Annotated in this window: 211 protein-coding genes and 1 tRNA gene (2 of these 212 running past the window's edge); 124 read left to right on the top strand and 88 right to left on the bottom strand. The window is 42.4% G+C overall.

Annotated elements, in window-relative coordinates; all coding sequences use genetic code 11:
- On the bottom strand, positions 1-73 hold the beginning of the coding sequence (locus tag ACRZ9O_RS10020; RefSeq protein WP_459458781.1) for a tetratricopeptide repeat protein. 773 nt of this gene lie to the left of the window's left edge; 73 of the gene's 846 nt are visible here — the first part of the coding sequence; the start codon lies at positions 71-73; its stop codon lies beyond the left edge, outside the window.
- Between the two features lie 28 nt (positions 74-101).
- Positions 102-395: an HU family DNA-binding protein gene (locus tag ACRZ9O_RS10015; RefSeq protein WP_130895757.1), complete on the bottom strand. Its 294-nt coding sequence runs from the start codon at positions 393-395 to the stop codon at positions 102-104.
- A gap of 144 nt (positions 396-539) precedes the next feature.
- Between ACRZ9O_RS10015 and mutY the strand changes: the two genes are divergently transcribed.
- The 3 genes from mutY to gldE all read left to right on the top strand — a co-directional run bounded on the left by mutY (position 540) and on the right by gldE (position 3,527).
- Positions 540-1,595 (top strand): A/G-specific adenine glycosylase, encoded by a 1,056-nt coding sequence (gene mutY / locus ACRZ9O_RS10010; RefSeq protein ID WP_459458779.1) that lies wholly within the window; start codon positions 540-542, stop codon positions 1,593-1,595.
- Between the two features lie 48 nt (positions 1,596-1,643).
- Entirely contained in the window at positions 1,644-2,099 is a 456-nt protein-coding gene (locus ACRZ9O_RS10005; protein WP_459458777.1) for a single-stranded DNA-binding protein, read from the top strand.
- Positions 2,100-2,177: 78 nt separating this feature from the next.
- Positions 2,178-3,527 carry a gliding motility-associated protein GldE gene (gldE, locus tag ACRZ9O_RS10000; protein ID WP_459458775.1) on the top strand — a complete coding sequence of 450 codons (1,350 nt, stop codon included), beginning with the start codon at positions 2,178-2,180 and terminating at the stop codon, positions 3,525-3,527.
- A 6-nt stretch (positions 3,528-3,533) separates the two neighbouring features.
- Here the strand turns inward: gldE and ACRZ9O_RS09995 are convergent, their stop codons facing one another.
- The 3 genes from ACRZ9O_RS09995 to ACRZ9O_RS09985 form a co-directional block, all read right to left on the bottom strand.
- A complete protein-coding gene (locus ACRZ9O_RS09995; RefSeq protein WP_459458773.1) occupies positions 3,534-5,810 on the bottom strand; it encodes an ATP-dependent helicase in 2,277 nt (758 codons plus the stop codon).
- 65 nt (positions 5,811-5,875) lie between these two features.
- Positions 5,876-7,111: an acyltransferase family protein gene (locus ACRZ9O_RS09990; protein WP_459458771.1), complete on the bottom strand. Its 1,236-nt coding sequence runs from the start codon at positions 7,109-7,111 to the stop codon at positions 5,876-5,878.
- The gene (locus tag ACRZ9O_RS09985) at positions 7,095-7,907 is read right to left on the bottom strand and encodes a DUF1684 domain-containing protein (RefSeq protein WP_459458769.1); all 813 of its coding nucleotides are present in this window, start codon (positions 7,905-7,907) and stop codon (positions 7,095-7,097) included. The genes ACRZ9O_RS09990 and ACRZ9O_RS09985 overlap by 17 nt, the downstream gene beginning before the upstream one ends.
- 48 nt (positions 7,908-7,955) lie before the next feature.
- Between ACRZ9O_RS09985 and pxpB the strand changes: the two genes are divergently transcribed.
- A complete protein-coding gene (gene pxpB, locus ACRZ9O_RS09980) occupies positions 7,956-8,585 on the top strand; it encodes a 5-oxoprolinase subunit PxpB (RefSeq protein ID WP_459458767.1) in 630 nt (209 codons plus the stop codon).
- A complete protein-coding gene (locus tag ACRZ9O_RS09975; protein WP_459458765.1) occupies positions 8,582-9,445 on the top strand; it encodes a 5-oxoprolinase subunit C family protein in 864 nt (287 codons plus the stop codon). Before pxpB ends, ACRZ9O_RS09975 begins: the two co-directional genes overlap by 4 nt.
- Here the strand turns inward: ACRZ9O_RS09975 and uvrB are convergent.
- Positions 9,416-11,434, bottom strand: coding sequence for an excinuclease ABC subunit UvrB (uvrB, locus tag ACRZ9O_RS09970; RefSeq protein WP_459458764.1), 2,019 nt, complete (start codon positions 11,432-11,434; stop codon positions 9,416-9,418). The two genes, ACRZ9O_RS09975 and uvrB, sit on opposite strands and share 30 nt — an antisense overlap.
- Positions 11,435-11,505: 71 nt before the next feature.
- On the opposite strand from uvrB, the gene ACRZ9O_RS09965 reads away from it, so the two are divergent.
- Positions 11,506-12,363: a glycoside hydrolase family 16 protein gene (locus tag ACRZ9O_RS09965; protein WP_459458763.1), complete on the top strand. Its 858-nt coding sequence runs from the start codon at positions 11,506-11,508 to the stop codon at positions 12,361-12,363.
- Between the two features lies 1 nt (position 12,364).
- Complete coding sequence (gene mazG, locus ACRZ9O_RS09960; protein WP_459458762.1) at positions 12,365-13,150, top strand: nucleoside triphosphate pyrophosphohydrolase; 786 nt, start codon at positions 12,365-12,367, stop codon at positions 13,148-13,150.
- On the opposite strand, the gene ACRZ9O_RS09955 is transcribed toward mazG, so the two are convergent.
- A complete protein-coding gene (locus tag ACRZ9O_RS09955; protein WP_459458761.1) occupies positions 13,147-14,199 on the bottom strand; it encodes an aldose epimerase family protein in 1,053 nt (350 codons plus the stop codon). The two genes, mazG and ACRZ9O_RS09955, sit on opposite strands and share 4 nt — an antisense overlap.
- A 208-nt stretch (positions 14,200-14,407) precedes the next feature.
- On the opposite strand from ACRZ9O_RS09955, the gene rpsA reads away from it, so the two are divergent.
- The 7 genes from rpsA to ACRZ9O_RS09920 all read left to right on the top strand — a co-directional run bounded on the left by rpsA (position 14,408) and on the right by ACRZ9O_RS09920 (position 24,968).
- Complete coding sequence (gene rpsA / locus ACRZ9O_RS09950) at positions 14,408-16,252, top strand: 30S ribosomal protein S1 (protein ID WP_459458760.1); 1,845 nt, start codon at positions 14,408-14,410, stop codon at positions 16,250-16,252.
- A gap of 109 nt (positions 16,253-16,361) precedes the next feature.
- Positions 16,362-17,795: a Gfo/Idh/MocA family protein gene (locus tag ACRZ9O_RS09945; protein WP_459458759.1), complete on the top strand. Its 1,434-nt coding sequence runs from the start codon at positions 16,362-16,364 to the stop codon at positions 17,793-17,795.
- 65 nt (positions 17,796-17,860) lie between these two features.
- Entirely contained in the window at positions 17,861-18,370 is a 510-nt protein-coding gene (locus tag ACRZ9O_RS09940; protein WP_459458758.1) for a cupin domain-containing protein, read from the top strand.
- A 102-nt stretch (positions 18,371-18,472) separates the two neighbouring features.
- Positions 18,473-19,075, top strand: coding sequence for a TetR/AcrR family transcriptional regulator (locus ACRZ9O_RS09935; protein WP_459458757.1), 603 nt, complete (start codon positions 18,473-18,475; stop codon positions 19,073-19,075).
- Positions 19,072-20,415, top strand: a complete 1,344-nt coding sequence (locus ACRZ9O_RS09930) for a TolC family protein (RefSeq protein WP_459458756.1) — start codon at positions 19,072-19,074, stop codon at positions 20,413-20,415. The genes ACRZ9O_RS09935 and ACRZ9O_RS09930 overlap by 4 nt, the downstream gene beginning before the upstream one ends.
- Before the next feature lie 7 nt (positions 20,416-20,422).
- Complete coding sequence (locus ACRZ9O_RS09925; RefSeq protein ID WP_459458755.1) at positions 20,423-21,532, top strand: efflux RND transporter periplasmic adaptor subunit; 1,110 nt, start codon at positions 20,423-20,425, stop codon at positions 21,530-21,532.
- Positions 21,533-21,596: 64 nt separating this feature from the next.
- Positions 21,597-24,968 (top strand): efflux RND transporter permease subunit, encoded by a 3,372-nt coding sequence (locus ACRZ9O_RS09920; protein ID WP_459458867.1) that lies wholly within the window; start codon positions 21,597-21,599, stop codon positions 24,966-24,968.
- A gap of 42 nt (positions 24,969-25,010) precedes the next feature.
- Here the strand turns inward: ACRZ9O_RS09920 and ACRZ9O_RS09915 are convergent, their stop codons facing one another.
- Together ACRZ9O_RS09915 and ACRZ9O_RS09910 are read right to left on the bottom strand one after the other, a co-directional pair.
- Complete coding sequence (locus tag ACRZ9O_RS09915; RefSeq protein WP_459458753.1) at positions 25,011-25,172, bottom strand: hypothetical protein; 162 nt, start codon at positions 25,170-25,172, stop codon at positions 25,011-25,013.
- 3 nt (positions 25,173-25,175) lie between these two features.
- Positions 25,176-25,691 (bottom strand): hypothetical protein, encoded by a 516-nt coding sequence (locus tag ACRZ9O_RS09910; RefSeq protein WP_459458751.1) that lies wholly within the window; start codon positions 25,689-25,691, stop codon positions 25,176-25,178.
- A gap of 115 nt (positions 25,692-25,806) precedes the next feature.
- Between ACRZ9O_RS09910 and ggt the strand changes: the two genes are divergently transcribed.
- The 7 genes from ggt (at position 25,807) to ACRZ9O_RS09875 (ending at position 34,467) form a co-directional block, all read left to right on the top strand.
- A complete protein-coding gene (gene ggt / locus ACRZ9O_RS09905; protein ID WP_459458749.1) occupies positions 25,807-27,495 on the top strand; it encodes a gamma-glutamyltransferase in 1,689 nt (562 codons plus the stop codon).
- Positions 27,496-27,497: 2 nt separating this feature from the next.
- Entirely contained in the window at positions 27,498-28,568 is a 1,071-nt protein-coding gene (nagA, locus tag ACRZ9O_RS09900; protein WP_459458747.1) for an N-acetylglucosamine-6-phosphate deacetylase, read from the top strand.
- A gap of 3 nt (positions 28,569-28,571) precedes the next feature.
- The gene (locus tag ACRZ9O_RS09895; RefSeq protein WP_459458745.1) at positions 28,572-29,720 is read left to right on the top strand and encodes a methionine aminotransferase; all 1,149 of its coding nucleotides are present in this window, start codon (positions 28,572-28,574) and stop codon (positions 29,718-29,720) included.
- A gap of 178 nt (positions 29,721-29,898) precedes the next feature.
- Positions 29,899-31,794: a prenyltransferase/squalene oxidase repeat-containing protein gene (locus ACRZ9O_RS09890; protein ID WP_459458743.1), complete on the top strand. Its 1,896-nt coding sequence runs from the start codon at positions 29,899-29,901 to the stop codon at positions 31,792-31,794.
- On the top strand, positions 31,785-32,954 hold the full coding sequence (locus ACRZ9O_RS09885; protein WP_459458741.1) for a hypothetical protein: 1,170 nt from the start codon (positions 31,785-31,787) through the stop codon (positions 32,952-32,954). Before ACRZ9O_RS09890 ends, ACRZ9O_RS09885 begins: the two co-directional genes overlap by 10 nt.
- Positions 32,955-33,036: 82 nt before the next feature.
- A complete protein-coding gene (locus ACRZ9O_RS09880; protein WP_459458739.1) occupies positions 33,037-33,198 on the top strand; it encodes a hypothetical protein in 162 nt (53 codons plus the stop codon).
- A gap of 75 nt (positions 33,199-33,273) precedes the next feature.
- Positions 33,274-34,467 (top strand): carboxypeptidase-like regulatory domain-containing protein, encoded by a 1,194-nt coding sequence (locus tag ACRZ9O_RS09875; RefSeq protein WP_459458737.1) that lies wholly within the window; start codon positions 33,274-33,276, stop codon positions 34,465-34,467.
- Positions 34,468-34,665: 198 nt separating this feature from the next.
- Here ACRZ9O_RS09875 and ACRZ9O_RS09870 read toward each other — a convergent pair whose 3' ends face one another.
- Positions 34,666-35,766, bottom strand: coding sequence for a glycerate kinase (locus ACRZ9O_RS09870; RefSeq protein ID WP_459458735.1), 1,101 nt, complete (start codon positions 35,764-35,766; stop codon positions 34,666-34,668).
- Positions 35,767-35,815: 49 nt separating this feature from the next.
- Here ACRZ9O_RS09870 and ACRZ9O_RS09865 point away from each other — a divergent pair, with 49 nt between their 5' ends.
- On the top strand, positions 35,816-36,196 hold the full coding sequence (locus ACRZ9O_RS09865; RefSeq protein ID WP_459458733.1) for a hypothetical protein: 381 nt from the start codon (positions 35,816-35,818) through the stop codon (positions 36,194-36,196).
- Positions 36,197-36,244: 48 nt separating this feature from the next.
- On the opposite strand, the gene ACRZ9O_RS09860 is transcribed toward ACRZ9O_RS09865, so the two are convergent.
- The 7 genes from ACRZ9O_RS09860 to ACRZ9O_RS09830 all read right to left on the bottom strand — a co-directional run bounded on the left by ACRZ9O_RS09860 (position 36,245) and on the right by ACRZ9O_RS09830 (position 58,743).
- Complete coding sequence (locus ACRZ9O_RS09860; protein WP_459458731.1) at positions 36,245-37,516, bottom strand: serine hydrolase domain-containing protein; 1,272 nt, start codon at positions 37,514-37,516, stop codon at positions 36,245-36,247.
- Positions 37,513-38,325 (bottom strand): sterol desaturase family protein, encoded by an 813-nt coding sequence (locus tag ACRZ9O_RS09855; RefSeq protein WP_459458729.1) that lies wholly within the window; start codon positions 38,323-38,325, stop codon positions 37,513-37,515. The genes ACRZ9O_RS09860 and ACRZ9O_RS09855 overlap by 4 nt, the downstream gene beginning before the upstream one ends.
- Positions 38,326-38,379: 54 nt before the next feature.
- The gene (locus ACRZ9O_RS09850; protein ID WP_459458727.1) at positions 38,380-39,552 is read right to left on the bottom strand and encodes an OmpA family protein; all 1,173 of its coding nucleotides are present in this window, start codon (positions 39,550-39,552) and stop codon (positions 38,380-38,382) included.
- Between the two features lie 158 nt (positions 39,553-39,710).
- Positions 39,711-41,135 (bottom strand): OmpA family protein, encoded by a 1,425-nt coding sequence (locus ACRZ9O_RS09845; protein WP_459458725.1) that lies wholly within the window; start codon positions 41,133-41,135, stop codon positions 39,711-39,713.
- A gap of 6 nt (positions 41,136-41,141) precedes the next feature.
- Positions 41,142-43,424 (bottom strand): O-antigen ligase family protein, encoded by a 2,283-nt coding sequence (locus tag ACRZ9O_RS09840; protein ID WP_459458723.1) that lies wholly within the window; start codon positions 43,422-43,424, stop codon positions 41,142-41,144.
- Between the two features lie 216 nt (positions 43,425-43,640).
- Entirely contained in the window at positions 43,641-44,363 is a 723-nt protein-coding gene (locus ACRZ9O_RS09835) for a hypothetical protein (protein WP_459458721.1), read from the bottom strand.
- Between the two features lie 4 nt (positions 44,364-44,367).
- Positions 44,368-58,743 carry a cadherin domain-containing protein gene (locus ACRZ9O_RS09830; protein WP_459458719.1) on the bottom strand — a complete coding sequence of 4,792 codons (14,376 nt, stop codon included), beginning with the start codon at positions 58,741-58,743 and terminating at the stop codon, positions 44,368-44,370.
- 146 nt (positions 58,744-58,889) lie between these two features.
- Between ACRZ9O_RS09830 and ACRZ9O_RS09825 the strand changes: the two genes are divergently transcribed.
- From ACRZ9O_RS09825 to ACRZ9O_RS09810, 4 genes are all read left to right on the top strand, one after another.
- A complete protein-coding gene (locus tag ACRZ9O_RS09825) occupies positions 58,890-60,272 on the top strand; it encodes a hypothetical protein (protein ID WP_459458717.1) in 1,383 nt (460 codons plus the stop codon).
- Positions 60,273-60,275: 3 nt separating this feature from the next.
- Entirely contained in the window at positions 60,276-60,761 is a 486-nt protein-coding gene (locus ACRZ9O_RS09820; protein ID WP_459458715.1) for an asparaginase domain-containing protein, read from the top strand.
- Between the two features lie 30 nt (positions 60,762-60,791).
- Positions 60,792-61,292 carry a heme-binding domain-containing protein gene (locus ACRZ9O_RS09815; protein ID WP_459458713.1) on the top strand — a complete coding sequence of 167 codons (501 nt, stop codon included), beginning with the start codon at positions 60,792-60,794 and terminating at the stop codon, positions 61,290-61,292.
- 190 nt (positions 61,293-61,482) lie between these two features.
- Positions 61,483-61,665, top strand: coding sequence for a hypothetical protein (locus tag ACRZ9O_RS09810; protein ID WP_459458711.1), 183 nt, complete (start codon positions 61,483-61,485; stop codon positions 61,663-61,665).
- A 195-nt stretch (positions 61,666-61,860) separates the two neighbouring features.
- Here the strand turns inward: ACRZ9O_RS09810 and ACRZ9O_RS09805 are convergent, their stop codons facing one another.
- A complete protein-coding gene (locus tag ACRZ9O_RS09805; protein ID WP_459458709.1) occupies positions 61,861-62,904 on the bottom strand; it encodes an NAD(P)-dependent alcohol dehydrogenase in 1,044 nt (347 codons plus the stop codon).
- A gap of 92 nt (positions 62,905-62,996) precedes the next feature.
- On the opposite strand from ACRZ9O_RS09805, the gene ACRZ9O_RS09800 reads away from it, so the two are divergent.
- Entirely contained in the window at positions 62,997-63,140 is a 144-nt protein-coding gene (locus ACRZ9O_RS09800; protein WP_459458707.1) for a hypothetical protein, read from the top strand.
- 222 nt (positions 63,141-63,362) lie between these two features.
- Here the strand turns inward: ACRZ9O_RS09800 and ACRZ9O_RS09795 are convergent, their stop codons facing one another.
- The 3 genes from ACRZ9O_RS09795 to ACRZ9O_RS09785 are packed head-to-tail and all read right to left on the bottom strand — an operon-like array spanning position 63,363 to position 67,024.
- On the bottom strand, positions 63,363-64,853 hold the full coding sequence (locus ACRZ9O_RS09795) for a GH3 auxin-responsive promoter family protein (protein WP_459458705.1): 1,491 nt from the start codon (positions 64,851-64,853) through the stop codon (positions 63,363-63,365).
- A 7-nt stretch (positions 64,854-64,860) separates the two neighbouring features.
- A complete protein-coding gene (locus tag ACRZ9O_RS09790) occupies positions 64,861-65,589 on the bottom strand; it encodes a tetratricopeptide repeat protein (RefSeq protein WP_459458703.1) in 729 nt (242 codons plus the stop codon).
- A gap of 10 nt (positions 65,590-65,599) precedes the next feature.
- Positions 65,600-67,024, bottom strand: coding sequence for a DEAD/DEAH box helicase (locus ACRZ9O_RS09785; protein ID WP_459458701.1), 1,425 nt, complete (start codon positions 67,022-67,024; stop codon positions 65,600-65,602).
- Between the two features lie 88 nt (positions 67,025-67,112).
- Between ACRZ9O_RS09785 and ACRZ9O_RS09780 the strand changes: the two genes are divergently transcribed.
- The 3 genes from ACRZ9O_RS09780 to ACRZ9O_RS09770 are packed head-to-tail and all read left to right on the top strand — an operon-like array spanning position 67,113 to position 70,012.
- The gene (locus ACRZ9O_RS09780) at positions 67,113-68,195 is read left to right on the top strand and encodes a chloride channel protein (RefSeq protein ID WP_459458699.1); all 1,083 of its coding nucleotides are present in this window, start codon (positions 67,113-67,115) and stop codon (positions 68,193-68,195) included.
- Positions 68,195-69,376, top strand: coding sequence for a M14 family zinc carboxypeptidase (locus tag ACRZ9O_RS09775; protein ID WP_459458698.1), 1,182 nt, complete (start codon positions 68,195-68,197; stop codon positions 69,374-69,376). The genes ACRZ9O_RS09780 and ACRZ9O_RS09775 overlap by 1 nt, the downstream gene beginning before the upstream one ends.
- Complete coding sequence (locus tag ACRZ9O_RS09770) at positions 69,377-70,012, top strand: DapH/DapD/GlmU-related protein (protein ID WP_459458696.1); 636 nt, start codon at positions 69,377-69,379, stop codon at positions 70,010-70,012.
- On the opposite strand, the gene ACRZ9O_RS09765 is transcribed toward ACRZ9O_RS09770, so the two are convergent.
- Together ACRZ9O_RS09765 and lipB are read right to left on the bottom strand one after the other, a co-directional pair.
- On the bottom strand, positions 70,007-70,732 hold the full coding sequence (locus ACRZ9O_RS09765; RefSeq protein WP_459458694.1) for a 3'-5' exonuclease: 726 nt from the start codon (positions 70,730-70,732) through the stop codon (positions 70,007-70,009). The two genes, ACRZ9O_RS09770 and ACRZ9O_RS09765, sit on opposite strands and share 6 nt — an antisense overlap.
- A 30-nt stretch (positions 70,733-70,762) precedes the next feature.
- The gene (gene lipB, locus ACRZ9O_RS09760; protein ID WP_459458692.1) at positions 70,763-71,497 is read right to left on the bottom strand and encodes a lipoyl(octanoyl) transferase LipB; all 735 of its coding nucleotides are present in this window, start codon (positions 71,495-71,497) and stop codon (positions 70,763-70,765) included.
- 68 nt (positions 71,498-71,565) lie between these two features.
- Between lipB and ACRZ9O_RS09755 the strand changes: the two genes are divergently transcribed.
- The 9 genes from ACRZ9O_RS09755 (at position 71,566) to ACRZ9O_RS09715 (ending at position 81,876) form a co-directional block, all read left to right on the top strand.
- Positions 71,566-71,919, top strand: a complete 354-nt coding sequence (locus ACRZ9O_RS09755) for a YraN family protein (protein WP_459458690.1) — start codon at positions 71,566-71,568, stop codon at positions 71,917-71,919.
- Positions 71,920-71,942: 23 nt separating this feature from the next.
- Positions 71,943-72,353, top strand: coding sequence for an rRNA maturation RNase YbeY (ybeY, locus tag ACRZ9O_RS09750; protein WP_459458688.1), 411 nt, complete (start codon positions 71,943-71,945; stop codon positions 72,351-72,353).
- Positions 72,354-72,380: 27 nt separating this feature from the next.
- Positions 72,381-74,240 (top strand): tRNA uridine-5-carboxymethylaminomethyl(34) synthesis enzyme MnmG, encoded by a 1,860-nt coding sequence (mnmG, locus tag ACRZ9O_RS09745; RefSeq protein ID WP_459458686.1) that lies wholly within the window; start codon positions 72,381-72,383, stop codon positions 74,238-74,240.
- Positions 74,240-75,124: a class I SAM-dependent methyltransferase gene (locus ACRZ9O_RS09740; RefSeq protein WP_459458684.1), complete on the top strand. Its 885-nt coding sequence runs from the start codon at positions 74,240-74,242 to the stop codon at positions 75,122-75,124. The genes mnmG and ACRZ9O_RS09740 overlap by 1 nt, the downstream gene beginning before the upstream one ends.
- A 76-nt stretch (positions 75,125-75,200) precedes the next feature.
- Positions 75,201-76,748, top strand: a complete 1,548-nt coding sequence (locus ACRZ9O_RS09735) for an Ig-like domain-containing domain (RefSeq protein WP_459458682.1) — start codon at positions 75,201-75,203, stop codon at positions 76,746-76,748.
- A gap of 477 nt (positions 76,749-77,225) precedes the next feature.
- On the top strand, positions 77,226-78,998 hold the full coding sequence (locus ACRZ9O_RS09730) for an AMP-dependent synthetase/ligase (protein WP_459458680.1): 1,773 nt from the start codon (positions 77,226-77,228) through the stop codon (positions 78,996-78,998).
- A gap of 40 nt (positions 78,999-79,038) precedes the next feature.
- A complete protein-coding gene (gmd, locus tag ACRZ9O_RS09725; RefSeq protein WP_459458678.1) occupies positions 79,039-80,127 on the top strand; it encodes a GDP-mannose 4,6-dehydratase in 1,089 nt (362 codons plus the stop codon).
- 1 nt (position 80,128) lies between these two features.
- Positions 80,129-81,382 carry a nucleotide sugar dehydrogenase gene (locus ACRZ9O_RS09720; protein WP_459458676.1) on the top strand — a complete coding sequence of 418 codons (1,254 nt, stop codon included), beginning with the start codon at positions 80,129-80,131 and terminating at the stop codon, positions 81,380-81,382.
- Positions 81,383-81,384: 2 nt separating this feature from the next.
- Positions 81,385-81,876, top strand: a complete 492-nt coding sequence (locus ACRZ9O_RS09715; protein ID WP_459458674.1) for a UpxY family transcription antiterminator — start codon at positions 81,385-81,387, stop codon at positions 81,874-81,876.
- Here the strand turns inward: ACRZ9O_RS09715 and ACRZ9O_RS09710 are convergent.
- Together ACRZ9O_RS09710 and ACRZ9O_RS09705 are read right to left on the bottom strand one after the other, a co-directional pair.
- A complete protein-coding gene (locus ACRZ9O_RS09710) occupies positions 81,854-82,204 on the bottom strand; it encodes a four helix bundle protein (protein WP_459458672.1) in 351 nt (116 codons plus the stop codon). The two genes, ACRZ9O_RS09715 and ACRZ9O_RS09710, sit on opposite strands and share 23 nt — an antisense overlap.
- A gap of 215 nt (positions 82,205-82,419) precedes the next feature.
- Entirely contained in the window at positions 82,420-83,655 is a 1,236-nt protein-coding gene (locus ACRZ9O_RS09705; protein WP_459458670.1) for a nucleoside recognition domain-containing protein, read from the bottom strand.
- A 49-nt stretch (positions 83,656-83,704) separates the two neighbouring features.
- On the opposite strand from ACRZ9O_RS09705, the gene ACRZ9O_RS09700 reads away from it, so the two are divergent.
- The 5 genes from ACRZ9O_RS09700 (at position 83,705) to ACRZ9O_RS09680 (ending at position 88,452) form a co-directional block, all read left to right on the top strand.
- Positions 83,705-84,388, top strand: a complete 684-nt coding sequence (locus ACRZ9O_RS09700; protein WP_459458668.1) for a M15 family metallopeptidase — start codon at positions 83,705-83,707, stop codon at positions 84,386-84,388.
- A 95-nt stretch (positions 84,389-84,483) separates the two neighbouring features.
- The gene (locus ACRZ9O_RS09695) at positions 84,484-85,836 is read left to right on the top strand and encodes a TolC family protein (protein WP_459458666.1); all 1,353 of its coding nucleotides are present in this window, start codon (positions 84,484-84,486) and stop codon (positions 85,834-85,836) included.
- 67 nt (positions 85,837-85,903) lie between these two features.
- Positions 85,904-87,301 carry an efflux RND transporter periplasmic adaptor subunit gene (locus ACRZ9O_RS09690; RefSeq protein ID WP_459458664.1) on the top strand — a complete coding sequence of 466 codons (1,398 nt, stop codon included), beginning with the start codon at positions 85,904-85,906 and terminating at the stop codon, positions 87,299-87,301.
- A 76-nt stretch (positions 87,302-87,377) separates the two neighbouring features.
- Positions 87,378-87,451, top strand: a tRNA-Asn gene (locus tag ACRZ9O_RS09685).
- Between the two features lie 308 nt (positions 87,452-87,759).
- Positions 87,760-88,452, top strand: a complete 693-nt coding sequence (locus ACRZ9O_RS09680) for a CPBP family intramembrane glutamic endopeptidase (RefSeq protein ID WP_459458662.1) — start codon at positions 87,760-87,762, stop codon at positions 88,450-88,452.
- 184 nt (positions 88,453-88,636) lie between these two features.
- Here the strand turns inward: ACRZ9O_RS09680 and ACRZ9O_RS09675 are convergent, their stop codons facing one another.
- On the bottom strand, positions 88,637-88,999 hold the full coding sequence (locus tag ACRZ9O_RS09675) for a MerR family transcriptional regulator (RefSeq protein ID WP_459458660.1): 363 nt from the start codon (positions 88,997-88,999) through the stop codon (positions 88,637-88,639).
- Positions 89,000-89,108: 109 nt separating this feature from the next.
- Between ACRZ9O_RS09675 and ACRZ9O_RS09670 the strand changes: the two genes are divergently transcribed.
- The 4 genes from ACRZ9O_RS09670 to ACRZ9O_RS09655 all read left to right on the top strand — a co-directional run bounded on the left by ACRZ9O_RS09670 (position 89,109) and on the right by ACRZ9O_RS09655 (position 93,015).
- Positions 89,109-89,924, top strand: coding sequence for an SDR family oxidoreductase (locus tag ACRZ9O_RS09670; protein WP_459458658.1), 816 nt, complete (start codon positions 89,109-89,111; stop codon positions 89,922-89,924).
- Between the two features lie 3 nt (positions 89,925-89,927).
- Entirely contained in the window at positions 89,928-90,422 is a 495-nt protein-coding gene (locus tag ACRZ9O_RS09665) for a hypothetical protein (protein WP_459458656.1), read from the top strand.
- A 224-nt stretch (positions 90,423-90,646) separates the two neighbouring features.
- Positions 90,647-92,026, top strand: a complete 1,380-nt coding sequence (locus ACRZ9O_RS09660; RefSeq protein ID WP_459458654.1) for a serine hydrolase domain-containing protein — start codon at positions 90,647-90,649, stop codon at positions 92,024-92,026.
- A 119-nt stretch (positions 92,027-92,145) separates the two neighbouring features.
- On the top strand, positions 92,146-93,015 hold the full coding sequence (locus ACRZ9O_RS09655) for a carboxypeptidase-like regulatory domain-containing protein (protein ID WP_459458652.1): 870 nt from the start codon (positions 92,146-92,148) through the stop codon (positions 93,013-93,015).
- Positions 93,016-93,251: 236 nt separating this feature from the next.
- On the opposite strand, the gene ACRZ9O_RS09650 is transcribed toward ACRZ9O_RS09655, so the two are convergent.
- Both ACRZ9O_RS09650 and ACRZ9O_RS09645 read right to left on the bottom strand, forming a co-directional pair.
- Positions 93,252-94,118: a VanZ family protein gene (locus tag ACRZ9O_RS09650; RefSeq protein WP_459458650.1), complete on the bottom strand. Its 867-nt coding sequence runs from the start codon at positions 94,116-94,118 to the stop codon at positions 93,252-93,254.
- A gap of 291 nt (positions 94,119-94,409) precedes the next feature.
- Positions 94,410-95,717, bottom strand: coding sequence for a hypothetical protein (locus ACRZ9O_RS09645; RefSeq protein ID WP_459458648.1), 1,308 nt, complete (start codon positions 95,715-95,717; stop codon positions 94,410-94,412).
- 253 nt (positions 95,718-95,970) lie between these two features.
- Between ACRZ9O_RS09645 and ACRZ9O_RS09640 the strand changes: the two genes are divergently transcribed.
- Entirely contained in the window at positions 95,971-96,438 is a 468-nt protein-coding gene (locus ACRZ9O_RS09640; protein ID WP_459458646.1) for a GNAT family N-acetyltransferase, read from the top strand.
- 22 nt (positions 96,439-96,460) lie between these two features.
- On the opposite strand, the gene ACRZ9O_RS09635 is transcribed toward ACRZ9O_RS09640, so the two are convergent.
- Positions 96,461-97,033, bottom strand: a complete 573-nt coding sequence (locus tag ACRZ9O_RS09635) for a hypothetical protein (RefSeq protein ID WP_459458644.1) — start codon at positions 97,031-97,033, stop codon at positions 96,461-96,463.
- A gap of 168 nt (positions 97,034-97,201) precedes the next feature.
- Between ACRZ9O_RS09635 and ACRZ9O_RS09630 the strand changes: the two genes are divergently transcribed.
- The 3 genes from ACRZ9O_RS09630 (at position 97,202) to ACRZ9O_RS09620 (ending at position 99,528) form a co-directional block, all read left to right on the top strand.
- Positions 97,202-98,272 carry a serine hydrolase domain-containing protein gene (locus tag ACRZ9O_RS09630; RefSeq protein ID WP_459458642.1) on the top strand — a complete coding sequence of 357 codons (1,071 nt, stop codon included), beginning with the start codon at positions 97,202-97,204 and terminating at the stop codon, positions 98,270-98,272.
- A 75-nt stretch (positions 98,273-98,347) separates the two neighbouring features.
- Positions 98,348-98,821: a nuclear transport factor 2 family protein gene (locus ACRZ9O_RS09625; RefSeq protein WP_459458640.1), complete on the top strand. Its 474-nt coding sequence runs from the start codon at positions 98,348-98,350 to the stop codon at positions 98,819-98,821.
- Between the two features lie 71 nt (positions 98,822-98,892).
- Positions 98,893-99,528 carry a DUF1835 domain-containing protein gene (locus tag ACRZ9O_RS09620; RefSeq protein WP_459458638.1) on the top strand — a complete coding sequence of 212 codons (636 nt, stop codon included), beginning with the start codon at positions 98,893-98,895 and terminating at the stop codon, positions 99,526-99,528.
- 122 nt (positions 99,529-99,650) lie between these two features.
- Here ACRZ9O_RS09620 and ACRZ9O_RS09615 read toward each other — a convergent pair whose 3' ends face one another.
- Genes ACRZ9O_RS09615 through ACRZ9O_RS09590 form a run of 6 tightly spaced genes read right to left on the bottom strand, consistent with a single transcriptional unit; the run spans position 99,651 to position 107,610 of the window.
- On the bottom strand, positions 99,651-100,799 hold the full coding sequence (locus tag ACRZ9O_RS09615; RefSeq protein WP_459458636.1) for a Gfo/Idh/MocA family protein: 1,149 nt from the start codon (positions 100,797-100,799) through the stop codon (positions 99,651-99,653).
- 11 nt (positions 100,800-100,810) lie between these two features.
- Positions 100,811-101,836: a sugar phosphate isomerase/epimerase family protein gene (locus ACRZ9O_RS09610; RefSeq protein WP_459458634.1), complete on the bottom strand. Its 1,026-nt coding sequence runs from the start codon at positions 101,834-101,836 to the stop codon at positions 100,811-100,813.
- A gap of 12 nt (positions 101,837-101,848) precedes the next feature.
- Complete coding sequence (locus ACRZ9O_RS09605; protein WP_459458632.1) at positions 101,849-103,057, bottom strand: class I mannose-6-phosphate isomerase; 1,209 nt, start codon at positions 103,055-103,057, stop codon at positions 101,849-101,851.
- A gap of 4 nt (positions 103,058-103,061) precedes the next feature.
- Positions 103,062-104,117, bottom strand: a complete 1,056-nt coding sequence (locus ACRZ9O_RS09600; RefSeq protein WP_459458630.1) for an aldose 1-epimerase family protein — start codon at positions 104,115-104,117, stop codon at positions 103,062-103,064.
- Positions 104,118-104,128: 11 nt separating this feature from the next.
- Positions 104,129-106,834, bottom strand: a complete 2,706-nt coding sequence (locus ACRZ9O_RS09595) for a c-type cytochrome (protein WP_459458628.1) — start codon at positions 106,832-106,834, stop codon at positions 104,129-104,131.
- Positions 106,835-106,836: 2 nt separating this feature from the next.
- Positions 106,837-107,610, bottom strand: a complete 774-nt coding sequence (locus ACRZ9O_RS09590; RefSeq protein WP_459458626.1) for a 3-keto-disaccharide hydrolase — start codon at positions 107,608-107,610, stop codon at positions 106,837-106,839.
- A 153-nt stretch (positions 107,611-107,763) separates the two neighbouring features.
- Between ACRZ9O_RS09590 and ACRZ9O_RS09585 the strand changes: the two genes are divergently transcribed.
- Positions 107,764-108,549, top strand: coding sequence for a hypothetical protein (locus ACRZ9O_RS09585; protein ID WP_459458624.1), 786 nt, complete (start codon positions 107,764-107,766; stop codon positions 108,547-108,549).
- A 132-nt stretch (positions 108,550-108,681) separates the two neighbouring features.
- Here the strand turns inward: ACRZ9O_RS09585 and ACRZ9O_RS09580 are convergent, their stop codons facing one another.
- Both ACRZ9O_RS09580 and ACRZ9O_RS09575 read right to left on the bottom strand, forming a co-directional pair.
- Complete coding sequence (locus ACRZ9O_RS09580; protein ID WP_459458622.1) at positions 108,682-109,518, bottom strand: DUF2490 domain-containing protein; 837 nt, start codon at positions 109,516-109,518, stop codon at positions 108,682-108,684.
- Entirely contained in the window at positions 109,487-109,993 is a 507-nt protein-coding gene (locus tag ACRZ9O_RS09575) for a cupin (protein WP_459458620.1), read from the bottom strand. Before ACRZ9O_RS09575 ends, ACRZ9O_RS09580 begins: the two co-directional genes overlap by 32 nt.
- Positions 109,994-110,089: 96 nt before the next feature.
- On the opposite strand from ACRZ9O_RS09575, the gene ACRZ9O_RS09570 reads away from it, so the two are divergent.
- The 3 genes from ACRZ9O_RS09570 to ACRZ9O_RS09560 all read left to right on the top strand — a co-directional run bounded on the left by ACRZ9O_RS09570 (position 110,090) and on the right by ACRZ9O_RS09560 (position 111,580).
- A complete protein-coding gene (locus tag ACRZ9O_RS09570) occupies positions 110,090-110,377 on the top strand; it encodes a GldL-related protein (RefSeq protein WP_459458618.1) in 288 nt (95 codons plus the stop codon).
- Between the two features lie 165 nt (positions 110,378-110,542).
- Positions 110,543-110,923 (top strand): helix-turn-helix domain-containing protein, encoded by a 381-nt coding sequence (locus ACRZ9O_RS09565; RefSeq protein ID WP_459458616.1) that lies wholly within the window; start codon positions 110,543-110,545, stop codon positions 110,921-110,923.
- A 3-nt stretch (positions 110,924-110,926) separates the two neighbouring features.
- The gene (locus tag ACRZ9O_RS09560) at positions 110,927-111,580 is read left to right on the top strand and encodes a hypothetical protein (RefSeq protein ID WP_459458614.1); all 654 of its coding nucleotides are present in this window, start codon (positions 110,927-110,929) and stop codon (positions 111,578-111,580) included.
- Between the two features lie 131 nt (positions 111,581-111,711).
- Here ACRZ9O_RS09560 and ACRZ9O_RS09555 read toward each other — a convergent pair whose 3' ends face one another.
- Positions 111,712-112,566, bottom strand: coding sequence for an AraC family transcriptional regulator (locus tag ACRZ9O_RS09555; RefSeq protein ID WP_459458612.1), 855 nt, complete (start codon positions 112,564-112,566; stop codon positions 111,712-111,714).
- A gap of 195 nt (positions 112,567-112,761) precedes the next feature.
- On the opposite strand from ACRZ9O_RS09555, the gene ACRZ9O_RS09550 reads away from it, so the two are divergent.
- Entirely contained in the window at positions 112,762-114,681 is a 1,920-nt protein-coding gene (locus tag ACRZ9O_RS09550) for a beta-L-arabinofuranosidase domain-containing protein (RefSeq protein WP_459458610.1), read from the top strand.
- Between the two features lie 11 nt (positions 114,682-114,692).
- Complete coding sequence (locus ACRZ9O_RS09545) at positions 114,693-116,237, top strand: alpha-amylase family glycosyl hydrolase (protein ID WP_459458608.1); 1,545 nt, start codon at positions 114,693-114,695, stop codon at positions 116,235-116,237.
- Between the two features lie 53 nt (positions 116,238-116,290).
- Here ACRZ9O_RS09545 and kbl read toward each other — a convergent pair whose 3' ends face one another.
- The 4 genes from kbl to ACRZ9O_RS09525 form a co-directional block, all read right to left on the bottom strand.
- Positions 116,291-117,484 carry a glycine C-acetyltransferase gene (kbl, locus tag ACRZ9O_RS09540; RefSeq protein WP_459458606.1) on the bottom strand — a complete coding sequence of 398 codons (1,194 nt, stop codon included), beginning with the start codon at positions 117,482-117,484 and terminating at the stop codon, positions 116,291-116,293.
- A gap of 7 nt (positions 117,485-117,491) precedes the next feature.
- Positions 117,492-118,439: an NAD-dependent epimerase/dehydratase family protein gene (locus ACRZ9O_RS09535; protein WP_459458604.1), complete on the bottom strand. Its 948-nt coding sequence runs from the start codon at positions 118,437-118,439 to the stop codon at positions 117,492-117,494.
- Between the two features lie 63 nt (positions 118,440-118,502).
- Complete coding sequence (locus tag ACRZ9O_RS09530; protein WP_459458602.1) at positions 118,503-119,015, bottom strand: DinB family protein; 513 nt, start codon at positions 119,013-119,015, stop codon at positions 118,503-118,505.
- A 16-nt stretch (positions 119,016-119,031) separates the two neighbouring features.
- Positions 119,032-120,621, bottom strand: coding sequence for a beta-N-acetylhexosaminidase (locus tag ACRZ9O_RS09525; RefSeq protein ID WP_459458600.1), 1,590 nt, complete (start codon positions 120,619-120,621; stop codon positions 119,032-119,034).
- A gap of 239 nt (positions 120,622-120,860) precedes the next feature.
- On the opposite strand from ACRZ9O_RS09525, the gene ACRZ9O_RS09520 reads away from it, so the two are divergent.
- The 4 genes from ACRZ9O_RS09520 to ACRZ9O_RS09505 all read left to right on the top strand — a co-directional run bounded on the left by ACRZ9O_RS09520 (position 120,861) and on the right by ACRZ9O_RS09505 (position 125,301).
- Entirely contained in the window at positions 120,861-122,177 is a 1,317-nt protein-coding gene (locus tag ACRZ9O_RS09520; RefSeq protein ID WP_459458598.1) for a Gfo/Idh/MocA family protein, read from the top strand.
- Between the two features lie 44 nt (positions 122,178-122,221).
- Positions 122,222-122,596, top strand: coding sequence for a putative quinol monooxygenase (locus tag ACRZ9O_RS09515; RefSeq protein WP_459458596.1), 375 nt, complete (start codon positions 122,222-122,224; stop codon positions 122,594-122,596).
- Positions 122,596-122,880, top strand: a complete 285-nt coding sequence (locus ACRZ9O_RS09510) for a hypothetical protein (protein WP_459458594.1) — start codon at positions 122,596-122,598, stop codon at positions 122,878-122,880. Before ACRZ9O_RS09515 ends, ACRZ9O_RS09510 begins: the two co-directional genes overlap by 1 nt.
- A 75-nt stretch (positions 122,881-122,955) precedes the next feature.
- Positions 122,956-125,301: a TonB-dependent receptor gene (locus tag ACRZ9O_RS09505; protein WP_459458592.1), complete on the top strand. Its 2,346-nt coding sequence runs from the start codon at positions 122,956-122,958 to the stop codon at positions 125,299-125,301.
- On the opposite strand, the gene ACRZ9O_RS09500 is transcribed toward ACRZ9O_RS09505, so the two are convergent.
- From ACRZ9O_RS09500 to ACRZ9O_RS09490, 3 genes are read right to left on the bottom strand one after another with little or no spacing between them, the layout of a single operon-like run.
- Positions 125,298-125,756 carry a hypothetical protein gene (locus tag ACRZ9O_RS09500; protein WP_459458590.1) on the bottom strand — a complete coding sequence of 153 codons (459 nt, stop codon included), beginning with the start codon at positions 125,754-125,756 and terminating at the stop codon, positions 125,298-125,300. The two genes, ACRZ9O_RS09505 and ACRZ9O_RS09500, sit on opposite strands and share 4 nt — an antisense overlap.
- Positions 125,757-125,760: 4 nt before the next feature.
- Entirely contained in the window at positions 125,761-126,027 is a 267-nt protein-coding gene (locus tag ACRZ9O_RS09495) for a hypothetical protein (protein ID WP_459458588.1), read from the bottom strand.
- The gene (locus ACRZ9O_RS09490; RefSeq protein WP_459458586.1) at positions 126,024-126,569 is read right to left on the bottom strand and encodes an RNA polymerase sigma factor; all 546 of its coding nucleotides are present in this window, start codon (positions 126,567-126,569) and stop codon (positions 126,024-126,026) included. The genes ACRZ9O_RS09495 and ACRZ9O_RS09490 overlap by 4 nt, the downstream gene beginning before the upstream one ends.
- Before the next feature lie 113 nt (positions 126,570-126,682).
- Here ACRZ9O_RS09490 and ACRZ9O_RS09485 point away from each other — a divergent pair, with 113 nt between their 5' ends.
- The 8 genes from ACRZ9O_RS09485 to ACRZ9O_RS09450 all read left to right on the top strand — a co-directional run bounded on the left by ACRZ9O_RS09485 (position 126,683) and on the right by ACRZ9O_RS09450 (position 132,663).
- Positions 126,683-127,651 carry a YHYH protein gene (locus ACRZ9O_RS09485; RefSeq protein WP_459458584.1) on the top strand — a complete coding sequence of 323 codons (969 nt, stop codon included), beginning with the start codon at positions 126,683-126,685 and terminating at the stop codon, positions 127,649-127,651.
- Positions 127,651-128,970, top strand: a complete 1,320-nt coding sequence (locus ACRZ9O_RS09480) for a YHYH protein (RefSeq protein ID WP_459458582.1) — start codon at positions 127,651-127,653, stop codon at positions 128,968-128,970. Before ACRZ9O_RS09485 ends, ACRZ9O_RS09480 begins: the two co-directional genes overlap by 1 nt.
- On the top strand, positions 128,970-129,374 hold the full coding sequence (locus tag ACRZ9O_RS09475) for a toxin-antitoxin system YwqK family antitoxin (RefSeq protein WP_459458580.1): 405 nt from the start codon (positions 128,970-128,972) through the stop codon (positions 129,372-129,374). The genes ACRZ9O_RS09480 and ACRZ9O_RS09475 overlap by 1 nt, the downstream gene beginning before the upstream one ends.
- Entirely contained in the window at positions 129,352-129,978 is a 627-nt protein-coding gene (locus ACRZ9O_RS09470; protein WP_459458578.1) for an SCO family protein, read from the top strand. Before ACRZ9O_RS09475 ends, ACRZ9O_RS09470 begins: the two co-directional genes overlap by 23 nt.
- Before the next feature lie 63 nt (positions 129,979-130,041).
- A complete protein-coding gene (locus ACRZ9O_RS09465; RefSeq protein ID WP_459458576.1) occupies positions 130,042-130,920 on the top strand; it encodes a sugar phosphate isomerase/epimerase family protein in 879 nt (292 codons plus the stop codon).
- Between the two features lie 24 nt (positions 130,921-130,944).
- Complete coding sequence (locus tag ACRZ9O_RS09460; protein ID WP_459458574.1) at positions 130,945-131,391, top strand: winged helix-turn-helix transcriptional regulator; 447 nt, start codon at positions 130,945-130,947, stop codon at positions 131,389-131,391.
- A gap of 143 nt (positions 131,392-131,534) precedes the next feature.
- Positions 131,535-132,080, top strand: a complete 546-nt coding sequence (locus ACRZ9O_RS09455) for a nuclear transport factor 2 family protein (RefSeq protein ID WP_459458572.1) — start codon at positions 131,535-131,537, stop codon at positions 132,078-132,080.
- 25 nt (positions 132,081-132,105) lie between these two features.
- Entirely contained in the window at positions 132,106-132,663 is a 558-nt protein-coding gene (locus ACRZ9O_RS09450; protein WP_459458570.1) for a hypothetical protein, read from the top strand.
- Positions 132,664-132,717: 54 nt separating this feature from the next.
- On the opposite strand, the gene ACRZ9O_RS09445 is transcribed toward ACRZ9O_RS09450, so the two are convergent.
- The gene (locus ACRZ9O_RS09445; protein ID WP_459458568.1) at positions 132,718-134,055 is read right to left on the bottom strand and encodes a PhoPQ-activated pathogenicity-related family protein; all 1,338 of its coding nucleotides are present in this window, start codon (positions 134,053-134,055) and stop codon (positions 132,718-132,720) included.
- Between the two features lie 87 nt (positions 134,056-134,142).
- Here ACRZ9O_RS09445 and ACRZ9O_RS09440 point away from each other — a divergent pair, with 87 nt between their 5' ends.
- Together ACRZ9O_RS09440 and ACRZ9O_RS09435 are read left to right on the top strand one after the other, a co-directional pair.
- A complete protein-coding gene (locus tag ACRZ9O_RS09440) occupies positions 134,143-134,394 on the top strand; it encodes a type II toxin-antitoxin system Phd/YefM family antitoxin (protein ID WP_459458566.1) in 252 nt (83 codons plus the stop codon).
- Positions 134,394-134,651 carry a Txe/YoeB family addiction module toxin gene (locus tag ACRZ9O_RS09435; RefSeq protein WP_459458564.1) on the top strand — a complete coding sequence of 86 codons (258 nt, stop codon included), beginning with the start codon at positions 134,394-134,396 and terminating at the stop codon, positions 134,649-134,651. The genes ACRZ9O_RS09440 and ACRZ9O_RS09435 overlap by 1 nt, the downstream gene beginning before the upstream one ends.
- Here the strand turns inward: ACRZ9O_RS09435 and ACRZ9O_RS09430 are convergent.
- Positions 134,648-137,056, bottom strand: a complete 2,409-nt coding sequence (locus tag ACRZ9O_RS09430; protein ID WP_459458562.1) for a TonB-dependent receptor domain-containing protein — start codon at positions 137,054-137,056, stop codon at positions 134,648-134,650. The genes ACRZ9O_RS09435 and ACRZ9O_RS09430 overlap by 4 nt on opposite strands.
- A 173-nt stretch (positions 137,057-137,229) precedes the next feature.
- On the opposite strand from ACRZ9O_RS09430, the gene ACRZ9O_RS09425 reads away from it, so the two are divergent.
- The gene (locus ACRZ9O_RS09425) at positions 137,230-137,670 is read left to right on the top strand and encodes a QcrA and Rieske domain-containing protein (protein ID WP_459458560.1); all 441 of its coding nucleotides are present in this window, start codon (positions 137,230-137,232) and stop codon (positions 137,668-137,670) included.
- 48 nt (positions 137,671-137,718) lie between these two features.
- Positions 137,719-137,946 (top strand): hypothetical protein, encoded by a 228-nt coding sequence (locus ACRZ9O_RS09420; protein WP_459458558.1) that lies wholly within the window; start codon positions 137,719-137,721, stop codon positions 137,944-137,946.
- A gap of 59 nt (positions 137,947-138,005) precedes the next feature.
- On the opposite strand, the gene ACRZ9O_RS09415 is transcribed toward ACRZ9O_RS09420, so the two are convergent.
- The 7 genes from ACRZ9O_RS09415 to ACRZ9O_RS09385 are packed head-to-tail and all read right to left on the bottom strand — an operon-like array spanning position 138,006 to position 150,680.
- Positions 138,006-140,105, bottom strand: coding sequence for a c-type cytochrome domain-containing protein (locus ACRZ9O_RS09415; RefSeq protein ID WP_459458556.1), 2,100 nt, complete (start codon positions 140,103-140,105; stop codon positions 138,006-138,008).
- Positions 140,105-141,556 carry a DUF1501 domain-containing protein gene (locus tag ACRZ9O_RS09410; protein ID WP_459458554.1) on the bottom strand — a complete coding sequence of 484 codons (1,452 nt, stop codon included), beginning with the start codon at positions 141,554-141,556 and terminating at the stop codon, positions 140,105-140,107. Before ACRZ9O_RS09410 ends, ACRZ9O_RS09415 begins: the two co-directional genes overlap by 1 nt.
- A 1-nt stretch (position 141,557) precedes the next feature.
- Entirely contained in the window at positions 141,558-143,876 is a 2,319-nt protein-coding gene (locus tag ACRZ9O_RS09405; RefSeq protein ID WP_459458552.1) for a PSD1 and planctomycete cytochrome C domain-containing protein, read from the bottom strand.
- 52 nt (positions 143,877-143,928) lie between these two features.
- Complete coding sequence (locus ACRZ9O_RS09400) at positions 143,929-145,362, bottom strand: c-type cytochrome domain-containing protein (RefSeq protein ID WP_459458550.1); 1,434 nt, start codon at positions 145,360-145,362, stop codon at positions 143,929-143,931.
- Positions 145,363-146,436 (bottom strand): NHL repeat-containing protein, encoded by a 1,074-nt coding sequence (locus ACRZ9O_RS09395; protein WP_459458548.1) that lies wholly within the window; start codon positions 146,434-146,436, stop codon positions 145,363-145,365. It abuts the gene before it with no gap.
- Between the two features lie 5 nt (positions 146,437-146,441).
- Entirely contained in the window at positions 146,442-149,216 is a 2,775-nt protein-coding gene (locus ACRZ9O_RS09390) for a PSD1 and planctomycete cytochrome C domain-containing protein (protein WP_459458547.1), read from the bottom strand.
- A gap of 3 nt (positions 149,217-149,219) precedes the next feature.
- The gene (locus tag ACRZ9O_RS09385; RefSeq protein ID WP_459458865.1) at positions 149,220-150,680 is read right to left on the bottom strand and encodes a DUF1501 domain-containing protein; all 1,461 of its coding nucleotides are present in this window, start codon (positions 150,678-150,680) and stop codon (positions 149,220-149,222) included.
- A gap of 104 nt (positions 150,681-150,784) precedes the next feature.
- Between ACRZ9O_RS09385 and ACRZ9O_RS09380 the strand changes: the two genes are divergently transcribed.
- Positions 150,785-151,870, top strand: a complete 1,086-nt coding sequence (locus ACRZ9O_RS09380; protein WP_459458545.1) for a Gfo/Idh/MocA family protein — start codon at positions 150,785-150,787, stop codon at positions 151,868-151,870.
- On the opposite strand, the gene ACRZ9O_RS09375 is transcribed toward ACRZ9O_RS09380, so the two are convergent.
- A complete protein-coding gene (locus ACRZ9O_RS09375) occupies positions 151,859-153,145 on the bottom strand; it encodes a GntP family permease (protein WP_459458543.1) in 1,287 nt (428 codons plus the stop codon). The two genes, ACRZ9O_RS09380 and ACRZ9O_RS09375, sit on opposite strands and share 12 nt — an antisense overlap.
- Before the next feature lie 128 nt (positions 153,146-153,273).
- Here ACRZ9O_RS09375 and ACRZ9O_RS09370 point away from each other — a divergent pair, with 128 nt between their 5' ends.
- On the top strand, positions 153,274-153,828 hold the full coding sequence (locus ACRZ9O_RS09370; RefSeq protein WP_459458541.1) for a hypothetical protein: 555 nt from the start codon (positions 153,274-153,276) through the stop codon (positions 153,826-153,828).
- A 50-nt stretch (positions 153,829-153,878) separates the two neighbouring features.
- On the opposite strand, the gene ACRZ9O_RS09365 is transcribed toward ACRZ9O_RS09370, so the two are convergent.
- The gene (locus ACRZ9O_RS09365) at positions 153,879-154,532 is read right to left on the bottom strand and encodes a peroxiredoxin (protein ID WP_459458539.1); all 654 of its coding nucleotides are present in this window, start codon (positions 154,530-154,532) and stop codon (positions 153,879-153,881) included.
- A gap of 154 nt (positions 154,533-154,686) precedes the next feature.
- Between ACRZ9O_RS09365 and ACRZ9O_RS09360 the strand changes: the two genes are divergently transcribed.
- The gene (locus ACRZ9O_RS09360) at positions 154,687-157,155 is read left to right on the top strand and encodes a zinc-dependent metalloprotease (RefSeq protein ID WP_459458537.1); all 2,469 of its coding nucleotides are present in this window, start codon (positions 154,687-154,689) and stop codon (positions 157,153-157,155) included.
- Here ACRZ9O_RS09360 and ACRZ9O_RS09355 read toward each other — a convergent pair.
- Positions 157,145-157,837 (bottom strand): hypothetical protein, encoded by a 693-nt coding sequence (locus tag ACRZ9O_RS09355; RefSeq protein WP_459458536.1) that lies wholly within the window; start codon positions 157,835-157,837, stop codon positions 157,145-157,147. The genes ACRZ9O_RS09360 and ACRZ9O_RS09355 overlap by 11 nt on opposite strands.
- Before the next feature lie 2 nt (positions 157,838-157,839).
- Positions 157,840-158,250: an SRPBCC domain-containing protein gene (locus ACRZ9O_RS09350; protein WP_459458534.1), complete on the bottom strand. Its 411-nt coding sequence runs from the start codon at positions 158,248-158,250 to the stop codon at positions 157,840-157,842.
- A 168-nt stretch (positions 158,251-158,418) separates the two neighbouring features.
- Here ACRZ9O_RS09350 and ACRZ9O_RS09345 point away from each other — a divergent pair, with 168 nt between their 5' ends.
- The 5 genes from ACRZ9O_RS09345 (at position 158,419) to ACRZ9O_RS09325 (ending at position 164,882) form a co-directional block, all read left to right on the top strand.
- Positions 158,419-159,387, top strand: coding sequence for an outer membrane beta-barrel protein (locus ACRZ9O_RS09345; RefSeq protein ID WP_459458532.1), 969 nt, complete (start codon positions 158,419-158,421; stop codon positions 159,385-159,387).
- A 65-nt stretch (positions 159,388-159,452) separates the two neighbouring features.
- A complete protein-coding gene (gene fabV / locus ACRZ9O_RS09340) occupies positions 159,453-160,655 on the top strand; it encodes an enoyl-ACP reductase FabV (protein ID WP_459458530.1) in 1,203 nt (400 codons plus the stop codon).
- A 40-nt stretch (positions 160,656-160,695) separates the two neighbouring features.
- Positions 160,696-161,250: a sugar O-acetyltransferase gene (locus tag ACRZ9O_RS09335; protein ID WP_459458528.1), complete on the top strand. Its 555-nt coding sequence runs from the start codon at positions 160,696-160,698 to the stop codon at positions 161,248-161,250.
- 77 nt (positions 161,251-161,327) lie between these two features.
- On the top strand, positions 161,328-164,138 hold the full coding sequence (locus tag ACRZ9O_RS09330) for an outer membrane beta-barrel protein (RefSeq protein ID WP_459458526.1): 2,811 nt from the start codon (positions 161,328-161,330) through the stop codon (positions 164,136-164,138).
- A 3-nt stretch (positions 164,139-164,141) separates the two neighbouring features.
- On the top strand, positions 164,142-164,882 hold the full coding sequence (locus ACRZ9O_RS09325) for a GLPGLI family protein (RefSeq protein ID WP_459458524.1): 741 nt from the start codon (positions 164,142-164,144) through the stop codon (positions 164,880-164,882).
- A gap of 276 nt (positions 164,883-165,158) precedes the next feature.
- Here the strand turns inward: ACRZ9O_RS09325 and ACRZ9O_RS09320 are convergent, their stop codons facing one another.
- Positions 165,159-166,070, bottom strand: a complete 912-nt coding sequence (locus ACRZ9O_RS09320) for a LysR substrate-binding domain-containing protein (protein WP_459458522.1) — start codon at positions 166,068-166,070, stop codon at positions 165,159-165,161.
- A gap of 123 nt (positions 166,071-166,193) precedes the next feature.
- Between ACRZ9O_RS09320 and ACRZ9O_RS09315 the strand changes: the two genes are divergently transcribed.
- From ACRZ9O_RS09315 to ACRZ9O_RS09300, 4 genes are read left to right on the top strand one after another with little or no spacing between them, the layout of a single operon-like run.
- Positions 166,194-167,162, top strand: coding sequence for a sodium-dependent bicarbonate transport family permease (locus ACRZ9O_RS09315; RefSeq protein ID WP_459458520.1), 969 nt, complete (start codon positions 166,194-166,196; stop codon positions 167,160-167,162).
- Complete coding sequence (locus ACRZ9O_RS09310) at positions 167,155-167,997, top strand: DUF6671 family protein (protein WP_459458518.1); 843 nt, start codon at positions 167,155-167,157, stop codon at positions 167,995-167,997. The genes ACRZ9O_RS09315 and ACRZ9O_RS09310 overlap by 8 nt, the downstream gene beginning before the upstream one ends.
- Before the next feature lie 8 nt (positions 167,998-168,005).
- A complete protein-coding gene (locus tag ACRZ9O_RS09305) occupies positions 168,006-168,956 on the top strand; it encodes an L-threonylcarbamoyladenylate synthase (protein WP_459458516.1) in 951 nt (316 codons plus the stop codon).
- Complete coding sequence (locus ACRZ9O_RS09300; protein ID WP_459458514.1) at positions 168,953-170,296, top strand: dihydroorotase; 1,344 nt, start codon at positions 168,953-168,955, stop codon at positions 170,294-170,296. Before ACRZ9O_RS09305 ends, ACRZ9O_RS09300 begins: the two co-directional genes overlap by 4 nt.
- Here the strand turns inward: ACRZ9O_RS09300 and ACRZ9O_RS09295 are convergent.
- The gene (locus ACRZ9O_RS09295; RefSeq protein WP_459458512.1) at positions 170,273-170,809 is read right to left on the bottom strand and encodes an N-acetyltransferase family protein; all 537 of its coding nucleotides are present in this window, start codon (positions 170,807-170,809) and stop codon (positions 170,273-170,275) included. The two genes, ACRZ9O_RS09300 and ACRZ9O_RS09295, sit on opposite strands and share 24 nt — an antisense overlap.
- Positions 170,810-170,879: 70 nt before the next feature.
- On the opposite strand from ACRZ9O_RS09295, the gene ACRZ9O_RS09290 reads away from it, so the two are divergent.
- The 5 genes from ACRZ9O_RS09290 to ACRZ9O_RS09270 all read left to right on the top strand — a co-directional run bounded on the left by ACRZ9O_RS09290 (position 170,880) and on the right by ACRZ9O_RS09270 (position 173,440).
- Positions 170,880-171,665 (top strand): PhzF family phenazine biosynthesis protein, encoded by a 786-nt coding sequence (locus ACRZ9O_RS09290; RefSeq protein WP_459458510.1) that lies wholly within the window; start codon positions 170,880-170,882, stop codon positions 171,663-171,665.
- A 2-nt stretch (positions 171,666-171,667) separates the two neighbouring features.
- Entirely contained in the window at positions 171,668-171,823 is a 156-nt protein-coding gene (locus tag ACRZ9O_RS09285) for a hypothetical protein (RefSeq protein ID WP_459458508.1), read from the top strand.
- A 135-nt stretch (positions 171,824-171,958) separates the two neighbouring features.
- The gene (locus tag ACRZ9O_RS09280; RefSeq protein WP_252624661.1) at positions 171,959-172,096 is read left to right on the top strand and encodes a DUF2256 domain-containing protein; all 138 of its coding nucleotides are present in this window, start codon (positions 171,959-171,961) and stop codon (positions 172,094-172,096) included.
- On the top strand, positions 172,068-172,364 hold the full coding sequence (locus ACRZ9O_RS09275) for a TIGR03643 family protein (protein WP_459458506.1): 297 nt from the start codon (positions 172,068-172,070) through the stop codon (positions 172,362-172,364). The genes ACRZ9O_RS09280 and ACRZ9O_RS09275 overlap by 29 nt, the downstream gene beginning before the upstream one ends.
- A complete protein-coding gene (locus ACRZ9O_RS09270; protein ID WP_459458504.1) occupies positions 172,364-173,440 on the top strand; it encodes an FAD-binding domain-containing protein in 1,077 nt (358 codons plus the stop codon). Before ACRZ9O_RS09275 ends, ACRZ9O_RS09270 begins: the two co-directional genes overlap by 1 nt.
- Here the strand turns inward: ACRZ9O_RS09270 and ACRZ9O_RS09265 are convergent.
- Both ACRZ9O_RS09265 and ACRZ9O_RS09260 read right to left on the bottom strand, forming a co-directional pair.
- On the bottom strand, positions 173,420-174,859 hold the full coding sequence (locus ACRZ9O_RS09265) for a cryptochrome/photolyase family protein (RefSeq protein WP_459458502.1): 1,440 nt from the start codon (positions 174,857-174,859) through the stop codon (positions 173,420-173,422). The genes ACRZ9O_RS09270 and ACRZ9O_RS09265 overlap by 21 nt on opposite strands.
- Positions 174,856-176,319: a cryptochrome/deoxyribodipyrimidine photo-lyase family protein gene (locus ACRZ9O_RS09260; RefSeq protein WP_459458500.1), complete on the bottom strand. Its 1,464-nt coding sequence runs from the start codon at positions 176,317-176,319 to the stop codon at positions 174,856-174,858. The genes ACRZ9O_RS09265 and ACRZ9O_RS09260 overlap by 4 nt, the downstream gene beginning before the upstream one ends.
- A gap of 84 nt (positions 176,320-176,403) precedes the next feature.
- Here ACRZ9O_RS09260 and ACRZ9O_RS09255 point away from each other — a divergent pair, with 84 nt between their 5' ends.
- Positions 176,404-177,033, top strand: coding sequence for a hypothetical protein (locus ACRZ9O_RS09255; protein WP_459458498.1), 630 nt, complete (start codon positions 176,404-176,406; stop codon positions 177,031-177,033).
- Here the strand turns inward: ACRZ9O_RS09255 and ACRZ9O_RS09250 are convergent.
- Entirely contained in the window at positions 177,028-177,516 is a 489-nt protein-coding gene (locus tag ACRZ9O_RS09250; RefSeq protein ID WP_459458496.1) for a DUF4442 domain-containing protein, read from the bottom strand. The genes ACRZ9O_RS09255 and ACRZ9O_RS09250 overlap by 6 nt on opposite strands.
- Before the next feature lie 57 nt (positions 177,517-177,573).
- A complete protein-coding gene (locus ACRZ9O_RS09245; RefSeq protein WP_459458494.1) occupies positions 177,574-179,580 on the bottom strand; it encodes a glycoside hydrolase family 3 protein in 2,007 nt (668 codons plus the stop codon).
- A gap of 53 nt (positions 179,581-179,633) precedes the next feature.
- Here ACRZ9O_RS09245 and ACRZ9O_RS09240 point away from each other — a divergent pair, with 53 nt between their 5' ends.
- Positions 179,634-180,281, top strand: coding sequence for a DUF1801 domain-containing protein (locus ACRZ9O_RS09240; RefSeq protein ID WP_459458493.1), 648 nt, complete (start codon positions 179,634-179,636; stop codon positions 180,279-180,281).
- 59 nt (positions 180,282-180,340) lie between these two features.
- Entirely contained in the window at positions 180,341-180,844 is a 504-nt protein-coding gene (locus ACRZ9O_RS09235) for a 2TM domain-containing protein (protein ID WP_459458491.1), read from the top strand.
- Here the strand turns inward: ACRZ9O_RS09235 and ACRZ9O_RS09230 are convergent.
- Entirely contained in the window at positions 180,825-181,394 is a 570-nt protein-coding gene (locus tag ACRZ9O_RS09230; RefSeq protein WP_459458489.1) for a methyltransferase family protein, read from the bottom strand. The two genes, ACRZ9O_RS09235 and ACRZ9O_RS09230, sit on opposite strands and share 20 nt — an antisense overlap.
- 53 nt (positions 181,395-181,447) lie before the next feature.
- Between ACRZ9O_RS09230 and ACRZ9O_RS09225 the strand changes: the two genes are divergently transcribed.
- The 3 genes from ACRZ9O_RS09225 to ACRZ9O_RS09215 are packed head-to-tail and all read left to right on the top strand — an operon-like array spanning position 181,448 to position 184,187.
- Positions 181,448-181,798, top strand: coding sequence for a bleomycin resistance protein (locus ACRZ9O_RS09225; protein ID WP_459458487.1), 351 nt, complete (start codon positions 181,448-181,450; stop codon positions 181,796-181,798).
- Positions 181,799-181,834: 36 nt separating this feature from the next.
- Entirely contained in the window at positions 181,835-182,752 is a 918-nt protein-coding gene (locus ACRZ9O_RS09220; RefSeq protein ID WP_459458485.1) for a TolB family protein, read from the top strand.
- Positions 182,753-182,786: 34 nt separating this feature from the next.
- Complete coding sequence (locus ACRZ9O_RS09215) at positions 182,787-184,187, top strand: Gfo/Idh/MocA family protein (protein WP_459458483.1); 1,401 nt, start codon at positions 182,787-182,789, stop codon at positions 184,185-184,187.
- A 55-nt stretch (positions 184,188-184,242) separates the two neighbouring features.
- Here the strand turns inward: ACRZ9O_RS09215 and katG are convergent, their stop codons facing one another.
- Complete coding sequence (gene katG, locus ACRZ9O_RS09210; protein ID WP_459458863.1) at positions 184,243-186,390, bottom strand: catalase/peroxidase HPI; 2,148 nt, start codon at positions 186,388-186,390, stop codon at positions 184,243-184,245.
- 255 nt (positions 186,391-186,645) lie between these two features.
- Between katG and ACRZ9O_RS09205 the strand changes: the two genes are divergently transcribed.
- The 4 genes from ACRZ9O_RS09205 to ACRZ9O_RS09190 are packed head-to-tail and all read left to right on the top strand — an operon-like array spanning position 186,646 to position 190,207.
- Positions 186,646-187,557 carry a hydrogen peroxide-inducible genes activator gene (locus tag ACRZ9O_RS09205; protein ID WP_459458481.1) on the top strand — a complete coding sequence of 304 codons (912 nt, stop codon included), beginning with the start codon at positions 186,646-186,648 and terminating at the stop codon, positions 187,555-187,557.
- A gap of 11 nt (positions 187,558-187,568) precedes the next feature.
- Positions 187,569-188,792 (top strand): hypothetical protein, encoded by a 1,224-nt coding sequence (locus ACRZ9O_RS09200; RefSeq protein ID WP_459458479.1) that lies wholly within the window; start codon positions 187,569-187,571, stop codon positions 188,790-188,792.
- 2 nt (positions 188,793-188,794) lie between these two features.
- Positions 188,795-189,862, top strand: a complete 1,068-nt coding sequence (locus ACRZ9O_RS09195; RefSeq protein ID WP_459458477.1) for a bile acid:sodium symporter family protein — start codon at positions 188,795-188,797, stop codon at positions 189,860-189,862.
- A gap of 18 nt (positions 189,863-189,880) precedes the next feature.
- Positions 189,881-190,207 (top strand): DUF6370 family protein, encoded by a 327-nt coding sequence (locus ACRZ9O_RS09190; protein WP_459458475.1) that lies wholly within the window; start codon positions 189,881-189,883, stop codon positions 190,205-190,207.
- Here ACRZ9O_RS09190 and ACRZ9O_RS09185 read toward each other — a convergent pair.
- Genes ACRZ9O_RS09185 through ACRZ9O_RS09170 form a run of 4 tightly spaced genes read right to left on the bottom strand, consistent with a single transcriptional unit; the run spans position 190,204 to position 195,734 of the window.
- Complete coding sequence (locus tag ACRZ9O_RS09185; protein WP_459458474.1) at positions 190,204-191,397, bottom strand: multidrug effflux MFS transporter; 1,194 nt, start codon at positions 191,395-191,397, stop codon at positions 190,204-190,206. The genes ACRZ9O_RS09190 and ACRZ9O_RS09185 overlap by 4 nt on opposite strands.
- Before the next feature lie 45 nt (positions 191,398-191,442).
- Positions 191,443-192,831: a TolC family protein gene (locus ACRZ9O_RS09180; RefSeq protein ID WP_459458472.1), complete on the bottom strand. Its 1,389-nt coding sequence runs from the start codon at positions 192,829-192,831 to the stop codon at positions 191,443-191,445.
- On the bottom strand, positions 192,821-194,119 hold the full coding sequence (locus ACRZ9O_RS09175; RefSeq protein ID WP_459458470.1) for an HlyD family secretion protein: 1,299 nt from the start codon (positions 194,117-194,119) through the stop codon (positions 192,821-192,823). The genes ACRZ9O_RS09180 and ACRZ9O_RS09175 overlap by 11 nt, the downstream gene beginning before the upstream one ends.
- On the bottom strand, positions 194,106-195,734 hold the full coding sequence (locus ACRZ9O_RS09170) for a peptidase domain-containing ABC transporter (protein WP_459458468.1): 1,629 nt from the start codon (positions 195,732-195,734) through the stop codon (positions 194,106-194,108). The genes ACRZ9O_RS09175 and ACRZ9O_RS09170 overlap by 14 nt, the downstream gene beginning before the upstream one ends.
- Before the next feature lie 132 nt (positions 195,735-195,866).
- On the opposite strand from ACRZ9O_RS09170, the gene ACRZ9O_RS09165 reads away from it, so the two are divergent.
- Together ACRZ9O_RS09165 and ACRZ9O_RS09160 are read left to right on the top strand one after the other, a co-directional pair.
- Positions 195,867-196,541 carry a TetR/AcrR family transcriptional regulator gene (locus tag ACRZ9O_RS09165; protein ID WP_459458466.1) on the top strand — a complete coding sequence of 225 codons (675 nt, stop codon included), beginning with the start codon at positions 195,867-195,869 and terminating at the stop codon, positions 196,539-196,541.
- A 24-nt stretch (positions 196,542-196,565) separates the two neighbouring features.
- Positions 196,566-197,414, top strand: a complete 849-nt coding sequence (locus ACRZ9O_RS09160) for a ChaN family lipoprotein (protein ID WP_459458464.1) — start codon at positions 196,566-196,568, stop codon at positions 197,412-197,414.
- 97 nt (positions 197,415-197,511) lie between these two features.
- Here ACRZ9O_RS09160 and ACRZ9O_RS09155 read toward each other — a convergent pair whose 3' ends face one another.
- Positions 197,512-198,021 (bottom strand): nuclear transport factor 2-like protein, encoded by a 510-nt coding sequence (locus tag ACRZ9O_RS09155; protein WP_459458462.1) that lies wholly within the window; start codon positions 198,019-198,021, stop codon positions 197,512-197,514.
- Positions 198,022-198,184: 163 nt separating this feature from the next.
- Between ACRZ9O_RS09155 and ACRZ9O_RS09150 the strand changes: the two genes are divergently transcribed.
- On the top strand, positions 198,185-198,439 hold the full coding sequence (locus ACRZ9O_RS09150; RefSeq protein ID WP_459458460.1) for a hypothetical protein: 255 nt from the start codon (positions 198,185-198,187) through the stop codon (positions 198,437-198,439).
- On the opposite strand, the gene ACRZ9O_RS09145 is transcribed toward ACRZ9O_RS09150, so the two are convergent.
- From ACRZ9O_RS09145 to ACRZ9O_RS09135, 3 genes are read right to left on the bottom strand one after another with little or no spacing between them, the layout of a single operon-like run.
- Positions 198,436-199,323, bottom strand: coding sequence for a dihydrodipicolinate synthase family protein (locus ACRZ9O_RS09145; protein WP_459458458.1), 888 nt, complete (start codon positions 199,321-199,323; stop codon positions 198,436-198,438). The two genes, ACRZ9O_RS09150 and ACRZ9O_RS09145, sit on opposite strands and share 4 nt — an antisense overlap.
- Positions 199,320-200,816 (bottom strand): sodium:solute symporter family protein, encoded by a 1,497-nt coding sequence (locus ACRZ9O_RS09140; RefSeq protein WP_459458456.1) that lies wholly within the window; start codon positions 200,814-200,816, stop codon positions 199,320-199,322. The genes ACRZ9O_RS09145 and ACRZ9O_RS09140 overlap by 4 nt, the downstream gene beginning before the upstream one ends.
- On the bottom strand, positions 200,816-201,805 hold the full coding sequence (locus tag ACRZ9O_RS09135) for a sialidase family protein (protein WP_459458454.1): 990 nt from the start codon (positions 201,803-201,805) through the stop codon (positions 200,816-200,818). The genes ACRZ9O_RS09140 and ACRZ9O_RS09135 overlap by 1 nt, the downstream gene beginning before the upstream one ends.
- Before the next feature lie 68 nt (positions 201,806-201,873).
- Here ACRZ9O_RS09135 and ACRZ9O_RS09130 point away from each other — a divergent pair, with 68 nt between their 5' ends.
- A complete protein-coding gene (locus ACRZ9O_RS09130; RefSeq protein ID WP_459458452.1) occupies positions 201,874-203,070 on the top strand; it encodes a parallel beta-helix domain-containing protein in 1,197 nt (398 codons plus the stop codon).
- Positions 203,070-204,062, top strand: coding sequence for an SO2930 family diheme c-type cytochrome (locus ACRZ9O_RS09125; protein ID WP_459458450.1), 993 nt, complete (start codon positions 203,070-203,072; stop codon positions 204,060-204,062). The genes ACRZ9O_RS09130 and ACRZ9O_RS09125 overlap by 1 nt, the downstream gene beginning before the upstream one ends.
- A gap of 125 nt (positions 204,063-204,187) precedes the next feature.
- Here ACRZ9O_RS09125 and ACRZ9O_RS09120 read toward each other — a convergent pair whose 3' ends face one another.
- The 3 genes from ACRZ9O_RS09120 to ACRZ9O_RS09110 are packed head-to-tail and all read right to left on the bottom strand — an operon-like array spanning position 204,188 to position 205,662.
- Positions 204,188-205,027 carry a VOC family protein gene (locus tag ACRZ9O_RS09120; protein ID WP_459458448.1) on the bottom strand — a complete coding sequence of 280 codons (840 nt, stop codon included), beginning with the start codon at positions 205,025-205,027 and terminating at the stop codon, positions 204,188-204,190.
- Positions 205,028-205,034: 7 nt separating this feature from the next.
- Positions 205,035-205,325 carry a helix-turn-helix domain-containing protein gene (locus tag ACRZ9O_RS09115; RefSeq protein WP_459458446.1) on the bottom strand — a complete coding sequence of 97 codons (291 nt, stop codon included), beginning with the start codon at positions 205,323-205,325 and terminating at the stop codon, positions 205,035-205,037.
- Positions 205,315-205,662 carry a type II toxin-antitoxin system RelE/ParE family toxin gene (locus tag ACRZ9O_RS09110; protein ID WP_459458445.1) on the bottom strand — a complete coding sequence of 116 codons (348 nt, stop codon included), beginning with the start codon at positions 205,660-205,662 and terminating at the stop codon, positions 205,315-205,317. Before ACRZ9O_RS09110 ends, ACRZ9O_RS09115 begins: the two co-directional genes overlap by 11 nt.
- A gap of 173 nt (positions 205,663-205,835) precedes the next feature.
- On the opposite strand from ACRZ9O_RS09110, the gene ACRZ9O_RS09105 reads away from it, so the two are divergent.
- Positions 205,836-206,204 (top strand): BlaI/MecI/CopY family transcriptional regulator, encoded by a 369-nt coding sequence (locus ACRZ9O_RS09105; protein WP_459458443.1) that lies wholly within the window; start codon positions 205,836-205,838, stop codon positions 206,202-206,204.
- A complete protein-coding gene (locus ACRZ9O_RS09100; protein WP_459458441.1) occupies positions 206,197-207,615 on the top strand; it encodes a M56 family metallopeptidase in 1,419 nt (472 codons plus the stop codon). Before ACRZ9O_RS09105 ends, ACRZ9O_RS09100 begins: the two co-directional genes overlap by 8 nt.
- A gap of 84 nt (positions 207,616-207,699) precedes the next feature.
- Here the strand turns inward: ACRZ9O_RS09100 and ACRZ9O_RS09095 are convergent, their stop codons facing one another.
- The gene (locus ACRZ9O_RS09095; RefSeq protein WP_459458439.1) at positions 207,700-208,317 is read right to left on the bottom strand and encodes a peptidoglycan DD-metalloendopeptidase family protein; all 618 of its coding nucleotides are present in this window, start codon (positions 208,315-208,317) and stop codon (positions 207,700-207,702) included.
- Positions 208,318-208,510: 193 nt separating this feature from the next.
- Here ACRZ9O_RS09095 and ACRZ9O_RS09090 point away from each other — a divergent pair, with 193 nt between their 5' ends.
- The 3 genes from ACRZ9O_RS09090 to ACRZ9O_RS09080 are packed head-to-tail and all read left to right on the top strand — an operon-like array spanning position 208,511 to position 211,863.
- Positions 208,511-209,683, top strand: a complete 1,173-nt coding sequence (locus ACRZ9O_RS09090) for a cytochrome-c peroxidase (protein WP_459458437.1) — start codon at positions 208,511-208,513, stop codon at positions 209,681-209,683.
- Positions 209,684-209,717: 34 nt separating this feature from the next.
- Positions 209,718-210,983 carry a M28 family peptidase gene (locus ACRZ9O_RS09085; protein WP_459458435.1) on the top strand — a complete coding sequence of 422 codons (1,266 nt, stop codon included), beginning with the start codon at positions 209,718-209,720 and terminating at the stop codon, positions 210,981-210,983.
- A 31-nt stretch (positions 210,984-211,014) separates the two neighbouring features.
- The gene (locus ACRZ9O_RS09080) at positions 211,015-211,863 is read left to right on the top strand and encodes a sugar phosphate isomerase/epimerase family protein (RefSeq protein WP_459458433.1); all 849 of its coding nucleotides are present in this window, start codon (positions 211,015-211,017) and stop codon (positions 211,861-211,863) included.
- Between the two features lie 44 nt (positions 211,864-211,907).
- Here the strand turns inward: ACRZ9O_RS09080 and ACRZ9O_RS09075 are convergent, their stop codons facing one another.
- The gene (locus ACRZ9O_RS09075; protein ID WP_459458431.1) at positions 211,908-212,549 is read right to left on the bottom strand and encodes a DsbA family oxidoreductase; all 642 of its coding nucleotides are present in this window, start codon (positions 212,547-212,549) and stop codon (positions 211,908-211,910) included.
- Positions 212,550-212,647: 98 nt separating this feature from the next.
- Here ACRZ9O_RS09075 and ACRZ9O_RS09070 point away from each other — a divergent pair, with 98 nt between their 5' ends.
- The 4 genes from ACRZ9O_RS09070 to ACRZ9O_RS09055 are packed head-to-tail and all read left to right on the top strand — an operon-like array spanning position 212,648 to position 215,747.
- A complete protein-coding gene (locus tag ACRZ9O_RS09070) occupies positions 212,648-214,084 on the top strand; it encodes a DUF2271 domain-containing protein (RefSeq protein ID WP_459458429.1) in 1,437 nt (478 codons plus the stop codon).
- Complete coding sequence (locus ACRZ9O_RS09065) at positions 214,085-214,663, top strand: PepSY-associated TM helix domain-containing protein (protein WP_459458427.1); 579 nt, start codon at positions 214,085-214,087, stop codon at positions 214,661-214,663.
- On the top strand, positions 214,660-215,322 hold the full coding sequence (locus ACRZ9O_RS09060; protein WP_459458425.1) for a hypothetical protein: 663 nt from the start codon (positions 214,660-214,662) through the stop codon (positions 215,320-215,322). The genes ACRZ9O_RS09065 and ACRZ9O_RS09060 overlap by 4 nt, the downstream gene beginning before the upstream one ends.
- Positions 215,322-215,747 (top strand): DUF6174 domain-containing protein, encoded by a 426-nt coding sequence (locus ACRZ9O_RS09055; RefSeq protein WP_459458423.1) that lies wholly within the window; start codon positions 215,322-215,324, stop codon positions 215,745-215,747. The genes ACRZ9O_RS09060 and ACRZ9O_RS09055 overlap by 1 nt, the downstream gene beginning before the upstream one ends.
- Here ACRZ9O_RS09055 and ACRZ9O_RS09050 read toward each other — a convergent pair.
- Together ACRZ9O_RS09050 and ACRZ9O_RS09045 are read right to left on the bottom strand one after the other, a co-directional pair.
- Entirely contained in the window at positions 215,740-216,105 is a 366-nt protein-coding gene (locus tag ACRZ9O_RS09050; RefSeq protein ID WP_459458421.1) for a hypothetical protein, read from the bottom strand. The genes ACRZ9O_RS09055 and ACRZ9O_RS09050 overlap by 8 nt on opposite strands.
- Complete coding sequence (locus tag ACRZ9O_RS09045; protein WP_459458419.1) at positions 216,102-217,064, bottom strand: zinc-binding alcohol dehydrogenase family protein; 963 nt, start codon at positions 217,062-217,064, stop codon at positions 216,102-216,104. The genes ACRZ9O_RS09050 and ACRZ9O_RS09045 overlap by 4 nt, the downstream gene beginning before the upstream one ends.
- A gap of 253 nt (positions 217,065-217,317) precedes the next feature.
- Between ACRZ9O_RS09045 and hemN the strand changes: the two genes are divergently transcribed.
- Positions 217,318-218,715 (top strand): oxygen-independent coproporphyrinogen III oxidase, encoded by a 1,398-nt coding sequence (hemN, locus tag ACRZ9O_RS09040; protein WP_459458417.1) that lies wholly within the window; start codon positions 217,318-217,320, stop codon positions 218,713-218,715.
- Here hemN and ACRZ9O_RS09035 read toward each other — a convergent pair.
- Both ACRZ9O_RS09035 and ACRZ9O_RS09030 read right to left on the bottom strand, forming a co-directional pair.
- Positions 218,699-219,724: a nucleotidyl transferase AbiEii/AbiGii toxin family protein gene (locus ACRZ9O_RS09035; RefSeq protein WP_459458415.1), complete on the bottom strand. Its 1,026-nt coding sequence runs from the start codon at positions 219,722-219,724 to the stop codon at positions 218,699-218,701. The two genes, hemN and ACRZ9O_RS09035, sit on opposite strands and share 17 nt — an antisense overlap.
- The gene (locus ACRZ9O_RS09030) at positions 219,711-220,328 is read right to left on the bottom strand and encodes a DUF6088 family protein (protein WP_459458414.1); all 618 of its coding nucleotides are present in this window, start codon (positions 220,326-220,328) and stop codon (positions 219,711-219,713) included. The genes ACRZ9O_RS09035 and ACRZ9O_RS09030 overlap by 14 nt, the downstream gene beginning before the upstream one ends.
- 244 nt (positions 220,329-220,572) lie before the next feature.
- On the opposite strand from ACRZ9O_RS09030, the gene uxuA reads away from it, so the two are divergent.
- From uxuA to ACRZ9O_RS09000, 6 genes are all read left to right on the top strand, one after another.
- Positions 220,573-221,757, top strand: coding sequence for a mannonate dehydratase (gene uxuA / locus ACRZ9O_RS09025; protein WP_459458412.1), 1,185 nt, complete (start codon positions 220,573-220,575; stop codon positions 221,755-221,757).
- A gap of 10 nt (positions 221,758-221,767) precedes the next feature.
- Positions 221,768-222,526 (top strand): SDR family NAD(P)-dependent oxidoreductase, encoded by a 759-nt coding sequence (locus tag ACRZ9O_RS09020; RefSeq protein WP_459458410.1) that lies wholly within the window; start codon positions 221,768-221,770, stop codon positions 222,524-222,526.
- Entirely contained in the window at positions 222,526-223,794 is a 1,269-nt protein-coding gene (locus tag ACRZ9O_RS09015; protein ID WP_459458408.1) for an MFS transporter, read from the top strand. The genes ACRZ9O_RS09020 and ACRZ9O_RS09015 overlap by 1 nt, the downstream gene beginning before the upstream one ends.
- 11 nt (positions 223,795-223,805) lie before the next feature.
- A complete protein-coding gene (locus tag ACRZ9O_RS09010) occupies positions 223,806-224,741 on the top strand; it encodes a 3-keto-disaccharide hydrolase (RefSeq protein WP_459458406.1) in 936 nt (311 codons plus the stop codon).
- Positions 224,741-225,988, top strand: coding sequence for a YeiH family protein (locus ACRZ9O_RS09005; protein WP_459458404.1), 1,248 nt, complete (start codon positions 224,741-224,743; stop codon positions 225,986-225,988). The genes ACRZ9O_RS09010 and ACRZ9O_RS09005 overlap by 1 nt, the downstream gene beginning before the upstream one ends.
- Before the next feature lie 69 nt (positions 225,989-226,057).
- Positions 226,058-226,765 (top strand): DUF2490 domain-containing protein, encoded by a 708-nt coding sequence (locus ACRZ9O_RS09000; RefSeq protein ID WP_459458402.1) that lies wholly within the window; start codon positions 226,058-226,060, stop codon positions 226,763-226,765.
- Here ACRZ9O_RS09000 and ACRZ9O_RS08995 read toward each other — a convergent pair.
- Both ACRZ9O_RS08995 and ACRZ9O_RS08990 read right to left on the bottom strand, forming a co-directional pair.
- Positions 226,762-227,319: a GNAT family N-acetyltransferase gene (locus ACRZ9O_RS08995; RefSeq protein ID WP_459458400.1), complete on the bottom strand. Its 558-nt coding sequence runs from the start codon at positions 227,317-227,319 to the stop codon at positions 226,762-226,764. The two genes, ACRZ9O_RS09000 and ACRZ9O_RS08995, sit on opposite strands and share 4 nt — an antisense overlap.
- Before the next feature lie 7 nt (positions 227,320-227,326).
- On the bottom strand, positions 227,327-227,887 hold the full coding sequence (locus ACRZ9O_RS08990) for a pentapeptide repeat-containing protein (protein ID WP_459458398.1): 561 nt from the start codon (positions 227,885-227,887) through the stop codon (positions 227,327-227,329).
- An 84-nt stretch (positions 227,888-227,971) separates the two neighbouring features.
- Between ACRZ9O_RS08990 and ACRZ9O_RS08985 the strand changes: the two genes are divergently transcribed.
- Entirely contained in the window at positions 227,972-228,592 is a 621-nt protein-coding gene (locus ACRZ9O_RS08985) for an alpha-ketoglutarate-dependent dioxygenase AlkB family protein (protein ID WP_459458396.1), read from the top strand.
- Here the strand turns inward: ACRZ9O_RS08985 and ACRZ9O_RS08980 are convergent.
- Positions 228,538-229,380, bottom strand: a complete 843-nt coding sequence (locus ACRZ9O_RS08980; RefSeq protein WP_459458394.1) for a 1-acyl-sn-glycerol-3-phosphate acyltransferase — start codon at positions 229,378-229,380, stop codon at positions 228,538-228,540. The two genes, ACRZ9O_RS08985 and ACRZ9O_RS08980, sit on opposite strands and share 55 nt — an antisense overlap.
- A gap of 17 nt (positions 229,381-229,397) precedes the next feature.
- On the opposite strand from ACRZ9O_RS08980, the gene ACRZ9O_RS08975 reads away from it, so the two are divergent.
- The gene (locus ACRZ9O_RS08975; protein ID WP_459458392.1) at positions 229,398-230,252 is read left to right on the top strand and encodes a bile acid:sodium symporter family protein; all 855 of its coding nucleotides are present in this window, start codon (positions 229,398-229,400) and stop codon (positions 230,250-230,252) included.
- A gap of 9 nt (positions 230,253-230,261) precedes the next feature.
- Here ACRZ9O_RS08975 and ACRZ9O_RS08970 read toward each other — a convergent pair whose 3' ends face one another.
- Together ACRZ9O_RS08970 and ACRZ9O_RS08965 are read right to left on the bottom strand one after the other, a co-directional pair.
- The gene (locus tag ACRZ9O_RS08970; protein WP_459458390.1) at positions 230,262-230,507 is read right to left on the bottom strand and encodes a VF530 family protein; all 246 of its coding nucleotides are present in this window, start codon (positions 230,505-230,507) and stop codon (positions 230,262-230,264) included.
- On the bottom strand, positions 230,504-230,686 hold the 3' portion of the coding sequence (locus ACRZ9O_RS08965; protein WP_459458388.1) for a gamma carbonic anhydrase family protein. It continues 339 nt past the right edge of the window; only the last 183 of its 522 coding nucleotides appear in the window; its start codon lies beyond the right edge, outside the window — the gene reads right to left on this strand; it ends in the stop codon at positions 230,504-230,506. Before ACRZ9O_RS08965 ends, ACRZ9O_RS08970 begins: the two co-directional genes overlap by 4 nt.

Here is a 230,686-nt window from a genome sequence, read left to right as displayed (position 1 = left end):
CTTTCGGTAAAGAGTACAATAGGGCGGTTATCCCTAGGCCTACCAGAAGAATGATCAAAAGGTTTTTTTTCATTATTCTAGACCCTTTTTAGCTCGAAAGCCTATTTAGTGGGGTCAGTACTCGTTTTTACTTGCTCTACAAATACTTTCGCTGGCTTAAAGCTAGGCACATAATGTGCGTCGATTGTGATCGCCGTATTCTTAGAAATGTTGCGAGCGATCTTCTGCGCGCGTTTTTTGTTGATGAAGCTACCAAAACCACGAACATAAATATTCTCTTGGTTTGCTAGGTTGTTTTTAACTACTTCGAAAAATGACTCTAACGTTTCCGATACATCTTTCTTATCAATCCCTGTTTTGCTGGCAATCTCAGCAATTACATCTGCCTTAGTCACGTTTTATAAATTTATTAAATGATGATTCTTAGGTAATTACAATTTCCCTCTCGTAAAAGGGACACAAAAGTAACGTTTTTCTCTCAATTCTCTAAAAATTCTTTCGAAATCGGGGTGATTTTTTTCGTAAATTTGATTTTATCCATGCAAAAAAGCCCTTTACATCCTTTTTCGGCCACAATTATGGCCTGGTACGCGGAACACCAGCGAGAGCTGCCGTGGCGACAAACAAGGGATCCTTATGCCATTTGGCTGTCTGAAATCATCTTGCAACAGACGCGTGTAGCTCAGGGCTTGCCTTATTATGAGCGATTGCTCGCTGCTTTCCCCACTGTAAAGGATTTAGCAGAAGCACCTGAGGCCACTTTGCTTCGCTTGTGGCAAGGATTAGGCTATTATTCCCGTGCTCGTAATCTCCAAAAGGCCGCTCAAATGGTCATGCGGGATTTTAAAGGTTCGTTCCCTCAAACATACGATGAGATCATTTTGCTTCCGGGTGTAGGCCCCTATACCGCCGCCGCGATTGCTTCTTTTGCTTTTGATGAAGCCAAAGCCGTCGTGGACGGCAATGTTTTTCGGGTTTTATCTCGTGTATTCGCCGTTGAAACGGATATCGCGTCCTCTGCAGCGCGTGGAGTTTTTACCTCTTTAGCGCAATCACTGATCCCAGCTCAAGATCCTGCGGGATTTAATCAGGCAATTATGGAGTTTGGGGCTTTGCAATGCACGCCTGCTCCGGATTGTTCCATATGTCGTTTAGCTATTTTTTGTCAGTCAAATTTGACGAAAACGGTCGCTAATTTTCCTGTTAAATCGAAAAAGACCCAAGTCAAAGCCATACAAATGGACTACCTCGTCATCGAACAGAAAGGCCTGCTTTTAGTACGAGAACGCGTTTTAAATGGCATTTGGAAAGGTTTATGGGAGTTTTATTTACTCGAAGACGCGTGCGAATGGCTGCCTTTTCAGCGCCAAGCCTTGAAGTCCCCACCAGTACATCTTTTAAGTCACCGAAAAATCACCTGTGATGCTTGGCATGTTCAAGTTCCTGATAATTTTGCTCTGGCGATTCCGGAAGGATACGTGTGGATGAGCCCGTCAGACTTCGAGAGCAAAGGAAAATCAGTTTTGCTTTTGAACCTAATAACTGATAATTTAGAATGTCCTATTTTACAAGACATTTCGCCCACGTACCTTTAGACAATGCAAGGAGTCTTGCAGAGCTAACCCTTTAAACGACAAATCATTATGGCTGGAGTAAACAAAGTTATTTTACTAGGAAATTTAGGCGCTGACCCAGAAGTTCGCGCACTTCCTAGCGGTGTAAAAGTGGCAAATATTAACATTGCGACCTCTGAGTCGTATACCGGGAAGGATGGACAACGAGTAGACCAAACGGAATGGCACCGCGTAGAGCTTTGGGACAACCTAGCGAATATCGCAGAACAATATCTAAAGAAAGGAAATCAAGTCTATATCGAAGGAAAAATTCGTTCTGAAGAATGGCAAGATAAAAATGGTGCCACTGTTCGTGGTTACAAAGTGCGTGCCACATCGATCAATTTAATCGGGGGCCGCAATGAGGGAGGACCTGCCTCTACGCCAGCAGCAGAAAGGCCTAAGCAAGAAGCTGTTTTAGCGGGGGCCTCTAAGTCTGATCCATTTCCGCCGATGATGGAAGAGGGAGACGACCTGCCGTTTTAATTTTTTGTTACAAAAAAGGGGATATCGCATTTCGTATTCCCTTTTTTGTAAATTTGTGTCGATCAGTTCACCCAAATTATGGACCCAGACCCCTTACCCAATCTCTTTTTACTCGCCTTGGAGCCCTCCATTAGTGTGAGTTCAATTGCGCTTATTTCCTTCATTTTAGTAGCTCTATTGTTTCTATCCGCTGTTTTAGCCGGATCTGAAGTAGCGTTCTTTTCGCTGAATGCAGACCAGCGAATTAGCCTTCGCGAGAGTGAGGTAAGCAGTGAGAAAAAGGTGAGTCAATTACTCGATAAACCACAACAATTACTGGCTACTTTGTTGATTTCCATCAACTTTGTGAATATTATTTTCATTACACTAGCGAATTATTTGACAGCTCAGGTATTAGGAGAGCAGTCGATGGAGACCTTGCTGGTGACCTTGTTTTTGTTGTTTGGGGTGACGTTTATTATTACGTTTTTTGGAGAATTAATCCCTAAAGTATGGGCGCAACAGAATAACCTGAACTTTGCACGTTACTCCGCACCATTGATTGGCTTCTTGAATTTTGTGTTTTCTCCGCTTTCTAAGGCCCTTTTAGGTATCTCTGGTCTGATCGAGAAACGCGTAAAAAAGAAATCATATACGCTGACATCACAGGAATTAAATCAGGCGCTAGAGATTACCACAGATGAAAATACGAGTGACCGGGAGAAAGATATTTTACGGGGGATTCTAAATTTTGGGAACATTTCCGTGAAATCGGTCATGCAGGCGAGACGCGATATTGTTGCCTTCGACACGAGTATGAATTTCCACGAATTGATGGATCTTATCAATAAGAATGGCTACTCACGTGTGCCAGTTTATAATGAGACCATCGATAAGATTGAGGGGATTTTGTACATCAAAGATTTGCTTAAACACATCGATCAGGACGAGAAATTCGATTGGTTACCCCTTTTACATAGTCCGTTTTTTGTGCCAGAAAACAAGAAAATCGATGACTTATTATACGATTTTCAAGAGAAGAGGGTGCATATGGCCATCATCGTAAACGAATACGGCGAGACCGAAGGGCTAGTGACAATGGAGGACATCATCGAGGAGATCGTAGGTGAAATCAATGACGAATTCGACGAGGTGGAAGCCGATTACAAGAAGATTGCTGATAACATTTATGTGTTTGAGGCGAAGACTTCGTTAAATGATTTCTGTCGCGTTTATGAAATCGAGGCCGCTTATTTCGAGAAGGCCAAAGGTGAGAGTGAAACGCTGGCAGGCTTGATTATCGAGCTTTTTGGGCGTATTCCAAGTGCTGGAGAGGAAATCGAATTCGAAGATTTCACGTTCAAAGTACAATCCGTCGATACACGCCGCATTAAGAAGGTGCGCGTTACGCAACGTATGGCAGCAGATCAAGACGATTCCCAGAATTAAGCCATACTAGGTAACAATCATCAACTTCGCGAAGCTCAATAAGAGGGTTTTCTCGCCTACTCCTTTTTCAAAATCAATCACCGCTTTGCGTTCCGCACCATTTACGTCTATTCTTTTGATGAGACCGAAACCGAATTTAGCGTGTTCGACTTTTTGGCCGGCTGCTAAAGCTAAGGCATCTGTGGCCTGGAAGTTTGCTGAAACCACGTGTTGGTAATTCGTATTTGTCGTAGGTTTTTGAATCAACTGTGCTGCTGACGGAGCTGGTTTCGCAGTGAAACCCGTCTTTTGAACCGGGCGGAAGCTAGATACTTCTTTGCGCGCACCGGCGGGTTTCGACATCTTCACAAAGTTCGGATCTAATTCATTCAAGAAGCGACTCGGCTCACAAGCCTTCAATCGACCAAACTGGTAGCGGGATTCCGCATACGAGATTTGTAATTTCTTCTCTGCCCTAGTCACAGCTACGTAGAACAAGCGGCGCTCCTCCTCTAGGTCCTGCTGGGATTGCAACATCATTTGAGATGGGAATAAATCCTCTTCTAATCCCACTAAGAAAACGCGGTTGAACTCCAAACCCTTCGCCGAGTGAATCGTCATCAAGGTCACCTTATCGCGATCAGCTGGATCTTCGTCCGCATCTGCATTTGTTAGTAAGGAAACCGATTGCAAGAAGGTCGCAAGTGATTTGTCCTCGTTCTCTGGATTGTCTACGAAGGACTTGATGGCATTCAGTAATTCTTGTAAGTTTTGGTAGCGCGCCAGGCCTTCTACCGTCTTGTCTTCATATAATTCGCGCAACAAGCCCGAAGCTTTCGCCACGTGGTTCGCCACCTCATAGGCATCCTTATGCTCGACCTCCACCATCAATTTGAAGGACTTAATCAAATCAGAGAAAGCCTCGATTCCGGCACTTCCGCGAGCCGCCTGGAATTGGGAAATATTGGAAACCACGTCCCAAATAGGCACATTGTTCTCGGCCGCCGTTACGACGATTTTCGCGATGGTCGTGTCACCAATACCGCGCTTAGGCAAGTTAATGATGCGCTTAAAGGCCTCCTCATCGTTCTGGTTCACAGTAAAACGCAAATACCCGAGCACGTCTTTGATCTCCTTGCGTTGGTAGAAAGAAACACCACCGATAATGCGGTATTTGATATTCAATCGACGTAAGGCCTCCTCAAAAGAACGGGATTGGGCGTTCGTGCGGTATAAAATGGCAAAATCAGACCAAGTCAAATTCTCTTTTTGGGCAGCTTCGAAAATCGCCGAAGCAATCATGCGGCCTTCCTCGTTATCACTGGAGGCGCGGATGATTTCGATGTCATCGCCATCCTCATTCGAGGTGAAAACGTCTTTCTTTAATTGGTTTTTATTGCGAGAGATAATTGAATTCGCTACGGCCACGATGGCCTTTGTGGAACGGTAATTCTCCTCTAATTTAATGGTCACTAAATCCGAATAATCACGCTCAAAGTTTAGAATATTCTGGATATCCGCGCCGCGGAAGGCATAAATGGACTGAGCATCATCCCCTACCACGCAAATGTTGCGGTTCACAGCAGATAACTTCTTAGTGATCAAATACTGCGAAACGTTCGTATCCTGAAACTCATCCACCATCACGTGTTTGAACTTGTGTTGGTATTTATTCAATACGTCCAAATGATCGCGGAAGAGGATGTTTGTTTGGAACAATAAATCATCGAAATCCATCGCATTGGCTGCGAAACAACGTGCGCAATAGAGCTGGTATAACTCGCCCATCGCTGGGATACGCGCTAGGCGATCTTCTTCCGCTAGAATGGAAGAGCCAGTGTATTGCGCCGGCCCGATCAAGCGGTTTTTTGCGTTAGAGATTCGGTTCAAGACCAAATTCACTTTGTATACTTTATCATCTAAATTCTTCTCCTTGATCAGCGCGCGGATCAGGGATTTCGAATCGTCGGTATCGTAAATAGAAAAGTTCGAGGTGTAACCGAGGCGGTTGCCTTCGAAACGAAGAATTTTGGCAAAAATCGAGTGAAACGTACCCATCCAAATGTTCTTCGCTGCATTCCCAATCACCGTTTCAATCCGGTGACGCATCTCGCCCGCCGCCTTGTTCGTAAAGGTCAACAGCAAGATCGCGAATGGATCCACGCCGGTCTCAATCAAATGCGCCGTACGATAGGTCAGCACGCGGGTCTTTCCAGATCCGGCACCGGCGATGATCATCAAAGGACCATACATATGTTCGACTGCTTTTCGTTGAGGCTCGTTCAGGCCAGCTAGGTAATCCATCTGTTTTGGGCTAATCAATTAGGGCTTCAAAAATACAAAATTTAGCCCGGATTTGCCCTATGAAATTAGACTTTGTAATATCTTTTTCGGGCGTCAAAGAAGTACAAAATCACCACCCAAATCAGCACATAAATCAGCGCTCCAGCCAGCGAAGCGTTCATCTTATCCTCAAAAAGCGGTTCGATTCCTTGTGAATAAATCCAAGATGTTAGGCCTTCCTCGCCTATTTTAATCATTCCAAAAACCCGAGGGATAATTCCTGAGAAGAAAAACACCAACATCGGATTCATCCCGAAGATCAAAACAGGTTTCCAATAGCGATCTGCCATCACCCCCGATTGAACCGTTGCCTGCAAAACCGCGAGCAACAATAGATCCCAACCGGCCGCTACCAACACATAGGAACTCGTCCACAAAGCCTTATTGATGGGAAAATACCAACCCCAAATGGTTCCTGCCGCCAAGGCAATCGCGCCCGCAGCCGCTAAAACCGAAGCCTTAGGGCTCCCTTGCAAATACCTCCCCGCAAACAAACCCGCTAGCCCTGTCGCCACTGCTGGCAGCGTACTGAGGATTCCCTCCGGATCCCAGGTTTTCGAAGTCGCCCACAAATGACCCTCCAACAAGTAATTATCAAGCCAAGCTGCTAAGTTTTTATTCACCTCCAAATTCGCCGCACCGATACCTGGCACCTCAACGAAATACATCAAGGCCCAATAACCGATGAGACTAGCCAAAAATACTCCGACCTGAATGCGCAATGAAGTGTATGCGTGCAATAAACTGACTAGCAAATACACCACCGCGATCCGTTGCAAGACCCCCGGAATACGCACGTGTTCGAAATCGGTCAAACCGGAAAAACACAAACCGATCAGCAGCAAAAAAGCACCCACGGCCACCCAAAACTGCCTCCGCAGCGGATAATCACCAAGAAAAGCTACAGTTGCTAAGGCCATGGCGAGCAAACGTAAAACGAGAGTATATTCTCCGGCATGAATTTTGGAGAAAAAACTTAGCGTCAATCCCAATAAAAAAATCCGCAAGGCGCGCTTGCAACTCTTCAAAAATTGATCATCCGAAGGCTTCGACAAAACCGTCGAAATCCCCACGATAAACAGAAAGGACGGAAACACGAGATCCGTCAGCGTATAACCGTGCCATTCCGCGTGTTCTAAAGGTGCATAAATGTGGCCCCAGTCCCCAGGATTGTTCACGATCGTCATCAAGATGACCGTGAGTCCGCGGAAAATGTCAATCGATAAAAGTCGTTTGTTCTCCATGTTAGTGATGCCCTGCATTTTTCTCACCAGCCGGAATGGCCACAGGCAATTTGTTCTCTTTCGTAGGTAGCGGACACGTCGCGAAAGGGGTAAAGGCACAAGGAGGATTATAAGCTTTATTAAAATCAAGGGTTACTGTCCCATCCGGATTGAATCCTTTCGTATCTAAAAAACGGCCTGCACCGTAGGTCGTTATTTTATTCGTAGCATCGCCAAAAACGACAAAGAAATCCTCCTTCGTCTCGCCCGGCCCCGCCTCTAAGCGATAGGTCTTCCCATCCACTTGAAACTCCAATAAACCCGGAGAATCCTCTTGGTACGAACGACCTGTGATGTCGATGATGGTTACTTTTTTGCCGACGGTGGGAATGAATTTGGCCTTGATTTTCCATTTCGAATCTGCCGGGAAGTGGTCAATTCCGTGAAAGGCTTTCAGGTATTCCCCCTCTAAATCGCGGAGACGAATGGCATATTTATCGCCTCGTTTGATGATAAACCACCGGAGCGATTGATGGCTAACTACCGTGGCTTTACCCTCTGTGGTGAAGACGACCTGATTATGATAAAGTACTTGATTATTTTGTAGAATGACTTTGCCTAAAGAGGCCTCCGCGCGAGGGAAAACAAAATCATTCGATTCCGCTCCGCCTATGGTATTTTCCCCCTCTTTCAACCAAAACAATCCTGCTAAATTTAGCCAGCCGGTTTCTGATTTGAGACTGGCTTCTCTTTTGGCATAAAAATCAGTGTAATCCTCCTGAGAACGCGCTGTGAACACTAACAGAGTGAAGATCAAAATTAAGGACTTTTTCATAGAAGGATATTTGCCTAAAAATACTAAATTACCCTTGAAATTTAACCCATGAATCCGCAAATCTACGAACTAGGCGACAGCGCACTAACGATTGAATTCGGTAACGAAATCAATGAAAGCGGACACGAGGAGGTCATGAGGCGGTTTTATCAGTTTCAGTCCTTTCCTTTGCCAGGAACCTTGGATTTAATTCCGGCCTATGCCAGTTTGACCATTGTATTTGATTTAGGGGTGGTGGCGAGCAGGTTTCAAGGTTTGGCAGGAATGAAAAGCCTAATAGAAACAAAATTAGCTGAATCCTTTTCAGCTGTGATTCCAGAGGGCCGTTTACATGAAATTCCCTGTTTATATGAAGGTCCAGATTTAGTAGCGGTCGCAAAAAGCTGTGGGCTCAGCGAAACGGAAGTCATTCAAATTCACAGCGAAAAAATATACCATGTTTATTTCCTGGGCTTCCTTCCAGGTTTCGCCTACATGGGTTTAACAGACGAGCGAATCACGGTATCCCGCAAGGAAAAACCGATGACGATACAAGCCGGAGACATCGGTTTAGCCGGAAATCAAACTGGCATTTACCCCAGCACTTCACCAGGTGGCTGGCAAATCATTGGGCGGACGAATAGCATACCTCATTTCAGAGCAGGCGACCGCGTACGATTTATCCCCGTAACCACATGAAGCTGATCAAAAAAGGTTTATTGGATACCTGGCTAAGCCTGCCAATCTATGGTTTGCAGCACGAAGGAATACCTCCTGGAGGGGCTATGGATACCTTTTCCTTACAGATCGCGAACGCACTCGTGGGAAACGATCTATACGACAAGGCGCTAGAGATGCACTTCCCGACTGGCGTTTACCAGTTCGAGACGAGCACTTTGCTAGCGATTTGTGGGGCAGATTTTACCGCCTGTATTGATCATGTGGAAGTTCCGATGAATCAACCCATCAAAGTGCCGCCGGGAGCCATTTTGAGTTGTAAAAAGCCGGTTTCAGGCCAAAGAACTTACATCGCCATCAGGCCTTTAACAGACGAACAGGTTTCCCGCGTTAAGATCTTGCCTTGGTCGATGAACCCAGAAAATGTGTTCACGGATGAGCCAATTCGGATTCTGTGCGGGCGCGAATGGGACCAGGTTAAGGCTTGCTCGCAGCAGTTATTTTTAAGCAAGGCGTTTTCGATTTCGCCCACCTCCAACCGGATGGGCTATCAATTAATGCAAGAGCCGCTGAAAACGGTTTCCACTTCGACAATGTTATCCACTGCTGTAACGGCCGGCACCATTCAGTTATTGCCTTCTGGCCAGCTTGTTGTATTAATGGCGGGACATCAAACGACGGGAGGATACCCACGTTTTGCGCACGTGATTTCGGCGGATTTACCACGTCTTGCCCAAAAAGGCCCTGGCGATAGCCTCCGCTTCACGTTAACCGATCCTACCACAGCAGAATACGAGTGGATTCTCGAACAGAATTATTTACAACAGGTCAGAAATGTGTGTGCGCTGAAATTAAGCCAACATCGATTCGATCACCACTAATTCATCACGTAGACGTGCCGCTAATGGGAAATCGAGGTCGCGCGCCGCTTTCTCCATCTCTTTTCGAATGGTTTCGGACTGCTTTTTGAGCTCCGCCGGCTTCATGTAAGCTAACAGTGGATCTGCCGCGACTGGCGCTTGATCCGGATGAATCGTATAATTCTTTGTGGGTTTCGCCATGCGATCCGCGATGGAGGTTTGCTCCATGATCTCGTCATGTGAACGCCAAATTGTGGTAGGCGTAATGCCATGCTTTTCATTATAAGCCGTTTGGATAGCACGGCGACGATTCGTTTCCGAAATCGCGAGCTCCATCGAACCCGTGATCTTATCCCCGTACATCAACACCTTTCCATTTTCGTTACGCGCCGCACGACCGATGGTTTGAATCAGTGATCGAATGTCACGCAAGAATCCTTCTTTGTCCGCATCCATAATCGCAACCAAGGAAACTTCCGGTAAGTCCAAACCTTCTCGTAGCAAGTTTACCCCGACTAATACATCGATGACGCCCAGGCGTAAATTGCGGAGAATTTCGACGCGTTCGAGGGTTTTCACCTCGGAGTGAATGTACTGGCATTTTATGCCCACACGGTCGAGGTATTTCGACAGCTCTTCGGCCATCCGTTTCGTCAGCGTGGTAATTAATACGCGTTCGTTTTTCTTGATGCGATCGTAGACCTCTTCCAGTAAATTATCGATTTGGTTTTTCGTAGGACGTACTTCGATTAAAGGGTCCAAAAGTCCGGTAGGGCGAATAATCTGCTCGACCACGACACCTTCCGAGCGGCGTAATTCGTAGTCGGATGGGGTGGCGGAGACGAAGATGGTTTGGCCAATGAGGTCTTCAAATTCATCGAATTTCAAAGGGCGGTTGTCCATCGCCGAAGGCAAACGGAAACCGTATTCCACCAAGGATTCTTTGCGGGAGCGGTCGCCGCCGTACATCGCACGGATTTGGGGCATGGTGGCGTGGCTTTCGTCCACCACCATGAGGAAGTCGTCTGGGAAAAAGTCTAATAAACAGAAGGGACGCTGGCCGGATTTTCTTTGGTCAAAATACCGAGAATAATTCTCGATCCCCGAGCAATAACCTAGCTCGCGCATCATCTCCAAGTCAAACTCAGTCCGCTGCTTAATACGTTCTGCTTCCGTTAAACGACCCTCGCGACCGAAATAGGAGATTTGATTGACTAAATCTTCTTGAATATGGGAGATGGCGTTGTTCAGGGTTTCACGTCCCGTCACGAACAAGTTTGCGGGGAAGACAGCCACCATCGTCTCCGATGAGATCTTCTTTCCCGTCCATGGATCGATGCGGTGAATCTCCTCAATCTCATCGCCAAAAAACACGAAGCGATACCCGAAATCCGCATAGGCTAAGAAAATATCCACCGTATCGCCTTTCACACGGAAGGTTCCGCGCAAGAATTCCCCTTCGGTCCGCGCATAGAGAATCTCTACTAAGCGGAATAAAAACTGGTTACGAGAGATCGTGTCTCCCACGGCGACACGCATGATGGAATTTCGGTATTCGTCCGGATTCCCCATACCGTAAATACAGGAAACGGAGGCAATCACAATAATGTCGCGGCGGCCAGACATCAATGACGAGGTCGTCGCTAAACGCAATTTTTCAATCTCCTGGTTAATCGAGAGATCTTTTTCTATATAGGTTCCCGTGGAGGCGATGAAGGCCTCGGGCTGGTAATAATCGTAATAGGAGATGAAATATTCGACCGCATTTTCTGGGAAAAAGGATTTGAATTCCCCGTATAATTGGGCGGCGAGTGTTTTGTTATGGCTCAAAATTAGGGTTGGGCGATTTACCTGTTGAATCACATTCGCGATAGTGAAGGTCTTTCCAGAACCGGTTACACCTAGTAAAGTTTGGGCAGCTTCTTCCTTGTTAACCCCTTCGACTAATTGCCGAATCGCCTCCGGCTGATCACCGGTGGGTTTGTAAGAAGAAGTGAGTTTGAAATCCATCTCGAAATATACGAATAATGGAGAGGATAATTCGGGGAGAAATACTATTTTTGGCAAAAATCAAACCTTATATGCTTCGTCTATCTATCCTGTTATTAAGTCTGTGCACATTATCATGCAAATCAGAAGAACCTGCTGTTGAACCAGCTACGGTTATTCAAACCTTGCCGACCGTTCCGGTTAAGGAATATAGCTTCTCTGCTACCCCATTTTGGGCAGATGAATTCGAAAAAAATGGTCTCCCAGATCCTGCGAAATGGGGCTATGATGAAGGTGGTAGTGGCTGGGGAAATAATGAACTACAATATTATACGAAAGCAAACATCAAAAATGCGCACATCGAGGATGGAGTTTTAACCATCGAGGCCATCAAAGAAAAGCTAGATAATAAAAATTATACTTCTGCGCGTCTGGTGACTAAAGGCAAAAATGACTTTTTATACGGCCGTGTGGAGGCTAGAGCAAAAATTCCAGCTGGTCGAGGTAATTGGGCAGCTATTTGGATGCTCGCTAGTCAATCCGATTATGGAAAACAGTATTGGCCAGACAATGGCGAGATCGATATTTTAGAACATGTAGGGTACGATCCAGGCATCATTCATGCCAGTGTTCACACCAAAGCCTATAACCACATGATTAACACTCAAAAGACGTCAAGGGCAATTTTAGAAAAATGGGATACCGAATTTCATCTTTTCAGAATAGACTGGACGCCGGATTATATTCGATCCTACATCGATGGTAAACTATATTTTGAATTCCAAAATCCGAAAACCAACTGGGAACAATGGCCTTTTGACAAGAAGCAACATATCTTAATGAACTTAGCGATCGGTGGAGACTGGGGCGGACAAAAAGGCGTGGATGACACGATCTTTCCGAACAAATTCCAAATCGACTACATTCGCGTGTATGCCCTAAACCCCTAGTATGAAATACCCTAAAGCCGCGGAGGCCTTCGACCGTTTACTTGTCATCATGGATGACCTGCGGGAGAAATGCCCGTGGGACAAGAAGCAGACGCTGGAGTCTTTGCGCCATTTAACCATCGAAGAGACCTACGAGCTTTCGGATGCGATTATGGAAAATGACCTCACCGAAATTCGGAAGGAATTAGGGGATATCTTTTTGCACCTCGTTTTCTACAGCAAAATCGTTTCCGAAAAAGGAGCTTTTGATGTCAGTGATGTGTTGCATGGGGTTTGCGAAAAACTCATCAGCCGTCATCCGCATATCTATGGGGATGTGGTGGCTGAAACAGAAGAGCAAGTAAAGCAGAACTGGGAGGCCTTAAAATTAAAAGAGGGGAACAAGTCCGTTTTAGGCGGCGTTCCAGGTTCTCTTCCAGCGCTTGTGAAAGCGATGCGGATACAGGAAAAGGCGCGCGGTGCGGGTTTTGACTGGGAAGAAAAAGAGCAGGTGTGGGAGAAGGTGGAGGAAGAACTGGGCGAATTCAAAGAGACTTTTGTGGGGAAAGACCTCGATGCTGCCGGAAAGGCGGAGGCGGAGGGCGAACTGGGGGACTTGATCTTCAGTCTCGTGAACTTTGCCCGATTCATCGACATTAATCCCGAAACAGCCGTGGAGCGGACGAACAAGAAGTTCATCAAGCGCTTCCAGCACCTCGAAAAACGCGCGGCGGAGAATGGCCAGGCGCTTTCCGAGATGACTTTGGCAGAAATGGATATCTACTGGAACGAAGCGAAAACGCTTTAGTTCACACTAAACTGATAGGCTGTTTTCGTTTTATAGACTTCTCCTGGACGCAATACCGTGCTAGGGAATGAAGGCTGATTAGGGGAATCCGGGAAATGCTCGGTCTCTAAGCAAAGTCCATGACGCTTGGTGATTTGCACGCCGTATTTTCCGGTCAAACGCCCATCTAGGAAATTCCCCGTGTAAAACTGAACCCCCGGTTGGTCTGTAGAAACGGTCATTTTACGACCAGAAACCGGATCGTGCACCGTCGCCATTTTCGCATATGAACCTGCAGGTTTATCCAACGCCCAGCAATGGTCATAGCCTCCGCCTAACACAATCTGCTCTGATGAGGTGTCGTTTATGCGATCACCGACAACGTGCGGCTTCGTAAAATCAAACGGGGTTCCTGCGATTGGCATTAGCACACCCGTGGGGATTAACACTTTATTCACGGCCACTAAACGAGAGGCATCGATCTGCACTTCTTGATTCAATATATCACGTTTCGCGTTTCCGCTCAAGTTAAAATAGGAGTGATTACTCAAGTTCAATACCGTCGATTTATCTGTGGTGGCCTCATAAGAGATCCCTATTTCGTTATCCTCCGATAAAGTATAGGTCATCTTAACGCTTAAGTTTCCGGGGAATCCCTCTTCCATATCTTTCGAAACATAGGATAAGCTTAGGCTTTGCGCGGAGGCCGCTTCTACTTTCCATACTTTCTTGTCGAACCCGACAAGGCCGCCGTGGAGGTGTTGGCCGTTGTTTTGGGCAGCAAGAGTATATTCCTTGCCATCTAAAGTGAATTTTCCGTTCGCGATGCGGTTTCCGAATCGACCGACAATCGCTCCGAAGTAGGGTGTGTCTTTGATGTATTCTTGTAAAGTCTCAAAACCCAACACCACATCTTCCACTTTTCCATTGCGATCTGGGGTTAGGATTTTTTGGATGATGCCTCCGTAGTTCATGATGTGAACTTCCATGCCGTGAGCATTCTTCAAGGTATACAAGGTAACAGACTCGCCTGCAGGCGTTTGGCCGAAAGGTTTTCCGGGATTAGACATAGCAAATAGGTTTTGGGACAAGAAAAAAAGGGCTAAAAAGCAATATTTCATAGGTTAACTAGGTTTGTGCTGTCAATTTACCACAAAAGATGGAAAATAAAATTATTCTTCGTAGCTTTGCACCCCAATTTAAAAATTGTTTCAAACTTAATTTCAGCAGGTTAGCCCAGCTTGTTGATGTAGGCGAAAGCCACAAGGGCACTCATTTATGTCAAAAGTAAAAAAAGATTTCGACTGGGATTTAGTTGAAGGAAAAGGCTTCGGTAGTAACTATACTTCAGAGCAAAAAGAAAAAATGGAGGCTGCTATCGAAGCAACCTTGAACTCGGTCACTGAGAAGGAAGTAGTGAAAGGTATTGTGGTAAGCAAGACTGACCGTGAAGTAATCATTAACATTGGATTCAAATCTGATGGTTTAGTATCTGCTTCAGAATTCCGCGATATGCCGGATTTGAAAGCTGGTGACGAGGTTGAAGTATACATCGAGAACCAAGAAGACGCAAACGGACAATTAACGTTGTCACGTAAGTTAGCTAAGGTGATGGGTGCATGGACGAACATCGAGAAAGCTTTAGAAGAAGATACGATCATCAATGGTTTCGTTAAGCGCCGTACAAAAGGTGGTTTAATCGTAGATATCTTTGGAATCGAGGCATTCTTACCTGGTTCTCAAATTGATGTGAAGCCTATCCGTGACTTCGATATTTTCGTAGGCAAAAACATGGAGGTTAAGGTGGTTAAAATCAACCACACAAATGACAACGTAGTTGTATCTCACAAAGTATTAATCGAGAAAGATCTAGAGGCTCAACGTCAAACGATCTTAACGAACTTAGATAAAGGTCAAGTACTAGAAGGTGTGATCAAAAACATGACTAATTTCGGTGTGTTCATCGATTTAGGTGGTGTAGATGGTTTACTTCACATCACAGATATCTCATGGGGTCGTATCAACCACCCACAAGAGGTATTGAAATTGGATCAAAAAATCCAAGTGGTGGTATTAGACTTCGACGAAAACAAAAAACGTATCTCTTTAGGTATGAAGCAATTACAAGCGCACCCTTGGGAAGCTTTAGCTGCTGGAACTGAAGTAGGTTCGAAAGTAAAAGGTAAAATCGTTAACGTAGCTGATTACGGTGCTTTCTTAGAAGTATTGCCAGGCGTTGAAGGTTTAATCCACGTGTCTGAGATGTCATGGTCTCAACACTTACGTAACCCACAAGATTTCTTGAAGGTAGGCGACGAAATGGAAGCAGTGGTGTTAACATTAGATCGTGCTGAGCGCAAGATGTCTTTAGGTATCAAGCAATTAACAGAAGATCCTTGGACTAAGACTGATTTATTAGCGAAATACGCAATCGGTACGAAGCACAAAGGAACGGTTCGTAACTTAACTAACTTCGGCTTATTCTTAGAATTAGAAGAAGGAATCGACGGTTTAGTTCACGTTTCTGACTTGTCTTGGACGAAGAAAATCAAGCACCCATCTGAATTCGTTAAAGTAGGTGATTCTTTAGATGTTATCGTAATCGAATTAGACGCGGAAAACCGTCGTTTAGCTTTAGGTCACAAACAATTAGAGGAAAACCCTTGGGATACATTTGAAAGTGTGTTCACTTTAGGTTCAACTCAGAAAGCAACGATCATCTCTAAAAACGAGAAGTTCGGTGTTTTAGAATTGCCATACGGTATCGAAGGATTAGCTCCTTTGAAGCAGTTAACAAAGGCAGATGAGTCAGTAGCTGAGGTAGGTGAGGCGTTAGACTTCGTGGTAACAGAATTCCACAAAGAAGAGCGTAAGATCATCTTATCTCACACACGTACCTTCACTGCAGCTACGGCTGAAGAAGTAGCGGCTGATGCTGCTGCGGCAAAACCAGAGAAGAAGAAAGCAACTAAGTCTGCTGAGAAAACAGCAACTGTATCAGCTGAGAAATCGACTATGGGCGATATCGGTGCATTATCTGCTTTAAAAGAGCAAATGGAAGGCGCTGAGAGAGAACAAGCGATTAAAAAATTAGAGAAGAAATCCTCTAAAAAAGCTGAGTAGAAGTATTCACCTGTTCTATACTGAGAGGGGTTAGCGAAAGCTGACCCCTTTTTTTTGTTTTTTGCTTTTTTTTTCCAAACTTACATCCCATCATTTAAACCTAACAACCATGAGTAACACTTCAAGACGGAACTTCCTGCAAAAAGCCGGATTAGCCGCAGCCAGTTTCTACATTGTACCGCGCCACGTGCTGGGCAAAGGGTATACTGCTCCTTCAGACAAATTAAACATCATGGGTGTCGGCGGTGGCGGAAAAGGCTACAGCGATATCATGAACTCATATAACAAAGGGGCAGAAAACATCGTCGCTATTGTCGATGTAGATGATCGTCAAATCGTACGAATCAAAAAAGACCTTCCTAAAGCAAACATTTACCGCGATTTCCGTGCAGCCTTAGATAAAGAAGGTAGCAATGTAGATGCGGTGATTGTTTCTACGCCTGATCATACCCACGCAACGATTGCGATGGAAGCTATGCGTCGTAAGAAACACGTATACGTTCAAAAACCCTTAACTCACGATATCTACGAGGCGCGTCTTTTAGGCGAGAAAGCGAGAGAGATGAAAGTCGTGACGCAAATGGGTAACCAAGGTTCATCAGGTGACGGTGTTCGTCAAATGATGGAGTGGTTCGATGGTGGTGCGATTGGAAAAGTGAAAGAAGTGTATGTTTGGACGAATCGTCCCGTATGGCCACAAGGAATCGCTTACCCTGCTGCTGGATCTCCAGCACCGGCAGAGTTAGATTGGGATCTTTGGTTAGGACCTGCGAAATACAGAGAATATAACCCCGCTTTACTTCCATTCAAATGGAGAGGATGGTGGGATTATGGTACAGGTGCCTTAGGCGATATGGGATGTCACTTATTAGATCCTCCTTTCAAAGTATTAGGTATCCGTGATGCAATCGATGTAGAATGTTCGGTAGGTTCTGTCTTCTTGCAAGATTGGACACCAGAATACATTCCAGAAGGATGCCCTCCTAGTTCGATGGTGACTTTACACTATGGTCCTTCGAAGAAAAATAATTCCCCAGTGAAATTGACTTGGTTTGACGGTGGTCTTCGGGCACCGCATCCAGATGGAATTCCATCTTCGGAAGTAATTGGTGATCCAGATGGTTCAAATGGTGTGATTTTAATCGGTACAAAAGGTATCATGACCTGCGGAACGTATGGTATGTATCCTAAAGTATTTAAAAACGGAAAGCGCGTAGATGAATCAGAACTTCCTAAAGCAAGCTTAGCGCGTGTGAAAGGCGGGGATAACGGTCACAATACCCAATGGGTAGAGGCTTGTAAGGCTGGTTTCGGCAATATGGAAGTAAGTTCTCCATTTGATTACGCGGCTCCATTTACAGAATCTGTTTTAATGGGTAACATTGCCATTCGTTCTTACATGTTACGTGAAGGTGATGGTCGTAATGCAAAATTTGTAGGTCGCCAAAAACTGGAGTGGGATGCAGCGAACATGCGCATCACGAACTTCGATGCGGCAAACCAATTCGTGAGACGCGAATACCGCAACGGCTGGACTCTTTAAAAGCCATTCGATAATTAGATTAAAAAAGACGGGATGCTCTCCCGTCTTTTTTTTATTTTTGTGCTATGAATTTTAGCGCATCCACTCCTGTTTCTGAAGTTTTCGCACAAGTCGAAGCTTACATCCTTTCCCAAGGTTATACGATTATCGACAAAGACCACAACCGCCCTTGGGGAGGTTTCTTTGTTTTAGACGAATCGCAAGCAGCAAAATTCGCAGCGCAATTCTTCCCACAGCTTTCAATGGACGCTATTCAAATCACGCAGAAGCTAAGCCCTAAGTTTTTAGTGGTGGCGCCTGAGAAGCGTTTGTCTTGGCAGTACCATTTCCGTAGAGCAGAAGTTTGGACGGTGAATGCAGGTCCTGTGGGAGTGGTCATTTCGGAAACGAATGAGCAGTCTGCCCCGGGTATTTATCAAGAGAAAGAGTTAATCACTTTGCCCACAGGTACTCGACATCGTTTAGTCGGTTTAGACAATTGGGGTGTGGTGACAGAGATCTGGCAACATACCGATGTGGAGCATCCCTCGGATGAATCCGATATCGTCCGCTTGCAGGATGATTTTGGCCGTTAATCAAATTTAATAGACCGGTCATCTAAAAATAATACAAGAAAACTTTGTAGTCTCTAAAAGTTTCCATAGTTTTGCTTCCCAATTAATCAATGGGTTAAGCAAATGAAATCGCGTATTCTAGAAAAAGGAACTCAATTATTCTTCCGCTACGGTGTAAAGACCGTCACGATGGATGCGATTGCGAGCGAATTAGGGATTTCGAAAAAAACGATTTATCAACATTTCCCGGATAAAGATTCGATGGTATTCGAAGTCGTGCAAGCATTCATTATTCAGGATGATATGAAGTGGGATGAACTCGATAGACTCTACCCCAATGTGATCGAAAAGATTTTCAAGTCATTCGAAATGACGAAGGATTTGTTTATGCAGATGAATCCGCGTCTACTATATGAGATTCAAAAATACTTCCCGAATGCTTATCAACTTTTCACCGAACATGGCGAAAAATGCATTCATAAAAATTTGATCGCTGACTTTAAGAAAGGTGCCCAGTTCGGCTATTTTAGAAATGACATTGATTTCGAATTATTAGCCCGCTTGCGAATGGCCGAAGTCGATTTAGCCTTCAACCCTAATTTTTATCCTAACAACAAATTATCCTTGTATGACACGCAGCTAACGCTGATGGATATTTTCATGCGAGGTATTTTGACCGAAAAAGGTCTAACACTTTATACATCTTACCAAAACAATTTAAAATGATGATCCGCCTAAGAAAAATCTATGCCGGTCTATTTTTACTGACCTCTCTGGCCGCCACTGCACAGACCTACAGCCTAAAGCAAGCGGTAGACTATGCGATCACGCACCAGGTTCAAGTGAAAAATAGCCAAATCGACTTGCAGAATGCAGGTGCGAAAGTAAACGAGATAAGAGCCATGGGTCTGCCACAAGTGAATGGTTCCGTGTCTTTAACGAACAATATCGTCTTACAGCGTGCGTTCATTCCAGCTAAATTATTTAATCCGGCAGCGGCAGAGGGAGAATTAATCGCAGCGAAATTCGGTGTGGATAATTCAGGATTCGCAAACGTGGGGTTAAGTCAATTGGTTTTTGACGGATCTTATCTATTAGGCTTAAAGGCTTCCTCCGTATACAAGGATTTAGCCGTTAAATCACTAACGCAATCGAAGCAGCAAGTGGCTGAGAATGTGACGAAGGCTTATTATGGAATTTTGGTCAACGAAAAACGCCAAGGACTTTTAGCTTTGAATGTAGCTCGTTTAGATACCTTGTTAAAGGAGACGCGTGAGCTGAACAAGCAAGGATTTGTGGAAAAGATTGACGTACAGCGTCTAGATGTGCAAGCAAATAACCTTCGTACAGAATTAGAAAATGTGAATCGCTTGCAAGAACTAAGCTATTCTTTGTTAAAATTCCAAATGGGCTTCCCGATGGAAGAGCCTATTCGCTTAAGCGAAAGCTTAGAAAAGGTGGAATTAGCCACGTTTAATACAAACGCAGCAGGGGATTTCAATTATGCAAACCGCATCGAATATTCCATCTTGCAAACGCAGGAAAACTTAGCAGAACTAGATTTAAAGAGTATTAAGGCGGGTTATTTGCCTCGTTTAGTAATGAACGCAAACTACGGTTATAATGCGGGTGCGAATGCTTTTGGTGATTTGTTAACCAAACAATGGTTCGACAACGCGGCCATCTCGGTAGCATTACAGATCCCTATTTTTGACGGTTATTCAAAAAAATACAAAGCCATTCAATCGGCTAACAATTTGCAAAAGGTTCGCCAGTCTTACGGTTTATTAAAATCGTCCATCGACTTGCAACGTTCTCAGGCGAGCATTACGATGAAGAACGCTTTGGAATCCATGAAAGAACAAAAAGCGAACCTAGATTTAGCGAATGAGATTTCTCGTGTGACGCGCGTAAAATACCAACAAGGGGTGGGTTCAAACTTAGAAGTTTTGAACGCAGAGTCATCCATCAAAGAATCACAAGCAAACTACTTTACGGCACTTTACAATGCCTTAGTAGCTAAAGTTGAATTAGAAAAAGCAAACGGTACACTATACATAGACTAATAGAAACATGAAAAAAATAGCCATCCTCCTAAGTGGAATCATTTTATTCGCAGCCTGCGGATCAAAGGACAAGAAGCAAGAATTAGCTGAGTTAAAGACCCAGGAAAAAGAAATCCAGGCGAAAATCGCTGCTTTAGAAAAAGAAGTAGGTAAGCCTACGGATCAAGCGGTAGCGAAAGTAATCGCGGTAAGCGTGAGTCCTTTAGTGGCTCAAAATTTCCAGCACTTCGTAGAGGCGCAAGGAAATGTCGTAGCAGAAAACACGGTTTTAGTAAGCCCACAAACAGGTGGTGTGATTTTAACCTTGCCAGTAGTTGCAGGCCAATCAGTTTCAAAAGGACAATTGATTGCGACTTTGGACAACAACATCTTAAAAGAGTCATTAGAAGAGGTTCGCCAGCAATTATCGTTAGCGAAGACCATCTTTACGAAGCAGAAAGCGCTTTGGGATCAGCAAATCGGAACAGAGGTTCAATACTTGAGCGCGAAGTCGAACATGGAATCTTTGGAAAAAAGAATCGTAACCTTGAAAGCGCAATTAGGCTTATCACGCGTAACGGCTCCTATTGCTGGAACTATCGAATTAGTGCGCCAAAAAGCAGGCGAAATGGGTGCTCCAGGTGTCCCTATCGTTCAAATCGTCAACTTAGGCAACTTGAAAATCTCTGCTAAAATCGCTGATTCTTATGTAGGAACGGTGAAGCAGGGCGACGAGATCAACATCAAATTCCCTGATTTAAACAAGGAATTAAAGGCGCGCATCTCTTTAGTTTCTAAAATCGTTAATCCATTAACACGTACATTCGACATCGAAGCCCGCATCCCGAATGCAGGTGGCGAGTTAAAGCCGAACTTATTAGCGGTGATTAACATCAACGATACTTCAAAGAAGAACGCCATCGTAATCAGCGAAAACATCATCCAAAAGACCGAAAAAGGTAATCTTGTATATGTAGCGGTAGAAGAAAACGGTAAAAAAATAGCGCGTTCTCGCCTAGTTACTGTCGGATTAACCTACAATGGTCAAGCTGAGATCACAGAGGGATTAAAGGCAGGCGATTCACTTATTACACAAGGATTTCAAGATTTAGTGGATGGTACAGCCATCTCTTTCTAAGTAGATAATGGAAAAAAATATCAAAAATGAGCAATTGCCAGAAGGCAAAGGCTTGATCTATAACATGGTGGGCTGGTTAGCCCAAAACCGCACGACAGTTTACATCTTCACGTTCATCATTTTTGTGGCGGGGATGGGAATCTATTCGAGCTTACCTAAGGAACAATTCCCGGACATCGTGGTGCCACAAATGGTCATCCAAACGGTGTACGCTGGAACGACTCCCTCAGATATCGAAAACACGATCAACAAACCGATCGAAAAACAAATCAAATCAATCACGGGTGTAAAACGCGTGAAGTCGAACGCCTTGCAGGATGTTTCAGTCATTATTGTTGAATTCAACACCGATGTCTCCGTCCCTATCGCGAAGCAACGAACACAAGATGCGGTGGATAAAGCGATTGCAGATTTACCAAAAGACTTGACACGTGAGCCTTCTGTGGCTGAGGTCAACTTCTCTGAGTTTCCTATTATGAACATCAACATCGCGGGGGATTATCCACTCGACAAGTTGAAGAAATATGCGGAGGACTTGCAGGATGAAATCGAGGGCATGCCGGAAATTAACCGCGTAGACATCATCGGTGCATTGAAAAGAGAGATTCAAATCAACCTAGATTTGTACAAGATGCAGAGTTATGGTTTGACTTTCTATGATATTCAATCAGCTGTTCAAGGTGAGAACGTGAACATTTCGGGTGGTGATTTAGCCGTAGATGGCGTTCGTCGTTCCCTTCGGGTGACTGGTGAATTCAAAGCTGTGGAACAATTAGGCAATCTGATGATCGGTTCTTCTACAGGTGCTCGTGTCCGTTTAAAGGATGTGGCTGAGGTGATTGATAGCTACGAAGAGAAGCAAGATTTTGCCCGTTTGAATAACAAGTCCGTTATTACCTTGAACGTCATTAAGCGTGGAGGAGCTAACCTAATCGAGGCAGCAGACCGCATCGAAAAGACGATTGAAGAATACAAAGAAAATCGTTTCCCAGAAGGATTAACCGTAACTACCACAGCGGATCAATCAGAGCGTACGCGTGGCGATTTAGCAGATTTAATTAATACCGTTATTCTAGGTTTCCTTTTCGTGGTGATCGTATTGATGTTCTTCATGGGCGTTAGAGATGCGGTATTCGTCGGATTATCGGTGCCTTTGTCGGCTTTATTGACCTTCTTGTTTATGCCGTCATTAGACTTCAGCTTAAATACCATCGTTCTTTTTGGATTCCTTTTAGGACTTGGTATCGTGGTGGATGATGCGATTGTGGTGATCGAGAATGCCCACCGTTTGTTCAATAACTTCAAGAAATTGACCATTACGGAGTCGGTTAAATTAGCCGCATCAGAAGTATTTATTCCGGTATTATCGGGTACGTTAACGACCATTTCTCCTTTCTTGCCTTTGCTTTTCTGGCCAGGTATCGTGGGCGAGTTTATGAAATACCTGCCTATCACGTTAATCATTACGCTTTTTGCGTCGCTATTTGTGGCTTATGTCATGAACCCAGTGTTCGCGATTACGTTTATGAAACGACACGATGAAGAGGTGAACGATGTGAAGAACCCGAAATTCTCGGATATCCGTCGCACCGTATTTATCTTATTGAGTTTGGCGGTATTCGGTTACGTGATGGGCTTTGGCTTAGGCCACTTTGGCTTTGGAAACTTCTTCATTCTTTGCATTATTCTGTACGTGTTTAATCACTTTGTGATCACACCGAAATGGATTGTGCCATTCCAAGAGAAGACTTTACCAAACTTTAAAACCAATTACCGCAAGTTAATCTCGTGGGTTTTGATGGGGAAACGTCCGATTTATGCGACTATTTCTGCATTCGTTTTACTAATTGTAACGATCGCTCTAATGGGTGTGGTGAAGCCTAAGGTGGTTTTCTTCCCTTCAGGTGATCCGGATTACATTTATATTTATGCCAAAAATCCGATCGGAACCGATGCGGTCGTAACGGATTCCATGACGAAAATAATCGAGAAGCGCGTGTCTACTTTTATTCAAAAAGAGGGCTATGGAAAAATCGTAAACTCGGTCATTTCAAACGTGGGTAAAAATGCAGGGGATCCGATGCAGCCAGACCGTGGGCCTACACCTCACAAGAGTAAGGTGACAATTGCTTTCGAGAAATTGCAATTACGCGGTGGCATTAAGACAGGAGAGGTGTTGAGTAAGATTCAAGCAGATTTTGCCAAAAACCCTTTAGCCGGTGTCGAGCTTGCTATCGAACGCGAGAACAATGGCCCGCCGACAGGTAAGCCAATCTCGATCGAAATCGCGGGAGATGACTTCGTTGTTTTACAAGATTTAGAAAAAAAGGTACGTGGAGCCATCACAAAGGCTGGCATCCAAGGTATACAAGAATTGAAGTCAGACTTAGTAACGAACAAGCCTGAAATCATCATCGATGTAAATCGCGAAAAAGCATCTCGCGAGGGCATTTCGTCTGCACAAGTGGCGATGGCGGTGCGTACGGGTTTATTCGGCTCCGAAATCTCGAAATTCCGTGATGCGAAAGATGAATATCCTATCCAATTGCGTTTAAAAGGAGATTCTCGCAACCAAATCGAAAAATTATTGCAATTGAATATTACTTACCGCGATATGAACATGGGCGGCGCCTTGCGCCAAGTGCCATTGAATTCAATCGCCGATATTCGCTACGCCACTTCTTTCAGCCAGATTAATCGTAAAAACCAAGAGCGTGTCATAACCCTCGGTTCTGATGTGATTCAAGGCTATAACGCAAATGAAATCGTAGGGGAATTAACCAGCCTTTTCGAAGCAATCGAAGTACCACAAGGCTATACCATTCGCATGGGTGGAGAACAAGAGGACCAAAAAGAATCAGGTACCTTCCTTGGAATTGCCTTCCTTGCGGCTTTGGTGTTAATCTACTTAATCCTTGCTACGCAATTTAACTCTGCGGTGAAACCATTAATCATCTTCGCGACGATCTTGTTATCACTAATCGGGGTGTTATTAGGATTCATGGCTTTCGGTATGACTTTCTCTGTGATTATGTCCGGCGTAGGTATCATCGCCCTAGCGGGTATCGTTGTAAAGAATGGTATCCTTTTGATCGAGTTCATCGAGGAGCTTCGCTTCAAGCGTGGTTACGACTTGAAAGAGGCGATCATTGAAGGGGGTGGTATTCGTTTAACTCCAGTATTGTTGACAGCTTCGGCGGCAGTATTAGGCTTGATTCCTTTAGCATTAGGCTTAAGCATCGACTTCGTAACGCTATTCACGGAATTAAATCCACATATCTTCATCGGTTCTGATTCCGCGGTATTCTGGGGAATCTTAGCTTGGACGATCATCTTCGGATTAACGTTCTCAACCGTTTTAACCCTTATAATCGTTCCATGTATGTATTACATCTCGGAGCGTATCAAGCAGAAATGGTTTACAAAAGCAGTGTAAATTAGATTGGGTTCAAGAATGCAGAAACCCCTGGGCTAAGGTCTAGGGGTTTTTTGTTTTTGCAATGGGTAATGGTTTTGTTAAAGGTTTTAGCGTCTTATTTTGAGCTCGAATATAATGGCTTATCATTTTTTCATCCGAAGCGGAGAGGCTACCATTTCCGCCTATTTGGTCCACTTCTAAACGTATTTTTGTCGGTTTCATAGGTTAAGAATTAAAATACTGGTTAACTAATTTTTTAGCTGCATTCGTATTAATAATCATCCTCCTATTACCAAAGTGAAAAGCCCCAATGGACCTCTCGTAATGATCAATCAGTTGTTCTTTTGCAATGAAGGAAACATTGCCATCGTTACCGAAATGAAATGATTGTTTGCAAGCATAGGCAACTAGATTCCCTGCAACACCCAAAAACTGTTTTTGACTTCCTTTATTGAAAGAAGAACTTTCAAGTAGATGAATGTAAATATGATCAGGTTTTCGCTCGAAACAAATTAAACCTTGAATTAAATTCGGATTACTTTCGGTAACCAATTTATATACAAAATGGCTTTCTTGCTCCAATTCTAGCATCCAATCAAACTGCCAAATTAAACCTATTAAATCCGTAAATTTCAACGGTACGATCAGCGTGGCTTTACTTTGTCCCGTAGCAACTTCTTCAATCGACTTTGTTAGTTTATCGATGATAAAATCCGCCTCAACTAGTATTCTATTTCTCATTTTGAAAGGTAGAGATCTTTAAGGTCTGAATTTTACTGCTGTCCTTTTTTATAAGTTACCTGATAATTGCATTTAAAGTCGTCATTCCCTAATTTACCGTTTCAAAATCAATAACATGAAGAAATTACTCCTACTCCTTTGCTTGCCCCTTTTAACTCAGGCGCAAGATCGTCCGTATGGTAAAGTTTGGGCGACTCGCTCACAGGCCATTGCCCAAAACGGGATGGCCGCTACCTCACATCCATTGTCAACTCAGGCCGCACTTGATGTGCTGAAAGCCGGGGGAAATGCGATCGATGCTGCCATTGCCGCGAATGCGATGGAAGGCGTGGTGGAGCCGCACGTAAATGGGATAGGAGGGGATTTGTTTGCCATTGTTTGGGATGCGAAAACAAAGAAATTATATGGGATTAATGGTTCCGGGAGATCGCCCAAATCGCTGACATTAGCGGAGTTTAAAAAGCGCGGGCTGACACACATTCCTTCGCTGGGTCCACTGCCTGTTAGTGTGCCAGGATGTGTGGATGCCTGGTTTGAATTACATAAGAAATTCGGTTCAATGCCGATGAATAAAGTGTTGGAAAAAGCGGTTTCCTATGCGCGCAATGGCTTTCCGGTGCATGGCGAATTTGCTTCCGCATTAGCGCGCGTACCTGCAGCTTATGGTAAGTTCCCGAACGTCGCTAACCATTATTATCCAAATGGGAAGCCGCCGGTAGAGGGGGATATTTTCAAGAACCCGAACTTAGCGAATACCTTAGAAAAACTAGGAAAAGAGGGACGTGATGCCTTTTACAAAGGCGATATGGCGCGGACGATGGACGCGTTTATGAAGAAGAATGGCGGGTTTTTGAGCTATGAGGATTTAGCTTCGCACACGTCCACTTGGGTGGAGCCGGTTTCAGTGAATTACCGCGGATATGATGTGTGGGAATTGCCACCAAATAGCCAGGGGATCGCGGCTTTGCAGATGTTAACGATTTTAGAGGGCTATGATTTTTCCAGAATAAAACTGGGTTCTGCGGAGCACGTACACTTGTTTACAGAGGCCAAAAAACTAGCGTTCGAAGACCGCGCAAAATACTATGCAGATCCAGAGTTTGCTAAAATTCCGGTAGCGGAACTCATCTCAGAAGAGTACGGCGCGAAGCGCCGGGCGTTGATCAATCCGAATCGTGCCGGTCGCCATTACGAGGCGGGAAATCCAGCTTTGAAAGAGGGGGATACCATCTACTTGACTGTCGCGGATAAGGATGGCAATATGGTGTCCTTGATTCAGAGTAATTACAGAGGATTTGGATCGGGTATGATACCGGATGGTTTAGGCTTCATGTTCCAAGATCGAGGCGAATTATACAACTTGAAAGAGGGCGAGAATAATACGTATGCGCCGGGTAAAAGACCATTCCAGACGATCATTCCGGCGTTTATGACGAAGGATGGTCAGCCGGTGATGAGTTTTGGCGTGATGGGTGGCGCGTACCAGCCGATGGGCCATGTGCAGATTGTGATGAACGTGGTGGATTTTGGCATGAACGTACAAGAAGCAGGCGATTACCCTCGTATGAACCATGAAGGGTCTTCAGAACCAACGGGCGAAACGATGGAAACGACAGGCGGTATGATTACCCTAGAACACGGTTATCCGTATGAAGTCATTCGCGATTTATTGCAAAAAGGACACCAAGTTGGCTATATGAACGGCATCTATGGTGGCTACCAATGCATTAAATACGATCCGATTCGCAAGGTATATTATGGTGCGACAGAATCGAGAAAAGACGGTCAAGCAACAGGATATTAAGGATGTTTGCAAGCCGCATTTTCACGGGCCACGAATGGCTAGAAAACAAAGAAATTTCCGTAACGAATGGTCGCATTTCGGCTATTTCAGACGGACATGGCGTGGCGTCTGAAAACTTCCTTGTTCCCGGTTTTATCGATTTACAAATCTATGGTGGCGGAGGCATCTTGTTCTCGAATCACCAGACAACAGAGTCGATTCAGGCTACTTTTGACGAGCACCACAAAACAGGCACGGTTGCGTTTCAAATTACGCTGAACTGCTCCCCTGCACAGACGATGTGGAAGGCGATCGACGCGTATAAAAACTATACAGGTCCCGGGTTAGTGGGATTGCATCTAGAAGGTCCCTTTTTTAATCCGGTCAGAAGAGGGGCTCATAATGAGGAATTGGTCCAAAAACCATCCATTGACTTTCTTGCGGAGCTTATCGAGCGTACGAAAGGAATTCCGACTTACTTGACTATCGCACCAGAAATGTTTAGCGCTGAGGAGCTTTCCTTATTGATGGACAGTCGCATCATGTGCTCTTTAGGACATAGCGACGCGACTTTTGAGCAGGCGATCGAGGCGGTCAATAATGGCGTTTCGCGCATTACCCACCTGTTTAATGCGATGTCACAATGGCAATCGCGCGCCCTAGGATTAGTGGGTGCTAGCTTTCAGTCGGAAGCGTGGACCAGCATTATTGCAGACGGTTTGCATTGCGATTATAAATCGCTGGAAATTGCCTACCGATTGAAGAAGGGTCGCCTATTTTTGATTACAGATGCGGTGACGAATGATACCTCTGGCCCCTATTCTTTTTTATCCCAAAATGGTCGTTTCACAAATGAGGCGGGGGTACTTTCGGGCTCTTCTTTAACAATGATCGAGGCGATTCAAAATTGCGTTAGGCAGGCGTCGATTCCTCTGGAAGAGGCGATTCGAATGGCGACCGTTTATCCGGCAGAAGTGGCAAAATTAACTGATTTAGGTAGCATTGAAGTAGGAAAACGTGCTTGCTTAGTTGAGCTGAATCCATCTTTAGAGGTGGTTCAGGTTTGGTACGATGGAAAAGCCTTATTATATTAGGCCATGATTTCATTCCCTTCGAAGCAGCCACAAGTTCAGACGACGATTTTTACCAAAATGTCCGCGATGGCGCTCGAACATGGGGCCTTAAATCTTTCCCAAGGTTTTCCGGGTTTTGACTGCGCTCCAGCACTTCAAGAACTAGTGCAACATTATTCTAAAGGGCATAATCAATATGCCCCCATGGCCGGCGTTCCCGCTTTGCGTCAATCGCTTGCGGCGAAAACGTCCTCTTTTTATGAAATTCCAGTTGATGCAGATTCGGAGGTTACTATTGTTTCTGGCGCGACCGAAGCTATCTTTTCAGCTATTCATTGCTGCGTTTCGCCAGGAGATGAAGTCATCCTATTCGACCCGAGTTATGATGCGTATGACCCCATCGTTCGATTAGCTGGAGGTATTCCGATTCATATTCCGTTGAAAGCCTCAAACAATTTTGCCATTGATTGGTCTTCCGTTGCTGCGAAAATTACGCCTCGAACGAGAGCGATTATGGTCAATAGTCCGCATAATCCGACGGGGGCAGTTTGGTCTATGGCAGATTTAGATGCCTTTGCAGAAGTGGTCAAAGGGACCGACATTTTGATTGTATCCGACGAGGTATATGAGCACATCGTTTTTGATGGTGCGCAGCACGCGAGTGTTTTATTGCATCCAGAATTACGCGCACGGAGTTTTGTGTGCGGGTCTTTTGGCAAAACCTACCACATCACGGGTTGGAAAATAGGTTATTGCATTGCCCCTTCGTTCTTGACATCTGAATTTAGAAAACTCCACCAGTGGGTCACATTTTCAAGCGCAACTCCCTTGCAATATGCCTTAGCAGATTACCTAAAAGAGCCTGCCCATTACCTCGGTTTATCAGATTTTTACCAAAAAAAGCGTGACCTTTTCGCCTCCCAATTCGCGGGAAGTGCCTGGAAAGTCCTACCGAGTGCCGGAAGTTTCTTCCAATGTCTTGATTATTCTGCCATCTCAAACGAGAAGGATGTGGATCTAGCCGATCGACTAACCCGCGAAATCAAAGTAGCCTCCATTCCTGTTTCCGTTTTCTATGAAACCGATCCAGGTGATAAAATCTTACGATTCTGCTTCGCGAAGGAGGATGATATGCTGCTAGAGGCAGCAAAGCGCTTAGTAAAGCTGTCTTAAATTATCAGTTTATTGGTTATTTATAATCACCTCCGTTAATATCCAAAAAACAATCCTACATTTACCTCGGCCTTAGTGATCAAAAGGCACATCTGTTCCCCCCCCCCTCATATTCTCCCCTATAAATTCCTTATTGGATTCCATAGGCTATTGCTAACCACTAGATGAATAATAAGGTATGTCGTTTTATCATAACTACATAGGAACGTTAACTATTCCTACAACAGAAAAAGAGGCGCTTTTAGATGCTAAAATGCTATCTGAGCACCACCTATATCTAAACTTGATTCATTACCTCTCACCTGCTTTCCCTCAGGTGACTCAGGCTCAAGTAGAAACCCTATCATTAAGCAGTTACCTCTACTTTAGGTTTCTGATCAGTTTAGATCAATTGATTGATACCTCGCGTTTCTCTTTAGATGAAATGCGACTCGGATTTGAATTCTACGAAAAAGCCATGCGCGGGCTTGCCCTACTTTATCCGGAGAAGAGCCCCTTTTGGGAGCTCTTTAGCAACCTAAAAAAATCCTATTACGCTACGCTCGCGTCAGAAAAAAAAGGTTCGAGACAGAAAGGGGAAATCACCCAAGCAAATTTTCAGGAAATTGCAATAGGAAAGTCTTCGATGAGCTTTGCCGCTGTATTTGCACTCGAGTGCTTACAGGATTCGCAGACAAATCACGATCTATTAATTGACTGCATTAAACAACTCCACGTAGGCTTACAATATATAGATGATATCGATGACTTTAAAGTCGATTTCAAAGAGGGACAATGGACGTACCCTATGTATTTAACACAAGAATACTTAAAAGAAAATGGACTTATCGTTCAGGATCCTATTCTTCTACATAAGTATTTATATATATCAGGAATAGCACAAAAAAACATGAAATTAGCGGTAACACATTTTGAAAAAAGTGCACATTTGGCAGCTTCAGCAGGTCTTCCCTTATTTGTTAGCTTTCTAGAAAAACAAGTGAGTAAGTATCAATTTCACTTACAAGAAATAGAGAATCTGTTCTTAAAAACACAGATGAAAGCAGAGAAAAGCTTTAAGTTGATGGAAGAAAACTCGCTACATTCGGCTATTCAGTCCGCCCTCAGCTACTTGGAGAATAACATCAATGCCTCCTTTGAATGGACTGATTTTCTAACATCTGCTGGTCAAAGTACCACCTGGACCAGTTCCTATGTAGGAATGATGCTCGCCGAGGTAAACAGCGATCACCCCTTATTAAAATCCGTCCTAAAAAGAGTGAATTCACTCTCTTCTAACGCATTTAATGATTCCAGTATACCAGACGGTGATACGACTAGTTTCCTCCTTGGCTTTAAACAAACATGCGGAATTTATCTAGATCCGAATTTGATTTCTAAATGGCATGAATTCATGGACGAGGATGGCGGATGGGTCACCTACCGGGATCAAGAAGCCTTGCGCCTTAAACTCGAATTACCAGAAGATATCTCCCTTAAAGGCTGGACTAGTTCTCATGCCTGCGTTACTGCAGCTGCTGCTTATTTGTTAGCTAAGATCCCTTCCCTAAGATTGGACTATGAAATAAGCTGTCTGCATCTAGCAACGCTTTTGGAGAATAAAAACAGATGGTCCTCCTATTGGTGGACGAGCGACATCTATGCGACGTCCTTTGCCATGCAAGCATTATCGCATCATCCAGAATTTAAGCAAATCTGTGAAGTACCCGCACTTTGGCTGGTAGGGGAACAACACTCAAGTGGTTGCTGGCCTAATCCAACGACAAATGAGTCTACAGCTTTTTACACCGCAATGGCCATAAAGTCATTGATTGCCTATGATGCAACGAGCTTTCAAGATTCAATAGCCAAGGGAGTAGAGTGGTTGCTAACCCATCAGACACTAGATGGCAGCTGGGAAACAAATCGAATTTTAAGAATTCCGGCCACGGATGTGATGGATCTCTCTACTATTACACATTGGAGAAAAAGCTCCTTTGGGGTTAATTGTCTAGTAGATGATCACAACCGAGTTTTTACAACGAGCACCGTGTTAAATGCTTTGCATCATTATTCAACTGTAACATGCTTCTAAGAGAAAACATACAAATAAAGCCTTTTGATGTAAGGCGAAATGTCCTTCAGGTAGATGAAAATAGGCATTTTTTACTGAATCAAGCGACTTCAGACTTAGTAGAAATTCTGTCCTCCACCACTAGTTTAGTGGAGGCGCATAAATCATTTAATACCGTATTTAACTATTCCCTTTCATATGGAGCTTTCACGGATTTAATTGATAAGAAATTAGGGGGATATCGCATTTTAAAGAAGGATGCAGTCTCCCTAAAACCTGGCATCCAGTACACCTATTTAAAACTTAAACTCCCTTTACTTAGCGCAAGAATAGCACAGCTTTTATCAATACCACTTCAGCCTTTTTTCACACTTCGGGTATTTTGGTTTTCGATAGAGGGAATATCCTTGTTCTTAGTAGGTATGGTGCTTGGTTTCGCATGGCCAAAGATAAGCCAAGTCAATTACCTCACCTTGATGTTCTTGATTTACCCCACTATGCTTATCCACGAGCTGGGGCATATTGCGGCTTGTGCAAAAGCTAAGTTGAAACATGGCGGGATAGGTTTTGGGTTTTACTTCGTATTGCCGGTCATGTACGCTGAAATCACGAACATCTGGATGGGGAATAAGGAACAACGAATCATTGCAAACCTAGGAGGCATATTTGCTGAACTGCTTTATGCTGGGGTGCTGGGCATCATTTACCTTCTTTTTCAATCAGAGGTCTGCTTATTCGCCTGCATGTCAATTAGCACCTTTGTCCTTTGGGAGTTCAATCCATTCGTTCGTTTCGATGGCTATTGGTTGCTGTCCGATCTAACGAATACGCCGAACTTAGTAGTTAAATCCAAGCGCGTTCTTATTAAGGTATTTAGTAAAACCACATTCCATCAGTGGAAAGCAAATAAGTTCAAAATAAGCGCGAGTGGTCAGGCAATTTTTCTATTGGGGTATGGTTTTATCAACACCTTCTTCATTTTACTTCTTTTAGGTTATACGTTCATCACCTATCAGAATGAGATTATTCAATTCCCCATTTCAATCTATCAAATTCTATTAAAAATAAGTCGCTGGGATCTAGACATCCAGGATATAAATGGCGCGCTGCTTTCCATTCTACTATTTTATATCCTTAGCATTCGATATCTAATCATTCAATATAAATCACTAATCAAATGATCTGAAGACCTCCCAAAACTTGCTTTAAAGGGTCAGCAAAAATGGGATTAATTAGACCCTCTAACCATTAATAACACTTATTATGAAAGCTGTAAAAAACAGTATTGCCCCAGAATTAATTGCTCTATTCGAAGTAGAAGAATTAGAGGAGCGTCTCGAAAACAAGTGGACTATGTCCACTAGCGCTACAACAAATCAAAACGGAACGACCGTAACTGTTGGGGCCAGTGTCCAATTTGAATAGACGCTTAAATGGAGGAGAGCCTGTGCACTCCTCCATTTTAACTAAATTTTATGTCCTCCCTACTAACATAATCCTATGACAAAGTATATTAACACCTTCCTTATTCTAACTATTCTCTCATTTACCTGTGCAGCACAAACTACCATTACAGGGCGAATTATTGATGCAGAAACAGGCGAAAAAATAGCGTTTGCTTCCATTTCTACAAATCAGGCAAGTACCTTAACGAATGAAGAGGGGAACTTTACATTTCAGGTGAAAGAACTTCCCATTGATTTAGTAATATCCCATCTTAATTATGGTAAATCCATTCTGCAAATAGAGGAGAATAGAGATCAAACCATTCGTTTGAAGGCCATTCCCATACTGCTTCCAGAAGTACAAATTGGGAACTATGCACGGGAATTAGTTTCTCATGCCGCCCAAAAATTGATGGATAATTTTCATCTAAAATTTTATGGGAAAGCCATCTTTAGGCAGAGCACTCAGATCGACGATTTAACCAGTGAATGGCAAGAGATCATTTATGCGACTAAATCTAGCAATAGTCGTTTAGAAGGGACTAGCGTCATCAAGGGTCGATATGCTGCACAAGATGCTATTTATAAATTTGATGACTTCTCCTATTTTACAAAGGCCTATGGACTCATCGATGTAGATACAAATAGGCATGCCGTTGTCACCTTGAATGGAAGTGATCGATATCACTATAGCGTAAGAAATCTTAGAAAAGAAGGTGAAAGAGAAATAGCTGAAATCCGCTACATCAGTAAGTCACCTGAACGTTACAATAATTCCAATGGAACCCTTTTTATCGATACAGACTCCTATGATATTATCAAATTTGCCTTTGAAACCTATTCAGATTTGGGATTGAAAATGAAAAACAAACACCCGCTTTGGAACATGAAAATGGTTAATCCGAAATTTCAATTTGAAATGAGCTTTAAAGATTTTGCCGGTAGTCGGGTGATAGAGTATCTGAAAGTGAAGTATAATTTTGACTACCACTTAAAAAAAGAAATTCACCCTATACAAGTTTCTACTTTGACCTATCTCTACGAAATGAGTACCCAGGTAAACAATATACCGTATGAAAAAGCCCATTCCGGTGGAAACGATAGAGATGCCATTAAAAAATTTGCCTATGATCCTGAGTTTTGGAAAAGAAATGCGGTCTTTGAACGTACACCCGAGGAAAACAAAGCGATTAAAGACCTGGAAAGGAAAGGGTCTTTTGGGAATGCGATGGGAATGAAGAAAGACTAAATCTATACTTATGGAAAACTTAATAATAACCTTGATCTTGCTAACAACTGTTATAGCCAATGTACTGACAATCATTGACATCAATAAACAAGGAGAGATGAAGAAACAGGCTAAATTAAATTTGTATTTTATGGTATTTTACCTGCCCTTAATTGGACCAGTATTATATTATTCGATATTAAGAAAAAAATACTCCTCTTAATTCAAATACTTTAGCGCAATCTCTTCTCCTATCTGTTCTAAAATCTCTGTAGCGCGTGCCACTGAATCTTTCAGATCTTTAGCTCGAGATGAGATGGTAAAGACTTCATTTTCATCTAGGAAAATGGGGAAATTTGTAGAGCTTTCAAAGGCGCCAGAGACTAAAATCGTTTGTTTGAAGACTTTGTCGCAGCGTTTAATGACTTCGGAAACTACTTTGCCACCCCAGGTAGAGGAGTCAATCTTCCCTTCACCGGTAATAATGTAATCTGCTTTTAGAAGAGCCCGGTTAAAGTGAACTTTGTCCATTAACCAGCTAGAGCCTGGTACAATTTTAGCTTGTAAGAAATAACGAGCCCCCGCACCTAGACCGCCAGCTGCACCTGCGCCGGGTTCAGAGGCGATAGATCCTAAAAAAGAAGTGATATTATTTAGACCTTTGTCTAATTGTTTAATTATTGTGGGTGTGGCGCCTTTTTGTGCAGCAAAAACGTGAGCTGCGCCAGTAGGCCCCGCAAGCGGATTCTCCACGTCAGTGACCACCATGAAGTTGCACGAGGGTAATTCAAAAGCAGTAATAGAAGCTACCTGAATCAAATTTTTTCCTGTTGGGGATAATTCATTTCCTTCGCCGTCTAAAAATTTCCACCCTAAAGCGGCGGCCATGCCGATTCCTGCATCATTCGTAGCGGAGCCACCAATGGTGAGGATGATTTGGGTGGCGCCGCGAGCGAGGGCATCCTTAACAAGAATTCCGGTTCCAAAGGTGGTTGTTTTTAATGGGTTTCGTTCTTTTGCGCTTAGTAAGACAAGACCAGAGGCGCGAGCCATTTCGATGTAAGCTGTTTTTTGATCCGCTAACCATAAATAGTCCGCTTGAATGGGACGCATTAAAGGATCGAAAGTATCAACCGTGATCCAAGTGCCGCCGTGTAATTGCTGTATCACTTCGAGTGTTCCTTCTCCGCCGTCAGCGAGGGGCATTTTAGTGAAAATGGTTTTGGGACGACGCTTCTTAATCCCCTTTTCTAAGGCTTCACAAACTTGTGAGGCGCTCAGCGAACCTTTGAACTTATCAGGAGATATTAAAACGTGCACGGCTTTGAATTTATGTCGCAATTTACCGACAATTCCTTAAATTTAAAGCATGAGAATTTTCGCGACACTTGCCTTATTGCTATTCATTTCCATTTCATGTACGAATCAGCCAGATTTAACTGGATTTGATGTGGAAGCATTTAAAAAGGATCGCGGATGCTGCGCCGGGACAAGAGAGAAACAAATTGATTGGTTGAAAACACATAAAATGACCTGGAAGGGGGTGAGTTCGAATGATTTGGAAGACATCCTAGGAAAGCCCGATATACAACAATTAGCTGATCGCAATCAGGAGTACTATGTGTATTATTTAGAGAAAGGCCCACAATGTGATAACATGAAAAGCTCCTCATCTGCGCGCACGATGGCTTTTCGCTTCAGTGCAATGGGCTTAACAACCGAAATAACATTTCAACAAGGATTGCCTTGATACAACCCTGAATCCATCGAAAGATAAAAAGAGTGGCCCGCATTTATCTCAGGGGATAAATCGCGGGCCACTCTTTTGTTTCAATGCTCCATAAATAATGTTTTCTATTTTCTCCTGAAAGTCGCCATGTGAATTAGGCGTATGTTGTGACATTATTAAGACGATCATTTTCTCTTTAGGGTCAGCCCAATAGGCCGTGCCATAATAGCCGCCCCAGGAGAAAGATCCCTTACTGCGCATATTGCGATTAGCTGATTTCTCCCCTACAAGCAAAAATCCTAAACCAAAGGAGTCATCCCCAAATGGGAAGTTAGGGCTAACCATCAATTCCGCTGTACGACGGCCGATGATCTGCTTGCCGTTGTATTTACCACCATTAAGGATGCATTGCAAAAAGATGGCGTAATCGAATGCCGTAGAGGAAAGGCCCGCCCCTCCTGAGAAAAACGACTTTTTCGCCAAAGGATAATTCGGGTTAATTCCGCGGAAAGTAGGTGACCAAGTGATGATTTGGTTTTGCTCATTCTCCGTATAAACGGTAGGCAAGCGAGAGCCTTTATCTGCAGGAAGGTTAAAATACGTATCCTTCATGCCTAAAGGAATAAAAATGTGATTCGTTAAATAGGCCTCCAAAGTCTCGCCACTAATCACTTCAATCAAACAACCTAAAACATCCGTATTCAATCCATACGTAAAGCGATCCCCTGGATTGTGGATCAATGGTAAGGTTCCTAATTTCGTGATGGCTTGTAAAAGGGTCGTCCCGTTATCACCAAGGCCAGAAGGAATCCCTGCTTTCGAATAGATGGCCTTCATGTTATCTGATCCTATACCTGCATAATCTATCCCTGATGAGTGGGTTAACAAATCCCGGAAAGTGATTTCGCGTTTCGCTGGTTCTGTCGTATAGGTCGTGTCTGCTGCCTTGAAATCCTTTAACACGCGAGGGGATTTGAAGGAGGGGATAAAGTCTGAGATAGGTTGATCTAATCGCAATTTACCTTGCTCGAATAATTGCAAGATGCCTAGGCTCGTTAAAGCTTTCGTCTGAGACATGATGCGGAAAATGGCGTCTGCTGGCATGGGTTTTTTGCTGGCCAAATCCGCGTAGCCATGTCCCTTGTAATGCACCAATTGGTTATTCTTAACGATCAATGTCACTACTCCCACTAAGTGGTTTTTCTCCACATAAGACTTAAGTAAAGCGTCCACTGCTTCCAGTTTTTTTGCGTCAAAATCAGCAGATGGCTGAACCACCGGCGACAATACTTGCGCAGCTAAAGAGAGCGGAAGTAAAAAAAGGATAAGTAATTTTTTCATTCGTCGGTTTTAATTTTAGAGTTAAAGGGCAGGTTTATTTGATAGGCAAATGATTGATCTTTATCGTTTTCAAGTACGTCTAAACCGTATTTGATTTTCTCCATCGGGGTAGCGTCAAAAGTGCCAAAAAGGCGATCCCAAAAAGCAAAGATATTCCCGTAGTTCGAGTCCGTCTGCGGGCGCTCAAAGTGGTGGTGAACCTTGTGCATGTTAGGGGAGATGATGACATATGAAAGAGCTGTGTCTAACCAAAGCGGCAGACGAATATTCGCGTGATTGAACTGAGAAAGTACGACGCTGAGGCTTTGGTACAAAAAAACAATCCACATCGGTGCGCCACAAACCAAAATCGCTAAAATAGCGAAAACGGCACGGATCACACTTTCTCCTGGATGGTGGCGATTCGCCGTGGTGGTGTCGACCTGAGTATCCGCATGATGTACCATATGGAATTTCCAAAGTACCTTCACCTTATGCTCAATCCAATGCACTAAATAGGCTCCCACCAGATCCATCAGCAATAATCCCACGATCAAAAAGGCCCAGCTGGGTAATTCGACCCAATGTAAAATTCCGAAATGCGCCTTCGCCGTCCAGTCGCTAGCTGCGACTAAAAGGACCGCAAAAGGGAAATTAATGGCGATGGTGGTGAAGGTAAAAAAGAGATTCAAAAGGGCATGAGCCCCTTTTTTATACCCAAATTTCACTAGTGGAATCCCGGATTCAATCAGCCAAAACAGGGTGATCCCTCCGGCTAAAATCAAGGCGCGGTGTGCGCTGGGAATGGTAGCAAAATACGATTCAATCATTTTCTTCTTTTTAAATAGATAAGCTAGGCCCTAGTTTATAAATTTAGAAAGAAATTATTTAATTAGTTTAATTTCTACCCGGCGATTTAAACTCATGCCCGCTTTGGTTTGGTTCGAGGCTGTAGGCTTGGTTTCGCCAAAGGCACTAATCTTCATTCGATTCGCTTTTATTCCTTGATCTTTAAAGAATTTAGCTACTCCGTCTGCCCTGTATTTGGATACCTTTTGGTTGTTTTGTGTTGAACCAAAATTATCCGAATGCCCCATTATTTCCACTTTTGATTCTGGATATTCGCCCATAAGTGAAACGATCTTATGTAGCGTAGACATCGACGTTTCTTGTATCTCCCAGCGATTTGTCATATACAAAATGATGGTTAATGAACTAGAGGTAAACCGTTCCACTTTCTGCCTTTCTGCTGCGGCTTCTCTCTGGGTGGCTGCGATAGCCTCCGATTTAGCCTCGGCTGCCGCTTTTTCTTGTTGGGCTAATTTTAAATCCGCCTCCTCTTTTGCCTTGGTCTTCGCAAGAGCCTCCGCCTTAGCTTGCTCATCCGCCTTTTGAGCGGCAGCTTGCTGAGCCGCTTGTTGTGCTCTGGCCTTTGCAAGGTCATCTTCCGCTGCTTTTTTAGCTGCCTCTTGCTTCTTCGCCTTACTATCGCCTAGATGATAAACAAGACCAAAAGAGGTGCTATTATTCGTTCCACGTACAGATCCAATCGCGACACCACCTTCCGTGGATTGCGCCATCGGTATGGCTAAATTTGTCTGGGCAATCAAGGACCATTTATCTGTGATCTTTACCCCTACGCCTAGGCCTCCTTCGGCATTCAATTCATACGCGTTTCCCGGGAACCCCACATCACGCCTAGCTGAGGCATTTGCGCCTACTTGAACAAAAGGATTCAGGATACCTGAATTCCCCCTCGATAACACAAAATAGCGCATGTTAGCGCCTGCAGAAATGTGCTTACTATCCCAAATTCCAGGATTCGTGAAATCTCCTTTAAAGCCAGCAAGCGTGGTTAAAACGATGGCTAATTTCGAAGATTTATAGGAAGTATATTGAAGACCAAGATTGGTAAACGAGGTATTTTCGTCTTTAGTGCTTAGTCGATTCTTCGTCCAACTTTGGGAGGGACCACCTAGGATGGCAATGGATTTTTCGCTTTCTTGACCTAATAATGAACCACTGACCAATAGAAATCCGACTATAATTTTTTTCATATATTCTCTACTTTACGAAATAGAACCAGGTATTTGAGTTATTAATTCGTCGAAAATTAGAGAGTTTCACTCACATCCATCAAATGATGTTGTTCGGAAATTAAAATATAGAACAACTTTATAAAAAAAGGGAGCCGTTTGCGCGGCCCCCTAAATGCTTACTTTACTAGACTAATTTCCACTCTTCGATTTAGCTTTCTTCCTTCCGGCGTTTTATTGGTTGCTGCAGGTCTTGTTTCTCCATGAGCAATCGCAATAATTCTTCTTTCAGGTATGCCGTAACGGTATAAATAACGCAAGACTTTCATGGCACGAATGCGGGAAATTTTCAAGTTATTTCGGAAAGTCCCCTCGTTATCCGAGTGTCCCTCCACCTTGATTTTCACTTCTGGTCTTGCCTTCATGCTGGAGATAATGCGGTTTAATTTCCCCTTCGTTTCTGGCATTAATTGCCCACTGTTACTGATGTAAAGGATGATGGTCTTAGAGAAGGCTTCATCAGAAATGTCGACCGATTTTTTCTCCTTCGGAGCGACAACTTCTTTCGCCACTGGTTTTTCGACTGGCGCAGGAACGGAAGCCTGAGCCACTGGTTTTTCTACCGGCTTAGGAGCGCTATTCTCCTGTACGATAGGGGGCGCCTCCATTGGGATAGGCTCTTTCTCCTTTTTAATTTGTTCCGCTAAAGGCAACTTCTTTCTCACCTTCACCACTGGAGCTGCTGCTGCTTTTTCCTCTTCTTTCTTCTGAGCTAATGCTTGCGCCTCAGCTTTTAGTTTTAAAATTTCCGCTTCTGCTTCTGCCTTTGCTTTCGCGATAGCTGCTTCTGCCTCCGCTTTTGCTTTTAGAATGGCTTCTTCTTTGGCTTTCAAATCATCTTGGATTTTCTTCTCTGCTGCGATTTTAGCCAAACGTAGATTTTCTTCTGCTTGTGCCTTCTCGCGGACGGTATTGACAGAATCGCGTACAAATGCATTGCGTTTCGCAATAGCTGCTGCCTTCGCTGCTTTCTTTTTAGGTCCTAGGTAGTTAAAGTGGTAGACAACACCTACAGAAACGGTGGTATTTAGGCCCCTTGCTTTGGCAATATTGAATTCCGATTCATTGATTTGAACCATGGGAATCGACAAATTTGTTTGGGCTAAAAGGGAAAAGTTTTGATACACCGGTACGTCAATACCGATACCACCCAAGGCATGTAATTCATAGGCATACCCCTGGAAGCCCACGTCTTTGCGAATCATGCCTTCCGCTCCTACTTGGTAAAAGGGATTGACCTTGTGCTTTTTGTTTGGATTCAAGACAAATGAGCGCAAAGCGGCAGAACCAGTTAAAAATTTACTGTTCCAAGTGGATCCACCTTGAAAACCCGTCAATCCAGTAAAGGCTACATCCCATTTTGATGATTTGCGTAACGAATATTGAAACCCCAAGTTAGTCAGTGATCTGAATTCGTTTGTATTCGTGGAACGGTCTACAGTCCACAAGTCCGTCACGCCGCCTAGCATGCCGAATGACTTTTCGCTTTCTTGGCCGAACAAGTTGCCGCATATTAATAGAAAACCTAGTACTAATTTTTTCATCTTTTTTTATTTACAATTTTGTGCGATCGCCGCAGCAGCATCAGGATATGATTTTAATTGAGCACGCTGAAAACTAGCACAAGCCTCTGGTTTTTTTCCTAACGATAATTGAGACATGCCGCCAAAGTACGCTGATTTGCCGGTATTATTCCCGGGGTGTTGTTCGGATTTGGCAAAATAGATCAAACTTTCTGCAAACATTCGCCCAGCATAATAGCAGATCCCTGCATTTTCTATGTGAGTAAAATTGCCTGGATCTAACTGCGCTAAATCAATGTAAGCCTTAGCTGCCTGAGCGTATTTGCCTTTCACAAATAAGCTATTCCCTTTCGCTGTTAACGATTGTAGATTCGTGTTGCCTCCCATTAAAAGAGCCTGTGTTGAATTTAAAATCGCCGTATCAACAGGAAACTTTTTTAAGGTCTGGTTTAATTGTGCCAAAAGCGTTTTGTCTGTCCCACGCTTCACCTCAAACATCCCTAATAGGTATTGATTCCAGGTTACAGCATTGTCATTATTTACGTCCAAAGAAACCTGAAGTGCACGCTTAATCTCATTCGTATCCTTCAACTTAGCCGACGTAAAAATCATATTCTTATAATAGCTGGACGCACGTGGCCAGGCATCAAAGGCACGTTTAGCATAATAATGTGCCGAATCAATCTTGTTCTGAGCCGCATAAATAGAAGTCCGCAAGAAGTCATTATAATGCAGGTATGGATTGTCTTTTTCGCTTTCGTCCAAGGCGCGCAAGGCATCTGCCCAGCGTTTATCCCGGATATAATAGCGAGAAAGCATCGCCTTCATGGGTAAAGTAGACGAAGAAAGATTCGGAATGTCTGGCAGCTTTTCCACGTCGATGGTGGCCATTTTCGGGTCAGAATTCACTTCACCCATCACGAATTTTTGGATCTTTAAGGACTCAAAGGTTTCATTTGCGATGTAAATGGATGGGGCTAATAGTGCGACACCTATGACAAGGTAGGCGATGGGTAAGGCGCGTAGATTGAAGGAGGTTTTGTCCAAAGGAATCAACACTAAGGCCGCCGCCAGCGACAGCATCGTTTGCATCGCCGTTCGCTCTGCTGGGAAGTTCAACAGGGCATCTACACCGTAGCACGTAACAGCTAAAAAGGCGATGATGACCATGAGTTCATCGCCGCGTTTTTGGTTTAAAAACTGAACCGTATAATAGAGCAACAGCAGGAACAATCCGGCGAAACAAAGCCCGCCTATCAAACCCAAATCCGCGAACATCTCGAGGAAATCATTGTGTGCGTGGTAGGGAACAAACAGCTCATTTGCTCTTTCTCGCTCATACGGTATCGAAGCTAATTTCCAGTTGCCATAGCCGGCCCCTAGAAGTGGATTATGGACAGAGTAATCAATGGCGGTTCCCCAGAGGTGAAGACGAGAATTTTGTTCGCTGGCAATATTGATATCACCGATACGCTTTGTTACGGTTCCATATCCTCCCGTACTTTCTTGCCCAGCTACCGCTAATTTCAATCGCATATTCGCCGCGAATATCGCAATAATAGCAGGAAGTAAAACAAAAAAAAGCGCCGGTTTTAAAGCGGATTTTTGCTTCCAAATGAGTCCCGCAAAAAACAAAACTATGATCAATGCAAAGCCCACATAGGTGGAACGCGTGTTCATTAAAAAAAGCGCAAACACCCCCATGGAAAGGGTGATGATACCGGCGATTTTACCTAGCCATTTGGCAGACATAATCACATACATCGCAAACGGAATCAATATTAAAAGCGTCGCCGCCGTAACGTTCTTATTCCCGTGGTATTTGTTCAAGCCTAAAATAGCCGCGTCTAAATTCATCGTGCGCAGATTCGCCGAGAAAGTTTTCAAAACGTAAATGGAATCGAAAAATAAATACGCGGTAATGGCATATGCAATCCCCGTAAAAAGAAACGTGCGGTCTTGGTTATAATACAGAATCGAGAGATTCAAAAAGACGAAATAAGTGGTGATCAAGCGGGCCAAAGTCACCAACGTCTCCGTGGGATTAATCGCATACACATACGAGCCTATCGCCCAAAAAACCAACAGCGAAAACACCCAGGTAAACTTGAAGGAAAGTACATGTTTTATCGCCTCCTCATAAACTTTATACCGTAGCGCAATAAAGGCCACCATCGCTAAACTCAAGCTGCTCGAATACAACCACTGCGCACCCATCACATCAGATCCGCCCATGTCTGGGATGAAGTAAACGGCCAGGTAGAGGACGCTGGCTAAAATCGCGATGAAGGAGGAGAGTGTGGGTTTCATGGTGCAATTTAATAATTTATATCTTTCAACGTTTATCTATGACTTTAGAATGATTCAACAGAAAAATGCATTAAATATATTTTCAAAGAGCTTATATACCCTTAGAAGGTTGCCTTTAAAGCGGAAACAGGGATGACCCCTCGCCAATATTTGGAGAGTTTATAAAAAAAGAGGCCTAAGTTTCCTCAGGCCTCTTCCGTTCATTCAAGTTACTAATTACGGAGTCTTAAACTGATACACAACTGTTGTTGATGCATTAGAACCATCGGAAGACCTAATTCTCCAGTAATACACTTTACCCGCTTCCACTGATACGTCGACTGTAGAAGCTGTGATATCTGTTAAGGCCGCAACAGGTGTTTGCTTGCCATCTACTGCGTCTACGGATACCGTATATGTTATTTTATCATTCTCCGGATCAGAGCCCGTCCAAGCTAACGTAACCTTGCCCACTTTAGGCGTTACAGTTGCGCCTGGCAATGGAGATACGATCGTTGCCGGGAAAGGAGCAAAATTACTCACCCCTGTTCCTGCTAAATAGAAGTTCCAAGTCTCCGATGTCCCCGTTTGGGTAGTCTTACTAGACTTAGAGGTTAACTTCCAAGAATAAGGGGTGCCTTTTATTAAATTCACCTTCGTCGTTGTTCCAGTAATTGCCGACACTGTTGTGGTTGTGTTTTTATTTAAGTCGGTCAGCGTCATATCATAAGACTCCGCGTTTGCTGCTGCCGCCCAAGTAAATACCACCTCCCTTTGGGTATCTGAAATGACAGCCCCAGGTTCACAGGTTTTATTCTTTTCTGGTGAAGTTAAGGTAACTGCTCCGGGAGGATTCACCGTAGGTGTAGGTGGAACCGGAGTAGGTGCTGGATCGCCTCCAGAACACCCTCCTAATAACATCAAGCCAATCACGGCTAATAGTCCGATCTGCTTTTTCATATTCTTATTGTTTAACTACTTTAACTGTTTTACGTACACTCTCTCCTAGTAACTGAACAACATATGTTCCCGTAGGCATAGTAGATAAATCTACTGCGATTTGTCTAGAAGCTGGAATTTGTACTTTTTGATCTAACATCGTCATTAATGAAGCACTATTCACTGAGACATAAACCTCAGAATCGCGGCCAGGAATATTCACGTAGAAGATACCTGTGGTAGGATTTGGATAGGTTACCACTTCCTCAGATATAAATACCTCTTTCGTGTAATTGCCTTGGCATGCTAAATCGGTTGAAACAACGATTCTATTTAGACCTGTATTCAACGCCTTACTAAATGTGTTACTGAACACAGTTTCTGTTTGTCCATTAATAGTCACATTAAATTTAGACGCCCCGGTCATATCTAACTTAATCGTGTTAGCTATAGGATCTACAACGCTATTCGTTTTCAATGGCTCTGGTTCCTTAATTGTTACCTCGAAGCATTGCTCGTAACCCGTCTTTCCTGCAATTGTCACACATACAGTATAAGTTCCTTTCGCTAAACTACCTAAGATGTAGGTAGTTGATTTCTTCCCTTCTAAAATCTCCGTTTTAGTGAATGAATTTGGTCCTGTAGTCTTGATTGTATAATCTAGAGAAGTATTCAATACTCTCACAGAGAAAGAACCAGAGTTGTTGCCCACACAAGTTGCAGATAATGAAGAAACACGGTAGTTAGTTGCTGGTAAGCTAAACATAGCCACACCAGTTACGTCTACCACAGAACCTGGAGCCGAACCAATCTCTTTATCTACATCATCAAAAATTCCATCACCGTCTGAATCATCACAGCTATCTCCTTGTCCATCTCCATCGGTGTCCTTCTGGTTAGCATTCGGTGTGATAGGGCAATTATCAGCTGTATCTGCAACACCATCTCCATCTGTATCTGTAGCTGGAGTAGTAACAATAGCCGATATTTGAGTTACCAAAGGTTTTGCCTCAGGAACAAATAATGTTTTCTGAGAAGTAACTAAAGGTACCTCAACGGCTCCATCCTTCGCATTGGTGATCTTAACTTTTACTTCATACACATTGTCCTTATTTGCGTCAGTTGGTTTTTCAAAATCAGGAGCTCCCTTGAAGTTCAACGTACCTGTTACAGGATCAATAGTAAATAATGCGGCATCTGCTCCTCCAGAAATCTCATACACGAATCCGGTTGAGTTAGCCAATTCCGTTCTCATGAAAGAACTGTAATTTAAATTCGCCTGTGTGTCTTCATAAACGACATCGTAAACACTTACTTTGAACGACTGTTCTAGGCTAGTATTAGGAATGTCTATCACATTAATGACAACGTTTGTCGAATCACTTGCTGATCCATCACTTGACTTAATTTTAAGTGTATGGGACTTCGCCGTTTCATAATCCAAGGCTGATTTCAACGTCAAGACATTACCATTCTTTAATTCGAATAAACCATCACCGTTACCTCCAGCTATTGAATATGTAACCGTAGTCGCGCCTTCTGGATCGACTGATTTAAGCGTAACTAAAGCAGTCGCGATAGCTAAATCTTCTTTAACACTTAACGGTGTTACAGGGTCGATTCTAGGCCCTTCATTGACGTTCGTAATATTAACCGTGACATCACCTACAGTCGTTGCAATGCCGTCAGATACAGCAACAGAAACCGTGAACTTTACTATCGTTTCAAAATCAAGCCTTTCCTGGTTCTTCACTTTTAAATTACCCGCTAAACTATCGACTTCAAAGACATCCTTAAAGGTCAATACACTGTACTTCAGTACATCACTATCGCCGTCAGTCGCACTAATATTGCCTACGCTAGTTCCCGCTTTCGAATTCTCAGGAAGCGTGAAGGTATTAGTACCTAAAACAGGTACTTTATTAGGCCTTGTTACCGTGATAACTACCGTTCCAGTTATTGTACCTGCAGCATTTGACGCAGTTACCGTAAATGTTGATTTTGCTAACTCTTGGGTAGGCGTACCGTTAATAATACCCGTAGTTGTATCAAGTTTAACTCCCGTTGGTAAAGCTGGGCTAATGCTGAATTTGGTAGCAAACCCATTCACCTCTGGCACTACATCTGTTATAGGGGAGTCTTTACTAAATACTAAAGGTCCCGGATACTTAACTGAGGTAGGAGGTTTAGATAAGTCAAACAAGTTGATCTTAATCGTTGCATTTGTGCTTCCTACACCATCAGAAACTGCCACCACTAAATCTAAGCTAGGTAGGTTTTTGTAAATCAATACCGCTGGGTCTTTTACTTTAATTATACCCGATAAAGAGTCGATTTCAAAGGTTAACTGGTAAGATGATAAGGAGAATCTTAGCGGTTGGTTTTCAGCATCTGTAGCTAAGACTTTACCCACTACTGTTCCCTTAGGAGCACCCTCTCTGATACTAAATTCTTTAGTACTCACAACTGGTGTGGCATTAACCTTAATACCTGAAGCATTTAGAACAAAGTTCTTTTCTACAGAGAATGCAGATCCTGCGTAAGAAGCATCCACCGCTTGAACTGACCAATAATACGTTCCATTAGGTAAGCTCAATCTCCATTTCAAGTTATGCTCAGCATTACCTTTATCCCCCGTTTTACGCGTACCATCGGTATTCGCATTTGGCGACATAATTTCATCGCCACCTGGAGTGGTTCCGATTCTAAGTGCATAAGTTAATCCTTCAACCGGCGTATGATCATCCGTACTTGCCTTCCAAACAAATTCCACAGGAGTCCTATTAGCTGCTGTTGTTACACCTGTTAAAATTGTTTGAGATTCAACAACTGGCGTGCTAGGACCAAAATTCTCCACATACTCTAGAACTGGGTCAGCAGAGGTAGTTCCTGTAGACATAACACCTATTTCAGACAAGGCTATCTTCGCTACTTGTGCAGATTGATTCCGAACATTGACATAAGTTCTGAATGTATAAGTACCCACCTTGTCTTTATTTTCACCAGAAAGTGCGAAATCTAAATCACCATCACCATCTAAATCACCAAATTCAACTTCTGCGTTAATTACATCGCTTACATTAAATTTACTATCCACATACTTTTGAGTCAATGGATTGAATTCAGACAACTTAGTGGTTTCACCTTGTCCTTCGATTGTACCTGAATACAATAAATCACTGAATCCGTCTCCATTAAAGTCCCCTAAATCAACTTTACTATTTCTAGCAGGTAAGAGGCCTAGATTACTTAATTTAGGCCATCCAGTTTTACCTTGCTTCGTTTGATTCATGTAGATTTCAAAGACATCACCTGTCGCGCTAGTTCCCGAGATGACAGCATCCAAATCTCCATCTGAATCAAAGTCAATTAAATCGGCTGAACCATCTTTAACAGCAAGCAAATTATCAGTAGTGGCCGTAAATGTATACGCTCCACCTAAGGTAGTCGTGTTTTTGTAAACAAATGACCTGTACCCAGAAGATGAACTAAATCCACTCACAATTAGATCGATATCTTGATCATTATCAATATCCCCTAAATCAAACACTGCAGAGTTCAAGGTGACAATTTGCGATGATAAATCGGTAGGGGTGAAATTACCTGTCGCTTTATCAAATGAATAAACAACTAAGCTAAATTTACCAGAAGAGAAGCTACTTGTTAAACCAGCTACTACCACTTCCGCTTGTCCATCATTATTCAAATCTATAACTCGCGCCTTTGCTCTAAATAAACCAACTCCAAGGTCCTTGACGTTGTAAATACTTGAATTTGTACCAGTACCTGGATTAGGAGCAGGAGGAGTAGTTGATGTACTCGTCGAACTGTTCGCTGTGGTAGGAGGAATCGTCATGAATACTTTAATTCCATACGATGTTCCAAATAAGTTATTAATAACCACATCTGGTTTACCATCCCCATTTATATCCCCTGTCTGTGCATTCGAAATTTTATCTACCTGACTTAGTGGATTAGAATTATCCGTTGCCAAGCGTTTAGTATCGAATTTCATTAATTTAGGAATCCCTGATTGAGTAGAAGAACCATAAATTAAATCTAAATCCTTATCATTATCAACATCGACTAATTTGATAACAGGATTAGGGAGTGCCGCAATCGAACGGTCAATAATTCCTCCTTGATTTAAGATTTTCCAATCATATAATAATTGGAATTTATCTTCATTCGCGAATTGTCCACCCTTCAATCCATTATCCACCGCTTGTACCGTCCAGTAATAATTACCTGGATCAAGTTGTGTTTCAAAGAAATTAGTATAAATAGGTGCTGTTTTAACAATTAAACGAGTCCCCGTTACTAAATCGCTTTCCGTATTTGATAACTCTGTACCACCTTTCGACGTACCTAGACGAACTACATAACCTAATGTCGTTGATTTATCATCAGTAGGCGCATTCCAACTTAATCGGACTTTACCATTGCCCAAGTTTTCAGTTTTTAACCCTGAAATTGCAGATGGTGCCTCATTCTTATTGTACTTAATATCCGCTTCATACAATAAGGTCTTAGACCCACTTCCTTCTAAACCAGTAATAAATAAGTCTAAGTCGCCATCCATATCATAATCCACCCAATCTGCTGTTGAATTACGTAAACCTTTTAATACAACGGGGGATTCTTTAAATCCTCCTTCAGGGGTTTGGATAAATAACTTCGTTTGAGGTGTTCCCTTAGAATCTTCACCCGTAAAGACTAAGTCATCCTTACCATCATTATTAAAGTCTCCTACAGCGATATCGCCATTCTTCAACATAGGGAACCCGTACTGAGATCTTGTTAAATTTCGCTGAGCGACATTATCATAATAAGAGGAGATTCCTAGAGCTGCCCCATTATTCGTAGAAAGAATGATGTTTCCCTTATCGTCTTCACCAGAATTAATAATAGTCAATCTACCTTGTGAATTAGCCCCGAAATTCGCAACCACTAAAGAAGAATTTAATAAATTCCACTGAATCTGGGAATTATTATTCATGTTGTTATTATTTGTAACCGGTGTTGGAATATACGTATTCAACCAAAGTCCGCCTACTGCAGAACCGCTCACCGCCTGTCCTGAATAAATAATGTCATTATCCCCATCTAAATCATAATCAACAATTTTCAAGTCTCCATTAATGAATCCTGATGCCCCTTGAGATGAGCCATTTTGATTCATCATCATTCCTCCATTTGCTGAAAGATTACCGTTTTCTACAATGAAATTGCCTTTCCCCTCTTCCTTGAAGCATAGGTAGAATTGGAATTGATCTCTCTCATCAAGACCTGAAATAGCTAAATCAATATCACCATCATTATCTAAATCACCCCAAGCCATTTTACCTGCATATAATTGAGGTAAACCGTAATCGTTAGTATCTTCAAAATACTCGCCTTTAACATTTAGATATAATTTAGTTTGAGGCTTGTTATTAAAACCAGATACCACTAAGTCAATGTATCCATCTTTATTAATATCAACCCATGATAAATCTCCATCCGTTAAGAAGGCGATTTTGGGATTGATGTTCTCGAATACCCCTTGATTATTTTGGTAGATGGCTGTTACAGCACCTGTCGTTGCACTTTCTCCCATTACAGCTACGTCTTGGTCGCCATCACGGTCGTAATCACCCCATGCTACTGCACCATTAGCTAATCCCACAAATGGATTCTCCTTCAATGTCAAAGTTGTATTGTTATCCAATATCTTTAAGGTCAACTCACTAGTAGCATTTAAATTCGCTCCTACGGCTGTGCTTACCTTCGCGATAATGGTTTCATCTTCCTCATTTAAATCTTCGTCTAAACCTTGAATCGTAAGTTTAGCTTCAGACGCCCCAGCTGGAATAATAATTTGTGGAGAAAGCTGGTATTTCAATACGCGGTGATTCATCCGATCAGTCACATACATGTTGCCTTCCGAATCAAAACCTATACCATTTGCTTGACTAATTCCTGTAGCAACCACAACCCCTACTGTAGCATTAGGAGCCCACCTTGTTACGCGACCATTAGCCGCTTCCGCAACAAATACATTCTCTTTTGCATCTACATAGATTCCTTGCGGATCCCCTAATTGATTCGGAGCAGAACCAAACCAATTACCTCCTGCTACAATCGTTGGTTTTGTAGCACCTGGAGCCCATTTTTGAACAGCATGGTTATGGTTAGTTGTAACATAAACATTACCTGTCGCATCCACAAACAAGCCTTGTGGCCAATTCAATCTAAGGTTATTTTCCGAAGGTGTAAGAGCTGAATTATAAGTATCGCCTCCAGCTACTAACGTACCCGTTGTAGCGTTAGGGGCCCATCTAACAACTCGGTTATTGGCATTGTCAGTAATGAAGATATTGCCTGACCCATCCACAAATAATCCATTCGAATTACCTAGCTGATTAAGCGCATTTCCAGAACCATTTCCTCCGGCAACAACCACACCCGCAGTGGCTCCTTTAGCCCATTTAACTACTCGATTGCTTTGGTTATCTATTACAAAAACATTTTCATTGGCATCCACATAAATACCACGAGGATTTTGTAATTGATTTAAGTTGTTACCCCACCAATTACCACCGGCTACTACTGTTCCTGTTGTATCGCCCGGTGCCCATCTGGTTACGCGAGGGTTATTATTACTAGAAACATAAACTGTACCATTTGGAGTAACAAACATCCCTTCTGGATAGTCAACCTTGTTGAATTCATTCCCTTGGCCATTTCCACCCGCAACAACTTTTGTGCTACCCTTACCCGGGAAGTCTACGATATAATCTTCTTTTAGTGTTGCTTGTCCCGTAAATCCAAAACTTAATACCGCATCGCGTGAAGATGGTGCAGAAAGCTTCGCTAAGATAGATGTTGATTTATGCTCTGGGAAATCCTTCAAATCAGTAGAAAGAGTTACCACAGGATTATCGTCACTTTCCAATAAGGCAATCACCGAATCTATTGCAACCGTAGCATTCGTTATGGCACTTACTTTAAACTTAATCGATTCAAGCACCTCGACTGTGGTATCATCTAACCCTTTTGTTGAAATAGTTATCGTACCAGAAGATGCTCCCTTGGCTATCTTCAACTCCTTAGATGATACCTTGTATTCTGTAGTTTCACTTGCAGTGCCTGATACTACAAAAGTTAACGCCACCTCTTTACCTGATTCTATAGGAACCGTATAAGACATGTTTGCAGGTGAGTTATTAGGTGTACTTCCAGTATTGGAAGCTGTGCCTGCATTAATCACCGTGGACATTGAAGCGGTTAGGACTAAATCATTAGCGGCATTTTCTACAATTCTTGGACGACTTAAGCTCAATCTCACTACAGGAGCAAGATCATCATCAGAAATCGAAAGCGTAGTGGAAACTGTTCCTACAGCTGTTGCATTAGTCACATTCTTACCTGTAATAATGATGGTTTCATCCTCTTCATCGATAGCGTCATCTACCGTTGTGATTGTTGCTTTTCCAGAAAGATCCCCCGCTTTTACCACAATTTGTGGATTCAATAAGAAACGAAGCACACGGTGATTATTACGCTCTACAACGTAAAGATTTCCTTTGCCATCAAAGGACATTGCGGTAAGGTTATTTATTCCACTAGCAACGACAACTCCTGTCTTTGCTCCTGGAGCCCATTTAGTGACGCGACCATTGCCACCTTCACCCACAAATACGTTTCCTTCATCGTCCACATAGATTGCTTCGGGATTCGCTAATTGATCTGCACGACTTCCCCACCAGTTACCGCCTGCAACTATTTCAGGTTGCGTAGCACCTGGCGCCCATTTTTGTACCGCATGATTCCAGTTAGATGCCGCATAAACATTGCCTGCTTTATCTACAAATACAGCACCTGGGCTATTCAATTTAGCCGTTTCCGTTCCTGTATTATAGGTACTTCCACCTGCCACAGTTTCTCCCGTGGTGTAAGCCCCGGCTGAATTTTTAGCCCATTTCTGTATACGATTATTGTTTCTGTCCGCAACATAAATAGTTCCGGCAGCGTCTACAAATAATCCTTGTGGATAACTAAGTTGATTTGCCTCATTGCCAGGGGTTTGATTACCAGCAACTATCACTCCAACTAATGACCCTTTGTTATATTTCACTACAGTATGATAAATTCCTGATGAGACATACAAGTTTTCATCTTTATCAACAAAAACTCCTATTGGATCTCTAATTGGATTATTTGGACCCACATTTTGATCGTCTCCTGCAACCAGAATCCCGGCGGTGTCTCCTAAAGACCATTTCGTAACTTTCGCATTATTCCTAGATGAAATATACATAGTACCATTAGGCAAAACAGAAATCCCGGAAGGATCTCCAATTTTATCATATTCTCTTCCATCACCTTTAACTCCAGCTACTACTTTTGATTCCCCCTTGCCATCAAAGTCAATATCATAATCTGCTAAAAGTTTAGCTGAACCTTCAAGGCCTAATTCTACAATGACATCTCTAGATGCGGCAGTAGGCAACTTAACCTCTATCTCTTGTGTAGTATTTTTCTCTGTTATCGTTGCTTTTGAGCTAGCGATAGAATAAGTAGGCGCATCGTCACTTTCTACAAAAGTAGTCACTGTACTTGTTTGAGCCGTCGCATTCGTTATCGCTTTAACAGCAAACACTATGCTCTCTAATGGCTCTACAGTAGTATCATTAAGATTACGCGTTGAAATAGTTAGCGAACCAGAGCTTTTGCCCTTTGCGATAGTAATTGTATTACTTGAAATAGTATACTCACTAGAGGCAACCGCAGTTCCTGATGTTTCAAACAATACCGTAATGTCTTTATCCGAAACTATTGAAGGTGTTGCTGTCAATACTAAATCTGTAGAAGAGTTTTCTACAATAGTAGTAGAGCTAAACTTAAACGACACCACTGGAGCTGTATCATTATCGACAAAAGTAATGGTATTAGAGGCACTGCTGCTAAGCGCCACATTGGTAACAGTAGTAGGAGTTAAAATTAGCGTTTTGTTATCTTCGTCTGTTAGGTCATTTACACCTTTAACTTTAATTTGACCTGTTAAATCCCCCGCTTTAATAGCAATAATTGGATTTTTGCCAAATTTCTGAACGCGGTGATTTGACTGATCGGATACATATAAATTCCCCTCTGCATCTAAAGCGACACCGGATGGACGGCTCAATTTAGCGACTGAAGAACCATCTCCTAGACCTCCTGCGACAACATTACCAGTCTTTGCGCCTGGAGCCCACTTCGTAACCCTGTGGTTATCTCTTTCAGATACGTATACATTTTGATCCGAATCAACATAAATACCACTTGGGTCTGCTAGCTGATTAGGAGCGGAACCGTACCAGTTACCCCCTGCCACGATTGTAGGTTGAGTTGCCCCTGGAGCCCATTTTTGAACGGCATGATTCCATCCAGTGGTAACATAGATGTTCTTATCAGCATCAACAAATACTGCCTGAGGGTTATTTAATACGTTAACATTATTTTGATTATTGAAATCACTACCACCGGCAACTGTTGCACCTGTAGTTGCATTTTTTGCCCACTTTTGAACACGATTATTATTTCTATCCGCTACATAGATATTCTCCTCAGCATCAACGAAAACACCTGTAGGATAACGTAATTGGTTAGGCTCTGAACCCTCTCCATTCCCACCTGCCACAACAACTCCTTGCGTCGCTGCTGGAGCCCACTTAACCACACGGTGATTATTATGATCTGATACATAGACATCTCCGTTAGCGGCAACAAATACTCCCCAAGGATTTCCTAATTGATTGAGGTTTGCTCCCCACCAATTTCCACCAGCTACAACCGTTCCAGTGGTTGCCCCTGGTGCCCATTTTGTAATTTTAGGATTACTACTATTAGAAACGAATACGGTTCCATTCGATGATACAAAAAGTCCAAGTGGATCGCTTACTTTATTGTTTTCATTACCATTGCCATTCCCTCCGGCTACAGTTTTAGCGTCTCCCTTACCCGGGTACTCTAAGGTAAAGTCTTTATCAATAAGGGCTGTACCTGATAAAGCCACTTCAATCTCAGCATCACGTGATGCTCGACCCGATAAAGTAAATACTACATTTGTACTATCGCTTTCTGGAATACTCGCTGAACCTAGTGATATAGCGGCGCTAGGATTATTAATACTTTCTAATTTTAAGGTAACGCTTCTATTGGATGCAGTTGCATTCTCAATAGTGGCCACATTTAAAACGATATCTTCCAGTGGCTCTACTAGGGTATCCGTTAAGGTGCGGGTTGATATGGTTAAAGTACCCGTGGTTTGACCCGATGGAATTACAATTGAATTTGAGCCTAAGACAAATTCAGAGGTTAAAGAAGCCGTAGATCCTTCCGTATTAAATGTAATCGAAATTACGGAACTTGAAGCAACAGAAGTTCTTGCTGTTAATACAACATCGGAATCTGAATTTTCTGTAATCTTAGTGTTACTTAATGTAAAACTAACGGAAGGTACAGGATCCGAATCATTAATAGATAAAGTAGTCGAAACCGTTGAACTAATGGTTGCATTTAAAGCGGTTGAGATACTCACTATCGCCGTCTCACTCGGATCAGAAATAGCATCCCGCATACCTTTCAAAGTCATCGAACCCGTTAAAGAACCTGCTGGAACTTTAATTTGAGGATTCAATTGAATTTTTTGTACACGGTGATTATTTCTCTCTGCTACGTATAAATTTCCAGCTCCATCAAAAGAGACAGAACTAGGTGAATTCAATTTCCCTAATTCGGATGACGAATTACCATTTACGCCGGCCACTGTAATACCCTTATTAGCCCCTACTAACCATTTTTGAACCCGGTGATTATTTTGATCCGCCACATATAAGGTACCTAAATTATCCACATAAATTCCTTGTACATCTGCTAATTGATTAGATTGGCTACCATACCAATTCCCTCCAGCAACAATTGTTGGTGATGTTGCATTTAGCGCCCATTTCTGAACAGCGTGGTTCCAATTAGTAGATACATATACATTTTTAGAAGCATCCACAAATAAGCCCTGTGGATTACTTAATTGATTCGTATTATTATTGTCATTAAATGCTGTTCCCCCGGCAACAGTTGTTCCCGTTGTCCCACCTTTTGCCCAACGTTGAACCCGGTTGTTATTTCTATCTGCTACATACACATTTTCTTCTGCATCCACATAAACACCCGTAGGCCAACGTAATTGGTTTGCGGCATCCCCTTCGCCGTTTCCTCCGGCAACTACAACTCCTGCAGTTGCACCTGAAGCCCATTTCATTACACGGTGATTATTATGGTCAGACACATAAACATCATTATTTGCCGCAACAAATATCCCCCAAGGGCCGCTCAACTGATTTAGGCTATTGCCCCAACCATTGCCTCCTGCTACAACTGTTCCAATTGTATCTCCTGGAGCCCATCTCGTTACTTTAGGATTATCTGCGGTTCCAGCATAAACTGTTCCATTCGAAGTAACAAAAACTCCTAGCGGATCATTTAGTTGATTATTTGCTCCACCACGACCATTACCACCTGCAACAAGTTTTCCAGTTCCTTTACTATCAAAAATTGATTCGTAATCTACCTCTTTAGTCGCAGTTCCTTTCAAATCAATATCAAATACGGCGTCTCTTGCCGCTTTCTGAGATAAAGTCACCGTTAAACTTGTAGAACCAGATTCAGTAATACTAGATGCTGCTAATGCAAAAGTAGCAGAAGGGTTATCATCACTTTGATAATCTAGTGAAACTGTATTAGATACTACTGAAGCATCCGCTACCGTGCCTACTACGTTAAAGACAATTTTCTTTAGTTCCTCAATAGTAGAATCATTCAAGTCTTTAGTCGAGATAGTAAGCTTCCCAGAAAGGGAGCCAGCTGGTATAGTAATCGTCTTCTTATCTACAACGAATTTCGTGGTCTCACTAACGGTAGATCCCGTTGTATTAAAGGTAATGGATATTGTTTTTCCTGAAACTGTGCTTGTGTAAGCAACTAAGTCGACGCTGGTAGGTGAGTTTTCTGTAATAAACGGTGCCGAGAATTTAAATGAAATCTGAGGTGCGGCATCATTATCTGTAATTGTTAATGTTCTGCTAGCATTCCCAGAAATTACTCCATTTTGAACAACACTAGGGGAAATAACTACTGTTTCGTTCTCTTCATCACTTTCATCTTCAACTGTATTAATTGTCAATTTACCCATTGTAGAACCCGCAGGAATGATAATTTTAGGACCAAAATCTATCCGATTAACTTTAGAATATGCTTTTTCAGCTATTGCATCCGAATATTTTTCTGGATAAAAAATATCCCCATTTTCAGCTATTGTAAATCGTAATTCTTCAACCCGGGCATTATTATTAGTAGTTAAATTAGACGTTAAGAATAGAGGCGAAACTGGGTTCCCGCCATTCGAAGTTGGGGTAGATGTAAACTTAATGATGTTATGTTTTTCATAACTACCTCCAAGATCTACATAAAGCTGGCCATCTTTACCCAATCTCATAAAATTCGTATACCATCCATTCCAAGAATCTTTAGTAGAATTAAGGCCGGTATAAACAAACGTTTCAGTGGAAGTACCAGACGTATCTGCCACAGACTTTATGATAGACCCGCTATTTGAATAAAACACGGAACCATCACTAGCTAAGTCGAATGTAGTGACAAATCTATTTACAATTTTATGGTAATTAGTTACTACAGCAGAAGGGGTAATTTTACGAATGAAACTATTAGTAAAACCACTTCCTTGATTTTGCACTAATACATAGATGTTATTTTGTGCATCTAACTTAAGATCACGAATAGTAGTAAATGTCGCATTAGTCCCTGTTCCATTTTTATTCGTATTATCATTTAGATTTCCTGCTAAGGTCGAAACGATGCCTGAAGGGGTAATCTTTCTAATAATATTACGTCCCCCTCCATCTACAAAATAAAAATTCCCTTCTGTATCTTTTTCCAAAAACTCCGGAGAAACTAACTCTGCATCTTCCCCTTTCCCATCTTTTACTGATTGATTAGCCCCTCCCACGAATGTGGAAACTACTCCCGATGGATCTATTTTACGAATTCTATGATTATTGTTGTCTGTGACATATACATTCCCTTTATCATCTATATTAACACCTCTGTTAAATCCAAATTTTGCATCAGCGGCAACAGTTGAATTAACATACCCTTCTAACCCTCCTGCTAAAAAGGTTGTTTGCCCAAGTTTAGCATAATCATATTTATAATCTTTTTGATCCGTCGCCGTTCCTGAAAGGCGTAAATCGACGATAATATCACGTGTAGTTGCCGCTGGAATGGTAGCTACCACCTCTTTTGTTCCGGAGGTCTCTGAAATTACTGTTTCAGCAATAGCTGAAATAGAAACTTGTGATTCATTAAATTGTGGATTTGAACCACTCGCTAATTCATAAATATTTTGAATACCATCGTTATCAGAATCAGAATCCTGAACAGAAACAAATACCTTAACAGCTGTTTCGGTCGTTGTAGAATTAGCAGCAGTATATGAAAACTCAGCATAATCATTTCCAAATTCGCCTGTTGTAGGAACAAATAAAACTTTTCTATCTGTATTAGATACAAGTGTATTCACCGTAGTGATCTCTGAGCCTGTTGTTAAATCAGCATTTAGTTGATAAAGCTTACCTTTAGTTGATAAACTAGTAATTTTATACGTAGCGCCGGTTAATTGGCTTTCAACTAATTGAATGATTGCACTTTGATTTTTTAACAAGAGAATAGAAGCGGCATTTGATTGCACTTCTCTTTTAACAGTCGGATCTAAATCGGCTTTCGTTACATAACGACTAGGACGAATAGAAAAACTACTAGATTTATCATCAACTGCTGTTGCACCTGTGAAAAAATTAACTCTTGAAGCACTCGCAACTTGGGTCCCTGACTGAGATGACGACCAAAAAGACTGCAATGAAAAATCTGTTGTACTAAGAGGAGAACCAAAAATAAATTTGTTCTCAGCACTCAACTCATAAAACTTCAACAATTCTTGAAGCTCCTTTAAAGAAGGCAAGAACCAATCTCCAGCATTCCCTTTTTTAGCATTATAGGCGGATATAAGATCTTTAAAGTTAGAAGATGAGCCGATAATCGCTGTATTTGCCTTACCTGTACCAATCTCAACACTCGTGTTGTTGAGTTCATTAGCTCCATAAGCAGCTTTAGGATCTAAATTTGTCCCGTTCCACTTAGATGGAGCTGACTCTAAATAGCGCCAGCCATTATCCCAGTTTCCTTTATCATAATAGATAAAACCACCGCCTGGGCCTTTAGCGCCAATAGGCAATGTAGCTGGATTTTGGGCCAAAGAAGAGATTGAGGCCAACAATACAAGTAAGAAGGAGAACTTTTTCATAAAATATTATAAATATTCAATGTAAAGTTTACAATTTTAATTGTCAATAAAATATATGCACATATGATACATATAACCGTTAAATAAATAATTTTTATGTTTTAACAATTTAAAAACTAACTTGAAAACAGTTTAAATGGATAAAAATGAATAAAAAGATACTATTATTCCTACTTATATATAGCTTCATTCTTAAATCTGACAATCTCCGATTAACGCTATTTGGAAACGCAAATATCACCTATGCGAAACCCTATATATATATATTAGAAAAGACGCATTACAAAACGATTAAAATCCCAGAACTAACAGAATCAGAACCCATCTATTTTAAATTCAGTGATTCTACTTTTTATAAGAAATTTGTCGCCACTGATTTTACACTAAATAAAATAAATAATAAGTTATTTATCACCCAAAATTTAGGGGGTATCGTCTATGAAATTAGGGGCAATGAGCTCGTAAGAATTGATCATTCATTTGAGCATAAAATGCAGATTAATAGCACGCATTTTGTGCATGATAATCGCATCTTCCGTTTTGGTGGATATGGGTTTTGGTCTGCTCGAAATTTCTTCACTTATTTTGATGTAAATTCCAAAGAATGGGAGAATTATTCACCGGTTCAAGGGTATCAAGTTCCGCCTGGACTTTTTGATGTAAACCAGTTTAAAAGTGGCGATGATGTTACCTATTTTAATGGTGTCACAATTAACCCATTTGATAATTTAAAATTCGAACGAACCCATGATATTTGGCATTTTAATTTAAGGTCTAAAACCTGGGAAAATAGAGGGAAAACCGCCGTGTTTTTTGGCAACAATTTACAAAACTTTCAATACGAAAATTACTTCGTTGCATTCAATGAAGAACGCAGGATTATACGGGTGAATTTTACCGATGATAGCTATGAAGTTTTTGAGAATGAGGCGGTGTCATCTAAATTATCTACCCAATTCAAGCCCTTTGTAGAAAATGGGAGAATCTATTATTTCGCCAATGACCACTCCACAGGAGATATCGAATTAGTTTCACTGCCAATAGAACAGTTTTTAGGCAAATCTCTTCGCAAAGAATCGTTTATAAAACGGGATTTATGGCTGCAATATCCTGACTATGTAAAAGCGCTGATTGTCTTAATCCTCTTTACTCTTATTATTTACTTTGCGCTAAAATTCCGCCCTGCTAAAAGGGGAATAATTAAAGACAAAGACGGTGTTTTGTGCCTCGGAAAAGCGGCCATTAATTTCGAAGAAAATGAACTTAGGGTGCTTCGCCTTCTATTAAAAAAAGATGACGTTCCTAACTCTGAAATACTAGAATTAGTCGAACAAAAAGGTGTCCATTTTTCACACAATATTCGGATCAAAAATGACGTTTTAAATCAGCTAAATCTGAAGCTAAAAGCAATCCTTCAGGTCGACATTAATTTCATTATTTTCAAAAAATCTGACACCGATTCTCGCCTAAAAGTATATCGTTTAAATAAGCAATATTTTAAGGTGAGTGAGGAGTTTTTGAACACGTAGTTTATGATCCAAATCTTTGTAACCGGCGGGACTTTTGACAAGGAATATAATGAGCTGAATGGGGCGCTGTTTTTTAAGGATACGCACCTGCCCGAGATGCTCGAAAAAGGCCGTAGCAGACTCGCTGTTTCGATCGATACCTTACTGATGAAAGACAGCTTGGATTTCAATGAGGTAGATCGCCAACTCATTTCTTTCGCCTGCGCCTCTGCCTCTGTAGATCGCATTTTAATTACCCACGGAACAGATACGATGGTACAAACGGCCCAGTATTTGGCTGCACAGAATTTAGCCAAAACCATCGTCCTCACCGGCGCCATGATCCCCTATAAATTTGGTAGCTCGGATGGGATGTTTAACCTAGGAAGCGCTTTGGCCTTCCTACAAATCCTCGAACCCGGAGTCTACATTTCGATGAATGGAAAGGTTTTTGGCGCGAATAATGTACGTAAGAACCTAGAAAAAGGAGAATTCGAGACAATTAATTAATACATTGCAAGTACACAAACCCTGTTAGTCATGAAAAACAAAATCATCGCCGGATTAATCGTCGTATTAATCGCCATCCAATTCGTCCCTACGGAGAAAAACCTGTCAAACGATAATACCTACGCCATCGAAACGAAGTACGAGGTTCCAGGGGACGTAAAAGTCCTTTTAACGAATGCCTGTAATGATTGCCACTCGAATAAATCGACCTATCCTTGGTATAGTTCGGTACAGCCAGTTGGTTTTTGGCTAGATCACCATGTGAATGATGGGAAAAAGCATTTGAATTTTTCTTCCTTCACAAAGCTGCCCATCGCGGTTCAGAACCACAAGTTAGAAGAAGTAATCGAGCAAGTAGAAGAGTGCGAGATGCCAATGCCGTCTTACACATATTTTGGCTTGCATAGTAATGCCAAATTAACCGAGGCTGATCGCACGAAAATTGTAGACTGGGCTAAGTCTCAAATGGCAATGTTGAAAGCAAGCTATCCGGCAGATAGTTTGAAGATGAAGCCGAGGCCGCGCGGCTAGTCGCTTCGTGGCTGCGCCGCGGTCTAGTCCGAAGGAAATTAGTCCGGAGTCCGGAGGGCGAATGCTCCTCTGCTGATCCTAATGGCACTATTTAGTGAAATAAACCTCGAGGGACTGAGAGGGATTTTCAGGTATTGACAGATTTTGTCAATACCTGAATTTGTTTTCCACTCTTTTTAAATAAACCACTATGAAACTGAAAGCAATCAAATCCGATATTGAATATCAAGAGTGCCTGAATTGGTTAGATCTAAAATTAGACAAGAACCATCCGATCGACAGCCCGGATGGAGTAAACATAGAGAGAGTATTATTGCTAGTCAAACAATATGAAGATACTTACTACCCAATCCCAAAACCACAAATTGAGTAAACTAAAAAAGTCGACTTTCGCATATTGACAAAATCTGTCAACACCTGAAAATCGACTTGTATACTTTGCAAGTTATTTCAACTAAAAGTGCCTATACGCACTCCAGTCGCCGCTTCGGACTAAACGGCTTCGCCGTGACTAAATCGCGAAGCGATGGCTAAATGACATCGTCATGACTTCGCTGCTCCGCAGCGATTAAAGCGACTTCATATCGATCACAAACCGATACTTCACATCCGACTTGATCACGCGCTCGTAAGCCTCATTGACATCTTTCATGTTGATCATTTCGACATCAGAAAGGATGTTGTGCTCGGCGCAGTAGTCTAGCATTTCTTGAGTTTCGGCGATGCCTCCGATCATGGAACCGATGATGGAACGTCTTTTGGAAATCAACGTAGCTGCGTAAACTTGAGCCGCCTCTGGAGGAATTCCCACTAAAAGCATCTTGCCTTCGACCTTTAATAAGCCCAAGAACTTGTTCAAATCGTGTGACGCCGCCACTGTATTCAAAATAAAGTCAAAAGAACCCTTCAAAGATTCCATAGTCGCAGGATCGGTGGATAAAGCAAAGTGGTGAGCGCCCAGGGCTTTTGCGTCTTGCTCTTTGGAAGGAGACGTACTCAACATGGTTACTTCTGCGCCAAAAGAGGCTGCGAATTTCACCGCCATGTGACCTAAGCCACCTAATCCTAAAACAGCCACTTTGTGGCCCTTGCCCACCCCAGCGTAACGCAAAGGAGAATAGGTTGTGATGCCGGCGCAAAGAAGGGGAGCGACGCGCTCAAGCTCTTTGGTAAAAGGAATATGCAACGTATAGGCTTCGTCGATGACATAAGTGGATGAATATCCGCCAAAAGTCTGCGTCACCCCATCGCGGTAATAGCCATTATAGGTAGGCGTCATCTCCTCGTCGCAATATTGCTCCTGGCCCTTTTTGCAAGAGGTACATTCGCGGCACGAGTCCACAAAAACACCCACTCCGGCTAAATCGCCGACTTTAAATTTCGTTACTTCAGCTCCCACTTCGGTGATCGTGCCCACAATTTCGTGGCCTGGAACAATCGGATACACAGATGGACCCCACTCCGAGCGGACCATGTGAATGTCTGAGTGACAAACACCGCAATAGAGGATGTCGATTTTTACGTCTTTGGGACCTACATCGCGTCGCTCAAAATCAATCGGTGCAACCGGCGCCTGCGGATTTACCGCGCCATATCCGTGTACTTTTATCATAGTCTTGTTTTTTATAAGAAGGTAAATTTAGCAGATAAATAGGTAGATTTATTATATAATTATTTTTAAAATATTTCAAACCCCTACAAACAATGGCAACTAAGAAATTACTCCAAAATAAAGTATTTGAAGCAAAGACCTTGTTGTTAAAAGGCTCCATTAAACTCCCTAAAAATTTCGATTATAAATCTGCATTGGTAAAAGCGATTAATAATAAATATCGAATGAAGCGTTAAGAGCCACTGTTGTAAAATAATCTTCAAGCTAATCAAACCACTTATTGACTATTGACACTTTCTGTCAATACCTGAAAAGCCCTCTGCATACCACGCGCTTTATTTCACACCTTATTGCCTCCAGAGCACCAAGTCGACGTATCAGACTAAATCGCGAAGCGATGACTAAGCCGCAGGCGACTCATTGACTAAACCGAAGGTGACTAAGCGGCTCTGCCGTGACTACGTTCGCAGGACGCCTTCCGCCAGCACCCGGTCATTCGAGAGGCGGGGAACTTTGTTTTGGCCCCCTAATTTACCCTGTGACTTCATATACGAGATAAAAGCACCTGCAGGAAGCGAGGTAAGCACTAAAGGACGCAAGATAGACCCAGTGATCAGGTCACGGTAATAGATATTTTGCGCGCACATCGACGCGTCTAAAGCCTCCTGAAATGTAGATAAAGACGACGGCGGCGATGAAAACTCGATAAGCCACTCGTGATAAGGCAAACCAGACGCAGGAGAAACCTGCGGTGCAACAGTGAACTCCACCACTCGCGCTTCAGGGCAAGCGGAAAGTGCAGCAGCTAATGCTTTCTCGACTTCTTCAGCGATTACGTGTTCACCAAAAGCAGAAATAAAGTGTTTAATCCGTCCCGTCACCACAATGCGGTACGGGTTCAAGGAAACGAACTTGACGGTATCGCCGATGGAATAGGACCAAAGGCCGGCATTCGTCGTTAACAAGAGCGCGTAATTCACGTCTAATGAGACCTCCGTTAGGCTTAAGCGGATAGGGTTAGCGCCAAAATACGTATCCGTAGGAACAAACTCGAAGAAAATTCCGCCGTCTACGTTCAATAAAAGCCCTGGTTCGCCAGAAGAGTCGTCAAACGCAATGAACCCTTCCGAAGCAGGATATGTCTCCACCACGTCAATTTCTCGGCCTATCGAGGCCAGTAGTTTCTCGCGGTAAGGCTCGAAGTTCACGCCACCAGTCACGAAGACCTGGAAATCGGGGAAGAGGTCGCCTATTTTTTTGCCAGATAATTCCTCTAGACGATCAAAATACATCTGCACCCAAGGCGGAATCCCGGAAATTAATCCCATCCGCTTTGAAATAGTCTCCTGCACAATGGCCTCGAGCTTTTGTTCCCAATCTTCGATGCAATTCGTCTGGTAGGTCGGCATTTGATTGCCGCGCAAATAACCTGGAACATGGTGATTCACGATTCCAGATAGGCGACCCGTAGGCACGCCATTAGTCTCGGTCATTTCCGGCGAGCCACTTAAAAAAATCAATTTCCGATCTAAAAACGATGCATTTCCACTGTAATACACATAATGCAACAAGGCATCCCGCGCGGCGGTGATGTGAAAAGGCATCGAATCCGATGAGATGGGAATGTATTTGACGCCAGAGGTGGTGCCGGAGGTTTTGGCAAAATAGGCTGGTTTTCCAGGCCAAAGAATATCTTCCTTGCCCGCCACCACTTCGTCGATATAGGGTTTGATGTCTTCGTATTCGAAGATGGGTACGTTAGAGCGGTAGTCGAGGTAGTTCTTGATTTTGGAGAAGGAGTGACCGCGTCCAAAAAGGGTTTTCTCTGCTTTCGCCACCATTTGCTTCAGCCAAAAGTCTTGGCGCTCAAAGGCCTGCTGTTGGCTTAATCGGTACTTTTTAACGACGTGGGCCGCTAGGGGTTTGGCAAAAAAGGAACGAATACCCATCGTTACGCTATTTAAATATACCTAGGGGGTCGGGCATTTTGGCCACTAAAAGCGCCCCAAAATTCACGTCCAACTGCAAAATATCAACCACTCGAGCTTCGTGAAAATACTTCCACGCTAACTCATAATTTTCTTTGTAATACGCCACTTGACAGCGCTTCATTAATGCATTCGCGTTATTGGGATCCTGCTGAAGCGCATGTTTTAATTCCGCATCCACCTCATCTAACGTTCCACAATCCAATCCCTTCTCATAACAGCTTAACTTCACAATAGCGTAATCCACGCGCATCATTGATTGCGTAGAATCTAACTCTAATCCCTTGTTTAACAAGCGAATAGCGAGATCATTGTCTCCTCTTTGGTAGGATATAACACCCAAACCCCAGAAAGCATCCACGCTATTCGGATCTAATGCACTGATTAAATTAAAACGGTGGGCTGCTGTGTCTAAACGCGCAGAGGCCACATATTCCCAAGCGCGCTCCGCAAAAAACATCACGGCTTCAGCTCTTGAGGGAAAGGAAGCATCACAGCTCGCCACAAACTCATTTAACTCTTTTTGATCGGCTTTAGAAAGGGGCTTAGAACCATACAAAACTTCGTACTTCGCTGCGCGGGCCAGAGTTTTCATAATCGGCGTAGCCGGCGCCTTCGGCGCCGCTTCCTTCTTTGTTTGCGAGAATGCAGTGATGCTAGCAAACGAAATCAAACACAATAACAGAACTCTCTTCATAATCACAAAACTAACGTTTCTTTTTATTGGATGCTGCGCCGGGACGGAATTTTGCATTCTTTCCTGGGCGATTATTACGGACGATGGGCTTGGGGCCTTGTACGGCGCCGCCTTTGGGTCCAGCTTTGGTAACGGCTTTTTTCTGAGGCACTTTCTTGCCCGAAGCCTTCGCCTTGATCACCCATTTCTTATCGTGGAACGCCCCCTTAAAATCGGGATCCTCGCGTTTACGCTGGTCATCGACCGCGCGTAACATATCTTGTTGCTCTAAAAATGGGGTTTCTTCGATCTTGATTCCCTCTGGCAATTGCTCGATCTCGATCTTCTGCTGAATGATCTCCTCGATCTTCGTCCAATGGTAACTTTCCGCTAACGTAATAAAGGTAATTGACTCCCCTATCTCCTCCGCGCGACCGGTTCGGCCGATTCGGTGAACATAATCCTCGTAAATCAAGGGAACATCGAAGTTGATCACGTGGGAAACTTTCGGGATATCGATCCCGCGAGCCGCCACATCCGTGGTCACTAAAACGCGCACATTTCCCTCGCGGAATTGGGCCATGGCATTGATACGCGTGTTCTGGCCCTTGTTCGAGTGAATCACGCGAACTTGGTCTTTCGGTAAGGATTTCAACAGCCACTTCTCTACCTCATTTGCCGCATCTTTCGAACGACAGAACACCATAACCCGATGAAAGTCAGGGTTTTGCATAAAGTAAGCAAGGGCGTGTAGCTTTGTTAATAAGTTAGGTGCCTCGTAGACCGATTGCGTCACCTGGCTCGCTGGCGTTGCCTGCGGGGTGATTTCGATCTTCATCGGAAACTCCAAAAACTCGTGGGATAAGTTCTCTACCTTCTCTGGGAAGGTCGCGGAAAACAATCCGTTCATTCGTTTTTTGTAGGGTATCTTCTCCAAAATCTGACGAATCTGCGGCATAAAGCCCATATCCATCATCTTATCTGCTTCGTCTAAAATCAAGAATTTCAATTCCTTCACCACGATCACATCCTTGCGGTACAATTCTAAAAATCGACCCGGCGTAGAAACGAGGATGTCGATGCCTTCTTCGAGGGCTTGGATCTGGGGTTTTGGCCCTAATCCTCCGTATAAGGCTAAAATACGCAAGTCCGTAAACTGCGCTAAGCCGATCATCACAGTGTGAATCTGCATCACCAGCTCGCGGGTAGGCGCTAAAATCAAGGCCCGCGGATTCTTTCCCTGCGCATATTTGCAGCGCATCAAAATAGGCAAGGCATAAGCGGCCGTTTTTCCGGTCCCCGTCTGCGCAATTCCCAGCAAATCATGCCCTTGCAATAACAACGGAATCGCCTTCTCCTGAATGGGAGTTGGTTTTGTATAACCCACCGCGGTACACGCGCGTTGTAACTGTGGATTTAATCCCAAACTTAAAAATTCATCCATTGGATTCGGCATTGTAGTAGATTTGCAAAGGTAGGGAAAATATAATTCTTACCTTTGAAACAAAATTATTGTTGTTTTGGCTCGAATTAAGGCATTTCTAATGAATCTAGGCCTATTGGTCGCACTCTCCTTTGCCACAGGGAGCCTTTCTTCGCTATTTTTAGCCGGCCTAGATTGGATTCAACACAACGGATCCTATTTATATGCCTTGCCACTTGTAGGTTTAGTGTTCCAAAGTTTCAAAGTCCCAGCCTACCTCATTATCCCTTCAACTTGGCTCAGCCACCTAGCCGGAGCCTCAGTGGGAAGAGAAGGAGTCGCGGTAGCTATGGGTCGAATACTCGGAGAGAAAATTCCCGAATCAACGAATTTCTCCAAAGACCTTTTTTCCAAAGCCGGCATGGCCGCTGGCTTCGCCTCCATTTTTGGGACACCGTTAGCCGGAGCCTTCTTCGCGCTTGAAGTAGGAGTGGTAGGGAAAATTAATTTTCGCCACATCCCAGCCTGCCTTTTAGCCGCCTTTTTCGCGAATTATGTGAGTCTCCACGTGTACGGCACAAAACATCTTTCTTACCCTACTATTTTTTTAACCTCATTTTCAGGGGAGTTTTATGCGAAATTGGTCCTCCTAGGCCTATTTTTAGCCCTAATTGCCCTTGCCTATAAACGCTCAGAATCGATTATAATTTCTGCGTTCGAGAAATCGCCCGTACAAGGTCTGCTAAAAGGGATTCTCGCGGGGCTAATTTTGTTCGGCGTCCTTAGCGTCCCAGTGTTTCATGAAACTCGCGGACTCAGTTCGGAATTTTTATTACGACCATTTACGTCGGCCACACCAGACTTCGCACTCTGGAAATTACTCGCGACTAACCTGAGTTTAGTACTAGGATTTAAAGGGGGAGAAGCCACACCCTTATTTTTAATTGGCTCACACGCGGCGTCCGGATTTGCGTCTTGGCTTTCGTTGCCTTTGGGATTATCGGCAGCCATCGGCTTCGTCAGTTTGTATGGTGGTCTTGCCAAAACTCCGCTTGCCGCCACCTTCTTAGGCATGGAACTTTTCGGTCCATCTGCCTGGGTATGTTATCTAGTCATTACCTTAATCGTCTTGTTCGGTTCAGGAAAAAAAGGAATCTTTGCGTCTCAAACCTGGGCAGATTATTTGCCTAAACCAATTTACTGATGTTTAATAAAGCCTTCGAACACTACGACTCCTTCCGCGAAAATCGACTAACAAAACGCCGTTTTTCAGCGGCTCATTGGCAAGAATTAATCACTGAATGGTCTTCGCATTTTGCCGTAAGAGAACTAGGTAAAACCGAAGAGGGAAGACCCATCCATGAAGTTCGCTACGGCGAGGGTCCCATCCAAGTGATTGCTTGGTCCCAAATGCACGGAGACGAAGCGACAGCGACGATGGCTTTAGCTGATATTTTTCGTTTATTAGCCACATCTACCGATCTTAGTACTGAGATTAAGCAAAAATTGCATCAGAAAATTACCTTGCGCATCATTCCCCGCCTGAATGCAGACGGGGCAGAAAGATGGCAACGTGAAACGGCATTAGGTATCGATATGAACCGGGATGCTACAAAGCAAAACTCGGTAGAAGCACGCATTTTATCGGCTTGGGCTGACGAAATCAAGCCCGCATTCGCCTTCAATTTACACGATCAAAACCGTTTGTATTCTGTAGGCAATAGCCCAGAACAAACCCATATCGCCTTCCTAGCCACCACAGGGGACGATGCAGGAACCTGGACTCCATCCCGCATGCGCGCAGGCCAAATCTGCCAACGAATGTTACGCCAAATCCAACCCCTCATCCCGGGTAAGATCGCAAAATGGACAGACGAGTTTGAGTCTCGCGCCTTTGGTGACACCTTCTCTTCTCGCGGATACGGGTTGGTATTATTAGAATCCGGCGGCGCAGGATGGGATCTAGAAAAACAATCGCTACGCAAATTAAACGCCTGTCTACTCCTCGATGCCTTCTGCGCGATTGCAGAGGGAAGCTTTGCATCAGAATCCATTGCGGAATACGAAGCTTTACCTACCAATGAACGCGCGATTGTAGACATCAAAATCACCGATGCACCACTAAGTGCAACGGTTCGCGCAGACGTCTTATTCAACCTCGTAGAAACGCCGATGACAGACGGAAATATTCATTATTCCTGGGTGGTAGAGAACATCGGAGATATGTCGCCGTTCTATGGATTAACAGAAATCGACGGGAAAGACTTACATTTTTCCCCTGATTCAAGCATTTCTTTGGGTGAAAATTACACTGAATTGGTCTTACTAAAAGACGGAAAACCAAGCTTTAAATTATCTGATTACACGCATAAAATACAATCCTAAATGACTTCATTACCTGTAATTATCATTGGAGTAAATCCATTTGGCTTAGAAGCTGCTCATATTTTCCAAAAAAACGACGTCGTTATCTACGGATTCTTAGACGATGATCCTAAGAAAAAAGACACCAGCATAGGCGAAATTCCAGTTCTAGGAACAGCGGATGATGAGTCATATTTCAAATTAATTGGCAAAAACTGCGGTGTATTTGTGGCTTTAGAAAACCCCATTGAACGCAAGAAAATGATCGAATTGATCTTAGAAGAGCGCGAAGTAAAACCCGTAAACGCCATACACCCTACCGCCAATATCGCAGATGTGAAAAGCCTTGCCTACGGTGTATTCATCGGAAGTGGTGCCCAAATTTTACCTGAAACAAAACTAGGCGATCACGTTATCATTGGCTCAGGCGCTATCGTGGAAACGGGTGCACAGATTGCTGATTTTGCTTCCATCGGAGCGGGTTCTGTGATAGGCAAAGAAGCTATTATTGAGAACAACGCCTATGTCGGAATTCATTCGACAATTGTAGGAAGTGTGAAGGTAGGAAAGAGCGCTACAGTAGGAGCAGGGAGTGTGGTGATTGAGAATATCGCTGCCTCGAAACGTGTGTTCGGAAATCCGGCAAAGGCATTATAATTTGACAATATTTTCTGGCGCAACTAGATCTAAAAAGTGAAAACGAAGATAGAGTTGCGCCACTACGATTACATCTTCTAGGCAATAGTCATTGATCCTAGCTAATCCATTTTCCTTATAGAAAACACGGTTCACCTGGTCTCCGGAAAGATCTGCTTTGGCCCCTGAAATACCCATCAATTCCGCTAACAATTCCAGCGAAGTATAGGATCTTCTATCGCCAAACTTCCACATCTCCATCGTATCCTGGTGGATAATTTCCCATGGTTTTTTGCCCTGTAATTGCAAAGATTTTGGAATCTCTAATCCATTAATCAACATCCTTCTGCACAGATACGGAAAGTCAAATTCCTTGCCATTGTGTGCAACTAGCGTCAATTCTCTCGACTTATAGGTCTTATTCACGAAGGCTATGAACTCGGTGAGAAGCGTTTTTTCATCAGCATGTGCAATGGTCTTCACTTTTAAGGCCATCTCACCCGCCTTGTTTACGAACAAAAAGCCCATTCCCACCACGATAATCTTACCAAATTCTGCATACAAGGGTGCCTTTTCAAAATACATCTCTTCTAAGCTGATATTAGCTGGATTTACTAAATTCTTCGCTTTTTTTATCCAAAATTCTTTCATCTTATCTGAAAGAAGGGCAAAATCGGATACTCCAGACGAAGTTTCGATGTCTATGAAGAGCGTATTCTTGAAGTTCTTTAACGTATCCATAATTTTTGTTCCACGTGAAACGCGTAAACCTTATGCTTTCAATGTTTCACGTGAAACATCCACTAATTCCATTTTAAACAAGTCATTCAAATGCCCTTTAACAATAGCAGAAACGGTCTTTATGTCCATTTCTTTGCCTAATTCCTGCTGCAGCGAAGTAACACCACGAGTCGCAATGCCACAAGGCACGATATGTGAGAAATAAGACAAGTCTGTATTTACATTTAATGCAAAGCCGTGCATACTAATCCAGCGAGATGCTTTTACACCCATAGCGCAAATCTTTCGTGCTTGCTCTGAAGTAGGATCAATCCAAACACCAGTCAAGCCGTCGATACGTCCCGCCATTAAACCGAAACCCTCACAAGTCTTAATGATTGCTTCCTCTAGCATACGTAGATATAAATGAATATCCGTGTAGAAATTCTCTAAATCCAGAATAGGGTAGCCCACTAATTGGCCGGGTCCGTGGTAAGTAATATCTCCACCACGATTGGTCTTGAAATAGGTAGCACCTATCGTAGAAAGAAACGATTCTTGTAACAATAGATGTGATTCGTCGCCACTTTTACCGAGGGTATAAACGTGTGGGTGTTGACAGAATAAAAGGTAATTATTTGTGATAGCCTTGTGGTCTTCTTCCAGGCCTCTGTTATCTAATTTCACTGTAGCTATGCGATTTAACAAAGTCTCCTGGAGATCCCAAGCTTCCTTGTATTCTATCAGTTTTAAATCAACAAATTGGACTTCTTTATTCTGCTTCATTCTTTATCAAGAGCCTGATAGCGCCTGGCAAAAACCTGAGCTACCTTTAGGAAAACAAAGATACAATAATGGCAAAACATATAACACAAGGAAAATTAGGCGAACAAATAAGCATAGACTATCTACTAAAAAACGCATATACCATCGAAGCAAGAAACTACCGATACAAGCGAGCGGAGATTGACATAGTCGCAAAAAAGGGGGATCTATTAATCTTCATAGAGGTCAAATCCCTAAGAAGAAATACCCACGGACATCCCGAACAAAAAATCACCCAGAACAAAATAAGGCTCATCAGCAGGGCCGCTTGCGCCTATCAATACCAACACAAATGGCGCCAAGAGGTGCGTTTTGATAGCATTTCCGTGAATTTTTATCCACAAGCCTTTAAAATAAAGCATTTCGAGGATGCTTTTTCGTAAATTCGCGGTTTAATAGCGTATTCATGATTCAATTTTGCATAGAGGACATAACATTCTCCTTACAAGAGAAGTTAAAACACAAAGCCTGGTTAAATGAGGTGGCGAAACAAGAAGGAAAAAAAATCCTAGAGTTAAGCTATGTTTTCTGTTCAGACAATTATCTGCTACAGATTAATCAAGAATATTTGAACCATGATACACTAACAGATATCGTGACTTTTGACAACTCGGAAGACCCGAAGAAAATTGAAGGAGACATCTTTATTTCCATCGATCGCGTAAAGGAAAACGGAGAGAAATTAGGGACATCTGAAACGGAATTAGAGCGCGTCATGGTGCACGGTTTATTACACCTAATCGGTTATAAGGATAAGAAGAAAGAGGACAAGGCATTAATGACCGAAAAGGAAGATTTTTACATTAAACAATACTAAAATGTTTCACGTGAAACATTCATAGCTATGCTAAATTCATACGATGTAATTGTGGTGGGAGCGGGACACGCCGGATGCGAAGCAGCTTATGCAGCGGCGCAAATGGGGTCGCGTGTTTTGTTGGTCACGATGAATATGCAGACGATTGCCCAAATGTCTTGCAACCCAGCAATGGGGGGTGTGGCGAAAGGTCAAATCGTTAGAGAAATTGACGCCTTAGGTGGTATGTCTGGAATCATATCAGACAAGACCATGATTCAATTTAGAATGTTGAATCGTTCCAAAGGCCCAGCGATGTGGTCGCCCCGTTGCCAATCCGATCGGATGCGTTTTGCAGAGGAGTGGAGAAATGCATTAGAAGGAAATTTGAATGTTGATTTTTGGCAAGATTCTGTTCAGCAATTAATCGTAGAAAAAGGCGAAGTGAAAGGAGTCATCACCCGCATGGGAATGACCTTCACAGCACGCACTGTCGTACTAACGAACGGTACCTTTTTAAATGGCTTGATCCACATAGGGGAGAAGAATTTTGGGGGAGGAAGAATGGCAGAACCGATGGCCATTGGACTAACGGAACAACTCGTAAACTTAGGTTTCGAATCTGGAAGAATGAAGACAGGAACTCCGCCACGAGTAGATGGAAGAAGTCTAGACTTCGCTGCGATGGAGGAACAAAAGGGCGATGAGAATCCAAGTTCTTTTTCATACCTAACGGAGTCACCATTAACCGAACAACGCTCTTGTTGGATTACACATACGAATACGAAAGTGCACGAAGTCTTGCGCAAAGGCTTCGATCGTTCACCTATGTTCGCTGGTAGAATTAAAGGTTTGGGCCCGCGATACTGTCCATCCGTTGAAGATAAAATTAACCGCTTCGCAGATAAAGATTCACATCAAATTTTCGTGGAACCAGAAGGCTGGAGCACAGTAGAAATATACGTGAATGGATTCTCGACTTCCTTGCCAGAGGACATTCAATTCGAGGCGATTCGATTGATCCCTGGATTTGAAAAAGCGAAAATGTTCCGTCCTGGTTACGCGATTGAATACGATTATTTCCCGCCTACCCAGTTGACTCCTACGTTAGAGACGAAGCGCGTGAAAGGTTTATTCTTTGCCGGCCAAATCAACGGCACAACAGGCTACGAAGAAGCTGCTTGCCAAGGACTAATGGCTGGTATCAATGCCCACTTAAAAACACACGAACTTGATCCATTTACCTTGTCTCGTTCAGACGCCTACATCGGTGTATTGATCGATGATTTAATTAACAAAGGAACGGACGAGCCTTACCGCATGTTCACCTCACGCGCCGAATTTAGAACGCTGCTAAGACAAGACAACGCGGACGAACGCTTGACAGCAAAAGGCTACCAATTGGGTTTAGCAACCGAACAACGCTGGAATAAATTCCAAGAGAAAAAGGCGCAAGTTGCGGCTTTAACCGAAGAAATAAAAAATACGAAAGTAAAACCAACGGAAGTAAACGACTGGCTAGAGCAGGAGGGAAGTGCCACCTTAAAAGAGGGGGCACCTATCGTGAATTTATTACGCCGTTCCGATTTATCCTTCGACCGCATCGCAACACACCCGAGTGTAGAACCGATCGTCAGAAACTATTCGCAAGAGGTTCGCGAGCAAGTGGAGATATTGGTAAAATACGAAAGCTATATTGAGAAGGAGCGTTTGATGGTGGACAAAATGAAATCGATGGAAGACTTAAGCATTCCTGCAAATTTTGACTACGATAAAATCAAAACACTTTCGACAGAATCGCGCATTAAATTGAAATCGATTTTACCACAGACCATTGGACAAGCAAGCCGTATTTCTGGCGTGTCCGCATCTGACGTTTCAATTCTACTTTTATTCATGGGACGCTAATGGAAAATATACAAAACTGCCCGGTTTGCGGATCTCCTGATTCAACCTTGAAATTCAAGGCGAAAGATTATACCGTATCGAACGAACTGTTCCACATCGTGACTTGTAATTCATGTCAATTGATTTACACGAATCCACGACCTGCTGCAAACGAAGCAGGGCCCTATTATCATGCAAGCGCCTATATTTCACATAGCGATACGAATGAGGGACTAATAAACAAGCTCTACCACGCAGTGCGCAAATTCACTTTGCAGTCGAAGACTAATTGGATTGAACAAGAGAAAAAGGGGAATAAAGAATTGCTAGATATCGGCTGCGGAAACGGCCACTTCTTGGCGGCAGCAAAAGAAAAAGGGTGGAACATTAATGGCGTCGAATTAGATCCAGAAACCGCTGCAAGGGCTGCAAAATTAACTGGACTTACCATTGCGCCATCTTTAAAAGAAACCACCCCAGAAAAGCAATTTCAGGTAATCACCTTGTGGCATGTCTTAGAACATGTATACGAGCTTGACGAATATTTTCAGTTCTTTAAAAACCGCCTAGCTAAGGACGGTAAACTTTTGCTGGCCCTTCCTAACCCCGCTTCCTTCGATGCAAATTATTTCGAAGAACATTGGGCGGCCTATGATGTTCCACGGCACATCCACCACTTTACGCCAGCTACCATTACAGCTTTGGCGGCTAAATACGGATTTAAATTGAAAACGAGTCGCGGACTGATCTTTGATAGCTTTTACATTTCTTTGTTGAGTAACGAATACAAAACAGGTAATAAAAGACTGATGCATTCGTTCTGTATTGGCTTGCTTTCGAACCTACGTGCAATGATGGGCAAGCCGAATTACTCTAGCAACTTGTATCTATTTGAACATGTATAACTACTTGAAATTCAGCCTATTGTTTGTATTCCTAAGCTTAGGGGTCAGTTTGGTATTTCTACAAAGTTGTGCCCAAATGGCCTCGCCTCCTGGTGGCAAAAAAGACACGTTGGCACCAGTGGTTATCAACTCGATCCCCCTAAATAAAAGCAAAAATTACAAGGGCAAAAAAATTGAATTGAATTTCAATGAATACGTTGCGGTAAAGAACTTGAATCAAGAACTATTGATCACCCCCTCCATAGGCAGTTACGAAACGCGCATTCGGCCTATGGGACTAACTTTGGTTTTGGACAGCACATTAAAAGACAGCACCACCTATACCTTTAATTTTAGAAATGCTATAGAAGATATAGCAGAACAGAATAAAGGCAAGAATGTCAAACTCGTTTTCAGCACCTCTAACAGTATAGACTCTTTAAAGATTCAGGGCCAGGTGAAACATTTATTGACTAATAAAAAAGTCGATAATGTTACCGTTGGTTTATATCCTTACACAGACACCTTATCAATAGACAAGGCAAAACCTTATTATTTTGTACGAACAGACACCTCAGGCATTTATGCGTTAGAAAACTTGGCAGCAGGAAAATACTATATGGCTGCATTTGAAGATGGGAATAATAATCTAGTCTACAATTCAGCTAAAGAATCGGTTGACTTTATTACCGAACCGTTTATTGACCTGAATAAAAATGAGACGCGCGACTTTAAAATCGCCCTGCAAAATCAGGATGCGCTAAAATTAAGTAAAACAACCACGACAGCTAAAACGGTCTTATATGAATTTAATAGAGGAATTGCGGCCGCAGAATTGCGCTTTTCGTCCGCCGAAAAGCCAATTTATCAAATCGAAAACAACCGCTATTTGCGTATCTATGCCGGTAATTTAAATAAAACAGATACACTAAAAATAGAAGCGGCGCTTGAGGACTCAATAGGTAGAAAATATGAATTAAGTCTTAAGGCTAAATTCAGAGAATTAGCTAAAAAAGATAAGCCAGAAACAACACCACTAGGGTTTGACGTATTTCCTAAGGCAGGCACACTAATTGTAGCAACGGATTCTGTACTCATTATCTTCCCTAAACCCGTTTCACAATGGGACTCTAAGAAAGTGCATATTTTGACAGAAAACGATGATGACCTAACGTTCCCTGACGAGGCATTCAGCTGGAATAAATTCCAAAATATATTAACAATCAAAAGCGACTTCTTGCCTTTAGTAAACAAATTCACCCTTTCGCTATCAAAAACAGCTTTTGTGGGGCCAGAAGCAGATTCGACACAGGAATTTAAACAGCTAATCACACGCTTAGATACAGAAGAAACGGGAAGTATTGAGGGCGGGTTTAGAACACCGGGTAATTATATATACCAACTGTTAAGAGGCGAAAAATTTGAAAAAGCCTACGAGCAAAAAAGTACTGGCCCATGTTCCTTTCAAAACATACAACCAGGGATCTATACCCTAAGAGCCATCGTAGATACAAACAAGAATGGTCAATGGGATATTGGTAACTATAAGACAAAAACCAAGTCGGAGCCCATCTATTATTTCGACACAAAGATTAAATTAAAAGCCAATTTCCAATTAAGTGACTTGTGGATAAATACCCTTTAGTACTGTGGATAACTGCCATTTTTATCCACATTCTATCCACATAAACAACCCACAAATGTGCATAACTTTTTCTCCTAACTGGACACTGTGGATAAGAATAAAGTTATCCACAAGTTATTAGACACTTATCCACAGAGACACAATGCCTTTCAAATAGACAATAGTTACTCATATCAAGCACTTACAAACACGAATTAGACTTATCCACTTATCCACAGAGAACAACAAGAAGAAACAAAAAAGAGATTTAAAAATATTTTTCTTTTTTTAATTTATGTGTGTGGATAAGTTTTTAAGCTTGAAAAGACATTTTGATGCTTTTTTGATATTTTAGGTATAAAAATTATTTATATCAGATAAAAAAAGATTAAATCACTCCTTTACTTGTGGATAACTTGTGGATAAGTAATTTAGATGCAAAAAGAACTATATTTAATACAATTTGGCTAAATTGCCGCTTCTAAACCCGTCAAACAAATGGTTCATCAACAATTCACCCGCGTCTTCGATTTACTAATCGCTTACAAAAATTTTCAAAAAGCTGATCTCTTTAATCTAAAGAGGGATGGAGAATGGAAAAATTATTCCACTTCTGATACTTTAGAGACGATTCAAACCTTAGCATTGGGTCTTTTAGAACTCAAAGTAAAACCAGGTGATAAAATAGCGATCATTTCCGGAAATCGTCCTGCATGGAACTTTGTAGATTTTGCTGTTCAAGTCATTGGCGGTGTTACAGTACCTATGTATCCTACGATTACCATTGAGGATTATGACTATATTTTCAAAGATGCTGAGGTGAAATACGTCTTCTGTGAAAACGAGGAATTGTATTTAAAAGCAAAGGAAGCTTCAAAAGGAAATAAGTTGATTAAAGGCATTTATACGTTTGATCCTGTAGCGGATGTAGAAATGTGGACGTCAGTAAAAGAATTAGGAGAAGGAAAAGATGCCGCTGTTTTACAACCTTTGATGGATGCAGTGAAGCCAAGTGATTTATTAACACTTATTTATACCTCTGGCACGACAGGGCGCCCTAAAGGTGTTATGTTAACCCATCACAACATTGTTAGTAATGTAAAATCTTTAGTGAGAGGTAATTTCTTTGATTTATTGCCGGGTGATTGTGCTTTGAGTTTCTTGCCTTTATGCCATATTTATGAGCGTACAGACGTGTATATGTATATGTATTATGGCGTTTCCGTCTATTATGCGGAGAGTATGGAGACGATTGCGGATAACATTCGCGAGGTGAAACCGGCGATGTTTGCCTCGGTTCCACGTTTATTAGAGAAGGTATATGATAAGATTTTGGCCAAAGGAAATGAGCTCACTGGCATCAAAAGGACACTTTTCTTTGGTGCGTTAGAATTTGGATTGAAGTACGATCCAATGGAGAAGTTAGGCTTGATTGATTCGTTTAAATTAGCGTTCTACAGAAAAGTTATATTCAGTAAATGGCGGGAAGCCTTGGGCGGAAATGTGCGCTTGATCGCTTCAGGTTCTGCGGCATTGCAACCTCGTTTATCTCGCGTTTTCTGGGCAGCAGGCATTCCTGTCTCTGAAGGATATGGTTTGACAGAAACTTCACCTGTCATTTCTGTATCACGGGTTAAGCCGATTGATTTCAAAGTGGGATGCGTGGGATCATTAATCGATTGTATTGAATTAAAAATAGCAGAAGACGGAGAGATTTGTGTGAAAGGAGATTCTGTGATGGTCGGTTATTATAAAAACCCAGATGCCACGGCCGAAGCGATTGATTCAGAGGGCTGGTTCCATACCGGCGACATTGGAACAATGGTGGACGGTAAATATTTGAAGATTACAGATCGCAAGAAAGAAATCTTTAAAACATCAGGTGGAAAATATGTGGCGCCACAATTAGTGGAGAATAAGCTGAAAGAATCGGCCTTTATTGAGCAATGTATGGTCGTGGGAGAAAGTCAAAAATTCCCATCAGCGCTCGTTATCCCAGAATTTAATGCCTTGCAAGTCTGGGCAGATCAACAAGGTTTAGGTGTAAATGGTCCAGAGGCATTGATCAAAAACCCAAAAGTATTCGCTAAGATGGAACAGGAAGTCCAAGAAACGATGGCTTCTGTGGCGAAATACGAACAGGTTAAAAAATTTGTTCTATTGCCGCGCTTATTCACGGTGGCGGATGGAGAAATTACCCCGACATTGAAATTAAAGCGCAAGGCGATTTATGCGAAACACGAGAAAGCAATTTTGGCACTCTATGAATAAATTGTGTTAGGCCCGTTTTTTGCGTAATTTTGATTTCTTAATGAATCGTATGTCGACAGGAAAAAAGGTAGCTCTCATTACGGGCGTAACAGGACAAGATGGCGCTTATTTAGCGGAATTTCTTTTAAATAAGGGCTATATCGTGCACGGAATCAAGCGCAGAAGCTCCTTGATTAATACCGATCGCATCGACCATTTGTACCAAGATCCACACGTAGATTCGGCTTCTTTTATCTTGCATTATGGAGATCTAAGCGATTCCACGAACATCATTCGCCTTGTTCAAGAGGTTCAGCCAGATGAAATTTACAATCTAGGGGCCATGTCCCATGTGAAAGTTTCGTTCGACGAACCAGAATATACAGCGCAGGTAGACGGCATCGGAACTTTGCGTATTTTAGAGGCCATTCGCTTGCTAGGCTTGACCAAAAAGACGAAAGTGTACCAAGCGTCCACTTCGGAACTTTACGGCCTGGTACAGGAAGTTCCGCAATCCGAAACGACTCCTTTCTATCCCCGTTCTCCTTATGCAGTCGCCAAATTATATGGCTATTGGATCACGGTAAATTACCGCGAAGCCTATGGCATGTTCGCGGTAAACGGAATACTATTTAACCACGAATCCCCGCTTCGTGGCGAAACGTTCGTGACGCGTAAAATCACAAGAGGCGTGGCCCAAATCGCTTTAGGACAAGAAAAAAAGATTCACTTAGGCAATTTGGACGCGAAACGCGACTGGGGCCACGCAAAAGATTACATCGAAGCGATGTGGTTGATTTTGCAACAAGATACACCCGAAGACTACGTCATCGCGACCGGAATTACGACAACCGTGCGTGAATTTATCCGCCTTTCTTTTGCGGAAGTAGGCATCGAAGTCGCTTTCTCTGGCGAAGGGGTGAACGAAAAAGGAACCGTCGTTTCTTGCGCGAACCCGGCTTATCAAGTACCAGTGGGTCAAGAAGTGATCGCTATCGATCCACGTTATTTCCGCCCTACGGAAGTAGAATTGTTAATTGGAGATCCGACGAAGGCTAAAGAAAAACTAGGCTGGACCCTAAAATACGACCTTGCCGCTTTAGTAAAAGATATGGTGCAGGCGGACGTTAAACTTTTCTCGAACAAATAAGATGAGCACACGGATTGCCATTATTGGCTTAGGATATGTGGGTTTTCCGCTGGCGGTGGAGTTTGGGAAAAATCTCCCCACCCTTGGATTTGACATAGATACTAGCCGCATCGCGGAATTAAACAAGGGCTTTGACCGTACGCAAGAAGTAACCGCGGAGCAATTAAAAACCTCGGTTTCGTTAACATTCTCTTCGAATGCAGCTGATTTAAGCACCTGCAATACCTTTATTGTCACCGTACCGACCCCTATTGACCATTTCAAAAAGCCGGATTTAAGCCCCCTTTTGAAAGCATCGGAGATGATCGGAAAAGCCTTGAAAAAAGGAGATTTAGTCATTTACGAATCCACCGTTTATCCGGGTTGCACCGAGGAAGATTGCGTTCCGGTTTTAGAGAAATTCTCAGGATTGAAATTTAATGTAGACTTCTTTTGCGGCTATTCGCCAGAACGCATTAACCCAGGCGACAAGGTAAACACCTTGACTAAAATCAAGAAAGTAACCTCTGGATCCACTCCCGAAATCGCCGAAAAAGTCGACCAGCTTTACCGCTCCATCATCACCGCAGGCACACACAAAGCGCCTTCGATGAAAGTAGCGGAAGCGAGCAAGGCCATCGAAAACGCCCAACGCGACGTCAATATCTCGTTCGTAAACGAATTAGCCTTGATTTTCGACCGCATGGGCATCGACACCACGGAGGTATTAGAAGCCGCCGGAACGAAGTGGAATTTCTTGAATTTCAAACCCGGTTTAGTAGGCGGCCACTGCATAGGCGTGGACCCCTATTACTTATTACACAAGTCTGAAAGCCTAGGTTATTATCCACAAGTGATCCTTTCGGGTCGCCGCGTGAACGATAACATGGGTATTTTCGTGGCGAATAAATTAGTCAAACTGTTGATTAATAAAGGTCAAAAAATCGCCGGCGCCAAAACCCTCATGCTCGGCATCACCTTCAAAGAAAACTGTCCAGACATCCGCAACTCTCGCGTAGTGGATATCTACAAGGAACTCGTGGACTTTGGCATGGAAGTAGACGTCTACGATCCCTGGGCAAACCCAGCCGAAGTGAAGCACGAACATGGCATCGAACTAGTTTCGAAACTAGCCGATAAATACCAAGCGATCGTTTTAACCGTAGCCCACAACGAATTCCTTGACCTTCCTTTCGCAGCCCTTAAAGCAGAGAACGGAGTCATTTTCGACATCAAATCGATTCTTTCTAAAGACCTAGCTGACGCCCGTTTATAAGTATGGCCTGGTACGCGATTTATACGAAATCCCGAATGGAGAAGAAAGTCTCCTTGCGCCTCGAAGAGCTAGGCATCGAAGCCTATTGCCCTACCACCAAGCGCAAAAAACAGTGGTCCGACCGCAAAAAGTGGGTCGAAGAAGTCCTCTTCCGCTCCTACGTTTTCGTTAACATCGACCTAGAAAAACAAAGCGGCCTCGTTCGCCGCACCTTAGGTGTAGTCAACTTCGTCTATTGGCTCCACAAACCAGCAGTCATCCAAGACTCTGACATCTTTGCCATCAAACAATTTCTAGCTGACCACCTCGAGGTAGAAACCATCGGCACCACCGCAAAAATCGGCGACTACATCACCATCGAATCTGGTCCACTCACTGGCCAAACTGCTAAGATTGTGGGGCTAAAGAATAAGCATGAGGTGAGGCTGAAGATAGAGAGCCTTGGTTTTGAGCTTGTTGCAGCACTACGCTCTATACCCCATTTAAAGTTTTAAGAGTCGACATCAGCATCTTCATCAACTCATCTAAGTCTGCTAAAGCAGATCGACCGTCTTCCTCTGAGAAATATCCGGTGCTTATTAATAAACGAATCCAATATCGCGTTTCGCGCGCTTCCTTGTAAGAAATCGAAATTTTGTATTTAAAATCGTTTCTGGAGAATCCTCCAATAGCCTCTTCGATATTTGCCCCAATGGATGTAGAGGACTTTAACAGCTGCTTACTTAAGACATATTCTTTGTCTACAACCATTAATTTTCGGCAAAGTGAAACCATTTTAATGGAGAATGCGTATGATTTTGTTTGGGCGGGGCTTGGTTTCATTAGTGGATTATTTGATCGCAAAACTAGCTAACCCAAAGAATGAACCCTATCAACTAATTGATAAAAGATAAAAGAGTATAGATTATAGAGTAGAGAGAGGATCCTTTTTTATCTATACTCTCTACTCTATAATCTCTAATCTATACTCTCACTCTATAATCTCTAATCTATACTCTCTACTCTATAATCTCTAATCTATACTCTCTACTCTACTTTTATCCAAAAAACAAATAGCTCACAAAAATAGCTGTAAGGATCCCCACTAAATCCGCCGCTAATCCCGCCCAAAGCGTGTAGCGAATGTTGCGTACTTGAACAGAACCGTAGTAAAGGGCGATAACGAAAAGGACTGTTTCTGCGGAGCCCTGGAAGACGCAGGCTAGGCGGCCAGCGAAGGAGTCTGGCCCGAAGGTTTTCATTGTGTCGATCATCATGGCGCGAGAACCGCTACCTGAAACCGGGTGTAAAAGGGCGGTAGGCATCGCGTCTGTGAAGCGATTATCTATTCCCATATAGTTCACGGCCATTTTCATGCCGTCTACGATGAAATCTAACACGCCGGAATTGCGTAGGCACGAGATGGCTACCAGCATGCCCACGAGGTAGGGAATGATGCGGACGGAGGTTTCGAAGCCACCTTTGGCGCCTTCCACGAAGGTTCCGAAAATATCTACTTTCTTATAAAAGGCCGCGGCGATGAAGGAGAAGATTAGGGCGAAGAGGATGCCGTTGCTGAAGAGTTTGGACTGGATGTCGATTTGCTCTTTAGGGAGGCTGCTGAAGTACCATAAAATGCCGGCAAGGATGGCGGTGATACTGAAAAGCCAGCTGAAAAGTACGGGATCAAACAGACGTATTTTTTGCTTTAAAGAGACGAAAATCAAACCCGTTATGGTGGCAGCGTAGGTGGCCATTAGGCAGGGAATAAATACGTCTGAGGCGTCTTGGGCACCATAAATGGCGCGTTGGGCCATGATGGAAAGCGGGATTAAAACGGGACCTGCGCTGTGGAGCACGAGGAACATGATTTGGGCGTTAGAGGCGGTTTCTTTGACCGGATTCAAATCCTGTAAACCTTGCATTGCTTTTAGGCCAAAAGGCGTCGCTGCGTTATCTAATCCTAATAAGTTTGCAGAGAAGTTCATGATCATTTGGCCGTGAACGGGGTGGTCTTTAGGAATTTCTGGGAAAAGACGAGAAAAGAAGGGTTGTATTTTGCGGGCTAAAAAATGGATCGCGCCGGCCTTCTCTCCTACTTGTAAGATGCCCATAAAAAAGGCCATGACGCCTGTTAATGGAAGAGCCACTTTCATCACGGCCACTTCAGCGGAGTCAAACATGCCGTCTACTAGGACTTTAAAAATGTCGGCGTTGCCGAAGAAAATGAATTGAATCAGGGCGACGACGAATGCGACACCGAAGAACAAAAACCAAATCCAATTTAAAGCCATAGGTTCACAGAGGTAAAAAACGATTAAATTTAGGGAAAATTCCGTCAATATGAAGAGTCAATTCGCTAAAGCAGGAATAATCCTGCTGCTAAGTCTTTCTTTAAAGGCACAAAAAACGACTTGCGCTGCCGAGCAGTCGATGCAGAAACAGGGCCTCCAGGAAGTAACTGAGCGGGTTCCTGGCGTTTTAGTCGAGCTAAAATATGCGACAACTGATAATTTTATGAAGAAGAACGTGTATGGTTGTTTGACCCGCGCGTACTTGCAGAAAGAGACGATTGTGAAGCTGAAAAAGGCGCAAGAGAATTTGGAAAAGACGCATCCGGGTTACCATTTTTTGATTTATGATGCAGCGAGACCGCTTTCTAAGCAGTGGGAACTTTGGAACACATTAACAGAGTATACACCTGAAAAGCGTCGGACTTATGTGGCGGACCCGAAGGAGCATTCGATTCATAATTATGGCAGCGCGATTGATTTGACAGTGGCGGATGAGAAAGGGAAGCCGCTGGAGATGGGGACTACATATGATTTCTTTGGCGAAATGGCTTATCCTAAGGAGGAAGCAAGATTATTGAAGGCGGGTAAATTAAGCCAAAAAGCCATCGATAATCGGCTCATCTTAAGAAAGGCAATGACGCAAGCAGGTTTTACCGCCATCGAATATGAGTGGTGGCACTTCAATGCCTTTTCTCGTAAAACAGCTAAACAAATGTTCCAAGTAATACCTTAAAGGGGGTTTCATCCTGAACCCTTGCCGTTTATCCTAAAATCAGGAGCGGCTTTCCAGGGAATGTTTACCTTTGCATACATTTTATTTTTGACCTTATGTCTTTAAAAATAGTTAGTCTTTCCGCTTTGTTGTTTGCAATCGGAATTTCAGCCACAGCTCAGAATGCTTCTGCGATACAGGCGAATGGTAACGCTGTTCAATTATCGCTTACAAAGGCGGTTGAGATTGCACTCCAACACAACCTAAACGTGAAGTCGTCAGAGGTGAGTTTACGCAATTCTCAATTGCAGTTGCAACAGTCGAAAAATAACGCGCTGCCTAATTTAAGCGCAAATATCAACCAATCAGCTAGTTTTGGTCGGAGTATTAACCCCTTCACGAACGGGTACGATTCGCGTAACATTAACTACAATAACTTGGGTTTAAACGCAGGGATGCTTCTTTTTAATGGGGGCCAAATCCGTAACACAGTTCTTCAAAACGATTATAACCTGAAGGCCTCCCAAGAAGATTTAGCCTCTATCAAGGAAAACATTTCCTTACAAGTGGTGCTGGCTTATTTAGCCATCTTGAATTCGGAGGATCAACTAAGCATTGCAAAATCGCAGACTGAAATCACGAAATTACAAATTACTCGCACGGACAAATTAGTGAATGCGGGATCCCTTGCACCCTCTAATTTATTGGATTTGAAGGCGCAATTAGCGAATGAAGAGTCTAATGTGGTGAGTTTCCAGAGTTCTTTGGACCTCAATAAATTGACCTTATTGCAATTATTAAACGATTCAAGTATCACCTCAATCGAATTACAGCGCATACAAGTTCCTGTCCCTAGTTCCAGCGGCTATGATACCGGAATGGATGATTTATATGCCAAAGCCGTAACGATCCAACCTCTTGTAAAAGCGGCGGATTTGCGTGTTCAGAGCGCATTAAAAGGCATTTCTGTAGCGAAAGCAGGAACGCTACCTACCTTATCTTTAAATGCTAGTATGTCTGCTAACCAGTCGAACGCGTTAACGATGGGTTATTTTGATCAAATCAATAATACCCAAAACAAGGTGATTTCTCTGGGTTTAAACATTCCTATTTTTACCCGTTTTGCAAACAAAACGAGAATCGCTCAAGCGGGTTTACAGCGCGAGAACGCTTCCATTGAGGCATCTAGGGCGCGTTTAACACTACGCCAAAACATTGAGCAAGCTTATGTGAACTTGAATAATGCAGCAATGAAATACGAGGCAGGGCTTTCACAGGTGTCTGCTTTAGAAGAGTCTTTCCGTGCGGCTGAAAGTCGCTTCGGAGCAGGAACAATCGACTTTGTGAGCTATAACTTACAAAAGACGAATTTAGATCGTGCGCGTTTGAGTTTGGTACAATCGAAATATGACTTCGTGTTTAGAACGAAGATTTTGGATTTTTATCAAGGGAAGAGCTTAACCTTTTAGAGTAGAGATAATAGAGTAAAGAGTATAGATAAACACGGCTAGTGACTAGCGACTATTGACTAAAACTATGGCAACTAACAACAACAGTAAGCGGACTTGGATGATCATCGGGGGCGCAGTGGTATTGATTTTTGGTGGATTACTTCTGGCAAAAAAAATGGAATGGATCGGAAAAGTGGAGCCTACAGAAGTAGAGTTCGCGAAGGTGTCTCGTTCGACGATTATTGAAAAAGTAAGTGCGTCTGGCAAGATCCAGCCAGAAGTAGAGGTTAAATTATCACCCGACGTTTCAGGAGAGATTGTTTCTTTGAACGTGGCGGAAGGCGATTCAGTAGTAGCTGGTCAAGAGTTGTTGAAGATTCGTCCTGATAACTATGTGTCTCTTTTAGCACGCGCTGAAGCACAAATGAATGCTACGAAGGCAAACATGGAACAAAGTAAGGCGGTGTTAGCCCAAAGCGAAGCACGTCTTTCTAAGGCTAAAATAGATTACGATCGTAATGCTAAATTGCACAAAGATAAAGTCATTTCTGATGCCGACTTTGATCAATTTGTATCTGCCTATACTGTGGCAAAACAAGATTTGGAAGCCGCAAAAGCAAACGTAAATGCCGCAAATTACAATGTGAAATCATCAGAAGCGGCATTAAAAGAGGCTAAAACGAACTTAACAAAAACAACGATTTATGCTCCACAAAGTGGTATCATCTCGAAGTTAAATGTTGAATTAGGAGAGCGTGTGGTAGGTACTTCACAAATGGCAGGAACCGAGATGTTACGCATCGCGAACTTGAATAAAATGGAAGTACGTGTGAACGTCAACGAAAATGATATTACACGTGTAAGCCTTGGCGATACGGTATTAATCGACGTAGACGCATTCTCATCTAGTGAGCGCAAGTTCAAAGGAGTAGTGTATGAAATAGCTAGTTCAGCGAATTCAAGTGGAGCGTCTGCTGTTTCAAATGATGCGGTAACGGAATTTGAAGTGAAGATTCGTGTGTTGCGTTCTTCTTATGCAGACTTAATCAAAGGGAAATTGTCTTATCCATTGAAGCCTGGAATGACAGCGTCTGTGGAGATTTTGACCAACAGAAAGGAAAATATAGCGACCGTACCTTTATCTGCTGTAACTACTCGTGAGATCGGCGCAGAAGCGAAGGAAGGTATGAAGAAGGAAGACGACGGAACGAACGCTACGAACTCTAACGATGCCTTAGAAGCGAAGAAACGCAAGGAAAATACAAAAGAAGTAGTGTTCGTAATGGAGAAAGGCAAAGCGAAAATGATCCAAGTGAAAACGGGTATCTCGGATTTCGAAAATATCGAAATCGTGAGCGGTTTGAATGATGGACAAGAGATTATTTCTGGGCCATATGCGACGGTAGCTAAGAAGCTGAAAGAAGGAGACTTAGTGAAGAAGAAGGATCCGAAAGCAGCAGAAAAGGCCGCTGATAAGAAATAAAATCAAAAAAAACAGGGGGCTATCTTGCATTTAATGATTTAGCCCCCTATTTTTGCAGTCCCAATAGGAACAAAATTCCTTCTTAGCTCAGTTGGTTAGAGCACATGACTGTTAATCATGGGGTCCCTGGTTCGAGCCCAGGAGAGGGAGCAAGTTGAGAAAAGAGGTCTAAGTGACCTCTTTTTTTGTTTAAAAACCATCATATCTTTCTGTAAAGACACATTTTTTGTGGTTGCAACTTTTTGATTTTCAAAAGGAGGATTTTCATAAAAGCTGCAACTCAATACCATAATTTTGAAGGATTGAATGCCGTTTTTCAAATGGAAATATGGTTTAATGACTAAAAATGAAGGTTTAAATGTTGGATTTAGTGGTTCGAGGTCAGTAGAGGTTTAGTCCAATTTTCTTTGTCTATAAATTATGGTTATGTATCTTTTGAATGACATTAAAAAAATCGAATGCTTGGACTATTAATTCAACTTGTAATATCTTATTTAATTATTCGATGGGGACAAAAAGAGAACCTAACTGTTTTGGGATTATATCCATCAAAAACAAGAATTTCCTATCTTTTACTTTTTTGTATCCTTGCAGGTGTATGTAGCTCAATAACATTCTGGTTAAGAATACTCTTTGCGCAAGAACTGTGGATATTAAATCCTGCCTTGAAATGGCAGCTTACTTTAAACGCGGTTTGGTATAATTTAAAATCTGTCATATATGAAGAGCTAATTTTCCGTGGCGCTCTTTTCTATATCTTAATTAAAAGATTTGGAGGCACAAAAGCGATTTTAATTTCTTCGATAGCATTTGGGATATATCATTGGTTTACATTTGGAGTATTGAATAACCCTGTTCAAATGTTCTGGATTTTTATTATTACATTCTTAGCGGGTTACATTTATGCGTTAGGATTCTACAAAACTAATTCTCTATATGCGCCAATTGGTATGCATTTTGGTTGGAATATTGTTCAATCATTTGTTTTTTCTGCAGGGAATATAGGTTCCGGTTTATTTGTTCAAAAATTACCAGTTCCTCAAATTCAGGTTTCTTATTTTATCTATTTTCTAATTACATTTTTGCATTTATTTTTATTCATTTTGGTTTTTGCATTCATCTTCCGCAAGAGAATTGCGAGAGCTGTTTGAAATACGTGTTTTATCAATTAAAATTTCTCGTCTTGTAATTTGTTTAGAAGTTCAATCCTTTAATTTCCTGATTCTGGCGAGTTCAAACAATGAAAATGGCTGCAACATTCCACCTAGTAAGGGAGCGAGTAAAAAGATAAAAGGGTTATACTTTGATAGTATGGCCCTTTTTTTATTCATAAGTCTAACACCTGTCATTTACCACGTCATCTTTGAACTGAAGTATCTGTTTCTTCATCTCCTTAATCTCCTTAATCTTCTGTTCCAAAGAAATCAACTTGTCATCAAGAATTTCAAGTTTTTGTTTCTTGGTATATTTCCTGCTATACCAGGCGTCAATGATTTGACCTATTTCTTTAATGGTAAATCCAACCGATTTGGCATCACTAATGAACTCCAATTTTTCAACGGTTACCTCATCATAGTGAAAGTAATTATTCGATTTGACTGATTCATCTTGTTTACCTTCTATCAACCCTGATTTTTCATAAAAACGGATTGTGTGTATTGAGATGCCTGTTTTTTTGGATAGCTCGTTTATTAACATATCACAAATATAGTGTGTTGAAAAATAAATATCAACTATAGACTATGCTCTACTGTTGTAGGTTTAAAATTATGACAATATGTTTGTGACTCAAACAAATAATTAGACAATGAGACAAACAATTTTTATTACAGGTGCAAGCAGTGGTATAGGAAAAGAAACGGCAAAATTCTTTCAACTAAAAGGATGGAACGTTTTAGCCACGATGAGAAATCCTGAAAACGAAACCGAATTGATTGGTTTGGAGAATGTTTTTGTGACGAAACTTGATGTATTGGATTTGGAATCAATTAGCCAAGCAATAACCAAAGGGATTGAAAAGTTTGGAGGAATTGATGTATTGCTCAACAATGCTGGATATGGTGCTTACGGCCCATTAGAGTCATTTCCAAGAGAAAAGATTCTACGTCAATTCAATACCAATGTTATTGGACTTTTAGATGTTACTAGAGCTATTCTACCGCATTTTAGAGAGAACAAAAAGGGGATTGTAATGAACGTTTCCTCAATGGGAGGTAAAATGACTTTCCCATTAGGTTCATTATACCACGGGACAAAATTCGCAGTTGAAGGTATTTCTGAATCATTAAGATATGAAGTAGAACAATTTGGTGGAAAAGTTAAAATAATTGAGCCCGGCGCAATAGCCACAGATTTTGCAGGTCGTTCTTTTGATTTTAATAATGACGAAAAGTTAAGTGCCTATCAAAATATTGTAGGTAAAATTATGAGCGCATTTCCGCAAATGATTAAAAATGCCTCATCAACAAATGTAGTTACTGAAGTTATTTATGAGGCAGCAACAGATGGAAAAAATAGATTAAGATATATGGCAGGAAAAGACGCCAAACTCTATAATCTATTGAATAAGTTATTGGGGTATGGCTTCATATTCAAAATGAATAAAATGTTTTTCAAATTGTAAATTATGAATCCAATAGTAAAATATTTTACCGGTGAAAGGTTAGAGAGTTTTTTGTTTTTAGGTTTGGGAATTTTAGGATTTGTCATAGCAATATTCTTCTATTTTATTCTCAAAACATCTTTTCTAAAAGGAGTTGCCATTCCATTTCTTTTAGTTTCTTTTTTAGAAATAGTTGTGGGGGTAACTCTGATATATCGAAGTCCAAAGGATATTATAAGGGTCGAGACCTACTTTTCTGAAAAAAATGAAATGATACAAAAAGAAGAGATTCCAAGGATGGAAAGTGTAATGAGAAATTTTGAAATTTTTAGGTATACTGAAATCACTTTGATTATAGTTGGCATTATCCATATGTATGGTTTTAGGCAAAATTTATTATTAAATGGCATTGGATTAGGACTCTTTATTCAATCAAGCGTAGTCTTACTTTTAGATTTCTTTGCAGAACGAAGAGGAGAAGTCTATCTGGCCTATTTAAAGACCATAATTGAAAATTGAAATAATTTCAAGAAGTTCAACCCTTCAATTTCCAAATTGTCACATACTCAATCATCGCATTATAGTTGCATCTTTCGTCTGTAAGGGGAGCTTAACTGGACAAGCCATCAGAAATGATGGCTTGTTCTTTGTCTATTAGTGAGTTAGGCTAGTTGCATCTTTTTCAAATGTTGTTCTTTATATTTGAAGCACTAAATAGTTATAACTTGAAACACATAGGCCAAATGAAAGTTATTGGCGCACTTCTATTTAATCTCGTTATTTCTTCATTTGTTTTTGGCCAAACAAAACAGGAAAAGGGGATAATAAAACTACTGGATGGCTATATTTCAGAAAATTATAGCGAGTATTCGCCTGGATGTGCTGTTCTTGTTTCAAAAAATGGAAATATAGTTTATCAGAAAGGTTTTGGCAAAGCAAATCTAGAATTAGACGTTCCTGTTATTCCTGAATCGGTGTTTAGAATAGGTTCAATTACCAAGCAGTTTACAGCAGTAGCAATCCTTCAATTAGTAGAACAACACAAAATTGCGTTGAATGATAGTGTTCAAAAATTTGTCAAAAATTACCATTCCAAAGGGAAAAAAATTACCATTGAAAACTTATTGACCCATACGTCAGGAATTAAACCCTATGAAGGAATAGATGCAAAAGTTCCGAATGCAATTCGAGTTGATTTTTCACCAGAAACACTAATCGACAGTTTAGATAAACTACCTCTTGACTTTGTTCCGGGTTCGAAATACCAATACTGCAATTCTAACTATTTCTTATTGGGTAAAATTATTGAGGAAGTTTCTGGGCAGAAGTATCAAACCTATTTACAAGAGCAAGTTTTTTCTCGAATTGGGCTAATTTCAACTTCCTATGATAACCCAGATGAGGTAATTAAAAATCGAGTAAGTGGATATACTGCTGTTTCGGGAGAATATAAAAATGCTGGGTTTATTAGTATGTCAACAGTTTATAGTGCCGGAGCATTGCTTTCCAATGTGAAGGATTTGTATCGATGGCATCAGGCATTAAAAAATGGGGAATTATTGAAAAATGAGACTTGGCAAAAAGCCACTTCTCCCTTCATACTTGCAGACGGGAAATTGAGTGAATATGGATATGGATTTTTTATTAAGAATGAGAATAATGTCAAATCAATAGGTCACGGGGGAGCAATTGATGGCTTCAGGGCTGTGGAAATATTTTATCCTGAAAAGGATTTATACATTACTTTACTTTGCAATAGTGAACAGGATAATTTTATGGAATTGTTTGCTGGTATTTCTCAAATTGCTTCAGGAAATGGGATTCCTCCAAGATACAAGGATATAAAAATAGCGGAGGAACAATTGGACTCCTATATCGGGAATTATACATTTCTAGAAAATCCCCAACAAAGTATTCAAGTTTATAAAAAGGAAGGGAGACTCTATGCGGACCTATCTAACAAATCAGGGCTAAATATGGCTTTATTGGGCCAAACGGATACACTTTTCTTCTTGCCTGATGTCATTCGGATACCCACAACAATCGAGTTTATTTTGTCAAATGGAAAAGTAACAGGACTATTTTGGACCCAAGAACACAAACACGAGGCAAGGAAAGATTAACCCTTTAATTTCTTGATAGTCGCTAGCCCAAGCAATGAAAGTGGTTGCAACTTTTAGTTTTTTCTTATACTAATTTAGCGTCGAAATCGTTCTTCAATAATTAAATTTATCTGTAAGTCATGCACAAATATGTAGCTGCGCTTTTATTCTTACTAGGAGTCTCAAATACATTAATTGCCCAAGAAAAAAAAGTAATAGGTAGGCTAGTTGATGCCGAAACAAAGCAAGCAATTCCTTATGTCAACATAGGGGTTTTTCAAAAAAATATTGGAACAGTTTCTGATGAAAATGGGAACTTTGTACTAGGGTTTTCGGAGTATAGTACGGCGTCCGATTCCATCATTTTTTCGCATATTGGATACCAAACGGTTAAGTATGCTCTATCTCAATTGCTTAAATCAGTTGGCGATATTCCATTAAATCCCGAGTCTAAATTATTACAAGAAGTAAGCATTAAGCCCAAGAAGATGGTGAAGAAATTCTTGGGAAGAAATGGTAAGGGCCTTGGACTCATGCATTTTAATTTTTATACATTTTATGAAAAAGAAGTGGATGATAGATTAGGTAAGGAAGCCGGAGTTTTGCTTCCCGTGAAAAGGGACTGCTTTCTAAATGAGCTTCAGATGAACATAAGTTCAAATGAATTTTCCAGTTTAAAATTTAGATTGAATTTGTATAAAGTAGTCGATGGGATTCCAACAGAATTAATCATGCCCAAAGAAGTAATTTTTGAAATTAAAGAGGGTTATGTAGGCTTATATAGACTAGACCTGCGTTCTTATAATCTTTATTTGAGTAAAGATATGGGGCTTGTTGCTGCCACCATACAATGGGTTGAGAGCAAGAAAACAAAACCCGACAGCAAATATTTTAGTTTATATTCTTCTCTCTCTGCGAATTCCTCATTTATATATCGTGCCAAATCTATGGCAAATTGGGTAACAAGTAAACAAGATATAAGCTTTGGCTTCTTGTCGGAGTGCGATTAGCCTACCTTTCCTTTTTGGGTTCGTATACCTACAATGGAATAATTGTGCTTTTTAATGTGGAAAACGGCTGCAACATTCCACCTAGTAAGGGAGCAAGCCGATCAGAAATGATCGGCTTTTTTGTTGTATTTCGGGTTGTTTGAAGGATTGAATGCTGATTTTCAAATGGAAATATCGTTTAAAGACTTAAAATGTTGGATTTAATGGTTCGAGTTCAGTAGATGTTTTTTTAGATGTTACTTTAATAATTCGGAGGGTTTATTTATTATTCCACAAATTAATACAAGTGATGCTGTTTCAGTATCATCTATAACAAGGGTAACCCTATCTCCAACTTTTAAATCTGTATTGGTTGCTGGGCCGGCCGAATTTTTAATGGTAGTTTGTGTAGTAAGTTTTATTATTTCTCTTTTACCATCTCTTCGCTCTAAAGTAAAATAGTTTTTCCCAATAGCTGTAATAACACCAGTTCCTCCTGTCCCATTACATAAATCACAGCAATTATTATTAACAGCACCGATGGGGGTATTTATTTGTTCATTTATAGTAGGTTCTATTCCAAAAGGCAGATGAATTAATTCATAAGATGTAATCACGTAAAGGGAAAAAAGGGTCACCAGAATAGTAAAACTAAGTCCGGTTGCTACTTTTTTAATAGGCTTTGAAAATCCTGTGTAAAGATTGAATATCCCAAACCCGATGATTACTCCTAATCCGTTTAAGATTACATCATCAATATCAAAAATTCCTATTTCTAAAAAAAATTGGGTGGATTCAACGACTAAACCCGAAGCAATGGCTAATACAACTACTTGTTTCCAGTTGAAATTTGAAAAAATATTTGGCACTAAAAATCCCATCGGAACCAATGCCACTATATTACCTAATAAATTTATAAATGCGATTAAAAACCCTTTTTCTCCAAGCAAATATGGAAGGATAGATTTGAATGGAATAAGGTTAGGAGGCCCCTCCTGTGTTCCACCAAAATTTAGTCTTAATTCACCAATTCTAATAAGTGCTACATCTTTGAAGACCAATACCTTAATTAAAATAAACAGATACCCAATTAAAAGTAAAAGAGGAAATATGTGTTTTTTCATACTACTTCATATTTTCTGTGAAAGATAAACAATTTCTTAACAGTCAAATACTCAATCATCTCATTGTTGTGCTTCTTTCCTCTGTAAGGGGAGCAAATAGATAAGCCATCAGAGATGATGGCTTTTTCTACGTCTATCTGTGGGTTAGTCTGGTTGCATCTTTGAGTTTAGTTAAAGAGGCCAAATCATATTTATAGGGCATTATAAAACTCATTACCGCCAAAGATGTAACCTGGCTAACTTTCTGAATCCACGGCTCAAAACTTGAATTGATGAAACTAAGTAGTTCATTTACTTTTCAAATTCAATGTAATGCTCTGATGCATATTCATCATCCCCAGGTTTAATTCTTTTTACAAAAAAACGTGCGCGCTTCCCAAGTTTAACGGATGTGTTTTTTTCTTTGATATCATTGGGGTCATTTAATGGTTGTAATGAAGGGTACCATAAAATATATCCTGGTTTCTGAAATACCAATTCAGGCTTTGACCAATCTTGGCTATTGTTTCCTGTACCCAAATCTTTATGTTTATTAAATGAAATATAGATCTTATCACCTTGCCATGATTTCCCCTCCACTTTCCCCATCATCATTACCCAGCAATTCAAATAAGTATTCCAACTAACAGATGGCCCCCAATGAAATCCACCTGTTGGTGAAGAAGCGCCACCGCCACCTTCATTGATTGGAATTTGTAAAGAACGAACTGGAACTCCATAACTATCGTAAGCGATAGAGAACGATTTGCCATCCCATCTTTTTGCTTTACCAACCGGATTATCTAGGTCTTTCAATGCGATACGTGCGATACTTATACATTGACCACTCCACTCTTTTTGAACGTTAAAAGTTTTTTCATCATACACGCCAGGATAACCATACTCTCCATAAAACAAATACAAATAGTCGCCACTCGCTACAGCAGACGGGTCGCCTACGCCACCCGCAAAAGTATTTGACGTATTAAATGGCTTTCTAATCATCCTTGGGTCATAATCCTCAATAAATATGCCTCTGTTATCCCAGCTTTTACCTCCATCTATGGATTTCATCACACCAATTCTACAAACAGCTGCGGGGCTTTCTGGACCAGTCAAACCTTGTGGCCAAAGTACATTTCTATATCCCTCTTTGGTAACTGAATCGTATGGTAAGGTGCTTGGATAATTTTCGTTATGGTAAATTCCATATAATGTTTTACCACTTTTATCTTTAGAATCTTGGTAAACAGTTTCAAACCAAACAGCTCCATGCAAGCCTTTTTGTCCTGTAGGGACATTGCTAGGCATACTAGGGTTAAAGAACTTGCTAGCAGGGTTTTTAAAAACAACCTCTGCATTTTCTCCATCTGAATACTTTAAATCTCTTGCATAACCCCACAAAGGGTCTTCACCATATTTGCCAGGGAAGATTCTAAATGTATCGCCAATCCAAACTTCTGCCATATTACAATCCACAAACGAATTGAATGTAATTTTAGGAGCAGGGATTAATTTAAACTTTGGAGTAGAGTCTACTTTTTGAGTTATATCCAACTTAGGGGAAAATAGCAACCCTATAATAATGGAGAACCAAGAAAATAAAATTAGTAAAGGCATTCTAATTCAATTTATTGTGAGTCATTAAGTTAGTATAAATTTAAATAAATAATAGTATTTACAAATACTAGTTTAAGCTGCTTCTTTTGTTTTTAAGGGAGCAAGCCCGATCATTCATGATCGGCTTTTTAGTTTTCTAACAGCTAGTTAGGCTTCCATTCCTTGCCTAAGGGGTATATGATTTCTGAGCAAAAACAATCTAACGTTTGGTAAAAATATATAAACTCGAAAAAGTAATTCTTATTTTTGATTCATGGATACAATTGAAATAGTTAACTACGAATCTGCTTATAAGGACGTATTTAGGGATTTAAATGTTGAATGGATTTCTACCTATTTTAAAATGGAGGCGTCTGATTATAAGGCCCTAGACAATGCGGATAGTTATATTTTGCAAAATGGAGGGCATATTCTAGTTGCTTTATTAAATAAAGAGCCAGTTGGAGTTTGTGCATTAATTAAAATGGACGACCCTATATATGACTTTGAGCTGGCAAAAATGGCAGTAGCGCCCAAAGCACAAGGCAAAAAGATTGGTTGGTTAATCGGGGAAGCCATAAAAGACAAGGCAAGGTCTATTGGCGCAAAAACACTTTATTTAGAGAGTAATACTATTTTAACACCTGCCATAAGCTTGTACCGAAAATTAGGATTTATTGAAGTATTTGGACGCCATACACCGTATGAGCGTTGCAATATTCAAATGGCGCTTGTCTTATAAGGCAATTAGCCAAATTTGAAATTTAATTGATTTTATTGAATACCGTCTTCCAAGAACGCTCTTCTTTCCAAATGTTTGATTTTGCTTTGGCCAAAACAGCAATAGATTTACCATCATTGCTCAAGTTCCAAACCTCCGTCACATCGGTATAAGCTTGTTGTTTCTTGTTGACCTTATAGGGAGTGCCTGTGATAAAATAGGCAATCGATCGAATGGTCATGGTTTGACCACCATTGGACAATTTTACACTAAAGGTCTTTCTGTTACCTTGGTCATGACTAATTTGTCTTGTTTTCCCATCGAAGACCATCTTCTCCAGACTTTTAACAGAAGCGTTGTTTGAAGCCGGGTTTTCTATCGTTAAAAAATTCCCCCGCTCTACGATTTTCATACTTTTAGAAGCCATTCGATCGCTCGCGTCATAGGAGCAAAAAATATTGCCGCCTATGCTGATGGCCTCCTTGGCTTGCCATTGGCCAGAAAAGTTAGCGCGATTTGTACCATTTTTTTGCTGTGCTTGTACGGATATACACATTACCCCTGTTAGCAAAATAAGGAGGGAGGCTAAAATGTATCTTTTTTTATTTTCTGCCATGGCTATTTATTAAAAGTTTCCCTCAAAGGTAGATAACTTTCTGTAAAGAGATAATTTCTGTGGCGGCAATGTTACCTATTTTCCACATCTCATTTTTCGTAAATTTACAATCCTAAGCGATAAGGTCGAGGTGAATTGTCTACTGGGGAATTAATAAATAGAACGATTATGAAGACGTTTAATTTTTTGCTTTTGATCTTATTATCTATTTCAAGCTGTGGTAAAAAGGATGAAATAGTCGAGCCTGCTTCATCTGATTCTATGTATTTCCCTTCCAATACAAGTACAAATTGGGAAACTAAGGCTATTTCAAGTTTGGGATGGAATCAAAACGGAGTTCAACCTTTGAAGGATTTTCTTATTCAAAAATATACAAAATCCTTTATGATTCTCGTAAACGGACGAATTGTCATGGAAGAGTATTTTAATGGACATACAGCCAGCAGTACTTGGGCATGGAATAGTGCAGGCAAAACCTTAGTAGCCACCACAACCGGAATTGCACAGCAAGAGGGATTATTGAATATTAACAATAAGGTATCGGATTATTTAGGAACAGAATGGACAAGCATGCCATTGCCTAAAGAAAATTTAATATCAGTAAGAAATTTGCTGACAATGACCGCAGGCAATGATGCTTCAAAACAATATGTGATTAAACAGAACTTGACGTATGTTGCTGATGCAGGTGCTAGATGGGCTTACAGTAATATTTTCCAAAAGTTGATGGATGTGGTTGCCAAAGCAAGCAATAAATCGTTTGAAAACTATTTCAACGAAAAACTGAAGAACAGAATAGGAATGGATGGCGTTTGGAATTTTGGAACAATTTTTACCATTTACCAAAGCAATACAAGAAGCATGGCAAGATTTGGGCTTTTGGCTTTGAACAATGGTAAATGGAATAACCAACAGATTATCAATGAAACATTTTTTAATGAAAGCATTTCTACCTCGCAAAACATCAACCCTTCTTACGGTTACCTATGGTGGTTAAATGGGAAAAAGAGTTTTACGCTTCCTGGTGAGCAAACAGTTAATCCAGGTTTTTTAGTGCCAAATGCGCCAGCAGATATGTATGCCGCAATGGGCGCAAATGACCAACGAATTTATGTAATTCCCAGCAAAAAAATAGTTGTAATAAGAATGGGGGATGGAGCGGATCCTACAAATTCAAATATTGCAATATCAGGTTTTGACAACGAACTATGGGGCAAAATAAATGCCGTCATTAAGTAAGCATGCCGATCAGAAATGATTGGTTTTTGTTTTCTATCAGCAAGTTAGGCTCTATCATCTTTTGTATATTTACCCATGAAAAATCTAACCCTACTAGCCTTTGCTTTCACAATTTGCACGAGTGTTTTCGCTCAAAGCCAAAACGAAAGAAAAGTGGCAAGTACCCCATCCGATCTTTATAGTAAAATAGCTCATTTGGATAGCGCCTTATTTGCAGCGTACAATTCAAAGAATTTGGATTTAATGAAGACCTATTTTACTCAAGACCTAGAGTGGTATCAAGATAATGGAGGCTTAATCGGCTTTGAGAAAGTGTTTTCGAACTTTCAATCTATTTTCAATAGAGAATATGATCTTAAAAGAAATCTACTAAAAGAGAGTCTAGAAGTACATCCCATAGAAGGGTATGGCGCAATAGAAATTGGTAAACACCAATTTAAACACATTGAAAATGGTAAACTGGAAATAGGCACGTTCAAATTCTTAATGATTTGGAAGAACGATAATGGGAGCTGGAAAATAGCAAGAGTAATTAGTTATGATCATTAAGCCCTCTTCTCCATCAGGTCCTATTGGAGTAATTTTAGCTACATCTTTTTAGTAGATTTGTCTATCATTAGATGAATACTAAAGTGAAGGTGCATATAGTAAATGGAGATTTTCTGCAAGATTGTTTACAAGCAGAAAATGCTTTAATTGTTCGTGAAATGTTTGTGGAGGGCCCTATCAAGGCCGATTCTATTAATGCATTATTTCAAGCTAGAGCGGCTTATTTGGAAAAAACGTATGCAATTCCTACGGAGGAATATCATATAAAATCCGTTACAGAATTTGAAAAGATTCAACGCATCCCCAATGGTGCGGAAGTGTATTTGTGGTTTGATTATGATTTATTTTGTTTCGTGAATCTACTGTTCATCCTTCAGCTTCTGATTAAAAATAAGACGTTGAAATTATTTCTGATACGCCCTTTGCGAGGAAAGAAATTTAGTATTTGGCAGGGATTTGGGAATCATACAAAATCCGATTTAATGCTTGCTTACTCTCAAAAAACCCCTCTTAAATCGAGAGATTTAAAAGACCTTTTACACCTATGGAATAGGCTAGGGAAAAGCGCAAACATAAAACATCATCGACTTATTCCTTTTCTACAGAAACATCTAAAGGATTATCTATCGTTATCTCAAGCAAGAAAATCAAAAGCGAGTTGGGGTTTTACAGAAGGCCAAATCAAGCGTTTATCGACTACTAGTTGATCCACTTTTGACCCTATAAAACAAAAAGAGGCCATCATCGGCCTCTTTTTGTTAAACTATCCCGGTATCACCAGGGCTTTGGAAAAATTATGAAACATCCTCAACTACGAGTAAACCCGAATTTAGGACCATTGCACCTGTGTATCTTTCCATGACTTAGTATTTGCCGATTCAATCACGGCTTCGCACACCCGTTGTGTCTGTAATGCGTCTCTAAAGGTGGGGGCACAAGGCTTATTTTCACCTACCGCTTTTAAAAAGTCAGCCGCTTGATGAACAAAACTGTGTTCATACCCAATAATTAAACCAGGCACCCACCATTTGTCCATGTATGGCTGGTTGCCATCTGTAACCAAGATGGATTTCCATCCCCGCGTTAAATCATCATCCGCATGATCAAACATTTCTAAGCGATTTAAATCATGTAAATCCCAACGCAAGGAAGCATGCTCGCCATTTATTTCAAACGTATAAAGGGCTTTGTGGCCACGCGCATACCGCGTAGATTCAAAAAGGCCTAAAGAACCATTGTCAAAGTGGCAATGGAAAATACACGCATCATCAATGCCTACTTTTTTCACATCACCCGAACTAACGTGCACGCGTTCTTTGATAAAGGTTTCCGTCATTGCGGACACATCTGTAATACCGCCATTTAACCACATGGCCGTGTCAATACAGTGTGCTAATAAATCACCCGTAACCCCTGAACCGGCTGCGTCCACATCCAATCGCCAAGTTCCTGCACCCCCCTGTGGTAAATCAGGTGAAATGGTCCAATCTTGAAGGAAATTAGCCCGGTAATGAAATATCCGACCCAGTTTTCCTGAATCTATGATTTGCTTAGCTAAGCTAACCGCAGGTAAACGACGGTAATTATACCAAACCGTATTCGCCACACCAGCCTTCTCAATCGCAGCAACCATTTGCTCTCCTTCCGCCAAAGTGCGAGATAGGGGCTTCTCACATAAAATCATTTTTCCGGCTGCAGCTGCGGCAATTGCGATTTCAGCATGTGTGTCGTTCGGTGTACAAATATCCACCGCATCGATGTCATCGCGGGCAATTAGTTTTCGCCAATCGGTCTCATAAGAGGCGTATCCCCATTGTTCTGCAAAAGCTTTGACGCTTGCCTCATTACGCGAGCAAACGGCTTGTAAAACGGGCTTGCAGGTAAGCTCCGGGAAAAAATTAGGGATACGGTTATACCCGTTAGAATGGGTTCTACCCATAAATCCGGTGCCAATTAATCCAATTCGTATTTGTTTCATAGGGTATAGGTTTAGTATGACCAACCATGTGCCTTACGCACGTCGATCATGGCCGCTAAAATATCATTCCAGGTTTGTTGTTGCTCCATTACAGAATTGCTGAACATACAGCCGTCCCAACAAATATGCTTGAACGCTTTTGTTAATTGTCCATCCGCATCTCTTAACCAGAATCCCGCATCTTCAGCGATGTTCAACTTCCCATTAGGATCGGTCGCTTGACAGTGGCGACCCGTCTTATCATGGCTTCCTGTGCCATGCACGGTTCCATCATTTTGAGCCACGTGAAAATCAATTGTCCATGGGCGAAGAGCAGCCGTCAATTCTTTTAATGACGCTTTTAATACTTCGCGATCATCCCACTTATAATCCACGGGTAAAATTCGGTCCTCTGGGCAATTATATCCCATCGTGTAGAGTAAGGTATGGGACATGTCCGCTTGGAATCCGATGTTAGGGCGGTCTACGGCCTCTAAGGTCTGAATCATATTCCGCCAGGAGTGCATGCCTCCCCAACAAATCTCTCCTTCGGCAGCTAATCTCTCACCGAAATCTGCGGCAACGTCACAGGCTCTTTGGAAGGTGTCCACAATCAATTTGGAATTGCCTTTAGGATCCTTCGCCCAATCCGCTACTCCTGCAGCAGAATCAATACGAACGATGCCATTCGGACGAATGCCTAATTTGCGTAGTTCCGCACCTATTTCACAAGTTTTGCGAACCATATCCACAAACGTATCGCGCGCGTCCTTATCCCCCATCGCATTCCCTGCCCAAATAGGAGCCACTAAACTCCCAATTTCTAAGCCATGAGCGGCCACTTTATCGGCTAGAGCTTTGGCGCCATCTTTCCCACTTTCAATGTCGAAATGAGGAGGCAATAATCCAATATCAACGCCATCAAACTTCGTGCCATTGACTTCCGCAGCGGCTGTCATGGCGAGCATTTTATCGAGTGAAATAACGGGCTCTGAATCGGGACCTTTGCCTACAATTCCGGGCCAAGTAGCATTGTGTAATTTAGGATAAGTAGTCATGTTAAAAATAGGTTATAATTTTAAATCTGGGTTTGCTGGACCAAAATGTTTCAACATAACAATCGGGTCAGTAGAAGAATAATTCGTGATTTGAACACCGGATTTCGCGGCAGCTTCTGTGACAAAAAATTCATCGTTGGTCAATTGTCCATACCGAATCATGGCCGGCGTCTCTATATTCCAAACCCCCATTTTACCATGTCCTTGCATCATAATTAATCCATAAGCGGCAGCATCTGTGATGGTAACCGTTTGGCCAGGAAATACCGTTAATTCTTTCGCGCTGAACGCGTCAGATCGGTAGCAGACCCATTTTTCTGAGTATCCTGCTGCCGCCATTTCAGCCTCATCCCGCACGGGAATCGGTTGCATAAAACGCGTTTCTAATAAATTAGGATTGGTATTTAATTCCCAATCGATGACCTCCATCAATTGATCATAATTCCCAATGTCCTTTTTGGGAGTACCATTCCACAATAACTCTTCTGGAATGACCGCCTCATTAACCAGCGACTGATACATGGCAAAAACATCGGATGCTTTTTGTGGCTCATACGTACACATACTGCCTGGCGCGTGCAACATCCCCGGAGGAACATCCCAACCCGTCCCAGGAATCAATGGAAACGCTTGAGAATACATGGTGATTTTGTTATCCCCCTTCGTAAAGTTCATCAAACACTCTTTGATTTGTTCCTTCGTCGTACCTGGAGCAATGCCAAAGAAAGTATACGGGAAATCCCCTCCATGATTATTTAATTGCGGGGGAAAATAATAGGCCTCAGGCTTCCCTAATTGGCCTATTTTAGCGGCATGCTCATCATTGTGGTGAATGTGGTGAGGCAAGGGGCCCATGTTATCAAAAAACTTCGAATACATTGGCCAAGATTTGTATTCATTCCACAAACGATCACCGATCACTTCGCCCTTCAATTCTTCGATTACATCAATCAGGAGCAGCTGCTCTTCTTTCCCTCCTTCGGAATAAACAACGGCACTTAAGCCTTCATTTTCTCCGGTCAATGGACCATTTTTAGCAGGGGTCGTTGACGATAACCAACGTTCATCGATTCCACCACGGGCTCCACCCAGGACGTAATAATCATCTGGATGTAATTTAATTCTTCTCCCTGGTACACAAAAAGACCTTGGTACCCAAGTAGGCGCAAGCCGTAAAATTCCTTTTCCTTGCGCTAGCGCTTTAGCTGCATTATTGCTCATGTCGTCATTTTGTTAAATGTAAAAAATCTATATCTTTTTTCGACTTAGGTAAATTAGGCGCTAAAATATTCAGCGTCAACGTTATCTCTTTTTTCTCCCCAGGGGCTAACCTAGTTAATGTGTTTGATTCCCGCGCGGCTTTTTGGCCAATAGGCGAGTTCGTGCCGGGTTCAATTCCTGTGACATATTCCTGTTCAGCAAAATGGTGCCAGTTGGTCAAACAAGGCAATTCGCGTTTATCAAATGTGATGTGTAGGCCTAGTTCTCTTTCTTTGTTCCAAAGTCCGCAATGAACTTTATGCTCTGCATCAGCCTCGGGATCAATGAAAATAACAGATTCCCCGTTTCCTTGATGAAGCTCAAGCGGCTCGGGGCATTTTTTTATATTCGTTACACCCAATAACTGGGGATTTGAAGCGACGCGGTGCGTCCCTTTCCAGATAATGTCCGTGCCTTCATCCACCAACGGCCACCCGAAATTAAAATGATACAAAAGCATCAGTGGCGCAGCGGTGTTCCCTTCGTTCATTACCTCGTCATGGATTTGTAAAGCCGCTTCGCCTAACTTGCCCGAAATAGTGCGCTTAAGCGTTAGGCATGGCCCAAAAATGGTATGTTGTCGAATAATCCCCGTAATCGACATATCCAGCGAGCCACTGCGTAAGTCAGGCTGAATGATGGAGATGATTTCAGCAGGCAAATTTCCTATTTGACCATGGACTCCTCGGTCCCCCGATTCATCACTCTCTGGGCCACCCACATGATCAAGTCCACAGGTAGCCAGCAGGCCGCCACCAAAAGTCCGTAGCCAATCAATCCCGTGATTCGACATAGGCTGAGGGGCCTTAATTCCTACATGGCTAATCCAAGCAAGGCTATGTTGGTTATAGAACGCATCTGCAATGTCCATCGCTCGGTCAATGATCACTTTATATCGGAAACCTGTTCCGGTATCTATCCAAGCAATTCGAACACCCCGACCCGCCCCATTATCTAAAACGGATGTTTCGATGCCTCCTAATTGTCTGTGATTCGATATTTTACCGGTCCAATGTGACATGTTTGTTGCGCTTACTTCTTTTTAAATACAGCATTACTCTCACTTCCACCCGCCATTAAATAGGCCATTAAGTCCTTTAATTCCTCTGCGTTTAGGCTATTTATTAAACCAGGCAGCATACTTGAAACGGGGGAGTATTTCATTGAAATGACATTTTTCTTCAAAATCTTTTCCACCTGTTCTGGGGCGTATGGATTTTGAGAAACGTAATAGGCCATTTTATCCTGATTGGTTAATCGGCCTATCACCGAAGTTCCATTGCGCAGCATAAACTGTGTCGCGGCATATTGATCCGAAACGGTTTTGTTTGGATTAATGATGGACTCTAACATATCTTTTTTCGAGAATCGAGTGCCCAAATTCGTAAGATCTGGACCTACGTTTCCGCCGCCTTCACTTCCAATAGCATGGCAACGAATACAGGTGGTCGCGGCATACATCGACTTTCCGTTTTGGAAATCACGATCTGCTAATGGAGCGTCCAATAAAGCTACTGCCTCCTCTAACTTCCATTGCTTTCCAGGGCCTTTCGGGTAATTGATATCCTTCACATCATTCCCATTCGCGGATAACATATCTGCACCGCCTAATTTGTCGAAGTAAGCACGCTTACTTTCAGCGACATTTTTCAAGGCTAATTTTCGTGCCCGATCAATGAATCCGACATAACTACGTCCACCAGAAAATTGGAATGAATTTTTAAACCACTTGAAATAACGTTCGTGTAATTCAGGAGTCCAATTATTTTTAGCGGCGGATAACATCGTCGCCATATAGGTTTGTTGGGCCGGCGGAATTTTCTCTAGCATCTTAGCAATATCGGTTCCGTATTGCGGGTTACGCATAATCAAATCTGCCGAGGAAGTGGCCGATTCCACACGGTATGCCGTTGCACTCGCTGTGTCTTTCGTCTCCATTAATTTTAAGGTCCGCTCAATGACTTTAGGCGCCTCTAAAGGAATGAGTAAGCGACTTAACGCACGGTCCATATTCATGCGGTTTGAGGGGTATTTGGCATCAAACTTTGCAATGATTTTAGAGGCCATCGATGCGTCAGGCATACCTAAACGCAACATCGCTAATTCATAGGCACGCAATACATCTAGCGTTTGAGCTTCCGTGAATGCTTTGTTATCAATCGCTAATAAAGCGGCGTAAATCCCTGATTTAAATTCGGGCTTGCTTTGGCGAATCAGACCGATAAGTGCTTGCGTTGCAGTAATCGGATCTTTTTCCGACAAGGCTTTATCTTTCCACTCCGCAACAGGCTGGTGCTCTAATGCCATACGAGCCGCGTAGCGAATAAAACGATCTGGGTGTTTTAAATTCGGCCAAGCTACGGCTAAAGCGGCAGGATTAGGACCTTGATGGAATTGCTCAATTTTGCGGCGTAATTCATTTAACGGATTGGGTGCACCTACGAGTGTTTTAGTGGACGTTTCCTCCGTACCCACATAGGTCACTCGATATAAATCAGATTCAAGGCGACGACCACCCGTCATGAAATATAAGTTGCCATCTGGGCCAATAACCCCGTCCGTTAAAGGCAACGGAATACCAGAAAAGAACTCTTCCCGATCAGCTAAAAACGTAGACCCTGAAGACCTTAATTTTATTAAGTGTCCGATTCCAAAAGTCCAGTCGAAGGCCAAAAGTGATTTCTTGTATTTAGCCGGGAATTTCGCATCCTTCAAAGACAATAAACTCGTGGGCGACCCTTGGCCAATATTTAACACCGGAGGCAGGTTATCGGGGTAGGTGGTTGACCATTTACTGTTACCCGTTCTCCAGCCATACTCACTACCACTCGTTACATGGCAAATGCGCGTAGGACGATACCATGGTAAGCCAAAATCCCACTCCATATCTGCATCATACACGAATAAATCTCCTGTTTCGTTGAAGGCAATATCAAATGCGTTCCGATACCCCGCACTAACTAATTCCCATTTCTTTCCTTCTGGATCAATGTTTGCAATCCAACCACCTGGGGCATAACGATCATTTGCGTGCCCACGCGGATCTTTAATCAACGGGAAAATATTATCTTCTTGCCAATTTTTAGGCAAGCGATAGGCGTCCATTGGAGGGACATCGGTATGATTTCCAGAAATTAAATAAATCGATTTTTTATCTGGAGATAAAATAATGCTATGCGGACCGTGCTCGCCTTCGCCTACAAATTCTTTCATCAACGTGATTTTGTCAAATTGATCATCCCCATCTAAATCTTGCACGCGATATAAACCGCTACCTCTAGGAGTAAAGCTAGAACCGGGGGCACGACCCGAGGCACCGGGTTTAGTGGCACGCGCATTAACCATCACATACAAGCTGTTGAATGCATAAAGCATACCATGCGCATTTCCGATACCTAACGTATCCACGCCTTTGCCAAATTTTAATTTCTCAATTTGGGGTTTCACGCTTGCAGCTCCTGCCGCAGGAATCGTTAAGCGATACAATCCGCCATATTGATCTGAGCAAATCATTCTGCCCTTGTCATCAAATGTCATGGATACCCAAGATCCCATGTTCTCATCTGACGGGCTAATTAAATGCTCGATTTTAAACCCTGGCTGCAAACGTATTTTATCCAATTTTGGATCAGTTCCCTCTACGTGAGCAGGCTCAATTTTAAATAAGCCGTTGAAGCCTAAACTCCCCAGACTAAGTAATACGACACTCGCGATTAAATACTTACCGATTGATTTCATGGTTATTTTAAGTTTTTGATACGAATATTTTTAAATTCTACTTTCATAGGCGGTCCTACGTGCACTTGCACACCCAGCCACCCAGAGGCCTTGCCATTTACTTGATCTAAATCCGTCACGTCACTCATCAAAACACCGTTCACAAAATGTTGCAGACGATTGCCTTTGATGACTAAGTGAACCTCATTCCAATCTTCGGATTTGATGGCAGTTTTCAGTGAATCTATGTTGCCTAAAGAGCCGGTTACCGTGCGGGGTAACCATGCGTTATTTTTCGAAAATGCGCGCAGATTAGTTTTCATCGCCGCGTCTGTTTGTTCATTCACAGAGACAATTTCGCCTCGATAAGCCAAGGTTGTTCGACCCCTTTCTTCGTAGTTTTGGCCAGTATATCGAATATCCCCATCGATATCTGCTTGATATCCTTTTAGTGCTAATGGCAAATCGGGCAGCAATTCCTCCGATCGGTAATTAATCCCTGTATTGCCTCCCTTTGAAATTTTAAACTCAGCTTTTAGCTCAAAGTCTGCCGGTTGAGAGCCCCGATAAATCAAAAATGTATTTCGTTTTAATAAGGTTTGAGGCGTGATTTCGCCAATGATACGACCATCTTCCACCCGCCAATAGGTAGGATCCCCTTCCCATCCCTGCAAGGATTTTCCGTTAAAAATGGCTTTAAACCCCTTCTCTAGCTGTTTGATCTGGCCAAAGCAGGGAGCTTGAATAGCCAGTAAAGACACAAACAGCCATATGCATCTATGGCAATAAGTTTTCATTTTGAATAGGTTTAGAATTTTAAATTAGTTTAAAAAGTTTGAAAAATGGTTTATCGGCTTTTTTGTTTTTGATTTTTTTTCAAAAGTGTAAAAAAAGCATATCTTTATATCGGTATCATATTGATACCCACAACCTTTAAAACTTATAAAAACATGAAAAAAATTCTTTTACTCATCGCCGTATTATGTACGGTCCAAATGGCAAATGCTCAAAAAGTATTTTCATTGCACACAGTAAAAATTGAAGGCGATTTAAAGGCCTTTGAAAAGCTAGAAACAGAGTTAAATGCAAAAGCCGCGCAAGAAGCTGTAAACAAAGGGGATATCCTTTATTGGGGCTTATTTAAGATTCAACAATTCAATCAATTAGAGATTCCAGGAGAATACAATTATGTGTTTGTTCAATGGGCAAATAACATTGATGATCTATTAGGATCTAAATCTGCTTGGTGGTTGAATGCGAGCAAAGTACTTACTCCAGCTGAAATGGAACAAACAAAAACCCTAGGCGCATCATTCAAATGGACGAAAGATATGCGTAACATTTTTGTGGTAGATGATGAAGCGTATGATGCAGGAGGTCAAGCAGAGTATTTCCAATTTAATTTTGGAAGACCTGTAAATACAGCTGGTTTTATTGCTGAAAACAAGGCTTTATGGAAGCCGTTTTTTGTGAAAAATATGAGCAAAATAAATATGAAAGTTTGGGGTGTAGGAAGAAGATTAACCTTCCCTACTAAGGATACTAGTTATAATACCATTATGTCTTGGGATGGCTTCAAAAGTTTAGAAGATATTATGAAATTTAGAATTGGCGGTACTCCAATTCCGGGCTATAATGAAGTGATCCAAAAGTCGAAGATGACTACGTATATTCCTGAGGGATTCACTTACTCACCTATTTTCAAGGTACTTAAAGGCACTACTGCTAAGAAATAAGTATCAAAAAGTTTTTGGTAGTTTTAATCAACCACTTACACTTTTGTGTGAGTGGTTGATTTGCTTATTGTCAGTACGTCTATGTCTAGCACTTTTTCTAGTGAAACAGCTTAATTAGTAGTTACTAGCTGGTTAATCTTTTGGCTTCAATAAATCAAAATTGAAGTTAGCATTGATGATTAATCCATTATTATTTTGGAATACATTTAAGCCGTTAATTTGCCTTCCTAATTGTAGTGTTTGGTTTAAATATCCTCCTTCAATTCGAAGAGTTTTATTGAAACGATAACCGAGCAAAATGCCAATTCTATTTTGGTCAAATACATTAGCATTTACATTTTCCCCAAACCCAACAAGCACCTCATCATATACTGCAAAGTAGGCCATTTTATCCTTTATCTCTCGCCCACGTAAAGGAACCTGAAGGCGAACCATATACCTGCCCCTGTTTGATAGCGGATACTCGTCTTCGGTCGTTTCATTAGCCGAACTATATCGCCCAATAAATCGTTGTTCTAACATAAATCGGTGAGAAATATCTACAACTCCCTCTTTATGAGATAGTTGAACCATTTCGAAAATACGGTGTTCTGTAAATTCTCTACCTAATTTATTGAGAGCGTATTCCCCATAGGGAAATGTTTCAGCCCACGCATAGCCTACTCTAAATAATACTCTTGGAGTCACATGGTAGTTGAGCCCAACTCTTAATAGGCCTTGTTGCCAATTTGAAATTAGGTCATTTCGTCTCCATTGATATTCTGTGTGAATTCCGGTTTTTTCGGATAGTTTGAAAGTGCCAAAATAATTGTACCAACCAATGGTATTCGAGGTTGTTAAGCGATTATTTTGTGCTAATGAATATTGACAAGAAACAAATAAAATAGCTAAGAATAGGGTAATTTTTCTATACATCATCCATAAAAGTACGCTTAATTTAGTATTTCCAATACGTTGAAAGCGGCCCATCGATACCAAAAAGAGGGTCTTTTTGTGGAATAGGGATATTCGCGATTTCTGCTAAAATAGACGGACTGTCTTCCTTTTGCAAACTAAATTTTAAGTTCCATTCTGCCCCGTTAGGATACCCGCCCACAAATTGATATTCAACAGAATTGTCGACTGAATAATGCCCAACTCCAGCGGGTAAAATAATCATGTCCCCTGTTTCAACGTTGATAATTTCGCCATTCTTGCCCCCTAGCTTTAAGCTCACTTGGCCACTTTGTAATCCTAAAACTTCATGGGTATTGCTGTGAAAATGGTCCTCAGTTAAGATGATATCGTGCCAATTATTTGCCCAGCCATTTTGGCAAAATAAGTGTTCAAAGTCCTTATTTGCAAAGTTCTGAAGCACATTTTTGTATATAACCACCGGTAGAATATTGTTCGGAATATCTCCGTCATTCTTGAAATAATAGGTGATGATGTCAACTTGTTTCATGGGTTTGAAAGGTTTAGAAAAACAAGTTAAATAATCTGACCTATGGTTATGTAATTGTTTATCATTTAATTTGATTTTTAAATAGGAAGATAAACCATGAATATAGGAATCGTAGTTAAATGGAGCTTTGTCATTAGCCTTATTTTTGAACTTTTGGGGGCGTTTATGAAGATTTTACATCTTCCGGGTGCGGATCAACTTTTGATTGTGGGAATGGTAGCTAATGGGGTATTTATAGTTGCTGCATTATCTGAAATTTGGGGATCTGTCAGAATTAATACCAATGAAAAATTTATGTGGACGATTGCCTTTATTTTTATGGGGATTTTAGGCGCCTTGGCAGGGATGCTTTATGTACTAATGGGAAGAAAACGTATAATATAATTAGTATGAATCAATTTTTTAAAAAGTATCGAAACGAAGTTATTGTGGGTGTTTTAGTCTTTCTCGTCTTGATTTTTAGAGATGTAATCAAGTCGGCATTTTAAATGTCGTCTAAATGACGCACCGCTGTCAATAAGTAGAAAAAAGTAACGATCATATTTGCAAATGGAATTTGGTGCCAGAGTTAAGGAGATTAGAACAAGTTTGAATTATTCCCAAAAAGAACTTTCTGAACAAGCCGGATTAACGCTCAGAACAATTCAGCGAATTGAGAATAATGAAGTGAAACCCAGTCTTCATTCGTTGAAGGTGATAGGCGAGGCTTTGAAAACAGATTTGTCCGAATACTCCACAACGACTGACGCTAAACCCTACGAGTTTAATTTCACCATTAAAATCACGGATATGAATCAGTTTATCACGGACTTAAAAACACTTGTAAAAAACAATTGGAAGGTAATTATTTGGGTAATCTTAATCGTTTCTTTTATTTCCAATTATGATCAAATTAAAGCCGGCATTATAGATGGCTGGAATAACAAATAAGGAATGAATGACTTTTATAACCAGCCAAAAGCTTTAGTCTGGATCGAATCCATTCTATTCCTTTTGGCTGGTTTTTTTCTGGCGGTTTTGATCATCGAAAAGGGTTCTGATCAACCCTTATTTTACGCAGCGTTCATTTTATACGTTCCCATTAGCCAATTTTTGTATACGCCTATTTTTAAATTAACAGGGGGATATACCTATTATTCACCTATGCTTTTAGGCTATATGGCGAACGAGAAACAGATCGATTTACATAGCGGAACGAGTTTTGATCATCTTTTTGTCTTGAGAAATTGTAAGCCTGGAATTGAATTAAGAAATAGGTTACTTGCTTATCATTTGGAAGGATTATTAGAGCTAGTTTCTCTAATCGAAAATAAGCAGATTCCTGAATCTGTCACGATCGTAGGTACGTCCTATTTTTTCAATGATAGAACCTTACAAAAATTCGGATTTCAGCTAGAAAACGCGTCCACCTTTTATCGAGCGAATCTCTTTATTAATTTCATTGATCTATTCTGGATGTATTCGCTTTCGCGAGGCAAGGTTGCCATGCCCGCTTTATGGGAGGCTAAAAAAGCCAGTATTCAGGGGGCAGCATTAGTGGCTCAGAAGGCGAAAATAGCAACGCTATATGGTAAATTACTAGGGTGAGAATAGGCGCTATTTATAAATGAGATTTTCTCAATTTAGTAGCATGATAGTAGACAAATAAACGCAGCTGCATCTTTAGTCTTTATTCATTCGTTTAACTATCCTAAAACCGCTATAATTATTGATATAGGCTACGGGAGAGAGTATTCTTGTTGATTTCTTTTGTAGCCAGAGGGAGTGATGGCCTTCTTTTTCAAAAACACGCGATTGAAATAACTTAAGGTTTCGAAACCACAATCAAAGCATATTTGGCTAATGGTTTTATCGGTTTGGACCAGCATTCTACTCGCCTCATTTATCCTTATTTCATTTAAGTAATTAGAATAAGTTGTTCCTGTTGCCTTTTTAAAAAACTTGCAAAAATTGCTTTCCGTTAGACTTATCAGGTCAGCTACTTCTTTTAGAGACAAGTTGTTATAGAAGTTGTTCTGGATATGAACGCAAACGGTATTTATGCGCATTTCACTTTTCTTAGAGACGATATTGTGAAATGTATTAGGGGCAATAATGGCAGCTGTCTTTTGTGATAAATCATCTAATAAAGAAATTAATTTCATTATTCTTTCTATCCCTTTGCACTCGGTTAATTCGATCATTTTTAAGCCAAATGTTTCATCCGCCTCAAATCGCATTCCCCTAGCCGAGGCCTCTAGCATATTCTTTATCAAATGCCCTTCGTTAAGCCCGATAAAGGGGGAAATAAACTCCTTTGAAAATTGAATAACGACCGCCTCAGAATGGCTAGCGTCATTTAATTTGGTGGACCATGTGTGAGGTAAATTAGTCCCCAATAAAACTAAATCACCTTCCACAAATTGCTCATAGGAATTGCCTACAATTCGATAACCATTTCCTTTTAGGATACATGTTAATTCGTACTCAGGATGGTAGTGCCATTTAAACTCAAAAAAGGGGACCCGAAACCGATAGGCATAAAAACTGGAATGCCCTTTTTCGGAGGCGATATCTTCTAATTTTGCTTTCATAGCTTAATATTAACTTATATGCGGCATTAATTTCAATTAGAATTCAATATTGTCTTATAGTTTAACAAATTTATGTTAATCCGATCAATGTTGAATAAATAATTTTGAACCGTAAAAAAGACAAGTATTCTCCTCTAAATGGGAATGAAGCTTCAGAAGAAAATGTACTCACATCATAATTTTTCCTAATTACCCATGAAGAAACTATATCTCGTGCTATTCATGCTTGCTTCTTTCTTTGTGAAATCACAAACCGAATCCACGATTAAAGGGAAAGAAAAATACCAAATATTGCCCTTTGGAAGTGTAAAACCTGCCGGCTGGATCAAATCACAAATGCAAAAAGATGTGGAGGGATTCGTAGGGAATTTAGATGTTATCGTCCCTGATTTAATGAATGATCCCATCTATAGTTCAGCTCGTTTGCATAAAAACTCAAAAATGAAGGATTTAGGCAACAATAAAGAAGGTGACACCGAAGGTTCTGAACAATACAAATGGTGGAACAGTGAAACCCAGTCTAACTGGTGGGATGGGTACATTAGAAATGTTATTCTTTTAAATGATAAGGCGGGCCTTAAAAAAGTAGAAAAGTATATTCAAGGGGTATTGAAAACACAAGATGAAGATGGATACATTGGTATTTATGATCAAGAGTTGAGGTATAAATTCAATACGGAAAATGGAGAATTATGGTCGAAGGCAACGATGTATAGAGGGCTTTTGGCATACTATGAATATTCTAAGGATAAAACAGTATGGAAAGCGATCGAGAAAGCGGTTCATAATGTCATGACAAATTATCCCATCTATAAGTCAAGCCCCTTTTCATCCGGAAAAGAATTCAACGGAGGAGTTTCCCACGGCTTGACATTTACAGATGTCCTCGATAAAATGTATCAAATTACTGGAAATAAAAAATACACCGATTACGCCTTATTTCTGTACCAAGATTTTAGCAAAACGTATCAGTCAGAAAAGGACGTCCAACTAGCGTCTATTTTAAATCCGACCTACAAATTATCCAGCCATGGCGTTCATACCTATGAGCATTTACGCCCCTTAATTGTAGCGGCGTACGCCTCTTATAACAAAGAAATTAAATCTGCTCTAGCAATCTACCTACACAGAATAGAGAAGACGACTACTCCTACTGGTGGTGCCACAGGCGATGAGTGGATTTCCGGAAGATATGCGAATGCGACTAACACCGGATATGAGTATTGCTCCTTACACGAATTAATGGATAGCTACACGGTATTGTTTCAAAAACAAGGTAATCCCCAAACCGCAGAAGCGATTGAAACCATTTTTTACAACGCCGCACAAGGTTCCAGAAACCCTATTTATTCCTGTATTGCCTATCTAAAAACAGATAATTCGTTTGAAATGTTAGGCACTAGAAATGGGGAAGAGGAGTCAAATAGAAAGCAAACTAGATACAAATACTCTCCTGCTCATCAAGATGCTGCAGTTTGTTGTAATCCTAATGCAGGAAGAATCACCCCGTATTTTTTAGAAAAAGCGTGGCTGAAAGAAAATGCGAACATGTTAGTCAATGTGCTTTTAATGCCAAATATCCTTCAAACAACCGTAAATAATCAGAGCGTAACAATAGAAACCATTACTGAGTATCCTTTTCAAAATTCTTTTGCTTTTAAAATTTCAAACCCGGGCAATGCTTCTTTCAAAATCAAGATTAGAAAACCTGAATGGGCGACGGAGATAAATACGAAAGAGAAATATACACTTGAAAATGGCTTCTTAGTTTTCGACAGGTCATTTGCAAAAGAGGACGTAATTGAAATGGCATTTAAGGCTGAGGTTCAAGTAAAAGAAGATTTAAATAAGGAAAAATATGTTCGCTACGGAGCACTATTTTATGCAAAACCAATAGATGCTATGGAGGTAAAGGGTAAATCGTATTATCCTAATTTTGATGATATCCTGTATAAGCCTACAGAAACCACTCGGTTTAAATTCGTAGAAGCGAACCAAGCAACTTTCAAGAATGGCCAGATCACCATGAATGCCATAAACCAATCCACGAATCTACTACAGAATATCACCTTAATTCCATTCAATAAAACCATCTTAAGACAAACCAGTTTTTAATCCTCTTGCAAATGAAAAAATACCTTCAATTGTGCCTTTTATTGGCAATAAGCAACCTTATTTGGGCACAAACTACTCAACCAAAGATCACTAAAGGAGAAGTAATTTACCATGTTTTTCAGCGAAGTTTTTATGATAGCAATGGAGATAATAATGGGGATTTAAATGGATTGCGTTTAAAATTAGATTACCTCCAAGACCTTGGGGTTACGTCCATCTTGCTCTTACCTCTTTACGAAGCGGATTGTTATCACAATTATTTTGCGAGTGACTTTGAGAAAATAGATCCAGAATTTGGGACGATGAAGGACTACATTGAATTAGTCAAAGACATTCACAAAAGAGGGATGAAGGTCTACATGGATATGGAAACTCAATATGTTACATCAGAACATTTGTGGTGGAAGGATGCCGTAGGAAATCTTAATTCAAAATACAGTGACTATATTTTGTTTGATGATGAGAAGCATCAAGTACCTTCCACTATGGTTTTTGATCTAAAGGAATTAAAAGGTTTTGATGGTAAAATAATCAAGGCGACCACGGTAAACTTAAAGAGTCCTAAAGTATTAGATTACAATATTAAACTGTTTTCTTATTTCATTGACCCTAATCAGGATGGCAAGTTCAATGATGGCGTGGATGGATTTAGATTAGATCATGTCATGGATCATTTAGATGCTAAGCCTAAGCTTACCAATCTTTTCACTGAATTTTGGAAGCCATTAATAGCAGAAATCAAAAAGGTAAATCCTAAAATTACTATTGTGGCAGAGCAAGCAGATTGGAATGACTATGGATTCGAATATTTCGAAAAAGCGACGGTGGATAGGATGTTTGGGTTCGGATTAAAGACGGCTATTTTATCTTTTGACAAACAGCAATTAATCCAGAATGCAGCTATTATCTTGAATAAAACACCTAAAGGGAAAGAGCAACTTATTTTCATTGAAAACCACGATCTAAATCGATTTGCTTCTTTAGTGCCGAATGTAGAGAAACAAAAAGTTGCTGCAGCCTTGATGTTTCTTATCGGGGGAATACCTTCTATTTATTATGGACAAGAGATAGGCATGCAAGGTAAAGTAAATTCCTATGGCGGAACGGATGGGAATGATATTGGTCTGCGAGAAGCCTTTGACTGGTATAAAACTGGGGAAGGGGAAGGAATGTCATTTTGGTATAAAAACACCGGAAAATGGTGGACAAATGCAAATCTGAAACCGAATGATGGGATTTCGTTAGAAGAACAAATGAAGGACCCTACTTCATTGTTTAATTATTACAAGCAGGTGATAAAATTGAAGCAAGGCTATAAGGCTTTTGTTCATGGCAAGCACGAAAATGTGTCCAATGCTAATAACCAGGTGTATAGTTTTCACAGAATTGAAGGGGATAATACGATGTTAGTGTCCGTTAATTTATCTGATCAAACGCAAGAGTTCGTCTATGATGATTTTCGCCGCGCGACCCCTAATTTGATGGACAAAAGCCAATCCTTGCAACGCAAAAATACCTTGAAACCCTATCAAGTTTCAGTCTGGAAAATTAAGTAATGAACGCGCTCATAGCGCGCAAACACCGGGATAGATTGGGGGTAATGGATCAGTTAAATTACCCCCAGTTCCTTACCCACACTGGTGAAGGCAGCAATTGCGTGATCTAATTGTTCTCTTGTATGTCCTGCAGATATTTGTACACGAATTCTGGCTTGACCTTTGGCCACCACCGGATAGTAAAAACCAATTACGTAAATCCCTTTTTCTAAGAGTTTTTCCGCCATTTTTTGGGAGATAACCGCATCGTATAACATGATCGGGATGATCGGGTGTTCGCCTGGCTTTATATCGAAACCTGCGGCCACAATTCGCTCTCTGAAATACGCCGTATTTTCCTCCAGTTTATCGCGCAATTCTGTTGTCTTAGACAAGATATCAAAAACAGCTATGGATGCACCAGTAATGGATGGCGCTAAGGTATTTGAAAATAAATAAGGTCTAGATCGCTGTCTTAATAGGTCAATGATTTCCTTGCGGCCAGAGGTAAACCCTCCTGATGCTCCGCCTAACGCCTTGCCTAGGGTACCCGTAATGATATCAATTTTACCCATCACCCCTTTTTGTTCGTGCACCCCACGTCCCGTCTTTCCCATAAAGCCGGAGGAATGACATTCGTCAATCATAATCAGGGCTTCATATTTTTCAGCTAAGGCGACGATTTTATCCAATTGTGCAATGGTGCCATCCATCGAAAAAACGCTGTCTGTGACAATCATTTTTTGTACAGCCCCATCCGCCACCGCTTGCTTTAATTTAGCCTCTAGATCGTCCATCGAATTATGCTCATATCGGTAGCGCATCGACTTACATAAACGGATGCCATCGATGATGGAGGCATGGTTCAATGCATCAGAAATGATCGCATCTTTTTCTCCTAAAAGCGGCTCAAAAACCCCTCCATTTGCATCAAAAGCCGCAGCGTACAGGATCGTATCTTCAGTTCCTAAAAAGGCAGATATTTTTTCTTCTAAGGTTTTGTGAATATCCTGTGTTCCACAAATAAATCGAACTGACGATAGCCCAAATCCATGGGTATCAATTGCGTCTTTTGCGGCTTGAATTACGGCAGGATGAGAAGAAAGGCCTAAGTAGTTATTCGCACAAAAATTATACACTTTTTGACCGCCTTGAATGGTAATTTCGGCAGATTGTGGCGAGGTAATGACACGCTCTTTTTTGTATAACCCAGCTTCCTTGATGGAATCAATTTCTTTTGTGATGAAGGACTTGTATTGTTCGTACATAGCTCGTTTACTTTAAATGTTGTGGTAGTTTAGAGATAATTTCAGCGGTCATTTCAGTTAAGCCAAACGAGGCTTTCCAACCCCAGTCGTTTCTAGCGCAGTCATCATTAATACTCGATGGCCACGAATCTGCAATTTTTTGTCTGAAATCTGGTGCGTAATTAATGCTAAATTCTGGATAGTGAGCACGAATGCTTTCCGCTATTTCTTGCGGAGAAAAACTCATTCCAGCTAGATTATAACTAGTTCTGATTTGGATGTTAGATGCTGGAGCGGCCATTAATTGTAAGGTAGCTTGCACAGCATCCTCCATGTACATCATGGGTAGGGCCGTGTCTTCTTGTAGGAAGCAGCTAAAGTGCTCCTTGTTTATGGCTTTGTAATAAATGTCAACAGCATAATCGGTTGTGCCACCACCGGGCAATGATTTATAGCCTATTAGTCCTGGGAAACGTAGACTTCGCACGTCTACACCATAGGTGTTGAAATAATATTCACACCAATGCTCGCCGGCTAATTTAGAGATACCATACACTGTGGTGGGATTTTTAAAGGCGTCTTGCGGGGTGTTGGTTTTAGGGGAATTGGGGCCAAAAACAGCAATGGAACTAGGCCAAAACACTTTATCCAGCTTACATTCTTTCGCTAATTCTAATACATTTAACAAACCTCGCATGTTAATATCCCAGGCCTGAACGGGATTTTTTTCTCCATTAGCAGAAAGAATCGCAGCTAAATGATAGACCTGCGTAATCTTTTCTTCTTGTATAAAATGCGCGATTGCGTCTTTGTCTAATACATCAAGGGTTTGAAAGCGGCAGTAGTCAAATGTAGATTTTACACTTTCTTGAAAATCTGTTGCAATGACCGCATCGCTACCGTATGTATTGACTAAGGCTTTGGTGAGCTCAGATCCTAGTTGACCGCCAGCACCAATCACCAATAGTTTATTCATTTATAGTTTGTTTGTTGATAAGTGTATAAAATTACCAATGTTGAGCGATTTATTAACAAATCTTCAACCCCTTATTTGCTTTTCATGGTGTTTTACATGATAAAGGGTAAAGTAAAGCATTTCTCGCAAGGTGAGTTTTCCTAATAATGGATGTGGTAAAACATAGTAATCGAGGTTCTCTTCAGAAATCTTTTCAATGTATAAACATAAATGTAAGACTTCTTTTTTTAGGTTTTCTTTTAATTTTTGGCCCTTTTTCAGGTCAACCTTTTTAGGAACAAATGGCCCCGAGGCTTTACCTCCGTTTTCTAATCTAGCCTGATATCGTTCTATTAACGCATCATAGCTTCTCCCTTCTCTGTTCGATTTCCCCCAAATAAGCTTTAATAAAAACTTAGGCAAACTGAATCCCAATCCTACGGGTTTGACAGAAAGATAAATGTGCTCTAGCTGTTGGCCTGCCGTCCATTTTTCGTTTCTGCTTACACTAAATTCTTCCGTTGAAAGTTGATCTACACAGGCTATAAATTCCTGGTGATTTTCAGTCAGCTTTTTAATAAGGGTATGCTTATCCATGCTATTAATCTATAAATTAGGGCTGCGCTAAAAAAGCTTTCGAGTAGTTGATTTTCTGTGCATCCATGGCTGGCAAATGGCCTGTCAAGCGCTTTTTAAAATCAGCATAATTTTTGGATTCTTTCGCCGACCACGCTATTTCAGAAAGCGCTAAAGCACGGGGATAAGTCATGTATTCAGCGTAAGTAATATTGCTGATGTATTCCGTCCAAACATTCGCTTGGATTCCGACCACATGCTTCGCCTCCTCTGCCGTTAATTCAGGAAGATTCGGTTCAAATGAATAACTTTTACTCAATGGCAATAAGCCACCAATAGCCAGCGGCTCTGTTTTAGGATCCGCTTGGTAATAATCTAAATAGAAATACGAATTAGGGGACATCACCACATCGTGGTTTTGTTTCGCTGCTTCAATTCCCCCTTTTGTCCCACGCCATGACATGACCATCGCATTCGGAGAAATTCCCCCTTCTAAGATTTCGTCCCAACCCAGTAGTTTTTTGCCTTTTGAAGTGACGAATTTATCAATTCTACGGATGAAATAACTCTGTAATTCATGCTCATCTTTTAAGCCCAGTTTCTTAATTAAATCTTGGCAGAACCGGCTTTCTTTCCATTGTGTTTTCGGGCATTCATCTCCACCTATATGAATATATTGGCCTGGAAAAAGAGCCATCACCTCGGTTAATACGTCTTCCAAAAACGTAAAGGTTTCCTCCCGTGGAAATAGTACATCTTCCGAAACTCCCCACTTCGTTTTTACCTGGTAGAGCTTATCGGCATTAGCCCCGAATTGCGGATATGCCGCCAAAACCGCCTGAGAATGGCCCGGCATTTCAATCTCAGGAATTACCTCAATGTATTTTTTCTTCGCATAAGCGACGATGTCTTTCACCTCCTCTTGGGTGTAAAATCCGCCATGTGGTTTGCCGTCATATTTTTGGTCCCCATAATGGCCTAACATACTTTCTTTGCGCACAGAAGAAATCGAGGTCAACAACGGATACTTTTTGATTTCAATGCGCCAGCCTTGATCTTCTGTTAAATGCCAATGAAAAGTATTCATTTTGTATACCGCCATTAGATCGATGAAGCGCTTAACTGATGCCACGGGAAAGTAATAACGGCCTACATCTAGCATCAATCCACGGTAGGAAAACCGGGGCTCATCTTTAATCTGTACGTTTGGAATCGAAATACTTCCCGTTAAAGGCGACCCAGCATATACTTGTGCAGGCATTAATTGCAATAAAGTTTGCAAAGCATAAAAAGCGCCCTTGCCTGTTTTAGCTTGAATAGCAATTTTATTCGAACTAATCTGAAGCGTATATGCTTCCTCACCTAAATTCGAATTCTGCGAAAATTGAATCACTGCCGATTTCGAGGCTTTTACGCTGATAGGGAAAGAACTAAGCCCTTGAAGATATTCTTGTAATAAATTCGCCACGGGAGCAAATTCGGCATGAGAAAAGCCAATCGTGGTAGATTTTTTGACCACAAATTGACCCGTTTGGGGTACCACTTCTTTGGGTAAAGGAATGAGGTTGTAGTTGTTTTGTGCGAATCCTGCGAACGAGACAAAAACGAGTAGAGCGAAAATTTTCATGCGAGATTGAATAGGTTTTGATGAATCAAATTAACCAAAAATAGTTTACTAATTAAAATTACCTGTTAGCGGATGGAACGAAACGATTCATACACCCTTCTTTGGAACCGTTTCGAAGGCTAAATGGGTTGACACTGTAGCGGGCTTATAGGTTTATTTATCGGCAGAATTTTTGGGTAATCCATTAATTTTAAGTTGATTTGATTTTTAAGTGCAACTTTAAACCTCAAACCTACCTTATGAAAACCTCAAACTCGATTAAAAGACGCGATTTTCTAACGAAAGCAAGTTTGGCCTTTGGCTCATTTTTTATCGTTCCTCGACATGTTTTAGGAGGAATTCGTCCAGATGGTTCTCCATACTTGGCACCAAGTGATCTCATTAATTTAGGTTTTATTGGAACAGGAAAGCAGGCGAGAGGATTATCCAATTCATTTTTGACTACTGGGGAGGTTCGAATTGCAGCTATATCAGAGGTGTATCAAGCAAAAGCCAACCTATTTTTAGATCGCGTAAAAGACATTTATTCGAAATCATCTTCGCTAGGAACGTATGCTGATATAGCCCAATACCAAGATTTTAGAGAACTGTTAGCACTTAAAAACATTGACGCAGTTGTCATTGCTAGTCCAGACCACTGGCATGCAGCCATGGCGGTTCGTGCTGCTGCAGCCGGTAAAGATATTTATTGCGAAAAACCACTTTCGTTGACCGTAAAAGAGGGACGCGCGATGGTGGATGCGACTCGAAAATACAAGCGCGTATTTCAAACAGGATCCATGCAACGCTCTTGGCCAGAGTTTAGACAAACAGCTGAATTAATACGTAATGGCTACATAGGGGAAGTGAAATCCATTAAAGTGAATGTGGGCCCCCCTCCAACAGGCTATAATTTAATGGCAGAAGAATTACCTACTGGATTGGATTTTGAGAAGTGGCTAGGACCTAATGACGCGGTTTCGTTTAACTCTGAATTAGCTCCCCCTATTTCAAAAGATGTGTTCCCTAATTGGAGAAAATACAAGGAATTTGGCGGCGGAGGCATGACCGATTGGGGTGCTCACATGTTTGATATTGTTCAATGGGCACTTGATATGGATGGAAGTGGCCCCGTACGAGTGGATGCTCCTAAAACGAATGGAAATGAGTTTTTGACCTACACTTACGCGAACGGAATTACGATGACACACCAGCCTTGGGAGTGGAATAATGCCATCGAGTTTGTGGGTACCGAAGGAACTTTGCGTGTTCAAAGAAAGAAGTTAGAAACATCCAATGCGGCCTTGAAGGATCGCATTATTGGGCCAAATGAAAAGCACGTTTACCAAAGCACGAATCACTATAAGGACTTTTTATCTGCGATGCGCAATCGCACCCTGCCTATTTGCGATGTAGAGATTGGTCACAGAACTGCCTCGGTTTGTAACATCGGAAACATTGCCTATGAGGTAAATAAATCGTTGACCTGGAATCCAACAACTGAAAAATTCACGGACGCTGATGCAAATGCATTGCTCGGCAGAAAATTGAATAAAACGTGGGGGATTAAGTTATAGCATAAAAGCATTTCTTGAAGTCTTATCATTCATATTATCAACTAATGAAGCTAGTATTCACACTTCTGTTCCTGTTTTTCGTTGGCCAAATCCAAGCCCAAGACTCCAATCGCATGCACCGCATTGCGAAAATCAAAGTCGATGCGAAGCAACTCGACGTCTATAAATCGCTTTTAAATGAGCAGATGAATACCGCGATAAAAGTGGAACCAGGCGTATTATCCTACACAGCAGTGGCGGATAAAAAAGACGCGACGAGCATCATTATTTTCGAAGTTTATGCGAGCCCAGAAGCCTATCAGTCTCACATTTTAACGCCCCATTTTAAGAAATACAAAGACGCGGTAAAGGACATGGTTTTGTCACTAGAACTGATCGATACGGACATCGTTTGCCTAGCTAAGAAAGAAAATTTCTGATGAAATCATTCAAAGAATCTTTGTCGCAACCAGCACCTGATCCGCAACTATCTATAGTCTTACAAAGTCTTTGGTATGATGCCAAAGGCGATTGGGATCAAGCTCATGCCCTCATCGATCAGCTCGGTGACCGTGATTCAGCTTGGGTTCATGCCTATTTGCACCGCAAGGAGGGGGACATTTGGAATGCAGATTATTGGTATGCCCGCGCTAAGAAAACGCGTCCGGCATATTCGTTGGAGGAAGAATGGGCGAACATAGTTTCTTATTTTTTAACTACCTAAGAAGGAATTCTTTGCTTGGATCATCTAAGTGAATAATAAGCAATTCTGCTTTAATTATTTACTAATCATCCTCCTATGTGGCGTTTCCTATCCATTCTTTTGTTGATTTCATTCAACGCTTTTACCCAAAACAACACCCAAACCATACGTGGTGTTATTACTGACAAACTTTCTCAAACACCCATTCCGGGGGCCAGCATTCAAATTGCATCTTTGCAAAAAGGAGTGGCAACGGATAGTTTGGGCCAATTTAGTTTGAAAAACATTCCCCCTAATCGCTATGAAATTAAGGTCACTAGCGTGGGGTATAAAAACGTCACACTTCCGAATGTGATTGTCATTTCTGGGAAAGAAGTAATCCTAGATATTCAATTAGAGGAGTTGTTTAATCAACTCAGCGAAGTCGTTGTTAAAGCCAGTAACAAGGGCGGAACGATAAATAAATTAGCGAGTGTTAGCGCACGAACGTTTTCGATGGAAGAAGTTAATCGTTATGCGGGAGGTCGTTCAGATCCAGCGCGTTTAGCCGCCAATTTTGCTGGTGTTTCTGCGCCGGACGACAGCCGAAATGATATCGTTATCCGGGGCAATTCTCCAGTGGGTGTTTTGTGGCGAATCGATGGAATGAATGTGACTAACCCTAACCATTTTGCCTCCGTGGGCACGACGGGCGGAGCCGTAAGTGCTCTTAATACGAATCTCTTAAAAAATTCGGATTTCTTTACCTCTGCTTTTCCCGCAGAATATGGGAATGCGACGGCCGGTGTTTTTGATTTAGGCTTCCGTTCTGGGAATAATAAAAAGCGAGAGACCACTTTACAAATGGGTGTTATAACCGGTTTGGAAGCGACGACAGAAGGGCCATTTTCAAAGAAAAGTGACGCATCTTATGTGGTGGGATATCGCTATTCATTAGCAGGAGTCGCACAAAAAATGGGCGTTGACATCGGTACCACCGCCTTGCCGTCGTACCAAGACTTGTCTTTTAAAGTGGCGAGCGGCAATAGTAAATATGGCAAATTTTCCTTGTTTGGGATTTTGGCAAACAGTACGATTGAAATCAGTGGAGGGAGTTCTAGTAGCTTATATGGGAACGGAAATCAGGTCGACTTTGCGAGTAAAATAGGAATCACAGGCTTGAATCACTTTAAGCAATTGACATCAAAGTCATACATTACCTCGACCTTGGGCGTAAGCTACTCTAGCAATGACCAAACGTCCTATGATTTTGACCGAAACGATAACCTCGACTTTATTAAAGAGGTAAATAATGTAGCTCGAACGAGCTATAATTTTAGTTCCACTTACCATTCAAAACTAAATGCACGGACCTTTATTAAGGTGGGAATTCGAAACGAAGTGATTGATCTGTATTTGAATTATAAAACTAAAAATAGGGCTAGAGACACCTATATGCAGCTTTGGGATTATAATAGTAGCACGAACCTTGCCCAAGCATTTGCTCACGTTAAATACGATGTTAGCGAAAGATTGACGATGAATGTGGGTTTGAATACCCAATTATTTTCGTTGAATAATTCTACTTCTTTGGAGCCACGTTTGGGCTTGATTTATGCAACTTCGGATAATAGTAGTTTGAATTTTGGCTACGGATTGAATGCCCAACTGCAGCCGATCAATGTTTATTTTTTAGCTAGCACAAATCCGAGCGGAAGCAAGAGTTACACAAATCAAGGTTTGGACTTTACGAAAAGTCACCACTTGGTTTTAGGTTATAATGTTCAACCTTGGAAGGACTGGAGAATTAAGACGGAGGCGTATTACCAGTCCATTTATAATGTTCCGGTTACTTCATATGCTAGCAGTTATTCGATGTTGAATACAGGGGCGACATTTAAAACAGATTTACAGGATAGTTTGGTTAATGAAGGAACGGGCAAGAATTATGGCCTTGAATTAACGGTGGAGAAGTTTTTCAGCGACGGGTATTATGGCCTATTTACGACCTCCTTGTATGATTCAAAATATGTCGCCAGTGATGGCATTGAACGAAATACAGCCTTTAATGGCAAGTATATTTTTAATGTATTAGGGGGAAAAGAATGGACGGTAGGTCGCGCTGGTCGAAATAAAATTTCGATTGATGTAAAGTATACGAATGCAGGAGGGCGGGCATACACCCCGATTGACCTTTTGAAGTCTAAAGTAACCGGTCGCGAACAACTATCTTCTGAGGAGTATTCGAGTTTCTATGAAAATTATTACCGGGTAGATTTCAAGGTAGGATACACCTTAAATAGCGCGAACAAAAACCGTTCGCATACGGTATCATTGGATTTGCAAAATGTGACGAATCACAAGAATATTTTTTCGCAGAATTATGACAATAAAAGCCAAAGCATCAACACGAAATACCAATTAGGCTTCTTCCCTAATGTGGTGTATAAATGGCAGTTTTAACGACTCGACCTAGGTCCCATAAAACCAAAGTTCGAACTCGTTAAAATCTTTTCCACTAAGCGATCAAAGGCCTTAATTTGAGGGCCTTTGCATAGTCCTCGGATATCGCGAAAGTGAGCATAATTCAATGAATCTAATTTTCCGTAAGTCGCTGTTAATTGTTGCAGGGCTTGCGGATTTTTATTTTCAAATTGGTAATAGGCTTTTTTAGCATCAGCGATCTCATTTCTAATTTCGGCCGATTGATCTTGGTGATTTTTGACGAAACCAGCATAAATGGTCCGCTGCTGTTCATTGAATTGTAGTTCGTCAGCGATGACATTTTTTAATTGTGGGCCGCCAGGAAAGGGACGATGTTGGAATTCGTTGAAAACAAAAAATCCGAGCGCAAGCACATTAATGAATAGGCCAATACCAAATACCCAAGTCCACACTTTTTTGCGTTGATTTACCATGGTTTTAATAGGTTAAATTGTTTGCGGCGTAGGATTTAGCTACGGATTCCAGTTGAATTTGGGCGATTTCTTGTTGCGTTTGTTTCCCAGCATAAAATAGGGCACCGGAGAAAAATATAGCTACGAAGCTTGCCACCGCCATCCAACGCATCGACTCGTTTTGCTCTTTTTCTTGCATGGTATCAAACAAATGATCTAACACCTCTGTTTGATTTTTCCACTGTAGGCCTTGAACGACCTGCAATTGTTCGTCTAATGGGTCTTCTTTCATTTCAATTCTTTTTTAATGTTTTCTTTCGCCCGACTGACGAGCGATTCTATAGCTTTGATACTTAAGTTCATCAATTCACTGGCCTCGGCATACGACATTTCATCTAATTTTATCAGCGTAAAGGCGACGCGTTGGTTTGGATTTAATCGGTCAATGGCGCGGTAAAGTGATAGCGCTTTTTCTTTATTTTCTAATTGAATATCCGGGTGGAGTTCCGTGGACTCATAGCTTTTAGATTCGTTTGGCATCCACCAGGGCAATAATTCCCGCAACTGCGCTCGTCGTTTTTCTTTTCGTAGCTTTTCCAAAGCCTTGTTTATCGCAATCCGAATAATCCACGTACTCAACGAAGATTGACCCTTAAAGGATTTGATCGACTCATACACTTGAATAAAGGTCTCTTGACACACATCTTCTGCCTCTTCTCGGTTCCGTAGAATCTGCATGGCGTGATGGAAAACCCGGCCTTGGTATTCTTTTACCAAAGCCCGGAAAGCCACCTCGTCACCCGAAATCAAATTCCTAATTTCCCGATCCATCATTCAATCATACCTTAGATGTTTCTGCTTTCCAAATTCTTCGGTTGAAATAAAAATATTTTTTAGCCGAAGGAATTCTAGATACGATGCATCTAAGAACAAAAAAGGAAAACCTCATGTTAAGCAAATCCATTCAAATACTCATCAGCTGTTTATTATTTACAGCATGTTCCCAATCAGAAGATATTAGTCCATCGAACGATACAGACGTCATTATAGAGGTTGATCCTACGCTTTTTATCCCAGCAGGTTTAGTGGGAACCATCACTAAAGTAGAAAAAACACTTTCAAATGGTACGACCACGATGTGTTATAAAATCACTACTTCTAAAACACCTACGGATCATGTCATGGGCCCTTGGTGTCCCACTAATGCGACGGATGATGCTAGTAAGGGGGGGCTTTGGTTTGAAAAAGGGAATATCTATGATGTGGATGGAGCGTTTGTGAAAAATTTGGCCACTTTTTATAACGATTCGAAATGGAATCTAATTAGGACCGATGGAACCATTAAGGTAACCAATACCAAAGAAGCTTGCCAGGCCGCGGCGCGCCCAGACGTAGATCCACAATACAATAATTATTGCGTGGAATGCCAACCGACCTATTTCTCTAACATTAAATTAACTTATTATATTCCTGTTAAACCGATAAAAACGAACGGGACAACAACCTTAGGTGGCGGCGCTCCGGGCGGTATGGTAGGGGTTGCATTTAACGGAATCAATTTTGATCCACCCGCACCTACGCAGGCTATTTTAGGCGCCTACACACTAGCTCCAATGGATGATGCAGGCGGTCACGTCAATGGGGCAACGGGTTATCATTACCATGCTGCTACCGGTAAAAGTAAGAAAGTTGAACAATCGGATGGTCATGCTGCGATGATTGGGTATGCGATGGACGGTTTTGGGATGTATGAATTGTTAGATAAAACGAATAAAGAACCGACAGATTTAGATGCTTGCCGCGGACATTATGACACGACCAGGGGTTATCATTATCATGTGGCCAAAGCAGGAAGCAACAGTTTCATCGGTTGTTTTCACGGCGCGCAAGGTAGCGTTGAAGTAACCACTAATTAATGCGTAGCCTACTTATTTTGCTGTTTTTTTTGCCGCTGGGTGTTTTTGGACATAGTCCACAAATCTCCACATTTGCACTTGTTAGAGACACGAAAGGGCAGTGGACCGCGCACCTGAGTGCGTCGTTAGAGGCATTTGAAAGTGTGCTGGGGAACAAAAAATTTGGCTCCGCTGAGGCCTTTCAAAAAGAGTTAATTCAGCAGGTCAAAAGCGCCATTAAAATCAAGTCGGGGGTTCTACAATCGGTAACGCTGAACGATGGCCAATGTCATTTAGGCCACCAAACGGATTTGAAATTTACGTTGATTGGTTTGCCCACGGATGCAGCTACTATTTCTGTGGAAAATGAGTTCTTTAAAGAACTGAACAGCCATTTTATGGTATTTAAAGTCGTTGATGGAGCCACAGAATCGAATCAATTCGTATTGCAATCTTCGAATCATTTTTCAGCTCAGGTACACATTCAGCCTACGGGTATCACAGTGGATTCTGAGCAGGCGTTTAACTATTATTATCTCCTTTTTATTGCTCCTATTTTATTACTTCTCTTACTTAAATATCCCATGAAGAAATCCATCAGCGTAGTTACGTTAGCCGTGTTATCTTTCGCCTGTTCTACAGATGATTCTATTGTTACTCCAGCTGCTTCATCAGCGAAAGTTCCAGCCGTATATAAGAAAATCTATGGCGCATCTAGTGTGACGAGTGATGGGACGACTATTTCCATCAAAGTAAACGGGTTGCCGGATCATAAAAGTCCTTATTATGCAACGACCAATAGTCTATATCAGTCATATTCCGGGCTTACTTTTGGGGGATATAATTTTGAAAAAAATCCAAATTCCATCATCGAACAATCGGCTACTTTCAAAATTCCTGCTAACCCTGTAATGGCAACAAATCATGCAGCAACACCTTTAGGTCCCATCGGTATTGCTTTAAATGGTGTACCATTTTTCAATCAGTATGCCGGCCCGAACAACCAAGAATTAAAGGGAGAAATGGCGGGATTTGATCAGTTTTATGGTCATCCACAAAACTCAGGGGTATACCACTACCACGTGGAACCTTTGCATCTAACCACCGTTAAGTCTACTAAATCCGGCCTAATGGGATTCCTTTTGGACGGATTCCCGGTATATGGACCGCAAGAAGAAACGGGTTCTGCGGTGACGAATGCAAATTTAGATGTCTACCATGGACATAGCCATGCCACGGTAGATTATCCAAACGGAATTTATCATTACCATTTCACGACTGAGGCGCCGTATTTGAACGGTAATGGGTTTTATGGAACACCAGGTACACTAACACAATAATGAGATACGCTGCACTTCTTCTTTTTTTATGGAGCTGTTCTAAATCAGAGCCTAAAATAGTAGTCGAAAAAAAGCATTTCCCATCTGGTCAGATTAGGGAAATTCGATACATTCAAAATGGAGTACGGCAGGGTTTGCAAACGGCGTTTTGGGAGAATGGCAAAAAGCGTTTTGAATACACCGCGTTCAATGATGCTTATGAAGGAGAGCTCAAAGAGTGGGCTGAAAATGGACAACTTTTTCACTTAGCTCATTACAAAAATGGACAAGAAGACGGGGTCCAAAAGATGTGGCATGCAAACGGCAAAATTCGTTCGAATTTTGTGATCATAAATGGTCGACGCTATGGTTTATTAGGCACTAAAAACTGCAAGAATCGCGATGCGAAATTATTGGCTTATTAGTATTTTCTTAGTGGCTTGTTCGGAAACCTCTGTTTCGAAAATTCCTTTTTATAACACCCCTGATTTCAATCCCTATTTTATCAGTGAGGCGGAGGCTAGTTCGAAAATTACGCACCGCATTAAACCTTTCGCCTTTTATAATCAGGACAGTACATTATTCCGCAGCGAATCACTTCAAGGAAAAGTGTACGTCGCGAACTTCATTTTTACGCGCTGCAGCAATATTTGTCCTGATATGACCGCTCAAATGAAGCGCATCGAAAAAGCTTTTCAGTCAAATTCAACTGTAGCCCTTGTTTCTTTTACCGTAACGCCTTGGTTCGACGATGTGAAGACACTGCATAAATTTGGCGAAAAATTCCAAATCTCCTCATCGAATTGGTCATTGTTAACGGGCCCCAAAGCATCCATCTACACCCTCGCCCGCCAATCCTTTTTTGCAGAAGAGTCTATCGGTTATAATAAGGACTCGAAGGAATTTTTACATACGGAGCACATCATTTTAGTGGATCAAAAAGGCCGCATTCGCGGGATTTATAATGGTACGATTCCCTTAGATGCAGATCAATGCATAGAGGACATGAAATTGCTTTTGCAGGAGTAAGGGCTTATTTTATCGAAAAAATACATTAACTTGAATTTTCAACAAAAATTTAATTCATTACCTATGAAAATCAAATCAATAGTAGCGGTATGCGCCATGTTAGCGATGACCCTATTCTCCTTCAAAGCAACGGATAAAGAATTTCAATCAGACAAACGTTTCGGAGGATTAGCTTTATATACCGTTCGCGATGCGATGAAAGATGCGCGGGCGACGTTAGAAAAAGTAGCACAAGCCGGTTATGTAAACGTAGAATCTGCAGGTTATAACAACGGCAAATTCTATAATTTATCTCCAGCGGATTTCAAATCCCTTTTAGATGAGATGAAATTAACACCTATCTCAGCTCATCAAGGATCGGCTAATTTCGAAAATATCGATCAGCAAATCGCCGATTTAAAAGCAGCAGGATTCAAATACTTTGTTATTCCAGTTCCCCCTATGGGATTGTTTACGTTTGATAATGTGAACAAGCGAATGGCGATGAAAGGTGGCGCTAAGAATTTGGCAGAAATCTTAGACAAATTAGGCGAGAAATGTGCAGCGGCTGGCTTACAATTATTATACCACAACCACGACTTCGAATTTGTAAAGGATGCAGAGGGGATCGTTCCTATCGAATATCTATTAGAGCACTGCAATCCTAAGTATGTTAATTTCCAAATGGATTTATACTGGGTAACTAAAGCTGGCGCGGATCCAGTCGATTATTTCAAGCGCTACCCAGGTCGTTTCAAAATTTGGCACGTAAAGGATATGGATGATCAAGGTCGTTTCGCACCAGTAGGTAACGGAAAGATTGATTTCAAACGTATTCTTGACAACAAGAAATTGTCTGGCATGCAATACTATTTCGTAGAGCAAGATGCTTGTTTCAATGAAACAGCTTTAGAAGCGATCGTGATTAGCCATAAGGGTTTAGAAAAGATAGGATTTAAATAATCTTAGTGTACTTTTGCGACCGTTATGGAAAATGATACAGTAGTACAGTTTCGGTCTTTATGCCCTGTTGCAACCGGTTTGGATGTTTTTGGGGATAAATGGACCTTGTTGATTCTGCGAGACATGTTGTTTCTGCACAAGTCTACGTTTAATGAATTCAAGGCTGCACCAGAATTAATGCCGAGCAAGATGCTTTCGAATCGGCTTAAAAAACTGGAATCACTTGGATACCTAAGTAGGAATAAAGGAGAAGCAAACAAGAAAAATGTGCATTACATTTTAGAGGAAAAAGGGATGGAAACATTTCCTATTATGGTAGAAATCGCGTTGTTTACCACCGATTTTTATTATGACCATTTAGGAGATACGTATACCGAAGTGGTAAAAACGCGTATGAAAAACGATAAGGATAACTATATCAATGAGATGATTGAAAGTTACAAGTCGTTTAAGAAAACCCTTGTTATCTAAGGAGTCTTATCTTTTAATTTTAGAGCCCCCGGAAATTTCCGGGGGTTTTTTTGTTGGTTTAAATAGCAAAAATAATTGCGAATTTGTTTTTAGTTTCAAAATGATACTTATATTTGAGAAATTTAACTATTCTAAATTAAACTATGAAAAAATTACTACTACCCTTGATGTTCATAGCAACGATGTTTGCCTGTACATCACCAGAAAAAAAGGCTGAGGCCTCGACATCTGATCCAGACACTGGAACATTTTCCTCACAAAATGAAAAGTCTCAAAAAGTAAGAGAGGCCTTGGAAGCCTACATGAAAAATGATTCGACAAAGATTTATGAAATCTATGTTGATACGGTTAAGATTTATGATCAAATGGCCGCTAATCAAGAAGGTGGAAAAACAAAGCCAAATCCTGGTGGACGCGCAGGTTTTGCTGCGAATGAGCGAATGAATCATGATTATTTTTCGGATATCAAGGTGACGACGGATAACATTAAGACGTTCGTTTTTGCTGACGGAAGAGTTCATACCGGAGTTTGGTGTATGTGGACTGGTAAAGGGAAGTATACTAATAAAGAAATTTCGGCTCCATTACATCTTGCCTTTATTTGGGAAGGCGATAAAATCGTTACTGAATATCGCTATTTTGATCCGGCTGCTTTATATGCTGAGGTTGCGGCTTCACAAAAGAAATAATTCACCTATTTAAACCATAATCAACATGAAAAAAGTATTCTTATCCCTACTTGTACTGGCAACGATGTTTGCTTGTAATGCACCAGAAAAAAAGGCTGATGCGGCGAGTTCTGAAGATATGGAAGGCGGAAGCTACGTTTCTTTAGACGATAAAACAGCTAAAGTAAAGCAATTGATTGAGGCATATATGAAAAATGACACATCGGCGGCACATGATTTGTATGCAGACACTCTTGTATCATATGATGGCTTTGTGAATAATGTGGATAGCCTTGATAAATTAATAGATAGCCCAGGTGGTCGTGCTGAATTTATTAATGCTGATATGTATACGCATACCTTGTTTAGCGATATTACCATGTCGTTGAAACCAGGCGATCTTAAAACGTTTACTGGGAATAATGGTCAAGTGGCTACAGGCTACTGGGGATTATGGAAAGGCAAAGGGAAGTATACGAATGCGGAAACCAAGGTGCCGCTTCACATGATCTTATGGTGGAAAGATGATAAAGTCGTTCAAATCTACCGCATGTTCGATCCATCTACTTTGAAAGCTGAAGTGGCAGCTTCACAAAAGAAATAAAGTCATTGGTTTAAGGTTTGAGACAAAAAGGGGGGCATTTATTGCCCCCCTTTTTTATAATACCTTGTTTGTATCTGTCGTAAATATGCGCGTACTCACCGTGTAAGTTCCGCCGTTCGGATCTTTGTATTTCAGGTCCATATAAAAGGCTTGGTATCCTTTCTTTACAAAGGGGATGGTATACTTAGCGGTTGATCCTTCTAATTTAACTCGGCGTGTTAGCCATAAATTATTGCGAAAATCTCGATCTGCTGAGGTGGTCGCCCAAATCGCCGCCTCAACTAACTCCTCTGGTTTTGCTTGCACGGTTAACTCAAATCCGTCTTTTCCTTTCTCCACATTCCAAGTACTTATGGGATATTCTTTGTTTTGTAAAGTCAGGCCAAAGAAGGCGCTCAATCCTTCCAGCGCCTGTTTTCCTCCCGCTAAATCGTGGCCTGCGTTTGGCACATAATGGATTAAATTTTTACCAGGGATTTGGCCAAAATAATGTTTAATAGCATCCGCCGTCCAATACGGATCGTTTGTTGCCACAAAAATCATCTTAGGAACCGTCAGCTTTGTCCGATAAGAATAAGGGTCAATCATGGCGGTGATTGCCTTGCCGTCTGGCGATTCTGTGCTTTGTGGGATACCGATTTTAACGTAATCCTCTATCTGATCGCTGTATTCTCCATAGGTTTCAAACTGGTAGCTCAAGGTTTTAGGCATGTTCAACATATCAATCACCATAGGCCCGATCGCCTTCACGCGCTTGTCATCAATCGCACTCGAAAGCCAAGTTGTCCAACCGCGTTTAGAAGCTCCTGAAATCACAAAATTGTTGATTTTGTGCTTCGTTTGTTGTGCCACAATTTCTTGAACTGCATCCATTCCTTTCACCGCTGATTTCACCATGGGAAATAATAATGGCCACGAATAATCCTTGTCTTTTCGGAATTCATTTAGGGTATAGGTGATTAATTCATCCTCCGTTTTTCCATCAAAAAAGGGCTGGTTAGGCACTTGCTTAATGAGCGCAACTACGGCTTTGTTTTTGATAGCGATAGTTCCTAAAGCTGGCCATAACTTGTCGTCTTTACTCCAGTTTGGTAGTTCGTCTTTGTTGCTTCCCCCCGTTATAAAAAAAAGCGCGCCATCATATTGCACGGTTCCAGGGATGATAATGGTGAGCTGGTGCGTCCATTTGATGCCGCGCCATTTTTGGGAGGTTAGTAATACCTGATACGCTTTAGTACTACCTAGACTAGCGGAATCTTTTAATTCCCAAGAGTAGTTTGCGTCGCCATTGGTTAGATAGCTTTTTAGTGCGTTTTCTGGTGTGATTTTAGTTTGTGAAAATCCCAGAATAGGAATCAAAAGGAAGGTGATTCCGGCGAATAGATTTTTCATAGTTAGATTATATAGTTTTGGTAAATATAAAAAAGAAATTGGATTAGCTATATTATGTACATATATTTGTACACAAAATTGTACATTATGTTAACGACCACCTTATCCGATTTTAGAAAAGACATTAAAAGCTACTTCGATCGTGTGACCGAAAGCTTTGATACGCTTATTATTAATCGTGGGAAAGATACGGGGGTAGTGATTATGTCTTTAGAGGAATATAATTCGCTAAGAAGTACACAGCATGAATTGTCCTCTCGCAAGAATCAACAACGATTAGACGAATCTATCGAATCATTAAAAGCAGGCAAGAAAGTATATAAGGACCTCGCTGAATAATGAAAATTGTATTCACGGAGCTTTCTTGGGAGGACTATCTTTATTGGCAGAAAATTGATAAGCACAAAATCAAGCGGATCAATGAGCTGGTTAAGGACATTTCTCGAAATCCATTTGATGGAATTGGGAAACCGGAAGCACTAAAATTTAATTATGCTGGATTTTGGTCGAGAAGAATTGACGAAGAACATCGATTGATTTATCGAATTGTAGATGATGAAATCCAAATCGTGAAATGTCGTTTTCATTACGACTAATTCACAAACTTCACATTCAATCCCACATACCAAGTCCGGCCATCTGCTGGTAAAATTCCTGGTCCCGGATAGCCACCAGATCTTCTGGTAAAGTAACGCGCATCTGTCAGGTTATTCACCCCAAACTTCAGCTGGGCATATTTTTTAAACTTGTATGATCCCGAGATATCTTGTACCTGGTAAGCCGGAATTAATCCAGTTGTCGCTGCGGCATTAGGGGTAACCGTGTTGCTCGCGTCAGCAAAGGCTTGACCAATATCGCTGATTTGCCAGCTAAGAGATAGGCCTTTTTTCGAATAGGTAATTCCGTAACGATTGATTTTCTCTGGGGCATTTTCTACTGTTTTGCCAGCTAAATTCCCTTCCACAATTTTGCCGTTTACGACAGAGGTCGTTTTGAAGTCAAGATAGCGCGCTTGGATAGCCGCGATGGAGGCAAACATGGATATATTTCCTATGCTAGTTCCTTTTAGCCAAGCCGATGTAGGGCTAAATTCAATGTAGGCCTCTGTACCTTTGGAAACCGAATGTCCTAGATTCGTGCGGTATTGGTAGATTTTTCCTTCGCTATTTGTGCGTGAAATGGTCCCAACTCGGTTATCGTAATCGAGGTGAAAATAGTCGATATCAAAGGTCAAGTAATTCCCCAGTTCTCCTCGATAACCTAGGTCGAAATTGAAACCTTTGGCATCCGATAAATTAGGGTCAATCACGTCTGTGGTCGCTGGTGGTAATAGATCTGAAGCTAAAACGGGGCGATACGCTTGTGCGATATTACTATACATTTTTGTGTTTGTACTTACTTTGTATTCTGCTCCAGCGCCTAGTAAAACGAATGATCGTCCTCGGCTACTCGGTGTAGCAGCTGTATTAAGTCCAGATTGTCCCATCATGTGGGTTTCGATTTGTTCCAAACGGGCACCTAAGGTCACTAGCAAACGATCTGATGGCCTTAGAATCGTCTCTGCAAAAGCAGCGTAATTGGTATTATGGAAGACCAAATCCCGAGTATACAATCCTTGAATGTCAAAATCCATACCGCTTCCATTGCTACCCACACCTAATTGCTTGCGCTTGATTTCGCCGCTGAAATAGCGAAAACCTGTGGCCACCGTATTCTTCCAAGACCCTAGCCGATAGTTTACTAGATAGCGCAATTCCATACCGTTTGTTTGGTAATAATCTCGGTCTACTTGTCTATTTCCCATAAGGTCAACCTCAGTGATGGCCTTCGTAAAACCCACAGAATTTCGTTCAGCCGTGGTCCCAAAATACTTCAAACTCAGTTTCGATTCTGTATTAATGACATAGTCCGCCGTTAATGCATAGATGAACCAAGGGTTGCTAAACCAGTTTCTGGCGCGCTTACTTTGCTGAGCGTTTTGGGCAAATTCAGAATCGGTTAAACCGCCTGCTTGTTGACTCTGTGTGTACATATAAGTCAGCTGAGCTCCTAATTTAAGTTTGTTTGAAACCGCGTAGGATACCTCTGCATGCGAGTGGTCTGTGTTAAAATAGGAGTTCTGGCGCCATCCATTTCCTACTCTTTTTTGGTAGTAGGTGGTATAACTTAAACGTCCTGCGGTTCCGCCCACGTAATTAAAGGAGCTGAATAGGCCATTGTTTCCGGTGGTGTTTTGGCTTTCTACTACTAGTTTCGTAGACAGATCAGGTTTGCGAAGGACAAAGTTCATGAGTCCACCAAATTGCGGCCCATACTGTAGAGAGCTCGCCCCGCGAATAATTTCAATGCGGTCCACCACTTCCATCGGTGGGGTGTAATAGGCCTCTGGATAACCCATCGGGTCAGGAGTGATGTCGTAACCGTCCATGCGCACATTAAATTCCCAGGAGCGATTAGGGGAAAGCCCTCGAGACGCGACCCCTAACTGTATGCCTGAACCATCACTTTCCCAAACGGATATACCGGGGGTTTTAGAGAAGATTTGGCGGGAATTATTCATCGCTAAATTCGCTTGAAGGTTATCGAGCAAGATGACCTCGTTTTTTTTGCCAGCCGTGATGGTGTATTCATTGACTTCCGGTAAAAATGTGTTCCCTTTTACACCCGATTGTGCAAAAACCGAAACACCTTGAAGTTCTGTCACATCACTTAAAGTAAAGTTTGTTTCGCGCTGTTCGCCTTCTATTAGTGTGACTTCTACTAGGCTAGGTTTGTAACCTACATAACTCACTTTGACAGTATACTGACCGGGCTTTAATCCTTTCAACACATAGTTGCCTTTGGCATTACTTTCTACTCCGCGAACTGTACCTAAGAGTGCAATAGTGGCTCCCGGAAGGGGCTCTTTTGTCTCAGATGTAATCTGCCCTGAAATAGCCCCTAATTGTGCAATCGAAGAGAAATGGATTAGGAATAAGAGAGCTAGGAGGCTTTTTTTCATTTAGATTTTATTTAGACTAATTTTAAATAGAGTGCAAATGTAGAAAGCGATCGCGATTCGCACAACACTATTTAGAATTATTTTAAATAATATTTTTGTCGAAATCTCATTAAGCTTTTTTCGAAACAAATGGAGCGCTTTCTAGTTTAATGCTTGCTAAACAGCTAATTAAGATGAAAATTAATCGCGAAGAGTTCTTAAATAAGTTATCTGGGGGCCTTGCTGCCACTTGTGTTGCCTGTTTGGCTGCGGCCTGTTCTAAAGAGGAGCCAGTCACGCCAGGGAACAGTGCAATTCCGGTTGGTAATACGTCAGGAGTGACCATAAATTTAGCTACAGAGTTAAGGAATGTGAATGATTTTATTGCCAAAAGTGGGGTCATCGTCATTCGTACTGCAACTGGAAATACAGGCAATAGCTTTGCGGCCTTCTCCTCTTCATGTCCTCATGCAGGGGCAACGGTGGAATATAACAGCTCTACAACTTCTTTTTTCTGTTCTGCTCACGGATCAGCATTTAGTGCCAATGGGTCATTAGTGCAAGGGCCGGCGACCAGGGGTTTAACGAAATTAATAGTTGAGATTACGGGGTCAACATTAACCGTTAAGTCGTAGCATAATGCGTTAAAAAATTCTAAATTGTGGTTCACAAAATTTAACCACATGAAAAAATCTTTAACTAGATCGCTTTTTGCTTTAGCAATTTTAGCATCTATGAGTTCTTGCGCAACCGTTTTTGGCGGAAGAGTGACAGAGTACCAACGAACTCGACCTGCGGCGGGTCAACCACAGAGAGAAATTAGAGCAGGTGCTTTGATTGCTGATGTGATCTTGTTTTGGCCAGGCGCTATTGTTGATTTCGCAACCGGAGCGATTTACCGACCGAAGTAATCTTTATCCAATAAAAAGCACCTTTTCGAAGGTGCTTTTTTCTTTAATTCTTAAGCTGTTTAATAAAACAATAATTCGTCTACCCGTAGCCAAGCGCCCTTGCCCTTGTTATCCACAAAGGCCGGCATTCTTTTTAATCGTTCTGCTTTGATGCGGTAATATTTGGCATTTGTGCCAGTAATCGGGATGTTAATCCCACGTGGCGAATAGCCATTTTTCTCTTTAGGTTGGATGGGCTTTACGGTAGTGAGTAATCGCAATTTATCAGGCGCATCACCACCCCAAACCTCCACCTTCACCGGAGGGAAAACGTCTGAATCCGTTCGCTCTAAATACGAAAGGGTTACGCCATGGATTTGTGCCGGCTGCGTAAAGGATGCTACCGCATCGAAGTCTGTTTCTTTAAAGCCTAGCCAAGAATAATTCGATACCCCTTTCACTTCTCGAGCACCTAATACAAAATCGTATAAGCTCGCACCGCCTGCCGCAGGATACATGGGATCTGGTGTGGTTAACAGATCAACACGAGAAGGGATAAATTGAGATTTATAGACACGCATATCGATAGGCTTGCTAACGAGCCAGCCAGGCTTTGTGGCCAATATGCGAACCTTCGCATAATTCGCAATGGCAATCGATGCCTTGGTTGCTGGACTACGCAAGCTATCGGGTAACGAATCATTTAAGGTGTAGCGGAATAGCACGTCACGCAAGGTATGTTTAAAGGTAAGTTTTTCGTTCGGTTTTAAAATCAGATTTTCATTCACTAAAATGGGTGGATTGATCTGCAAGGTTTCCTCTTTCGGAATGTAGCCTTCATCGAAGGTAACCTTCGGAAATTGCTTGCGTAATGCAGCTAAATCAGGTGCAGAAAGGTTCGTGCTCCAGACATGAATTTCCTTTAAGGCTGGGAGCTTTGCGAGTAATTTCGAGACACCTGATTTGCCTACTTTCGTCCCAGAAATCGACAACTGTTCTAACTGATTTAAGCCAGTTAATTGTGCTATGCCCTCGTCGTCAATGGACGTGAAATTTAGGTTCAATTTTTCAAGATTCGGGAACTTCGAAACCTGATTTAAGGACTCGTTTGTGATGGGCATTTTCGAGAGTTGCAAGCCCACTAATTGCTCGCTGACTTGAGATAAATCGGATAGCGTTTTAGGATCAAATTTAGCCGCTACATAAAAATCTGCCTGCAAAGCGGGGGATTCATTTGCGATCGGATACACCGTGCAATACGGGGTGTTCACAGATTCGATGGCTGATTGAGAAGCAGCTGAAAAATCGTAGGATTTTGTGGTTGCGCTTACTGCAGAAGGCTGTATTAGTTTCTGAAAATCAGCACTGAACTGACCTACTTTCTTTTCGAAAGACGCCCCTTCTTTTACCCAAAGAGTTAAAATGGTTATTTCGTCGGGAGTCAACTGTGCTTTTCCCAGCGGAGGCATGTGCTCTTTCGCATTCATGGGCAATTTGATTCGTTGAATGAGGTGACTATTCAACGCATCCCCCGCCTTCCAAATCGCCCCATGTTTTCCGCCCTTCATCAGGTTCGCTATGCTATTCATTTTGAGCGCGCCTTTTGTCTTTTGGTCATTGTGACACGACTCACATTTGGCTTTTAAAATGGGTTGGACAATGTCTTCAAATACCACACTTTCCGAGTTGATTTCCATCGCCTTCTCCCCAAAACGTAAATAGTCTTCCCCATGCGTAATGCTCGCCCCCGTGTGGCCAGCCACCACTAAGGCGATGAATCCAAGACCTGCTCCTACGAGGAGGTTTCTGCGGAGTAGCACCCAAACAAAATACACAAATGACACCGCGACGCCCGACCACTGGTGCCAGTCTAAAGCGCTCGTTTCATAGCCGCCTTCTTTGGCCAAAAACAAACCAAAAATGGCCGTAAATGTTGAAAAGATCGCGGTGATTAATAACAGGAATTCAACTAAAACATCGAAGGAAGTCAACTGATTTTTGATGGCAAAAAGACCGAGTAATAAAACTCCGAAGCCGATAGGCAGATGTAAAATCAAAGGATGCAAATGGCCGATTCCGGTCAGCGGTAAAGCAAAGCTCGACTGGAAAATCAAGAGGAAAACGAGGAAGCCTTGAAGACCCCACAAAATCAAATTTCCTATCTTTTCTACTTTCCCCATTACGCGATTAATCCTGGTAAAACGTTCCCCGCAATATCGGTTAATCGGTAACGACGACCCAAATGTTTGTAAGTTAATTGTTCGTGATTGATTCCCATCAAATGCTGTACCGTCGCATGGAAATCATGGATGTGCACCGGGTCTTTCACGACATTATAGCCCAGCTCATCGGTCTCTCCATAAACCGTCCCAGCCTTTACGCCGCCGCCGGCCATGAAAATACTGTAAGCACGCGGGTGGTGATCGCGACCGTAATTGTCTACGGTATATTTACCCTGGCAATAATTCGTCCGACCAAATTCCCCTCCCCAAATCACCAGCGTTTCGTCTAATAATCCGCGCTGTTTCAAGTCTGTAATTAGCGCTGCTGACGATCGGTCTACATCCTGCGCTTGCATCGCCATTTCTTGTGGCAGATTGCCATGGGAGTCCCAGCCTTGGTGGTAAATTTGCACGAAGCGAACGCCCGATTCGGATAGTTTACGCGCTAGCAAAACATTCGCCGCATAGGTCCCTGGAACTAAACATTCTGGCCCGTACATTTTGATAATGTGATCGGGCTCTTTCGATAAATCCGTTAATTCTGGGACCGCCGTTTGCATGCGGTAGGCCATTTCGTATTGTTGTACTTTGGCCTCTACTTCCGGATCCTTATTCTCCGCAAAACCTTCGTGGTTTAATTCAGCGAGCTGGTCCAGCATTCTGCGTCGTCCGGCCTTGTCGATTCCATCCGAATCATTCAAGTATAAAATGGGATCCTCTGAACTACTAAATACGACACCTTGATGGGTTGAATCTAAAAATCCATTCGTCCAAAGCTTCGAATAAACACCCTGTCCATTTCCACGTCCGCGCGAAAGCAACACGCAGAAAGCCGGAAGGTTTTTGTTCTCACTTCCTAAACCATAGGACATCCAGGCACCCATACTTGGGCGGTTACCCACCTGGGCTCCCGTTTGTAAAAAGGTCAAAGCCGGATCGTGGTTAATCGCATCGGTACTCATGGTGCGAATCACACAAATATCATCCGCGATGGAGCCGATGTGTGGGAATATTTCACTGATGTACGTACCCGATTTTCCGTGTTGTTTGAAATTATAATACGAACCGACAAGCGGGAATTTATCTTGCGATGCCGTCATTCCGGTGAGCCTTTGGGTCCCGCGAATCGAATCTGGGAGATCTTGCCCTGCCATTTTGTTTAGCATAGGCTTGTAATCGAAACTCTCATATTGCGAGGGGGCACCGTTTTGGCAGAGGTAAATGACGCGTTTTGCCTTAGGGGCAAAGTGCGCGACACCTAAGGGTAAAGATTGAGCGGAGGCATCGCCTTTGAAAAGCTCAGGCACTAAAAGTGAACCCAAGGCTAATCCGCCTATGCCCGCAGCCGCCTGACCAAAGAAGTGTCGGCGCGTAATATTCAGTCGATTTTTGAAGAATTCATTTTCCATATTATACCCGCATGATGGCCTCCTCTAGATTATAAATTAATTGAATCGTCAGCATCATGGCCGCCGTGGATCCGGTAACCGCTGCCTTGTCCTGTTTGTATTCCCCTATCTTCATAAGTTTCTGAACCTTCTTCGGGTTTTGAACACAAGAGGCTTGCTCTGCTTCATAGTACTTTTTCAACATCGCGAGTTCCTTTTCTTTCGGAGCTCGACAAACGATGCGCCTAAACGCCCGCGTTAATTTCTCTTCAAGGCTCCCCTTTTCACGTGAAAATTGGCTGGCCAAGACGCGCGAACTTTCCAATACGTGTGGATCATTCATCATCACCAAAGCCTGCAATGGCGTATTCGTTCGACCTCTTTGCACCTCACATTGATCGCGATTACTCGCGTCGAAAATCAACATCGTAGGTGGTGGAACGGTACGTTTAATGAACACATACATGCCGCGGCGGTATAAATCTTGGTTGTGATCTTGGATGTAATTCATTAATGATCCACGGCCGGATGTGGCCACTTCCCAGAGTCCTTTAGGCTGGTAGGTTTTAACGCTCGGACCACCGATTTCTTTATTTAGGATGCCAGCGGAGGCTAATACTTGATCCCGAATCTGTTCAGCCGGAATACGTATCCTAGACATACGCGATAAATAGATATTTTCCGGGTCTACTTTAAGGGAAGTAGAGCTGACGGTGGAGGCTTGTTGGTAGGTGGCTGACAAAACGATTTGTTTGACTAATCGTTTGATATTCCAGCCGTGACTTTGGAAATCAACGGCTAACCAGTCTAGTAATTCCGGATGGGTAGGAAGTTCGCCTTGCATTCCGAAATCGCCCACCGTTTTCACGATGCCTCGCCCAAAAAACTGGGCCCACATCCGGTTCACAAACACCCGAGATGTCAGCGGGTTTGCAGGATCTACTACCCAACGGGCTAATCCAAGTCGATTTTGACTGTACTTGGCAGGGGTGAAGGGTAAAATACTTTTTGGCAAACCAAAACCTACCTCAGGCCCAGGCATATCGTAATTGCCGCGAGACAATACATAGGTAGGCCGATGTTTACTGGAATCAGCCATGACCATGACGTCGACTGTTGCGGTATCTTTTTTGTGAATAAACTTCAGTATCGATTGCACGTCTTTCGTCGAGATAGACATATTAGGTGGATCCGCAAATGAGGCGTCGATGGTTCCATACAAGCCTTTTTCAGGTACTTGGTTGAAGAAAGCATAGGTGCTATAATAGTCCTTTTGCGAAATAGGATCGTATTTGTGATCGTGGCAGCGTGCACATTCGAAGGTGAGCGCAAGGAAAGATTTCGAAAAAGTATTCGTACGGTCGTTCACATATTCCACGCGGTATTCTTCGTCAATCACCCCGCCTTCTTGCGTAATCTTGTGGTTGCGATTAAACCCGGTGGCGAGTAGCATTTCTTTAGACGGTTTCGGTAACAGGTCGCCAGCTAATTGCCAGGTGACGAACTTAGCATACGAATAATTTGAGTTAAACGCGTGTATCACCCAATCTCGCCAAGGCCACATCGTGCGTAAACCATCATCCTGGTAGCCATGAGAATCCGCATATCGGGCTAAATCCAGCCATTGAATGGACATTTTTTCGCCGTAATGTTTGCTGCTGATTAGCTCGTTAACGATCTTCTCATAGGCTTGCGGGCTGTCGTCTTGTAGAAAACGATCCTGCATTTCGAGCGTGGGAGGCAGGCCAGTTAAATCGAGGCAAACTCGTTTCAATAACTGTTCTTTCGATGCTTCTGGGCTAGGCTTCAACGATTTCTCCGCCATTTTCGCAAAGACAAAATAGTCGATGGGGTTGCGTACCCAATCCTCATCTGCAGTAGGTAATTCCGATTTTGCGGGTTTTATAAAGGCCCAATGTGGTTTGTAAACCGCGCCTTGTTTGATCCATTTCTCGATTAGGTCAATTTCATGTGGCGTCACCGTCAAATGCGAACTCATCGTAGGCATTCTTAACGAGGTATCTTTCGTGATTAATCGCTGAAAAGCATCAGAAGATTCTGGGTGACCTGGGACAATGGCGTGCATGGAAGGATTATCCTTGAAGGCAGCGTAAGCTCCTTCCGGAGTGTCTAATCGGAGGCCCGCCTTTCGTTTGTTCGCATCCGGCCCATGGCATTTAAAACAACGGTCAGAGAGAATCGGTCGGATGTGGTAATTATAGTCAATGACGTCTGGCATCGCGGTTTCCTGCGCTTGCGTATCTGAACAGCGGGTATATGCAAAAATGCTTCCGATGGCTAGGAGTAAAAGAAATCCAAATCGCTTGCTCAGTGAGGTCATAGTTTTAGTACGATAACGGAAATATACGATTAAATTTTTTCTTTGAAAATTGCTATTTGTTAAAGGCTAGCTGGGCGCTGTCTATTTCGATCGGCCACTGCCCTTTGAATCCTGATTGGATGGCTACATCTGGTCGCATTTTTTTGAGTTGCGCCACGCCTTTTTCAGTTACACGTGTTTGCCATATATAGACGCGCTTGAGCGAATTGATTTTCGCTAGCGTTTGCAAACCTCGGTCACTGATTTGGGTGCCTACTAGGTTAATTGATTCTAAATAGGCCAGGCCTTTTAGGCTCTCCAGATCCTGATCAGCAATTTTGGTATGCTGTAAATCAAGGAAAATCAACAAAGGCATGTCCGCTATTTCCTTCATAAAATCTCCGCTAACTTGTGTATTCCCTAATTTTAAGCGGATTATTTGGGCATTGATTGATTTTAAATCTGCTAGTTCTTTGTTGGTAACGCGCGGGGCGTTAATGGCATTGACCTCGATGTAGTTTTGGTCTTTCGAAATGGGATTTGCGAGTAAACCGTGCTTGCGAATCCGCGCAAGATCAGCCTCATCTGCCGCACTTATTGACTGTTTAAAAACAGCGGATTCCTGTGCTGCGTCCGCTTGTGTGTACGTCTTTAAAATGGCATTTATTTTCTCATCTGAGGACAACTGTGCTACTTTTTTGTTAAAATCAGCCCCCTGCTGTATCCACCAATGCAGTAAGGAAATTTCATTCTCGGTTAGGGGAGTTTTCCCTTTAGGAGGCATGTGGTGTTCATCGTTCTGTTCCAGTAAAAGTCGTTTGATTAACTCGCTCTCTGAGGGCTTGCCGGCTGCGATAATGGGGCCATCTTCGCCGCCTGCTAGGATAAAATTAGGGGTATCTAAACGTAACTTTCCTTTTTGCTTTTCGGCATTGTGGCAGGAAATACAGCGCTGGGTTAAAATCGGTTTTACCAGTTGCGTATAAACTACGGCCTCTTTCAGGTTCGTGATTCTAGGGATCTCTTCGGCTTCTTTCTCCATTTTTATTCCTAGCATCTCACGGGTAGGCGCGGGTAAACTCGCCGTCAAATAATCAGAGCCATGCGTTAAATTTCCCCCGTAATGTCCGGTGATAGTGAGGAAAAGCAAACCCAAAATAAATAGGAGGTTAGTGATTTGAATAGACCTACCAGCGCGCATGACGCAGGTTAAACCTACCGATAGCACGCAAGTACTTATTCCCAGCCACTGGTGGATTTGTAATGTGGAAGGATCGTATTCCCCAGATTGTGCTAGCGACCAACCCATGGCTGCGGAGATTACCGAAAATGCAGATGTCCAGATTAAAATTTGGACTACAATTGGACGCATCTCAACCTGCTTTTGCGCATAGAAAAAATGCAGTATCCCCGCCATGAAGAACATCCCGATGGGCAAATGCACCAGCATAGGATGGAAATGTCCCCAAAACTGCAGCCACGACTGGCTCGCCTCCGCTAGTATCATTTAGCCAATTCGTTCAAGTTTGATCGGATAGGTTTTTCCAGAAGCCCACTGCGGCACATAGATGTTTTCGTCGGAATCCGCATAGACATCATGCGGGTGGATGAACACTTTATGCACGTCGTCCTTTACCTGTTTTTGTAAAACGCCATTTTGGTAGATGGGTTCCGAACCTCCTGGAGTTGAAACGACCTTCATGTTTTTATCTAGGATTTGGATGTATCCAGAACCCGCTAGGGAGGCATCTGTGCTACGGAAGCAGGCAGCTAGAATGTAGTCACCATGCAATACTGGGCGACAAACAAAGGATCCAGGTAGGTGGTATCGTGTGATGAATTTGCCGTCTAACGTAAAGCGCTTTAAGCTATTATTTACGCGATCTGTGATTAATAATGTCCAGTTATTGGGGTCGCGGGTATCCACTAAAACCCCATGGCAGCAGTTGAACTTATTGTCGTCGTAAACGGAGGATTGTCCCCCAAAGTGGCGGATATAACGGCCTTTCGAATCGTATTGAATGATGTAATTAGCCCCATATCCATCGGCCACATAGATGTCACCATTCTTTGGATTAACTGCTGTTTCCGTGGGAACAAATTGAAGTGGATGATCGTAAACGCCCGTCTCTTTCGGGTAATCAATCTTGAAAATCTCGCGACCTTTTAAATCGGTTTTGATCACTTGATGACGATTGTTATCACAGATTAATAAAAATTGTTCGCCTCCCTCATTTAGTATAGTTAAACCATGCGCACCCGGATAGGAATGTCCCCAAGAGTCGAGTAGTTTGCCGGATTTATCGTAGATGAGGACGTTGTTTTTCACTTCGTTAGTGAGCATAAAAAGTCGGCCTTTCGCGTCTTCTACCATCTCATGGCAGTCGTTTACTGGATTTTTCCCAGCATCTAAAATGCCCCAATTAGGAACTACTTTATACGTAAATGAGCCATGGCCTAAGGTGATTTCGCCAGCTTTGGGTGCGATTTTTTTCATATTGTTGTTGTTAGATAATAAGCCTGTTCCGATCAGTGCGGAACTCGCTTTTAAAAAGTCTCTGCGTGGGATAAATTCTTTCATTCGTTTTAAGGTTTATTTATGCTTTCATCAATGTTAAATAGGGCATTGGCCACTAAGGTTTTGGCCACTAAATTAGCGGGATTTGGCGGGATATCGTTATCCGGGCAAATCTTTAAAAAGGCTAACGTTTCTTTCGGATGCGCTTGGTAATACGCCAGGGTCTGTGTGTAAAAAGTCCCTAATGTCTCCGCTTTTTTAGGGGTAATAGTTCTGCCAAATAAATCAGCATAGCCTTTTTCAATAAAACGCAACCCATTCTCCGGGTATTTACGCGCAAAAAATTGCGATGCCTCTAAGAAAACCGGATCATTCAAGGTATTCAGCGCTTGCATAGGCGTGTTCGTTCTGATACGCCGAGAAAGGCAAATATCGCGCGTTCCTGCATCAAAGGTCACCATAGTCGGATAAGGGCTGCTGCGCCTCCAATACGTATACAGTGAGCGCCTCCACTGCTCTTCCCCACTACTTTTTTCCCATTTCATGCCACTATATGGGGCATTCCAAACCCCATCAGGTTGCTCCGGCATTACGCTAGGACCGCCTAGTTTTTCACTTAATAATCCAGACCAAACCAGTGCTTGGTCGCGTACTTGTTCTGGGCTTAATCGAATGCGTGGCCCCCTGGTTATGTAGCGATTGTTCGGGTCTTTTTCACGAGTTGCCTTGTCTACCATAGCAGACTGTTGGTAGCTGGCCGACATCACGATATACTTCAATACATCTTTCGGTTTGTAACTAAAATCCACCTGGAATTTGTAGGCTAAATGATCTAACAAGGGCTGGTTAACAGGCGAAAGTCCTTGACTCCCCAAGTCTTCTAATGTTTCGACGATACCGATGCCAAACAACTGTTCCCAGAATCGATTCACTGCCACGCGGGCTGTCAACGGATTACTTTTGCCACCGATCCAATTCGCTAAATCCAAGCGATTGTTTACGGGGCCATTTTTGAATAAGGCAGGAATTCCAGGCTGTACGGCATCGGCTGGATTTAACCAGGAACCACGGGCAAAAACGCGCGTTGTTCTGGCAAAGTCCACCGGATTTTCAAGCATAACCGGGGTAGTCAATTCCGGTTCAGCGGCAATAGCTTTTATGGCTAATTTTTCAAATTCCGTGGCTTTAAGTGCTGCTGGAACTTCAGGCAATAAGGCCCAAAATCCAATGGTTACAGTCGTTTGATCTGGCTTTGTTTTGGCATTCGTAAATTCCCAAACCAGGTCTTGTTTTCCAGGCAAAGAAGGGATATTCACAAAGGTATAGGCCCAGCCTTTCACAAATAACCCTTTCGGTTTAGCGTATTTTTCCTGCAGGGTCGTATCTAGTTTTATACGTGCGATAATAGGCCCTGTTTTTGTGCCTTGGTGGATGGTTAAATAGGTAGGCGCAGGACCTGAGTTTCGGCAAGCAATTAACAGCTTGGTTTTTCCCATCATGGGAACGGCTTTAAAGCGCGCGGAACCCTTGTTTCGAACAGCCAAGTATTTGTTATCCGCTAAGGCGCTATTATCAAACTGATCTGCCCAATGCGGATGGATTTTAGGCTCCACAAAACGGATCATGTTTCCCCAGGCTTTTTGGGATGCGACAGGTTGATTTAGTAGAAAAGATTTGAGCTGTGCAATCGTTTTTTCGTCCTCTGGTTTGTAATGCTTGTAGGTAGGAGAATCATCCGGAATATCTTCGTCGCGGGAGTTATTAAAGAATGCCATGTAGCGGTAATATTCCTCATGGCGGATCGGATCATAGGGATGTGAATGACATTGAACACAGCCAAAACTTGTCCCTTGAAGCACCTCCCAAGTCGTATTTACGCGGTCTAATATAGCTGCCGTACGAAACTCTTCATCCTCCGTTCCCCCTTCATCGTTATTGGTGGTATTTCGGTGGAAGGCTGTCGCGATGTAGTCGCTTTCTTGTGGATTATCCAGCAAGTCCCCTGCGAGTTGCTCCTTAATAAACTGATCGTAAGGCTTGTTTTGATTGAACGAAGCGATGAGGTAATCGCGGTATTTCCAAATGCTACGCCCCTCATCTTTCTCATACCCTTTGGTGTCTGCATAGCGCGCTAAGTCCATCCACATAGAGGCCCATTTTTCTCCAAAATGAGGGGATTTCAACAACTTGTCCACCTGCTTTTCATAGGCTTCATCCGAGTTGTCTTTTTCAAATTCCTGGTAATCCGATGGCGTAGGGGGAAGTCCTGTTAAGTCCAAATAGAGTCTGCGCAAAAGGTCTGGTTTAGCCGCCGTTTCAGTAGGAGATAAGCCTTGATTTTTTTGTTCAGCTTGGACAAAATAATCTAACTCATTCTTAGCCCATCCACTCGAAATCCCTACCCAGCTCAGCGCCTTTTCCCACCAACTTCCTACCGGTACGCTAGGGGCTTGGATAGGTTGATAAGCCCAATGCTCTCCCCAGGTGGCACCCTCCTTCACCCAGGTAGTTAACAGCTCGATTTCCTCCTTCGAAAGCGCCGGTCTTTGGTACGGCATCTTCTCCTCAGGATCCTGACTATGCAGTCGCTGAATAAAACTCGATTGTTCCGGATGACCAGGAATAATAGCAGGCTTCCCCGATTTCGTCTTCGCTAAGGCCTCCTCTTGAAAAAGCAAACTAAAGCCCCCTTGCTTTTTCACTCCTCCATGACAGGAGATGCAATTCTTATTTAGGATGGGTTTTATTCGGGTGCTATAATCTACTTTTTGCGGTTTACTTCCGAAATAATAGGCAGTAATTCCTGCGATGCCAAGGCCCAGAAAAAGGATTATTCTGTTCATTCCCTAGGCTAAAATCGGTTTAATCACTTTCCCGAAAACATCAGTCAAGCGAAAATTTCGCCCTTGGAAAGGGAATGTAAATTCTTCGTGGTTGATGCCTAAGCAGTGCAAAATAGTCGCCTGAAGGTCGTAAATCGACGTTTTCCCGTTTACCGTCGCATAGCCTAAGTCATCGGTTTCGCCTAGGGACATACCCGGTTTAATTCCACCGCCTGCTAGCCACATGGTAAAAGCCTCGGTATGGTGATCGCGACCAAAATACCCTTGCGCTTTTCCCTCCCTATTTTCTTGCATGGGCGTACGGCCAAACTCTCCACCCCATACCACTAACGTTTCTTCTAACAAGCCACGCTGTTCTAAATCTATTAATAAGGCCGAAACCGCTCTATCTGTTTCTAAGCATTTTTGATGCAAACCATAATCCACCGATTCATTTTTTCCTGTTCCATGCATATCCCAGCCCCAGTCAAATAACTGCACGAAGCGAACGCCTTTTTCCACCATTTTTCTAGCCAGCAAACAGTTATTTGCAAAGGATTCTTTCCCTGGATTTGTCCCATATAATTGGTGGATATAGTCTGGTTCTTTGCTGATGTCCATCACATCTGGAACGGAGCTTTGCATCTTGTAGGCCATCTCATATTGTGCAATTCTTGCAACGGTTTCTGGGTCCCCAAATTCCTGATAGGTTTCCTGATTCACCGCATTAATAGCTTCGATACTGGCCTTACGTATATCGGATGTCAAGCCGTCTGGATTTTTAATGAATAGGACAGGTTCTCCGGCAGAGCGACATTGCACCCCTTGGTAAACAGAGGGGAGAAATCCACTTCCCCAGGCAGATTTTCCGGCGTCTGGATTCTTTCCTCCAGAAGCAAGTACCATGAAAGAAGGTAGGTTTTCATTCTCAGATCCTAGTCCATAAGACGCCCATGATCCAATAGAAGGCCGGCCCAAGCGCGCCGATCCCGTATGCATGAGTAATTGGGCAGGTGCGTGATTAAATTGATCCGTATACATGCCCTTCAAGAAGGTAATTTTATCTGCTTGGGTGGCTAGATGTGGCATGTGGTCTGAAATCCAATGGCCCGCACTTCCTCGTTGAAGGAAATTAGCTTTAGGGCCTAATAAATTAGGAACCCCTCGAATGAAGGCGAATTTTTTCCCTTCGAGTAACTCTTTAGGGCATTCTTTTCCATCAAATTTGGCTAATAAAGGCTTATAGTCAAACAACTCTAGTTGCGACGGCGCTCCAGCCATGTGTAAAAAGATGACCGACTTCGCTTTCCCGAAATGGGGTGGGATTCTAATGGACGTTTGTTGTGATGTAGCAGGAGATTGACAATTCCACAAAGCAGAACCGAAGGCAAGAGAGCCTATCCCCGTACCCAACGACTGTAAAAAATGTCGTCTGGTAGCCAAATTGGCTTCTTTTTCGATCGCTTCTTTTACTAATTTGTCCATTCTGCCTGAATCAGGATACAAGCGGGTAAGCCGCAATTTCAAATATACGATTTTGCATAATATATAAGTTAAATTTTATAATTTCAGGCTAAAATACTACAATCATGAAAAAGCTATTCCTTTTAATTTTGATACCCTTTATGTTTCAAGCTAAACCACTTCGTGTCGGTGTTGCCGGCATGACCCATGGACATGTGGGACAAGTATATTCAGCCATTAAAAACCCTCAGCAAGATGTGATCATTGTTGGTTTTGCAGAACCCAATAAGGCATTAGCCATGTCACTTTTAAAGGAGCAAAATCTGCCAGATTCTCTTTGGTTCCCTTCCTTAGAAGCCTTAATAGCTAAAACGAAGCCTGAGGCCGTTGCCGCATTCAATAGTATTTTTGAACACCTGGAAGTCGTAAAAACGTGCGCGCCCAAAGGAATACATGTGATTGTAGAAAAGCCTTTGGCCGTGAACATGGATCATTTAAATCAGATGAAAGCGCTCGTAGCCAAACACCCGATACATTTACTGACTAATTTCGAAACGACTTGGTACTCGTCTCATGCGAAAATGTGGCAGATGGCGAAGGAGGAGAAAACACTTGGGACCATTCGCAAAGTGGTGATCATGGATGGTCATCGCGGACCTAAAGAAATTGGATGTGCTCCTGAATTTCTACATTGGTTGACAGATCCTGTCATGAATGGGGGTGGGGCGATTATTGATTTTGGCTGTTATGGCGCAAACATCATGACCTGGCTAATGGATGGCAAGAGACCGCTTTCCGTGACGGCAGTGACGCAGCAATTGAAACCCGATGTGTATCCGAATGTGGATGATGAAGCGAGCATTATTTTGACATATCCGGATTGCCAAGCGATCATTCAAGCGTCTTGGAATTGGCCTTTTGACCGAAAGGATACCGAAATATATGGGACTAAAGGAATTCTTGTAGCCGACAAAACGAACAAGATGCGCTATGTGAAAGGAGATCGATTTGGGGAGGAAGGAATGATTTCTTTAAACCCATTACCTCACGAAGTTTCTGATGTGTTCCCTTATTTAGCGGCGGTTGTTCAAGGTCGAATTAAACCCAAAAAAGATTTATCCTCCTTCGAAATTAATCAAGTAGTGGTAGAGATTTTATCAGCCGCGAGGGAGTCCGCGAAAACAGGTAAGGCGGTTCAATTAAAGAACTAATTCGAGTCCCATTACACCTATTAATCCCATGACCGCGAGTATGGTTTCCATGATGGTCCAGGAGCGCAAGCTGTTTTTGATGGATACGCCGAAGTACTCTTTATAAAGCCAAAAACCGGCATCGTTTACGTGTGACAAAACCATCGAACCTGCGCCTATACTTAGGGCCAACAGGTTTGGATTTGTACCCGAGGACGCTAATAAGGGCAAAATCAATCCGGCTGTGGTGATTCCAGAAACGGTGGATGAACCAGTCAAAATCCGTAAAACGGCGGCAATTCCCCAGGCAATGATCAAGGGATTCAAGGCTGAATCTTGGGTAAGCGAATGTAAGGCATCCCCCACGTGCATTTCTTGAAGTACTTCTTTAAATGCGCCCGCCCCACCGAAGGTTAGCATCAGCGGAGACACTTCTTTGATGGATTCCACCAGCCATGCGCTGATTTCCACCCAGGTAATTCCACGCCTGATTCCGAGTACATACACCGCGGCGAATACGGATACCAAAAGGGCAACCATAGGTTCGCCCAGTAATTCAATGACAGGTAATTGAACGAATGATTTAATAGCAATCAGCACCACAGGGAGTAATAAAATAAATAGACTCTGTGCTACACTTGGGTTTTGGCCTACTTCATCTGCCTCCACAAATGACATGGGGGTAGCTGGAATGTTTTTTAACGTTTTCCCAAACAACCAGCCAGATGCTAGCATAGCCGGAATCGAAATCAGAATACCATAACCAAGAGTCGCCCCCATTTCAGCTCCAGGCAAATGCGTCACTAGATAATAGGGCGCGGGATGCGGAGGCAGAAAACCTTGCGTAATGGAAAGGGAAGCCAGCATGGGAATTCCTAAGTAAACGGGAGGTAATTGATAGCGTTCTGCGGTCGACAACACGAGCGGCGCAAGCAAAAGAAAAGCGACAGAAAAGAAAAGTGGAAGGCCTACAATAAATCCGATTACCATGAAGGCAACAGGTAGGTTTTTGGGCCCAAATAAACGAACAAAATACTCAGATAAAACAAAGGTTGCCCTGCTTTTCGCGACCATCTTACCTAACATGGCCCCTAAAATGATGATGGGTATAATGGACCCTAAGGTGCCGCCTATTCCCTTTTGAATGGCAGCGATAGTCTGTTCAGTGGAAAGCGAGCCTGCCATTCCAAGGCCTAAGGAAACGACTAAGAAGGAGATAAATGGCTGAAGTTTCAGGACCGAGATCAGGGTCACTAATACCAATATAACCATGCCGATCAGAAGCCAAATGCTCATAATAAAGAATCGATTTTTACAAATATAGGATAATTTCGTCGACGAAAGCTTAGGATTCAATCGACGAAATGGCAACCTGAATAGCGCTTCTGTGTGGAACTTTGTCCAACCAAAATAAACCAATAAAAATGAAAAAATACCTACCCATTTTAGCAGCGGCTATGTTATTCACCTCATGTAAAAAAGACGAGGATGTTGAGCCTACCGATGACAATGAATTAATCACACGTGTAGAATTAACCTTTACGAATAACGCTACCAATGCATCTACCAAATATACTTTTCAGGATAAAGATGGCGACCCGAAGACAGCTCCTGAAAAGTTTGATAAAATTGTATTAAGCAAAGGCGTTAACTACACGATGGGGATCGAAATTTTTGATGACACTAAATCTCCAGCAGCGGATATTACAGAGGAAATAGATGAAGAGTCAGATGTGCATTTATTTGTATATAAAACCACACCTGCGACATTATTAAAGACGACTATTCAAGATGTAGATAAGAATGGCTTGCCAGTAGGCTTAACCACGAAAGTGGAAGCCTCATCTACAGCTGGTACAGGTAAATTCAATGTGTTATTGAAACACCAGCCAGTATTAAACGGAGTGAAAGTGAAGACAGGACAAGAAGCGGGAGGTAGTACCGATATAGATCTTTCATTTGATGTCGAAGTGAAATAAGCGTACCCAATACTTCATTAAAAAAGCCCTCATTCGAGGGCTTTTTTAATTTAAATGCTCTTCTTTGCCAAGTAAAAGTCGATCTTTTCACAAGTCGTATCTGCGATACGCGCGTCCATTTCGGCTAGGGTTTTAGGTGGAGGTACGATTACCTTATCACCTGGTCTCCAATTTAAAGGCATCGCTACTTTGTGCTTGTCTGTAAATTGTAAAGCTTGAAGCGCACGAACGATTTCGTCCATGTTACGACCCACATTTAATGGGTAATACATAATTAAACGAATTTTTTTAGACGGGTCTATGAAGAACACCGCACGAACGGCTGCTGTTTCACTTTCATTTGGTTGAAGCATACCGTATAATTTAGATACGTGCATATCTAAATCCGCGATGATAGGGAACTGAAAATAGACCCCGGTTTTTTCGCGTACATTATTTACCCACGCTAAGTGTGAGTGAATACTATCAATACTTAAGCCAATAAGCTCCGTGTTCATCGCGGTAAACTCATCTTGTTTTTCAGCAAATCCACTCATTTCTGTGGTACATACTGGAGTGAAGTCAGCGGGATGCGAGAACATCACAATCCACTTATCCTTAGCAAAGTCCGAAAACTTTATCTTACCTGTTGTCGTTACTGCGGTAAAGTCAGGTGCCATGTCCCCGATACGAGGCATTGCATACATTTGTTCTGTTGTTTCCATGATCTATATTTTATTAGATGATGTGCAAATGTAGACCTGTTGCTAGGTATAAATAGTGACTTATATCACTTTCGTCATTTATTTTCTATCCTGCTTATTGCGCTTGGTTTAAAAGATTTATTGAGTAATTTCAGCACTCAATCAACGTCTGACTATGAAAAAGATTTTTTACTTTGTTTCCTTTGTTTTCTTTTCGTTTGTGGCTAATGCCCAGACAAACAGAATGCCTGCTGCTAAACCAGCGGATTCTTTAGCGGCTAAAAAGCCTGTTTCGAAGACTAAATCCTACGATCAAGTCATCACAAAAGAAGCCAAATCTAAGAAAGGCTTATTCAACACCCACCAGGTAGGCGATAAGTTTTATTTCGAAATCCCTAAGAAACATTTGGGTAAAGACATGTTATTAGTCAGCCAAATCGCCAAACTTCCAAGTGGTATCGGCGGAGGCTATGTCAATGCGGGAACATCCTCTCGGGAGCAATTGATTGTATGGGAGAAATTCCAAGAAAAAATCATGATCAAAATCAAATCCTACGCGTCGGTTGCGGCAGATTCATTGCCTATCAGCTTGTCAGTAAAGGCAAACAATTATGAGCCTACATTATATATGTTTGACATTGAAACCTACAGCAAAGATTCAGCTAATGTGGTAATCGATGTGACTAAATTTTATAGCAGTGACATTCCAGCAATGAGCGCTTTAGATGCCTCTTTACGCGTAACACACGGAGTAAGAAATTTAGATGCGTCTCGGAGTTTCATTCGTTCCATCAAATCCTTCCCTTTGAACATTGAGGTATTACAAGATTTTACTTATAATGCCTCGAAACCATCCGTGACGGCTTATACGGAATCCATTAGCCTGCAGATGAATCAGTCGATGATTTTATTGCCGGAGAAACCGATGAAACCTCGTTTATTCGATCAACGGGTAGGTTATTTCACACAAAGACAATACGATTATTCTAGCGAGGAATTAAAATCAGATCAAAAAACCTATATCCAGCGCTGGCGCCTTGAGCCGAAAGATATGGCAGCCTATAAGCGAGGGGAATTAGTAGAGCCCATTAAGCCTATCATCTATTATTTAGATCCAGCTACTCCGATGAAGCTTCGCAAGCACATGAAAAAGGGGGTGGAGAATTGGCAAAAAGCCTTTGAGGTAGCCGGCTTTAAAAACGCGATTATTTGCAAGGATCCGCCAACAGCAGCCGAGGATCCGGATTTTTCTCCTGAAGATATTCGTTATTCGGTGATTCGCTATGTCGCCAGTACGACGCGAAATGCGACGGGACCAAGCGTGAGCGATCCACGCTCTGGGGAGATTATAGAAAGTGATATTATCTGGTACCACAATCACTTGCGTTCATACCGCAACCGTTTTCTGTTAGAAACTGGTGCCTCAAATCCGAATGCTCGTACGCTTGATACCCGCGAAGAGGATATTGGCGAGATGATGGAGATGGTGATTTCACATGAAGTGGGTCACGCTTTAGGTTTCCCACACAACATGGGCGCGAGTAGCTCATACGAAGTAGAGAATTACCGCAAGGCTGATTTCACGAATAAAGAAGGAATTTCTGCTAGTATCATGGATTATGCGCGCTTTAATTACATCGCGCAACCTGGGGATCAGGGCGTTCGTTACATCCGTAAAATGGGTCCTTATGATGATTATGCCGTGAATTGGGGCTATAGAGTATTGCCTGATGCTGCTCGTCCGGAAGATGAAGTGCCTACTTTAGATAAGTGGATTGAGGCCAAAGCAGGGGATGCTAGATTCCGTTTTGGAAATCAGGGAACAAATTTCGATCCTAGTTCTCAAACAGAAGATATCGGAAATGATCCGATTCGTGCGAGTACGTATGCGGTGAAGAACTTGAAATATGTGGCTAAAAACCTAGCCGATTGGACGAGCAAAAAGACCAATGATTACGAAGATTTAATTGAATTGAATGATGAGCTTTTAGGTTCATGGTCTCGCTATGTGGGCCACGTGACGACGATGGTGGGGGGTGTATATGAGCAATATGCTAAACCAAATCAACAGATTTCTACCTATAATCCGGTACCAAAAGCAAGCCAACAAGCGGCTGTCAATTGGTTAATCGCGAATGTATTTACGAATGTGGATTGGTTGATAAACAGAGAGGTGGTAACGCACAATATGGCGGGTTATATTGATCGAATGAGAAGCCTTCAAGTGAGTCCATTGAACCGCATGCTAAGTTTAGAGACTTTTGCGCGTTTGGATAATTCAGGTTTAACTACTCCGAATCATTACAAGACAATCGATCTTTTCCAAGATGTACGCGGAGGCATTTGGAGTGAGTTATCAAGCGGTAAAAACATCGATCACTACCGCCGTAATTTACAAAAGGCCTACATTGAACGCATGAAAGCGTTAATGATGGATCAGGCGCCCGCGCCAGCTAGCCCTTTTGGTGCGCGCGAAAGTTATCCAGTAGCACAATCTGATGTGCGCTCAATTGTGCGTGGCGAATTGAAGGCACTTCAAGCTAGTTTAGCTTTGGCGAAGGTGAAGGTCACTGACAAAGAGGTGCGCTACCACTTGGATGATTGCTTAGAGCGTGTAAGTTTGATTTTAAATCCTAGGAAGTAGTTTTTAGGAGAAAAAATTCGATCATTACCCCATTCAGAATATGCCAAATAAGGTAGTGGCTTAATCGAATGAGCAGCGAAGAAATGAAGCCACTCTTTTTCAAGTAAATTGCCTGTATTAAATTCATGGCAAATCCTGAAAGGAGCGCATATATGATAAACCAAACGGGGCCACTTGGGAACTGTTCAAGAGGCTCACGTATTGAAGTAAGTAAGGCGATTCCCCAAAATATTGGTGGAATCGCTTTTTCATTTGCAAAGTGCCTGGCAATAAATAAGACTAATGTTATCGGAATTAGGCGGTAGAAAACCTCAATTTCAAAAGCGCCTGAAAAGAACAAAAACAGCGAGTAGGGAAATGGTTGCGTGTAGGGAGGGAGTACTTTGTGCGGTGGATGATCTAGCCCATATTCTATCAAGAGTAAGTCTACAAATCCAAATCCCAAGCCAATAATCATTGGCATCCAAACTTTATTTTTTACCGAAATTTGGCTTTCCCAAAATTCAGGGATGCCAGCTTTGGGAATAAGAAATAGGAAAGCAATCCCAATGCACATGAAGAGCACATTTTCATAGGTCCAAATTCGCGGGGTGGCCATCTCAAAGGATGTTTGATGGCCGATGAAGATCCCTAGAATAGTTATAGCAAGGAATCCAGTGTAGATTACAAGCGAGCGGTTCATGGTTAGCGGTTTTCTGCGTAGTTTTTAAAGTTATCTAAAATCATCTGCCAGCCGGCTTGTTGCATGTCCTCTGGATTTTGATTCTCCGGTTCAAATTGTTCAGTTACTTTCGTGCCCATTTCGGTGGATGCGAAAGTAACTTTCATTTTACGGCCATCACCGATGAGAATATCAAGTGATTTTTGCTCCTCTATTTGTTGGAAAGTTCCCCAAAAATCAAAGCTCATCGACCCGTCTCTCGCTGCCATTTCATAGTGAAATTCACCGCCCACTTGTAGGTCCGTTTTCGCTGAGGGGCAATGCCAATCTGGAGAGGCGAAATTCCAATGTTGAACGTGTTCTGGACTTGTCCATTTCTCCCAAACGGCAGATTTAGGAGCGTTGATTATGGTATGTACGGTAATAAATGCCATTCTGCTTGTGAGCTCTAGTGAATAAAAAATGACTGCTTTTCAGGTCTTAGGTTACGAAAACAGATAATTTTAGTACAAAAGTACTTTTTTGAGCGTTCAAATAGGAGGCTCAACTAATAAATTTTGACTTAACTTTACCTTTCGATTCCCATCGTTAAGGAAGTTAGCATGAAGAAAATAGTGGTTTTGTGTTTACTCAGTATGTCTGCTATGGGGCAGTCGGACACCTTGCGGGTTACGTTTGGGGCCTATTTAGAAACCTATTATGGGCATTCATTCGCTAGTCCACGAGCGAGTGAAAAGTCAGCCTTGTTTTATAACCATACTGCACTAAATCAGCCATCCATTAATCTGGGACTCGTGGAGTTTTCAGCCTCAAAATCGAAGTGGACGCTTCGTGGAGATTTCATGCTGGGAACCTATTCGCAGAAAAACCTAGCCTCTGAGCCGGGTCTGTTGAAACATATTTATCAGCTCAATGCGCAGGTGCAATTAGCGCCTAAACACCAGTTAATCGTGGGAATAATGCCTTCGCATATTGGCTTAGAATCTGCCAAAAACTGGGAAAATCCGAGTTTTTCACGTAGTTATATCGCGGAGAATTCCCCCTATTATGAAACAGGTTTGGCCTGGAGTTATAGTCCAACGCAACGGATGAATGTGAAGGTTTTGGCCTTAACGGGTTGGCAAACGATGCATCGATTTCGTCCGGCATTAGGGACACAGATTACGATTGATAATGCCCAAGGCCTTCGCTTTAATTCCAGTGGTTTTATCGGTGATGAGGGAAAAGGTCTAAGGTTGTTTTATGATCATTATGTGTTGATTCCCATTTCAAATCGGTTCAATGCTTCCATAAGTTCGGATTTTGGGCTTGAGTCCGGAAAGTTTTGGCATGGCGCCGCGGCCTTTCTTACTTGGAAAGCGAAGCCGTCGCTGAAGTTCACTGGTCGTTTGGAATATTATAATGACCCGCATGCCATCATCTTGGCGGAATCTTTAAAGGATGTTTCCCAGTCTTTGACCGTAGATTACCAACTGAAATCATGGACTATGTTGCGCACCGAGTTCAAACATTCGGCGAAATGGGGGAATGAAATCGTCGCTGGCCTTTTGTTCAACCTCTCGGATAATTGACCAAGGGCATTATATGGGATAATTAGGGGCTTTGACTATATTTGCACAAACAAAATACAAGCACTATGATTATTGAACCTAGAATGAGAGGGTTTATCTGTTTGACATCACACCCGAAAGGTTGCGAAAAAAACGTATTAAATCAAATTGACTATGTGAAGTCAAAGGGAGCCATCGATGGCCCTAAAAAAGTGCTTGTCATCGGAGCCTCGACGGGTTTTGGTTTAGCCTCTCGCATCACGAGTGCATTCGGATCGGATGCCGCGACGATTGGCGTTTTCTTTGAAAAAGCACCTGCAGAAGGCAAAACAGCCTCTCCAGGATATTATAATAGCCTAGCATTCGAAGCAGCGGCAGGCAAAGCGGGTCTTTATGCAAAAAGCATTAATGGCGACGCGTTCTCTAACGAGGTAAAAGAGCAAACGATTGACTTAATCAAGGCTGATTTAGGCCAAGTGGATTTAGTGATCTACAGCTTAGCTTCTCCTGTTCGTCAACACCCAGTAACAGGTGTATTGCACCGTTCGGTTTTGAAGCCTATCGGCGATACATTCACAGACAAAACGGTTGATTTCCACACGGGGATTGTTTCAGATGTGACGATTACACCTTGCAGCGATGAAGATATCGCGAACACGGTGGAAGTAATGGGTGGCGAAGATTGGGCGATGTGGATGGACGCCTTGTTGAACGCGGGCGTTTTAGCGGATGGCGCGATGACCGTTGCGTATTCCTATATTGGACCTAAAGTAACGGAGCCAGTTTACCGCAAGGGAACGATCGGAATGGCGAAAGACCATTTAGAGGCGACGGCGTTTAAAATTACGGATGATTTGGCCAAAATAGGAGGCAAAGCTTTTGTTTCAGTGAATAAAGCCTTAGTAACTCAAGCAAGTTCAGCGATTCCAGTGATCCCTTTATACATCTCCTTGTTGTATAAAATAATGAAGGCAGAAGGCACGCACGAAGGTTGCATCGAGCAAATCCAACGCCTATTCAGCGCGCGTCTTTATACAAATGGAACCATTCCAGTAGATGAGAAAGGACGTATCCGTATCGATGATTGGGAAATGAATCCAGAAGTCCAAAAAGAAGTAGCTGAATTATGGAAAGGAGCTACGACAGAAAACTTGACTGCCATTGGTGATTTAGCCGGGTATAAATCAGACTTTTTAAACCTATTTGGTTTCGGATTTGATGGCGTAGATTACGCGGCGGAGGCGAACGAAATGGTGGATATTCCGGGATTGATTACGGTTGTAAAATAAAAAAAAAGCCATCTGAGAGGATGGCTTTTTTTATGAGTATATGAACATTTTCGAACGCATGCGTGCCGGCGGAATTATTCCGCACACTGACCCACAATGGGCGGAGGTTTGGGAGATCGTGAATCAAACGATTGCGCTTTCTGCTAAGCTGAATGCTTCAGGCAATGTGGAGGAGATTCGCGCGATTTTATCTGAAATTTTAGGCCAAAGCATCGATCCATCCACAACCGTTTTAGCGCCATTTTCAACCAACTTTGGGAAACACACTACGATAGGTAAGAACGTGTTCATTAACCATGGCTGTTCGTTTTTGGACTTAGGCGGTATCACGATTGAAGACGATGTCTTGATAGGGCCGCAAGTGAAATTAGTGACGGAGAATCACCCGGTGGATCCGATCAATCGCAAGAGCCTAGATTTGAAATCAATTCACATTGGCAAAAATGTGTGGCTCGGTGCTGGCGCCATTATTTTGCCGGGCGTTACGGTAGGCGAAAATTCGATTGTGGCAGCTGGTGCGGTTGTGACGAAAGATGTGTCTGCTAATACAATTGTGGGGGGAGTTCCGGCGAAGCTTATTAAGAATATAGATTAGCCCGTTATTTTACTTTCATTCAGACCACTCATCCTTTTTTGAGCCGATAACTAAGCGAGATTTTGTAGTTTTGGGCTATGTTTAAATCCATCTCCCTAAGTATCCTATTTCTAGTCAGTTTCGCAGCAATAGGTCAAAATCGCGTTCAAATTCAAGGAAAATTAGTCGATACAAGTGGAAATCCGTTGTCTCAGGCGACGGTGATGTTGTTACTGCCTAAAGATTCTTCGTTGGTAAATTTTGGCCGTGCTAATGAGCAAGGGGCCTTTGTATTCAAAAATGTCAAGCGCCAATCTTATATATTGAAAGCTTCCTATGTGAGTTATGTCCCCTTGCAAGTGGACGTGAATCCAGCGCAAGAAGAGGCAGTAGATCTAGGTGCGCTATCGATGAAACCGATTTCTAAAGAATTGTTTGAAGTAGTCGTAAGAACAGCGAAAGCACCACTGAGTATTCGTGGAGATACGATTGAATATAATGCGGGGTCGTTTAAAGTGCCACCAGGAGCGACAGTAGAAGACTTACTGAGAAAGCTTCCCGGAATGGAAATTGAAGCCGATGGAAGTATTCGAGCACAAGGTCAAACTGTGAAAAAAGTGACGGTGGATGGGCGTAGTTTTTTTGGGTCGGATCCGAAGCTAGCAACTAAAAATATAGCCGCCGATGCCATTCAAAAAGTCCAAGTTTTCAACGGTAAAACGGAAGCGGCAAAGGTGACCGGCATTGATGATGGGAAGAAAGAGAAGACCATCAATTTAGAATTAAAGGAAAGTCATAAGAAGGGCGGTTTTGGAAAGATAACGGCAGGTATGGCCACTGAAGGCAGAAATGAAGTCAAAGGGAATTACAATAAATTTGACGCGAAAAACCAGGTCTCGGTGATTGGATTAGCGAATAATACGAATCAGTCAGGCATGTCTTTTGATGATTACCAAGACTTTCGTGGAAGTCAGGCTTTCTCTTGGGGCGATGAAGCGGATTTCGGTTTCTCAGGCAATAATCGCTACATCACTTTTGATGATGGAGATGATCAAATGGGAATTCCTATAGGTGGCAGAAGAGAAGGGTTTTCAAAGAACTATTCAGGGGGAGCTAATTATAATTATGATACTAAAAATGTGAAATTTAGTTCCAATTATTACTTCAATCAATCCGAACGTTTGATGGATAAAATTTCTAGTACGCAGCGGTTCTTTCAGGATAAAACGCAAAACTCCGCGGATACTTCAAACCAACGATCGTTCTCTGCGAACCACCGAATGAGCTTGCGCTATGAGAAAACGATCGATACGTTGAATACGTTAATTTTGATTGGAAATGGAAAGCTTTCTTTTGGAAATGCGACGCAAAACAGCCAGATATTCCAACAATTACTTGTTCAAAATAACCTATTCCCGCGCAATACGAAATTGATGAACGGGAGTGATCAGCAATCCTTTTCAGCACAAAATACCGCCATATTTCGACATAAGTTTGCTAAAAAGGGCCGTAGTTTCTCTGCCAGTGCAGGCTATAATTATGCAAACTCAGATGGAGCGTCTACACAGAAGTCCCTCAATCAATTCTTAAATGCAACGACACTGCTGGATTCGATTCAAGCCATTGATCAATTAACGGACAACTTCTCTACGAAGACGCAGGTTAAGTCCAGTCTCTTTTTTGTAGAGCCTTTATCGAAGGTGTTTTATTGGGAATCATTTTTTAACACGAGCTTCCAAAATAATCGATTAAACCGCGATCTTTCTGACCGCAGTACGGCTGGAATGGTTACAAGAAATGATAGTTTGAGTCGTTATTATGACAATAATTTGACCTATAATCGATTAGGATCTAGTGTTCGGTTTACAAAAAACGGGCTTAATTTACAATTAGGCATGGCAGCTCAGCACTTTAATTTAACGGGGGATTTTAGGAGGGCAGCTGGAGCTACGAATTTGGCTACAATCGACCTAAATTATTTGGTATGGATTCCTAAAGTACAACTTGATCTGGAGCTAAAAAATAATCGATATCTTTTTGTCTCCTACGATAAAAGTGCGCAGGAGCCTTCTATTCGAGATTTACAGCCCATTGTTGATAATAGCAATCCTTTGTTCTTGCGTGTCGGAAATCCGAATTTATTACCCAGCATGAATCACTCTTTGAGTACTGGATTTAATCTGTTTGACGCGGCGAATTTTATCAATTTCTATTCGAATCTCTCCTACAATTACAATGTGAATCAGGTGGTTTATAATCAAAGCATTAATGCAAACGGAGTTGTCTTGACAAAGCCGATGAATATTTCTGGAGGTGAAAGTTATGTGGGCTACTTTGGTTTTGGGTTTCCATTGAAAAAAACAGTGAGTACCTTGAATATTAATGCCGATTTTAATTCGGCTAAAAACCCGCTCTTTCTGAACGATGTATTATCTAATACGAATACGAATTCCGGAAATATATCTTCACGCCTTTCCTTTACTCCGAGTGATCGAATCACTCTTTATGTGAATGCGCAATTTGGGTTAATACATTCGACCTATGACAAATCGGCACTTCCCGATCAAACGATTTACAATAACCAATACGGCTCTGAATTAAACGTTAATTTTGGCAAGAATACATTCTTTTCGTATAATTTAGATTACAAAGTGTACGAAAATAAGACGCGCGGATTGTACCAAGAGATGCCTATTTTGAATGTTTCTGTGTTTAAATATGTAGGGAAAGCTCAAAAATCTGAGATTCGCTTAACCGTATATGACGTGTTTAAAAAGAACCTAGGGGTAAATCAAAACGCCTTTCAAAACTTCGTGAGTTTCGAAAAGACCCAAACCCTCTCTCAATACGTCATGTTAAGCTATACCTACAACATGCGCGGATTGAGTTCACCCATTCGTAAAAACTAAGCCATGAAAAAAATTGCCTTTTTATTTTTAATGCTCTCTTTTTCAGCTTTTTCTCAAGAGATGAAAACAGAAGGAATTGTTCAGTACGAACGAACCACTTTTTGGGCGAATATTATGTCCCGATTGACCTATTTAAGCGCGGAGGAACGAGATCGCATAAAGCTTACTTGGGGTAGTTCAGACGAAGGCTGGAAGCAAAAAATGACTTTGGCATTTACGGAAAACCAAAGCTTGTACCAGCAAGGTGAGGACAACGCAGAGCAAGGTTGGTCTGGCAGAAAAGAAACCTTTTTCCTAACGAAAAATTTTGCCTCTGAGCATTCAACAGATTACATCGATTTACTGGGTAAGTCGTACATTGTGGACGATACCTTGCACGCTCCTACCTGGAAAATCTTGAATCAAATCAAGGAGGTGGCAGGTTATATTTGCATGAAAGCTGTCACTGTCGACACGGTCAAAAAACAAACTATCACCGCTTGGTTTGCGCAAGACATCCCTGTTCAAGCGGGCCCAGAACGCTTTTTTGGACTACCCGGTTTAATTTTAGAATTGGATGTCAATGACGGCGATGTAACGATTATTGCCAGTAAAGTTGAATTTAAAAAACTGACGAATGAATTCAATTTGAAGAAAATGAAAGGCAAGAAAATCTCCGATTCGGAGTATAACAAAATTATTGCTGACTTCATCAAAGAATCAATTAAAGGCGAACGCAATCCATATTGGGGTCTAAGGTATTAAGGCTAAAAGTGGGCACCTCTGATTTTTGTATGATAGCGAATTCATGGGGCATCGCGAGAAAGAAGGGGTTTTCCCAGCTACCTTTTCAGCCAGAGCCGAAAGTGTAGCATTAATATTATTTATGATTCTTATAATATAGTTTAAATATTATTATTCATTAAGGCGGTTTACTTTTGAATTGCAAACGACTCTGACCCAATTAAATTATTCAATTGTGTTAGTTTAATTAATGAACATTTAGTTTTCAAAAGCCAAGCATTATTTGCTTGGTTTTTTTTATTCAAAGTATTTCTTCTTGATTTGAGCCTTATTTTCCGTTAAATAGACTAAAAATGCCTTCGATACAGGAGACAAATTTTTGTCTTTATGCCAAATTAATTTCCAAGTTGTTGTAATGGGCAAGCCATCCCGTTCAATGATTTTTAAGGCTCCTGATTTGACCTCATTTTTTAATCCAATGATTGGCATAATGGAATAACCTAGCCCAGCGATAACGGCTTGTTTTACGGCTTCATTTGACATTAATTCAATCTTTTTCAAACCATCTACTCCTTGTCTTTTAAAATAGTTCTCCATTATTTTTCGGGTGCCAGATCCGTTTTCTCTGAATATGAGGGGGAGCTCATTTTTAAATTCCTTGTAATTAAATGTAGGAGTTATTTTAGCGGTCTCTTTATTGCCTATGAGGTATAAATCGTTTGATAGAAGGTCGATGGAGTCAAATGCAGGGTTTTCTAATGCGTCTGAAACTAAGCTAAAATCCACTTCATTTATGAGTTGGCTTTCTAATACTTTTTCCCTGTTAGTCACATCAATACTAATTTCAACCCCAGGATTTGGACGAAGAAAATCGGTTAGAAAATAGGGTAACACATATTTGCCTGTTGATACGATGGAGATTTTTAGACGACCTACCAGCTGATCCTTGAATGCCATTGTTTTGTAATTGATGGCATATACTTGGTCTAAGATTCCTTTAGCAGATTCTGCAATTTCTCTTCCAAAATCCGTTATGTAAATTTTCTTCCCAATGATCTCGAGCAATGGAATGTCAAACTGTGCTTGTAGGTTCTTGATCTGTATGGAAACCGCAGGTTGTGTAAGGTTCAACTCTTCTGCTGCTTTTGTGATGCTGGATGTGTGCACCACTTTTAAGAAAATTTGTAATTGATTTAAAGTGTAGTTCATAACATATCTTTATGCATTGTATTATAAACTTAAATAAAAATTATTGATTGTGTTTTGTTTATTTTGCATTTAATTCAAGCATAATTTCATCCGCCCATTACAAACGGGAATGGAAAAATCTCCATGATCAACTTTGAACTCTTATCGTTTAATTTGACTAACCCCACGTTACTTTTTTTCATTTTAGGGGTTTTTGCAAAATATGTCAAGAGTGATTTAGAGGTTCCCGCTGCATCAAAGAACTTTATTTCTTTGTATTTATTGTTTTCTATTGGCTTCAATGGCGGAAGTGAATTAGCGGTGACAGGAATTACGACGGAAGTGATCGTGAGTCTTATATTTGGAATGTCGTTAGCGTTAATCATCCCTATCTATTCTTATTTCATTTTACGCGTTAAATTAAATTCCTCAGATGCAGGCGCTATTGCTGCATCCTATGGTTCTGTCAGCGCTGTTACGTTTGTTTCTGCAGTCGCTTTTTTAGAGATGAACAAACTGCATGTCGGCGGAGAAATGGTAGCCGTTATGGCCTCAATGGAGTTTCCAGCCATCATTATGGGGGTTATTTTAATGAATGTATTCCCAGAAAAAAAAGCAGAAATAGTTCCCGTACAATGGAAAATGGCGATGAAACATTCGCTGACGAATGGAAGTGTGTTGATGATTTTTGGAAGTTTACTCATCGGATTCGTATCGGACTCTTCCCAATCCGTCGGAATTAAGCATTTTACTTCCGATATATTTAAGGGCTTTTTAGCCATCTTTTTAATGGATATGGGAATGGTGGCAGCTAGCAGGTTTAAGGCATTTAAAAAGCAGGGGTCATTTTTATTGCTTTTTGCCTTGCTAGTGCCACTTTTTAATGGTGTTTCCGTGGCCTATATTTCTCAATTCATAACTGATAATGTGGGAGACCGACTTATATTCTCCATTTTGGCAGCCAGCGCCTCCTACATAGCGGTACCAGCAGCGATGCGCTTAGTGGCTCCTAAGGCAGACCCAGGAATCTATATTCCCATGGCATTGGGCGTCACATTCCCCTTGAATATCACCTTGGGATTACCCTTGTACATGCAAATCATCCATGGCTAGTGAAAACTATTTCAAAGGGAAGAAAGTCGTAATCGCGACAAAACACGGGAAGGAAATGGTCATTGGGCCGGCCTTGGTAAATTTTTTTGGGATGGAGTATTCTGTTTCTGAGAATGTAGACACGGATCTATTAGGGACATTTACGGGAGAAGTGGAGCGATTTTTATCACCTGTAGAGGCGGCTAGGCAAAAATGTATTTTAGCCTTAGAGGAATGTGATGCGGATTTTGCTATCGGTTCGGAAGGATCTTTTGGCCCACATCCTACGCTATATTTTTTACCGGCTGATGAGGAATTTATCGTGTTAATGAACCGAAAAAAGGATTTCGAGATAGCGGTTAAAATGGCGAGTCTGCAAACGAATTATGCCTCTTATGAGATGGGCTCAGAGGGCACATTGAATACTTTTTTTCAACAAGTAAAATTTCCCTCTCACGGCTTGCATGTGAAAAGTCCAGAAGGATACCAGGAGAAAGGAATTAGGTCAGAAAAGCAATTAAAAATGGCCATTCAAAAGGCAATAAATCGCTTTGGAACCTATACGCTCGAAACCGATATGCGTGCGATGAACAATCCGACCCGGATGTCTGTTATTCAGGAGCTGACGGGAAAATTAGTAGAGAAGATGAGGAGCTGTTGTCCTAGCTGTGAAAGACCCGGATTTAGTCCTACCGATGTCATTCGTGGCCTCGTGTGTTCTAGCTGCTCCTTGCCTACAAAATCCGTTAAATCCGTTATTTATAGCTGTGAAGGCTGCCACTACACGGCTTGTATCGATTTCCCGGAATCGAAAACGACGGAGGATCCGATGTTTTGTGATTTTTGTAACCCCTAAGTAGAGATATGATTACCTCAGATTTATCCTTTGTAAAAGACCAGTTAGAGCGGGGCGAGGTGGTAGGAATTCCTACAGAAACCGTCTATGGTTTAGCTGCCAATATTTACGATGAACAGGCGATAGCGAAGATTTTTAGTACCAAAGGAAGGCCTAACACCAACCCTTTGATCGTACACGTAAAATCAATGGATCAAGCACGCACTCTCGTTTCACATTTTCCTCCTAAAGCGTCACGCTTGGCGGAGCGTTTTTGGCCTGGTCCTTTAACATTAATCCTGCCTAAAAGTGATTTGATTTCTCCCGCCATTACTGCTAATCAACAGACAGTGGCCATCCGAATGCCTAACCACAATACTACTTTGCAATTACTGGAGTCGTTGGATTTCCCGGTAGCGGCTCCCAGTGCAAACCCCTATAACCGAATTAGCCCAACGCGCGCGGCACATGTGGAGGCTTATTTCCCCCAAATTCCTATTCTAGAAGGCGGTAATTGCGAAGCAGGCGTAGAGTCGACCATTCTTTCTTTTGATGGCGATGAAGTGGTTTTATTGCGGCATGGTGCCATTTCAATAGAGGATATTGAAGTGGAGGTAGGACGAATTTTGGACCGTACTTCTTCCGAGTCAGTACACCTGGCGCCAGGCAGAAGCAAGAAACATTATTCACCATTATGTGAATTAATTATTAGTTATGAACCCCTGTTTATGTTGAGTGCCGTCAAGGAAAAGAAAGTAGGGATTTTATGGTTTAGTGAAGTGAAGATTGCTAGTCCCAAAGTCGCCATCAATCACATTCTTTCTCCAAGCGGAAGCTTTAAAGAAGCCGCCGCCCACATGTACGATGCCTTGCATCAATTAGAAAAGTCAGGAGTCGAATTAATTATTGTAGAGCGTCTGCCTAATTATAATTTAGGACGTACCATTAATGATCGTTTTGAAAGAGCCGCCGCTAAATGAAAAAGCAATTACTTGTAAACGCTAAAATAGTCAACGAAGGAGCTTCCTTTAATGCAGATGTATTGATTCACCACGGGCGCATTGAAAAAATCGCGTCCCATATTAGCGATTCCCATGCGGATATTTTTGATATCAATGGGAATTACTTAATCCCCGGAATGATCGATGATCAAGTACATTTTAGAGATCCAGGACTCACTTATAAAGGGAATTTAACAACAGAATCCAGAGCCGCTGTAGCCGGAGGAGTGACCTCCTTCATGGATATGCCTAACACCGTTCCTAATACGCTAACCCGTGATTTATTGGAACAAAAATACCAGGCCGCGGCGCAGCAATCGCTCGCTAATTTCTCCTTTTTCATGGGGGTAACGGCTGGGAATTTAGAAGAGGCCTTGCGGGTTGATAATGAAAGCGTTTGCGGTATTACAGATGATGGGTTATACTTTAATGAGCAGCAGATTTTAGCTAATAATCCGAAATATTTAGAAAAGCTTTTCTCGCGGGCAGAAACGCTCATAGCTTTACACAGTGAGGATGAATCTATCATTGAACGTAATTATGAGCATTATTTCGAGGAGACTCAGGGTAAGATATCTTTTGCTTTACATGCCAAAATTCGAAGTGCAGACGCTTGTGTAACGGCTACAAAACGAGTGCTGGGGATTCAAGCAAAATACAACAATAGACTTCATTTTTTTCACATTTCAACCGGGGAAGAAGCGCTTCTTTTCTCAGCTTCAGATGACTATTCAACGAAGCGGGTAACGGCCGAAGCCTGTATCCATCACCTGTGGTTTACCGATGCTGATTATGAAAAAAGAGGTGGAGATATTAAATGGAATCCTTCCATCAAGACAGAAAATGACCGCCAAATGCTGATCCAGGCACTGAAAGAGGGACGTATAGATATCATCGCTTCAGATCATGCTCCGCACAGTAAGGAGGAGAAAAAGGGGACATATGAGCAAGTAAAATCGGGAGCCCCCATCGTACAGCATACGCTGCCGCTCTTGTTTGAATTGGCTTCTAGGGGAGAGATTTCCATCGAACAGATTGTCGAAAAAACGAGTCATCGGGTGGCAGATATTTACCGAATGAAAGAGAGAGGGTATTTGCGTGAAGGCTACTTTGCTGATTTAGTTGAAGTGGCGCCTAATTCCCCCTGGATGGTTAGCGAAAAATCTTTATTCTATAAATGCGGCTGGGCGCCCGTTACAGGGGAAAAGCTGAGCGCTAAAATTAAGCGCACCTTTGTCAATGGAAATCTCGTTTTTCAGGAGGACAAATTTAGTTCGGATGCCAAAGGATCTCGCTTATTTTTCGAAAAAATCAGGTAGTATTTTTTTCATTAATACATCCCTTTGCACGTCATCTCCCAGCTGAAAAATATGTTCGCCAAATTCCACGAATCCATTTTTCTCGTAAAATCGAATGGCCCTCGGATTTTCCTCCCAAACGCCTAACCAGATATAGGGGGCCTTGCGTGCTTTTGCGATGGCTAAAGCTTGCTCGTAAAGTAAGGCGCCCACCTGCTTTCCATGGTATTTCTGTAGCACATAAATGCGCTCAATTTCTATCGAATTAGGGTCTTCTTTTTCACTTTGGGCATTGCCTGCATTAACCTTTAAATAACCGATGACTTGACCGTCTTTTTCTGCAAAGTAAAACTGTGAATATTCATTTTGCAGTTCTTTCCCAAGTTTCTCCTCTGAAAATCCTTCTTCTAAATAGGCGGCCATATTCTCATCGGTATTGCCTTCCGAAAAAGCTTCTGAAAAGGTTTGCCGGCCGATCACTTGCAAGGCAGCGAGATCTTCTGTGGTAGCTTGACGGATCTGTAGGTCGTTCATAGGATTCCAAAGATAGCATTTGTCTATAATTATCAGTTTACATGAAAGTAGAATTGCGTAATTTAGGCGCATGAAAATAGCTCTCTACCAAGTCGATGCCTTTACGAATGAACGATTTAAAGGTAATCCTGCTGCTGTTTGCCCCTTAGATTCGTGGCTTCCTGATGCCGTGATGCAAAACATTGCAGCGGAGAATAATTTAGCAGAAACGGCATTCATTTTGGCCGCTGGCGAAAACTATGAAATCCGTTGGTTTACGCCTACAGTTGAAGTGGATTTATGTGGACATGCGACCTTAGCGAGCGCGTATGTTTTGTTTCATGAATTGGGTTATGTCGGTGATCAAATCAACTTCGTTTCGCACCGAAGCGGTCCTTTAACCGTTTCTAGGAATGGTTCGGTTTTGGCCTTGAATTTTCCGGTTGACTCTTTCGCGGAATTACCTTTTAAATCGGAGTTTGCCATTGGTTTATCTCAGCCGCCTCGTGCGGTTTATAAAGGGAAAACGGACTACTTGTTTGTTTACGATTCTGAATCGGAAATCTTGGCTTTGCAACCAGATTTTGAAGCATTAAAATCACATGCAGTTCGTGGGATTATCGTGACGGCTCCTGGTGAAACGACTGATTTTGTATCGCGCTTTTTTGGTCCAGCTTGTGGCGTGAATGAAGATCCGGTGACGGGTTCTGCACATACAACTTTAACGCCTTATTGGGCTTCGATTTTAGGTAAATCCGAATTAACAGCTCGTCAATTATCCTTGCGAACCGGAGAGTTAACCTGTAAATTAGTGGGAGATCGCGTGGAAATAGCGGGCGAAGCAGTGTTATATTTGCGGGGCGAAATTGAGGTTTAAATATGAAAACTAGTAAACAAGCTAAATCAGGAGGAATGTTGGGGAAACAAACCGTGAATGAGCTTCGAAAAAATGATAAAATTATTCCCAAAAGTGCCTTCAAAAGTAATCTGGTAAAAACAGTCAATAAACGAGTTAACAACCCTTATAAATTATAACACCGTTGCCTTTTGTCTCAGTCAAGCAATGGATATATATTCAATTAGCGGGAGGAACGCTTCCAGCAGAGATTTGTTCTAGTTTAAACATTTTACATTGAAAAGGGTTTGTCTTAATAGGCAAGCCCTTTTTTTATGCAAGGCGTTAAAAAACAACATTTACCCTCCAAAACCTGTCCCGTCTGTAATCGCCCTTTCGCCTGGCGCAAGAAGTGGGAGAAGAATTGGGATCAAATCATCTATTGTGGTGAAAAGTGTAGACGTAGCAAATAAGTTTTCGGACGAAGATATCGACCGCATCATCCAAATGGCCTGGGAAGATCGCACGCCTTTCGAGGCGATCGAGTTTCAGTTTGGCCTAAAGGAAAAAGAGGTCATCGAATTCATGCGTCTGAATAGTAAGGAGTCGAGTTTCCGCATGTGGCGCAAGCGAATGACTGGCCGCGGCACTAAACATCTGCAAAAACGCGTTGCGGTAGATCCGCGCTTCAAATGCACGTTGCAACGTAGCATCAGTATGAATAAAATCAGCAAGCGCTAATGAAGTTTTCGACAAAACGCGAAGAGGTATTAGCGCAAATCGATCAATTTGATCCAGAAAAGTATGCACGAAGCCGGAACTTTATTACTGGTGGAGTCTCGTATTTATCCCCCTATTTATCCCGTGGTTTTATCACGGTTCCCCAAGTCGTCCAACGATTGAAGGATCGTGGAATCGGATTAGAACAATCGGAAAAATTCATGCAAGAATTAGCCTGGCGCGAGTTTTATACGCGCACTTGGTTTCAAAAAGGCGATGCTATTTTTGAGGATATTCGCCATCCACAGGAGGGCATTGAGCGCTTTGGAATTCCTCACGCGATACTCGAAGCAAAAACAGGAATTCAAGCTCTTGATTCTGCATTAAGTATTTTCCCCGCAACTGGATACCTGCATAATCACCTCCGAATGTACCTCGCGTCGACGATTTGTAACGTGGCTAAATACCACTGGTTAGAACCTGCTCAATGGCTGTATTATCATTTGCTCGATGGTGATTTAGCAAGTAATGCGCTGAGTTGGCAGTGGTGCGCCGGGACGTTCAGTAACAAGTTGTATTACGCGAATCAGGAGAATATCAATCGCTATACCGGTAGTCAGCAGAGAGGCACTTTCTTGGATTTGGATTACGAGGATTTGCCTTCGCAACCTGCCCCCGATCATCTGTGTAGATCGGTCGAAGCTTCACTTCCGTTTACCCCGCCTACAACGCAGCCGCTAGTGATTCAGTCGGATATTCCCACCTTCATTTACACCCATTACACGCTTGACCCTACGTTCCACGAAGGGGAAGAAGGTAACCGAATTTTGGTCTTAGAAGCGAGTCATTTTGCGAAGCATCCGATGGCCCCTAAGACGATCGAGTTCATCCTATCGCTGGCTGAAAACATACCGGGAATTCAAGTCTATTATGGGGAATATGCAGACCTTAATTTAAAAGGCATTTTCCGTGATCACCCGATCAATGCCCATTTTCAAGGTGTTCGTGAAGTGCATCCGACTTTAGCACCCGGCTTGCAAGGGGAGTTTAATAGCTTCTTTTCGTTTTGGAATAAATTAAGCAGACAATTGAGCTAAAAAGTTTTCTGCGCGGGTTAGGTGGGCTTCTCTTTTTTCCAAAGGCATCTTGTCCCAGGTACTGATCAGCATCGCCCAGCGCGGATTTTTGCGGAAGGTTTCGCGTTGTTTATCTAAGAATCGCCAAAACAAACCATCCCAAATCTCCTGCCATTCGCCTTTCGGATAATCACTCATTTTCAGGATATAATTCGAGCCGCAGATATAGGGTTTCGTGGTCATCAAACCTCCATCGCTGAATTGTGACATGCCATAGATATTTGGCACCATCACCCAATCGTACGCATCGATGTACAGTTCCATGAACCAGCGATAAACCGCATCGGGTTTTATTTCGCACAATAACATAAAATTTCCTAGCACCATCAGGCGTTCGATGTGGTGGTTATAGCCCGTTTTTAACAGTTTGCGAATCGTTTGGTCTATTGGTTCCACACCCGTAGTCCCTTCGTAAAAGGCTGCGGGCATTTCTTTCTTAAATCCCCAATAATTCGTGGTGCGCTGTTGCACCCCAATTTTGCGATATAGTAATTGGACAAATTCCCGCCAACCTACGACCTGTCGAATGAATCCCTCCATGCTATTTAAGGGGGCAGCGGAGGACGCAACACGTTCAATGACCTGTGCCGGATTCAATAATCCCACATTTATTAGGGGGCTCAATATGCTATGAAATAAGGTCTTTTCTTGCGCCTTAATGGCATCCTCATAATCACCAAAAAGCGGCATTCGTTCCCTAATAAATTGGTCCAATGCAGCTTGCGCCTCAGCATGCGTCACCGGGTAATGAGCTCCCGAAAAGGGTCTGTCGCTTGATCCGGGATTATCCATGAAATGTGCTGAAACATACTCAATGGCCTCCAGGATATACTCGTTTGGAACAGTCTCTGGAAAGGGTGCCGGGATGAATGTATTCTTCGGAATTTTCTTGCGGTTCTCTGCATCAAAAGTCCATTGACGGCCCATCGGCTTCCCGTCTCCTTCGAGTAGAATTCCGCGGTCTTTTCGCTGCTGGGTATAGAAAGCTGTCTGAAAATAGGGCTTGCGAGTTCCGAGCAGTGCGGTGTCAGTATTGAGGAAATTCGGGCTTGCTAGCAAGTGAATTTCAACTGCGCGTCTAAGACGGCGTTCTAGCAAGTAATCATTCGGATCGAACAAGCTTATCGCGCCTTCGATGGAAGAAACGAGCGCAACTTCCGAAGCACGAGTATCTTGCGCATCGATGTATTCCACCGTTTTTCCAGCGGCGCGAAGGCGATCCGCGAAGGCGCGCATGCTCGCCCGATGGAAGAGTATTTTCTGCTTGTGAAAGGCGTATTGTTTGAAGAACAAATTAGATTCGACGAGGTAAAATACATCCGCTTCCTGTGCGAGTGTCTCTTCAAACAATTGGTGAGGAAAGATCAGAAATGCGCTCATTTATTCACGTGTTTTTGGAGGATGCGGCTACTCTCTTTTCTAGCTGAACGAGTTTTTCGCATCGCCCAAACCTGGTCCGACGCCGTCTTCCTAGACGCACTTAAATCCACGACTGGAGCGGGATAATCCACCCCTATTTTGACCCCGTACAAAGTCTGTTCCATCTCACTTAATTTCCAAGGTTCATGAATCAAGGTAGACGGGATTGACGCTAATTCAGGCACCCATTTTTTAATGAAAATTCCGTCCGGATCGTGGGCATAGGAATTCTTAATCGGGTTATAAATGCGGATGGTATTAATGCCAGTTACACCCGCTTGCATTTGGATTTGCGGGTAGTGAATGCCTGGTTCGTAATCTAGAAATTGCCGTGCTAGAAAATGCGCTAAATCCCGCCAATCCTGCCACAGATTAAACACAAAAAACGATACGACCATTGCCCGCATGCGGAAGTTTAAATAACCTGTCGCGACCACGCAGCGCATACACGCATCGATGAGAGGAACCCCGGTTTGACCGTTTTGCCAAGCCTGAATCAAGAACTCATCGCGGTCTTTCTCGAGCGCTTTATACGCCTTATTCACAGGTTCAAATTCCATCCGCGATTCGTCCTCAAACTTCTGCATAAAATGCCCTTGCCAATGTAACCGGGAAGTGAAATTTGCAAGTGCTCTTTTATTTGTAGCGGTCTTGTAATGCTGCATGGTGAACGTATGAGCCATCCGCATGCTGATATTTCCGTAGGCTAAATAAGGAGAAATCCGACTACAACCTCGTCTACTTGCCTCCGGTTTACTGATGGAAAAGCTGTAGTCTTTGTGACGCGATTCAATGAAACTTTTCAGGTATTTCCAGCCCCAATATTCGCCACCTTCTTGGAAGACAGGATTCCGGGTTTTAAACTCAAGGGGAAGTTCAGGCCCTTTAAAAGCGGTGTAAAATTCAGATGGTAAACGCAGCAAATTCCAGTTATCCTCTCGAACAAAATAGGGCTCGTGCCGCATCGTCTCTTCCCAGCGTTGTTGCCACGTTTTTCGCGATTTCAAGCGACGAATCACACCGCCGGTGGGCGTCTCGTTCCAGGTAATTCCTGCACTCAAGCAAAAAGCCGATACTGCTTTGTCCCTTTGAAAACTCAAATCATTTCCAATCTCTTGATGGGAGAAAATTTGGCGAATTTCATATTGCTCTGATAGCGTCTGAAAGACGGGCAATACCTCGGAATGAAAGAGGTATAGAACCCCGTTTCGGTCCTCTAATCGCCCCTGCATCTCGACTAAAGATTCGTGAATAAATCGCCAATGTCTGACGTCGCTATCAGGAAAAGCGATCAGGGATGGCTCGAAGAAATAAACCAATAACACCGGTATATCAGAATCCAAAGCCCGGTACAAAGGCTCGTGGTCCGTAAAGCGGAGATCACGTTTGAACCAGACGATGTTGACAGGAGTTTTGGTCATCAAATACTAACTGAAAAACCCTATAGGATGTTTTCAGAAAGAAAAAGCGTACCTTTGCACCGTTTTAAAACTTAATGTATCAGAATGAAACAATTGTTAGCCTTGTGCTTTTTTTTAGCTGCGTTCACAATCAATGCCCAAACAGGAAGTATCGAAATGAGCACCGGAGGCTTCTCTTTCATCCCTGCTTTTACCTCGAAAGAACCTAATATCATCATTAATGCGGGGACTAATCCCAAAAGACGCTTAACGGGTTCCATGATGTATATGATGCGTATGAAGAGCATGACACCTACCGCGGTTGCCTTATTTACGCGTTATCGATTCATTGATAAAAAATTTAAAGCTACTGCCGGAATTCATATTCCTGCTTTTCAAATGACGGAAGAATATGAGGTGACTAGTTTTTTCGGACGCGAGCTGACGATGTCCTACCCTGTTTCTGAAAAATTGACCCTAGGGTCATTTATCTTGAATGGAAATGCGCGAAATACGGACTTTAAAGTGACTCTTCTCTCTGGAAATACGAATTACCGCCATAAAAACTGGGGATTTCTAACGCAAGGATATTACTTAACAGTAGGGGATTTAACGGGCGTAGCGGAGACGATTACTTATGATATTAATGCACATTTCCAGGCCAAAGCCTTTGGCAATTATACCTTAACAGATGGTCAAGTGATCGGAACGGTTGGATTGAAATACAACCTATAAATTCTTTGCTTTGAATGTCCAGGTAAAGATAAACTCAGCTACTATTTCACCTGCTTGATTTCTTCCGATGGAGGTCACTTGCAGTTTTGAACCCGCAGGATTTTTGATGGCCTCATTCACCGTTTCTTCTAAAGCCTCGCCATCATCGCAGGTAAAAATAATCACTCCAGTCGCCTTCTTAACGAACTTCGCCTCGAGCTTTTCTACTAGCATACTCACCGCTGGCTGTCGCTTATATACCTGCCCAAAAGCCAGCATCCCACAACTCATCTCCGCCGCCATCGCCTCTACGGCGAAATACATGGAACGAAATGGATTCTGATTAAACCAGGAAAGTTTCACCCGAACGCCGCAGGATTTTTCATCAAAATGCTTGATGGATAACCCTGCCCAAAAGGCGGATGACAATTTTTGGAAAACAAAAAACTTGAATAATACAGGGTTTGTGATGATGCGCTTGAAGGCGGGGAAGTGTGGGTTCATAGGGGCTAATTTTCTAACTCAAATATATAAAAAAAGGGGCATTTCTGCCCCCTTCTTCTAATAACTCAATCCATGCCCAAACGCAAACAAACCATAACCCGGACCTTCCATATAGCCCGGAACATCTGATTTATTTGCCTCTACCGCCGCCTGATTCACAGGAGTCGTAAATGGCATTTTCCCCGTCGGTTTATAAGCACCCGTCACGATGTCAAGTAGTGCTTCTTGGGTAGTTCCAAAGGTCGCTATGATAGAGGTTGCCTTTCCCTTATCAATCTCTTCAATCACCCATGGATTCGTGTAGTTGATGGCTAGGATCGTCGGTTTGGCATTCAATACCTCATTCACGTGATTCACATCGATGCGATTCTTAGACAGATTTAAGTCGATTTTTGAACCCTGCGAGCTGAATAAGCCCCCTGAAGTAGGAACTAGCCACAATAAAACGACATCTGCCTCTTCCTTCGTGGATACGAATTCTAAACCAGGAAAATTTGGTTTCGAAACCTTAATCGCTTCTCCTCCAGCGTTGCGACCTGATTGGAAATATGTCTCGAAATATACTTTCGTTTTCTTCGCTAGAGGTAAACGCTTATCGTCGTTGCGCAATAAAACGATCGATTTGCGTAAGGCTAAATCGGCTGCCGCCACTGCCTCCTTATTACCCACTGTCTTCACCGCTTCCTCCACATTCACATATGGATTCTCGAAAAGACCTAAGTCGAATTTCTCCTTCAATAATTTCGCCACCGATTGGTTGATGCGCTCTTCTGAAACCAATCCAGTCTTTACCACTTCGATCAAAGTCGTAGGATCCGCCGCACCAGAGAAGATATCCACTCCAGCATTCAAGGCTTTTTTATAGCGCTCTGGAATGCTGATGTTTTCCACACCCCAAGGCATCATTTCGATAGGGCCAGTATCGGAGTTAATGATCCCGTGGAAGCCTAACTTGCCTTGTAATAAATCACCGATCATCGCCTTGTTATACGAGAATCCCACCTCCTCGAATTCCTTTCCTTTAGGAGCAGAATAGTAGGGCATAATCGCGGAAGTTCCTGCCGCGATGGCCGCCTTGAATGGCTTTACATGGAAGTCAAACATACCCCCAGGGTAATGCGCAAACTTACCCCAATCGAAGTGTGAATCTTGTCCATCCACTTGAGGGCCACCTCCTGGGAAGTGTTTGGTAGTCATCGCCACAGAGGTGTTAGAAAGTTTATTTCCTTGGAAACCTAAGACGATCTCAGTAATCATCTTCGAAGCTAAATCCGCATCCTCCCCAAACGTTCCTTCCACCCGACCCCAGCGTGGTTCAGTCGCTAAATCGGCCATATACATATAGCCTTTACGAAGACCTACGGCACGCCATTCTGCTGAAGCCGTTTCGGCAAACTTGCGTGTTAATGTAAAGTCGCGCATCGCTGCTAAACCTAATTCTCCTGGCCACTTAGAAAAGGCGGTAAGGCCCACACTAAGTCCCACAGACGCATCTGTTGTTACGTGATTACGCGGATTTGAAGCGACGATTGCCGGGATTCCTAAACGCGTTGATTCACAAAGCTCTTGTAAGTTATTCGACCATTTGGCCATAATTTCAGGCGACGCATTGGCCCGTAAAATGAAATGGCGCAAGTGATATTGCTTTACGCCTTTTGTGGTTCCCGCTGCAGACATATTAGGTGCACCTAAAGGCTTGCGGGTAAACATATTTGTCGTTTGGACTAAATCTTCTTCATTAAATCCTTCCGTAATCGTGGGTCTTGGTCCGCCACCCTGAACTCCATTTGCAAACACTTGATCCCCACCCATGCGCGTCGTACTGATGAGCATGAAGCCGAGTTTTTCTTCTAAAGTCATTTGGGAAACTAGATCTTTTATCCGCGCGTCCACCGGTAAGCGCCAATCTTCGTATTTATCCAGTTTATTGTTCTTATTGAGATCTTTAAAGGATAATTTTCCTACGCGTAGGGTAGGGGTTTTCATCGCGACAATAACGGGTTGTGTTTGAGCGAATAAGGAGCCAGAGGCAAAAAGCAAGGCAAGAAGCACACGAGATTTCATAGGATTTTTCTTTCTTTGTATGGTAAAGCAATTCTGCAACCAATTCTAATCATATGAAAGACCCGAATGTAGACGAATTCATACAAAGTGCCGACAAGTGGTCTGCAGAAATGGCCTTTTTGCGCCGCATTTTACTCGACTGTTTGATGGTAGAAACCTATAAGTGGAAGACGCCGGTATATATGGTTGGTTCGAAAAACCTCATTGCCATTTCCAGCCTTAAAGACCATTGTGCCTTGAATTTTTTCAACGGAGCCTTGTTGCAAAATGAAGATGGGCTACTTATAAAACCCGGAGAGCATACGCAATTAGGTCGCTGGATGAAGTTCAGTTCGGTGGAACAGATTTTGGCCAAAGAAGACCTCATCAAAGCCTACATCCTAGAAGCTATCGAGGTAGAGAAACTGGGTTTGAAAATGGAGAAGCCCGCAGAAATCCCTCATCCAGAAGAGTTAAAAGCTGTTTTTAGCAAAAAGCCCGCGTTAAAAACGGCCTTCGACAAACTCACCCCGGGCCGCCAGCGCGCCTATCTTCGCTTTTTTTCAGATGGTAAACAATCTGAAACGCGGACCTTGCGCATTGAGAAAAACGAGAAATACATCTTAAAAGGGATTGGAATAACGGATTGCATTTGTGGCCTAACGAAGCGAAAACCTAGTTGCGATGGATCGCATAGAGCCATAGAGAATTTCAAGCGATGACGCAAAGAAGTCATAGAAAAGGCGTTTGTTAAGACCAATTTAACCCTCAAATTTGCCCCATGAATTTTGGAGAACAATTAAAGGAAATCCGTACCACAAAAGGATTCACTCAAATCGAATTATCGGAAAAAAGTGGCGTCGCTTTGCGGACTGTTCAACGCATGGAACGCAACGAGGGCAAACCAAGTTTGTATTCGATGAATGCGATTAGCGAAGTACTTGGTGTGAATTTGACCTTGCTGTATGCTCCGGATGATGAAACCGAAAAACGAAATATCATGGAAAGTACAGATCAACAATTGTGGGCGATTGCGAGAAGCCGTGCCAAATTCAAAAGGAGCCTTGGCTCTTATTCTATCGTCATCCCTTTTCTGTGGGTTATTTGGTTTTTAACCTCACATGATAGAGATATTAATCGCATACCATGGCCTATCTGGCCTATGTTGGGCTGGGGTATAGGATTGGCCATTCAATACCTGAAAGCCTATGTTATTGTCGCCGATTCATTAGAACAGCAAGAATACGATAAGCTGAAGGCAAATCTTAATACAAATAAGGAATAAGCCCCTTAACCTTCTTTTGATATGCTTGGTATTCTTTACCAAAAATCGCTACTAGTTTCCGTTCCTCTAAACGGGATCCAATTAGGATATAGCTATACGAAATCAGGAGAACAAGCAACATTTTTTGGGTCGGTACCAGCAAAAATAGGCCCAGAATCAAGATAACAGTAGCAAAATAAAGGGGATGTCTCACGTATTGATACATCCCAGAAAGCACTAATTCGGGCTTCTTTTCCTGTTTAATTCCTAAGAATTCTGCTCTGTCAAAAGCTTTGAATGCAAGATACAACAGAACTAGCCCGGCGGTAATTAAAACGTATCCAATTGGGCTTAGCCAAATAAGCGATAGTAAATAAGGATCTGGAAGGAAAACGCTTAGGTACAAAAGGGGAATTAAACCTGCGATGGCAATAAAATTATAAACGATTCTATAGTAAGAAAATAGGGCAGAAAATCCTTTTTCAACGGTTAATTTTACCGCATTAGAGGCTAGAAAACTATGGATAAAAAAATACATTATCCAGGCAAAACCTAAGAAGACGATTTCCATGTTGATTTTTGATTAGGAACAAATCTACTGTAAATTAGTTGAAAATATAACCTATGCCTTTATTAAAAGCTACCCCCATTCTAGCCTATTTAGATCGCAATGAAACGGTCGCTTTTTATCAAAATCTAGGCTTTGAAAGTAATGCCAAATGGGATGGCTATTTGATGTTCTCTCGGGATGAAATCAACATTCATTTATGGTGCTGCGATGATGAAAGTATCCCTAAAAATACGGGATGTTACGTCTACGTGGATGAGATTGACGCATTATACAAAGAATGCGAGGTGCTCGGAATTGTGCATCCGAATGGAAAACTTGAAACGAAGGCCTGGGGCATGCGCCAATTCAGTATCCTAGACAATAGCGGAAACATCATTCATTTCGGTCAGGATATGAATAGCTAACTATTTTTCTAACTTATGTTTCTAAACCGATGTAACATGAAAAAAATAGCGATCCTTTTGCTGGGATTCAGCCTATCCCTTGCTGCGCAGATACCTGCTGGAAAGAAAGTGATTTCTTCTCTGTATGTGTATGATTTGGCCTCTGAAAAATCGGAATTAATTCTCACCGAGAAGCGGCATTTCGAGGCACCGAACTGGTCTACTGACGGCAAGTTTCTACTCATCAACTCCTACGGTAAACTTGAAAAAATCTCTCCTAAAGGTGAAAAATTAGGGGAGTTACCGACGGGTTCTGTCAGGAAGGCGAACAACGATCACGGCTATTCTTTTGATGGGAAAACCTTATTTATTTCGAGTGGTAAACCTGAAATTAAAGGAGGATCTTCCTTCATTTACAAAGTAGGAGCTGAAGGCGGAGAGCCGGTTCAGCTGACTCCTTTAACCCCTTCCTACTGGCATGGTATTTCACCTGATGGCAAAACCATGGTGTATTGTGCGGTGAGAAATGGCAACTACGACGTTTACGCCATGTCCTCGAATGGTGGCGAAGAAATTCGGTTGACTACGACGGAAGGATTAGACGATGGTCCGGAATATTCTCCAGATGGGAAATACATTTACATCAATTCGTACCGATCTGGGATGATGCAGATTTGGCGGATGAAACCGGATGGATCTGAGCCAGAGCAGATGACTTTCGACGCCCATTCTAACTGGTTTGCACATATCGCTCCTAATAATCAAGTGGCAACGATTATTAGCTATATGGAGGACCAAAAGCAGTCCCACCCTTTTGGCCATCAAGTCAAATTGCGCCTATTGAATTTAAAAACGAGGGAAGTTAAGGATTTGACGGAGGCATTTTATGGGGGTCAAGGAACGATTAATGTGCCCTCCTGGAGTCCAGATGGCAAGAAATTTGCCTATGTGCGGTATGCCTTGGAAGATTTGTAAAAAGGAAGTAAATTCACAAAAAACCTAGATAAATATGAACAAAGATAGTCAAGCTTCCAGACGGAAGTTCTTACAACAAATTGGGGCCACTAGCCTCGTGGCAGCCTCTTCGCCATTCGCCTCTTTAGGCGCTCAACAAAAAGCAGAGGAACGCATTTTAACGTATGAAAAACGCATCTCGGTGGGCGAAAAAATTCGCTTAGGAGTGATTGGTTTTGGGGTACAGGGTCACTTTGACTTAGCCTCAGCGCTTAAAGTGCCTGGCGTAGAATTAGCCGGAATCTGTGATTTATATACAGGCCGCATCGAAAACGCGAAAGAATTATATGGTAAGGATTTATATACGACCCGTAATTACAAGGAATTATTAGACCGTTCGGACATCGACGCGGTGATCATCGCAACACACGATGTGTGGCACGCCCGGATTACCATCGATGCTTTGGCAAAAGGTAAACACGTCTACATCGAAAAACCGATGGTCTATAAAATAGACGAGGGTCCTAAGGTCATAGCAGCCCAAAAGAAATACGGCAAAGTTCTACAAGTAGGATCTCAGCGCGTGAGCAGCATCGGCTTAGCGAAAGCAAAAGATATGTTAGCGGCGGGAGAGATCGGAAAGCTAAACATGGTGAATGCGGTCTATGATCGCCAAAGCTCCATCGGCGCTTGGCAGTATACCATCCCTAAAGATGCAGATGCTTCGACTTGCGATTGGAATCGTTTCATTGAGGCAACCGCAAAAATGGAATTCGACGCGAAGAAATTCTTTTGGTGGCGTGCCTTTAAAGAAGTAGGAACTGGTGTAGCGGGCGATCTATTCATCCACTTGCTGTCAGGAACGCACTTTATGACAAATTCGAAAGGTCCAGAAACGATCTTCTCGACAGGTCAATTCAGTCATTGGAATGATGGCCGTAACTTACCAGATGTTATGTCTGGTGTGATGCAATACGGTAATACGGCGGAGCACCCTGCTTTCCAATTAACACTCCAAGTGAATTTTGTTAGTGGAACAGGTGGGCAAGAAGTGATTCGTTTGATCGGCTCAGAAGGGGTGATGGATGTGAAAGGAAATACGATTTCAGTGAAGCACAGCATTATGCCAGAAGCTCCGGGCTTTGGCGGATATGACTCGGTCTTTACCCTTCCTAAAAGTATGCAAGATGAAATGACCCGCGAATACAATGCGAAATGGACAGAAGCTCAACGCGCTCGCCCAATTAAAGAGGACGTTGTATTTAAAGCTCCTCCAGGATACAACGAGCACGTAGATCACTTTACAAACTTCTTTGATGCGATTCGCAACGGCACTTCGGTGGTGGAAGATGCTACTTTTGGCTTTAGAGCTGCGGCACCAGCCTTAGCTTGTAATGAAAGTTACTTCCAGAAGAAGATCATTCAATGGGATCCAGTGAATATGAAATTGAAGTAATAAAAAAAGCCGGTCCTGAATGGGACCGGCTTTTTTATTAATTAAAACCTGATGACTATTTAAAAGTTACATCAAAGCGGTCAAGGTTCATCACCTTTGTCCAAGCCGCTACGAAATCCTTCACAAATTTTGTTTGCGAATCTTTCGTTGCATAGACTTCAGCAAGTGCACGAAGCTCTGAGTTCGAACCAAAGATCAAGTCAGCACGTGTCGCAGTCGCAACCGCAGCCCCTGTCTTTGAATCCGTTCCTGCGAACTCTTCTTTCGTTGCGTTCGCTGGCTTCCAAGTCGTTCCCATCTCTAATAAGTTCACGAAGAAATCATTCGTTAACGCATCCTTTTTAGTCGTGAAAATACCGTGCTTTGAACCATTGTAATTCGTGTTCAAGGCACGCATACCACCTGTTAATACCGTCATTTCTGGCGCTGTCAAGGTTAATAATTGCGCTTTATCTACGAACAATTCTTCTGTCGATAAGGTGTATTGTGTTTTCAAGTAGTTACGGAAACCATCCGCCATCGGCTCTAATAAGCCTACGGAAGCTACGTCTGTCTGCTCTTGTGTTGCATCCATACGACCTGGGATAAAGGATACAGTAGTCTTAACACCAGCATTTGCCGCTGCTTTTTCTACCGCTGCAGAACCACCTAGGACGATTAAGTCAGCAACGGATACTTTTTTCTTACCAGCTGTAGCGTTGAATTCTTTTTGAATTTTCTCTAATACAGCTAATACTTTCTCTAGTTGCTTTGGATTATTTACCTCCCAATTACGTTGTGGCATCAAACGAATACGCGCTCCGTTTGCACCTCCACGGCGATCTGAGTGACGGTATGTAGAAGCCGAAGCCCAAGCTGTCGAAACTAATTCGCTGATCGATAAACCAGAGTTCAATAACTTCACTTTTAAAGCTGCGATATCCGCTGCGTTAATCACTTCATGATTCAATGCAGGAATGGGATCTTGCCAAACCAATTGCTCCTTCGGAACCTCTGGTCCTAAATAAGTAGAGCTAGGACCCATGTCGCGGTGCGTTAATTTGAACCAAGCTTTGGCAAAAGCCTTCGCATATACTTCTGGGTTATCTAAGAAGTTACGAGAGATTTTCTCATACGCTGGATCTACGCGCAAAGCGATATCCGTCGTTAACATGGTAGGCTTGTGGAAGGTATTCTTGTCAAACGCATCTGGAATAATGTTTGCGCTGTTTTTCGCAATCCATTGGTTAGCGCCTGCTGGGCTTTTCTCTAAAGACCACTCGTTGTTGAACAATAAATGCAAGTATCCGATACCCCATTGTGTAGGAGTAGACGTCCACGTTACTTCTAAACCAGACGTGATTGCATCTTTTCCTTTACCTGATTTGTAGGTGCTCTCCCATCCCATTCCTTGCTTCTCAATGCTAGCTGCTTCAGGATCTGCACCCACGTTTGTCGCAGGACCTGCACCGTGTGTTTTACCGAATGTGTGACCCCCTGCGATTAACGCCACAGTTTCTTCATCATTCATACCCATACGACCAAACGTCTCACGGATATCTTTCGCTGATGCTGCCGGATCTGGCACACCATTAGGTCCTTCTGGGTTCACATAAATTAAGCCCATTTGAACCGCTGCTAAAGGATTCTCTAATTTGCGGCCTTCTGAATAACGGTTTTTGTCGTCTAACCATTTCTTCTCAGATCCCCAATATACGTTCGCTTCTGGCTCCCATACGTCTGTACGACCACCTGCGAAACCAAATGTCTTGAAGCCCATTTGCTCTAGAGATACGTTTCCTGTCAAGACCATTAAGTCTGCCCAAGAGATTTTATCACCATATTTTTGCTTGATTGGCCATAACAAACGACGCGCCTTGTCTAGGTTCGTGTTATCCGGCCAAGAATTCAATGGAGAGAAGCGTTGCTGACCCGCGCGAGAACCGCCACGGCCATCGCCTGTACGATACGTACCTGCACTGTGCCAAGCCATACGAATGAATAATGGACCATAGTTACCGAAATCAGCTGGCCACCAATCTTGTGATTTAGTCAAGACCGCTGCGATGTCTTTTTTCAAGGCAAAGTAGTCTAGACTTTTAAATGCTTTGATGTAATTGAAGTCTGGGCCCATAGGGTTTGACTTCTCTGAGTTCTGGCGTAGCATACCTACGTTTAATTGACTAGGCCACCAATCTTTGTTAGTAGTTCCAGAGGCTTTCATGCCTGTGTGAGGATTGATTCCTGCGTGTGGATTAGTGCCACCTGCTGCATGCGGATTAGCTCCGTGAGGATTAGCAGCAGCTCCACCGTGTGGATTAGCGTAGTCTTGGGCAATGGTAGCAGTGGATGCTAACAAGCCGCAAAGGATAAGTAGTTTTTTCATGATTCTTGATTTTTAGTGGAGTGAAATTAGTGGTAAATAATTGATAGAGAAAACTGAAATTTTCTATATTTGGCATAGATAAAATCTATAACCGTGAATATACAGCAATTAGAATACATACTAGCCGTTGATCAATTTAAAAGCTTCTCAAAAGCAGCTGATTATTGTCATGTTACGCAGGCAACTTTAAGCGCGATGGTGAAAAAGCTGGAGGAACAGCTGGATATCGTGATTTTTGACCGAAAGGCGAATCCCATCGCTACGACAGAAAATGGTCGAGAAATTCTAATGCAGGCCCAGCAGGTGGTGGCGCATGCGAACGCACTATTATCTTCCTCCAAGGCGATAAATCAAAAAGTGGAGGGTCGAGTGAAAATGGGGGTGATCCCAACAATAGCCAGCTCCATGTTGCCTTTGATTATGAAGTATTTAGTGGAAAAGTACCCCTTGTTACACCTCGAAATCTATGAGGTGACGACGAATCAGTTGATCAAAGATTTGCGCAGTGGAAAGCTAGATGTAGGCATTTTGAGTACGCCAATCGCCTCTACCGAGGTGGAGACAGAGCTTTTATATGTGGAAGATTTATATCTGTATGGACATTTATCAACGGGGGAAAAAAAGCTTCAAAAATCTGACTTGAGTCAACAACGCATGTTTCTATTGCAGGAGGGGCATTGTCTTCGAGATCAAATCATTCAGCTATGTGACTTGAAAAAGCAAAAATCACTTCCACCTAATTTATCTGTGGAGTCTAATACATTTGATACTTTGTTGAATCTGGTGGACGAATTTAGTGGGTTTACCGTGTTACCTGCATTATATGTAGGCCAAATGAGTGAAGCCCGAAAATCGCATTTGATTGAATTGACGGATGGGGCATTAACCCGTGAAGTCAGTCTAGCCTATTACCGGCCCTATGCGAAATGGAATATATTGAACCGTTTAAAAGCGGAAATCTCCGCTAAAGTGAATGAAAGATTGAAATCAGAAGTTTTATTGTAAATTTCCAGACTATGGAAAATCAAATCATCCAACACATCGCAGAGCCAGCGCTATTGGAACAATTATACCGATCAAATCCGAGCGCATTTACCCGTGCTTTTCAAGTGGTTTATCCACAAATTTCATCTGAGCTTTCGGCGCAAATTTGGCAGCAGAGATTAGCTGTATCATCTACTTCGTGGGGTTCAAAAGGGGATTGGACTTTGCTCGCAATCATCGCTGCTATAGTCGCTTTTTTAATGCAATTGCCGGATCTATTTTCGATATCTCACGATCTGTATTTCCCCCGGAATATGTCTTTTATTGTGTTGCCAGGGATCGGAGCTTATTTTGCGTACAAACAGGGTTTAAGTTTACGCGATTTAGCCTGGCCTCTGTCTATTTTAGGGGCATCCATTGTCTACATTAATTTATTACCTGAGGGAAGTACGACCCTTTTATTGACTTGTTTGCATATTCCTATTTTACTTTGGTTAGTGGTCGGGTATATTTTTGCTGGAAATGATTCGGCGAAGCGGATGGAATTTTTGCGCTACCACGGGGATTTAGTTTTGATGACCGAAGTGATTGGACTAGCGGGGGGATTGTTTACGGGTTTAACGCTTAATTTATTTAAGCTGATTGACATCGATATCGAGGATTATTATTTCCGCTATTTGGTGCTTTCTATCTTACCCTCTGTTCCGCTTTTGGCTACCTTTTTAGTCCGCCAAAACGCCAGCCTAGTCAGTAAAATTTCTCCTGTCATCGCGCGCATTTTTACCCCTATCGTTACCATCACCCTAGCCTTATTTTTAGTGGCGGTTATATTCACCGGGAAGGATCCATATAATGACCGGGAATTCTTATTGGTATTTAACGGAATCTTGATAGGCGTGATGGCCTTGATTTTGTTCTCTTTAGGGGAGGCGACTAAAGTAAATGCGTCACGTGTACATCAGTATTTTTTATTCGCTTTGGCGCTGGTTGCGATCATCGATAATGGCATTGCTTTATCTGCGATAGGGTACCGCCTGGTCGAATTCGGTGTCACGCCTAACCGTTTAGTCGTTCTTGGTAGTAATGCCCTAATAATGGTGCATTTAATGCTGGCTACGAAAAATGTATGGGGTTTTTTAAAGGGTCAAACTACCATAGAAGATGTTGAAAAAGGAATCACTTCCTATTTGCCGATCTATGCGATTTGGGCTGCCATTGTTAGCTTTTTATTCCCACTTATTTTCCAATTTATGTAAAGATGAATAGGACTATTTTTCAACTTCTTTTAGGTCTAGGAATCCTGACAGGAATGGCCGCTATTGTTTGTACCGTTGCCGGAATTTCTGGAGCAGCCATTTGCTTGATGGCCAGTTTTGTGCTGCTCGCCTTGGGCTTTCAAGGCCATCCTATATTGAAGGGTTTTTCTTATACCCTGTTCATATTTGCCGCCTCCACTTATGCGCTTAATTATCCAGAAAATTTAGTGGCTTATCACGGATTCCCTTTAAAGAAATTGGTCACTCCCTTGTTAATTATTACCATGTTCGGAATGGGGATTCATATGAATTTGACGCGCTTTGTGGAGATCGCGAAATCACCTAAACCTATTCTAGCCGGAATTTTTTGTCATTACTTAATCATGCCCGGAATCGGTATGGCACTCGCGATGTCGACGGATCTACCACCTGAAATAGCGGCGGGAATTATCTTAGTGGGATGCTCGCCCAGTGGAGTTGCTTCGAATGTGATGGCCTATATTTCTAAAGGAAATTTAGCCCTTTCCGTGACAGTGACTGCGATCTCGACGCTTTTAGCCCCTTTAGTCACGCCCTTATTGATGAAGTTACTAGCGAATCAACTAGTTCCCATCGACTTTTGGGATATGTTTTGGCACATTATGGAGATCGTGATTTTCCCGGTGATTGCTGGATTAGTGTATAATCAATATTGCTATGGGAGACAGAAATGGTTGGATGAATTATTGCCTATTTTGTCGATGGCGCCCATCATTTTTATTGTTGCCTTGACCGTTTCAGCGGGGCACAATACCTTACTGAAGATGGGATGGTTGCTGATTTTAATTGTGTTAGTGCATAATTTATTAGGCTACTTTTTTGGTTATAAGATTAGCAAATGGATGGGAATTAATGAACAAGATTCCCGGACAATTGCCTTTGAGGTAGGACTGCAAAATGCGGGTTTAGCCTCTGGGATAGCCGCTAAAATGGGGTACATAGCCACGATGGGGTTAGTTCCTGGTATTTTTGGATCAATGCAAAATATTACCGCCTCGATTTTAGCGAATTGGTGGGGGAGAAATAAATAGTTTAAACGGATTAATGATATGAAAAAGTTAGTCTTCTTCTTTGTTTTGGCCTCATTTTTAGCCTCAGCCCAAACGAAACCTGCCGGGAAGTTAGACCCCGCAAAACCTGTATTAGTTTTAGAGACTTCCTGTGGGACATGTAATTTTGATATGCCAGGAAAGGAATGTTTCCTTGCCTTGAAATACGAAGGGAAAGCTTATGCGGTAGAAGGCACAGGTCTGGATGATCACGGGGATGCCCATGAGGAGAAAGGCTTTTGCATGGCCGTGCGTAAGGCCAAAGTGCAAGGCAGTCTACAGGGGGATAAATTCGTGGTGACTTATTTCGAGCTTTTAAAGCCCTAGGCCACAATATATCTCCGACCTATTCCGAATAAAATGGTGTTTGCAATAACGGCACATCCCACGATGATAATGGCCATTGTAAAAGGCGTTCCATCAAATAGTAAACCCACTAGAGTGGCACAAACCGCACCCCAGGCCATTTGAATAGATCCTAGCATCGCAGACGCTGTACCTGCTCCGCGGTGGAAGGGGCGCAAAGCCAGCGTCGCCACATTAGGGAAGTTGAATCCTTGGCAACCCATGATTAAGAATAAAAGCCCAATGTTTAGTTCCATTGTAAGCAAATCTAGCTTCGCTAGTAAAGACAATATAATTCCTAAGGTTAACTGCGTAGGCAGAGTTACTTTTAGGATTTGTAAGCTCGAATACTTCTTTAAAACCACCCGGTTCAATTGACTTGCGGAAATAATTCCCGAAGCAACGATGGCAAAAATGAATCCAAATTTAGACTCATCTACCCCATAGTAGGTTAAAAATGTCAAAGGTGCTCCTCCCACATACGTAAAGATACTGCCGGCTCCAATGGCACCTGTGAAGGCAAAAACCAAGTACTCCTTCTCTTTAAAAAGGGATCTATAGGCCTTTATAATCGTGGAAACACGGAATGGGCCTCCTTTTTCTCGATTTGTTTTCTCCGGTAACCAGAGTTTTATTAAGAAGATAATCAGCAATAAGATGCCCGCTAGGACTAAGAAGATGGCTTTCCAGCTCGCAATAGTTAGTAATAGACTGCCAAGCGAAGGGGCTAAAATAGGAGACACGCCCAGAATTAAAATCATCAAGGACATCACCTTAGGTCGATCCTTTTCCTCGAAGGTCTCACGAATGACGGCATTAGGCGCCACCATTCCTACACTTCCGCCTAATGCTTGGAATAGACGGAATACAATTAGCATTTCTACTGAAGTTGCGAAGGCACAGGCAATGGAGCTCAGCACATAAAGGGATAAACCGATATACAATACGTTTTTACGACCGAAATGATCTAGTAGTGGGCCACTCATCAATTGGCCTATACAGATCCCGAAAAAGAAGCTGGAAAGCGTATAGCCCATCTCCTCTTGAGAGCATTGCAAAACCGCAGCGATATTTTTAAAAGCGGGCAAATACATGTCGATGGACAAAGGTCCAATGGCTGACAAGATTCCAAGGATTAAGATAATTTTCGTGCGGTTCGCAGAAGTAGGCATTATAGAGGGGTATTTTAAGAAGACGCAAAGGTACGCCCAATTATTCTAAATTAATACTCCCGCGCTTGCTTGTAATGCATAGATGGCTTTGAATAAATAGGCCTTCAGTTCTGTTAATTTTTCAGCGGCCTCCATCGCTTTTGTTTCTCGACTATTGATTAAAAACAAGGATGATTCCCCTTCTGCAAATCGTGCTTCTTCCGCTTTCACTAAAGCTTGGTAGTTTGAAACGGCTTTTTGCTGGGTATCAATCTGTTTTTTTAGGCTCTCCACCTGGTTAAAATAGGAGCTCACCTTCACTTGAATTTGTTGTCTTTTTTGGGCTAGATTTAGGGACTCTTCCTGAATTTTGAGCTTTGCTAATTGGTAATCTGCCCTGCCTTTAGAAAGTCGAAGTGGCATTTCGAACTTAATCCCATATTGGTAATTATTTTCAAAAAGGGGGCGCACTTCTACGCTCGGCATCGAGCCTTTGCTTAAGGCATTATAGGTGAAATCTAGTTTAGGTAACAGGCTTTGGAACTTCAACCTCTTTTCTATTTGCAGGCCTTCAATTTTAAATTGATAAGCACTTAAATCGGGGTGATTTTCGTAGGCTTTTTCGAGAAGGGAGTTTAAGTTTAGATCAAATTCAGCCATCCAGGCGAACTCATTAACCACATCAGCGGGTTGTACTTCTGTCGATAATTCTTGAGGCGTATTATTTTCTTGCCATAAATACACAGAAAGGGAGAGGCGCGAATTCTCTCTTTCCACCCATTTTTCTTGGTACAAATTTTCAAAATACTGTAGCTGAGTGGTTGCCTCTATGGTATCCACGGAGGGCCTTTCTCCTAGTTCCACACTTTGCTTTACGAAGGAAACACGTGCCTCTGCAATTTTCAGATTTTGATCTACAATCCGTAATACGCGCACACTTTTTACCCAGTTCCAATAAGAAGCCATTGCATCTGCAAATAGATCGTTGAGAAGGCTTCTTTGTTCTTGAAGCGCCATTTTATTCATCAATTTAGCTTGTTGAAGGCTGGCTCTTCGTTGGTCCATCACGAGATTCTTCGCGAGGGGTACCGTGATACCGATGTAACTAGTTTCACCCAGTGTTTGGTTCGGGTTTAGCCGTGAACCCTGCAGGTTTTCGATACCTGAATTCACCTCGATTCCATACCAGGTAGGAATGCTTAGTTCCGGGGCGTGGTAGTTATAATAGTTTTTCCCGTCAAAGGTCTTCTGGGTACTGTAATGGCTCAAAATCGGATCAAATCCCCCTCTAGCCTGTAGGATTTGCGCCTCCGATTTTTGAACACCGATGTTCGCCTGCTTCGCTAAAGGATGGTAGGTTTGTACGATTTTAAGGAATGCTTCCGGATACAATACTGGAGTCTGTGCTAGACTGGCAAAGCTCAGAAAAAAGCAGACAAATAAACTATTTTTCATCCTTTTCTACCGTATAAAAATCAGCTGGGAATCCATTGATATTTCGCCATAACTCGTACCAAAGTGGGACATCATTTAACAAGGCAATTCCTTGCGCTCCTGCACCCATCTTGATTTGCTTAGGCCACTTTTTGTCTTTTGGATTTTCCACCACAATCACGCGGAACATCCCATTCTCATCGATGTTATTTTCCACGGCTCTAATCTTTCCAGGGAAGGTTCCAAAGCTTTGGTCTGGCCATCCTCCCGCAAAAATAATCGCAGGGAAACCATCAAAAATAAATCGTACATCTTGTCCAGGCGAAACCAGAGGTAAATCGACGGGTCTAACATACATCTCTACCGCATAATTTGTATTCTGAGGAACGATGATTAAAAGCTCTTCTCCATCCTTTAGAATCTCACCGATACCCGATTTTTTCGCATTAATTACTTGACCACTTTGTGGAGCTAAGATGTAGTACATTCCATCTCGAATCGTGTAACTAGCCACTTGGTTTTCCAGCTTTGCGATTTCCCCCTTACCCGTTTCGATCATCCCTAAACTTTGGAATTTTTCTCCCTCCGCTTTGTTCATTTTCTCACTGTATTCTTGATCTACTCCACGCAATTCAATTTTCGTATTTTGAATCTCTTGCAGGGTTTGATTTACCTTGTTTTCTGAGGTGGTTTTTTTCGCCAATGAGTTCTGCATCGATGCATTTCTTTGTTGGAATTGCGTCTGCGAAATTAAACCTTTAGCGAACATTTTTTGGTTACGTTCAAACTGGTCTTTTACTAAGTTATACTCATTTGAAGCCGCTTCTAATTCTGCTTTTTCTCCTGTTAATTTTTGTTGCAAGGCCGTTATTTTATTTTTTAATTGGTCCTGCTTTAAGGTTTTGGACGTACCTAAATTGTTAATTTGATCTTCCGTCGCTTGGACTTTTTGTTCGTAGTAACTTACTGTTCCCTTTTTCGCATTTAACTGCTCTTGAGTTCGTAGGATCAACTTCGGATCTAGGTACTCAGCCTTGATCTCGGTGATTTTAGCTAAGGTGTCACCTTGCTCTACAAAGTCGCCCTCTTTCACCCACCAACGCGCAATTTTACCTGCAATGGGGCTATAGATTTTTTGCGGTTTTTGCTCTTGATAAAGACTAGTAATTTGTCCTTTAGACCTAATATTTTGCGTCCAGGGCAAGAAAAGAATTCCAATTATAATAAGTCCTAGTCCGATTAACCAAGGTCTCGTAGCTGGCCCTTTTTCGCGCAGGTAAATCTGATTAAATGACTTAAATTTTTCCATTGTTAATCTCTAATTTTTTATCAAAAAAGGCACCCTCGTTTGCGGAAATAATGACAGTCGCAGATTGGTTTTTCAAATAAGTTTGAATAAGACCGGCTAAGTTAGGTTCTAAACCATTCCAAGGGTTCTCTAAAATGAGTAATTTTCTATCCCCACAAAGCGCACGAAGTAAGAGTATTTTCTTCACAATCGTTTGAGGAGTCTTTTTGCCTAAAGGTTCAATCTCTGTATCAAAGCCGAGTGGGAAATGATTCAGAAAATCGGAAAACCCTAATTTATCAGCGGTGGCTAATATTAAGGAAGGGCTAATTTCTTTATTCCCTAAACTAATATTTTCCCATACAGAGCCATCAAAAATCTCTTGGTTTTGGAGTAAAATTCCGGTATGTTTTCGAAGGCTTTGTAGATTGTAGTTTTTGATGGGAACCTTATTGATTAATAGCGTTCCCTTAAAGTCAATATAATTTCCAGTAAGCACACGCATTAAGATCGACTTCCCTGAACCTGCTGGCCCTGAAAGTTGGATCTTTTCTCCTGGCTCAATGTGAAGATTTATGGAATTTAGAACAGGCTTTCCTGGTTCGAATTCAAAGCTGAAATTCTTCATTTCTATCTCCAATCCTATGTTGGAATTAAGCTCTAAATCTCCACCTGTCTCTAATGGATTATCGGTAACAGAGGCTAATTTCTCTAAACCAGTGATCACATCATAGGCGCTATCAAGGCTTGTAATAAGTTTCTCCACCGCCCCTATCACTAACATGATAACGATTTCTGCCGCGACAAATTCCCCTACGTTTAACTGTTGGTTAATTAATAAATACGAACCTAAGGTTAACATCAGCGTAGTTAAGGCAACCTTGAAAAATAAGAGCGATTTGTATTGAAATAGCAGCACGCGAAAGTGCTTTGTTCTAGCACCTAAATAACCCATTACATTTTCATCTGTACGGATCAAGTTCAAATCTGAACCTTGGCTAAATTTAAACGTTTTAATGGTGCGGGCAATTTCTCCAAAAAATCCGGCAACCCCATATTTATAGTTCGATTCCTCGATGCTAGTTTCAATTCCTTTTTGGGATGTGTAATATAAAATCAAGGCTAAAAGTATCAATAAGATTACTCCTAGAATGATAAATAGTGGATGATATAGTGAAAGCAAAATGATGCCAAAAACAATCTGAACGGTGGCTACCGGTATATCAAGTAAAAGTTTTGCGAAGCCTTTTTGAATATTTAAGGTATCAAAAAAACGATTAACCTTCTCTGGTATATGGTATTTATCCATATGTTTTAGATCCAATTGTGGGATCTTATCAGCGAAGTCATAGGCATAATGGGCGAAGATTTTTTGTTGAATCGACTCGATGATTTTCATCTGGTTGATTTGAAACAAACCCATCAAAAACACGCCTAATACGACTAAAAAGATCAGCACATAAATCGAAGTGACCATTGTAGCACCCATTACTAATCCGATGATGGTCTGCACGCCTAAGGGCAAACTTAAATTTACTATACCACCTAAGATAGAGAACAAGTAGATCGAAGTGACCTCCTTTTTGTGTTCCTGTATCAGGGCTTGTACTCGCTTCAATGGACTTGTTTGTTGCATAACAATTCGTTTACTACTACAAAACTAAAAATACTTTTTTAAATAATAGTATTACTATTATTAATAATTGTTAAAATATCTTTTGTGGTAGTTATTCTATTATTAACTTTGTTTTGTTCAACAGGTATAACAATGGATTATTCACTAAGTTTTAAAGTTAACGAAAAGATCTATTTGCGGGACCCAGAAAGTACTGAATTAGGAAAGCAAATTGTAAAAAATGCGATTGACCTCATTCATACCTTAGGTTTTGAGCATTTTACATTCAAGAAATTAGCGAAGGAGATGAATACGACGGAGGCGTCGATCTACCGCTATTTTGAGAATAAACACCGGATGTTGTTGTACATCTTGAATTGGTATTGGTCTTATATGGAATACTTGGTGGTGTTTCAGTTACAGCCATTGGCGAATTCGAAAGCTAAGCTGGAACGCTTAGTTGAATTGTTAACACATCCTTTGGAGGAGAGCGAAGGTCATTCCGATTATAATAAGCAGTATCTACATCAAATTGTTATCACAGAAAGTAGCAAAGTCTACCTCGTGAAGGAAGTCAAAGAAATCAACGAAAACGCTGTTTTTAAACCTTATAAAGACCTTTGTGCGCGTATCTCTGAATTAATTCAATCGTATAATGCAGGGTACGAATTTCCTCATTCCCTTAGTAGTACCTTAATTGAAACGGCACATTCCCAGCTTTTTTTCAGCCAATACCTGCCTAAGTTAACAGATGCTGGGAAAAAGAATAAGACGGACTTTGTCGCGCAGTATTTGACGGATTTATTGTTTAAATCCTTGCAGGCATAAGCCAGAATTATTTAGTTTTATCCTATGATAAAGCTACTCTCACTCTTCTTTGTTCTTTCTTTCTCTTTGCAGGCCTTTGATAAGCCGGCCTATGTGTTGTATAACGGTAAAGGCAAAAAGGTCTCCTTTGAGAAGATGCTTAAGGATCTTCGTCAGCAGGATGTGGTATTAATAGGGGAGTTGCATAATAATCCCATTAGCCACTGGTTGGAATTAGAGATCACACAGGCCTTGGCGGAACAGCGTCAGTTGGTTTTAGGTGCGGAGATGTTTGAACGGGATAATCAGGGCGCTTTAACTAACTATTTGCAAGGAAAAATCACAGCGAAGGGTTTGGATTCGTCGGCTCGTCTTTGGAAGAATTACAAAACGGATTATGCTCCTTTAGTGAATTTTGCTAAAGAGAAAAACCTGCCTTTCATCGCCACCAATGTGCCTCGAAAATTTGCAAGCCAAGTGGCGCGTGGAGGCTTTGAAAGTTTAATCAATCTGCCATCAGAAGAAAAAGCATGGATCGCGCCGTTGCCGATCGCTTATGAGGCAAATCTTCCTGGCTATCAAAAAATGTTGAAAATGATGGGCGAACATACTTCGCCTAATATGCCGAAAGCGCAAGCATTGAAAGACGCGACTATGGCGCATTTTATCTTCTCGAATTGGACGCCGGGATTACTATTTATTCACTACAACGGCTCGTATCACTCGGAATATTACGAAGGAATTTCCTGGTATTTAAAGCGATCAAAAGCAGACATCAAGATCGCCACCATTGCTACGGTTTCCCAAAAAGAGATCGATTCCCTGCTCCCAGAGCATCTTTTAAAAGCAGATTACATCATCTGCGTGGAGGAAGACATGACAGGGACGTATTAATTAGCTGTCAAGGCAGGGCTATGATACTTCGGATTCGATATCCCCATAAATTGTAGAAAATAGAATGGCGCAGAGTGATAGCTCTGCGCCATTCTATTTATTTAATTAATTCAGCAAAAGCGGTCTTGTCATATACTAACCACTCTTCTACTTGCTTGCCATCTTTAATAGCATCAACGGCGAAAATTACCGTTTTAGCTGATTTATCACCTTTCGTGTAGGTAAAAGTAGTGTAACCCATTACGAAATTAGTATAGCCTTTAGCATCAGGCTTATCGAATTGATTTTCCCAAACCGGACCCACTTCAATACTAACCTTAATGCCTTTGTCAGCTAATACTTTAAAAATAGTCATATTTCCATCGATACCCATTGAATCTAAGTTATCGTGAAATATAGCGTCAGCAGAATAGGTAGAACGATAAGTTGCTGTATCGCCAGATTCAAATGCAGCTATCGCCTTTCTAACTAAATCTGTATTGGCAGAGCTGTCAATAGCGATGCCGTTTTGACCTTTAGCGCTAGTTGACGCTGCTGCACCGTCTTCTTTTTTAGTACAAGCGAAAATACTTCCCGCAATGGCGAATAATAGAATGATTTTTTTCATTTTTTGGTTGTTAAGGGGTTAATAATTTTGCCAAAGAAAAAGGAAATAAATCCCCTCACACCGGATTAGCCTTGTGCACTTGTTCCCTTTACGGATTTGGGAACATATTTAGGAACCGTCTTATGGGTTTCGCAGCTATATCCTTAAATGAGTACATTGAGGAATGGAAACAACACTGCACTTTGTTGCACAATGGGTCGAGGCTCGCACGCGATTTTCAAATCAATTGAAAACCTTGCGTTCTGAGGATCTAAGAAAGCATTTAGGCGAATCGCCTAATTCGGTTTGGTCAGAAGTAATTACTACGAAGGAGTTTGGGACGAAGACGAAAGCGGAAGCTCTAGGCAGAATTGTTTCGCACACGGCTTATCATGCTGGACAAATTGCGTTAATCAATAAATATGGGAAAGGGATTTAGGTGGTCCGAAACTGACTACTCGAGGCGAGCAGTTGGTCCAATTTTCCTTTTAGTTCTTCCGTTAGTGGTTCCACTTCCCTTCTGGTGGCTATGTTTATAGGAAAGCCTTGTTTCTGTAACACATATTTTGCGCTGGTGGGATAGGCGGAATGCATCAGGTCCATGTTTTCCGTCAGGAAGGCTTGAAAATCGGTGGAAGGTCTCAAGCAGAAATCGGCAATTAAATCCGGAAAGAAATTCCCCTGAATACACGATAGGCCCATGGAGCCGGCTTCCAGGGAGGCTTTGGCATGAACCATATAGGCATCATAAACGCCGAAACGTGCACCTGCACCTGCTTCAATTTTCGCTTTCACTTGATTAATATCGAGTGAGGTATCTTTGTGGTAACAGAGGCGACCAGACGTTAAAAGAGCTTGCAAGACCGGAATCGAAACCAATCTTTTATAGGGGACAGGGCATTCATAAATGCCAAAAGGAACGCCAGGCGTCCATTCCATCCATTGCTTCATTCGAGTCAAAAATACTTCATCTGATTCCTCTGCCGTAACAAATTGGTTATTCAATATGATGACAGCATCCACTCCCAAGGCATATACCTGGTTTGAAAAAGAAGCCATCTCTATAATATCTCCACCAAAAGTCCCCGTCGCCACGACAGGCACCCTTCCAGCCGTTTGATCTACCACTGTTTTAATGACAGCTAAACGCTCCACTGTAGATAATTCATACATCTCGCTCGAGAGGCAATTCGCGAAAAGGCCCACAGCACCCTTCTCAATATAATAATCACATAATGACCGCAACGTCGTATAATCCACGGACAAATCGGCGTGAAAAGGGGTGAGCATTACTGGAATAAAACCGCGGGGTAATTCTTTCATTTTGATCGGATTTTATGAAGTATAATTCCAATTCCTACGATAGTTAAGGTTCCCACCACCACCGTCATTTTGCTGTCTAGTGGGATCTGAAAGGCTTCAGGCAACACATCCTTAAATGACATCAAAGCAATGAGCAGTAAGCCTAAAATAGCTGCGAATTTAGCCTCAAAATTGTTCACCTTTTTCGCTATAAAGCCTAGCAAAAAGATCCCGAGCATACCTCCTGCAAAGATTCCTGAAAGCTTCCACCAGACATCCAACAGGCTTTTTACGCCGATCATACTTATCCCGAAAACGATGCCTAACCCTCCCATGCAAGTCGTGGCAATTAGTAACAGTCGAAACTGTTTTTTCGAGTCTGCCGCAGGATCGATGTAGCGCAAATAAATGTCTTTCAAAAACACGGTCGCCGAACTATTCATCCCGCTACTCATGGTACTCATTCCCGCGGATAAAAGTGCGGCAATAAGTAGTCCGAGGAATCCGGTGGGGATTTGGGTTTTCATGAAAAAGGGGAGCACGCGGTCACCGTAATCACTTGCTTTAAGTGCATCTAGAGGAATGTTTTTTTCAGCAGCAACCTGTTGTTTGAGTTCTAAGATAAGTGCTGGGTTATCCGCATAAAAGCTGTAAAGGGCCGTTCCTATGAAGAAAAATAGGAAGGATACGGGGACATAATACAGGACGCAGAGCCAAATACTTTTTGCGGCATCCCGAGGATTTTGAGCAGTATGGTAGCGCTGGATATAGTTTTGGTCTATCCCAAAATTGGTCAGATTAATGAAAAATCCATACGCTAAAATCACCCAAAAGGAGCTCGACTGAAAGTCTAAATCGAAGGTTCCCAGGCTGAATTTATCCTCCCGCATTCCCGTCTCTATAATGCGACTAATGGGAGTTTGCAAGGTGATTAAATACAGAATCATTCCTGCCCCTAAAGTCTTCAAAATGGCCTGAATAACCTCTGTCCAGATCACCGCCTCCATTCCGCCTAACACGGTATAAAGAATAATGCAAAGCCCAGCCACCAGAATAATCAAGCGCATATCGATGCCTGTCAATGCATTTAATGTCAAGGCAATACCATAAAATATCGTCCCCATTCTAGCTAACTGCGTAAGGATGAAACAAACCATTGCATAAGTTCTGGCCCAATTCCCAAATCGTTTTTCTAGGTGAGTGTACGCACTAATTTCTCCACTTTGCCTGTAAAAGGGGACGAACCATTTCGTCGCCACAATGGCCGCGAGCGGAATGGAAAGGCTGAAAACAAAGGGATTCCAGTTCGCCCCAAAAGACTTCCCCGGATCTCCTAAAAAAGTAATCGCACTCAAAAAGGTCGCATAAAAACTCAGGCCTAAAGCCCACCCCGGGATAGATCCGGAGGCGGTAGTGAATTGCTCGGAACTCTTATTCTTACGCGAAAAATAAATCCCTATTCCCACCATGGCTAGTAGGTAAAGAAGAATTAATACGAGGTCGAGTAATGCCATTAGAGCGAGAGAATGACGTGCTTGATTCTTTTACGTTTCCAGGTATAGGTGATGTGGATTTTGCCATCATTTGTCTGGATAACCGCGGGATAAGAGAATTCTTCCCCGGGCTCATTCTCTAAGGTAGCGACATCTTTCCAAGTCTTTCCATCACTAGAAATGGCCACACTGATGGGAGATCGGCCTTTTTTTACTGGATTGTAGACGATAACGTGTCTGCCGTCTTTCAGTGTCACCGCGTCGATTCCAGAATTAGGATTCACTAAGTTAGAGGGTTCTAGCGCAGTCCAGGACTGTCCTTGATCGGACGAAAATGCTTGTAAAATGAAGCCATTTTCAGACCGGCAAACAAGTTGTAATCGTCCGTCTGGCAGAAACAAAACACTGGGCTGGATGGCTGAAGTCGTCACACCATCGTTCAATGGACCCGTTCTTGACCAGGTTTTGCCTAAGTCGCGGGTGAATTCCATGTGCAATTTCCAGTCGTCATCTTCGGAACTGGATGGGCATAATAGGGTGCCGTCTTTTAAGAGAACAGCCTTATTTTTAATAGGCCCGTAGATGTCTTTAGGGAGTCTTTCGGCCTTAGACCACGTTTTTCCTCCATCGAAGGATCTTTTCAGCATGCCCCACCATTCGTCAGGTGCTGGACCGTCTTTATAGAAAAGGATTAATTCTTTCCCCGGAACTTGGTATAATACGGGGTTCCAAAGTGGGTAACGCTTTCCATCTGATTGAATTCCATTCGCTATTTCAACCGGTGTTTCCCATTTTCCATTGACATAATGACTAAACCAAATCCCCACATCAGGATTCTTTTCATGCTTACCTCCAAACCAAGCACCGACTAAACCGGAAGGGGTTTCTTCAATTGTGGAGGCGTGACAGGATGGGTAAGGGGCATTTTCGTAGATGAATGCGGCTTTTTCAATTTGGGCAGAGGCACAAAATGTCCAAGCGCAAAGAATGCTTAGGGTAAAGAATTTCATAGGTAAATAGGTTGTTAGCAGTAATATTATGAAATTATTCCTAATTTCGAATGCCTTAATCCTATTTCATGAAACAAATGATATTCCTGCTCAGCCTTGTGAGCCTCAGCGCTTTTAGCCAAGCGGATTTTGAGAAAAATTTACAGAAACGCCTGATTTTAGCAGTAGATGGTGCCACGATTGAGATCGAGGCAGGCCGGTTTTCCTTAACGAAAAGTTTGTCTTTGGAGGGTAAAAAGAACATTACCTTGCGAGGCAAGGGGATGGATAAAACGATTTTAAGCTTTAAGGGGCAAACCCAAGGGGCAGAAGGCATTAAGGTTTCGAATTGCGAAAACATCGTTATAGAAGATATGACGACGGAGGACTCTAAGGGAGATTTAATTAAGACCATGCAGGTGAAGGGCATCACTTTTCGCCGCGTAAAGACTGCCTGGACAGGTGGACCGAAATCCACTAATGGCTCTTATGGGCTTTATCCGGTCTTGTGCGAGAATGTGTTAATCGATTCGTGTATTGCGATTGGCGCTTCTGATGCGGGTATTTATGTAGGTCAATCAAAACACATTATCGTTCGAAATTCAGCAGCCTACCAAAATGTAGCGGGAATTGAAATCGAAAATTCGTTGTATGCAGACGTCTATAATAACAAAGCGATTGGGAATACAGGGGGGATTTTGGTTTTTGATTTACCTGATTTAGTCCAAAAAAAGGGCGGACACGTTCGTGTCCACCACAACCTCGTACAAGATAATAATTTAAAGAATTTCGCCCCTAAAGGAAATATTGTGGGAAATGTCCCTAAAGGAACAGGAATGATGGTTTTGGCAACCAGTAATGTGGAGTTATTCGAAAACCAAATTATCAATCATGCCACGATCGGAGTTGCTATTATTTCTTATTTTATGACAGAGAATGCCATAAAAGATAAGGAATACGATCCCTATCCGACAACCGTTGCTGTTCACCATAATACCTTCGAGCGGAAGCCAAGGCGAGTGCCTATGGATAGCCGCTTTGGTAAAATGTACCGATTCGTTTTACGTTTTGGGCGCCAGGTACCCGCGGTTGTGTATGATGGAATTTTAAATCCCGCGAAAATAGGTCCCGATGGAAAATACCCCCTTCATTATTCCATTTGTGTACGTGACAATGTGAACCAAAGCACGGCTTTTCTAGATGCGGGGAATAATTTTAAAGGCTTAAAGCAAGGAAAAGATTTGTTTGATTGTGATTTTGAATATGTAAAAACTACCACCTTCTAATGCGTATTTTCTGCCTTTTGTTGTTAGCGTTTATTGGCCTCATTTCAGCGGATGCAGACTACAAGGAAAACCTATCAGATTACGGTTTTTTCAAAGGAACCCTAAAGGATCAAATTCCGGCGGATGGCGTCGTTCTTTACACATTGAATTCTCCTCTTTTCTCAGATTATGCTTCGAAATTACGTTTCGTAAGGCTTCCTGAAGGGCAATCAGTAGCCTATAATCCAGACTCCGTTTTACAATTTCCCGTAGGTACAGCCATCGTAAAAACCTTCTATTATCCCGTCGATGAACGTAATCCGAAGAAGGGTCGCAGACTAATGGAAACACGCGTATTGTTGCATGAGGCCAAGGGCTGGGTGGCTCTGCCCTATATTTGGAACAAAGAACAAACGGATGCGGTTCTCGAAGTAGCAGGGGGTAGCGACCATGTTTCTTGGATAGATGGTGCGGGTAAAAAACAGTCCTTCGAATACCAGGTGCCTAATATGAATCAGTGCAAGGGTTGTCACGAGAGATCAGGTGAAATGACGCCCATTGGCCCATCCGTCAGACAGTTAAACGATGGTCATCAATTGCAAAATTGGGCGACAGCAGGTCTTCTGAAAGACTTACCTAAAGATCACATTCCCGCCCTTGTGAACTACTCAAACACATCCGCTTCCCTCGATGATCGCGTAAAAGCTTACCTGGATATCAATTGTGCACATTGCCATAATCCGACGGGCCCCGCTCGTTCATCTGGTCTTTATCTAACTTGGGATTCCAAAGATCGCACGGCGTACGGTTTCTTCAAAGCACCAGTGGCGGCAGGCAGAGGCTCCGGAAATTTGAGTTATGATATTGTTCCAGGGAAACCAGAACAGAGCATTTTACATTACCGCATGGCGTCCCGCGATCCAGGTGTCATGATGCCGGAATTAGGCAGACAACTTACTCACCACGAGGGGGTTGAATTAGTGCGTAACTGGATTGCTTCTTTACCACAATAATGGATTAGGTACAAAATCTAATTTTAGAATAGCTTTCATTTTCTGTTATATCTCTGGTCTTTTCGTTGATAAAAATGGAAGCATGAGACGTTGAATGACGCTATTCTTTCTTCCTTTTTTGTCGTCTATTTTACTGCAGCCTCTAAATCCGCAATCACGAATTTCGACATCTGTAAAAAGGCATAAGTCGCCTTAGGTGCCGTCTCAGGATTGCTCATTAATTTTCCCAAAACCAAAGGAATAATCTGCCAAGAAACTCCATATTTATCTTTCAACCAACCACATCTTCCCGGCGATCCACCCGCAACTAACTGATCCCACAAGTGATCAATTTCTTCCTGTGTATCGACTGTCACCATCATCGAAACGCCTTCGTTGAAGTTGTACTGATGCTCCATGGAACTTTCCATTAAGTGGAAAGGCTTACCGTTTAAAGTAAACTGAGAATACTTCACATTCCCCTCTGTGTCATGCTCCCCTTTTTCATACAATGCCTTATGCAGAATTTCAGAATTCGGAAATAGGGACGTATAGAAATCAATCGCTTCGCTAGCCTTTCCATTATTGACTCCATTAAACATCAAATTAGGAGCTAACTTGGCGTGCGATTCATGGTTTTTCATTATTTGCCAATTCACTCCAAACTGATCCGCGCACCAGCCATACAAGGGGCTCCAAGGATAGGTGTTTAGATCCATTAATACCTTTCCATTATCAGTTAACTTCGCCCAAACACGTTTAATTTCCTTCTCATCTTCTAGATTTAAAAAGAATGAAATGGATGGATTGATTGGGTATCCTGGTCCGCCATTCAGGTGCATAAAGCGTCTATCAAATAGACGGTAATTCACTGCCATCGGATTTTCAGAAAGGGGCTCAAAGCCTGAAAAAGTGCTTTGATAAAAGTCAGCGGCCTCTTTTGCATTCTTGTCAAACCAGAGGCAGGTAGCAATTTCGTGTATCATAATGGGTTTAAATTTCGATAGAAATTTTCACTTTCCCGCCTAAACCCTTTTCCACAATGTCATACAACGTCTTCATTGTGACGTTGCTGCCATCGTTTTCTACTCTAGAAATGTAGGAACGTTTTTTATTTATAATTGTCCCTAATTGCTCTTGAGTCATTCTTTTTTGTTCTCTTGCCTGGCGTAATAGGAGACCAATTTTGAAAGATTCAAAATCCCTCTCTAGGCCATCTCTACGCTCGGTCCCTATTTCGCCATAGACCGAATCTTTTATTTTTTTCCACGATTTAGTTTCCATTTTTTTCCAAATAATAAGTACGCATTAAAATTTTAGCTTTATCAATTTCAACTTTAGGAGTTCTTTGCGTTTTTTTCGTGAATCCATTTAACAGGATGACCAGATTTCCCTCGTCGAAAAAACAAAATATCCGCCATATATTACTGCCTAACTGAACCCTCGCTTCATACAGCCCTTTCGTTCCGGAAATATGTTTTATGTAATTCGATGGGACTTTATCCATCGTTTCCAGGAGACTGATTATTTTATGGATTTTGTTCTGGGTTCGTATATCTAATGCCAAAAGAAAATCTTCAAAATGGTTTTTATAAGCAATTATCTGTCGGATTGATTCCATTTGAAATTGTAACTTTAAAGTTACGTTTAAATTTTGTATTTCCAAATGTCCATAGAATTCGTTCGCTATCTGAACAGCTTATTGATAAAATAAAAAATAACTAAAAAAATAGTTAGAAATATTTTGTAACTAAAAATTTAGTTATACATTTGCCTCAACGAAAAGTAAAACGAATGAAAAAATTAACACAAGCAGAGGAGCAGGTCATGCAGGTTATTTGGAATTTGTCGGAAGGCGGATTCTTGAAGGATATCATTGAACTGTTGCCGGAGCCGAAGCCACACTCGAATACGGTGGCGACGCTGTTGAAGATTTTAGTGGAGAAAGACTTTGTAAAAATCTCTAATCCGAATCGGAACAATCTCTATTCCGCGAAAGTCTCAAAACGTGATTATTCTGGCCAGCGAATGGCAGGCTTAACGGAATCCTTTTTCGACGGATCTTACACGAATGTGGTGTCCTATTTAGTGGACAAAAAGCAGATGTCCATTGAAGATTTAGAACTCCTATTGCAAAACCTAAAATCGAAAGGCGATGAATGATACATTTATTTACCTGCTTAAATCGATGATTTATTCAGGGATATTCTTTGGATACTATACGCTATTCTTGAAGAACACGATTTACCACGTATACAATCGATATTATCTGTTGGCAGCGATGGCTTTGAGCGTAGTTTTTCCCCTAGTTCATCTAAGTATTGGTGTTTTTGAAGAGGAAGTGGTTGCCACACCCGCATTAAAATACCTGATGTATGGTTCAGCCGCTCCAGTGCAGGGATTTAGGATAAAGTGGGCAAATATTCCCTCGGAATTAGTGCCAATGTATGTAATTAGTGCCTTATTGCTCTGTTATTTAGCTTATTCGGTGATTCGGATTTTCCGATTGAAAGCGATGAATAAGAAAAAGCAGATGGGCGATTTTACCTTCATCGAAACAGATTTAGAGGAGGCGCCGTTCTCGTTTTTCTCGAACCTTTTTTGGAAAAAATCGATCTCCATAGAAGACGAAAATGGCCGAAAAATGTTGCAACACGAGCTCGCTCATATCCGCGAGAAACACTCCTGGGATCGCCTTTTCTCTCAATTTATTTGTTCTGTTTTTTGGATGAATCCTTTCAACTGGATCATTCAAAAAGAATTGCAAAACATTCACGAATTTATTGCTGACCGCGATGCGGTAGGCGCCGGAGAAGTGGATGCTTTTGCCAAAATGCTTTTGCAAAATTATTACGGTAATCATTTTTTAAACCCGAGTCATTCATTCTATTATTCATCCATTAAACGAAGAATTATCATGTTAACAACCTCTAAAACCCCTAAATACGCCTACCTGAGAAAGGTGGCCGTATTGCCTCTAGTTGCGATTTCTTTTATCTTATTCTCCATTCAGTTAAGTGCGCAAAAGCAAAAACCTAAGCCTAAGAAAAATGCAGGGGTGGAATACAAAGTCACAATGCGCCCAGATTCCACTACTTTTTCAGACGCTAAAACGGGTAAAAAGGTATTTACTGTTGCAACGAGAGATATGCCACCTCCGCCACCTCCCACTGGACCTCGCGGCCTTCCAGCACCTCCTACACCTCCAATTGCCGCAGATCATGTGACGATATCTCATTCGTTTTCTGATGCAAAATTCAACGGGAACTTGGATTCAAATGCAATAGTCATGAAAGGAATGCGCGATGGGAAAGAAATAACCGTGACAGTAAAAGGGTCGAATAAAAATATTGCTCCTAAAGATCAGGCAAGCATTGTATTGAAGTCTTCCTCTGACCAAAAAGAAAAACCTCTTATTGTCATTGATGGAGTCATCATGACAGATATGGATATGAACAAAATCAGTCCTGACAATATTCAGTCAATAAATGTCTTGAAGGGCGAAAAAGCCACGGCAAAATACGCAGAAAAAGGCGCTAATGGGGTAGTTGAAATTACTACTAAAAAGCCTTAGCGTACAAGGGTTTAAAAATTTTGTTTATGAGAGTATTGAGTAATAGCCGGTGATTTTCACCAGGCTATTGCCGTTTAGGGGGATTTAAAAAATAGCGGGATCCGGGCAATTCCCCGAATAAAACGCGAGATCTCGCAGCGAGCAAACTCCTGGATAATCGCCTGTAAATCCTTGCATATCACGTATGAGTTGAAAATGCAGGTGCGGAGGCCATCCACCATTTTCGCTGGGCTCACCTAAATGACAAAGCAGCTGGCCCGCAGCAATGGGCATTCCGACCGACAATCCTTCCAGATCTTCGATAGCTAAATGACCGTATAAACTGTAAATGCCTAGAGTGGGATGGTGTATAATAATCGTAGGCCCATAATTACCCGAACCAGGGTTGACTTGAAAACTGTGCACCACGCCATCCGCCACAGAAAAAACAGGCGTTCCAGCCGCTGCCCAAAAATCCACCCCTAAATGAATATTTCGGAAATCGGCTGAATCAGTCGCAAAATTTTCATGCGCCTCGTAAATGATGCGGTGTTCGAGGTAGCCGCCTATGCCTATTTTGGCACCTAATTTCTGGTCTATATAAGCGCAAAATGCGGGAATATTCGCATAAATCGAGGGATTCAATTCTTGATTTGTGGCACTCAGATCCAGTGCAAGACTGTTCGAAGAGGTAAGTGGCTCAGAAAATAGGCGATCAATCATTCTTGAAATTAATTTGCTCAAATTTAATCAAAGAAAAATTTACCTGGCTTCTTATGCCCTTTTTCCTTTTCGCTATCCTGAAATAGTTGCTCAATCCTAGCTTTTTATCGACTTAATCGATGGATTCGTCTATTGGATTGCGTAAATGTATATTATTCGGTTACTTGCACGTTAGATAGAAAAAAAATCAACTATGCGCTATATTATTCTTGTTCTGACAGTAGGCTTATGGAGCTGCAGTGAAAATACATTAGAAACAGTGGTTGCTTCTGAAGCGTATACTGAAATTAAAAAAGCCTTATCCATTAATCCTGTCGCGTTGGATAATTATGCTGCGCAAGGGAAGCCAGCCTATGTAAATAAAGATAATACGGGGGCGAATGCGATCACGGATAAGGCAGCTACCCTAGGTCGTGTTTTGTTTTACGATAAGAATTTAAGTGTTAATAATACGATTGCTTGTGCGAGTTGCCATAAGCAAGAGTTTGCTTTTGGGGATACTGCGATAGCTAGTTTAGGGGTAGAAAATGGGCGTACGGAGCGGCATTCGATGCGTTTGATTAATACGCGCTATGCAAATGAGGCGAAGTTTTTCTGGAATGAGCGTGCAGCGAATTTAGAGGCTCAGGTGACGATGCCCATTGTGGATCATTTGGAGATGGGTTTTAGTGGCCAAACAGGACGCGGCAACATCTCCACACTCATCACAAAATTGAATGGGATCGGTTATTATCAGGAGCTATTTAAACTCGCTTATGGTGACGCTACGATTACGGAGGCACGGATGCAAACGGCTTTGGCCCAATTCATTCGAAGCATTCAATCCTTTGATTCCAAATACGATATAGGTCGCGCACAGGTACCGAATGATGGGGCGCCTTTCCCTAATTTCACCGCTCAAGAAAACGCCGGCAAAACCTTATTTTTAAATCCTCCCATCTTCAATTCAGCTAGCGTAAGAATAGGTGGAGGATTTGGTTGCCAAGGTTGTCACCAAGCTCCGGAGTTTGATATCGATCCGAATACACGTAACAATGGTTTCATTGGGGTCATCGGCAGTACACAACTTGACCTGAATAATACGCGCTCTCCGTCTTTGAGAGATATATTAAATGCTTCCGGTGTGGCAAACACACCCTTTATGCATACGGCGGCCTCGGCTACCATTCGCCAGGTATTGAATCATTATAATTCGATTGCCGCCGCACCTAGAAATACGAATTTAGACGCTCGTTTGAAGCCGAATAATATAGGCCAAAACCTCCAAATGACCCCTGCCGAAATCGATGCGATGGTCGCCTTCTTGCGCACCTTAACTGGAAGAGAGGTATACACGAATAAAAAATGGGGCAATCCCTTTCTCTAAATAATTGTGTATTATTGTCGGATAAAATCTTCCGATGAAAAAATTCTTATTAATACTCGCGCTTCCTTTAATGGCTCAAGCGCAGCAAATCGACAAAATCATTACGCGTGCAGAAACGGAGCGCATGGAAACCTATTTAGCCTCTAACGAATTGGCAGGCAGAAAACCCTTCACTCCAGGGATCGAAAAGGCCGCCAAATTCATTTCTGCGGAATTCGAGAAAGCCGGTTTGAAGAAAACGAAGGATTCCTATTTGCAGACGTTCCCCATGTTTAAGTCCCAGCTTGTTTCCGTTTCTGGAAGTTTGGATGACAAAGCACTCGAGGCAAAACAGATCGCGGTTATTTCCAAAGAGGCCTCCCTACAAATCGACGAAAAATCGGGTTATGAGGTGGTGAATGTGAAGGAGGGGGATAATTTTGGCCAAAGTGCCTACCGCATCATGAGTGCGACGAAGCCTACCATCGCTTTTTTACACGAGAGCTTTGCAAAATTCATCCCGCGCCTTTCCAGTAGAGGACCGATCAGAGAAAGCCAAGCGAACATCATTTTTGTGGTAGCGAATGCGGTTCCTACCTCCTTTAAAATCAAGGCAAACCTACAAGTAGAGCGTCTAGAATTATCCAATGTGGTAGGCATCCTTCCTGGGAAAAGCCGTCCGAATGAATACGTGATTTTCTCTGGCCACTATGACCATTTAGGCATAGGAAAACCGGTACAAGGAGACTCCATTTATAACGGGGCAAATGACGATGCAGCAGGAACCACTGCCGTGATGATGCTAGCAAAATATTATGCGAAAAAGCGCAATAACGAGCGCACCTTAATCTTTGCGGCCTTTACGGCCGAGGAGAGCGGGGGACACGGAAGTGATTATTTCTCTAAGCAATTCAACCCGGATCAAGTGATGGCGATGTTTAACCTTGAGATGATCGGAACGGAAAGTAAATGGGGTAGAAATAGTGCCTACATTACGGGTTACGAGAAGTCGTCTATGGGCGAAATTTTGAAGAAAAACTTAGTGGGTTCTGCTTTCACTTTTTATCCGGATCCCTATCCAGAACAAAACTTATTCTACCGCTCTGATAATGCAACCTTAGCCGAATTAGGCGTTCCTGCGCATACGATTTCTACTTCTAAAATGGATAGCGAGCCTAATTACCACAAGGCGAGTGATGAGGTACAGACGTTGGACTTAGATAATATGACCGAAATCATTAAGGCCATCGCGACGAGCGCGACCAGTATTATTTCTGGTAAGGATACGCCTAGCCGAGTGGATACAACGAAGTTAAAATAGCTCTTTCAATTTTTACACAAAACCAATACTCATGAAAATTAAAAACCTAGTCATTGTATGCCTTTTGGCATTGCCGGCTTTCATGCAAGCGCAAAAATTGTACACCTATCCCATCGGTGTTCAAGCCTATACTTTCCGGAATCAGTTTCCTAAAGACGTAGCGAAGACGCTCGACCTTATTCAGTCGATGGGAATCACCGAAATCGAAGGGGGTGCTCAAAAGGGCCAAACTCCAGAACAATTCAAACAAATGTGTGCGGATCGTGGCATTAGTGTTCCATCCACTGGAGTGGATTATAATGAATTAGCTAATCCTGCTGAGGCCATCGCTAAGGCTAAAATCTTAGGGGCTAAGTTTGTGATGTGCGCTTGGATTCCGCATAAAGTGCGCGGCGGATTTACCCTAGAGGAAGCTCAAAAGGCAGTCGCTTTATTCAATGAGGCGGGTAAGAAATTCAAGGAAAATGGCTTAACGCTGTGTTACCATGATCACGGGTATGAGTTCCAACCTTTTGGCAAAGACGAAACATTGTTAGACTACATCATCAAAAATACGAATCCGGAATATGTGTCTTTCGAGATGGATGTGTTGTGGACGATGCACGGCGGAGGCGCTGATATGCCAGAGAAGTTATTGAAGAAATACCCGACTCGTTTCAAGCTAATGCACGTGAAAGATTTGCGTAAAGGGGTGGCTGGTGATTTAACCGGCGGAACTCCTGCAGAAAATGATGTGCCTGTGGGAACAGGACAAGGTAATTGGAAGGCTATCATCCAACTGGCGAAGAAGAATGGCATCGAGCATTGCTTCATCGAAGATGAAAGTGAGAAAGAGGAGGAATTCGTTCCTAAGAGTATTGCTTACCTTAAAAGCTTGTAACATGAAGGGCCTCGAAAGAGGCCCTTTTTATTGTTCCGCGGCCGTTATTGTTCCGCGGCCGTTTGCAGCAGGGTTTTCGTAAACACTTCGATGGGTTCTGCCCCGGAAATGCCGTATTTTCTGTCAAAAACGAAGAAGGGAACGCCTCGCACGCCCAGGTTTTCTCCCTCTTGAATATCTTGCTTCACGCGGTACGCGTAATTTTCGTCTTTCAAAGCTTCGAGAATTCCCTCGCGATCTAGTCCGATAGCTTCTCCGCAGGCTACTAGCTCTTCATCTTGGGCTAGGTTTTTGCCCTCCATAAAATAAGCCTGAAAAAGGCGTTCCTCGATGGCATCGCCTTTGCCTTGGTCTTTCGCATATTGGATGAGGTGGTGGGATTTCAGGGAATTAGCGACTTTGGCTTGATCAAAATCATAGCGCAATCCTACAGCTTCCGCCATCTCTGAAACGCGGTCGTGCATCACTTTGACTTGCTCTAATGAAATACCTTTTCTGGCCGCTAAATAGTCATATACATTCGTCTCCTCGCCCAGGTCCATCGGAATTGTGGGATCTAATTGGAAACTCTTCCACTCGATCTCCACTTCGTCCTTTCCAGGGAAGGTTTCCAATGCTTTTTCCAAATGCCTTTTGCCTATGTAGCAAAACGGACACATGATATCACTCCAAATCTCGATTTTCATTCTTTTCCCAATTATATCTACAAATCTCAACGCTTTATCGCAAATATCATTCCATAAAACGGTTTATTTTTCAGTTTTGTGGTCTAAATACAAACCCTATGATCAATTCAATCAGCCTAAGTTTACTCAGTTTAGTACCCAGCGTGCCTGCATCTAACGGTTTATTAACCGCTCATTTTGAAAATGTGTTAGGCACTTCATTAGATCTTAAGATCATCGCTTCGTCTGAAGCCGCGGCTAACATCGCAGAATCCAAGGTGTTAACGGAGATTAATCGTTTGAACGAAATCCTTTCCTCCCGTGAATCTTCGGAGTTTAATCTGTGGAGCTCGACTCGCGGAGAATCCCTCGAAATTTCTTCCGAATTGCGCGAGGTGTTACAGCATTTCGAAGAGTGGAATGTGAAAACGGAAGGAGCCTTGAATCCGGCGTCGGAGCATATTGCCAAAATGTGGGCTTCAGAAATACCCTCTGCCTCCGATTTAGCGTTGGCAGTGAATGAGGTAAATCAGCCCCATTGGTCACTAGACGAAAATGGAGCTACCCGTTTAACGGACACCGAATTGAAGTTGCACAGCTTCACAAAGTCCTATGTGATGGAGAAAGCAGCCGAAGAGGCGATGAAAGAGGAGGGAGTGGCTGGAGTGGTCGTGAATATAGGAGGTGACTTTGTGGTGAAAGGAGATTGGACCGAGAAAATAGGTGTATCAGATCCGCGAAATGCGGGAGAGAACGCAGAGGTTTTAGGCTATATTCAAGTGAATAATCAAGCGGTGGCAACATCGGGAGATTATAGAAGAGGTTCGGATATCGATGGGGTGCATTATTCGCACATCATGGATCCGCGGACGGCGGAACCGGCAGCGGAAGTGATTTCGGCGACGGTGGCGCACGAGGATGCGGTGACGGCAGGTGCTTTAGCGACGGCATTTAATGTGTTAGGCGTGGCAGCTTCGATCGATTTAGCGGCTCAGTATCCGGAGGCATCGTATTTAATCGTAGACAAAGAGGGTGCGGAATATAGAAGTGAGAACTGGCCGGCGACATCTGTAGAGAAGTCCGCGATCAGCTTAGTGAATATAAAAGAGAAGTTGTGGACTGCGGGCCAAAGCTTGGATATCAATTTCGAACTTGCGCGTTTCGAAGGTCGCGCGCGTCGTCCGTTTGTGGCGGTTTGGATTGAAGATGAGAAGCACAAGCCGGTGAGACGTATTGCGGTTTGGTATAATAAGCCTCGCTGGTTACCCGATTTGCGTTCTTGGTTTGCGGCGAAGAGAGAGGTGGAATTCGATGCGGCTTCAGTGACGGGAGCGACACGTGGGGCGGGACAGTATACGGTGGTTTGGGATGGGAAGAATGACGCGGGGGAATATGTACCTTTGGGGAAATATACCGTGTTTATCGAGGCGGCTCGCGAGCACGGAACGTACCAGTTGATTAAGCAAGAAATGAAGTTTGATGGGAAGGCCAAAAGCCAAACCTTAGCCGGTGGCGAGGAAATGACGGCGGCTTCATTGGTCTATAAAGCAAAGTAAATGAGAGATTTAGCGACGTGGTCGAGGTGGCTGCACATCTATTTGTCGATGTTCAGTTTCATTATCGTATTATTCTTTTCGGTGACGGGTTTGACCCTGAACCACGTGGATTGGTTTCCAGAAAGTACAGTGGTTTCTGAGCTGAAGGGTTCTGTGAAGGCAAGCTGGGTTTCGGTCGCTGATACCGCCAAAATCCCCAAACTCGACATCGTCGAGCAGCTTCGCGCGAACCATAGTATTAAGGGACAATTGAACGATTTCAGAATCGATGAGGAAGAGATTTCGATTTCCTTTCAAGGTCCCGGTTATACGGCCGATTTCTTCGTGAACCGCGCGGATGGGAAATACGAATTAACAGAAACGAAGATGGGTATTATTGCCGTGATCAACGACCTGCACAAGGGTCGCGATACCGGGAAGTCATGGTCTTGGGTCATTGACTTTTCTGCCATCTTTATGATTGTTATTTCCCTAACGGGGTTAATTTTGTTGTTATTTTTAAAGAAGAAACGCACGAACGGGATGCTTTGGTTAGCTGTCGGCGGGGTTGTGGTTTGGGTATTTTATTATTTTGTATGAGACGTATATTCACCATTCACCATTTACCATTCACCATTTTACTTTTCTGCTCCGTAGTTGTGTTTGCGCAAGACCACGCTCCACTTCCGCCTCTTCCGGTGGAGGCGACCTTTGGGACTAACCGATTGCATTTTCAAGCGGTTATTAATCGACCAGTTTCAGCAAATGGGAAATTGAGTTTTTTCAATTTGAGTACCGGTGCGGTAGATTATTCAAATACGGCCTCTGAGACGGAGATGGTGGTGGTGAATAATTTGACCTATGCACTTTTTGGAAATATTAAAGTAACCGGTGGGGCAGAGTGGCATTATAAATTAGGACTGGTTCCTCAGCTAGGTTTGCAATATTTTAAGGCAAATCGCACCTGGCTAGTTTTAGTGAATCCAAGTATTAATCTGCAACCTTCTAAGAGTACAGCTACGATCGGAATTGTGGAATACAAACCCGCGCTTTCTAAGAAGGTGCAATTGTATACACGAGCTCAAGTATTGTACATTCAAAGTTTGCAGGATGGTTTGCATGCGCGCAGTGCGTTGATGTTGCGTGCGGGTGTTACGCAGGGGAAATTCACGATCGGATTAGGGGCTAATTTCGATTATTATGGACCGATGAAGATGGAGAAAGATAATGTGGGTCTGTTTACGCGTTTAGCGCTCTAATGAAGAAATTACTATTCCTTTTTTGTTTGAGTTTGTTTGGCTGTGAAACGGTGCAGCCGCTGGATGATGCGACGACGAATCTGAATCTTTGGAATGAAAAGAAGATTGTGAATTATTCCTACAGCTTTAAGCGTGTCTGTTTTTGTCCCTTAGAATATGTGGGTCCACATCAAATTGTCGTCCAAAATGGGAAAATATCGACCGTAAATGGAAAGCCCTATAATGCTGCTGAACGCTATGGGACTATGTATACAATCCCGGAATTATTACAAGTTATTAAGGCGAATATCGACCGAAAACCGGTCAAGAGTATCTTGAACTTCAATCCAACTTACGGCTATCCAACGAATGTTTTTTTTGATTTTTCCGAAATGATCGCAGACGAGGAAATCGGCTACGAAGTGACGAACTTTAAAATTAATTAGGGCAGATCGAGATAGGTAAAGCTTTTTTAGGTGTAGGACTGTAGGCTTTGCAGGTGATACATTCAGCGGTCAGTTGGCTAGCGTCTAATTTGAAGTAAAATTCGTCCCCTTCTTTCAAGCTAACAGGTAATGCGCAGGGATTAGATAAGGCGAAAGCATTTTTATAGTTTTTACCTGTATCTGGATTCTTCCAAATAGATTCCACCTTCGATGTATCTATTGAACCTTCGACTAATTCAATCACGTAATTATTACAAATTCCCTTCAGGGAAAGACGCCCTTTATAGCAGTTGTCGGGTAGCACTTCTTGGGATTTACAGGCGCCTAAAAGTAGGCAGAATAGTAGTAGTGGTTTCATTCCGCTAAAGTAATCATCGCCTTGATTACTTGTTGATTCGGCTCGTTAATTTTTGCAAAAATACCAGGAACATGATTTTTTGTGAAGCGATGGCTGATGAATTGATTAGCCTTTACCTTCTCTCCTCTAAATAAATTCATTACGTATTCGAAGTCTTCCAACGTCGCGTTTCGGCTACTCATTAACGTCGCCTCGCGCTTGTGAAATTCAGGATGTGAAAAGGAGATGGCCTGTTTTTGTAATCCGATTAAAACGTATTTTCCACCGTGTGCCATTTTAGCAAAGCCAGATTCGATGGCGTGCAGATTTCCGGTCGCATCAATGACGGTACTATAGGCTGTGGCGGAGGCTTCAGATACGCCTAGATTCTCTACGCAAAATTGCAGACGAGATGAATTCGGTTCTGCGACCTCTACGGAAGCCCCTTGAATTTTAGCGAGCAAAATCGTGAAAAGACCTATGGGACCGGCGCCCATTACTAGCACTTTTTCGCCTTTTTTTAGTGCCGCGCGGCGAAGTCCGTGAGCTGCAATAGAAAGCGGTTCGACTAAGGCTAATTCTTCCGCCGTCAGACCCTTTCCTGGTAAAATGTAGCGATCTTCTACTACGATATATTCGCGCATTCCGCCATCAATATGTACTCCAAAAACCTGTAAACTTTCACAACAATTCGGCTTTCCAGCCGCACATGCATCGCACGAAGCACAGTTAAAATAAGGAATGATTGTGGCTAATTCTCCCATTTCGAATGTGTCGGATTCCACGATTTCTACGGCCAGTTCATGGCCTAAAATGCGGGGATAAGAAAAGAAGGGTTGATTGCCAGCAAAGGCGTGAATATCCGTTCCGCAGATGCCAATGTTACGTAAGCGAAGCAGGGAAAATCCAGGTGTGCGCTGAGGCATTTCTACCTCTTGCAGGCTCAGTGTTCCAGGTTGATTACATATCCATTGTTGCATGGGTTGAAATTAACAATTTTAATTAAAGAAGCAGTAAAAATGGTGAATGGTAAGTGGTGAATGGTAAATGGGGGAGAGTTTATCAATCATGATAATTGGGGATATCGATCATTATTTAAGTTTTTGTGATCAATAAATAGGTTTTTTGTGATCGATAAATGTCGAACAGTTCAAATTTAATCATTCACCACTTACCATTTACCATTTCTTCACCATTCAATGTTGTTCTTATCAAAAATGACGACAGTCATTTTTGATAAATCCTCTCCCTTCTACCTTTGCCCCCATGCAACCGGTAAGCCTAGATTTATTGAACAAGTATAACGTAGCGATTCCGCGCTACACGAGTTATCCGACGGTACCGTTTTGGGATGAGACGATTGACAGCGAACACTGGGAACGGATGTTTGTGCGTCGTTTCGAGGAGAGCAATGAACAGGAGGGGATTAGCGTGTACATTCACTTGCCTTTTTGTGAGAAACTCTGCACTTTTTGTGGCTGTAATAAGCGTATTACAACGAATCATTCCGTGGAGGAGGAGTACATCGATGTGCTGTTACAGGAGTGGAATTTGTACCGAAAATCGATGAGCTCTAAACCCGTTATTCGGGAATTGCATATTGGAGGCGGTACGCCTACGTTCTTTTCGCCGCAGAATTTGCAGCGAATGTTGCAGGGGATTTTAGTGGATTCAATTGTGCCAAAGATCCACGAATTCGGTTTCGAGGGGCATCCAAATAATACGACACGCGAGCATTTGCAAACGCTTTTTGAGCTCGGATTTAACCGTGTGAGTTTCGGGATGCAGGACAGTAATCCCCAGGTTCAGGAGGTGATTAATCGGGTGCAGCCTTTGGAAAATGTGAGACAGGTGGTGCAATGGGCGCGAGAGATCGGGTATGAATCGGTGAACTTGGATTTAGTGTATGGCCTGCCTTTGCAGACCTTGCCGCGGATTGAAAAGACCATTCAGGATGCGATTTCGATGCGGCCGGATCGCATCGCGTTTTATTCCTATGCGCATGTGCCGTGGACGAGCAAGGCGCAACGACTTTTTGACGAAAACGATTTGCCTGATGCGTCTGAGAAGATGCAGTTGTACCAAAAAGGCAAGGAGCTTTTCCGCGCCGCTGGTTACACGGACATTGGGATGGATCACTTCGCACTCCCGTCTGATTTGATGGTTAAGGCGCACAACGAGGGCACCTTACACCGCAACTTTATGGGCTACACGGTGCAGCAGACGGGATTACTTTTAGGTTTAGGCGTCTCGAGCATAAGCGATATTTACTATGGTTTTGGTCAAAACAAGAAGACCATTCAGGAATATTACCAGCAAATTAAAGCCGGCGAATTGGCCGTTTTTAAAGGCTATTTTTTAAGTCAGATGGACCAAAAAATGCGCCAATACATCCTCGACATCGCCTGCCAAGGCAAGACCCATTTCCACAAAGAAGACCTCGAAGTCCTCCGTTCATACACCTTTCACGAACTCGACGAACTTGCCATAGACGACCTCGTCGCTTGGGGCGAACATGGCGTCATCGTCACAGATCTAGGCAAGCATTTCATCCGCAATATCTGCAAGGCTTTCGATCTAAAATTGCTGGCGACAGCGGAGGCTGTGCCGCAGTTTAGTAGTGGGGTGTAGGAGAATTTGTAGGGATTCTAAATTTGTCTTGCAGCACTCTTAACTTTTGAATTAAGTCTTCAAATGCTGGTGACTTGCCATAAATCATATTCAGCTTCATCTTTTCGTAGTCTTCCTTATATCTCTCTAAAATAGGATTAGGAGGAAGAAATGAAATGCTTTGCTTTCCGTGATTTTTATAATCTATTCCCGTTTGTCTAATATAGTGCTGTCTATGTGCGATTATTCGATTGTACAGGGGAGTGTCACTTAGAGCTATATCAGCATAAATAGATTCACTTAAGAGGAACAAGTCATATAAATGCCTCGACATTCTTAAGTGACGTATTTCTGAAGCTTCTTTTGTAAATTCTTCGTGCAATAAGAATACTTTTTCTAAAAGAGTAATTGATGGCTCGATGGATCGTACTTGAAATAGGTCACCTAGCTCTAATTGGGGTAGTAAGCTTCCTACGAGAGAAGTCAATGGCCTCATTTGGGTCCCTTCTTTGATGGATCTAGCGCTCACCTCTACTTTTATCGTATCGGGTAAGTATTCGACATTATCTAAGATCGAAACATATTCAATAACAAGTTCTTGTGGGTCCACTGTATCTTTTCTTTTTTCAGGGATAGGTGTGGCCTTACATGTAAATAGTGCTGCAGGGACTCCCATTTCGATAAGAGTTTTTTCTAGCTCTTCTCTAAAGTCGCTGCTGACGAATTCGCTGGATATTCTTTTAAGTTTTTTGATTTGGGAATAGGATAAGTCTTCTCCAAATCCGTAAAATGATCTATCAATTGACAAATCAATATCCTCTGAAAACCTTTCAATAATCTGCCACGCCTTACTTAAAGAAGTACCGCCTTTGAAGTGTAAATGTGGGGCAAATGTAGTTTTAAACACGGCCTCTAATACGATTGTAACCCAAAGGTCCTTCTCAAGAGCCTTCTCATTTATCCCACTTAGAGCACTAGCTTGCTGCAAGATTATCCTTCGATCTTCTATCGCTAGCTTAAACCATTTCATCTGCTGGGAATTTAGAAATGATCAAATAAAGTTCTTTTGCAATCCATGATGGGGCAAGCATGATGTCATTTTCTAACAGCATGGGATCTTCTTTTTTTAGCAGTCCCTTTATTTTACTAGCAAGCGTTTCATCAAATTTACTTTGTCCCATTTCGTCCATTGCCAAAATGATTAGGGAGCTGATGGGACCCTTTAAGGCTAATTTTTTAGGACTGGCACTTTTAAAATGAATCTCATTTTCCGCTACATGGTATGTTCTGGGTTGGCCATTGGTGATGTACACATGCCTAGTAGGTACTTGTTCAGATAACCCTAGTTTATTCAACGCACTCATTCCGGTGGGCTTAATTTGTATGTGATCTCTTGCTGCGATGGCATTCGCTATCATCTCAAGAGATGGCTTGATCCGTCCAATTAGATTATGGAATTGGGGAATAAAGTAAACCCCATTTGCCAGTCTTTCAATGGTATTTTCTTTCACCAATCGGGATAGCGCCATTTTAATGGCATCGTCTGTTCCGAGCATTCGAAATTCCGCAGGGAAAAAAATATCTCCGGGGGTCTTCGAATTAATCTTGTCTAGAATTGCTTGATGTACGCTCATAAATCAAAGGTAAGTCTTTTGTTGCTAATTTATATAAAAAGGTAACAAAATACTTGTAATTCTCTAATCGCCTCAAAATTCCCCCTTTTATGAGGCGATTAGACATCCTAATCGCCTCATCTGTATTTAGAGTGCATTTGATGTCCCCCTAATCCCGCAGGTTTTTCAGTAAATTTTGTGCATTTTGCGCTTTACCAAGGCGTAAGCCTTTGCTCTAAAAGCACAAGTCTCTAAACAATTTTACATGATACACACGATGCGTTGGTTCGGTCCGAACGATCCGGTTTCTTTGATGGATATTCGTCAAGCCGGATGCACAGGAGTAGTTACCGCATTGCACCAAATTCCGGTGGGGGAAGTTTGGCCCATCGAATCCATTCAAGAACGCATTTCGATCATTGAAGCGGGGAATCAGGATTGGACGCCTTTGCATTGGTCGGTTGTGGAATCACTTCCGGTTCACGAGGGGATTAAGAAGGCCTTGCCGTCTCGCGCACAACTCATTGAAAATTATAAGACATCATTACGAAATCTAGCGGCTTGCGGCATTAAAACTGTTTGCTATAATTTCATGCCCGTGCTCGATTGGTCGCGGACGAAATTGAACTTCGAGATGCCCGATGGGGCGCGGGCTTTGCGTTTTGTTTGGACGGATTTCGCGGTCTTTGATTTGCATATTTTACAGCGTCCCGGGGCCTCGAAAGATTACACGCCGGCTGTTCAGGCTGCGGCTGCTCAGCGTTTCGCCACAATGACGAACGAGGAGAAAGCAGAATTAAAAAACACAGCACTTCTAGGTCTTCCCGGCTCAGAGGAGGCCTTTCATTTAGAGAATTTCCAAAGTCTGTTAGACGAATACAAAGACATTTCAGCGGATCAATTGCGCGAGAACTTGCACTTCTTTGTGCGATCCATCGCTCCTTTAGCTCAAGAATTAGGCATTAACTTATGCATCCACCCGGATGATCCTCCGTTCCCCTTATTAGGCTTGCCGCGGGTGGTGAGTACGGAATCGGATTTAGCGGCATTGATGGCGGCTTCTCCAGAACGCGCGAACGGAATTACATTCTGCACCGGTTCGTTAGGGGTGAGAGCGGATAATGATTTACCCGGGATGATTCGCCGCTTCGCAGATCGCATTCACTTCTTGCATTTGCGCACGACTTTTAGAGAACAGAATGACCCCTTGATTTTCCATGAGGCGCCGCATTTAACGGGCGATGTGGATATGTTTGAAGTAGTGAAAGCGGTGGTGGAAGAAGAAAAAAGAAGAGGGGGTGAACAGATTAAAATGCGCCCAGATCATGGTCACCAAATGTTAGATGATTTGAAAAAGAAAACCTACCCGGGCTATTCGGCGATCGGACGATTGCGCGGTTTAGCGGAAATCCGCGGACTAGAATTAGCGATTCGCTCCACTTTAAATTAGAAAAAATAAGATGCAACAACCATTCTCATTGCAAGGGCGCGTGGCGCTCATCACGGGCGGCGGAACCGGAATCGGATTCGATATCGCGAAATGCTTTTTAGCGTCCGGCGCCACGGTCGTGATCACGGGTCGCCGCGAAGAGGTGTTAAAAGAGGCGGTCGCAAACCTGGGTTCAGGGGCGCATTATTGTGTGAATGATGTGTCAGACTTAAGGTTGACGGCACAGCTGGTTTCGGATCTTGTGGCGAAACATGGCGCCATAGACATCCTCGTCAACAACGCGGGCATCAATATGAAACGCCCGGCCGTAGAAGTTTCAGATGGTGATTTTGCGAACATCATTAACGTGAATTTGAATGCCGTATTCTCTCTGACTCGAGAAGTAGGAAAGCACATGCTCGAAAGAGGAAAGGGTTCGATCATCATGATCTCCTCGATGGCGGCTTATTATGGAATCGACCGGGTGGCGGCTTATGCGTCTTCTAAAACCGGTATCTATGGTTTAGTAAGAGTGCTCGCTTCCGAGTGGTCCGGCAAAGGTGTTCGCGTGAATGCGATTGCTCCTGGATTTATCGAAACGGCGATGAGTAGAACGGCGATGAATTCGGATCCTGATCGCAAACACAAGGCGATGGATCGTACGCCGATGGGCTATTTTGGGAAACCAGAAGACATCGGTTGGGCGGCAGTTTATCTAGCTTCTGATGCAGCAAATTACGTTACAGGCGTCTCAATCCCGGTTGACGGCGGGAATTCAATCGGATTCTAATGAAAGGAAATTACCGCTGGGTGGTGGTCGCCCTCTTGTTTTTTGCGACGACGATTAACTATTTAGATCGCCAAGTGATCGGCTTGTTGAAGCCCACGCTGGAGAAGGAATTGAATTGGTCGGAGACGGATTACAGCTTCATCGTGATGTGTTTCACGGCGTCTTATGCGATCGGATTGTTGGCTTTTGGGAAGGTGATTGATAAGATTGGTTCCAAAATGGGCTATTCCATTTCGATCGTTATTTGGTCCATTGCGGCCATGGCGCATGGGTTGGCGAAGACGACGTTTGGGTTCGGCGCGGCACGCGCCGCTTTAGGAGCTGGTGAGGCAGGGAATTTTCCGGCAGCGATTAAAACCGTGGCGGAGTGGTTTCCTAAACGCGAACGTGCTTTAGCGACTGGTATTTTTAATTCCGGTGCAAACATCGGAGCTATGGTCGCGCCCATTATGGTGCCTTGGATTTTAGGAGCTTATGGCTGGCAAGAAGCCTTCATTATTACGGGAGCGATCGGATTTATTTGGTTGGCTTTGTGGTGGTGGTTTTACGAAGTACCCGCGAAGCACACTTCCGTTACGACAGAGGAATTAGCGCACATTCAAAACGAGGAAGAGGATGCGACAGAAGTCGCACCCATTGCCTGGGGCAAACTATTCGGATATCGCCAAACCTGGGTCTTTATCGTAGGCAAGTTCTTCACGGATCCCATTTGGTGGTTTTTCTTGTTTTGGTTGCCGTCTTATTTTTCCACAACCTTTGCGCTAGACTTGAAAAAGCCGAGTTTGCATTTGGCAATTTTGTTCACCTGTACGTCTATCGGGAGTATTGGCGGAGGCTACATTTCGGGTTGGTTGATGAAGAAAGGTTGGCCGGTATATAAGGCGCGGAAGTATTCGATGTTCTTCTTCGCGCTCTGTGCGGTGCCCATTATTGGGGCGCGTTGGGCGACCGATATTTGGCAGGCTGTGTTCTTAATTTCCATCGCGGCATCTGCGCACCAGGCGTGGTCCGCTAATATATTTACGACCGTGTCGGATATGTTCCCCAAACACGCGGTTTCATCGGTCGTGGGAATCGGTGGATTGGCCGGTTCGCTAGGGGGTGTAATTTTCCCCTATATTATTGGAGTAATTTTAGATTCTTACAAGGCAGATCAGGCTTTGTCATCCGGATATAATGTTATATTTGTGGCTTGTGGCTGTGCCTATTTATTTGCGTGGTTACTTATTCATTTCATTTCGCCTAAAATGGAGGCGGTTAAATCTTAAACCTACAGACTATGAAAAAATTGTTATTTGCTTTGTTAGCTTTATCTGGAAGCGCTTTTGCTCAGGATGAAAACCATCCGCTAGAGGGCGCTTGGAATTTAAATGTATCGATGGAGAACCGCAACGGCGGTGTTTCTACCGCACCTTCTTGGTTGGAAGTGCGTCACTCAGGACTTAGAACACTCACGGGTAGATTTGTGGGAGATGGTGGGTCAGCACGACCTATCGCAGAAGTTTTTTACAAGGATGGTCACCTCTCATTTAAAATTCCACCACAATGGGATAGAGAGGAGACTTACATGTCCTTCGAAGGAGATTTGAAAGACGGTAAATTATCAGGAACGATTGTTACTCCAGGCGGGAAAGCGATGGCCTTTACCGGTTCTCGTGCTCCCTCGTTAGTGAGAAAGTCGGAACCAGTTTGGGACAAATCCATCACCTTGTTCAATGGAAAAGATTTAACAGGTTGGAAGGCATTAGGTCCTAAAAACCAATGGGTCGCAGAAAATGGGGTCTTAAAAAGCCCAGCGTCTGGCGCGAATTTGTGTACAGAACAAAAATTCAACGACTTTAAATTACACATCGAATTCCGTTTACCTCCGCATAGTAATAGTGGAGTGTATTTACGCGGCCGTTATGAGGTGCAGGTGGAAGACAGCTACGGAAAACCGGCTTACAACATCTATTTAGGTGGTATTTATGGTTTTATCGATCCACTTTTCCAAGCGGCAAAACCGTCCGGCGAATGGCAAACCTATGATATTACTTTAGTGGGACGTAAGGTTTCTGTTACCTTAAATGGCCAAAAAATTATCGTCGACCAAAACATCCCAGGCATCACAGGCGGCGCGATGGACAGCGATGAAGCGGCTCCGGGTCCTATCATGATGCAAGGTGACCACGGTCCAGTGGAATATAGAAATATCGTGTTGACTCCAGCTAAATAATGAAGAAATTAGCTTTAACAGAAGATTGGACGGTAGTCCTTTTGGGATTTTTAATCATCGCTTTAGCTCTAATAGGAGTTAAGATTCCTTCCCCCTCTTTTGGCTGGGAATCGGCCAGTGATTTAACCGAGAAGGTAATTACGGCGGGCAATCTGTTAAAGCTGGGTCAAATTTTCGTTTTTACTTACCTCCTAGCAATTCTCTCGGCAAGCGTATTAGGCAAAAGTATAGTGGGGACCATAAAGGGTTTTCCGATTGTATTTGCGCTTACTTCGCTTGCCTTGATTTTAGCGGGCAACGCTTTCCTGAAAAATTGGAATTTAGAAGCGGTAATTTTCAGCTTGACGATCGGGCTAGTTTTGAGTAATTTCTTCTCGCTTCCTTCCTGGCTGACCGAATCGCTTTCGACGGAATTGTTTGTGAAAATTGGTTTGATCCTATTAGGGACGAGCGTGATTTTCGGGGACATATTAAAGGCTGGCTCACTCGGTTTGATTCAGGCTTTAGTGGTGGTGATTTCGGTTTGGTATTTCGCTTTTTGGATTTCCAAAAAGATGGGCATCGACGAAGAGTTCGCCATTATGATCTCTAGTGCGGTATCGATTTGCGGTGTTTCAGCTGCTATTGCGACGTCTGGAGCCATCAAGGGGGATTCCAAAAAGCTTTCCTATGTCATCTCCATCGTCTTGATTACGGCGATTCCAATGATCATCTTTTTACCTTTTATCGCGCAGGCTTTGGGTTTGTCGCAAGCGGTTACAGGCGCTTGGTTAGGTGGAACGATTGATACAACCGGAGCGGTGATCGCTTCGGGAACCATGGTGGGCGAGGAGGCCTTGAAGATTTCGACAATTGTTAAATTCTCCCAAAACGTTTTACTAGGTTTCGCCGCTTTCGCGATTTCGATCTATTGGACGGTGACAAACAATCAGTCTTCTGCAGTGCAAGAAGCAAAGCCTACAGCCTCAATCATCTGGGAGCGCTTCCCTAAGTTCGTATTAGGATTCATCGCCGCCTCATTACTTTTCTCCTTCGTGATTTCATCTGAAACGATCGATTCGGTTAAAGGTGGTTTCAAAGCCTTGCAAGGACTTTGGTTTGCCTTAGCCTTCACTAGCATTGGTTTGGAAACCAAGTTTTCAGACCTATTCTCGAAGGAAGGTAAGAAGCCTTTGTATGCTTTTTTAATCGCCCAGTTGTTTAACGTATTTGTGACGTTGGCGGTGGCGTATGTGCTGTTTAGCTAGTTTTCTACCATAATTAACAAAGAATACTTAGTCTATCGTTTTTATAGAATATTGTATTATCTTTGCCAAATGAAGTATTTGTTTTTCTTTTTATTCCCACTCTTTGCAGTACAAGCCCAAAACCAAGTGGAGCATCAATCCCAGATTTGGTACGGATATTACCTTTCCCACTCTTTAACTAATCAGTGGTATGTGCAGGGAGAAGTGCATACTCGACATTTTATAGACCCTTTGGTGCACCACCAAAATGCGTTTAGAGCGCATGTGCATCGCACGATAGGGGAGAATTGGGATCTTTCTGCTGGAGCGGCTCTTTTTTTGAATACGCCTAATGATCCCCAGACGCTTATTCGTCTTGCCATTCCAGAGTACCGACCACACTTTGATGTAGTGTATAAACATAGCTGGTCTAAGGTTCGCGTCGATCACCGCTTTCGATCGGAAATGCGCTTTAATCGAGAAACGAATGTGAGCCGCACGGAACTTACGGATGCCGTTAACTTCAGTAATTACCGTCTTCGCTACCGAATTCAAGCCCTATTTCCCTTAATTAAGCAAATACAGGGGAAAGTGAATACGGAAATTTTATTGAATGCAGAGCAAGAAAATCCGGCAAATACGTTAGACCAACATCGGATGTTCGCCGGCGTAAGTATTCCGCTACGGGATAATTTAACTGCGGATATAGGTTATTTACATGCTTTTCAACAGCGCCCAAATTTGAATTATTATGATCGAAGCATTTTAAGCATTATGGTCTATCACCGTATTCCTTAAATAGCTTTTTTATGCCAATCCCAGAGCACAATATCCCAGCCAATCCCACCGTAATCCAAGGTGTCAATCACCTGAAATCCGCGCTTTTGATGTGCTTTTAAAGAACGGTGATTCGCCTGAGCCACGTCGGTGACGCAATACGTGAATTGATTAGCATAATGATCGCGGAAACTGCCGTAGAGTTTTTGGACCAAATCCTGTCCCCGATACCCCTTCGAAACACAAAGTTGAGCTACAATCACATAATTTTCTACGGGCTTACTTTCGAAAACGCAGCGTTCGATATTCTCTACTAAATCTGCTAATAATTCATGGTGTCGTGCGGTTTCTGGAAGAGCCACCAGGCTATAACCTACCACCTTTTCGCCATCCTTCGCGATGATACTTGGACTTGCTCTGTGAAGTAATTCTAAAAAAGGGAGATCATATTCCGCCATCAAAAACCCCTGCGACTCCGCTTCTTCTTGCGTAATATTTTTACGCAAATTAGCTTGCTGCAAAGCTAAAACGCCTTTCATCTCCTGTTCTGTAGTAACTAATTGAAGTGTGATCATGGGCCTATTAGGAAATACTGATGTCAAAGCCCTGCAATAAACCCGCTAATCCATCTTGTGAAAACTTCGCCTTCTTAATTTGATTCAGACTTGGATGAATGACGTAATTGAAGGCCGTTCTAAAGTCCGCTTTGCTTACATTCGTTTGATCAAATAAGGCGCCTGCAAGATCGCAATCATCGAAAGAGGCTTCAGAGAAATCAGCTTCCGTGAAGTCGACTTCGTGCAGCGCACAACTATCGAATGTTGTCTTTTTACCCTTGATTTGATAGAAGGAGGACAGATTTAAGACGCAGGTATCGAAGCTAACTTCGAATAAGAATGGGTTGCAAGCCTCGAAACGAAGGCCCTGCATTTTACAATCTTTGAAGTGAACCTTTTGGAGTGCAGCACCGCTTAGTTTGACTAAGCTAATATTGCAGGATTCAAAGGTGCAATCAACAAACTGAAAATTTTTAAAATCAGCTGATTCAAAGCTGCAGTTTTTGAAAACGCAATGTTCGTATTCGCCTAGGACGAGTATGCTTTCTTTCTCGAATTTTTGATCGACGATATAAGGCTTTTCCATGCCGCAAATTAGGGATATTTTCCTATTTTTACACCACAAAAAATTCCCTTCCTAAGAAGAAATAGCCTCGCCAAAAAACGAACTATGCAACTATTCGATTTTCCTGCTGACCCTTCCATAAACCTGCTTCCAGGCGACGGAATCGTCCATTATTATGGAAAATTGATGTCTTCAGAAGAGGCTTCCACTATGGCTGTGGCGCTACTGAATGGCATCGAATGGCGAAACGATGAGGCGGTTATTTATGGCAAACGCATCATCACGAAACGCAAGGTAGCCTGGTACGGCGAAGAGCCCTTTTCGTACACTTATTCTAATACCACAAAGACGGCCTTACCCTGGACGCCGGAATTGCTTGCCCTGAAAAACCTCGCCGAAAAACACTCAGGCGAAACCTATAATTCATGTCTTTTGAATCTATACCACGACGGCTCCGAAGGGATGGCCTGGCACAGTGATGGCGAAAAAGATTTGCGGAAAAATGGGGCAATAGGCTCGCTTAGTTTTGGCGCAGAACGCAAATTTTGTTTCAAGCACAAACAAACTGGCGAAAAAATAGACGTCTTTTTAGAAGCAGGAAGTTTATTAGTGATGAAGGGCGAAACCCAGACACATTGGTTACATCGCCTACCGCCCAGTACAAAAATTCATCAGCCTAGAATCAATTTGACTTTCAGAACGATCGTCACCACGAGTGCTACGTAGACAGGGAATGTAAAAAGTAACAGCGCAAAAAGCACCGAATCATAAAAAACAGAATCCTTCGTCTTCGCATAGGCAAAAGCCCGCACCGGAATATACAAAGGCAAGGCAAAATAGTAAAGTAACCCACGCGAAAATCCCACGTGCCGCGGCACCTCAATCAAGCGCTCCATCTTCTCGAAAACCGAAGCATTAAACTGTACCCGATCCGCCGCTTCCACGATGGGCGTGGGCCACGACATATTTTCAAAAGCCAGGTGAATACCTTTCCCAAAAGCCGTAAAACTCGAATAGCCAATTCCCGCAATCTGAACAATCGGGAAGATCCCTTCCGCATGTGCACTTTCTAAAATACGGCTCGCCCCCTTTTTAAAAGGTTGCAATTCGTGCGTATTCAGACAAATTCCTTCGATGAAAATTAACACAATTCCATCGTTGCGGAGGCACTCCACCGCCTGTCGGAAGGTGTTAGAATTCAGGTGAAGGTGCTCTTTCCCTTCTCTTTGCCGAAATACCGGAAGCATATTCAACTGCCTTAACAAAAAGCCGAAAACTGGATTTCTAAATACATCCCCTCGCGCCAAATAATTGATATTTCTAGGATAAAGAGCACCTATAATCACGGCGTCCAAAAACGAGTCTGGGTGGTTAACGACCAATAAAACGGGTCCTTTGGTATTCATCAGCTCCGCATTTTTCACCACGATGGACGGGCAAAAGATACGCAGCGCAAAACGAACCAATATTTTTAATAGAAAGATCAAGTATTTCTTTAATTTTATCGCTCGCAAGGTTTAAAAAAATTCGCATGCAAGCAAGCTTTCTTTCCGTGGTTTTAATGCCCGTCGCCCTCGCCATCATTATGACTGGTCTAGGTTTATCGCTCACCACCGCAGACTTCAAACGCGTATACGAATACCCTAAAGCCGTCATCGTGGGCCTCGTAACCCAGATGATACTCTTACCTATCATCTGCTTTTTCATCGCTAAAGCCCTCGCTTTACCCCCTGAATTAGCGGTCGGATTAATGTTATTAGCCGCTGCACCTGGAGGCCCTTCTGCGAATTTGTACTCACATATTGCCAAAGGAGACGTAGCTCTCAACGTCACTCTTACTGCCTTAAATAGCATCCTCTCGGTCATCTCGATTGCCTTCATCGTCAATCTTTCGATGAAACTATTGATGGCACAGGATACCTACGTTCCGCTGCAATTTTCGAAAGTATTAGAAGTATGTTTGATTGTCATTTTGCCCGTTTCGATTGGGATGATCATTCGAAAAAAAGCACCTGGATTCTCCGCTCGATTAGAATCTCCAGTGAAAATTTTGTCGGCCATTTTCCTCGCCTTGATCATCTTTTTAGCCGGATGGAAAGAACGCGATCACCTGATGTACGACATTCAAACCGTAGGCTTAGCCTGTCTTTTATTTAATGTGGCCTGCCTTTCGATTGGTTATTTTCTGCCGCGTTTGTTGAATTTAGAGAAGAAGCAAGCCATTGCTATTGGGATGGAGATCGGGATTCACAATGGATCTTTGGCCATTTTTATAGCCTTGAATGTGATAGGGAATGGTACGATGACGATACCAGCGGTGATTTATAGCATCATTATGTTTATAACCGCAGCTATTTTCGGCTGGTTAGTGAATCTACGAAACTAATCCGCGGTATTAATCTGCGGATTCCGAACTAGCTTTCTTTTTTTCGATTTTTTTGATGTTCCAAACATAGAGCGTCTCCACTTTCGCCCTCGCCCAAGGCGTCTTGCGCAAGAAAGTTAAACTCGATTTGATACTCGGATCACTCGCAAAACAATTAATTCGGATTTTGCGAGCCATCTCTTCCCAGCCTAATAGATCGACTAGATCTGTTAAGATTTTCTCTAAGGTTACACCGTGAAGTGGGTCGTTACTCATGTGGTAGGATTTGAAAACCAAGACGCATATTCGACATAATTATAGGCCGTCCGCTTGAAAATTTCCGCTGCATCGGGGCTCACATCTTTTAGGTATTTTGCTGGATTCCCCGCATAAATGGTTCCTGCCGGCACCCGCATTCCTTGTGTCACGATGGCACCCGCTGCGATGATTGCACC

The organism is Aquirufa sp. HETE-40SA (assembly GCF_054558635.1).
Note: the sequence above shows the minus strand (reverse complement) of the source record. Positions and strands in the feature narration are given on the sequence as shown.

Bases quoted from the DNA above. Each gene is read 5' to 3' on its own strand.
- mutY (WP_459458779.1), top strand. From the start codon at position 540: ATGCAAAAAAGCCCTTTACATCCTTTTTCGGCCACAATTATGGCCTGG.
- ACRZ9O_RS10005 (WP_459458777.1), top strand. From the start codon at position 1,644: ATGGCTGGAGTAAACAAAGTTATTTTACTAGGAAATTTAGGCGCTGAC.
- gldE (WP_459458775.1), top strand. From the start codon at position 2,178: ATGGACCCAGACCCCTTACCCAATCTCTTTTTACTCGCCTTGGAGCCC.
- ACRZ9O_RS09995 (WP_459458773.1), bottom strand. From the start codon at position 5,810: ATGGATTACCTAGCTGGCCTGAACGAGCCTCAACGAAAAGCAGTCGAA.
- ACRZ9O_RS09990 (WP_459458771.1), bottom strand. From the start codon at position 7,111: ATGCAGGGCATCACTAACATGGAGAACAAACGACTTTTATCGATTGAC.
- ACRZ9O_RS09985 (WP_459458769.1), bottom strand. From the start codon at position 7,907: ATGAAAAAGTCCTTAATTTTGATCTTCACTCTGTTAGTGTTCACAGCG.
- pxpB (WP_459458767.1), top strand. From the start codon at position 7,956: ATGAATCCGCAAATCTACGAACTAGGCGACAGCGCACTAACGATTGAA.
- ACRZ9O_RS09975 (WP_459458765.1), top strand. From the start codon at position 8,582: ATGAAGCTGATCAAAAAAGGTTTATTGGATACCTGGCTAAGCCTGCCA.
- uvrB (WP_459458764.1), bottom strand. From the start codon at position 11,434: ATGGATTTCAAACTCACTTCTTCTTACAAACCCACCGGTGATCAGCCG.
- ACRZ9O_RS09965 (WP_459458763.1), top strand. From the start codon at position 11,506: ATGCTTCGTCTATCTATCCTGTTATTAAGTCTGTGCACATTATCATGC.
- mazG (WP_459458762.1), top strand. From the start codon at position 12,365: ATGAAATACCCTAAAGCCGCGGAGGCCTTCGACCGTTTACTTGTCATC.
- ACRZ9O_RS09955 (WP_459458761.1), bottom strand. From the start codon at position 14,199: ATGTCTAATCCCGGAAAACCTTTCGGCCAAACGCCTGCAGGCGAGTCT.
- rpsA (WP_459458760.1), top strand. From the start codon at position 14,408: ATGTCAAAAGTAAAAAAAGATTTCGACTGGGATTTAGTTGAAGGAAAA.
- ACRZ9O_RS09945 (WP_459458759.1), top strand. From the start codon at position 16,362: ATGAGTAACACTTCAAGACGGAACTTCCTGCAAAAAGCCGGATTAGCC.
- ACRZ9O_RS09940 (WP_459458758.1), top strand. From the start codon at position 17,861: ATGAATTTTAGCGCATCCACTCCTGTTTCTGAAGTTTTCGCACAAGTC.
- ACRZ9O_RS09935 (WP_459458757.1), top strand. From the start codon at position 18,473: ATGAAATCGCGTATTCTAGAAAAAGGAACTCAATTATTCTTCCGCTAC.
- ACRZ9O_RS09930 (WP_459458756.1), top strand. From the start codon at position 19,072: ATGATGATCCGCCTAAGAAAAATCTATGCCGGTCTATTTTTACTGACC.
- ACRZ9O_RS09925 (WP_459458755.1), top strand. From the start codon at position 20,423: ATGAAAAAAATAGCCATCCTCCTAAGTGGAATCATTTTATTCGCAGCC.
- ACRZ9O_RS09920 (WP_459458867.1), top strand. From the start codon at position 21,597: ATGGTGGGCTGGTTAGCCCAAAACCGCACGACAGTTTACATCTTCACG.
- ACRZ9O_RS09915 (WP_459458753.1), bottom strand. From the start codon at position 25,172: ATGAAACCGACAAAAATACGTTTAGAAGTGGACCAAATAGGCGGAAAT.
- ACRZ9O_RS09910 (WP_459458751.1), bottom strand. From the start codon at position 25,691: ATGAGAAATAGAATACTAGTTGAGGCGGATTTTATCATCGATAAACTA.
- ggt (WP_459458749.1), top strand. From the start codon at position 25,807: ATGAAGAAATTACTCCTACTCCTTTGCTTGCCCCTTTTAACTCAGGCG.
- nagA (WP_459458747.1), top strand. From the start codon at position 27,498: ATGTTTGCAAGCCGCATTTTCACGGGCCACGAATGGCTAGAAAACAAA.
- ACRZ9O_RS09895 (WP_459458745.1), top strand. From the start codon at position 28,572: ATGATTTCATTCCCTTCGAAGCAGCCACAAGTTCAGACGACGATTTTT.
- ACRZ9O_RS09890 (WP_459458743.1), top strand. From the start codon at position 29,899: ATGTCGTTTTATCATAACTACATAGGAACGTTAACTATTCCTACAACA.
- ACRZ9O_RS09885 (WP_459458741.1), top strand. From the start codon at position 31,785: ATGCTTCTAAGAGAAAACATACAAATAAAGCCTTTTGATGTAAGGCGA.
- ACRZ9O_RS09880 (WP_459458739.1), top strand. From the start codon at position 33,037: ATGAAAGCTGTAAAAAACAGTATTGCCCCAGAATTAATTGCTCTATTC.
- ACRZ9O_RS09875 (WP_459458737.1), top strand. From the start codon at position 33,274: ATGACAAAGTATATTAACACCTTCCTTATTCTAACTATTCTCTCATTT.
- ACRZ9O_RS09865 (WP_459458733.1), top strand. From the start codon at position 35,816: ATGAGAATTTTCGCGACACTTGCCTTATTGCTATTCATTTCCATTTCA.
- ACRZ9O_RS09860 (WP_459458731.1), bottom strand. From the start codon at position 37,516: ATGAAAAAATTACTTATCCTTTTTTTACTTCCGCTCTCTTTAGCTGCG.
- ACRZ9O_RS09855 (WP_459458729.1), bottom strand. From the start codon at position 38,325: ATGATTGAATCGTATTTTGCTACCATTCCCAGCGCACACCGCGCCTTG.
- ACRZ9O_RS09850 (WP_459458727.1), bottom strand. From the start codon at position 39,552: ATGAAAAAAATTATAGTCGGATTTCTATTGGTCAGTGGTTCATTATTA.
- ACRZ9O_RS09845 (WP_459458725.1), bottom strand. From the start codon at position 41,135: ATGAAAAAATTAGTACTAGGTTTTCTATTAATATGCGGCAACTTGTTC.
- ACRZ9O_RS09840 (WP_459458723.1), bottom strand. From the start codon at position 43,424: ATGAAACCCACACTCTCCTCCTTCATCGCGATTTTAGCCAGCGTCCTC.
- ACRZ9O_RS09835 (WP_459458721.1), bottom strand. From the start codon at position 44,363: ATGAAAAAGCAGATCGGACTATTAGCCGTGATTGGCTTGATGTTATTA.
- ACRZ9O_RS09830 (WP_459458719.1), bottom strand. From the start codon at position 58,743: ATGAAAAAGTTCTCCTTCTTACTTGTATTGTTGGCCTCAATCTCTTCT.
- ACRZ9O_RS09825 (WP_459458717.1), top strand. From the start codon at position 58,890: ATGAATAAAAAGATACTATTATTCCTACTTATATATAGCTTCATTCTT.
- ACRZ9O_RS09820 (WP_459458715.1), top strand. From the start codon at position 60,276: ATGATCCAAATCTTTGTAACCGGCGGGACTTTTGACAAGGAATATAAT.
- ACRZ9O_RS09815 (WP_459458713.1), top strand. From the start codon at position 60,792: ATGAAAAACAAAATCATCGCCGGATTAATCGTCGTATTAATCGCCATC.
- ACRZ9O_RS09810 (WP_459458711.1), top strand. From the start codon at position 61,483: ATGAAACTGAAAGCAATCAAATCCGATATTGAATATCAAGAGTGCCTG.
- ACRZ9O_RS09805 (WP_459458709.1), bottom strand. From the start codon at position 62,904: ATGATAAAAGTACACGGATATGGCGCGGTAAATCCGCAGGCGCCGGTT.
- ACRZ9O_RS09800 (WP_459458707.1), top strand. From the start codon at position 62,997: ATGGCAACTAAGAAATTACTCCAAAATAAAGTATTTGAAGCAAAGACC.
- ACRZ9O_RS09795 (WP_459458705.1), bottom strand. From the start codon at position 64,853: ATGGGTATTCGTTCCTTTTTTGCCAAACCCCTAGCGGCCCACGTCGTT.
- ACRZ9O_RS09790 (WP_459458703.1), bottom strand. From the start codon at position 65,589: ATGAAGAGAGTTCTGTTATTGTGTTTGATTTCGTTTGCTAGCATCACT.
- ACRZ9O_RS09785 (WP_459458701.1), bottom strand. From the start codon at position 67,024: ATGCCGAATCCAATGGATGAATTTTTAAGTTTGGGATTAAATCCACAG.
- ACRZ9O_RS09780 (WP_459458699.1), top strand. From the start codon at position 67,113: ATGAATCTAGGCCTATTGGTCGCACTCTCCTTTGCCACAGGGAGCCTT.
- ACRZ9O_RS09775 (WP_459458698.1), top strand. From the start codon at position 68,195: ATGTTTAATAAAGCCTTCGAACACTACGACTCCTTCCGCGAAAATCGA.
- ACRZ9O_RS09770 (WP_459458696.1), top strand. From the start codon at position 69,377: ATGACTTCATTACCTGTAATTATCATTGGAGTAAATCCATTTGGCTTA.
- ACRZ9O_RS09765 (WP_459458694.1), bottom strand. From the start codon at position 70,732: ATGGATACGTTAAAGAACTTCAAGAATACGCTCTTCATAGACATCGAA.
- lipB (WP_459458692.1), bottom strand. From the start codon at position 71,497: ATGAAGCAGAATAAAGAAGTCCAATTTGTTGATTTAAAACTGATAGAA.
- ACRZ9O_RS09755 (WP_459458690.1), top strand. From the start codon at position 71,566: ATGGCAAAACATATAACACAAGGAAAATTAGGCGAACAAATAAGCATA.
- ybeY (WP_459458688.1), top strand. From the start codon at position 71,943: ATGATTCAATTTTGCATAGAGGACATAACATTCTCCTTACAAGAGAAG.
- mnmG (WP_459458686.1), top strand. From the start codon at position 72,381: ATGCTAAATTCATACGATGTAATTGTGGTGGGAGCGGGACACGCCGGA.
- ACRZ9O_RS09740 (WP_459458684.1), top strand. From the start codon at position 74,240: ATGGAAAATATACAAAACTGCCCGGTTTGCGGATCTCCTGATTCAACC.
- ACRZ9O_RS09735 (WP_459458682.1), top strand. From the start codon at position 75,201: ATGGCCTCGCCTCCTGGTGGCAAAAAAGACACGTTGGCACCAGTGGTT.
- ACRZ9O_RS09730 (WP_459458680.1), top strand. From the start codon at position 77,226: ATGGTTCATCAACAATTCACCCGCGTCTTCGATTTACTAATCGCTTAC.
- gmd (WP_459458678.1), top strand. From the start codon at position 79,039: ATGAATCGTATGTCGACAGGAAAAAAGGTAGCTCTCATTACGGGCGTA.
- ACRZ9O_RS09720 (WP_459458676.1), top strand. From the start codon at position 80,129: ATGAGCACACGGATTGCCATTATTGGCTTAGGATATGTGGGTTTTCCG.
- ACRZ9O_RS09715 (WP_459458674.1), top strand. From the start codon at position 81,385: ATGGCCTGGTACGCGATTTATACGAAATCCCGAATGGAGAAGAAAGTC.
- ACRZ9O_RS09710 (WP_459458672.1), bottom strand. From the start codon at position 82,204: ATGAAACCAAGCCCCGCCCAAACAAAATCATACGCATTCTCCATTAAA.
- ACRZ9O_RS09705 (WP_459458670.1), bottom strand. From the start codon at position 83,655: ATGGCTTTAAATTGGATTTGGTTTTTGTTCTTCGGTGTCGCATTCGTC.
- ACRZ9O_RS09700 (WP_459458668.1), top strand. From the start codon at position 83,705: ATGAAGAGTCAATTCGCTAAAGCAGGAATAATCCTGCTGCTAAGTCTT.
- ACRZ9O_RS09695 (WP_459458666.1), top strand. From the start codon at position 84,484: ATGTCTTTAAAAATAGTTAGTCTTTCCGCTTTGTTGTTTGCAATCGGA.
- ACRZ9O_RS09690 (WP_459458664.1), top strand. From the start codon at position 85,904: ATGGCAACTAACAACAACAGTAAGCGGACTTGGATGATCATCGGGGGC.
- ACRZ9O_RS09680 (WP_459458662.1), top strand. From the start codon at position 87,760: ATGCTTGGACTATTAATTCAACTTGTAATATCTTATTTAATTATTCGA.
- ACRZ9O_RS09675 (WP_459458660.1), bottom strand. From the start codon at position 88,999: ATGTTAATAAACGAGCTATCCAAAAAAACAGGCATCTCAATACACACA.
- ACRZ9O_RS09670 (WP_459458658.1), top strand. From the start codon at position 89,109: ATGAGACAAACAATTTTTATTACAGGTGCAAGCAGTGGTATAGGAAAA.
- ACRZ9O_RS09665 (WP_459458656.1), top strand. From the start codon at position 89,928: ATGAATCCAATAGTAAAATATTTTACCGGTGAAAGGTTAGAGAGTTTT.
- ACRZ9O_RS09660 (WP_459458654.1), top strand. From the start codon at position 90,647: ATGAAAGTTATTGGCGCACTTCTATTTAATCTCGTTATTTCTTCATTT.
- ACRZ9O_RS09655 (WP_459458652.1), top strand. From the start codon at position 92,146: ATGCACAAATATGTAGCTGCGCTTTTATTCTTACTAGGAGTCTCAAAT.
- ACRZ9O_RS09650 (WP_459458650.1), bottom strand. From the start codon at position 94,118: ATGAAAAAACACATATTTCCTCTTTTACTTTTAATTGGGTATCTGTTT.
- ACRZ9O_RS09645 (WP_459458648.1), bottom strand. From the start codon at position 95,717: ATGCCTTTACTAATTTTATTTTCTTGGTTCTCCATTATTATAGGGTTG.
- ACRZ9O_RS09640 (WP_459458646.1), top strand. From the start codon at position 95,971: ATGGATACAATTGAAATAGTTAACTACGAATCTGCTTATAAGGACGTA.
- ACRZ9O_RS09635 (WP_459458644.1), bottom strand. From the start codon at position 97,033: ATGGCAGAAAATAAAAAAAGATACATTTTAGCCTCCCTCCTTATTTTG.
- ACRZ9O_RS09630 (WP_459458642.1), top strand. From the start codon at position 97,202: ATGAAGACGTTTAATTTTTTGCTTTTGATCTTATTATCTATTTCAAGC.
- ACRZ9O_RS09625 (WP_459458640.1), top strand. From the start codon at position 98,348: ATGAAAAATCTAACCCTACTAGCCTTTGCTTTCACAATTTGCACGAGT.
- ACRZ9O_RS09620 (WP_459458638.1), top strand. From the start codon at position 98,893: ATGAATACTAAAGTGAAGGTGCATATAGTAAATGGAGATTTTCTGCAA.
- ACRZ9O_RS09615 (WP_459458636.1), bottom strand. From the start codon at position 100,799: ATGAAACAAATACGAATTGGATTAATTGGCACCGGATTTATGGGTAGA.
- ACRZ9O_RS09610 (WP_459458634.1), bottom strand. From the start codon at position 101,836: ATGACTACTTATCCTAAATTACACAATGCTACTTGGCCCGGAATTGTA.
- ACRZ9O_RS09605 (WP_459458632.1), bottom strand. From the start codon at position 103,057: ATGAGCAATAATGCAGCTAAAGCGCTAGCGCAAGGAAAAGGAATTTTA.
- ACRZ9O_RS09600 (WP_459458630.1), bottom strand. From the start codon at position 104,117: ATGTCACATTGGACCGGTAAAATATCGAATCACAGACAATTAGGAGGC.
- ACRZ9O_RS09595 (WP_459458628.1), bottom strand. From the start codon at position 106,834: ATGAAATCAATCGGTAAGTATTTAATCGCGAGTGTCGTATTACTTAGT.
- ACRZ9O_RS09590 (WP_459458626.1), bottom strand. From the start codon at position 107,610: ATGAAAACTTATTGCCATAGATGCATATGGCTGTTTGTGTCTTTACTG.
- ACRZ9O_RS09585 (WP_459458624.1), top strand. From the start codon at position 107,764: ATGAAAAAAATTCTTTTACTCATCGCCGTATTATGTACGGTCCAAATG.
- ACRZ9O_RS09580 (WP_459458622.1), bottom strand. From the start codon at position 109,518: ATGGGCCGCTTTCAACGTATTGGAAATACTAAATTAAGCGTACTTTTA.
- ACRZ9O_RS09575 (WP_459458620.1), bottom strand. From the start codon at position 109,993: ATGAAACAAGTTGACATCATCACCTATTATTTCAAGAATGACGGAGAT.
- ACRZ9O_RS09570 (WP_459458618.1), top strand. From the start codon at position 110,090: ATGAATATAGGAATCGTAGTTAAATGGAGCTTTGTCATTAGCCTTATT.
- ACRZ9O_RS09565 (WP_459458616.1), top strand. From the start codon at position 110,543: ATGGAATTTGGTGCCAGAGTTAAGGAGATTAGAACAAGTTTGAATTAT.
- ACRZ9O_RS09560 (WP_459458614.1), top strand. From the start codon at position 110,927: ATGAATGACTTTTATAACCAGCCAAAAGCTTTAGTCTGGATCGAATCC.
- ACRZ9O_RS09555 (WP_459458612.1), bottom strand. From the start codon at position 112,566: ATGAAAGCAAAATTAGAAGATATCGCCTCCGAAAAAGGGCATTCCAGT.
- ACRZ9O_RS09550 (WP_459458610.1), top strand. From the start codon at position 112,762: ATGAAGAAACTATATCTCGTGCTATTCATGCTTGCTTCTTTCTTTGTG.
- ACRZ9O_RS09545 (WP_459458608.1), top strand. From the start codon at position 114,693: ATGAAAAAATACCTTCAATTGTGCCTTTTATTGGCAATAAGCAACCTT.
- kbl (WP_459458606.1), bottom strand. From the start codon at position 117,484: ATGTACGAACAATACAAGTCCTTCATCACAAAAGAAATTGATTCCATC.
- ACRZ9O_RS09535 (WP_459458604.1), bottom strand. From the start codon at position 118,439: ATGAATAAACTATTGGTGATTGGTGCTGGCGGTCAACTAGGATCTGAG.
- ACRZ9O_RS09530 (WP_459458602.1), bottom strand. From the start codon at position 119,015: ATGGATAAGCATACCCTTATTAAAAAGCTGACTGAAAATCACCAGGAA.
- ACRZ9O_RS09525 (WP_459458600.1), bottom strand. From the start codon at position 120,621: ATGAAAATTTTCGCTCTACTCGTTTTTGTCTCGTTCGCAGGATTCGCA.
- ACRZ9O_RS09520 (WP_459458598.1), top strand. From the start codon at position 120,861: ATGAAAACCTCAAACTCGATTAAAAGACGCGATTTTCTAACGAAAGCA.
- ACRZ9O_RS09515 (WP_459458596.1), top strand. From the start codon at position 122,222: ATGAAGCTAGTATTCACACTTCTGTTCCTGTTTTTCGTTGGCCAAATC.
- ACRZ9O_RS09510 (WP_459458594.1), top strand. From the start codon at position 122,596: ATGAAATCATTCAAAGAATCTTTGTCGCAACCAGCACCTGATCCGCAA.
- ACRZ9O_RS09505 (WP_459458592.1), top strand. From the start codon at position 122,956: ATGTGGCGTTTCCTATCCATTCTTTTGTTGATTTCATTCAACGCTTTT.
- ACRZ9O_RS09500 (WP_459458590.1), bottom strand. From the start codon at position 125,756: ATGGTAAATCAACGCAAAAAAGTGTGGACTTGGGTATTTGGTATTGGC.
- ACRZ9O_RS09495 (WP_459458588.1), bottom strand. From the start codon at position 126,027: ATGAAAGAAGACCCATTAGACGAACAATTGCAGGTCGTTCAAGGCCTA.
- ACRZ9O_RS09490 (WP_459458586.1), bottom strand. From the start codon at position 126,569: ATGATGGATCGGGAAATTAGGAATTTGATTTCGGGTGACGAGGTGGCT.
- ACRZ9O_RS09485 (WP_459458584.1), top strand. From the start codon at position 126,683: ATGTTAAGCAAATCCATTCAAATACTCATCAGCTGTTTATTATTTACA.
- ACRZ9O_RS09480 (WP_459458582.1), top strand. From the start codon at position 127,651: ATGCGTAGCCTACTTATTTTGCTGTTTTTTTTGCCGCTGGGTGTTTTT.
- ACRZ9O_RS09475 (WP_459458580.1), top strand. From the start codon at position 128,970: ATGAGATACGCTGCACTTCTTCTTTTTTTATGGAGCTGTTCTAAATCA.
- ACRZ9O_RS09470 (WP_459458578.1), top strand. From the start codon at position 129,352: ATGCGAAATTATTGGCTTATTAGTATTTTCTTAGTGGCTTGTTCGGAA.
- ACRZ9O_RS09465 (WP_459458576.1), top strand. From the start codon at position 130,042: ATGAAAATCAAATCAATAGTAGCGGTATGCGCCATGTTAGCGATGACC.
- ACRZ9O_RS09460 (WP_459458574.1), top strand. From the start codon at position 130,945: ATGGAAAATGATACAGTAGTACAGTTTCGGTCTTTATGCCCTGTTGCA.
- ACRZ9O_RS09455 (WP_459458572.1), top strand. From the start codon at position 131,535: ATGAAAAAATTACTACTACCCTTGATGTTCATAGCAACGATGTTTGCC.
- ACRZ9O_RS09450 (WP_459458570.1), top strand. From the start codon at position 132,106: ATGAAAAAAGTATTCTTATCCCTACTTGTACTGGCAACGATGTTTGCT.
- ACRZ9O_RS09445 (WP_459458568.1), bottom strand. From the start codon at position 134,055: ATGAAAAATCTATTCGCCGGAATCACCTTCCTTTTGATTCCTATTCTG.
- ACRZ9O_RS09440 (WP_459458566.1), top strand. From the start codon at position 134,143: ATGTTAACGACCACCTTATCCGATTTTAGAAAAGACATTAAAAGCTAC.
- ACRZ9O_RS09435 (WP_459458564.1), top strand. From the start codon at position 134,394: ATGAAAATTGTATTCACGGAGCTTTCTTGGGAGGACTATCTTTATTGG.
- ACRZ9O_RS09430 (WP_459458562.1), bottom strand. From the start codon at position 137,056: ATGAAAAAAAGCCTCCTAGCTCTCTTATTCCTAATCCATTTCTCTTCG.
- ACRZ9O_RS09425 (WP_459458560.1), top strand. From the start codon at position 137,230: ATGAAAATTAATCGCGAAGAGTTCTTAAATAAGTTATCTGGGGGCCTT.
- ACRZ9O_RS09420 (WP_459458558.1), top strand. From the start codon at position 137,719: ATGAAAAAATCTTTAACTAGATCGCTTTTTGCTTTAGCAATTTTAGCA.
- ACRZ9O_RS09415 (WP_459458556.1), bottom strand. From the start codon at position 140,105: ATGGGGAAAGTAGAAAAGATAGGAAATTTGATTTTGTGGGGTCTTCAA.
- ACRZ9O_RS09410 (WP_459458554.1), bottom strand. From the start codon at position 141,556: ATGGAAAATGAATTCTTCAAAAATCGACTGAATATTACGCGCCGACAC.
- ACRZ9O_RS09405 (WP_459458552.1), bottom strand. From the start codon at position 143,876: ATGACCTCACTGAGCAAGCGATTTGGATTTCTTTTACTCCTAGCCATC.
- ACRZ9O_RS09400 (WP_459458550.1), bottom strand. From the start codon at position 145,362: ATGATACTAGCGGAGGCGAGCCAGTCGTGGCTGCAGTTTTGGGGACAT.
- ACRZ9O_RS09395 (WP_459458548.1), bottom strand. From the start codon at position 146,436: ATGAAAGAATTTATCCCACGCAGAGACTTTTTAAAAGCGAGTTCCGCA.
- ACRZ9O_RS09390 (WP_459458547.1), bottom strand. From the start codon at position 149,216: ATGAACAGAATAATCCTTTTTCTGGGCCTTGGCATCGCAGGAATTACT.
- ACRZ9O_RS09385 (WP_459458865.1), bottom strand. From the start codon at position 150,680: ATGGACAAATTAGTAAAAGAAGCGATCGAAAAAGAAGCCAATTTGGCT.
- ACRZ9O_RS09380 (WP_459458545.1), top strand. From the start codon at position 150,785: ATGAAAAAGCTATTCCTTTTAATTTTGATACCCTTTATGTTTCAAGCT.
- ACRZ9O_RS09375 (WP_459458543.1), bottom strand. From the start codon at position 153,145: ATGAGCATTTGGCTTCTGATCGGCATGGTTATATTGGTATTAGTGACC.
- ACRZ9O_RS09370 (WP_459458541.1), top strand. From the start codon at position 153,274: ATGAAAAAATACCTACCCATTTTAGCAGCGGCTATGTTATTCACCTCA.
- ACRZ9O_RS09365 (WP_459458539.1), bottom strand. From the start codon at position 154,532: ATGGAAACAACAGAACAAATGTATGCAATGCCTCGTATCGGGGACATG.
- ACRZ9O_RS09360 (WP_459458537.1), top strand. From the start codon at position 154,687: ATGAAAAAGATTTTTTACTTTGTTTCCTTTGTTTTCTTTTCGTTTGTG.
- ACRZ9O_RS09355 (WP_459458536.1), bottom strand. From the start codon at position 157,837: ATGAACCGCTCGCTTGTAATCTACACTGGATTCCTTGCTATAACTATT.
- ACRZ9O_RS09350 (WP_459458534.1), bottom strand. From the start codon at position 158,250: ATGGCATTTATTACCGTACATACCATAATCAACGCTCCTAAATCTGCC.
- ACRZ9O_RS09345 (WP_459458532.1), top strand. From the start codon at position 158,419: ATGAAGAAAATAGTGGTTTTGTGTTTACTCAGTATGTCTGCTATGGGG.
- fabV (WP_459458530.1), top strand. From the start codon at position 159,453: ATGATTATTGAACCTAGAATGAGAGGGTTTATCTGTTTGACATCACAC.
- ACRZ9O_RS09335 (WP_459458528.1), top strand. From the start codon at position 160,696: ATGAACATTTTCGAACGCATGCGTGCCGGCGGAATTATTCCGCACACT.
- ACRZ9O_RS09330 (WP_459458526.1), top strand. From the start codon at position 161,328: ATGTTTAAATCCATCTCCCTAAGTATCCTATTTCTAGTCAGTTTCGCA.
- ACRZ9O_RS09325 (WP_459458524.1), top strand. From the start codon at position 164,142: ATGAAAAAAATTGCCTTTTTATTTTTAATGCTCTCTTTTTCAGCTTTT.
- ACRZ9O_RS09320 (WP_459458522.1), bottom strand. From the start codon at position 166,070: ATGAACTACACTTTAAATCAATTACAAATTTTCTTAAAAGTGGTGCAC.
- ACRZ9O_RS09315 (WP_459458520.1), top strand. From the start codon at position 166,194: ATGATCAACTTTGAACTCTTATCGTTTAATTTGACTAACCCCACGTTA.
- ACRZ9O_RS09310 (WP_459458518.1), top strand. From the start codon at position 167,155: ATGGCTAGTGAAAACTATTTCAAAGGGAAGAAAGTCGTAATCGCGACA.
- ACRZ9O_RS09305 (WP_459458516.1), top strand. From the start codon at position 168,006: ATGATTACCTCAGATTTATCCTTTGTAAAAGACCAGTTAGAGCGGGGC.
- ACRZ9O_RS09300 (WP_459458514.1), top strand. From the start codon at position 168,953: ATGAAAAAGCAATTACTTGTAAACGCTAAAATAGTCAACGAAGGAGCT.
- ACRZ9O_RS09295 (WP_459458512.1), bottom strand. From the start codon at position 170,809: ATGAACGACCTACAGATCCGTCAAGCTACCACAGAAGATCTCGCTGCC.
- ACRZ9O_RS09290 (WP_459458510.1), top strand. From the start codon at position 170,880: ATGAAAATAGCTCTCTACCAAGTCGATGCCTTTACGAATGAACGATTT.
- ACRZ9O_RS09285 (WP_459458508.1), top strand. From the start codon at position 171,668: ATGAAAACTAGTAAACAAGCTAAATCAGGAGGAATGTTGGGGAAACAA.
- ACRZ9O_RS09280 (WP_252624661.1), top strand. From the start codon at position 171,959: ATGCAAGGCGTTAAAAAACAACATTTACCCTCCAAAACCTGTCCCGTC.
- ACRZ9O_RS09270 (WP_459458504.1), top strand. From the start codon at position 172,364: ATGAAGTTTTCGACAAAACGCGAAGAGGTATTAGCGCAAATCGATCAA.
- ACRZ9O_RS09265 (WP_459458502.1), bottom strand. From the start codon at position 174,859: ATGAGCGCATTTCTGATCTTTCCTCACCAATTGTTTGAAGAGACACTC.
- ACRZ9O_RS09260 (WP_459458500.1), bottom strand. From the start codon at position 176,319: ATGACCAAAACTCCTGTCAACATCGTCTGGTTCAAACGTGATCTCCGC.
- ACRZ9O_RS09255 (WP_459458498.1), top strand. From the start codon at position 176,404: ATGAAACAATTGTTAGCCTTGTGCTTTTTTTTAGCTGCGTTCACAATC.
- ACRZ9O_RS09250 (WP_459458496.1), bottom strand. From the start codon at position 177,516: ATGAACCCACACTTCCCCGCCTTCAAGCGCATCATCACAAACCCTGTA.
- ACRZ9O_RS09245 (WP_459458494.1), bottom strand. From the start codon at position 179,580: ATGAAATCTCGTGTGCTTCTTGCCTTGCTTTTTGCCTCTGGCTCCTTA.
- ACRZ9O_RS09240 (WP_459458493.1), top strand. From the start codon at position 179,634: ATGAAAGACCCGAATGTAGACGAATTCATACAAAGTGCCGACAAGTGG.
- ACRZ9O_RS09235 (WP_459458491.1), top strand. From the start codon at position 180,341: ATGAATTTTGGAGAACAATTAAAGGAAATCCGTACCACAAAAGGATTC.
- ACRZ9O_RS09230 (WP_459458489.1), bottom strand. From the start codon at position 181,394: ATGGAAATCGTCTTCTTAGGTTTTGCCTGGATAATGTATTTTTTTATC.
- ACRZ9O_RS09225 (WP_459458487.1), top strand. From the start codon at position 181,448: ATGCCTTTATTAAAAGCTACCCCCATTCTAGCCTATTTAGATCGCAAT.
- ACRZ9O_RS09220 (WP_459458485.1), top strand. From the start codon at position 181,835: ATGAAAAAAATAGCGATCCTTTTGCTGGGATTCAGCCTATCCCTTGCT.
- ACRZ9O_RS09215 (WP_459458483.1), top strand. From the start codon at position 182,787: ATGAACAAAGATAGTCAAGCTTCCAGACGGAAGTTCTTACAACAAATT.
- katG (WP_459458863.1), bottom strand. From the start codon at position 186,390: ATGAAAGCCTCTGGAACTACTAACAAAGATTGGTGGCCTAGTCAATTA.
- ACRZ9O_RS09200 (WP_459458479.1), top strand. From the start codon at position 187,569: ATGGAAAATCAAATCATCCAACACATCGCAGAGCCAGCGCTATTGGAA.
- ACRZ9O_RS09195 (WP_459458477.1), top strand. From the start codon at position 188,795: ATGAATAGGACTATTTTTCAACTTCTTTTAGGTCTAGGAATCCTGACA.
- ACRZ9O_RS09190 (WP_459458475.1), top strand. From the start codon at position 189,881: ATGAAAAAGTTAGTCTTCTTCTTTGTTTTGGCCTCATTTTTAGCCTCA.
- ACRZ9O_RS09185 (WP_459458474.1), bottom strand. From the start codon at position 191,397: ATGCCTACTTCTGCGAACCGCACGAAAATTATCTTAATCCTTGGAATC.
- ACRZ9O_RS09180 (WP_459458472.1), bottom strand. From the start codon at position 192,831: ATGAAAAATAGTTTATTTGTCTGCTTTTTTCTGAGCTTTGCCAGTCTA.
- ACRZ9O_RS09175 (WP_459458470.1), bottom strand. From the start codon at position 194,119: ATGGAAAAATTTAAGTCATTTAATCAGATTTACCTGCGCGAAAAAGGG.
- ACRZ9O_RS09170 (WP_459458468.1), bottom strand. From the start codon at position 195,734: ATGCAACAAACAAGTCCATTGAAGCGAGTACAAGCCCTGATACAGGAA.
- ACRZ9O_RS09165 (WP_459458466.1), top strand. From the start codon at position 195,867: ATGGATTATTCACTAAGTTTTAAAGTTAACGAAAAGATCTATTTGCGG.
- ACRZ9O_RS09160 (WP_459458464.1), top strand. From the start codon at position 196,566: ATGATAAAGCTACTCTCACTCTTCTTTGTTCTTTCTTTCTCTTTGCAG.
- ACRZ9O_RS09155 (WP_459458462.1), bottom strand. From the start codon at position 198,021: ATGAAAAAAATCATTCTATTATTCGCCATTGCGGGAAGTATTTTCGCT.
- ACRZ9O_RS09150 (WP_459458460.1), top strand. From the start codon at position 198,185: ATGGAAACAACACTGCACTTTGTTGCACAATGGGTCGAGGCTCGCACG.
- ACRZ9O_RS09145 (WP_459458458.1), bottom strand. From the start codon at position 199,323: ATGAAAGAATTACCCCGCGGTTTTATTCCAGTAATGCTCACCCCTTTT.
- ACRZ9O_RS09140 (WP_459458456.1), bottom strand. From the start codon at position 200,816: ATGGCATTACTCGACCTCGTATTAATTCTTCTTTACCTACTAGCCATG.
- ACRZ9O_RS09135 (WP_459458454.1), bottom strand. From the start codon at position 201,805: ATGAAATTCTTTACCCTAAGCATTCTTTGCGCTTGGACATTTTGTGCC.
- ACRZ9O_RS09130 (WP_459458452.1), top strand. From the start codon at position 201,874: ATGAAACAAATGATATTCCTGCTCAGCCTTGTGAGCCTCAGCGCTTTT.
- ACRZ9O_RS09125 (WP_459458450.1), top strand. From the start codon at position 203,070: ATGCGTATTTTCTGCCTTTTGTTGTTAGCGTTTATTGGCCTCATTTCA.
- ACRZ9O_RS09120 (WP_459458448.1), bottom strand. From the start codon at position 205,027: ATGATACACGAAATTGCTACCTGCCTCTGGTTTGACAAGAATGCAAAA.
- ACRZ9O_RS09115 (WP_459458446.1), bottom strand. From the start codon at position 205,325: ATGGAAACTAAATCGTGGAAAAAAATAAAAGATTCGGTCTATGGCGAA.
- ACRZ9O_RS09110 (WP_459458445.1), bottom strand. From the start codon at position 205,662: ATGGAATCAATCCGACAGATAATTGCTTATAAAAACCATTTTGAAGAT.
- ACRZ9O_RS09105 (WP_459458443.1), top strand. From the start codon at position 205,836: ATGAAAAAATTAACACAAGCAGAGGAGCAGGTCATGCAGGTTATTTGG.
- ACRZ9O_RS09100 (WP_459458441.1), top strand. From the start codon at position 206,197: ATGAATGATACATTTATTTACCTGCTTAAATCGATGATTTATTCAGGG.
- ACRZ9O_RS09095 (WP_459458439.1), bottom strand. From the start codon at position 208,317: ATGATTGATCGCCTATTTTCTGAGCCACTTACCTCTTCGAACAGTCTT.
- ACRZ9O_RS09090 (WP_459458437.1), top strand. From the start codon at position 208,511: ATGCGCTATATTATTCTTGTTCTGACAGTAGGCTTATGGAGCTGCAGT.
- ACRZ9O_RS09085 (WP_459458435.1), top strand. From the start codon at position 209,718: ATGAAAAAATTCTTATTAATACTCGCGCTTCCTTTAATGGCTCAAGCG.
- ACRZ9O_RS09080 (WP_459458433.1), top strand. From the start codon at position 211,015: ATGAAAATTAAAAACCTAGTCATTGTATGCCTTTTGGCATTGCCGGCT.
- ACRZ9O_RS09075 (WP_459458431.1), bottom strand. From the start codon at position 212,549: ATGAAAATCGAGATTTGGAGTGATATCATGTGTCCGTTTTGCTACATA.
- ACRZ9O_RS09070 (WP_459458429.1), top strand. From the start codon at position 212,648: ATGATCAATTCAATCAGCCTAAGTTTACTCAGTTTAGTACCCAGCGTG.
- ACRZ9O_RS09065 (WP_459458427.1), top strand. From the start codon at position 214,085: ATGAGAGATTTAGCGACGTGGTCGAGGTGGCTGCACATCTATTTGTCG.
- ACRZ9O_RS09060 (WP_459458425.1), top strand. From the start codon at position 214,660: ATGAGACGTATATTCACCATTCACCATTTACCATTCACCATTTTACTT.
- ACRZ9O_RS09055 (WP_459458423.1), top strand. From the start codon at position 215,322: ATGAAGAAATTACTATTCCTTTTTTGTTTGAGTTTGTTTGGCTGTGAA.
- ACRZ9O_RS09050 (WP_459458421.1), bottom strand. From the start codon at position 216,105: ATGAAACCACTACTACTATTCTGCCTACTTTTAGGCGCCTGTAAATCC.
- ACRZ9O_RS09045 (WP_459458419.1), bottom strand. From the start codon at position 217,064: ATGCAACAATGGATATGTAATCAACCTGGAACACTGAGCCTGCAAGAG.
- ACRZ9O_RS09035 (WP_459458415.1), bottom strand. From the start codon at position 219,724: ATGAAATGGTTTAAGCTAGCGATAGAAGATCGAAGGATAATCTTGCAG.
- ACRZ9O_RS09030 (WP_459458414.1), bottom strand. From the start codon at position 220,328: ATGAGCGTACATCAAGCAATTCTAGACAAGATTAATTCGAAGACCCCC.
- uxuA (WP_459458412.1), top strand. From the start codon at position 220,573: ATGATACACACGATGCGTTGGTTCGGTCCGAACGATCCGGTTTCTTTG.
- ACRZ9O_RS09020 (WP_459458410.1), top strand. From the start codon at position 221,768: ATGCAACAACCATTCTCATTGCAAGGGCGCGTGGCGCTCATCACGGGC.
- ACRZ9O_RS09015 (WP_459458408.1), top strand. From the start codon at position 222,526: ATGAAAGGAAATTACCGCTGGGTGGTGGTCGCCCTCTTGTTTTTTGCG.
- ACRZ9O_RS09010 (WP_459458406.1), top strand. From the start codon at position 223,806: ATGAAAAAATTGTTATTTGCTTTGTTAGCTTTATCTGGAAGCGCTTTT.
- ACRZ9O_RS09005 (WP_459458404.1), top strand. From the start codon at position 224,741: ATGAAGAAATTAGCTTTAACAGAAGATTGGACGGTAGTCCTTTTGGGA.
- ACRZ9O_RS09000 (WP_459458402.1), top strand. From the start codon at position 226,058: ATGAAGTATTTGTTTTTCTTTTTATTCCCACTCTTTGCAGTACAAGCC.
- ACRZ9O_RS08995 (WP_459458400.1), bottom strand. From the start codon at position 227,319: ATGATCACACTTCAATTAGTTACTACAGAACAGGAGATGAAAGGCGTT.
- ACRZ9O_RS08990 (WP_459458398.1), bottom strand. From the start codon at position 227,887: ATGGAAAAGCCTTATATCGTCGATCAAAAATTCGAGAAAGAAAGCATA.
- ACRZ9O_RS08985 (WP_459458396.1), top strand. From the start codon at position 227,972: ATGCAACTATTCGATTTTCCTGCTGACCCTTCCATAAACCTGCTTCCA.
- ACRZ9O_RS08975 (WP_459458392.1), top strand. From the start codon at position 229,398: ATGCAAGCAAGCTTTCTTTCCGTGGTTTTAATGCCCGTCGCCCTCGCC.
- ACRZ9O_RS08970 (WP_459458390.1), bottom strand. From the start codon at position 230,507: ATGAGTAACGACCCACTTCACGGTGTAACCTTAGAGAAAATCTTAACA.